This is a genomic window from Natrialbaceae archaeon AArc-T1-2, assembly GCF_030273315.1.
Taxonomy (GTDB): domain Archaea; phylum Halobacteriota; class Halobacteria; order Halobacteriales; family Natrialbaceae; genus Tc-Br11-E2g1.
Window position 1 is genome coordinate 1,904,018 of sequence record NZ_CP127174.1, and the last position, 224,164, is coordinate 2,128,181.

General features: G+C 64.6%; 225 protein-coding genes, 2 tRNA genes and 4 pseudogenes (2 of these 231 cut by a window edge). 123 read left to right on the plus strand and 108 right to left on the minus strand.

Features of this window, described 5'->3' with window-relative positions:
- Together QQ977_RS09775 and QQ977_RS09780 are read left to right on the plus strand one after the other, a co-directional pair.
- A protein-coding gene (locus tag QQ977_RS09775) for a ribonucleotide-diphosphate reductase subunit beta (RefSeq protein WP_285925541.1) crosses the window boundary here: on the plus strand, positions 1-12 show its 3' end. The gene continues 834 nt to the left of window position 1, outside the view; the window shows 12 of its 846 coding nt (coding positions 835-846); its start codon lies off the left edge, out of view; it ends in the stop codon at positions 10-12.
- A 6-nt stretch (positions 13-18) separates the two neighbouring features.
- Positions 19-999 (plus strand): quinone oxidoreductase family protein, encoded by a 981-nt coding sequence (locus QQ977_RS09780; protein WP_285925542.1) that lies wholly within the window; start codon positions 19-21, stop codon positions 997-999.
- Positions 1,000-1,064: 65 nt separating this feature from the next.
- On the opposite strand, the gene QQ977_RS09785 is transcribed toward QQ977_RS09780, so the two are convergent.
- Positions 1,065-1,436: a 30S ribosomal protein S8e gene (locus QQ977_RS09785; protein ID WP_285925543.1), complete on the minus strand. Its 372-nt coding sequence runs from the start codon at positions 1,434-1,436 to the stop codon at positions 1,065-1,067.
- Between the two features lie 85 nt (positions 1,437-1,521).
- Positions 1,522-3,777, minus strand: coding sequence for an NADP-dependent malic enzyme (locus tag QQ977_RS09790; protein ID WP_285925544.1), 2,256 nt, complete (start codon positions 3,775-3,777; stop codon positions 1,522-1,524).
- Positions 3,778-3,947: 170 nt separating this feature from the next.
- Between QQ977_RS09790 and QQ977_RS09795 the strand changes: the two genes are divergently transcribed.
- Positions 3,948-4,460: a phosphopantetheine adenylyltransferase gene (locus QQ977_RS09795; protein ID WP_285925545.1), complete on the plus strand. Its 513-nt coding sequence runs from the start codon at positions 3,948-3,950 to the stop codon at positions 4,458-4,460.
- Positions 4,461-4,467: 7 nt separating this feature from the next.
- Here QQ977_RS09795 and QQ977_RS09800 read toward each other — a convergent pair whose 3' ends face one another.
- On the minus strand, positions 4,468-4,776 hold the full coding sequence (locus tag QQ977_RS09800) for a transcription initiation factor IIB family protein (protein ID WP_285925547.1): 309 nt from the start codon (positions 4,774-4,776) through the stop codon (positions 4,468-4,470).
- Positions 4,777-5,004: 228 nt separating this feature from the next.
- On the opposite strand from QQ977_RS09800, the gene QQ977_RS09805 reads away from it, so the two are divergent.
- Both QQ977_RS09805 and QQ977_RS09810 read left to right on the plus strand, forming a co-directional pair.
- The gene (locus QQ977_RS09805; protein ID WP_285925548.1) at positions 5,005-5,178 is read left to right on the plus strand and encodes a hypothetical protein; all 174 of its coding nucleotides are present in this window, start codon (positions 5,005-5,007) and stop codon (positions 5,176-5,178) included.
- Between the two features lie 47 nt (positions 5,179-5,225).
- A tRNA-Leu gene (locus QQ977_RS09810) sits at positions 5,226-5,309 on the plus strand.
- 266 nt (positions 5,310-5,575) lie between these two features.
- On the opposite strand, the gene QQ977_RS09815 is transcribed toward QQ977_RS09810, so the two are convergent.
- Both QQ977_RS09815 and QQ977_RS09820 read right to left on the minus strand, forming a co-directional pair.
- Positions 5,576-5,714 (minus strand) — tRNA-OTHER (locus QQ977_RS09815).
- 144 nt (positions 5,715-5,858) lie between these two features.
- Complete coding sequence (locus tag QQ977_RS09820) at positions 5,859-6,329, minus strand: FKBP-type peptidyl-prolyl cis-trans isomerase (protein ID WP_285925550.1); 471 nt, start codon at positions 6,327-6,329, stop codon at positions 5,859-5,861.
- A gap of 363 nt (positions 6,330-6,692) precedes the next feature.
- On the opposite strand from QQ977_RS09820, the gene QQ977_RS09825 reads away from it, so the two are divergent.
- Positions 6,693-7,667, plus strand: coding sequence for a hypothetical protein (locus QQ977_RS09825; RefSeq protein WP_285925551.1), 975 nt, complete (start codon positions 6,693-6,695; stop codon positions 7,665-7,667).
- Between the two features lie 144 nt (positions 7,668-7,811).
- Positions 7,812-12,362: a glutamate synthase large subunit gene (gene gltB, locus QQ977_RS09830; protein ID WP_285925553.1), complete on the plus strand. Its 4,551-nt coding sequence runs from the start codon at positions 7,812-7,814 to the stop codon at positions 12,360-12,362.
- On the opposite strand, the gene QQ977_RS09835 is transcribed toward gltB, so the two are convergent.
- Together QQ977_RS09835 and QQ977_RS09840 are read right to left on the minus strand one after the other, a co-directional pair.
- A complete protein-coding gene (locus QQ977_RS09835) occupies positions 12,363-12,779 on the minus strand; it encodes a GIY-YIG nuclease family protein (protein WP_285925555.1) in 417 nt (138 codons plus the stop codon).
- 198 nt (positions 12,780-12,977) lie between these two features.
- Positions 12,978-13,775 carry a hypothetical protein gene (locus tag QQ977_RS09840; RefSeq protein WP_285925556.1) on the minus strand — a complete coding sequence of 266 codons (798 nt, stop codon included), beginning with the start codon at positions 13,773-13,775 and terminating at the stop codon, positions 12,978-12,980.
- 375 nt (positions 13,776-14,150) lie between these two features.
- Here QQ977_RS09840 and QQ977_RS09845 point away from each other — a divergent pair, with 375 nt between their 5' ends.
- Both QQ977_RS09845 and QQ977_RS09850 read left to right on the plus strand, forming a co-directional pair.
- Positions 14,151-15,521 (plus strand): hypothetical protein, encoded by a 1,371-nt coding sequence (locus tag QQ977_RS09845; protein ID WP_285925560.1) that lies wholly within the window; start codon positions 14,151-14,153, stop codon positions 15,519-15,521.
- A 48-nt stretch (positions 15,522-15,569) separates the two neighbouring features.
- Positions 15,570-16,490 (plus strand): DUF6293 family protein, encoded by a 921-nt coding sequence (locus QQ977_RS09850; RefSeq protein WP_285925562.1) that lies wholly within the window; start codon positions 15,570-15,572, stop codon positions 16,488-16,490.
- 20 nt (positions 16,491-16,510) lie between these two features.
- On the opposite strand, the gene QQ977_RS09855 is transcribed toward QQ977_RS09850, so the two are convergent.
- Positions 16,511-17,515, minus strand: coding sequence for an AAA family ATPase (locus tag QQ977_RS09855; protein WP_285925563.1), 1,005 nt, complete (start codon positions 17,513-17,515; stop codon positions 16,511-16,513).
- Positions 17,516-17,663: 148 nt separating this feature from the next.
- Between QQ977_RS09855 and QQ977_RS09860 the strand changes: the two genes are divergently transcribed.
- Entirely contained in the window at positions 17,664-18,938 is a 1,275-nt protein-coding gene (locus tag QQ977_RS09860; RefSeq protein ID WP_285925565.1) for an MFS transporter, read from the plus strand.
- 89 nt (positions 18,939-19,027) lie between these two features.
- On the opposite strand, the gene QQ977_RS09865 is transcribed toward QQ977_RS09860, so the two are convergent.
- Positions 19,028-20,260, minus strand: coding sequence for an MgtC/SapB family protein (locus tag QQ977_RS09865; protein ID WP_285925566.1), 1,233 nt, complete (start codon positions 20,258-20,260; stop codon positions 19,028-19,030).
- A gap of 87 nt (positions 20,261-20,347) precedes the next feature.
- Between QQ977_RS09865 and QQ977_RS09870 the strand changes: the two genes are divergently transcribed.
- Positions 20,348-21,367, plus strand: a complete 1,020-nt coding sequence (locus tag QQ977_RS09870; protein WP_285925567.1) for a DNA methyltransferase — start codon at positions 20,348-20,350, stop codon at positions 21,365-21,367.
- Between the two features lie 205 nt (positions 21,368-21,572).
- Here QQ977_RS09870 and QQ977_RS09875 read toward each other — a convergent pair whose 3' ends face one another.
- Entirely contained in the window at positions 21,573-22,235 is a 663-nt protein-coding gene (locus QQ977_RS09875; RefSeq protein ID WP_285925568.1) for a potassium channel family protein, read from the minus strand.
- A gap of 136 nt (positions 22,236-22,371) precedes the next feature.
- On the opposite strand from QQ977_RS09875, the gene QQ977_RS09880 reads away from it, so the two are divergent.
- From QQ977_RS09880 to QQ977_RS09895, 4 genes are all read left to right on the plus strand, one after another.
- Positions 22,372-22,791, plus strand: coding sequence for a DUF3054 domain-containing protein (locus QQ977_RS09880; RefSeq protein WP_285925569.1), 420 nt, complete (start codon positions 22,372-22,374; stop codon positions 22,789-22,791).
- Positions 22,792-22,949: 158 nt separating this feature from the next.
- Positions 22,950-23,159 carry a hypothetical protein gene (locus QQ977_RS09885; protein WP_285925570.1) on the plus strand — a complete coding sequence of 70 codons (210 nt, stop codon included), beginning with the start codon at positions 22,950-22,952 and terminating at the stop codon, positions 23,157-23,159.
- Positions 23,160-23,207: 48 nt separating this feature from the next.
- The gene (locus QQ977_RS09890) at positions 23,208-24,209 is read left to right on the plus strand and encodes an ornithine cyclodeaminase family protein (protein ID WP_285925571.1); all 1,002 of its coding nucleotides are present in this window, start codon (positions 23,208-23,210) and stop codon (positions 24,207-24,209) included.
- A gap of 47 nt (positions 24,210-24,256) precedes the next feature.
- Entirely contained in the window at positions 24,257-24,535 is a 279-nt protein-coding gene (locus QQ977_RS09895) for a hypothetical protein (RefSeq protein WP_285925573.1), read from the plus strand.
- A gap of 219 nt (positions 24,536-24,754) precedes the next feature.
- On the opposite strand, the gene purQ is transcribed toward QQ977_RS09895, so the two are convergent.
- From purQ to QQ977_RS09945, 10 genes are all read right to left on the minus strand, one after another.
- Complete coding sequence (purQ, locus tag QQ977_RS09900; RefSeq protein WP_285925574.1) at positions 24,755-25,447, minus strand: phosphoribosylformylglycinamidine synthase I; 693 nt, start codon at positions 25,445-25,447, stop codon at positions 24,755-24,757.
- The gene (gene purS, locus QQ977_RS09905) at positions 25,448-25,699 is read right to left on the minus strand and encodes a phosphoribosylformylglycinamidine synthase subunit PurS (RefSeq protein ID WP_285925575.1); all 252 of its coding nucleotides are present in this window, start codon (positions 25,697-25,699) and stop codon (positions 25,448-25,450) included.
- 164 nt (positions 25,700-25,863) lie between these two features.
- Complete coding sequence (locus tag QQ977_RS09910; protein ID WP_285925577.1) at positions 25,864-27,138, minus strand: hypothetical protein; 1,275 nt, start codon at positions 27,136-27,138, stop codon at positions 25,864-25,866.
- A 79-nt stretch (positions 27,139-27,217) separates the two neighbouring features.
- On the minus strand, positions 27,218-27,742 hold the full coding sequence (gene hjc / locus QQ977_RS09915) for a Holliday junction resolvase Hjc (protein ID WP_285925578.1): 525 nt from the start codon (positions 27,740-27,742) through the stop codon (positions 27,218-27,220).
- A gap of 83 nt (positions 27,743-27,825) precedes the next feature.
- Positions 27,826-28,638 (minus strand): CPBP family intramembrane glutamic endopeptidase, encoded by an 813-nt coding sequence (locus QQ977_RS09920; RefSeq protein ID WP_285925579.1) that lies wholly within the window; start codon positions 28,636-28,638, stop codon positions 27,826-27,828.
- Between the two features lie 41 nt (positions 28,639-28,679).
- Positions 28,680-29,969: an adenosylhomocysteinase gene (locus QQ977_RS09925; protein WP_285925580.1), complete on the minus strand. Its 1,290-nt coding sequence runs from the start codon at positions 29,967-29,969 to the stop codon at positions 28,680-28,682.
- Positions 29,970-30,139: 170 nt separating this feature from the next.
- Positions 30,140-31,390: a hypothetical protein gene (locus QQ977_RS09930; protein WP_285925581.1), complete on the minus strand. Its 1,251-nt coding sequence runs from the start codon at positions 31,388-31,390 to the stop codon at positions 30,140-30,142.
- Positions 31,391-31,521: 131 nt separating this feature from the next.
- Positions 31,522-32,811 (minus strand): amidohydrolase, encoded by a 1,290-nt coding sequence (locus QQ977_RS09935; protein ID WP_285925583.1) that lies wholly within the window; start codon positions 32,809-32,811, stop codon positions 31,522-31,524.
- A 51-nt stretch (positions 32,812-32,862) separates the two neighbouring features.
- Entirely contained in the window at positions 32,863-33,438 is a 576-nt protein-coding gene (locus QQ977_RS09940) for a DUF1684 domain-containing protein (RefSeq protein WP_285925585.1), read from the minus strand.
- 85 nt (positions 33,439-33,523) lie between these two features.
- Positions 33,524-33,763, minus strand: coding sequence for a DUF7127 family protein (locus QQ977_RS09945; RefSeq protein ID WP_285925587.1), 240 nt, complete (start codon positions 33,761-33,763; stop codon positions 33,524-33,526).
- Between the two features lie 155 nt (positions 33,764-33,918).
- Here QQ977_RS09945 and QQ977_RS09950 point away from each other — a divergent pair, with 155 nt between their 5' ends.
- On the plus strand, positions 33,919-36,288 hold the full coding sequence (locus QQ977_RS09950) for an ATP-dependent DNA helicase (RefSeq protein WP_285928698.1): 2,370 nt from the start codon (positions 33,919-33,921) through the stop codon (positions 36,286-36,288).
- Between the two features lie 69 nt (positions 36,289-36,357).
- On the plus strand, positions 36,358-37,002 hold the full coding sequence (locus QQ977_RS09955; protein ID WP_285925589.1) for a helix-turn-helix domain-containing protein: 645 nt from the start codon (positions 36,358-36,360) through the stop codon (positions 37,000-37,002).
- A gap of 9 nt (positions 37,003-37,011) precedes the next feature.
- Here QQ977_RS09955 and QQ977_RS09960 read toward each other — a convergent pair whose 3' ends face one another.
- Positions 37,012-37,320 (minus strand): DUF7521 family protein, encoded by a 309-nt coding sequence (locus QQ977_RS09960; protein ID WP_285925590.1) that lies wholly within the window; start codon positions 37,318-37,320, stop codon positions 37,012-37,014.
- A 186-nt stretch (positions 37,321-37,506) separates the two neighbouring features.
- On the opposite strand from QQ977_RS09960, the gene QQ977_RS09965 reads away from it, so the two are divergent.
- Positions 37,507-38,034 carry a DUF5518 domain-containing protein gene (locus tag QQ977_RS09965; protein WP_285925591.1) on the plus strand — a complete coding sequence of 176 codons (528 nt, stop codon included), beginning with the start codon at positions 37,507-37,509 and terminating at the stop codon, positions 38,032-38,034.
- A gap of 9 nt (positions 38,035-38,043) precedes the next feature.
- Here the strand turns inward: QQ977_RS09965 and QQ977_RS09970 are convergent, their stop codons facing one another.
- Positions 38,044-39,327 carry an ABC transporter permease gene (locus QQ977_RS09970; protein ID WP_285925593.1) on the minus strand — a complete coding sequence of 428 codons (1,284 nt, stop codon included), beginning with the start codon at positions 39,325-39,327 and terminating at the stop codon, positions 38,044-38,046.
- 9 nt (positions 39,328-39,336) lie between these two features.
- Entirely contained in the window at positions 39,337-40,098 is a 762-nt protein-coding gene (locus QQ977_RS09975) for an ABC transporter ATP-binding protein (RefSeq protein ID WP_285925594.1), read from the minus strand.
- A 131-nt stretch (positions 40,099-40,229) separates the two neighbouring features.
- Between QQ977_RS09975 and QQ977_RS09980 the strand changes: the two genes are divergently transcribed.
- The 5 genes from QQ977_RS09980 to QQ977_RS10000 all read left to right on the plus strand — a co-directional run bounded on the left by QQ977_RS09980 (position 40,230) and on the right by QQ977_RS10000 (position 43,110).
- Positions 40,230-41,147 carry a dihydrodipicolinate synthase family protein gene (locus tag QQ977_RS09980; RefSeq protein ID WP_285925595.1) on the plus strand — a complete coding sequence of 306 codons (918 nt, stop codon included), beginning with the start codon at positions 40,230-40,232 and terminating at the stop codon, positions 41,145-41,147.
- Positions 41,148-41,189: 42 nt separating this feature from the next.
- Positions 41,190-41,729: an HAD family hydrolase gene (locus QQ977_RS09985; RefSeq protein ID WP_285925596.1), complete on the plus strand. Its 540-nt coding sequence runs from the start codon at positions 41,190-41,192 to the stop codon at positions 41,727-41,729.
- Between the two features lie 111 nt (positions 41,730-41,840).
- Positions 41,841-42,158 carry a HalOD1 output domain-containing protein gene (locus QQ977_RS09990; protein ID WP_285925597.1) on the plus strand — a complete coding sequence of 106 codons (318 nt, stop codon included), beginning with the start codon at positions 41,841-41,843 and terminating at the stop codon, positions 42,156-42,158.
- A 117-nt stretch (positions 42,159-42,275) separates the two neighbouring features.
- The gene (locus QQ977_RS09995) at positions 42,276-42,521 is read left to right on the plus strand and encodes a sulfurtransferase TusA family protein (RefSeq protein ID WP_285925599.1); all 246 of its coding nucleotides are present in this window, start codon (positions 42,276-42,278) and stop codon (positions 42,519-42,521) included.
- A 1-nt stretch (position 42,522) separates the two neighbouring features.
- The gene (locus QQ977_RS10000; protein ID WP_285925600.1) at positions 42,523-43,110 is read left to right on the plus strand and encodes a DsrE/DsrF/DrsH-like family protein; all 588 of its coding nucleotides are present in this window, start codon (positions 42,523-42,525) and stop codon (positions 43,108-43,110) included.
- A gap of 45 nt (positions 43,111-43,155) precedes the next feature.
- Here the strand turns inward: QQ977_RS10000 and QQ977_RS10005 are convergent, their stop codons facing one another.
- Positions 43,156-44,139 carry an NDP-sugar synthase gene (locus QQ977_RS10005; RefSeq protein WP_285925601.1) on the minus strand — a complete coding sequence of 328 codons (984 nt, stop codon included), beginning with the start codon at positions 44,137-44,139 and terminating at the stop codon, positions 43,156-43,158.
- Positions 44,140-44,255: 116 nt separating this feature from the next.
- Between QQ977_RS10005 and QQ977_RS10010 the strand changes: the two genes are divergently transcribed.
- Positions 44,256-44,552: a transcriptional regulator gene (locus QQ977_RS10010; protein ID WP_285925602.1), complete on the plus strand. Its 297-nt coding sequence runs from the start codon at positions 44,256-44,258 to the stop codon at positions 44,550-44,552.
- Positions 44,553-44,738: 186 nt separating this feature from the next.
- The gene (locus QQ977_RS10015) at positions 44,739-45,107 is read left to right on the plus strand and encodes a DUF7344 domain-containing protein (protein WP_285925603.1); all 369 of its coding nucleotides are present in this window, start codon (positions 44,739-44,741) and stop codon (positions 45,105-45,107) included.
- 90 nt (positions 45,108-45,197) lie between these two features.
- On the opposite strand, the gene QQ977_RS10020 is transcribed toward QQ977_RS10015, so the two are convergent.
- On the minus strand, positions 45,198-45,617 hold the full coding sequence (locus QQ977_RS10020; RefSeq protein WP_285925604.1) for a Rieske (2Fe-2S) protein: 420 nt from the start codon (positions 45,615-45,617) through the stop codon (positions 45,198-45,200).
- 63 nt (positions 45,618-45,680) lie between these two features.
- On the opposite strand from QQ977_RS10020, the gene QQ977_RS10025 reads away from it, so the two are divergent.
- Positions 45,681-46,805: a saccharopine dehydrogenase family protein gene (locus QQ977_RS10025; protein ID WP_285925605.1), complete on the plus strand. Its 1,125-nt coding sequence runs from the start codon at positions 45,681-45,683 to the stop codon at positions 46,803-46,805.
- Positions 46,806-46,808: 3 nt separating this feature from the next.
- On the opposite strand, the gene QQ977_RS10030 is transcribed toward QQ977_RS10025, so the two are convergent.
- Positions 46,809-47,804 (minus strand): glutathione S-transferase family protein, encoded by a 996-nt coding sequence (locus tag QQ977_RS10030; RefSeq protein ID WP_285925606.1) that lies wholly within the window; start codon positions 47,802-47,804, stop codon positions 46,809-46,811.
- 75 nt (positions 47,805-47,879) lie between these two features.
- On the minus strand, positions 47,880-48,953 hold the full coding sequence (locus QQ977_RS10035) for a DUF7282 domain-containing protein (protein ID WP_285925607.1): 1,074 nt from the start codon (positions 48,951-48,953) through the stop codon (positions 47,880-47,882).
- A 188-nt stretch (positions 48,954-49,141) separates the two neighbouring features.
- On the opposite strand from QQ977_RS10035, the gene rnz reads away from it, so the two are divergent.
- The 5 genes from rnz to QQ977_RS10060 all read left to right on the plus strand — a co-directional run bounded on the left by rnz (position 49,142) and on the right by QQ977_RS10060 (position 54,625).
- Complete coding sequence (gene rnz / locus QQ977_RS10040) at positions 49,142-50,068, plus strand: ribonuclease Z (RefSeq protein WP_285925608.1); 927 nt, start codon at positions 49,142-49,144, stop codon at positions 50,066-50,068.
- 147 nt (positions 50,069-50,215) lie between these two features.
- Positions 50,216-50,851, plus strand: a complete 636-nt coding sequence (locus QQ977_RS10045; RefSeq protein WP_285925609.1) for a hypothetical protein — start codon at positions 50,216-50,218, stop codon at positions 50,849-50,851.
- A complete protein-coding gene (locus tag QQ977_RS10050; protein ID WP_285925610.1) occupies positions 50,848-52,125 on the plus strand; it encodes a DCC1-like thiol-disulfide oxidoreductase family protein in 1,278 nt (425 codons plus the stop codon). The genes QQ977_RS10045 and QQ977_RS10050 overlap by 4 nt, the downstream gene beginning before the upstream one ends.
- A gap of 49 nt (positions 52,126-52,174) precedes the next feature.
- On the plus strand, positions 52,175-54,148 hold the full coding sequence (locus QQ977_RS10055; protein WP_285925611.1) for a DUF460 domain-containing protein: 1,974 nt from the start codon (positions 52,175-52,177) through the stop codon (positions 54,146-54,148).
- A 9-nt stretch (positions 54,149-54,157) separates the two neighbouring features.
- Positions 54,158-54,625, plus strand: coding sequence for a nitroreductase/quinone reductase family protein (locus QQ977_RS10060; protein ID WP_285925612.1), 468 nt, complete (start codon positions 54,158-54,160; stop codon positions 54,623-54,625).
- Positions 54,626-54,739: 114 nt separating this feature from the next.
- On the opposite strand, the gene QQ977_RS10065 is transcribed toward QQ977_RS10060, so the two are convergent.
- The 3 genes from QQ977_RS10065 to QQ977_RS10075 all read right to left on the minus strand — a co-directional run bounded on the left by QQ977_RS10065 (position 54,740) and on the right by QQ977_RS10075 (position 57,662).
- The gene (locus tag QQ977_RS10065; RefSeq protein WP_285925613.1) at positions 54,740-55,774 is read right to left on the minus strand and encodes an A24 family peptidase C-terminal domain-containing protein; all 1,035 of its coding nucleotides are present in this window, start codon (positions 55,772-55,774) and stop codon (positions 54,740-54,742) included.
- Between the two features lie 136 nt (positions 55,775-55,910).
- Positions 55,911-56,705: a VOC family protein gene (locus QQ977_RS10070; RefSeq protein WP_285925614.1), complete on the minus strand. Its 795-nt coding sequence runs from the start codon at positions 56,703-56,705 to the stop codon at positions 55,911-55,913.
- 51 nt (positions 56,706-56,756) lie between these two features.
- Entirely contained in the window at positions 56,757-57,662 is a 906-nt protein-coding gene (locus QQ977_RS10075) for a DUF7139 domain-containing protein (RefSeq protein WP_285925616.1), read from the minus strand.
- A gap of 130 nt (positions 57,663-57,792) precedes the next feature.
- Between QQ977_RS10075 and QQ977_RS10080 the strand changes: the two genes are divergently transcribed.
- From QQ977_RS10080 to QQ977_RS10090, 3 genes are all read left to right on the plus strand, one after another.
- On the plus strand, positions 57,793-58,077 hold the full coding sequence (locus QQ977_RS10080; RefSeq protein WP_285925618.1) for a DUF5789 family protein: 285 nt from the start codon (positions 57,793-57,795) through the stop codon (positions 58,075-58,077).
- A 3-nt stretch (positions 58,078-58,080) separates the two neighbouring features.
- Entirely contained in the window at positions 58,081-58,779 is a 699-nt protein-coding gene (locus QQ977_RS10085) for a CPBP family glutamic-type intramembrane protease (protein WP_285925619.1), read from the plus strand.
- A gap of 130 nt (positions 58,780-58,909) precedes the next feature.
- Positions 58,910-59,950 (plus strand): AI-2E family transporter, encoded by a 1,041-nt coding sequence (locus tag QQ977_RS10090; protein ID WP_285925620.1) that lies wholly within the window; start codon positions 58,910-58,912, stop codon positions 59,948-59,950.
- Here QQ977_RS10090 and QQ977_RS10095 read toward each other — a convergent pair.
- Genes QQ977_RS10095 through nreA form a run of 3 tightly spaced genes read right to left on the minus strand, consistent with a single transcriptional unit; the run spans position 59,947 to position 61,763 of the window.
- Complete coding sequence (locus QQ977_RS10095; RefSeq protein WP_285925621.1) at positions 59,947-60,207, minus strand: hypothetical protein; 261 nt, start codon at positions 60,205-60,207, stop codon at positions 59,947-59,949. The genes QQ977_RS10090 and QQ977_RS10095 overlap by 4 nt on opposite strands.
- A 24-nt stretch (positions 60,208-60,231) precedes the next feature.
- The gene (locus QQ977_RS10100; RefSeq protein ID WP_285925623.1) at positions 60,232-60,408 is read right to left on the minus strand and encodes a hypothetical protein; all 177 of its coding nucleotides are present in this window, start codon (positions 60,406-60,408) and stop codon (positions 60,232-60,234) included.
- Positions 60,409-60,467: 59 nt separating this feature from the next.
- Complete coding sequence (gene nreA / locus QQ977_RS10105; protein ID WP_285925624.1) at positions 60,468-61,763, minus strand: DNA repair protein NreA; 1,296 nt, start codon at positions 61,761-61,763, stop codon at positions 60,468-60,470.
- A 120-nt stretch (positions 61,764-61,883) separates the two neighbouring features.
- On the opposite strand from nreA, the gene QQ977_RS10110 reads away from it, so the two are divergent.
- A complete protein-coding gene (locus QQ977_RS10110) occupies positions 61,884-62,486 on the plus strand; it encodes a DUF4399 domain-containing protein (RefSeq protein ID WP_285925625.1) in 603 nt (200 codons plus the stop codon).
- Positions 62,487-62,777: 291 nt separating this feature from the next.
- Here the strand turns inward: QQ977_RS10110 and QQ977_RS10115 are convergent, their stop codons facing one another.
- Positions 62,778-63,743: a transcription initiation factor IIB gene (locus tag QQ977_RS10115; RefSeq protein ID WP_285925626.1), complete on the minus strand. Its 966-nt coding sequence runs from the start codon at positions 63,741-63,743 to the stop codon at positions 62,778-62,780.
- A gap of 161 nt (positions 63,744-63,904) precedes the next feature.
- Between QQ977_RS10115 and rnhA the strand changes: the two genes are divergently transcribed.
- Together rnhA and QQ977_RS10125 are read left to right on the plus strand one after the other, a co-directional pair.
- On the plus strand, positions 63,905-64,498 hold the full coding sequence (rnhA, locus tag QQ977_RS10120; protein WP_285925628.1) for a ribonuclease HI: 594 nt from the start codon (positions 63,905-63,907) through the stop codon (positions 64,496-64,498).
- A 42-nt stretch (positions 64,499-64,540) separates the two neighbouring features.
- On the plus strand, positions 64,541-65,164 hold the full coding sequence (locus tag QQ977_RS10125; protein ID WP_285925629.1) for a DUF7108 family protein: 624 nt from the start codon (positions 64,541-64,543) through the stop codon (positions 65,162-65,164).
- Here the strand turns inward: QQ977_RS10125 and QQ977_RS10130 are convergent, their stop codons facing one another.
- Entirely contained in the window at positions 65,165-65,524 is a 360-nt protein-coding gene (locus QQ977_RS10130) for a PadR family transcriptional regulator (protein WP_285925631.1), read from the minus strand.
- A 191-nt stretch (positions 65,525-65,715) separates the two neighbouring features.
- Between QQ977_RS10130 and QQ977_RS10135 the strand changes: the two genes are divergently transcribed.
- Positions 65,716-66,249, plus strand: coding sequence for an inorganic diphosphatase (locus QQ977_RS10135; protein WP_285925632.1), 534 nt, complete (start codon positions 65,716-65,718; stop codon positions 66,247-66,249).
- A gap of 51 nt (positions 66,250-66,300) precedes the next feature.
- Here QQ977_RS10135 and QQ977_RS10140 read toward each other — a convergent pair whose 3' ends face one another.
- Positions 66,301-67,101, minus strand: a complete 801-nt coding sequence (locus tag QQ977_RS10140) for an SIR2 family NAD-dependent protein deacylase (RefSeq protein ID WP_285925634.1) — start codon at positions 67,099-67,101, stop codon at positions 66,301-66,303.
- A 189-nt stretch (positions 67,102-67,290) separates the two neighbouring features.
- Between QQ977_RS10140 and QQ977_RS10145 the strand changes: the two genes are divergently transcribed.
- The 6 genes and pseudogenes from QQ977_RS10145 to QQ977_RS10170 form a co-directional block, all read left to right on the plus strand.
- The gene (locus QQ977_RS10145) at positions 67,291-67,566 is read left to right on the plus strand and encodes a type II toxin-antitoxin system VapC family toxin (RefSeq protein WP_285925635.1); all 276 of its coding nucleotides are present in this window, start codon (positions 67,291-67,293) and stop codon (positions 67,564-67,566) included.
- Positions 67,567-67,627: 61 nt separating this feature from the next.
- Entirely contained in the window at positions 67,628-68,932 is a 1,305-nt protein-coding gene (aspS, locus tag QQ977_RS10150) for an aspartate--tRNA(Asn) ligase (RefSeq protein ID WP_285925636.1), read from the plus strand.
- An 88-nt stretch (positions 68,933-69,020) separates the two neighbouring features.
- Positions 69,021-69,755, plus strand: a complete 735-nt coding sequence (gene aglF / locus QQ977_RS10155) for a UTP--glucose-1-phosphate uridylyltransferase AglF (protein ID WP_285925637.1) — start codon at positions 69,021-69,023, stop codon at positions 69,753-69,755.
- Positions 69,756-69,835: 80 nt separating this feature from the next.
- The gene (locus tag QQ977_RS10160) at positions 69,836-70,282 is read left to right on the plus strand and encodes a DUF371 domain-containing protein (RefSeq protein ID WP_285925638.1); all 447 of its coding nucleotides are present in this window, start codon (positions 69,836-69,838) and stop codon (positions 70,280-70,282) included.
- A gap of 69 nt (positions 70,283-70,351) precedes the next feature.
- A complete protein-coding gene (locus tag QQ977_RS10165) occupies positions 70,352-71,275 on the plus strand; it encodes a cation diffusion facilitator family transporter (RefSeq protein WP_285925639.1) in 924 nt (307 codons plus the stop codon).
- Between the two features lie 58 nt (positions 71,276-71,333).
- Positions 71,334-71,444 (plus strand): annotated as a pseudogene (locus QQ977_RS10170) (endonuclease III domain-containing protein); the annotation flags it as partial.
- Between the two features lie 165 nt (positions 71,445-71,609).
- On the opposite strand, the gene QQ977_RS10175 reads toward QQ977_RS10170, so the two are convergent.
- Positions 71,610-72,056, minus strand: a complete 447-nt coding sequence (locus tag QQ977_RS10175) for a pyridoxamine 5'-phosphate oxidase family protein (RefSeq protein WP_285925640.1) — start codon at positions 72,054-72,056, stop codon at positions 71,610-71,612.
- A gap of 965 nt (positions 72,057-73,021) precedes the next feature.
- On the opposite strand from QQ977_RS10175, the gene QQ977_RS10180 reads away from it, so the two are divergent.
- From QQ977_RS10180 to QQ977_RS10210, 7 genes and pseudogenes are all read left to right on the plus strand, one after another.
- Positions 73,022-74,719, plus strand: a complete 1,698-nt coding sequence (locus QQ977_RS10180) for a phage tail sheath family protein (RefSeq protein WP_345783330.1) — start codon at positions 73,022-73,024, stop codon at positions 74,717-74,719.
- Positions 74,720-74,737: 18 nt separating this feature from the next.
- Positions 74,738-75,181 (plus strand): phage tail protein, encoded by a 444-nt coding sequence (locus tag QQ977_RS10185; RefSeq protein WP_285925642.1) that lies wholly within the window; start codon positions 74,738-74,740, stop codon positions 75,179-75,181.
- Positions 75,178-75,594: a hypothetical protein gene (locus tag QQ977_RS10190; protein WP_430540829.1), complete on the plus strand. Its 417-nt coding sequence runs from the start codon at positions 75,178-75,180 to the stop codon at positions 75,592-75,594. Before QQ977_RS10185 ends, QQ977_RS10190 begins: the two co-directional genes overlap by 4 nt.
- Positions 75,594-75,740 (plus strand): annotated as a pseudogene (locus tag QQ977_RS10195) (DUF6760 family protein); the annotation flags it as partial. The gene QQ977_RS10190 and the pseudogene QQ977_RS10195, both read left to right, overlap by 1 nt.
- 11 nt (positions 75,741-75,751) lie before the next feature.
- Entirely contained in the window at positions 75,752-76,231 is a 480-nt protein-coding gene (locus QQ977_RS10200) for a phage tail protein (RefSeq protein ID WP_285925643.1), read from the plus strand.
- 2 nt (positions 76,232-76,233) lie between these two features.
- The gene (locus QQ977_RS10205; RefSeq protein ID WP_285925644.1) at positions 76,234-78,564 is read left to right on the plus strand and encodes an ATP-binding protein; all 2,331 of its coding nucleotides are present in this window, start codon (positions 76,234-76,236) and stop codon (positions 78,562-78,564) included.
- Between the two features lie 53 nt (positions 78,565-78,617).
- A complete protein-coding gene (locus QQ977_RS10210) occupies positions 78,618-80,759 on the plus strand; it encodes a DUF4157 domain-containing protein (RefSeq protein ID WP_285925645.1) in 2,142 nt (713 codons plus the stop codon).
- Positions 80,760-80,857: 98 nt separating this feature from the next.
- Here the strand turns inward: QQ977_RS10210 and QQ977_RS10215 are convergent, their stop codons facing one another.
- Positions 80,858-81,511, minus strand: a complete 654-nt coding sequence (locus QQ977_RS10215) for a hypothetical protein (RefSeq protein ID WP_285925646.1) — start codon at positions 81,509-81,511, stop codon at positions 80,858-80,860.
- A gap of 521 nt (positions 81,512-82,032) precedes the next feature.
- Between QQ977_RS10215 and QQ977_RS10220 the strand changes: the two genes are divergently transcribed.
- The 12 genes from QQ977_RS10220 (at position 82,033) to QQ977_RS10275 (ending at position 97,996) form a co-directional block, all read left to right on the plus strand.
- Positions 82,033-83,565, plus strand: coding sequence for a hypothetical protein (locus QQ977_RS10220; RefSeq protein ID WP_285925647.1), 1,533 nt, complete (start codon positions 82,033-82,035; stop codon positions 83,563-83,565).
- Positions 83,566-84,216: a CIS tube protein gene (locus QQ977_RS10225; RefSeq protein WP_285925648.1), complete on the plus strand. Its 651-nt coding sequence runs from the start codon at positions 83,566-83,568 to the stop codon at positions 84,214-84,216. It abuts the gene before it with no gap.
- The gene (locus QQ977_RS10230) at positions 84,213-85,298 is read left to right on the plus strand and encodes a phage late control D family protein (protein WP_285925649.1); all 1,086 of its coding nucleotides are present in this window, start codon (positions 84,213-84,215) and stop codon (positions 85,296-85,298) included. The genes QQ977_RS10225 and QQ977_RS10230 overlap by 4 nt, the downstream gene beginning before the upstream one ends.
- 40 nt (positions 85,299-85,338) lie before the next feature.
- Positions 85,339-85,980, plus strand: a complete 642-nt coding sequence (locus QQ977_RS10235) for a phage baseplate assembly protein V (protein WP_285925650.1) — start codon at positions 85,339-85,341, stop codon at positions 85,978-85,980.
- 5 nt (positions 85,981-85,985) lie between these two features.
- On the plus strand, positions 85,986-86,273 hold the full coding sequence (locus QQ977_RS10240) for a PAAR domain-containing protein (protein WP_285925651.1): 288 nt from the start codon (positions 85,986-85,988) through the stop codon (positions 86,271-86,273).
- Positions 86,270-86,683 (plus strand): GPW/gp25 family protein, encoded by a 414-nt coding sequence (locus tag QQ977_RS10245; protein WP_285925652.1) that lies wholly within the window; start codon positions 86,270-86,272, stop codon positions 86,681-86,683. The genes QQ977_RS10240 and QQ977_RS10245 overlap by 4 nt, the downstream gene beginning before the upstream one ends.
- The gene (locus QQ977_RS10250; protein ID WP_285925653.1) at positions 86,680-90,534 is read left to right on the plus strand and encodes a putative baseplate assembly protein; all 3,855 of its coding nucleotides are present in this window, start codon (positions 86,680-86,682) and stop codon (positions 90,532-90,534) included. Before QQ977_RS10245 ends, QQ977_RS10250 begins: the two co-directional genes overlap by 4 nt.
- Positions 90,534-92,657 (plus strand): putative baseplate assembly protein, encoded by a 2,124-nt coding sequence (locus QQ977_RS10255; RefSeq protein ID WP_285925654.1) that lies wholly within the window; start codon positions 90,534-90,536, stop codon positions 92,655-92,657. Before QQ977_RS10250 ends, QQ977_RS10255 begins: the two co-directional genes overlap by 1 nt.
- A 31-nt stretch (positions 92,658-92,688) precedes the next feature.
- Positions 92,689-95,211, plus strand: a complete 2,523-nt coding sequence (locus tag QQ977_RS10260; protein WP_285925655.1) for a phage tail protein — start codon at positions 92,689-92,691, stop codon at positions 95,209-95,211.
- Positions 95,212-95,321: 110 nt separating this feature from the next.
- A complete protein-coding gene (locus QQ977_RS10265) occupies positions 95,322-96,476 on the plus strand; it encodes a hypothetical protein (protein ID WP_285925656.1) in 1,155 nt (384 codons plus the stop codon).
- Between the two features lie 160 nt (positions 96,477-96,636).
- A complete protein-coding gene (locus QQ977_RS10270; protein ID WP_285925657.1) occupies positions 96,637-97,239 on the plus strand; it encodes a DUF4255 domain-containing protein in 603 nt (200 codons plus the stop codon).
- Positions 97,232-97,996, plus strand: coding sequence for a hypothetical protein (locus QQ977_RS10275; protein WP_285925658.1), 765 nt, complete (start codon positions 97,232-97,234; stop codon positions 97,994-97,996). Before QQ977_RS10270 ends, QQ977_RS10275 begins: the two co-directional genes overlap by 8 nt.
- A gap of 112 nt (positions 97,997-98,108) precedes the next feature.
- On the opposite strand, the gene QQ977_RS10280 is transcribed toward QQ977_RS10275, so the two are convergent.
- Together QQ977_RS10280 and QQ977_RS10285 are read right to left on the minus strand one after the other, a co-directional pair.
- Complete coding sequence (locus QQ977_RS10280) at positions 98,109-99,353, minus strand: PQQ-binding-like beta-propeller repeat protein (protein WP_285925659.1); 1,245 nt, start codon at positions 99,351-99,353, stop codon at positions 98,109-98,111.
- Between the two features lie 3 nt (positions 99,354-99,356).
- Positions 99,357-100,601, minus strand: a complete 1,245-nt coding sequence (locus QQ977_RS10285; RefSeq protein WP_285925660.1) for a PQQ-binding-like beta-propeller repeat protein — start codon at positions 100,599-100,601, stop codon at positions 99,357-99,359.
- Positions 100,602-101,040: 439 nt separating this feature from the next.
- Between QQ977_RS10285 and QQ977_RS10290 the strand changes: the two genes are divergently transcribed.
- Positions 101,041-101,367, plus strand: coding sequence for a hypothetical protein (locus QQ977_RS10290; protein WP_285925661.1), 327 nt, complete (start codon positions 101,041-101,043; stop codon positions 101,365-101,367).
- A 148-nt stretch (positions 101,368-101,515) separates the two neighbouring features.
- The gene (locus QQ977_RS10295; RefSeq protein WP_285925662.1) at positions 101,516-101,965 is read left to right on the plus strand and encodes a pyridoxamine 5'-phosphate oxidase family protein; all 450 of its coding nucleotides are present in this window, start codon (positions 101,516-101,518) and stop codon (positions 101,963-101,965) included.
- A gap of 12 nt (positions 101,966-101,977) precedes the next feature.
- Here QQ977_RS10295 and QQ977_RS10300 read toward each other — a convergent pair whose 3' ends face one another.
- Positions 101,978-103,258 (minus strand): tRNA pseudouridine(54/55) synthase Pus10, encoded by a 1,281-nt coding sequence (locus QQ977_RS10300; RefSeq protein ID WP_285925663.1) that lies wholly within the window; start codon positions 103,256-103,258, stop codon positions 101,978-101,980.
- Between the two features lie 479 nt (positions 103,259-103,737).
- On the opposite strand from QQ977_RS10300, the gene rpl12p reads away from it, so the two are divergent.
- On the plus strand, positions 103,738-104,058 hold the full coding sequence (gene rpl12p, locus QQ977_RS10305) for a 50S ribosomal protein P1 (protein WP_285925664.1): 321 nt from the start codon (positions 103,738-103,740) through the stop codon (positions 104,056-104,058).
- A 71-nt stretch (positions 104,059-104,129) separates the two neighbouring features.
- Positions 104,130-104,894, plus strand: a complete 765-nt coding sequence (locus QQ977_RS10310; RefSeq protein WP_285925665.1) for a diphthine--ammonia ligase — start codon at positions 104,130-104,132, stop codon at positions 104,892-104,894.
- Positions 104,895-104,924: 30 nt separating this feature from the next.
- Here QQ977_RS10310 and QQ977_RS10315 read toward each other — a convergent pair whose 3' ends face one another.
- Together QQ977_RS10315 and QQ977_RS10320 are read right to left on the minus strand one after the other, a co-directional pair.
- Positions 104,925-105,575 carry a protein-L-isoaspartate(D-aspartate) O-methyltransferase gene (locus QQ977_RS10315; RefSeq protein ID WP_285925666.1) on the minus strand — a complete coding sequence of 217 codons (651 nt, stop codon included), beginning with the start codon at positions 105,573-105,575 and terminating at the stop codon, positions 104,925-104,927.
- Positions 105,576-105,736: 161 nt separating this feature from the next.
- Positions 105,737-106,468 carry a helix-turn-helix domain-containing protein gene (locus QQ977_RS10320; protein WP_285925667.1) on the minus strand — a complete coding sequence of 244 codons (732 nt, stop codon included), beginning with the start codon at positions 106,466-106,468 and terminating at the stop codon, positions 105,737-105,739.
- 86 nt (positions 106,469-106,554) lie between these two features.
- On the opposite strand from QQ977_RS10320, the gene QQ977_RS10325 reads away from it, so the two are divergent.
- Positions 106,555-106,794 (plus strand): rhodanese-like domain-containing protein, encoded by a 240-nt coding sequence (locus tag QQ977_RS10325; protein WP_285925668.1) that lies wholly within the window; start codon positions 106,555-106,557, stop codon positions 106,792-106,794.
- A gap of 3 nt (positions 106,795-106,797) precedes the next feature.
- Positions 106,798-108,111, plus strand: coding sequence for an MFS transporter (locus QQ977_RS10330; RefSeq protein ID WP_285925669.1), 1,314 nt, complete (start codon positions 106,798-106,800; stop codon positions 108,109-108,111).
- A 38-nt stretch (positions 108,112-108,149) separates the two neighbouring features.
- Here the strand turns inward: QQ977_RS10330 and gpmI are convergent, their stop codons facing one another.
- The 3 genes from gpmI to btuC are packed head-to-tail and all read right to left on the minus strand — an operon-like array spanning position 108,150 to position 112,261.
- Positions 108,150-109,829, minus strand: a complete 1,680-nt coding sequence (gpmI, locus tag QQ977_RS10335) for a 2,3-bisphosphoglycerate-independent phosphoglycerate mutase (protein ID WP_285925670.1) — start codon at positions 109,827-109,829, stop codon at positions 108,150-108,152.
- Between the two features lie 57 nt (positions 109,830-109,886).
- The gene (locus QQ977_RS10340) at positions 109,887-111,167 is read right to left on the minus strand and encodes an ATP-binding cassette domain-containing protein (RefSeq protein WP_285925671.1); all 1,281 of its coding nucleotides are present in this window, start codon (positions 111,165-111,167) and stop codon (positions 109,887-109,889) included.
- Positions 111,164-112,261: a vitamin B12 ABC transporter permease BtuC gene (gene btuC / locus QQ977_RS10345; RefSeq protein ID WP_285925672.1), complete on the minus strand. Its 1,098-nt coding sequence runs from the start codon at positions 112,259-112,261 to the stop codon at positions 111,164-111,166. The genes QQ977_RS10340 and btuC overlap by 4 nt, the downstream gene beginning before the upstream one ends.
- A gap of 61 nt (positions 112,262-112,322) precedes the next feature.
- On the opposite strand from btuC, the gene QQ977_RS10350 reads away from it, so the two are divergent.
- From QQ977_RS10350 to QQ977_RS10365, 4 genes are all read left to right on the plus strand, one after another.
- Positions 112,323-113,429, plus strand: a complete 1,107-nt coding sequence (locus QQ977_RS10350) for a PGF-CTERM-anchored ABC transporter substrate-binding protein (protein ID WP_285925673.1) — start codon at positions 112,323-112,325, stop codon at positions 113,427-113,429.
- Between the two features lie 64 nt (positions 113,430-113,493).
- Positions 113,494-113,772 carry a signal recognition particle subunit SRP19 gene (srp19, locus tag QQ977_RS10355; protein ID WP_285925674.1) on the plus strand — a complete coding sequence of 93 codons (279 nt, stop codon included), beginning with the start codon at positions 113,494-113,496 and terminating at the stop codon, positions 113,770-113,772.
- The gene (locus QQ977_RS10360; RefSeq protein ID WP_285925675.1) at positions 113,772-113,999 is read left to right on the plus strand and encodes an H/ACA ribonucleoprotein complex subunit GAR1; all 228 of its coding nucleotides are present in this window, start codon (positions 113,772-113,774) and stop codon (positions 113,997-113,999) included. Before srp19 ends, QQ977_RS10360 begins: the two co-directional genes overlap by 1 nt.
- A gap of 66 nt (positions 114,000-114,065) precedes the next feature.
- Positions 114,066-115,067, plus strand: a complete 1,002-nt coding sequence (locus tag QQ977_RS10365; RefSeq protein WP_285925676.1) for a presenilin family intramembrane aspartyl protease PSH — start codon at positions 114,066-114,068, stop codon at positions 115,065-115,067.
- On the opposite strand, the gene QQ977_RS10370 is transcribed toward QQ977_RS10365, so the two are convergent.
- The 3 genes from QQ977_RS10370 to QQ977_RS10380 all read right to left on the minus strand — a co-directional run bounded on the left by QQ977_RS10370 (position 115,068) and on the right by QQ977_RS10380 (position 117,871).
- Positions 115,068-115,763, minus strand: a complete 696-nt coding sequence (locus QQ977_RS10370) for a DUF6517 family protein (RefSeq protein WP_285925677.1) — start codon at positions 115,761-115,763, stop codon at positions 115,068-115,070. It lies immediately after the preceding gene.
- A gap of 70 nt (positions 115,764-115,833) precedes the next feature.
- Complete coding sequence (cysS, locus tag QQ977_RS10375; protein WP_285925678.1) at positions 115,834-117,306, minus strand: cysteine--tRNA ligase; 1,473 nt, start codon at positions 117,304-117,306, stop codon at positions 115,834-115,836.
- A gap of 70 nt (positions 117,307-117,376) precedes the next feature.
- Complete coding sequence (locus QQ977_RS10380; protein ID WP_285925679.1) at positions 117,377-117,871, minus strand: DUF7523 family protein; 495 nt, start codon at positions 117,869-117,871, stop codon at positions 117,377-117,379.
- 89 nt (positions 117,872-117,960) lie between these two features.
- On the opposite strand from QQ977_RS10380, the gene QQ977_RS10385 reads away from it, so the two are divergent.
- The 6 genes from QQ977_RS10385 to cdd all read left to right on the plus strand — a co-directional run bounded on the left by QQ977_RS10385 (position 117,961) and on the right by cdd (position 122,942).
- The gene (locus QQ977_RS10385) at positions 117,961-118,212 is read left to right on the plus strand and encodes a BolA family protein (protein ID WP_285925680.1); all 252 of its coding nucleotides are present in this window, start codon (positions 117,961-117,963) and stop codon (positions 118,210-118,212) included.
- A gap of 90 nt (positions 118,213-118,302) precedes the next feature.
- A complete protein-coding gene (locus tag QQ977_RS10390; protein ID WP_285925681.1) occupies positions 118,303-118,764 on the plus strand; it encodes a PH domain-containing protein in 462 nt (153 codons plus the stop codon).
- Positions 118,761-120,419: a PH domain-containing protein gene (locus QQ977_RS10395; protein WP_285925682.1), complete on the plus strand. Its 1,659-nt coding sequence runs from the start codon at positions 118,761-118,763 to the stop codon at positions 120,417-120,419. The genes QQ977_RS10390 and QQ977_RS10395 overlap by 4 nt, the downstream gene beginning before the upstream one ends.
- A gap of 59 nt (positions 120,420-120,478) precedes the next feature.
- Positions 120,479-121,891 carry a class II fumarate hydratase gene (locus QQ977_RS10400; protein ID WP_285925683.1) on the plus strand — a complete coding sequence of 471 codons (1,413 nt, stop codon included), beginning with the start codon at positions 120,479-120,481 and terminating at the stop codon, positions 121,889-121,891.
- Positions 121,892-122,245: 354 nt separating this feature from the next.
- The gene (locus tag QQ977_RS10405) at positions 122,246-122,479 is read left to right on the plus strand and encodes a transcriptional regulator (RefSeq protein WP_285925684.1); all 234 of its coding nucleotides are present in this window, start codon (positions 122,246-122,248) and stop codon (positions 122,477-122,479) included.
- A gap of 73 nt (positions 122,480-122,552) precedes the next feature.
- Positions 122,553-122,942, plus strand: a complete 390-nt coding sequence (cdd, locus tag QQ977_RS10410; RefSeq protein WP_285925685.1) for a cytidine deaminase — start codon at positions 122,553-122,555, stop codon at positions 122,940-122,942.
- A 142-nt stretch (positions 122,943-123,084) separates the two neighbouring features.
- Here the strand turns inward: cdd and QQ977_RS10415 are convergent, their stop codons facing one another.
- Positions 123,085-123,240 carry a hypothetical protein gene (locus QQ977_RS10415; protein WP_285928758.1) on the minus strand — a complete coding sequence of 52 codons (156 nt, stop codon included), beginning with the start codon at positions 123,238-123,240 and terminating at the stop codon, positions 123,085-123,087.
- A 245-nt stretch (positions 123,241-123,485) separates the two neighbouring features.
- On the opposite strand from QQ977_RS10415, the gene QQ977_RS10420 reads away from it, so the two are divergent.
- The 6 genes from QQ977_RS10420 to hutI all read left to right on the plus strand — a co-directional run bounded on the left by QQ977_RS10420 (position 123,486) and on the right by hutI (position 129,775).
- Positions 123,486-124,292: an NAD-dependent epimerase/dehydratase family protein gene (locus tag QQ977_RS10420; RefSeq protein ID WP_285925686.1), complete on the plus strand. Its 807-nt coding sequence runs from the start codon at positions 123,486-123,488 to the stop codon at positions 124,290-124,292.
- 73 nt (positions 124,293-124,365) lie between these two features.
- Positions 124,366-124,566 (plus strand): DUF7535 family protein, encoded by a 201-nt coding sequence (locus QQ977_RS10425; protein ID WP_285925687.1) that lies wholly within the window; start codon positions 124,366-124,368, stop codon positions 124,564-124,566.
- A 93-nt stretch (positions 124,567-124,659) separates the two neighbouring features.
- Positions 124,660-125,754 (plus strand): archaeosine biosynthesis radical SAM protein RaSEA, encoded by a 1,095-nt coding sequence (locus QQ977_RS10430; protein WP_285925688.1) that lies wholly within the window; start codon positions 124,660-124,662, stop codon positions 125,752-125,754.
- A 93-nt stretch (positions 125,755-125,847) separates the two neighbouring features.
- On the plus strand, positions 125,848-127,611 hold the full coding sequence (gene hutU, locus QQ977_RS10435; RefSeq protein ID WP_285925689.1) for a urocanate hydratase: 1,764 nt from the start codon (positions 125,848-125,850) through the stop codon (positions 127,609-127,611).
- Positions 127,611-128,534 carry a formimidoylglutamase gene (hutG, locus tag QQ977_RS10440; protein WP_285925690.1) on the plus strand — a complete coding sequence of 308 codons (924 nt, stop codon included), beginning with the start codon at positions 127,611-127,613 and terminating at the stop codon, positions 128,532-128,534. The genes hutU and hutG overlap by 1 nt, the downstream gene beginning before the upstream one ends.
- The gene (hutI, locus tag QQ977_RS10445; protein WP_285925691.1) at positions 128,531-129,775 is read left to right on the plus strand and encodes an imidazolonepropionase; all 1,245 of its coding nucleotides are present in this window, start codon (positions 128,531-128,533) and stop codon (positions 129,773-129,775) included. Before hutG ends, hutI begins: the two co-directional genes overlap by 4 nt.
- A 22-nt stretch (positions 129,776-129,797) precedes the next feature.
- On the opposite strand, the gene QQ977_RS10450 is transcribed toward hutI, so the two are convergent.
- Both QQ977_RS10450 and QQ977_RS10455 read right to left on the minus strand, forming a co-directional pair.
- Positions 129,798-130,208 (minus strand): DUF6276 family protein, encoded by a 411-nt coding sequence (locus QQ977_RS10450; RefSeq protein WP_285928699.1) that lies wholly within the window; start codon positions 130,206-130,208, stop codon positions 129,798-129,800.
- A gap of 24 nt (positions 130,209-130,232) precedes the next feature.
- Entirely contained in the window at positions 130,233-130,943 is a 711-nt protein-coding gene (locus QQ977_RS10455) for a V-type ATP synthase subunit D (RefSeq protein WP_285925692.1), read from the minus strand.
- Between the two features lie 245 nt (positions 130,944-131,188).
- On the opposite strand from QQ977_RS10455, the gene QQ977_RS10460 reads away from it, so the two are divergent.
- Positions 131,189-132,715 (plus strand): 2-isopropylmalate synthase, encoded by a 1,527-nt coding sequence (locus QQ977_RS10460; protein ID WP_285925693.1) that lies wholly within the window; start codon positions 131,189-131,191, stop codon positions 132,713-132,715.
- 88 nt (positions 132,716-132,803) lie between these two features.
- Here the strand turns inward: QQ977_RS10460 and QQ977_RS10465 are convergent, their stop codons facing one another.
- The gene (locus QQ977_RS10465) at positions 132,804-132,998 is read right to left on the minus strand and encodes a hypothetical protein (RefSeq protein WP_285925694.1); all 195 of its coding nucleotides are present in this window, start codon (positions 132,996-132,998) and stop codon (positions 132,804-132,806) included.
- Between the two features lie 122 nt (positions 132,999-133,120).
- Between QQ977_RS10465 and QQ977_RS10470 the strand changes: the two genes are divergently transcribed.
- On the plus strand, positions 133,121-133,711 hold the full coding sequence (locus tag QQ977_RS10470) for a hypothetical protein (RefSeq protein WP_285925695.1): 591 nt from the start codon (positions 133,121-133,123) through the stop codon (positions 133,709-133,711).
- A gap of 196 nt (positions 133,712-133,907) precedes the next feature.
- Here QQ977_RS10470 and QQ977_RS10475 read toward each other — a convergent pair whose 3' ends face one another.
- Both QQ977_RS10475 and QQ977_RS10480 read right to left on the minus strand, forming a co-directional pair.
- Entirely contained in the window at positions 133,908-134,390 is a 483-nt protein-coding gene (locus QQ977_RS10475) for a hypothetical protein (RefSeq protein WP_285925696.1), read from the minus strand.
- 211 nt (positions 134,391-134,601) lie between these two features.
- A complete protein-coding gene (locus tag QQ977_RS10480; RefSeq protein ID WP_285925697.1) occupies positions 134,602-134,739 on the minus strand; it encodes a hypothetical protein in 138 nt (45 codons plus the stop codon).
- Between QQ977_RS10480 and QQ977_RS10485 the strand changes: the two genes are divergently transcribed.
- Complete coding sequence (locus QQ977_RS10485; RefSeq protein WP_285925698.1) at positions 134,732-136,669, plus strand: beta-CASP ribonuclease aCPSF1; 1,938 nt, start codon at positions 134,732-134,734, stop codon at positions 136,667-136,669. The genes QQ977_RS10480 and QQ977_RS10485 overlap by 8 nt on opposite strands.
- Positions 136,670-136,859: 190 nt before the next feature.
- Here QQ977_RS10485 and QQ977_RS10490 read toward each other — a convergent pair whose 3' ends face one another.
- Positions 136,860-137,552, minus strand: a complete 693-nt coding sequence (locus QQ977_RS10490; protein WP_285925699.1) for an endonuclease III domain-containing protein — start codon at positions 137,550-137,552, stop codon at positions 136,860-136,862.
- Between the two features lie 489 nt (positions 137,553-138,041).
- On the opposite strand from QQ977_RS10490, the gene QQ977_RS10495 reads away from it, so the two are divergent.
- Positions 138,042-138,794 (plus strand): DUF7282 domain-containing protein, encoded by a 753-nt coding sequence (locus tag QQ977_RS10495; RefSeq protein ID WP_430540830.1) that lies wholly within the window; start codon positions 138,042-138,044, stop codon positions 138,792-138,794.
- 13 nt (positions 138,795-138,807) lie between these two features.
- Here the strand turns inward: QQ977_RS10495 and QQ977_RS10500 are convergent, their stop codons facing one another.
- From QQ977_RS10500 to QQ977_RS10515, 4 genes are read right to left on the minus strand one after another with little or no spacing between them, the layout of a single operon-like run.
- Positions 138,808-139,068 (minus strand): hypothetical protein, encoded by a 261-nt coding sequence (locus QQ977_RS10500; protein ID WP_285925702.1) that lies wholly within the window; start codon positions 139,066-139,068, stop codon positions 138,808-138,810.
- Entirely contained in the window at positions 139,065-139,220 is a 156-nt protein-coding gene (locus QQ977_RS10505; protein ID WP_285925703.1) for a DUF2080 family transposase-associated protein, read from the minus strand. Before QQ977_RS10505 ends, QQ977_RS10500 begins: the two co-directional genes overlap by 4 nt.
- A gap of 8 nt (positions 139,221-139,228) precedes the next feature.
- On the minus strand, positions 139,229-140,488 hold the full coding sequence (locus tag QQ977_RS10510) for a PQQ-binding-like beta-propeller repeat protein (protein WP_285925704.1): 1,260 nt from the start codon (positions 140,486-140,488) through the stop codon (positions 139,229-139,231).
- 48 nt (positions 140,489-140,536) lie between these two features.
- Complete coding sequence (locus QQ977_RS10515; RefSeq protein ID WP_285925705.1) at positions 140,537-141,817, minus strand: PQQ-binding-like beta-propeller repeat protein; 1,281 nt, start codon at positions 141,815-141,817, stop codon at positions 140,537-140,539.
- A gap of 158 nt (positions 141,818-141,975) precedes the next feature.
- On the opposite strand from QQ977_RS10515, the gene QQ977_RS10520 reads away from it, so the two are divergent.
- Both QQ977_RS10520 and QQ977_RS10525 read left to right on the plus strand, forming a co-directional pair.
- Positions 141,976-142,806 (plus strand): hypothetical protein, encoded by an 831-nt coding sequence (locus QQ977_RS10520; protein ID WP_285925706.1) that lies wholly within the window; start codon positions 141,976-141,978, stop codon positions 142,804-142,806.
- The gene (locus tag QQ977_RS10525; RefSeq protein WP_285925707.1) at positions 142,803-143,546 is read left to right on the plus strand and encodes a PH domain-containing protein; all 744 of its coding nucleotides are present in this window, start codon (positions 142,803-142,805) and stop codon (positions 143,544-143,546) included. Before QQ977_RS10520 ends, QQ977_RS10525 begins: the two co-directional genes overlap by 4 nt.
- Positions 143,547-143,717: 171 nt before the next feature.
- Here the strand turns inward: QQ977_RS10525 and QQ977_RS10530 are convergent.
- Positions 143,718-143,885: pseudogene (locus QQ977_RS10530) on the minus strand (ISH3 family transposase); the annotation flags it as partial.
- Positions 143,885-143,986 (minus strand): annotated as a pseudogene (locus QQ977_RS10535) (IS5/IS1182 family transposase); the annotation flags it as partial. The pseudogenes QQ977_RS10530 and QQ977_RS10535, both read right to left, overlap by 1 nt.
- A gap of 84 nt (positions 143,987-144,070) precedes the next feature.
- Here QQ977_RS10535 and QQ977_RS10540 point away from each other — a divergent pair.
- The gene (locus QQ977_RS10540; RefSeq protein WP_285925708.1) at positions 144,071-145,357 is read left to right on the plus strand and encodes an O-acetylhomoserine aminocarboxypropyltransferase/cysteine synthase family protein; all 1,287 of its coding nucleotides are present in this window, start codon (positions 144,071-144,073) and stop codon (positions 145,355-145,357) included.
- 108 nt (positions 145,358-145,465) lie between these two features.
- On the opposite strand, the gene QQ977_RS10545 is transcribed toward QQ977_RS10540, so the two are convergent.
- The 6 genes from QQ977_RS10545 to dpsA all read right to left on the minus strand — a co-directional run bounded on the left by QQ977_RS10545 (position 145,466) and on the right by dpsA (position 151,029).
- Positions 145,466-146,338 carry a DUF6159 family protein gene (locus tag QQ977_RS10545; RefSeq protein ID WP_285925709.1) on the minus strand — a complete coding sequence of 291 codons (873 nt, stop codon included), beginning with the start codon at positions 146,336-146,338 and terminating at the stop codon, positions 145,466-145,468.
- 179 nt (positions 146,339-146,517) lie between these two features.
- On the minus strand, positions 146,518-147,294 hold the full coding sequence (locus QQ977_RS10550) for a tRNA-dihydrouridine synthase (protein WP_285925710.1): 777 nt from the start codon (positions 147,292-147,294) through the stop codon (positions 146,518-146,520).
- The gene (gene cofD / locus QQ977_RS10555) at positions 147,291-148,280 is read right to left on the minus strand and encodes a 2-phospho-L-lactate transferase (protein WP_285925711.1); all 990 of its coding nucleotides are present in this window, start codon (positions 148,278-148,280) and stop codon (positions 147,291-147,293) included. Before cofD ends, QQ977_RS10550 begins: the two co-directional genes overlap by 4 nt.
- Before the next feature lie 74 nt (positions 148,281-148,354).
- Entirely contained in the window at positions 148,355-149,455 is a 1,101-nt protein-coding gene (locus QQ977_RS10560) for a DUF63 family protein (protein WP_285925712.1), read from the minus strand.
- A gap of 76 nt (positions 149,456-149,531) precedes the next feature.
- Positions 149,532-150,332: an inositol monophosphatase family protein gene (locus QQ977_RS10565; RefSeq protein WP_285925713.1), complete on the minus strand. Its 801-nt coding sequence runs from the start codon at positions 150,330-150,332 to the stop codon at positions 149,532-149,534.
- A 151-nt stretch (positions 150,333-150,483) separates the two neighbouring features.
- Positions 150,484-151,029, minus strand: coding sequence for a DNA starvation/stationary phase protection protein DpsA (dpsA, locus tag QQ977_RS10570; protein ID WP_285925714.1), 546 nt, complete (start codon positions 151,027-151,029; stop codon positions 150,484-150,486).
- A gap of 210 nt (positions 151,030-151,239) precedes the next feature.
- On the opposite strand from dpsA, the gene QQ977_RS10575 reads away from it, so the two are divergent.
- From QQ977_RS10575 to QQ977_RS10620, 10 genes are all read left to right on the plus strand, one after another.
- Positions 151,240-152,709 carry an aldehyde dehydrogenase family protein gene (locus QQ977_RS10575; protein WP_285925716.1) on the plus strand — a complete coding sequence of 490 codons (1,470 nt, stop codon included), beginning with the start codon at positions 151,240-151,242 and terminating at the stop codon, positions 152,707-152,709.
- A gap of 63 nt (positions 152,710-152,772) precedes the next feature.
- The gene (locus QQ977_RS10580; RefSeq protein WP_285925717.1) at positions 152,773-153,711 is read left to right on the plus strand and encodes a 1,4-dihydroxy-2-naphthoate polyprenyltransferase; all 939 of its coding nucleotides are present in this window, start codon (positions 152,773-152,775) and stop codon (positions 153,709-153,711) included.
- On the plus strand, positions 153,711-154,751 hold the full coding sequence (gene menC, locus QQ977_RS10585; RefSeq protein WP_285925718.1) for an o-succinylbenzoate synthase: 1,041 nt from the start codon (positions 153,711-153,713) through the stop codon (positions 154,749-154,751). The genes QQ977_RS10580 and menC overlap by 1 nt, the downstream gene beginning before the upstream one ends.
- A gap of 3 nt (positions 154,752-154,754) precedes the next feature.
- Positions 154,755-156,296 (plus strand): o-succinylbenzoate--CoA ligase, encoded by a 1,542-nt coding sequence (menE, locus tag QQ977_RS10590; protein WP_285925719.1) that lies wholly within the window; start codon positions 154,755-154,757, stop codon positions 156,294-156,296.
- Positions 156,297-156,431: 135 nt separating this feature from the next.
- Complete coding sequence (locus tag QQ977_RS10595) at positions 156,432-157,598, plus strand: Re/Si-specific NAD(P)(+) transhydrogenase subunit alpha (protein WP_285925720.1); 1,167 nt, start codon at positions 156,432-156,434, stop codon at positions 157,596-157,598.
- An 89-nt stretch (positions 157,599-157,687) separates the two neighbouring features.
- A complete protein-coding gene (locus QQ977_RS10600) occupies positions 157,688-157,972 on the plus strand; it encodes an NAD(P) transhydrogenase subunit alpha (RefSeq protein ID WP_285925721.1) in 285 nt (94 codons plus the stop codon).
- Positions 157,972-159,411, plus strand: a complete 1,440-nt coding sequence (locus QQ977_RS10605) for an NAD(P)(+) transhydrogenase (Re/Si-specific) subunit beta (RefSeq protein ID WP_285925722.1) — start codon at positions 157,972-157,974, stop codon at positions 159,409-159,411. The genes QQ977_RS10600 and QQ977_RS10605 overlap by 1 nt, the downstream gene beginning before the upstream one ends.
- A 123-nt stretch (positions 159,412-159,534) precedes the next feature.
- Positions 159,535-159,960, plus strand: a complete 426-nt coding sequence (locus tag QQ977_RS10610; RefSeq protein ID WP_285925723.1) for a universal stress protein — start codon at positions 159,535-159,537, stop codon at positions 159,958-159,960.
- A 96-nt stretch (positions 159,961-160,056) separates the two neighbouring features.
- The gene (locus QQ977_RS10615) at positions 160,057-161,328 is read left to right on the plus strand and encodes an amidohydrolase (protein WP_285925724.1); all 1,272 of its coding nucleotides are present in this window, start codon (positions 160,057-160,059) and stop codon (positions 161,326-161,328) included.
- Positions 161,329-161,542: 214 nt separating this feature from the next.
- Positions 161,543-163,270 carry a M48 family metallopeptidase gene (locus tag QQ977_RS10620; RefSeq protein ID WP_285925725.1) on the plus strand — a complete coding sequence of 576 codons (1,728 nt, stop codon included), beginning with the start codon at positions 161,543-161,545 and terminating at the stop codon, positions 163,268-163,270.
- Between the two features lie 108 nt (positions 163,271-163,378).
- Here the strand turns inward: QQ977_RS10620 and QQ977_RS10625 are convergent, their stop codons facing one another.
- Positions 163,379-164,782: a geranylgeranyl reductase family protein gene (locus QQ977_RS10625; protein ID WP_285925726.1), complete on the minus strand. Its 1,404-nt coding sequence runs from the start codon at positions 164,780-164,782 to the stop codon at positions 163,379-163,381.
- Between the two features lie 109 nt (positions 164,783-164,891).
- On the opposite strand from QQ977_RS10625, the gene QQ977_RS10630 reads away from it, so the two are divergent.
- Entirely contained in the window at positions 164,892-165,227 is a 336-nt protein-coding gene (locus QQ977_RS10630; RefSeq protein WP_285925727.1) for a 2Fe-2S iron-sulfur cluster-binding protein, read from the plus strand.
- A gap of 118 nt (positions 165,228-165,345) precedes the next feature.
- Here the strand turns inward: QQ977_RS10630 and ftsZ are convergent, their stop codons facing one another.
- A complete protein-coding gene (gene ftsZ / locus QQ977_RS10635) occupies positions 165,346-166,476 on the minus strand; it encodes a cell division protein FtsZ (protein ID WP_285925728.1) in 1,131 nt (376 codons plus the stop codon).
- A gap of 157 nt (positions 166,477-166,633) precedes the next feature.
- Entirely contained in the window at positions 166,634-168,007 is a 1,374-nt protein-coding gene (locus tag QQ977_RS10640) for a D-aminoacyl-tRNA deacylase (RefSeq protein ID WP_285925729.1), read from the minus strand.
- Positions 168,008-168,554: 547 nt separating this feature from the next.
- Between QQ977_RS10640 and QQ977_RS10645 the strand changes: the two genes are divergently transcribed.
- Together QQ977_RS10645 and QQ977_RS10650 are read left to right on the plus strand one after the other, a co-directional pair.
- Positions 168,555-169,079, plus strand: a complete 525-nt coding sequence (locus QQ977_RS10645) for an HTH domain-containing protein (RefSeq protein WP_285925730.1) — start codon at positions 168,555-168,557, stop codon at positions 169,077-169,079.
- 124 nt (positions 169,080-169,203) lie between these two features.
- Positions 169,204-169,869: a 2,5-diamino-6-(ribosylamino)-4(3H)-pyrimidinone 5'-phosphate reductase gene (locus QQ977_RS10650; protein ID WP_285925731.1), complete on the plus strand. Its 666-nt coding sequence runs from the start codon at positions 169,204-169,206 to the stop codon at positions 169,867-169,869.
- Between the two features lie 52 nt (positions 169,870-169,921).
- On the opposite strand, the gene QQ977_RS10655 is transcribed toward QQ977_RS10650, so the two are convergent.
- Positions 169,922-170,176, minus strand: coding sequence for an MTH865 family protein (locus tag QQ977_RS10655; protein WP_285925732.1), 255 nt, complete (start codon positions 170,174-170,176; stop codon positions 169,922-169,924).
- Between the two features lie 114 nt (positions 170,177-170,290).
- Here QQ977_RS10655 and QQ977_RS10660 point away from each other — a divergent pair, with 114 nt between their 5' ends.
- Complete coding sequence (locus QQ977_RS10660) at positions 170,291-171,355, plus strand: polyprenyl synthetase family protein (protein WP_285925733.1); 1,065 nt, start codon at positions 170,291-170,293, stop codon at positions 171,353-171,355.
- On the opposite strand, the gene QQ977_RS10665 is transcribed toward QQ977_RS10660, so the two are convergent.
- From QQ977_RS10665 to QQ977_RS10765, 21 genes are all read right to left on the minus strand, one after another.
- Complete coding sequence (locus QQ977_RS10665; protein WP_285925734.1) at positions 171,356-172,369, minus strand: universal stress protein; 1,014 nt, start codon at positions 172,367-172,369, stop codon at positions 171,356-171,358.
- Positions 172,370-172,483: 114 nt separating this feature from the next.
- The gene (gene acs, locus QQ977_RS10670; RefSeq protein WP_285925735.1) at positions 172,484-174,469 is read right to left on the minus strand and encodes an acetate--CoA ligase; all 1,986 of its coding nucleotides are present in this window, start codon (positions 174,467-174,469) and stop codon (positions 172,484-172,486) included.
- Positions 174,470-174,675: 206 nt separating this feature from the next.
- Positions 174,676-176,379, minus strand: a complete 1,704-nt coding sequence (locus QQ977_RS10675; RefSeq protein WP_285925736.1) for a methylmalonyl-CoA mutase family protein — start codon at positions 176,377-176,379, stop codon at positions 174,676-174,678.
- Between the two features lie 112 nt (positions 176,380-176,491).
- Positions 176,492-178,939: a heavy metal translocating P-type ATPase gene (locus QQ977_RS10680; RefSeq protein WP_285925737.1), complete on the minus strand. Its 2,448-nt coding sequence runs from the start codon at positions 178,937-178,939 to the stop codon at positions 176,492-176,494.
- Between the two features lie 146 nt (positions 178,940-179,085).
- Complete coding sequence (locus QQ977_RS10685) at positions 179,086-179,553, minus strand: DoxX family protein (RefSeq protein WP_285925738.1); 468 nt, start codon at positions 179,551-179,553, stop codon at positions 179,086-179,088.
- Positions 179,554-179,626: 73 nt separating this feature from the next.
- Entirely contained in the window at positions 179,627-180,367 is a 741-nt protein-coding gene (locus QQ977_RS10690; RefSeq protein ID WP_285925739.1) for an NAD(P)-binding oxidoreductase, read from the minus strand.
- Between the two features lie 94 nt (positions 180,368-180,461).
- Complete coding sequence (locus QQ977_RS10695) at positions 180,462-181,268, minus strand: CBS domain-containing ParB/RepB/Spo0J family partition protein (RefSeq protein ID WP_285925740.1); 807 nt, start codon at positions 181,266-181,268, stop codon at positions 180,462-180,464.
- A 36-nt stretch (positions 181,269-181,304) separates the two neighbouring features.
- Positions 181,305-182,801: a DHH family phosphoesterase gene (locus QQ977_RS10700; protein WP_285925741.1), complete on the minus strand. Its 1,497-nt coding sequence runs from the start codon at positions 182,799-182,801 to the stop codon at positions 181,305-181,307.
- Positions 182,802-182,842: 41 nt separating this feature from the next.
- Positions 182,843-184,360 (minus strand): NADH-quinone oxidoreductase subunit N, encoded by a 1,518-nt coding sequence (locus tag QQ977_RS10705; protein ID WP_285925742.1) that lies wholly within the window; start codon positions 184,358-184,360, stop codon positions 182,843-182,845.
- Positions 184,360-185,886, minus strand: coding sequence for a complex I subunit 4 family protein (locus QQ977_RS10710; protein WP_285925743.1), 1,527 nt, complete (start codon positions 185,884-185,886; stop codon positions 184,360-184,362). Before QQ977_RS10710 ends, QQ977_RS10705 begins: the two co-directional genes overlap by 1 nt.
- Positions 185,883-187,922, minus strand: coding sequence for an NADH-quinone oxidoreductase subunit L (nuoL, locus tag QQ977_RS10715; RefSeq protein ID WP_285925744.1), 2,040 nt, complete (start codon positions 187,920-187,922; stop codon positions 185,883-185,885). The genes QQ977_RS10710 and nuoL overlap by 4 nt, the downstream gene beginning before the upstream one ends.
- A 1-nt stretch (position 187,923) precedes the next feature.
- A complete protein-coding gene (gene nuoK, locus QQ977_RS10720; RefSeq protein ID WP_285925745.1) occupies positions 187,924-188,229 on the minus strand; it encodes an NADH-quinone oxidoreductase subunit NuoK in 306 nt (101 codons plus the stop codon).
- Positions 188,226-188,672 carry a hypothetical protein gene (locus tag QQ977_RS10725; RefSeq protein WP_285925746.1) on the minus strand — a complete coding sequence of 149 codons (447 nt, stop codon included), beginning with the start codon at positions 188,670-188,672 and terminating at the stop codon, positions 188,226-188,228. Before QQ977_RS10725 ends, nuoK begins: the two co-directional genes overlap by 4 nt.
- Positions 188,669-188,932, minus strand: a complete 264-nt coding sequence (locus tag QQ977_RS10730) for an NADH-quinone oxidoreductase subunit J (protein WP_285925747.1) — start codon at positions 188,930-188,932, stop codon at positions 188,669-188,671. Before QQ977_RS10730 ends, QQ977_RS10725 begins: the two co-directional genes overlap by 4 nt.
- Positions 188,933-188,989: 57 nt before the next feature.
- Positions 188,990-189,451 (minus strand): NuoI/complex I 23 kDa subunit family protein, encoded by a 462-nt coding sequence (locus QQ977_RS10735; protein ID WP_285925748.1) that lies wholly within the window; start codon positions 189,449-189,451, stop codon positions 188,990-188,992.
- A 1-nt stretch (position 189,452) separates the two neighbouring features.
- Positions 189,453-190,517: a complex I subunit 1/NuoH family protein gene (locus QQ977_RS10740; protein ID WP_285925749.1), complete on the minus strand. Its 1,065-nt coding sequence runs from the start codon at positions 190,515-190,517 to the stop codon at positions 189,453-189,455.
- Positions 190,517-192,172 (minus strand): NADH-quinone oxidoreductase subunit D, encoded by a 1,656-nt coding sequence (locus QQ977_RS10745; protein WP_285925750.1) that lies wholly within the window; start codon positions 192,170-192,172, stop codon positions 190,517-190,519. Before QQ977_RS10745 ends, QQ977_RS10740 begins: the two co-directional genes overlap by 1 nt.
- Complete coding sequence (locus QQ977_RS10750) at positions 192,169-192,873, minus strand: NADH-quinone oxidoreductase subunit B (protein ID WP_285925751.1); 705 nt, start codon at positions 192,871-192,873, stop codon at positions 192,169-192,171. Before QQ977_RS10750 ends, QQ977_RS10745 begins: the two co-directional genes overlap by 4 nt.
- The gene (locus QQ977_RS10755) at positions 192,870-193,277 is read right to left on the minus strand and encodes an NADH-quinone oxidoreductase subunit A (protein ID WP_285925752.1); all 408 of its coding nucleotides are present in this window, start codon (positions 193,275-193,277) and stop codon (positions 192,870-192,872) included. Before QQ977_RS10755 ends, QQ977_RS10750 begins: the two co-directional genes overlap by 4 nt.
- Positions 193,278-193,452: 175 nt before the next feature.
- Positions 193,453-194,082, minus strand: a complete 630-nt coding sequence (locus QQ977_RS10760; protein WP_285928700.1) for an AIR carboxylase family protein — start codon at positions 194,080-194,082, stop codon at positions 193,453-193,455.
- Between the two features lie 11 nt (positions 194,083-194,093).
- Positions 194,094-195,338, minus strand: coding sequence for a 5-(carboxyamino)imidazole ribonucleotide synthase (locus QQ977_RS10765; RefSeq protein ID WP_430540848.1), 1,245 nt, complete (start codon positions 195,336-195,338; stop codon positions 194,094-194,096).
- Between the two features lie 111 nt (positions 195,339-195,449).
- Here QQ977_RS10765 and ribH point away from each other — a divergent pair, with 111 nt between their 5' ends.
- The 3 genes from ribH to QQ977_RS10780 all read left to right on the plus strand — a co-directional run bounded on the left by ribH (position 195,450) and on the right by QQ977_RS10780 (position 198,173).
- Positions 195,450-195,884, plus strand: coding sequence for a 6,7-dimethyl-8-ribityllumazine synthase (gene ribH, locus QQ977_RS10770; RefSeq protein WP_285925755.1), 435 nt, complete (start codon positions 195,450-195,452; stop codon positions 195,882-195,884).
- Entirely contained in the window at positions 195,881-197,029 is a 1,149-nt protein-coding gene (locus QQ977_RS10775; RefSeq protein WP_285925756.1) for a pyridoxal phosphate-dependent aminotransferase, read from the plus strand. Before ribH ends, QQ977_RS10775 begins: the two co-directional genes overlap by 4 nt.
- A gap of 229 nt (positions 197,030-197,258) precedes the next feature.
- A complete protein-coding gene (locus QQ977_RS10780; protein WP_285925757.1) occupies positions 197,259-198,173 on the plus strand; it encodes a sensor histidine kinase in 915 nt (304 codons plus the stop codon).
- On the opposite strand, the gene QQ977_RS10785 is transcribed toward QQ977_RS10780, so the two are convergent.
- From QQ977_RS10785 to QQ977_RS10805, 5 genes are all read right to left on the minus strand, one after another.
- Complete coding sequence (locus QQ977_RS10785; RefSeq protein ID WP_285925758.1) at positions 198,124-199,092, minus strand: glycosyltransferase; 969 nt, start codon at positions 199,090-199,092, stop codon at positions 198,124-198,126. The two genes, QQ977_RS10780 and QQ977_RS10785, sit on opposite strands and share 50 nt — an antisense overlap.
- A gap of 114 nt (positions 199,093-199,206) precedes the next feature.
- Positions 199,207-200,625, minus strand: coding sequence for a nucleotide sugar dehydrogenase (locus tag QQ977_RS10790; protein WP_285925759.1), 1,419 nt, complete (start codon positions 200,623-200,625; stop codon positions 199,207-199,209).
- A complete protein-coding gene (locus QQ977_RS10795; protein WP_285925760.1) occupies positions 200,622-201,629 on the minus strand; it encodes a Gfo/Idh/MocA family protein in 1,008 nt (335 codons plus the stop codon). Before QQ977_RS10795 ends, QQ977_RS10790 begins: the two co-directional genes overlap by 4 nt.
- Positions 201,626-202,768, minus strand: coding sequence for a DegT/DnrJ/EryC1/StrS family aminotransferase (locus tag QQ977_RS10800; protein ID WP_430540849.1), 1,143 nt, complete (start codon positions 202,766-202,768; stop codon positions 201,626-201,628). Before QQ977_RS10800 ends, QQ977_RS10795 begins: the two co-directional genes overlap by 4 nt.
- Entirely contained in the window at positions 202,726-203,304 is a 579-nt protein-coding gene (locus QQ977_RS10805) for an N-acetyltransferase (RefSeq protein WP_285925762.1), read from the minus strand. Before QQ977_RS10805 ends, QQ977_RS10800 begins: the two co-directional genes overlap by 43 nt.
- A gap of 395 nt (positions 203,305-203,699) precedes the next feature.
- Between QQ977_RS10805 and QQ977_RS10810 the strand changes: the two genes are divergently transcribed.
- Positions 203,700-204,236, plus strand: coding sequence for a DUF7344 domain-containing protein (locus tag QQ977_RS10810; RefSeq protein ID WP_285925763.1), 537 nt, complete (start codon positions 203,700-203,702; stop codon positions 204,234-204,236).
- 44 nt (positions 204,237-204,280) lie between these two features.
- On the opposite strand, the gene QQ977_RS10815 is transcribed toward QQ977_RS10810, so the two are convergent.
- The 4 genes from QQ977_RS10815 to QQ977_RS10830 form a co-directional block, all read right to left on the minus strand.
- Complete coding sequence (locus QQ977_RS10815; RefSeq protein WP_285925764.1) at positions 204,281-205,810, minus strand: stage II sporulation protein M; 1,530 nt, start codon at positions 205,808-205,810, stop codon at positions 204,281-204,283.
- Between the two features lie 108 nt (positions 205,811-205,918).
- Positions 205,919-207,232 (minus strand): DUF1616 domain-containing protein, encoded by a 1,314-nt coding sequence (locus QQ977_RS10820; protein WP_345783332.1) that lies wholly within the window; start codon positions 207,230-207,232, stop codon positions 205,919-205,921.
- A gap of 301 nt (positions 207,233-207,533) precedes the next feature.
- On the minus strand, positions 207,534-207,809 hold the full coding sequence (locus QQ977_RS10825; protein WP_285925765.1) for a helix-turn-helix transcriptional regulator: 276 nt from the start codon (positions 207,807-207,809) through the stop codon (positions 207,534-207,536).
- Positions 207,810-208,169: 360 nt separating this feature from the next.
- Positions 208,170-208,502: a winged helix-turn-helix domain-containing protein gene (locus tag QQ977_RS10830; protein WP_285925766.1), complete on the minus strand. Its 333-nt coding sequence runs from the start codon at positions 208,500-208,502 to the stop codon at positions 208,170-208,172.
- Positions 208,503-209,137: 635 nt separating this feature from the next.
- Between QQ977_RS10830 and QQ977_RS10835 the strand changes: the two genes are divergently transcribed.
- From QQ977_RS10835 to QQ977_RS10845, 3 genes are all read left to right on the plus strand, one after another.
- Entirely contained in the window at positions 209,138-209,299 is a 162-nt protein-coding gene (locus QQ977_RS10835) for a DUF7563 family protein (RefSeq protein WP_430540831.1), read from the plus strand.
- A 405-nt stretch (positions 209,300-209,704) separates the two neighbouring features.
- Complete coding sequence (locus QQ977_RS10840; protein WP_285925768.1) at positions 209,705-211,045, plus strand: ISH6 family transposase; 1,341 nt, start codon at positions 209,705-209,707, stop codon at positions 211,043-211,045.
- On the plus strand, positions 211,020-211,526 hold the full coding sequence (locus QQ977_RS10845; protein WP_285925769.1) for a winged helix-turn-helix domain-containing protein: 507 nt from the start codon (positions 211,020-211,022) through the stop codon (positions 211,524-211,526). Before QQ977_RS10840 ends, QQ977_RS10845 begins: the two co-directional genes overlap by 26 nt.
- A 155-nt stretch (positions 211,527-211,681) precedes the next feature.
- On the opposite strand, the gene QQ977_RS10850 is transcribed toward QQ977_RS10845, so the two are convergent.
- Both QQ977_RS10850 and QQ977_RS10855 read right to left on the minus strand, forming a co-directional pair.
- Positions 211,682-213,088 carry a hypothetical protein gene (locus QQ977_RS10850; RefSeq protein ID WP_285925770.1) on the minus strand — a complete coding sequence of 469 codons (1,407 nt, stop codon included), beginning with the start codon at positions 213,086-213,088 and terminating at the stop codon, positions 211,682-211,684.
- Between the two features lie 192 nt (positions 213,089-213,280).
- The gene (locus tag QQ977_RS10855; RefSeq protein ID WP_285925771.1) at positions 213,281-213,748 is read right to left on the minus strand and encodes a helix-turn-helix transcriptional regulator; all 468 of its coding nucleotides are present in this window, start codon (positions 213,746-213,748) and stop codon (positions 213,281-213,283) included.
- 460 nt (positions 213,749-214,208) lie between these two features.
- Here QQ977_RS10855 and QQ977_RS10860 point away from each other — a divergent pair, with 460 nt between their 5' ends.
- Positions 214,209-214,877 carry a MaoC family dehydratase gene (locus QQ977_RS10860; protein ID WP_285925772.1) on the plus strand — a complete coding sequence of 223 codons (669 nt, stop codon included), beginning with the start codon at positions 214,209-214,211 and terminating at the stop codon, positions 214,875-214,877.
- On the opposite strand, the gene QQ977_RS10865 is transcribed toward QQ977_RS10860, so the two are convergent.
- The 3 genes from QQ977_RS10865 to QQ977_RS10875 form a co-directional block, all read right to left on the minus strand.
- Positions 214,874-215,233 carry a hypothetical protein gene (locus tag QQ977_RS10865; protein ID WP_285925773.1) on the minus strand — a complete coding sequence of 120 codons (360 nt, stop codon included), beginning with the start codon at positions 215,231-215,233 and terminating at the stop codon, positions 214,874-214,876. The two genes, QQ977_RS10860 and QQ977_RS10865, sit on opposite strands and share 4 nt — an antisense overlap.
- Positions 215,234-215,401: 168 nt before the next feature.
- Complete coding sequence (locus QQ977_RS10870; protein ID WP_285925774.1) at positions 215,402-216,379, minus strand: NAD-dependent epimerase/dehydratase family protein; 978 nt, start codon at positions 216,377-216,379, stop codon at positions 215,402-215,404.
- Between the two features lie 81 nt (positions 216,380-216,460).
- On the minus strand, positions 216,461-216,760 hold the full coding sequence (locus tag QQ977_RS10875; protein WP_285925775.1) for a zinc ribbon domain-containing protein: 300 nt from the start codon (positions 216,758-216,760) through the stop codon (positions 216,461-216,463).
- Positions 216,761-216,853: 93 nt separating this feature from the next.
- Here QQ977_RS10875 and allB point away from each other — a divergent pair, with 93 nt between their 5' ends.
- Entirely contained in the window at positions 216,854-218,230 is a 1,377-nt protein-coding gene (gene allB, locus QQ977_RS10880; RefSeq protein WP_285925776.1) for an allantoinase AllB, read from the plus strand.
- Between the two features lie 17 nt (positions 218,231-218,247).
- On the opposite strand, the gene QQ977_RS10885 is transcribed toward allB, so the two are convergent.
- Complete coding sequence (locus tag QQ977_RS10885) at positions 218,248-219,312, minus strand: quinone-dependent dihydroorotate dehydrogenase (protein WP_285925777.1); 1,065 nt, start codon at positions 219,310-219,312, stop codon at positions 218,248-218,250.
- Between the two features lie 270 nt (positions 219,313-219,582).
- Here QQ977_RS10885 and QQ977_RS10890 point away from each other — a divergent pair, with 270 nt between their 5' ends.
- The 8 genes in view from QQ977_RS10890 to QQ977_RS10925 are tightly spaced (each overlapping or abutting the next) and all read left to right on the plus strand, a layout consistent with a single transcriptional unit that may run on beyond the window.
- Positions 219,583-219,789, plus strand: a complete 207-nt coding sequence (locus tag QQ977_RS10890; protein WP_285925778.1) for a hypothetical protein — start codon at positions 219,583-219,585, stop codon at positions 219,787-219,789.
- On the plus strand, positions 219,786-220,826 hold the full coding sequence (locus QQ977_RS10895) for a monovalent cation/H+ antiporter subunit E (protein WP_285925779.1): 1,041 nt from the start codon (positions 219,786-219,788) through the stop codon (positions 220,824-220,826). The genes QQ977_RS10890 and QQ977_RS10895 overlap by 4 nt, the downstream gene beginning before the upstream one ends.
- Positions 220,819-221,103, plus strand: a complete 285-nt coding sequence (locus tag QQ977_RS10900) for a cation:proton antiporter (protein ID WP_285925780.1) — start codon at positions 220,819-220,821, stop codon at positions 221,101-221,103. The genes QQ977_RS10895 and QQ977_RS10900 overlap by 8 nt, the downstream gene beginning before the upstream one ends.
- On the plus strand, positions 221,100-221,423 hold the full coding sequence (mnhG, locus tag QQ977_RS10905) for a monovalent cation/H(+) antiporter subunit G (protein WP_285925781.1): 324 nt from the start codon (positions 221,100-221,102) through the stop codon (positions 221,421-221,423). The genes QQ977_RS10900 and mnhG overlap by 4 nt, the downstream gene beginning before the upstream one ends.
- On the plus strand, positions 221,420-221,995 hold the full coding sequence (locus tag QQ977_RS10910; RefSeq protein WP_285925782.1) for a DUF4040 domain-containing protein: 576 nt from the start codon (positions 221,420-221,422) through the stop codon (positions 221,993-221,995). The genes mnhG and QQ977_RS10910 overlap by 4 nt, the downstream gene beginning before the upstream one ends.
- Positions 221,992-222,573: an MnhB domain-containing protein gene (locus QQ977_RS10915; protein ID WP_285925783.1), complete on the plus strand. Its 582-nt coding sequence runs from the start codon at positions 221,992-221,994 to the stop codon at positions 222,571-222,573. Before QQ977_RS10910 ends, QQ977_RS10915 begins: the two co-directional genes overlap by 4 nt.
- Entirely contained in the window at positions 222,570-222,947 is a 378-nt protein-coding gene (locus QQ977_RS10920) for a cation:proton antiporter subunit C (RefSeq protein ID WP_285925784.1), read from the plus strand. The genes QQ977_RS10915 and QQ977_RS10920 overlap by 4 nt, the downstream gene beginning before the upstream one ends.
- On the plus strand, positions 222,940-224,164 hold the 5' portion of the coding sequence (locus QQ977_RS10925; protein WP_285925785.1) for a proton-conducting transporter membrane subunit. Its footprint extends 461 nt past the window's final position; only the first 1,225 of its 1,686 coding nucleotides appear in the window; it begins with the start codon at positions 222,940-222,942; its stop codon lies off the right edge, out of view. The genes QQ977_RS10920 and QQ977_RS10925 overlap by 8 nt, the downstream gene beginning before the upstream one ends.

Below are 224,164 nucleotides of genomic sequence, written 5' to 3' on the forward strand. Positions count from 1 at the left end.
CAGGCGAGGTGAGTTCGGATGGACGCCATTCGTGTCTCCGAGTACGGCGGCCCCGAGGTGCTCGAGGCCGTCGACGTCCCAGTTCCCGACCCCGATCCCGACGAGGTCCGGATCGACGTCCGCGCTGTCGGCGTCAACTTCGCCGACGTCGAGAAACGCCGCGGGAACTATCCGGACGGTCCCGAGCCGCCGTACCGGCCCGGCCTCGAGGTCGCCGGCGTCGTCACCGAATCGGGGTCGGACGCCGATCCGGCGATCGGCGATCGGGTCGCCGCACTGGTGTCGGGTGGCGGCTACGCCGAGACGACGGTCGCTCCCACAGACGCGGTCGTTCCGGTTCCCGACGCCCTGTCGTTTCCCGAGGCCGCCGCCCTCCCGGTGCAGTATCTCACGGCTCACAACGCGCTGTTCGGCTGGGGCGGCCTCGAGAACTGCGACGGCGAGGGTGGCGAGTCCGAACGCGTACTCGTCACCGCCGCAGCCGGCGGCGTCGGCACGGCCGCCGTCCAACTCGCCGCCCGGGCCGGTGTGACCGTCGTCGGCGTCGCGAGCACCGACGAGAAACGCGCCCTCGTCCGCGAGCTGGGTGCCGACCACGCCGTCGGCTACGACGACCTCCCCGATGCGGTCGCCGAACGCGTCGACGGCGTCGACCTAGCGCTCGAGGGAGTCGGCGGCCGGGTCTTCACCGACGTCATCGAGGTGCTTTCCCCCGGCGGCCGCGTCGTCACCTACGGGATGGCGAGCGGGCGCGTCCCCACCGTCGCGACGCCGCGGCTGTTCTTCGAAAACAAGTCGGTGATCGGCTACCACCTCGAGGAGGCCCGCTCTCGGACGCCCGAGCGGGTGTTTTCGGCCGTGCCGTCGCTGCTTGCAGCCCTCGAGGCCGGCGACGTCGAGATCGTCGTCGACGAGACGATTCCGCTTGCCGACGCCGGCCTGGCCCACGACCGACTCGAGGGCCGAGAGAGTACGGGAAAAGTCGTACTCGTGCCCTGAAGACGGGCACATCCCGGAACTGTCGGTACGATCGCCCGAGTGTCACCGTGAGAACGGGTCGAGGGTCACTCGAGCAAGACCGCGTTGACCTGGCCGGTCTGGCCGGGTCGGGAGGTGACGCGAGCACGTCCCTCGTCGGTGTCGATGACGGCACCTTTCGTGACGATGTTCCGGCGAACGTAGTTGGGGTTGGCGTCGTTCTCGACGACGTCGTTGATCGTCGTCGTCACGGTCTCGCCGCCGTCGTTGACGTTCGCGACGTCCGTGGCGAGTGCACGAACCTTCTGTTCGTTCCCGCGGACGTCGACGGCCCGGAAGCGGGGTTCGCCGACCTGTGTCTCCGTCGGGAGCCGGCCGAGTTCGTGTTTCTTGCGGTTGCGCTGGTGCTTGAGTCGACCGCCCGTTCGCTTGCGCGTGGAGCGTCCCTGGTCTTGCATACCCGTAGGCAGTCCCGGCGCATACTTGAATGCAACCTTTCGCGTCGCGAACGCGGGCGTTCGGCCCGATCCTGCTGCCGGCCGCTTACTCGTCCTGAGCGTCGACGACGGCCACGCCCGCGAGGTTCACGATGTCTTTGACCTCGTCGCCGCGCTGGATGACGTGGACGGGTTTGTCCATGCCGACGAGCATCGGACCGATCGCCTCCGCGCCGCCGAGTCGCTGGAGCAGCTTGTAGGCGATGTTGCCTGCCTCGAGGTTGGGGAAGACGAGCACGTTCGCCGGCTCGTCGAGTTCGGAGAAGTCGTAGGTGTCCTCGAGAATGTCCTCGACGACGGCGGTGTCCGCTTGCATCTCGCCGTCGACGGGGAAATCGACGTCCGAATCCTCCTGGAGCAACCGCACCGCGTTCCTGGGTTTGCGGGTCCCCTCGTTGTCGACGCTGCCGAAGTTCGAGTACGACAACAGGGCAGCCCGTGGCTCGATGTTGAACCGCCGGGCGAGTCCCGCCGTCTGTTTCGTGACCTCGGCCAGTACGTCTTCGTCGGGAGACTGATTGACCGTTGCGTCGGCCACGAAGATCACGCGGTTTTTGAACGTGAGCATGTAGACGCCCGCGGCGTAGTTGGTTTCGGGCTCGGTGCCGATCACCTGCAGCGGCGGGCGCAGCGCCGACGGGTAGTGGTGGCTTAACCCGGTGAGCAAGGCGTCGGCGTCGCCCTGTTCGACCATCACGCTGCCGAAGTAGTTGGTGTCGCGTTCGATCAGCTCTTTGGCCTCGGTGCGGGTGATCCCCTTGCGCTTTCGTAGCTGGTAGAGCCGTTCGGCGTAGGCCTCGTAGTCGCCGGCCGACGGATCGGCCACCGCCGGCGAGAACTCGAGTCCGAGATTCGCCGCCGTCCGTTTGATCTCGTCGGTCTTGCCGATCAGGATCGGCTGGGCGATCCCTTGCTCTTGCATCTGGTAGGCTGCCCGGATCATCTTCTCGTCGTCACCCTCCGCGAGCGCGACGCGTTTGGGCTCGCTTTTCGCTTTGTTGAGCACGACCCGCATCATCTCGCGGGACTTGCCAAGGCGGGCCTCGAGTTCCTCCTCGTAGTCCTCGAGGTCGATCTCTGTCCGGGCGGCACCGCTTTCTATCGCCGCGCGGGCGACCGCGGGCGCGACCCGGAACAGCACCCGCGGATCGACGGGCTTTGGAATGATGTAGTCGGGACCGAACTGGATCGGCTGGTCGCCGTAGGCTTTGACGACGGCGTCGGGGACGTCCTGTCTCGCGAGGTCGGCAAGCGCCTCCGCGGCGGCGACTTTCATCGCCTCGTTGATCTCCGTCGCCCGAACGTCGAGCGCTCCCCGGAAGATAAACGGGAACCCGAGGACGTTGTTGACCTGATTCGGGTAGTCCGATCGGCCCGTCGCCATGATGACCGTGTCCTCGCGGGCTTCTTTCGCCTCGTCGTAGTCGATCTCGGGGTCCGGATTCGCCATCGCGAAGACGATCGGATTCTCGGCCATCGATCGGATCATCTCCTGGGAGACGATGCCGCCGATCGAGAGCCCGACGAAGACGTCTGCACCCGCCATCGCGTCGGCGAGGTCGCCGTCGGGCACGTCGCGGGCGAACTCCCGTTTGTACTCGTTGACGTCGCCCGCCCGGGCACGAGCGGTCGTGATGATCCCCGAGGAGTCACACATCGTGATGTTCTCCGCTTTCGCTCCCAGCGAGACGTAAAACCGGGCCGTCGCGAGTGCGCTCGCGCCAGCGCCGGAGAAGACGATCTCGAGTTCTTCGAGGTCTTTGTCCGCAATCTCGGCAGCGTTTAAAAGCGAAGCGCCGGAGATAATGGCGGTGCCGTGCTGGTCGTCGTGAAAGACTGGAATGTCGATCTCCTCGCGCAGGCGTTCCTCGACGGTGAAACACTCGGGCGCTTTGATGTCTTCTAAGTTGACCCCGCCGAAGGTCGGCTCCATCATCTTCACCGCCTCGACGAGTTTGTCGGGGTCGGCCTCGTCGAGTTCTACGTCGAAGACGTCGATGTCGGCGAAGCGTTTGAACAGCACGCCCTTGCCCTCCATCACGGGTTTGGATGCTTGGGCACCGATATCTCCGAGCCCGAGTACCGCAGAGCCGTTCGAAACGACACCCACGAGGTTCCCTTTCGCGGTGTAGGTGTAGGCTTCCGTGTCGTCGTCGTCGATTTCCATACACGGCGCGGCGACGCCCGGTGAGTACGCAAGCGAGAGGTCGCGTTGCGTATTCGTCGGTTTCGTCGTCGAAATCTCGATTTTTCCGGGTGGATCAATGCGGTGGTACTCCAATGCATCCTCGTCTAATCCCATACCAGTCGTCACTGTCGGGGAGTACAAAAAACGATGCGAAAGGGGAATACGACGATCGTCGAACTCAAAGAGGACGACGCGGGCGGACCGATGCGCTGGCACGGACGAGGCAAGCCGTACACGCCTTCCTGTTTCGACCATTTTATACGCACCGCGGCAGTGGGATGGGTATGGACGTCGCGCTTGGTGGGACGTTCGACCCCGTTCACGACGGCCATCGGCGGCTGTTCGAGCGGGCGTTTGAACTCGGAGACGTAACCGTCGGTCTGACGAGCGACGAACTCGCGCCGAAGACGCGCCACGTCGATCGCTACGTCAGACCGTACGAGCAACGAAAGCGCGACCTCGAGCGCGAGCTCGGAGCTCTCGCCGACGAACGCGATCGCGAGTTCGAGGTCCGGACGCTGACGGAACCGACCGGTATCGCGACCGAACCGGAGTTCGACTACCTGATCGTCTCGCCGGAGACGGCAGACGGCGGCAAACGAATCAACGAGATCCGCCGCGAGCGGGGCCACGATCCGCTCGAGATCGTCGTCGTCCCCCACGTCCGCGCCGAAGACGGTGACGTCATCTCGAGTACCCGCATCGTTCAGGGCGAGATCGACGAACACGGGAATCTCACGCCCGATTGCGACGGACGTGCGGCGACGCGACCGGACTCGTCCGGCACCGAGGAGTAGTCCGTACTTACCAGCCCGGCGGCTCCAGACCCGCGTTCTCGAGTCGATCCTTCCAGCGTTGCTGGACCGACAGCCGCGAGACGTCGACGGCGTCGGCGATAGCCGTCTGGGTGCGTCCGTCGCCAGCGACGAGCGACCCGGCGTAGAGACTGGCCGCGAGGGCGGCCCGTTTCGACCGATCTGCCTCGGGAACGTCTGCCAGGAACAGCTCGGCCGCGTACGATCGTGCGTCCGTCGAGAGGGTGAGCCTGTCGGCTGCCCGCTCGAGCTCCTCGAGCCAGTCGGCGTACTCGACGTGCTCGCGCGCGCTGTACATGCCATTCACGTACTGGCTTCTCATCCTTAAATGCGATCGATCTGCCGAGTCGGTCGTCTGCGAGCCAGTGGTTGGCCAACGTTTGACTACCAGAGACAACATGGCACTACGAACGGTTACAGACCCTCTCGCGACCCTGCCGACGGGATACGAGACGATTACTAATACCCCATGTTCCCGAAGCAGTGGGTATCCGATCACCCGATCGTCGGACCGTCCAAGACCCTAATGAGTGAGCCCACCTGTAAACTCGTCTGTACGGGCTGTGGCCTCGAGATGCCGTACCGAGATCGTGGCCTGGCCGAACAGGCGGCCGAACTCCACCAGCTGCGTGGCGACGAACACGTAACGTTCATCGTCTCGCTCGACTGGTCGCCCGAGGAACCCGTGACCCACAGGTAACCGATACCGACAGGTTCTTACTCGCGTCGGCGGCTACTCGAGACTGCGCGCGGGTAGCCAAGCTAGGAAACGGCGCAGCGCTTAGGACGCTGTCCCGTAGGGGTCCGCCGGTTCGAATCCGGTCCCGCGCATTGCTGTCGCGAGCAATCCCGCGAGCGACAGCAATCGTCGGCGGGTTCGAACCAGACGAGTCGCAGCCCGGGAAGCGACCGACGGGAGCGACCCGGACCGTCTCGGCGAGGTTCGAATCCGGTCCCGCGCACTACCGCATTCTTGCACTTTTCTTTCAGTCCAACAGCGAAGGAGCTCTGGATGAACGGCGCGGATGAGGTGGCTGTATGGGCGGTCCTCTGTCCCCATCTACCCACACTCAAGATCGAGGATTCGTCTCCAAAGGTGGGTACACTGGGACTCGAACCCAGGGCCTCTCGGATGACCGGATCGCTGACCAAAGGCCCCGGGACGTGCCGCGCGGACTCACACCCCCGGCGATCCGATCTCGTTCCGAGCGTTCTACCGGACTGAACTACGTGCCCGGATCAGAGCTTTCTGCTCCTCAGGCGAATGTGTTGCGCTGACTCTCAGCGAACCGGAGGGCTGTGAACTACCCCGACCTACCACGCTCGGGCCTACCGGCCCTCGCTTGTTGAGGTCGAGACTTCCTGTCCCCTCAATTATAGCTAATTGACAGCGAGTATCTCGACATCGAACTCAATAGTCTCGCCCGCGAGCGGGCTGTTGAAGTCTACTCGAACAATGTCGTCGCCAACGTCCGTGATTTCGCCTCTGACACCGTCTTGCGTTTCAAGGTATGAACCTTCTTCTGGGAGTTCGCCACCGAGCATTTGACGAAGTTCCTCGGTTTCGAACTCTTGAACCTGTTCTTCGGACCACTCGCCATAGCCCTCTTCGGGAGGGATTGTGACGGTAGGGGTGGCTCCTTGTTCCAAGCCGACCAACGCATCTTCCAGTCCTTTGATCACTCGCCCCTCGCCGATTTCGACCGTCAGCGGATCGTACTCCCGATCTGGTTGTGAATCCGCCAACCCTGTTTCCCTGGCAACTGATTCACGGGTCGTATCGAAGACGGCTCCCTCTTCGGTTCGGCCCGTATACTCGATCGTGACAGAGTCGCCGGTAGCGATTGTCATACGAACGAGAAGGGAGACGGGCCGAAAAAGCCTTGCATCGATAGATTTCAATCAGGAATTGAGTCGTAGCGGCCGCCAGGCCCATCACCAAACACTTCTGTCGACAGCATCCGGTTCCAGAATCGATGCTCAGAACTCCTACTCTGCGCTTGTACCACGAGTCGGAGTGGCTGTCTCTAGTACCGTTCCAAGCGTCGACTGATGAGTGAAACCGGTCAACCGCACTCGGTTTCACCCATCAGTTCAGGCTTTGAACGCCACTAGGCCAGCCGTAAAGGGGTGCTGTCACGGTATCGGAACGAACACAGCACAGACGTGGGTCTGTGCCGCACGTTTTTGACCGACGCGCGAGAAGGGAGTGGTATGCCGTTTACCACGAGCTGGCACACCCTCCTCGAGTCCGCCGAGGAGCTCCCGGCCGATGCGACCCTTCTTACACCGCTGTCGCGACGGGAGTTTCGGGTGACCGACGTCCAGGAACATCGCATCCTCGTCTCATATCTGGACGACGACGGCACGACGCCGCTCCAGCGAGAGCAGTTCGAGACGCTGTTCGGGCGGGTTCGGGACGCCCGCGACGGCTTCGACCTCGACCGGTTGCCGCCCGACGCCGAGCCCTATGCGACGGTGCTGAGCCTGCACCCGCGCTTCGAGATCGACGACCGCGAGGGAACGCTTTCTGCGACCGAGACGCCGACCGGCTCCCCGCTGGTGGACGCCTCCCTCGAGGCCGACCGCGAGGAGCCGGACGTTCCGGTCTACGGCGACGCTCTCCTGTTGATCGACGCCCTGGAACGATACGACCCGACTGACCTCGAGGGGATGGAGACAGACTCGCTCGTGAATCTCTATACGCTCTTATCGGACGTCCAGCGCGGTGCTGACGACCTCAGGGGGGCAGTCAGTGACGTGTTGCTCGAGCGGCTCCATCACGACCAGCCGGTCAGCGGACAGTACGGCTCGGTCCAGCGGACTGCTCGCCGGAGCCGATCGCTCACGGACGAAACGGAGGTCCTCGATACCCTGGAAGCCGCCGGGATCGACCGCGAGCGCGTAACCAGCGTCGATCCGGACAAGGTCGACGAGGCGCTCGAGGTGGTCGAACTCGCCGAATCCGACGTCTACGAGATCGATAAAAGCGAGTACGTCCGCAAGGCCGAGGTCGACGAGGACGTGAAAGAATCGCGGCTCCAGGGACTGAAAGACCGACTGGCGGCGACGGAAGCGGAAACCGACGATCTCCAGCGGGAGATCGAGGCGTTAGAGGCCAGAATCGACGACTTGACGAGTTTCGACTCGGGAACGTCGTTCTACGGCCGATCCGGCGGTGAAACGTAGCCGGGCGACGACCGACCATCGACGACTGACGATTGTGGTGATCGATCGTGAAAAATTATGCTGTATTATTTCCCTAGTATGTGTATAGAAAACACTTAGCCATTATGGGTTAGCCTCTTATGGACGTTCGCTCCACTGACTACCATGTCACAGCCACACGGAGCGCGACCTACCGATCGCTCGGGGGGACTCGCCGATCCGGCGGACGAGCGATCGAACTGCGGTGTCGGCGTCGTAATGGATCTCGAGAACGGACAGAGCCACGATGTCGTCGCCGACGGTCTCGCATTACTCTGCAACCTCGAACACCGTGGGACCACCGGCGCGGAGAAAAACACCGGCGACGGCGCCGGAATCATGCTCCAGCGGCCCGACGCCTTCTTCGACGCCGTGCTCGATATCTCCCTGCCCGACGTCTATGCGGTCGGGTCGATCTTCTTCCCACAGGACGACGACGCTCGGGCGGCGCTGGTCGACGCGATCGAGACGACGCTTGCGACCTACGACCTCGAGGTACGCACCTGGCGGTCGGTACCGACGACCAACGACGGCCTCGGCGAGACTGCCCTCGAGTCCGAACCCGACGTCTGGCAGGCGTTCGTCGTCCCCGCCGAGGACGACCTCGAGCGGGAAGCGTTCGACCGACGGCTGTACGTCGCCCGGCGGGCCGTCGAAAACGAGATCGACGAGGGTGCCTACGCCGGTGCCGACCGGTTCTACGTCTGCTCGCTCGACTCGAAGACCGTCGTCTACAAGGGGCTGCTCAAAGGCGAGCAGGTCCCGACCTACTATCCCGACCTCACCGACGAGCGCGTCGAGTCGACGTTCGTGATGGTCCACGAGCGGTTCTCGACGAACACGCTGGGCGCGTGGCACCTCGCCCATCCGTTCCGCAACGTCATCCACAACGGCGAGTTCAACACCATCCAGGGAAACGTCAACTGGATGCGCGCCCGCGAGACCGACCTCGAGAGCGAGGTCTTGTCTGACCTCGAGGCCGTCAAACCGGTCATCAACGATCCCGACCAGTCCGACACGGCAAGCGTCGACAACGCGCTGGAACTCCTGATGCAAGACGGGAGAGACCTCGCTCACGCCCTGCGGATGCTCGTCCCCGAGGCCTGGCGTGGCGACGACGCGATGGACGACGATCGGCGGGACTTCTATGACTTTCACGCCTCGCTGGTCGAACCCTGGGACGGCCCCGCACTCGTCGCCGCGACCGACGGCGACCGCGTCGGTGCCGTGCTGGACCGCAACGGCCTGCGTCCCTGCCGGTACGACGTCACGACCGACGGCCGCCTCGTGATGGCGAGCGAGGCCGGCGCGCTCGCACACGACCCCGAGGAGATCGAAGAACGGGGCCGCCTCCAGCCCGGCCAGCTCTTTCTGGCGGACCCGGAGGAGGGTCGGGTCATCCCCGACGAGGAGGTCTTCGAGGACCTCGTCGACGACCGCTACGGCGAGTGGGTCGAGCGCGAACAGGTCGGCCTCGAGGAGATCGTGACGACGGGCGATCGCACGCCACGAGAGTCGGTCGACGGGCTCCGGAACCACCAGGCCGCCTTCGGCTACACCCACGACGAACTCGAGAACATGCTCGAGCCGATGCTCACCAAGGGGAAAGACCCCGTCGGCTCGATGGGCGACGACACGCCGCTTTCGGTACTCACCGAGTACGACCGCCCGCTGTTCTCGTATTTCAAACAGCTGTTCGCCCAGGTCACCAACCCGCCGCTTGATTACATCCGCGAGGAACTGGTGACGAGTATGGAGACCCGGCTTGGCTTCCAGCGAAACCTGCTCGCCGAGTCGCCCGATCACGCCCGCCAGCTCGTCTGTGACTCGCCCGTGCTCACCGACGCCGAACTCGTGGCGATCCGGGACTGTGAGGCAAACGGGATCACCGCGGCGACGGTCGACGTCACCTACGAGCCCGACGGCGAGCCCGGGGAGCGCCTCGAGGCCGCACTCGAGCGCGTCCGGAACGATGCCGTGTCCGCGATCGAGGCCGGCCACGACGTCGTGGTCCTCTCGGACCGCGAGGTGGGTCCCGACCGGGTCGCGATCCCGAGCCTGCTCGCGACCGGTGCGGTCCATCACTGTCTCGTTCGCAACGGGCTTCGCAACCACGCGGGACTGATCGTCGAGTCCGCCGATCCCCGCACCGTCCACCACGTCGCGACGCTCGTCGGCTACGGTGCGGGTGCGGTCAACCCCTACCTCGCCTACCAGACGATCGCCGACCTCACGGCCGGCGAGGACGGTATGGACACCGGGGATGCGATCGACGCCTACGTCGCCGCGTTAGAGGACGGCCTGCTGAAGACGATGGCGAAGATGGGGATCTCGACGGTCGAGAGCTACCAGGGGGCCCAGATCTTCGAGGCCGTCGGCTTGGATTCGGACGTCGTCACGGAGTACTTCGAGGGGACCGAGAACCGCACCGAGGGTATCGGTCTCGCCGAGATCGAAGCGGACGTCCGCGAGCGTCACGCGGTCGCGTTCGACACCGACCAGACCGATCTCGACCGCTCCGGGGAGTTCTCCCACCGGAAAGGCGGCATCCACCACCAGTGGAACCCCGAGACGGTCGGCTCGCTCCAGCAGGCGGTTCGCGATGGCGACTACGAGGAGTACAAGGACTTCGCCGCGATGATCAACGAACAGAGCGAGACACTCCAGACGCTCCGGGGCCTGCTCGAGTTCGACTCCGAGCGCGAGTCGATCCCGGTAGCGGAGGTCGAACCCGTCGAGGAGATCGTGTCCCGCTTCTCGACGGCTGCGATGAGTCTGGGCAGCCTCTCGCCGGAGGCCCACGAGACGAACTCGATCGCGATGAATCGGATCGGCGGCAAGTCCAACTCGGGCGAGGGTGGCGAGCCGCCGGAGCGGTTCGACACCGAACGGGAGTGCAACGTCAAGCAGGTCGCCTCGGGTCGCTTCGGCGTCACCTCGACGTACCTCTCGAACGCCGAGGAGATCCAGATCAAGATGGCCCAGGGATCGAAGCCCGGCGAGGGCGGTCACCTCCCCGGATCGAAGGTCAACGAGATGATCGCTCACGTCCGCAAGGCCACCCCCGGCGTCGGGCTCATCTCGCCACCGCCGCTGCACGACATCTACTCGATCGAAGACCTCAAACAGCTCATCCACGACCTGAAGGCGGCGAACGAGGACGCCGACATCAACGTCAAGCTCGTCTCGGAGGCGGGTATCGGCACCATCGCGGCCGGCGTCGCGAAGGCAAACGCCGACGTGGTCCACATCTCGGGTCACTCCGGCGGCACCGGTGCCTCTCCCAGGACGTCGATCAAAAACGCCGGTCTCCCGTGGGAACTGGGCCTGGCGGAGGCGAACCAGATGCTCCGTGCGACGGGGCTTCGCGACCGCATCCGCGTCTCCGCCGACGGCGGGATGAAGACGGGACGGGACGTCGCCGTCGCCGCGTTGCTGGGTGCCGAGGAGTACGTCTTCGGCACCGCCTCGCTCGTGACCAGCGGCTGCGTGATGGCCCGGAAGTGCCACGAGAACACCTGCCCCGTCGGCGTCGCCACCCAGCGCGAAGACCTCCGGAAGCGGTTCCCCGGCGAACCCGACCACGTCGTCAACTACATGACGTTCCTCGCCCAGGAGCTCCGGGAGATCATGGCCGAACTCGGTTTCCGAACCGTCGAGGAGATGGTCGGCCGCGTCGAGGTCCTCTCCCAGCGCGAGGACGTTTCCCATCCCAAGGCACGAACCGTCGACCTCTCGGCGGTGCTTGCAGAGCTCGACGGTGACGTTCGCACCAAGATCCGCGAGCAGGACCACGAACTCGACGACCAGCTCGACCGCGAGCTGATCGACGCCGCCGAAGATGCGATCGAGAGCCAACAGCCCGTCTCACTCGCGACCGACGTCTCGAACGTCGACCGGGCGGTCGGCGCGATGCTCTCGAACCGCGTCACGAGCCGCTACGGCGAGTCCGGACTTCCCGAGGATACGATTACCGTCGACCTCGAGGGTACTGCCGGCCAGAGTTTTGGCGCGTTTCTCGCAAGCGGCGTCTCGATGCACCTGACCGGCAGCGCGAACGACTACGTCGGCAAGGGTCTCTCTGGGGGAAAACTCGTTCTCCAGACGCCCGAGACGGCGGCCTACGAGCCGACCGAGAACGTCGCCATCGGCAACGTCGCTCTCTACGGCGCGACCGACGGCGAGTGTTACGTAAACGGCGTCGCTGGCGAACGCTTTGCCGTGCGAAACTCCGGTGCGAAAGCCGTCGTCGAGGGCGTCGGCGACCACGGCTGTGAGTACATGACCGGCGGCGTCGTCGCCGTCCTGGGAGAAACTGGGACGAACTTCGCTGCCGGGATGTCCGGCGGCGTCGCCTACGTCTACGACGAAGACGGCGACTTCACCGATCGAGCCAATACGGGGATGGCGACCCTCTACGACGACCTCGACGACCGCGACGAGACCATGCTCCGTCGACTCGTCGAGAACCACGTCGCCTACACCGGAAGCGTTCGCGGCCGGGAGCTGCTCGCAAACTGGGAGCGTTCGCTCGAGTCGTTCGTGAAGGTGATGCCCGACGCCTACCACGAGGCGATCACCGAGGACGGCCGCGACGACGTCCGCGAGACACTTCCCGAGACGCCCGAGCCGGAGGCCGAGGCCGAGGTCGCGGGGTACGCCACTGGCGACGACTGATCACTCCCGGCAGACGCCGCCCGCCGCTTTCGCCGCCGTTCGCAGGTCTGACGCGTCGGACACCGCGAGCAGATGGGCCTGACAGTCACAGTCCGACGCCCCGAACGTGGAGACGGGATCGCCCGGCAGCGATGTCGCCAGTTCGCACTCCCGATCCTCGCCGGAAAAGGTGACGACCGCCTCGAGGCTCGTCTCGGGGTGGGCCAGCAGATAGTCGACGTGCCAGTGACGGGCGTTTCGCTTCCCGCACGCGAGTTCACGGTGCCGATCGACGCGAGCGAACCCACCCGGACCGAACGCCGACCCGACGTAGGCGTACGTGCCCGCCGCAAACTCGAGTTCGCCGAGTGCGCCGACGTCGATGGCCGTCGCGTTCGAAACGTCGATCGCGAGAACGTAAGTGCCGCCGTCTGTCATGTCGCGAACTGGTCGAAGAACACTCACAACGGTTTCGGGTTCGACCGACCATGGCGTCGTTCGATCCATGTCCCCGACGGTGTCCGTACCGCAGTTGAGCCGGCCGCTTCGACTCTCCGTCGCGATCGGATCGTTGGGATCGCTACTCCCGGTCGTTGACGTCGGTCTCGTCCTGATCGTGGACGTGGCGGCGGTGGCTTACATCCTCGTCTCGTTCCCGGCTGGCCTGTGGACGCTCGCCGTCTCGCTGGCCGCGCTGGTCGGGCCGCCCTCGCTCCTCGCGGTAGTGGCGCCGCTTCGTCCCCGCTTGCCGACCGCGCTGTCGGCTGGACTGCTGTTGCTGTCCCCCCTGTTGACCGCGTCGTCCCTGTCGAGTGTACGCGCCCCGACCGTCGTACTGTTCTTGGCTCTGCTCACCGTACCGTTCGTGCTGGCCTCGCTGGTAGTCGTCGTCACGCCGTTGACCCTGCTCCCGCTGACCGCGCTCCTGTCGTCGACTCGAGCCACCGTATCGAAGACTGTCCTGTCCTTCCCGGTACGTTTCCCGCTGGTCACCTCGCTGGCCTGATTCCCGTCGCTTTCGTCCTCGCTGTTCCCGTCGCTGTTCGGACTGTTCGCGATGGCGATGTCGTTCGTGATCGGACCGGCGTCCGCCTGACTGTCCCTGTTGTCGTTGGTGTTGCCTGCCTCCCTCGGTCGATCGACCGCCACGTCCCTGTCGCCCGCGTCGTTCGCGCCGACCGTACTGACCCTGCTTTCCGTACTGCTCCTGACTCTGACTATTGGGCTGTCCGCGATCGTACTGTTCACGCTGGCTCTCTCGCGGTTGACCTCGCCGTTTTGGTTCGCCGCGTTCTCGACCTCGAGGCTCCTCGCGTCGAGTCTCGCCTCGTTCGCTTTCGAACCGATCTCTTCTTCCCCGCTCGTGTCTGGTGAACAAGCCGTGCATCCAGCCGCGTCCGGTCCTGTGGCCCCGGTTTCGGCTGCGGTCGCCACCTCGGTCCCGTTCCTCGCCGTAGTCGCTGTCGTGGTGCCCGTTCATCGTATCACCTGACTCGACACGGTAGCGGCACTGAGCCGCCCGCCGCCCGCGACGCCGGTACGCCGAACACGTAGGTAAAACCCCGCCGCGGTTCCACGCTCGTCGCAGTTGAATTCGTCATTACGCTCCCTCGTCGTCTTCGGTGCTGTCGCCGCTGGCCGTCGAAACCGGATCGCTGGAACGACGGAAACGAGCCATTACTGAGTTCCCATATGTAACCTGAATCACTATTGCTGGCTGTGCCACAGACCGATCCGGTGTCGGTACTGACGGCGCCAAACTGCAACGGTAGGCCAAGGCTTATTAGACCTACCTATCATCGTGAATATATGGATACGGATCGGTTACTGGTGGGTCGTCGATCGAACCGGCGGACGTTTTTGCTCGCCTCGAGCGTTGCCGTCTCCGCGTTCGCTGGCTGTCTCGGTAACGGCGAAGGCGAGGAGGGTGCACCAGACGGTGGGGATGCCGACAACGGAGACGAGAACGAAGACGACGAGAACGGAGAGGAGGATACCGATGACGGCGGATCTGTCCGATCGGAACCCTCACCTCCCACGCCGGACTTCACCGTCGCGAAGGACGGTCCGTCAGATTACGATACGTTACAGGAAGCTTATGAGTCGCTCGATTCGGGAGACGTAATCGGTGTTGGCCCCGGGACGTACACACTGCAACCGGACGTGGAATATCTTAGCGACGTCGACGGGGAGATGTTAACGAAGACGTTCAGCTACGTCGGGGAATCGGCGGACGAAACGACGATCGAACTGATATTCCCAGAGGCCAGTTCATTCACCGTCCGGGCGCCACACCGGTTTCCCGAGGAGTGCGCACCCGCTTTCTGGCAGGCCACACTCGAGGTTCCTGCCGAGATGTCGTACTCACGGTCCGAACACGATCAGTTCGAGGCAATAACGGCCAACTACTGTACGATCGACGGATCGTTTGGCGGCCCGACGGACGCGTACGATACGGATTTCACCGACTCGATCTCACACGAGGTCGATGCGGTCAGGTGCCGGTTCCACGAGGATGTCGGCGGCCCCGGGATCTTCGCCGACGTGTGTCAGTTCAACGGAACCGTCGACAGCGACGGCGGGATCATCAGAGACAGCACGATCGAAGGCGTCTTCGATCTAAACTCCGTGAACGCCCGCCAATGTGAACTCGAGCAGGGCGTCCGAATTACCGGGAACGGTACGCTCGAGGAGTGTGTCGTCGATCCGCTTCCCGGAAGCGAGGTCGCAATCGATATCCGGAGTCGCTACGAACGTGCGATCGTGACCGGCTGTGAGATTCACGGCTCCGTGCGGTCGGACCGTGATCGCTGGTACATCGGCCGCTTCGAGTTGAACACGTTCGACGTTCCGAGCAGCGTTCGGTACATCATCGATGGCGCTCCCGCGACCGACATCTATCCGAATGCCTTTCTCAACGGCGACGTCCGGATCTCGACGGGTGGGGGTGGCCCATCGGGGTTCCCGGTCGAGGAACTCGACCTCTACGGTCACGACCCGGCCGACGACGAGCCGCGCTGGGACCGCAATCTCGGGAACTATTACTCCGAGTGGGACGGCGCGGACGGCGACCCTGGTGACGTCGCCGACGGCACCCGGACGCTTCCTGGCCCGGACGGAGTGATGGACCGATACCCGCTGGCTACCCCTGACCTCGAGGCGTACCTCGAGGACGACTAGTCGCTCGAGTCCGACCGGTTAATAGCCATCCTCCGCCAAATGGTGGGTATGCAAACCCACATGGTTCCGGTCGGGTTCGACTACGACCGGCTGATCGCGCCGCTTGTGCGCGATCAGATCGACGTCGATCGCGTCATCTTACTCGAGGGCGCGGTCGGCAGCGAGGCAAACGTCGAGTACTCTCGTCATCTCTCCCAGAAACTCGAGACCGACTTCCAGAATCTGCTGGGGGCGACGACCGAGCGGTTCGTCCTCGGAGACGTCTACGACTACGACGACGCGTTCGAGCAGGCCTACGACCTGATCAACGCCGAACTCGACCGGGGCAACGAGGTCTGGGTCAACGTCGCTGCGATGCCCCGGACTGTCAGTTTCGCGTTCGCGAACGCGGCCCACTCGCTGATGGTCGAACGTCAGGACGATCGCGAGAAGATCCACACCTACTACACGGCTCCCGAGAAGTACCTCGAGACGGAGCTGGCCGAAGAACTTAGAGAGGAGGCGTCGTTGCTCGAGGACCTGCTCGAAAACGCCGCGGATGGGGCGGTCGCAGGCGTCGACGTAGAGCGGGTCGAGCGACGACTCGAGAGCGCCCGCGAACTGCTTGCGGAGTTCGACGAGCGCGGAACGACCATCGGCGCGAAAGAGATCGATGGTGATCACATCGTCGAGTTGCCCGTGGCGTCGTTCTCGAACGTCAAACCGTTCGAGGAGCTCATCCTCTACAAGCTGGGCGAAGACGGTGAGTTCGACTCCGTCTCAGAGCTCGCGGAAGCGCTCGCAAACGAGCTCAACGAGGAGTACACCGACAGCTTCCGCTCGAAGGTCATCTACAACGTCGACCGACTGGGGCCGGGCGGGAAAGGCTACATCGAACGCGAAGAACACGGCAAGTCCTACCGGACGCGGCTCTCCCGGATCGGCGAACTGTGGGTGCGAGCACACTCCGATACTGCTCTCGAGGAGTGAGTCAGCTGTTTGCGACCCGATCAGGCTTCACGACCCAGCTCGGCGAGCAGATGCGAGACGTGGAGGCGGTCGCTGGTCCCCCCCTGGAGGTCGAACTCGATATCGGCGGCGAGACGCTGCACCTGGGCCAGTTTCTCTCCCTGGTAACGAGAGCGTGCAACCGCGAGAATCTCTTCGAGTACCTCCTCGCCGTCGAGCCCTTCCTCGACCAGCAGATCGTCGAGCGTCTTTCGGGCGTCGGTGAAGTCGCCGGTCTCGGCGGCCTCGAGCATCGATTCGATCTCCTCGTCGAATCCGACCGCGCCGAGGGTCTCGTAGGCCGCGCTCATGGTGATTTCGCCTTCCTCGACGGCGGTCGTCTGGGCGGCGAGGACTGCCTCGCGGACGTTACCGTCGGCATAGCCCGCGACGAACTCGAGGCCGTCGGCGTCGTAGGCGACGTCCTCGGCCTCTGCGATTCGCTCGAGGACGCCCACGAGTTCCCCGCTCGTCGGTGCTCGCATCGGGACGGGGAAACACCGCGATCGGATCGGCGGGATGAGTTTGGTGGGCTGGCGCGTGGCGACGACGAACTGTGTCGTTCGATGGTGTTTCTCCATGATTCGGCGCAGGGCCTGCTGGAAGTCTTCGCGGACGTCTTCGGCGTTGTCGAGCAGGATCGTCTTGTACTCGCCGGAGACGGGGGCGTAGCTCGCCGACTCCGTGAGGACGTGGTTTATCATGTCCCGCTTCGAGAGGTCGGATTTGCCGACGAGAAAGTGTGCGAACCGGGGATCGTTTTTGATCTCGGTTTTGCTCCGGCCGAAGAAGTCCGCGACGTTGATCTCGATCAGATCGTTGTCCGGATCGTCGTGTGCCTCGCGAGCCAGCGCACGCGCTGCTGCCGTTTTGCCGCTTCCCGGCGGTCCCTGCAGGACGAGGTTGATCGGCTCGTCGACCGCCCGCTCGAGGTAGCTGCGGGCGTCGTCCTGGGGGAGCTCCTCGAGGGCGGGTGCGTGCGTCTCGGTCCACAGCGGCGCGTCCATCGGTCGTCGGTAGGGCAGACGGCGGTAAGAATCGGTCGGTTACGCCTCGAGTCGATCTCCGACTCGTCGTGACGCTGTCGTGTTCTGGCGTCGGATCACAACGATCTTGGTAAGGCGGTGGTGAGTGGCGTCCAGCTCTCGATACAGGATGGCACTTTCCGACAACGACAGATCGATCGCCGCGTTCACGGTGGTCGCTCACGCCCTCGTTCACTGGTTCGAACTGGCAGTTCCGATCCTGCTCGTCGTCTGGCTCGCCGAGTTCGAGGTGTCGATGACACTCGTTGGTGTCGTCGTCGCACTCGGGTACGCCCCGTTCGGGCTCGGCGCCGTACCTGCCGGCCTCCTCGTCGATCGGTACCGGACGAAACGGCTCGTCGTGTTCTGCTTGGCCGCTATGAGCCTCGCGTTCGCCAGCCTTGCGGTTGCACCATCGATCTATACGATCGCGGCCAGTCTGTTGATCTGGGGAGTGGCCGCGAGCATCTACCATCCGGCGGGGCTGGCGCTCATCAGCACCGGCGTCGAGGACCGCGGCACGGTCTTCGCCTGGCACGGCATCGCCGGCAACGCCGGAATCGCACTGGGTCCGTTCGTCACCGCGACCCTGCTACTGTTTTTCGAGTGGCGGCTCGTCATCGTTTTGCTCGCGCTACCCGGCGTCGTCGCGACCGTCTACGGCCTCCGTGCCCGGTTTGACCCGACCGCAGCCCTCGAGGACACCGTCGCCGCCGACGCTGCTAGAACGAACTCTCCCACTGCGGTCGTCGCAAACTCCCGGTCGCTGTTCGCCAGTTCGTTCCTGCTCGTGTTTCTCGTCGTCACGCTCGTCGGACTCTTCTATCGCGGCACGCTCACGTACTTGCCCGAAATTCTCCACGGGCTCTCGACGATGGCGGACGTCTCCTCGCCGATCGACCTCGAGGAACTCTCGCTCGGGGACTACGTCTACGTCTGGGTGCTCGTCGCGGGGATGGCGGGTCAGTACGCCGGCGGGAAGTTGACCGATCACGTTCCCGTCCCGCGGGGACTCGTCGTCATCTTCGTCGTACTGGCCGCCCTCGCGCTCGTGTTCGTTCCGGTGGCCGGACTGGGGATCGTCGCGATCGTGCTGTTTTGTGGCGTGCTCGGGTTCGCGCTGTTTGCGATCGAGCCGTTCTATCAGGAGGCCGTCGCCGTCTACACGCCGGCTGACACTCGCGGACTCTCGTACGGCTACACCTACCTGGGCATGTTCGGACTCGGGGCCGCGAGTATCTCCGCGGGCGGCGTTCTGCTCGAGGCGTTCACGCTCGGGGTCTTTTTCGCGTCGCTGTCCGCGGTCGCCGTCGTCGGTGCCGCCGTTGCGTCGTTGCTGGTACTCAACGTCGGGTCTCACTCGAGTGTGTCCTCGTCTTCGCCAGTCAGCTCTGACGACGACTGATAATGGTGGCTGTGACTATGGTCCGGTGCAACCGCAAGACGGGTCTCGGCTGCATCGGTACCGATTCACAGCCGACGTTATGAGACTGATCAACGCAGGACGACGATTACGACTCCGACGAGTGCGCTCGTCCCGAGTACGCCCATCACGAGCCGTCCCATCTCCGCGGAGCCGCCGATCCGGGCGATTCCCATCTTGACGATCGAGTTGATCACGACTGCGAGGACGACGCCGGTCTCGGCGACCGATCGGGAGATCTCATCCTCGAGTGCGAGCCGCCCCAGCGACAGCGTGATCGCGTTGACGTCGGCGAGCCCGGAGACGATCGCCGTCCCGTAGACGCCGGCCTCGCCGAAGATCGGATTCAGCGTCTCGAGCAACACCAGGATAACGGCGAAGAAGGCGCCGAACGCGAGTGCCGGTCCGAGCCGGAACGGGTTCTCGAGGTCGACGGTCGGCGTCCCGTCGGCCCGGAGTCGCCGGATCACGAACGCGGCAAGCACCACACCGACGGCCGTCATCGCGAGCAACGGGACGGCAAGCGAGAGCGCGAGCGACGGGTTGACGACGGCGACGAGGATCAGCGCTCGTGGGAACATGGTAATGGAGGCGATCGCGGCGGCGACGGAAGCGACCGGGGTCAGTTCGGGGTTGTGCCGTGCCTGTTCGGCCATCGCCATCACGGTCGCCGTCGAGGAGACGAACCCGCCGAACAGTCCCGTCAGGCCGATTCCCTTCTCCGGACCGAGAACCTTCGTCAGCACGTAGCCGAGAAAGCTCAGCCCGGAGACGAACACGACCATCAGCCAGACGAACCGCGGGTTGAGTCCGAGCAAGACGTCGAGTTCCTCGTCGGGGAGCAACGGCAACACGACGAGCGCGAGGATGAGAAAGGTCAGTGCGTCCCGGAGGTCGTCCCGGCCGATACGGTCTGCGAACGCGTGGGCGGGTTCTTTGATCGCGAGCAGGGCCGCGGTCACCGTCCCGAAGACGACCGAGAGGACGAGCCCGTCACCGGAGTGAGTCGCCATCGCTCCGTAGACGAACGTAAGTACCGCTGCGACGGCCGTGCTCATCCCGATGTCGCCCTCGAGGACGACCTTGCTCGCGTACCCGATGGCGACGAGTACGAGATACAGCGCCAGGACGACCCCGAGCAGGTCGGGGAAAAACAGCTGTACGACCCCGCCGAGTAACGCGACCAACGGAAACGTCCGGACGCCGGCGAAGCTTCCCGCAGACTCGCTCTGTTCGCGTTCGAGTCCGATGAGGGCCCCGATACCGAGAGCGACGAAGAGCGCGACCGGGTCGGCGACGTCCATCGACGGCACAGATGTCCCGTCGGTTGAACTATCTGGCGGTCGCCGATCCGACACAGCGTTTATCTCACTTCGTCGACCACTCGTGGTATGGCCGAGGACGGAGACGGGCACCGGCAGAGTCGCCTCTTCACGGACGAGGACGGCACGTTCGACGCCGACCGCGCTCGCGACGAGTCGCTCCCGGTCGAGGACGGCGAGGTGGTAGACACGGACGAGCTCGCCGAGTACCAGCGCTATCTCGAGGGACGGGGGATCTACGACGAGCGCAACCGGGTCAACGACCTCACCGGCCGGGAGTGGAAATACGCCACGAAGTCGGTGGTCGACGACCCGTATCCGCCAGACCTCCAGCACGACCGACGCAGCGAACACGGCGGTCAGAAGCCGCCGCGGCTCTGTGCGGAGCTGATCGGTCGGTTCAGCGCGGCCGGCGATACGGTGCTCGATCCCTTCGCCGGCGTCGGTGGGACGCTTCTGGGAGCGAGTCTCTGTGAACACGAGGGCACCGGCCTTCGGGAGGCGATCGGCTTCGAGCGAACGAAGCGGTGGGTAGAGATCTACGACGAGGTTCTCGAGCGCGAAAACGCCGAGCGCCGTGACCGGGGCGAGCCCCCGCTCGCCGCCCAGGAACTACGCCACGGCGACTGCGCCGACATGATCGAGGACGTTCCCGAGGACTCGATCGACCTCCTGTTGACCGACGTCCCCTACTGGAACATGGACGAACTCGAGCAAACCCGAAACGAGAACGCGACCCGGGAGAGCAAGCTGGGGGCGTTCGATACCGATCCGGTGGGAGCCGACGACACGACGACGAAAGCCGACTGGCTCGCGGACATGGCCGCGAAGTTCGATCGGTTCGTTCGGACGGTCAAACCCGAGGGATACGTCGTGGTCTTCATCGGCGACATGTACCGGGGCGGCTCCTACGAGTTTCTCTCGGCGGACCTCGCCCGAGCGATCACAGACGCCGCGTCAGTGACACTCAAGGCGAACCTGATCTGGTACGATCCGACGAAAGACCTCCACGTCTACGGCTATCCGTTCTCGTACGTTCCGTCGATGGTCCACCAGAACGTGCTCGTCTTTCGCGTCGACGACGCCTGATGCGGGCGTCGTCCGACCACCGTCACGCGACCGTCTGACGTATTTTTATGACGGTCCGGTCCGTCGGAACCGACCGGGCGTGTGCGGTTTCAGTTCCCATCCGTTCCCCTCGACCGCGCGCCCTATCCCCCCCAATTCCGGACCCCCCATCGGACCATCTCGGTCCGCTCCCGTTTTCGCCGCGATACGCGGTTTCACCGCCCCGTCAGGAACTCGCCGGCAACAGCGTCGCCCGAACGTCGTCGACGCTTTCGGTCTCGACGACGACGGCGACCTCGTCGCCTGCTTTCAACTCGGTGCCGGGAAGCGGAATCGTGAGCGGTTCGCGCTCGCGTCCGTGTGCGTAAATCCGGGCTGTCTCCGGCAACTCGAGGTCGCTGATTCGGCTCCCGAGCGCCGGCGACCCATCTTTGATCTCGAAGACGGTCAGTTGCAGGTTGGTCGCGAGTTCGGTGACGACGTTGAAGTCACCGCCTAGAAGTGCGGTCTTCGCGCCGGCAGCGCCTAGCCGTTCGGGGTAGATAATCTCGTCGACGTCCGAGGCGTACTTCTCGTAGATGTCCTCGCGGTAGTCCTCGTCGATTCGCAGAACGGTTCGACAGTCGTAGTGGTTTCCGACCATGCAGGCGGCGAAGTTGACGTTGAGGTCGGGCGTGAACGCACCGATGGCGTCGGCCTCGTCGATTCCGGCCTCCTCGAGGACGTCCTCGTCGTCGCCCCCGCCGCGGACCGCGTCGAACCCGTCTCCTTCGATGCGGTCGATGCGAGCCGGGTCGTTGTCGACCACGACCACGTCGTGGCCCTCTTCGCCCAGAATGCGTACCGTTCGGGCACCGACCCGGCCGTACCCCACGATAACGAACTTCATGGGGTGTGGGTACGCTTTCCTGGCTGAAATACGTTGTCTCGACGGAACGAGACAGGTGCCGATCGCGTACGGCCGTCGTCGCCTGTCGTCGGCGACAACCGGGAGAGCAATACGTTTCGGCTCCCGAACGGTACGTATGCTCGAGACCGAACGAGCGCTCGAGGTCGGCCCGAGGTGTCGTGAATCGGTACTCGTCGGCGTCGTCGACGTCGGGTTGCTCGCCGGATTGATCCTCTTCGGACAGCTTAGCCACGGATTGAACCCGATCGCGGAACCGATCGGCGCGCTCGAGACGATACTGCCGTTTCTGATCGGCTGGATCATCGCCGCGCCGCTTGCGGGCGTCTACGCCCAGGCGGCGCTCGCTTCGCCCTGGCTCGGCGCGCGCGTGACCGCAGTCGGGTGGCTCGCCGCTGCGAACGTCGGCTTCGTCCTGCGATCCTCGCCGGCGTTCGAGGGCGGGATCGCCTGGGCGTTTCCGCTCGTGATGTCCGGGTTCGGCCTGATCGTCCTCGTCGGCTGGCGAATCGGGTACGCAACTGCCGCCGGCGACTGATCCGATCGTTCGGCCCGTGTTCGACGGTAGCTGCCGCATCATATCCGTCCCATAAGTTATGAAGATAAATTTTCTGTGATTTGAATAATTGAGGAGCAGAATATCTACTCATTACTAGAAGCCCTTATATACAAATGGCCCATAGTATGAGATGGATTATGACTGGATACTACGACATCATTCTCGGACTTATCCCGGTCGCACTGCTCGGCGTTACCGCTGCCTTGACCGTCGTGGGCATCTCGCTGACCAGTGCCGTCTCGCTCGGCGCGCTCGTCGCGGTCGCTCTCGTCGGTCACGCGATGTTCGTCAACGCTCCCGTCGACGGTCGCGACCAGCCTCGCCCGTCGCCAGTCAACGCCGACTAGATTTCTGTCCCACTCGGTTTTTTCACCGTTTCGGTCGTCGGTCCAGCCATGACAGACGCGCTCTTTCTCACGAGCGACGACGTCACCGGACTCGCACCACCAGCAGCGTACGTCGACGCCGTCCGCGAGGGCTATCGCCAGCGCGGCGAGGGCGCTCCCGCCGAACCGCGGACGACGCTTTCCCGGACCGATCCCGAGGGAATGCTCACGACCTACGTCGCCGTTCTTCCCGAGACCGGAGCGATGGGCGGATACACCTACGCCTCCGGCTTCGGAGCCGAAGACGCCTGGTTCGTGACGCCGCTTTTCGACGCCGACACCGGCGAACCGCTCGCGCTGATAGACGGCGCGAGTATGAACCCGTTCAAGACCGGGGCCGCCGGAGCCGTCGCTGTCGACGCCCTCGCCCGCGAGGACGCCGAGGCGCTCGGCGTAATCGGCACCGGACCGCAGGCCCGCGGCCAGCTGGCTACGACCGCCACCGTCCGTGGCCTCTCTGCGGTCCGCGTCTATTCGCCGACGCCAGAACACCGGGAGGACTTCGCTGCGGAGTTCGACGACCGTCTCGAGGCCGACGTGACCGCCGTCTCCTCGAGCACCGACGCCGTCGCCGGTGCGGACGTGGTGATCACGGCGACGACGGCGAGCGATCCCGTCGTCGACGGCGACGACCTCGATCCCGGGACTCACGTCACGGCGATGGGCCAGTACGATCCCGACAACCGGGAACTCGATACGACGACGATCGAGCGGGCGACGTACGTCCCCGATCTGCGAGCGCGAGTGACCCAGGACGCGGGGTCGTTTCTGGCCGCGCTCGAGGCTGGCGTCGTCACCGAGGACGACGTCCACGCCGAACTGGGAGCGGTCGTCGCCGGGAACGAACCCGGCCGCACGAGCGACGATGAGATCACGGTCTTCGACAGCGGCGGCACCGGCATCGAGACGACCGCGGCCGCGTACATGCTGTACGAACGCGCCCGCGAGGAGGGTATCGGGACGACGGTTTCGATCGCGCCGGCGAGCGAGGCGCTGACGGGACGGCAGTGACGATCGGCGAACGCAACCACTACGGTGGTACACTCTGAACTCGAGGTATGCCCTCGATCGGACGTCTGCTCTCCTCGCTGGTCGCAAGCGCGATCGCGATCGCCGTGATGGCCGTCTTCGCGACGGTCGTCTTCGCCGTGACGATCTTCGTCGTCTCGACGGGTGCGAACCTGGCGGGCTACTCCCCGAGCGCTGACTACGTCGTGCTCTCGTCGGCGCTGATCGTCGTCGCCGTTATCCTCACCGGTGGGCTGACGCCGGGGCTGTCCCGACGCGGCGAGACGGAACCCGAGTCAGACGAGTCGACCGATCGGATGTACGGTTAGTACCGTTCCAAGCGTCGACTGATGAGTGAAACCGGTCAACCGCACTCGGTTTCACCCATCAGTTCAGGCTTTGAACGCCACTAACGCTTTGTGAAACTCTCCCGTCGGACAGATGCTTTGATACACTATCACCGGGAACGTCCGCCGGTGAATGTATCAGCCGTTCTGTCCGGCGGTATCGTTGTCGGAGTCGAACAGTCGCGTGAGGCGGTCGCAGTCTCAGACTGAGCTCGTAGCGCGGTCGAACCCCTCGAGGACGCCCTGGCCGTCCGTGTGACCGATGTCCGGAAGGGCGACCCGCTCTGGGTGGGGCATCAACACTGCGACGGTCTCGCGGTCGCCGAGGACGCCGGCGACGTTTTGCTTCGAGCCGTTGGGGTTTGCCTCCTCGGTGAGAGTGCCGTCTTCCTCACAGTACCGAAAGAGGATCCGATCCTCGGCCTCGAGTTCCTCGAGGCGGTCGTCGGCGACCTCGTAGCGCCCTTCGCCGTGGGCGATCGGGAGCTCGATGACCTCGCCTTCCTCGTAGGCTTCGGTCCAGGGCGTGTCGGCGCGTTCGACCCGGACGGTGACCCGTTCACACTGAAAGCGTGCGCTCTCGTTGGTCGTGAACGCGCCCTCGGTCAGTTCGGACTCACAGCCGATCTGTGCGCCGTTGCAGACGCCCAGCACGGGGACGCCGTCCTCGGCGGCCTCGCGAACGTCCTCCATAATCGGGGAGTGAGCGGCCATCGCGCCAGCGCGCAGGTAGTCGCCGTAGGAGAATCCCCCGGGGAGCATGATTCCCGTGGTGCCTTCGGGGAGGCCGTCTTCGTGCCAGACGATCTCGGCGTCGACGTCCAGCGCTGTGAGGGCACGTTCGGCGTCTCTGTCACAGTTCGATCCACCGAAACGGACGATTGCGACCGTCATCTACCGTTCGGTGACCTCCACGTCGTAGTCGTGGATGGTCGGGTTCGCCAGCAGTCGTTCGGCCATCTCGTCGGCGCGGTCGCGTGCTCGCTGGGCCGACTCGGCCTCGAGGTCGACCTCGAAACGATCTGCCGAGCGAAGATCCTCGAGTTCGAACCCCAGCCGCTCGAGGGCGCGCTGGGTCGTCTCGGCCTCGGGATCGAGGACGCCGCGTTTGAGTCGAACCGTCACCGTCGCGGTGTAGGCGGTCATTACGTGAAACCCCGCATCCGTGCTCAAAAACGCTTTCGCCTTCGGCTTGTGATGCACGTTCGTGGATAGGCCGCTCGAGGTCTCACACGGACCGCTGTACGTCTGTCCCGGCGCACCCGCGACCGGTCTGCGGGTACACCGGGACAGCGGTACAGCAATCCGTATCACGCCGACGGGACGGGATCCAGCGGCTCCCGGAGCGCCCAGCTGTCGGTCGTCGGCTCGAGCCGGTGGGGCTCTGCGCCGCGGTCGGCGAGAACGCCGCTGTGATACAGCATCGCCTTCAGCTGGAACACGGTGGGGGCGTGAAAGACGGTCCCGTCCGCGAGTGCGTCCGACCGGAGCGTTCCGTCGGCTTCGAGCACCCGGCTGCGGACGTCTTCGCTCCCGCGGACGAACAGTTCGACGGCGAACGTCGGATGCTGGACGTGAAGCCACTCGAGGAGGTCGACGAGCGACGGCTCGGTGATCCCCTCCTCGGACATCGCCTGGAGTTCCCCGACGAGCAGCTGTGTCGCCGGGTACGCCCAGACGACGCGTCGCGTCAGGACGCCCCATTCGGGCGCGAGTTCGCAAAAGCGCGTTCGCGAACCCTGCCAGTCCTCGAACGCCTGCAAGGCGGCGTCGACCGAACCGTACCGCTCGAGTGCGAACCGGACGACCTCCGCCCCGAGCGGCGTGAGTTCGATGCGAGTCGGTCGCTGCTCGATCAGGCCGAGAAACGCTGCCCCCTTTCGGGCGCTGTCGGTCGCTCGGACGACGCGTTCGGCGAGTACCGCGTCGGTCTCGTCGGGATGGTACAGCGCCAGCGGATACGCGAGATAGTTCTTCGGATGGTTGAGCCCGAACGAACGGCCGGCGACGCCCTGTGCGGTCGCCTGGAATCGGATCGCCGTCGCGTCCCCGGCGGTCCGGTTCCCGACGACACGTGGTACCTCGAGGGACTCTACCGCTCCCCCGGCGTCGACGCCGAGGACGCCGACGTTCAGCTCTCGTGCCAGCGTCCGTGCCGACCGCGAGACGGCGTCGGCTGGCGCGACGACGTAGGCGGCGTTTGCCTCGTGGAGTCGGTCGTAGGCCTGAACGACACCTCGTTCGACGTCGACTCCCTGCTCGGTCTCGGTGTACCCTTTCGCTTCGATGGCGACGAGCGGCGGCTGCTCGCCGAATCGCTCGACTGCGAGCAGTTCCGACTCGAGGTGGGAAACGCCGACGAGGTCGGGGTAGCCGGAGCCGACCCGAACGTGGTTAAACGGCGCGAGCTGCTCGCGGACGTCCGACGGAACCGGCCGGCCAGAGAGCCACTCTTCGCTCGCGAACTGGGTGTCGACGACGGCGTAGGCGTACGCGTCGGGTTCCGACCGGTCGACGTCCGGAAAGAGGCGACGTTTGGCGTGTGCGAGGACCTGCGGTTCGGACAGCGACGCCGTGTTCGCCATACTCCGACATGTTCCGGCGTCTGTATGAATGTTCGCCGACCGTGACGGACCGATCGTCGGTTTCCGGATCCGCTCGGTCCTATCGCGTCTCGAGCATCGCCGCAGCCTCCCCGACGGCGAGATCGCCCTGTGAGACGGCGGTGAGCACGTCCAACACGGCGGGGTCGTGGTCGGGCTCGTCTTCGCCGACCTCTGCCAGGGTAACTTTCTCCGATCGGCCGACGAACTCGGGGAAGTCGGTGCCCTCGGCGAGTGCCGTCTCGCGTTTGACGCGGTAGTTACCGCCGTCGGTTCGGTGGAGGTCGCCGGGATGGAAGAAGTACCAGTCCTCGCGGTCGAACCGGACGCCGACACGCGGTTTCGCGCCGAAGTTCCGGCTGAAGTAGACGAGCGCCTCGACTTCCTCACCGTCGAGGTAGATCGGCTTGCCGGAACTCGATTTTGCCTCGATCGCATAGAAGGTCTCGCCGTCGCCGGCCAGTACGTCCGGGAGCTCCCGATCGGTCGCGGAACCACTCGCGGGCGCACGCATCACCGCGAAGCCGGCCTCGTCGAGTTTGTTGACGAGTTCGCGTTCGCGGCGGTCGCCCTTCGCCTGGGACATGTTCTACCCCTCTCTCACGCGCGGTGGCTAATAAACAAGGTGGACGCCGGCCGCGGATCACGGTGACGACCCCGATCGCGTGATCAGACCGGCGTCAGTGCGAGCAACGCCTCGAGCAGCGCCGTCTGCATCTCCTCGAGCTCCTCGGGGTCGCCGTACTCGAGTTGCAGGTACAGCAGGCCGAACTGAAAGAGGTTGAAACCGGCGTGGGCGGCCGTCGGTACGACGAGGTTGTCCGTCTTGGCGTAGGCGTAGCCGAAGATGAGCGAGCCGACGAAGATTGCAGTCAGCGAGACGAGCGTGGCGAGCATCGGGCCGCCACCGGTGAGAAACGCCGGGAAGTGGACGACGGTGAAGATGACGCTGGCGAGAACGATCGCGACACCCGTGCTATACCCCTCGTAGAGACGCTTCTGGATCACGTTTCGGAAGAGAAACTCCTCGGCCGGTGCGTTGGCGAAGACGACGATGGCGAACATCGCGAGCAGCAACACCTGATCGTCGCCGACGACGGTGACGATCTCGTTGGGTGCAGAGGGCAGTTCGAGAAGTTGAACGACGATCCCGAACGCGATAATGAAGAGGATGCTTCCGACGGTGGTCCCGACGATCCACAGCAGGTCTCGTTTCGTGGGGAGCCGGAGATCGACGTACGACCACCCGCGGCCGGTGTACGCGAGGTAGATCGCCCCCGCGAGGAAGAATCCGCCGAAGTTCAACGCCATCATCGTGATGACCGACCACCGGTCTGCCGACACGTCGGGATCTGCAAGTCCCGGATCGAGGAACGCAAGCGGTGACGTGAGAACGGTTGCGACGAAGAGACCGAACAGGGCGAGTCCGAACCCGACCAGTGCGGATCGGGCCGGGCTGTCACGCCGCTGTGGAAGTGCCATGCGAGACGGTACGGGAAAGACGCCCTAATGGCTTCCCTTCTTCACGTCCCGTGATCCCAGGAGTCCATGTACTCTCGCTGGCTCTCGGTCAGCGAATCGTACTCGACGCCCTCGGCCGCGAGTTTGATCTCGGCGATCTCTCTGTCGAGTTCGTCGGGGACGTCGTGGACGCCGGGTTCGTACGTCTCGGCGTGTGCACACTCGAGCAGCTCCCGGACACAGACGGCCTGCACGCCGAAGCTCTGGTCCATCACCTCGACGGGGTGGCCGAGCGAGACGGGCGCGGCGAGGTTGACCAGCCGTCCTTCGGCGACGACGTTCAGTCGGCGACCGTCCTCGAGTTCGTAGGCGTCGACGCCCTCCCTGGCTTCGTACCGATCGACCGCGAGCTCTGCGAGTGCCTCGAGGTCGATCTCGATGTCGAAGTGGCCGGCGTTCGCGAGTACGACGCCGTCGTCCATTTTCTCGAAGTGCTCTTCGACGATGACGTCGCGGTTGCCCGTCGTCGTGAGGAAGACGTCGCCCATCTCGGCCGCTTCCGCCATGGGCATCACGTCGTAGCCCTCCATGTGGGCCTCGAGCGCGCGCCGTGGCTCGACTTCGGTGACGATGACGTTCGCGTTCTGGCCCGCTGCCTTCCGGGCGACGCCCTTGCCACAGTAGCCGAAGCCGGCGACGACGACGTCTTTGCCAGCCCACGAGAGGTTCGTCGTCATTGCAATCGAGGCGAGCGATGACTCGCCGGTGCCGTGGACGTTGTCGAACAGGCGTTTCATCGGCGTGTCGTTGACCGCGAAGACGGGGTACTCGAGCGCCCCGTCTTCGTCCATCGCGCGCAGCCGATGGACGCCCGTCGTCGTCTCTTCGGCACCGCCGACGATGCCGTCGATTAACTCGGGGTGATCCTCGTGGATCGCCGCGACGAGGTCCATCCCGTCGTCGACCGTGATCGTGGGTTCGTGGGCGATGACGGCCTCGATCGCCTCGTAGTAGGCCTCGTCGCCGACGCCGCGTTTCGCGTAGCTGGTGATCGACTCGTGAGCGTCGAGGGCGGCCGAGACGTCGTCGTGGGTCGACAGCGGGTTACAGCCCGTGACGGCGACGTCTGCACCGCCGTCGGCCAGCGTCTCGACCAGGATCGCCGTCTTCGCCTCGACGTGCATCGCCATCCCGATCGTCTCGCCCTCGAGGGGCTTTTCCTCTCGAAACTCCTCGCGGACCCGTTCCATGATGGGCATGTGCTGGGCCGCCCACTCCATCTTGCGTCGGCCCTCTGCTCGAGCCGACGCCACGTCGTCTAGGTGTTCGCTGATCGGCGGATACGCACTCATAGCTCGAACGAGTGCGAGCGTGGCAAAAACGGTACCGAAGCGACTGCGTCAGAACGCCGATCGAGGACCGACACGGTTCGTCCCATGGCGTGTTCGACCGATCGACGGAGATGGGGTGTCTCGTTCGTGTCGATCGGTACTCGGCAGTTCGGCCGGTGGATCGCCTTCAGCTACGGCGGCCCACCGCCGCCGCTGTTACCTGGCGCACTGCCGCTGTTACCCGGCGAATCGCCGCCACTCTGTGAACTGCTGCTGTCGTCGTCTTCGTCGTCACCGCCCGGGCCGGCATGCTCCGGTGGGCCGCGGTCGTCAGTCTCGTTGTCCTCACCGCCTGGACCGGCGTGCTCCGGCGGGCCGGCGTGGTCGGGCGCGTTACCCGGGTTGTTCTCCGTGACGAACGCCGCGACTTGCGAGCCGATGCCGCCGTCGGTCCCGCTGGGATCGAGGCTCGCCACGAAGGAACTGACGGCGTCGCCGAAGGTGTCACTCTCCTCGAGGAGCTGATCTTCCTCGGACAGAAGCGTTGCCTCGGTCGTTACCGACTCGTCCTCGTACGTCGCCTCGATCGAGACGTCGACGGTCTCGTCGGGTTCGGGCAGTGTGACCGTGCCGTTCTCGTCGGTCTTGTACTCGTCCGCACCGTCGTAGGTCGCGTTCTCATCGACGGTAGTGACGTCGACGGTCGCGTTCTCGATGGTCTCGTCGGTCACGTTGTCGGTGACCGTCACGAGGACGTCGCCGTTCTGCTCGACGTCGATCGCGAGCGCCTCGAGGTCGTCTTTGTCGTCGTCGGCTGCCTCGAGTTTCTGCTCGACGGTCGTCGATGTACCGTCGTACGTTGCCTCGATCGAGACCTCGACGTCTTCGTCGGGCTCGGGCAGTGTGACGGTCCCGTCTTCGTCGGTCTTGTACTCGTCCGCGCCGTCGTAGCTCGCATCCTCGTCGTCGACGGTCACGTTGACCGTCGCGTTCTCGACTGTGCTTTCGTTTTCGGTGACCGTCAGGAGGACGTCACCGTTCTGCTCGACGTCGATCGCGAGCGCCTCGAGGTCGTCTTTGTCGTCGTCGGCTGCCTCGAGTTTCTGCTCGACGGTCGTCGATGCACCGTCGTACGTTGCCTCGATCGAGACCTCGACGTCTTCGTCGGGCTCGGGCAGTGTGACGGTCCCGTCTTCGTCGGTCTTGTACTCGTCCGCGCCGTCGTAGCTCGCATCCTCGTCGTCGACGGTCACGTTGACCGTCGCGTTCTCGACTGTGCTTTCGTTTTCGGTGACCGTCAGGAGGACGTCACCGTTCTGTTCGACGTCGATCGACAGGTCATCCTCGTCGTCGTCGCCCGCCGCTACCGCACCAAGCGGTGCGAGGACGGACAGTACCATGGCGGCGGCAAGCGCCACCGCGAACCCTCGTGTTCGATTCATTGCCACTCGTGACGTTCACGATAGCACGCATAAACCCGGTCGGACGTTCGACCCGTTCACGGACGGAAAAGAAGTCTGTAGAATCGTTTTAAGCGTTTATCGGATGCTGTGAACGTTTAACTGCCCGAGCGTCAGTCGGCACGAGCCACGAGCGACGTCGCCTGCTCGGCTGCCCGTTTCCGGACGGCCTCTTCGTCGAGCGTCAGGACCTCCCGGTCGCGCATCAACACCTGACCGGCACAGACGGTGTGACGGACGTCGGCCGCCGCCGCGGCGTAGGCGAGGTGACTCACGGGGTCGTGGGCCGGCGTCAGGTGTGGCTTCGCGAGGTCGATCACGGCGAGGTCGGCAGGCGAGCCCGCCTCGAGACGACCCGACTCGAGGCCGATCGCCGCGGCGCTATCGCGGGTCAGCATCTCGACGACGGCCTCGGCGGGGACCGCGCTGGCGTCCTCGGCCGCGAGCTTGCCGAGCATGGCGGCGTCGCGACCCTCGTCTAACATCGAGAGGTCGTTGTTCGAGGCCGCGCCGTCGGTGCCGACCCCCACGGTGACCCCTGCCTCGCGCATGCGTTCGACGGGTGCCATCCCGCTCGCCAGTTTCATGTTCGAGGCCGGACAGTGGATCACGCTCGCGTCGCTTTCGGCGAGTAAGCCGATCTCGCTCTCGTCGACGTGGACGCCGTGGGCGAGAAAGTCCTCGGGCTCGAGCAGCCCCCTCTCGGCGGCGTAGGAAAGCGGCCGGACGCCGTGTTCTTCGACGATGGGGGTGACCTCCCCCGCCGTCTCGTTGGCGTGAAAGTGCACCGGGACGCCGAGCTCGCGGGCCTTCGGGACGAACTCCTCGAGGACCGCCGCGTCGACGGTCGTCAGCGAGTGGGGCATAAACGCCGTCGAGATGCGGTCGCTGTCCCTGGCCGCGAGTTCGCGGGCGACGTCGATCCCCTCCTGGGCGTCCTCGCGGGCGGCCTCGCTGTCTTTCCCGACCGAAATGACGCCGTGGCCGAGCCGGGCGCGCAGCCCCGCCTCCTCGACGACGTCGGCGATCGTCGGCACGAAGAAGTACATGTCCGCGAAGGCGGTCGTCCCCGACTTGATCATCTCGAGGACGCCGAGTTCGGTCCCCGCCCGGACGTCGTCGGCCGTCAGTTCGCCCTCTGCAGGCCAGATGTCCTCGCGCAGCCACGCCTCGAGGGGTTTGTCGTCGGCGTAGCCACGCAACAGCGTCATCGCGACGTGACAGTGGCCGTTGACGAAGCCGGGAGTGACCAGCGAGTCGGTGGCATCGAGGGTGCGATCGCCGTCGAGGCTCTCACCGATCTCGAGGATTTCGCCACGTTCCTGATCGAGTAGTACGTCCGCCCGTTCGACGGCCAGCTCGGGGGTGAGCACCTGCCCGTCGGTGATCGCAAGCGTGGTCATCGGCCGGACGTTCTCGGCGGCCGGTGTTATACTCTCTGCCCTCGGTCTTGACTACTCGACCCGCTCGCCGGCCGCGATGGCCACCTCGAGCCAGTTCTCTTCGGGCGGGAGCGGACAGTCGAACGTCTCGCTGTAGGCACAAAACGGCGTGTACGCCAGGTTGAAATCGAGAACGATCTCGTCGCCGGTCTCGAGGTCGCGGTCGGCCTCGAGTTCCATGTACCGGCCGCCCTCGTAGCTCTGCTGGCCCGTCGTCTTGTCCCGGAACGGGACGAAGTAGGGCTCCTCCTCGGGGCGTTCCTGCTGGTAGGCGTGGATCTCGAACGCCCCGTCCTCGAGGTCGGGATCGTCCCGCTCGAGGTCGAACTCGAGTGTCGCGACCCGGACGTAGCGTACCTCCCGGCCGCTCGTGGTGTCCATCGGCACCGGCTCGGGGTCGTCGTGGACGGCGACGGTCGCTGTCACGCGGTAGTCGGGGTCGGGATCGAAGTACTCGAGGCCGTCGAAGGCGTCGCGCTCCCCGGGCGGAATCGGCGACTGGGGATGGTCGGCGAAGAACTGGTCCTTTTCCTCGCGTTTCGCCTCGAGGTCGGCGCGCCAGCGGTCGACGTCGAACTCGTCGGTCATGGTCGGACTAGCCCGTCGACACTCGAGTGGGTTGTGGTTTCGCCGGTCGGGCCGGTGCGGCGGTAACCGTCGGAGCGTCGGACGATCAGTCCGTGATCGTGAGCACGCCGTTTCGCACGGTGACGTCGCTGGCTTCGGGCGGCAGTTCGAACTCGAACTGGTCGCCGTCGGTGACGACGATCGCCGTCGAGCCGACGATGTCCACGGAGACATCCGCGGCCGAGTTACCGAAGTCGACCGCGATCACGGTTCCGTCGTCGTACTCGACGGTACGCACGATGACCTTCTCGTTGTCGACGGTTCTGAGGGTGTTGGGGACCTTCACACGTCAAGGTAGGCGCTCGAGACGGTAAAGGACCACGCCGGCAACGTTCGGTCGGTCGCCACGACGCCGCCACTGCCGACCGTGGGTTTTTGTATCGAGAGGCGACCAGTCCGGTCCGTCAACCCTATGAGAGACCGACGATGAGTACGGGAGAGATGGCGGACTGGCGCGGGATCTTCGGTCACGACGAGCCCTACGACGAGCAGGTCGACGGCATCGAGACGGCCATCGACACCGCCCGCGAGGGTGGCTACACCGTGATCGAGGGTGCCTGCGGGACGGGCAAGACGATGATCGCCCTGACCGCTGGCATCGACCTCGTGCGCGACCCCGAGACCGACTACGAGCGCGTGCTCGTGCTCACGAGCGTCAAACAGCAGCTGCGCCAGTTCGAGGCCGACCTCGAGACGATCAACGAGAACCTGCCCGCCGGCTGGGACCCCGTCTCGGGGCTCACACTCGTGGGAAAAGCCGACGTCTGTCCGTACAACCGCGAGCGGGCCGCCGAGTTCGACGACGGCACCGTCTACGATCGCTGTGAGACGTTGCGCGAGCGCACCCGGGACCTGACCGGCGAGGGCGGCGAGACGACCGCCGGCGCGCTGACCGACCGCGCCCGGAGCCAGCAGACGGGACTCGCTGACAGCGGGAGCCGCGGCGGCGGCGCGACCGTCCTCGAGACCGCCGACGAACCAACGCCGTACCCGCCCGAGCTGCCGAGCTACAGCGACGACACTGCGGTGGGGGCCGAGACCGAGTACTGCCCGTTCTACGCCCAGTACCTCGAGGACCTGCCAGAGGAGAGCGACCCCGTCGAGGCGGTGCCGTTCGACATCACCGAGACGGGGATGGTCACGCCCGCGGACCTCGTCGCACTCGCGGTCCGTCACGGCACCTGTCCCCACTCGGTCATGGGCGCGGCGCTTTCCCACGCCGAGGTCGTCGTCGGCAACTACTACCACGCGTTCGACCCGACCACGGTGGGCTCCTTTACCGGCGCGTTGCTCGAGGAGTCGACGTTCGTCGTCTGTGACGAGGCGCACATGCTCGAGCCCCGCGTCCGGGACCTGGTCAGCGACGGCGTCGCCGACGCGACCCTGCGCGACGCCGAGACGGAGCTCTCGCGGGTGATCCAGCCCGTACGGTTCGAACGCGAGGGACGGCAGGTGGAGGGAGGCTCGAAGACCGCAGACGCCGAACTCGTGCGCGCGGAACTTGCAGATAGCGACGTCTCCGTCGAGGAACTCGAGCGCACCCGCCAGTTTCTCGGGGACCTGCGCGAGGAACTGGACCGCCGCGTGCGGGCCTACCTCGATCGCACCCACCGGGGCTGGCAGTCGGACCTCACCGAGCTCGAGGACGCGGAGATTCCACTCCGAGATCCCGCGGTTCCCGGCGAGGACGAACTAACCGCGTGGGCCCGCGAGGCGGACTACGGCGACGTTGCTTGGGTCCGTGCAGAGTCAGTCGGCGCGCTCGTCGAGCGCGTGTTGAACGAAGCCGAAGACGAGGAACGAACGCGGGCCGCACCCGCCGTCGGACGGACCCTCGGTGAGTGGTACCGGCGCGATCACACCGACCACTTCCGGGAGATCGAACTCGAGCGCACCTGGGACGACACCGAGCCGGGAGACTCCTGGCGGCGAGCCTACAACGCCCGGCTCGTGCTCTACAACTGCGTGCCAAGCGACGCCATCGGCTCGCAACTCTCGCAGTTCGGCGGTGGGGTGTTGATGAGCGCGACTCTCGAGCCGATGGACGCGTTCACGGAAGTGACCGGCCTCGAGTACCTCGCACGCGAGGAAGATCGGCCGGTCGTCGAACGGCGCTACGGCCTTCACTTTCCCGAGGCAAACCGCGAGAGCTTCGCCGTCGCGGCCCCGAAGTTCACCTACGACAACCGCGGGCGACCGGGCGAAGAGACCCCGACGAGACGGGCCCACGCCGACGCCATCGCACAGGTCGCCCGACTGCCCGGCAACGTCCTCGTCGGGATGCCGAGTTACGGCGAGGCCGAGTGGGCCGCCGACGTCCTCGAGGACCGCGTCGAGAAACCCGTCCTGCTCGACGCCTCGAGCGACGACGTCGCCACCGAGTCGCTGAAAGACGACTTCTTCGCGGGCGAGGACAAGGTGCTCGTGACCAGCCTCCGGGGAACGCTGACCGAGGGCGTCGACTACAGCGGCGACCGGCTGTCCGCCGCGGTCGTCTGTGGCGTCCCGATCGTCAACACCGCGAGTCCGCAGACGACGGCGGTCCGACGAGCTTACGAGGAGACGTTCGGAGACGGCTTCGAGTACGCCCTGGCGATCCCGGCGGTCCGGAAGGCCCGACAGGCGATCGGGCGCGTGATTCGCGGTCCCGACGAAGTGGGGGTTCGGGTCCTGCTCGACGAACGCTACGCACGTGAGAGCTGGGATTCGATGCGGCTGTACCTGCCCGACGACGACGAGTTCCAGCCCGTCAGTCCCGACATGCTCGAGCTCGGTCTCGAGCGATTCCGCGCGCGTCTCGAGTCGGAGTGACGATCGTCTGCCATTGCCGTCGCGCATAGCCGAACGCTTTTTCATCGCTGATAAATAGTGAGTAACTGGATGCCCCCCGACCGTGCCGACGACGTCGAGCCGAACCCGTCTTCGAACCACGTTACTGCCCAGTTCAGAGTCGAGCTACCGTCCGGGACCGACTGCGCGTTGCTCGAGTCGGGAACGGGCGGCGAGGACATCACGCAGGACATCGTGTGGCTGGACGACGACGAGATGTGTCGCGTCGAGGTGACGACCGACGACGGCTCCCGGCAGCTACTCGGTGACGAGGTCGACGACGGCTGTGTCTGTCCGACGTTTCGACACCACGACTGTGTCACGTCGATCGAGGCGTTCGATGACGACGCGCTGATCGTCTCGGTTGCGACGGCAGACAGAGAGGAACTCTCCGAGATCGTCACCTCGCTGCGCGACCTCGGCGCGGCGGTCCGTCTCGAGCGGATCGGTCACTCGAACGCCGACCCAGAGCGCCGACTGCTCGAGCTCGAGGCCGACGACGTCACCGAAAAACAGTTCGAGGCCGTCCGGATGGCCGTCGAGGCGGGCTACTACGAGCGTCCCCGCCGAGCAGATCTCGGCGATCTGGCCGACGAACTCGGGGTCTCGCGGTCGGCCGTCTCCCAACGACTCGCAGCCGTCGAGTCGAAACTGGTCACAGAGCTGTTCGTGGCCGAAAGCGGGGAAGTGAAGTAGCGAGACACGTCACTCGGCCGGCCCACGAATGATCGTCGTATGTGTCGTGCTGACGTACAGCGAGTGAAGCAACGCGGCGAATCCGGCGGCAGTGAACGTGCTCTGAATCGCGACGCCGAGTGTGACTTCGCTCCAGACCAGGTGTGCAAGCCCGCCGAGTATCGAGCCGGCGACGATGAGCCCGAATCCGATCGCGACCGCCCGAAGCGGGTGTGACCCGGTCCGCCGATACGCCCGATAGGCGAGAGTCAACACCAGCCCGCCGGTGATCAACGTTGCCGTGTTCGCGAGCACGATTATCGGTGTGTATCCATCCATGTGTCGACAGCGCTGTCGATCGACGATGGCTATCGCTTCGCTCCGGGTGCTTTTTAGTCGGCGCGACAGTTCCCAGATTTCGAGAATCGGCGCGTTCGGCCGTGTCGTCACCGATCGTCTCGTCGACGACGGTCGAGACAGCCCGCCAACCGCCGGGCTTTTGCTGTCGGCTCCCTTACGAGACGTATGGGTACGCGACACACGATCATCCACGCGCTCGTCGGTGCGGTCGTCGGGGTCGTCCTCTCGTTTCTCCCGTTTTCGACGCTACTCGGCGGCATCGCTGCCGGTTTTCTCGAGGGTCCCGACGGCACCGACGGCGCACTCGCTGGCGCGCTCGCCGGCCTGATCATGTTCGTTCCGATCGGGATGATCGCGTTCGCGATCTTCGCGTTTCTCGGATTCGGCGTCGGGTTCGGCGGCCTTCCCGTGGGCGGATTCATCTTCTTCCTCGTCGTACTCGGGTTCGTCGTCGCCACGTTGCTCGTCTACACCGTCGGTCTCGGCGCGCTCGGTGGCTATCTCGGCTCGTATCTCGCACGCGAGTATCCCGACCGGCACACGAGCACACACGAGACGATCGGGACGAAGCCGGCGAAGACGGACCACAGACCGGCGACTCGGGAACCGGTGGAGCCGACGGAGCCAGAGCCAGCAGAGACGGAGCCGACGCGCTGGCGCGAAGACCGCGACCGCGACGACGACCTCGAGTGAGCCACACCGTCACTCATAGCGCAGGGCGTCGATCGGGTCCGTGCGTGCGGCTCGCCAGGCGGGGTAGAGCCCGGAGACGATTCCCACGAGAATACCGACGACGATCGCGAGGACGACGTACTCGTACGGATAGACCAGCGGCAGGTCGATGTACCACGCCCCGAGATAGCCCGCGACGAGTCCGAGCGCGGTGCCGACGATCGCGCCGACGACGCCCAGGATCACCGACTCGGCGAGAAAGAGTCCCAGGACGTCGCGGTTCTGTGCACCGACGGCTTTCATGATGCCGATCTCGCGGGTCCGCTCGGTCACCGAGACGAGCATGATGTTCGCGATACCGATCGCGCCGACGAGCAACGAGATCGCGGCGATGCCGACGATGAAGTTCTGTAACAGCTCGAGGACGTCCTGGAGCTGCTGGAGCATGTCCGCACTCGTCTGGAGGGTTACCTCGAGGTCGGCGTCCTCGATCAGCGGGCCGGCATCGGAGTCGTCGCTCTCGAGGTACGTGCGTGCGCTCTCGCGGGCCCGGTCGACGTCCTCGTCGGCTGCCGACTCGGCCTCCACGACGATCGCCATGAACAAGGCGTCGTCGTTCGCGCCAGGATCGATCTCGCCGTCGTCACCGACGCCCAATCCCGCGGCTCCCTCGGTGTAGTAGGGATCGGTCGGGACGTAGACCTGCGGCGACGATTCGAACCCTTCGAACGGGCTTAACCCCTCCGAGTCCTCGGTGATACCGACGACGGTGACGGTCGTCGGCTCGCCACCCTGGAGGGCGATCGTGAGTTCGTCGCCGACGGAGACGTTCTCGTCGAACTGGCCGTCGACGGCCGGGTTGATCACCGCCTCGCGCTCGCCCGTCTCGAACTGTCGACCCTCCGCGAGGGTCTCTTCTCGAATGTAGGACGGGCCTGCCGCGACGAGTACGTCACTCTGTGGCGAGATCTCGCCTCCGTATACGATCGCCTGGGTCGGGATCGGCATGTAGCCGTAGGCCGCCTCGATCCCGTCGCGATCGTCGAGCTCCGCGAGGTCGCGCTCGCTGAAGGCGGGCTGGGCCCCCGCGAGTGGTCCGCCTTCGGTCTCGGGCTCTGCGGCCCAGCCGTAGACGTTGCGCTGGTCGTCCGGACTGATGTCGCCGACGATCCCCGCCTGCAGGCTCGCCCCGAGCGTGACGAACGCGATCACTGCGGCGATGCCGATGATCACCCCGAGCGTCGTCAGCGACGACCGAAGTTTGTGGCCACGGATCGAACGCCAGGAGAGCCGGAGAAACTCGAGCGGTCGCATCCGTTCCGTTCACCCGCGCTGGCTCTCGCCGCCGTCGACCGGTTCCGACGTCGGCTCCTCGCGTTCCGTGTCACCGCTATCGAGGGATTCGATCCGTTCGATCCCGCCGTCGAGCAGGTGGACGATCCGTTCGGCACGTTCTGCGACGTGGCGTTCGTGACTGACGACGACGATCGTGTTGCCGGCCGCGTGGAGGTCGTCGAACAGCTCGAGGATGCTCGCGCCGGTTTCGGTGTCGAGGTTCCCCGTCGGCTCGTCGGCAAGCACGAGTGCGGGGTCGTTGACCAGCGCCCGGGCGATGGCGACGCGCTGGCGCTGGCCGCCCGAGAGTTCGCTGGGCAGGTGATCGCCCCGGTCGCCGAGCCCGACGCGCTCGAGCAGCTCGCGGGCGCGGTCGTGGCGTTGGTCCCGGCCGACCCCCTGGAACAGCTGGGGAAGCGCGACGTTCTCGAGGGCGTTCAGCCGGGGCATGAGGTTGAACGTCTGGAAGACGAATCCGACTTCGGTGCCACGGAGGGTGGTCCGCTCGCGTCCGGAAAGCGTCGTTACGTCCCGGCCGTCGACGACGACGGTCCCCGCGGTGGGCGTGTCCAGACAGCCGACGAGGTTCATAAGCGTCGACTTGCCCGATCCGCTGGGCCCCATGATCGCGGTGTAGGAGCCACGCGGTATCTCGAGGCTAATACCGTCGAGGGCGTGGACTGGTTCGCCGACCCGGTAGGTCTTGCAGATGTCGGTCAACGCGACCGCTGTCTCACCCGAACTCGCCATGGGAAATTCGTCGGTCCGGCAGCCGAAAAGCCTTCGCCGGTTCGTCAGGAACGGAGAGACATCGCTCGATCCGACGGCTGGCCTGACACCCGACCGCCGACGTTTATTTCCGTGCCGGTCGGAACACCGGTATGGCGTATCACGACCCAGGTTCGGCCGATCCACTTTCGCTTTCGGGCGTCATTCCACCGACCGTCACCGCATTTCGGGACGACGAGGCCGTCGATTACGATCGGACGGCAGCGCACGCTCGGTTCGTCGTCGACCGCGGCGTCCACGGCGTCTTCCCGCTCGGAACCAACGGCGAGTTTCCGTTGCTGTCCGATTCGGAACGCGACCGCGTGATCGAAGCCGTCGTCGACGAAGTCGGCGGCGAGGTCCCCGTCATCGCCGGCGTCGGCGCGCCCAGCACACACCGGACGGTCGCCCACGCCGAACACGCCGAGCGGGTCGGTGCCGACGGCGTCGTCGTCGTCACCCCGTACTACTACCCGCTCGAGGGTGACGCTGCCGTCGAGCACTATCGGGCCGTCGCCGAGGCCGTCTCCCTGCCGGTGTACGTCTATCACATTCCCGGCCGAACGGGGAACGCGCTCTCGCTTGAGACGTTCGACGAGATCGCAGATCTCGACGCCGTCGCCGGCATGAAAGACTCGAGCAAGGACGTTCCGTGGCTCCTCCAGGCCGCCGATGTCCACCCGGAGCTGACCTACCTCGTCGGCTCCGACGCGTTGCTCGTGACCGGCTTGCAGGCCGGCTGTTCGGGAGCGGTCAGCGCCGTCGCGAACGCCGTTCCCGAGCTCGTCGTCGAGCTGTACGAGGCCTACGACGACGGCGACGTCGACCGCGCCCGAGACCTGCAACGGACGGTGTTCGCCGTTCGCGACGCGTTCAAATCCGGGGGTAGTTACATGGCCGGCGTGAAAAGCGCCCTCCAGTTACGCGAGTTCGACGTCGGTCCGCTCCGAAGTCCACTCCGACGTATGGACGAGGACGAACTGGCGACGCTTCGGGACGAACTCGAGGACCTCGAGTTGCTCTCGTCGTAATACATCGAAGTCTTGAACCGACCCCGGTCCGTAGAGGCGACCGTGACGGAGTACGACGCAGTCGTCTACGACCTCGACGGAACGCTCGTACGTCTCGAGGTCGACTGGGACGTCGCTACCGCTGACGTCCGGGACGTCTACGCCGAAGCGGGACTCGACGCGGCCGAAAGCAGCCTCTGGGAGTTACTCGAGGCCGCAGCGGAGGCCGGCCTGCGCGAGTCCGTCGAGGCGGTCATCGCTACACACGAACGCGAGGGTGCACGAGAAGCGCGGCGTCTCCCTCACGCCGACGAACTCCGCGAGCGGACGATACCGACTGGCGTCTGCTCGCTCAACTGCGAGGCGGCGTGTCGGATCGCCCTGGCGAACCACGACCTGCTCGAGTCCGTCGAGGCCGTCGTCGGTCGGGACTCGGTCTCGAATCACAAACCGCACCCGGAGCCGTTGCTCGAGGTGGTCGAGCGACTCGAGGCCGATCCCGGTCGGACGCTGTTCGTCGGCGACTCGATACGCGACGAGGAGACGGCCCGGCGAGCGGGAACGGACTTCGAGTACGTCGGAGACGGTCCGTCCGGCCACTAGTCGAAGACGGCCGTACTCGGCGACTGACTCCTGGCTGCTATGTGACTGTGTCCCAGTATAGCCTATGTCTTTTGGCTCAAGTCTCTTTGGCTGACAGTATCAACAGTTGATATGGCCCGAGACGACTACTGGCGGTTGAACCGAGACGGCTGTGTTGCAGTTCGAACCGTGCACGGTGATCCGGACGCCGTCGTCCAGGCGATCCTGCGGGGCGTGGCTGCCGTCGAGAACGACCCGGTTACCGAACTCGATCCGCTGTACGACCGGATCGAGACCGAGGCGCTGGTCGACCTGCTCGAGCACGCGCGTGAGTCAGATTCGACCGTCGGTATCGAGTTTACGGTCGACGACTACACGGTTGCCGTTGCCGACGACGGGACCGTGTGCATCCACGATGGGAGACCGGCCGTCACGAGGCTCCGGTACTGACGTCCCGGTATCGATTTCCACGGCCGGAGACGGCCAGTAACGACCCATCCCTCCCGACCGACACGCTTTTATCTTCGGCTTCAATATTGTGTAGTAGGTTCAATATACAGATAAACCATGAGCTCGGAATACGAGGTTACGGAGACACTCGACGTACAAGGTGAGTCCTGTCCGATGCCGGTCGTCAAGACGAAACAGGCGATCGACGACCTAGCAGAGGGCGACGTCCTCGAGGTGGTGGCGACGGATTCGGGGAGCATGAGCGACATCGACGGCTGGGCAGCGGGCACCGACGGCGTCGACCTCCTCGAGCAGGCCGAGGGCGACGGCATCTACAAACACTACGTGGCGAAGACGGACTAACATGAGTACGGACAATCCCACACCGGCCGACGACGCCGACGCCGTGGTCGACGCCGCCGAACTCCAGGCGCTTCGCGAGCGCGTCGACGAGCTCGAGTCGTCGCTGGCCGACGCCGATAGCGACGACGACGGCAAGAAGATGTCGATCGTCGCCACCAAGGGAACGCTCGACATGGCGTACCCGCCACTGATCCTCGGGAGCACGGCCGCCGCCTTCGGCTGGGACGTCGTCGTCTTCCACACGTTCTGGGGACTCGACATCCTCCACGAGGAGAAGGCCAAAGATCTCAAACTCAGCGCCGTCGGCAACCCGAACATGCCGGTGCCAAACGCCGTGGCGGCTCTGCCCGGCATGGACGCGATGGCCACCAAGATGATGCGAAAGAAGATCGCCGACAACGAGACCGCCACTATCGAGGAGCTGATCGAGCTCTCGCTGGATCAAGGCGTCGACCTGCAGGCCTGTCAGATGACGATCGAGCTGATGGACTACGACGAAGACGACTTCTACGACGGCGTCACCACCGATGTCGGCGCGGCCACCGCGCTCCAGCACATGGCCGAGTCGGACATCCAGCTGCTCGTCTAGCGCCGACGTCGGTCGTGTCGACCGCTGATCCCCCGATCGCGGAACTCACTCGGGCTCCGACGAGCCGTTTCTGATCGTCGTGTGCGCGCCGATGAGCGCGCCCGCCAGGTCCATGTTCTCGAGGTGGGTCCCTTCGTCGATGATCGACCGGCGGACGTCGCCGTTTCGGATCGTGGCGTCGGGAAAGATCACCGAGTAGTCGACGCTGACGTTCTCGAGGGTCGCGCCGTCCATCACGTGGACGTTCTCGCCGATGGTAGCGTCCTCGAGGCTGGCCGTCTCGGCGATCCGCGTGTCGCCGTCTAAGTGCCAGCCGACGGCGTCGAGGTAGCTCTCGGGCGTGCCGATATCGAACCACGCGCCCTCGAAGGTAAAGGCGTAGGTGGGCTCGCGCTCTTGGAGCCACTGGACGAACCAGCCGGGTTCGTCGGGATTGTTGTCCTCGTCGAGATACGCCGGAAACAGCGACAGCGACTCTCCGGGGAACGCATAACAGGCGATCGAGACCAGCGTGCTCTGTGGATCGTCCGGTTTCTCCTGAAAGTCGACGATTCGGTCGCCCTCGAGTTCGACCAGGCCGTAGGATTTGGCCTTCTCGCGGGAGCCGACGTCGTAGGCGGCAAGCGTCGGGGCCGCCTGCTCTTCGAAGTAATCGAGAAAGTCGGCGACGTCGAAGCTCATCAGGTTGTCGCCGGCGATCACCAGTAGGTCGTCGTCGTCGACACCCTCCCGGTCGATCAGCTGGGCAAGCGCACCCACGACCCCGAGCTTTTCGTCTTCCTCGGTGGTTTCCTCGACCGAGAGCTGGGGCTTTTCGAACTCTGCCTCGGCGAGATGGGCCTCGAACTCGGGGGCGAATCGCTCGTTCGTGCTGACGTAGACGTCTTCGATCCGGTCGTCGGCCTCGAGCTCGGCGAAGATGCGGTCGACGACGGTCGAGTCGCCGATCGGGAGGAACATCTTCGGTCGATGTTTCGTGATCGGCCACAGCCGGGTCGCGTATCCGCCGGCGAGTACGACGGCCTTCATGGCGCGTGGATTCGTCGCCGTGGTGTAAGTCACTTGCCCTTTCTTACCTCGGCCAATCGCGACCCGGCGAGACGTCTCCCCGACAGTATAAACGCTCCCGGCCCGTCGGACCGGGTATGCGAGAGGCCGAGAGAACGACGCGCCGTCGGATCGCCGACGCGCTTCGCGAGGAGCCTGCAACCCCGAGCGAACTCGCGGCGACGTTCGATCTCACGCCTGAAGCGGCGACGCGACACGTCGAACACGTCGCTCGATCGGTCGACGGCGACGGGGAACAACTGCTCGTCGCGCCGCCTGTGTGCCGGGAGTGTGGCTTCGAGGAGTTCGACGACCTGCTCAACCGTCCGTCCCGCTGTCCGGAGTGCAAAAGCGAGGCGATCGAGGAACCGACGTTCACGATCGAACCGGCGTAACAGCGCCGAGCCGTCGTGAGACGACCGCGCCGTGTGTAAACACGTGTCTATGCAGCGACCGTTTCGACACGCATATTTACGGGGTTGGCTAGTCACCGCGTACGGACCGCCGGATCGGTCACGGAGCTGTGTTCGTCTCCCATCTCGACTTTTTCCGTGTCCGTCCGGCTGCACCCGGACAACAGAATGACCGACACACCCGATCCGAAACGCGATCTCGACGCCGCCGAAGCCGCCTTGCAGGTGCTCGACCGCCTCGAGTCCGCCGACCTCTCAGCGGAGTCGGTCGACACGGCGTTGCAGCTGCTCGCCGACAAACGTCGTCGGCTGTTGCTCGAGGTCGTTCGAACGTACGACGAGGAACTCACGCTACCGGACGCGGCGGAGGAAGTCGCTCGTCGCGAGACCGGCCGGCCGGTCGTCGACCTCCCGGCCGAACACGTAAAGCGCGTATACATCTCGCTGTATCACGATCACCTGCCACGGCTGGTCGACGCTGGGTTGCTCGAGTACGAACAGGAGCGAGATCTCGTCGAGCCGGGCTACTCGAGGTGATACTATCGGACGTACCTGTGTGACGATGCTCGCCACCCCGGGGCGGCGAGAATCGTTCACGACGTACGTCCGGCAGTATGAGGGGGGCGATCAGAACTCGAGGTTCGACGTCGAGACTAGGTCGTGGTCGTCGTCGTCGATCGGCCCAGTCGCGACGAACGCGTAGTCGTCGTCGGTCAGATACACCGCGTCGTCGTGGACCGTCACGTCGACTTCGGGTAAGAACGCGCCCTCACACGGCCCGTAGGTACAGTAGCCGGTGTCGGCTTCGAAGTACGCGCCGTGGTTTTCACAGACGAGCTCGCCGTTTCGCATCGGCGCGCCAGATCCCTTGTCGAGGTTGATGTGCGTAACGTGCTGGCAGTAGTTGAGCCAGCCGGCGACCTCGCCGTTCGTCCGGACCAGGATCGCCTCCGTTCGTTCGTCCCTCTCGCGATCTCGAACCTGGAACAGAAACGTCGTGTCGTCGGGAACCGACTCGAGGCCGGTGATCCGTCGTCCGTCGTCCATCGTCGTCGGGACCTATCGACTGGGGACACTTATACTGTCGGAGAGAGGCCTGCGTACCGGTCCGTGTCGAACGTCGTCGTCGGCGCGAGGGCCATCCGTCAGTATGAGGTGGACGGTCGCCGAACGGCCGCCATGGCCGACTGGCTCGTCTACGGCGCGTACGGCTACACCGGGCGACTGATCTCGACCGAGGCCGTCTCGAGGGGGCTGTCGCCCGTCGTCGCCGGCCGCGATCCGGACCGGCTCGCGTCGCTGGCCGACGATCTCGGTCTCGTGTCGTGGTCGTTCGACCTCGACGGCGACCTCGCCTCCCGCGTCGGCGAGTTCGACGCCGTACTCAACTGTGCGGGGCCGTTCGTCGACACCTCCGGACCGCTCGTCGCGGCGTGTCTCGAGGCGGGAACGGACTACCTCGACGTCACGGGCGAACCCGCGGTGTTCGCCCGACTCGCCGGGCGGGACGACGAGGCGAGCGCGGCGGGCGTGACGCTGTTGCCAGGCGTCGGATTCGAGGTCGTCGTCGCGGACTGTCTGGCCGCGACGCTCGCCGCAAGACACCCACAGGCAACTGAACTCGCGATCGGGATCAGCAAAACCGGCTCGTTCTCGGGCGGGACGCTCCGGACGGTGATTCGACTCCTCGGCGATGGCGGGCTCGTTCGTCGGGACGACCGACTGCTCCGGGTTCCGGCAGCCGACGACGTCCGACAGTTCGACTTCGGCGACGGGCCGACGTCGACGGTTGCCGCACCGCTTGGCAGTGTCGTGACGACTGCGTACAGTACGAACGTCGAGACGGTCGGCATCTACGTCGATCTCCCCGAGATATTCGCCAGGATAGCTCCCCTCGTCGCGCCGCTCGAGGCGATCTTTCGGCTCGGTCCCGTCGAGCGCGGCCTCGAGTGCGTCGTCACCGGCCTCGTCGACGGACCTGACGAGCGAGAGCGAGAGGACGGCGAGGTGGTCGTCGTGGCCGAGGTGACAGGCGGCGAGCGGACCGAACGCGCCCGTCTCCGGAGTCCGGAGACCTATACGCTGACGGCCGACGCCGCGGCCAGCGCCGTCGAACGGACGCTTGCCGGGGACGCGACCGCAGGCTTTCAGACCCCGGCGACCGCATTCGGCCCCGACTTCGTGACGCGACTCGAGGGCGTGGACGTCGAATTCGAATCCGCCGGTCGTCGCTGACGACTACGTCGTGACCAGTTCGGCCGGCGGCTCCCCCGGCAGGCCGTCTCGATCGTGTGGGGCCTCGAACGCGAGGTCGGGACCACGGGCGACGATCCGGTGTGGGTTGACTTCCGGATGTGTCGTGTAGTAGTGTTCTTTGATGTGGTCCATCCGCACCGTCTCGGCGACGCCCGGCGTCTGGTACAGATCGCGCAGGTACGGCCAGAGGTTCTCGTACTCTCGCACGTACTGGACGTTACACATGAAGTGAGTGTGATAGACGTTGTCGAATCGAACCAGGGTGGTGAACATGGCGACGTCGGCCTCGGTCAGTCGATCGCCCGCGAGGTAGCGTCGGTCGGCGAGGGCGTCGTCCCACCGATCGAGCGCCGAAAAGAGGTCGTCGACGGCCTCGTCGTAGGGCTCCTGTTCGGTCGCGAACCCGGCGCGGTAGACGCCGTTGTTGATCGGCTCGTAGATCTCCTCGAGGATCCGGTCGACGTCCTCGCGGTATCCCTCGGGGTAGAGGTCGACCGCTCGCGTCGCCAGGTCCGCGAAGACGGTGTCGAACATCCGCATGATCTCTCTGGATTCGTTGTTGACGATCGTCTCTTCGTCGGTATCCCAGAGGACGGGGACGGTCACTCGACAGGTCGCGTCGGGATCGGCACGGGCGTACAACGCTCGCAGGTAGTCGGCGTCGTAGACGCCGTCGCGGGTGCAGCCGTCCTTCTCGGGCGTGAACTGCCAGCCGTCGTCACCGCGGTAGGGGTCGACGACCGAGACGGGGACGGCATCCTCGAGACCGAGCAACGAGCGGACGATCAGCGTCCGGTGGGCCCACGGGCAGGCGGAGGAGACGTAGAGGTGATACCGACCCGACTCGGGCCGGAAACGGGCGTCCGGATCGTCTCGAACCCAGTCGCGAAACGGCGTCTCCTGGCGCTCGAACGCGCCTTCCTCGGTCGTGGTCTCGTAGGCGTCAGTGTGCCACTCGCCGTTGACGAGCATGTTCATGTCTCGAGAGAGAGGCCGCAGACGGAAAGAGGCCTGCTAATCCCGGCGTCACCGGGTCCGGGTACGGAAGCGACACTACTCGGCGTCGGTAGCGACCGTCGCGGTCGCGTCCACGCGCTCGTCGTCGTCGGTGAACGCCGTCGCGTCCTCGAGGTCGTCGGGGTCGCCCTCGTAGACGACGGCCGTCACCGTCTCGCCGTCCTCGAGCGTGTCCTCGAACTCGAGGTCGACGCCCTCGTGTTCGCCGCGTTCGAGCGCGTCGCTCGTGGCGATCGTCTCGCCGGTCTCGTTCTCGACGGCGACGAAGCCGCCGTCGGGAAGTGACGCGTTGACGGTCGCACCCGAGACGTCGGTCGACTCGAACTCGACCGTCGCGGGGCCGCCGTAGACGACCTCGAGCTCGTCGATCTCGCCGTCGCCGGTCGTGTAGACGCCGTAGGTGACGTTGCCCGGTTCGATGAGCCCGGCGTCGGCCTCGAGCGTCAGTTCGGTACGCTCCTCGGGCCCGAGGTCGACGACCTGTTGTTCGAGGACCTCGCCGTCGACGCGCAGATCGACGGGCTGGCTCGTCTCGAAGACGTTGGGGTTCGAGATCTCTGCATCGACCGACAGCGTCTCCTCGGTCGTGACCGACGCTGGGCCGTCTGTCGACTCGACCTGGAACGACGTCCGCGCCGCTTCGTCGGCGAGTCGGTCCTCGCTCGTGACCGTCGCCGTGTCGCTGACGGGATAGCCGGCCTCGAGGTACGGCCTGTCCTCTTCGCCGTCGGTCTCCTCGTAGACGAACTCGCCGTCGTCGGTCGTATCCTGGTGTACGACGACCGTGAGTTCGCCGAACAGCTCTTGTTCTATTTCCTCGTGGCGGTCGACGGTGACGTTCTCGTGGCTGCCGGCCTCGAGCGCGTCGGAGACGCCGAGGATCGTGCCCGCACCGTCGGTGACGACGACGAAGCCGCCGTCGGACATCTCGACGTGATCGACCGTCACGCTGGTTCCGTCCCCGCGCTGGTCGGTGAACTCGATCGAGGCCTCGGGATCCTCGACGACCTCCGAGCCGAAAAGCGCGGGCGCTTGCCCGACGATTACGCCTGCCGCGAGAACGATCACGATCGCGATCGAGATAGCGACGATTCGTTTTATCCTGCCCATCGGTATCGTCCGTCGGTTCCGACGTTCATCGTGTTCAGACGACTGTATGGCGTCACCGACCTAAAACGCTCGCTACAGTACGGTTACGAGAGAGTCATTCGTTCGGATATCATCGGTTCGAATCGATCCACACGCCGATGCGGCGGGATCCGAAGCCTGTTTAGTCGCGGCGCTCGCAGTCAGGGTCGATGCCACTGCGCGTGACGTTTCTCGGAACCAGCGGGGCCGTTCCGACGACCGAGCGGAACCCGAGTGCGATCTACGTCGCTCGAGAGGGTGACGAGTTACTGTTCGACTGCGGAGAAGGGACCCAGCGCCAGATGATGTGTTTCGGCACCGGCTTTTCGGTCTCCCAGCTGTTCGTCACGCACACCCACGGCGATCACGTCCTCGGGATACCAGGCCTGATCCAGACGCTCGATTTCAACGAGCGCGAGAAACCGCTTGCAATCCACGTCCCGTCGGGAAGACGTCGCGAGATTCGTTCACTCGTCCACGCGCTCGACACCGATCCCGACTTCCCGATCACGATCTCGGCCGTCGGCGGCGGCGACGTCGCCTACCGCGGCGACGACTACGAGGTCCGGGTCTTCGACGTCGACCACGACACCCGTGCGGTCGGCTACGCGCTCGTCGAGGACGAACGCAAGGGCCGGTTCGATCGCGAACGGGCCGAGGAGCTTGGCGTCCCCGTCGGCCCGAAGTTCTCGCAACTTCACGAGGGCGAGCCGGTCGAACTCGAGGACGGCACCGTCGTCCAGCCGGAGCAGGTCGTCGGCGATCCCCGTCCGGGCCGCAGCGTGGTCTACACCGGCGACACCCGCCCGACCGTCGCGACCGTCGAGGCCGCAGCCGAGCCGGACCTGCTGATCCACGACGGCACATTCGCCGACGACCGGGTCGAGCGGGCGTCGGAAACGGGCCACTCGACGGCCCGCGGGGCGGCCCGGATCGCCACCGAGGCGGGCGCAAAACGACTCGCGCTCGTGGGCACCTCCTCGCGCTACGCCGGGGACGTCTCCGATCACCACGCCCAGGCCCAGGAGGTCTTCGACGGCGACCTGCTGATTCCGGACGACGGCGATGAGCTCGAGATTCCGCACCTGGACGCGTGAACGTGCCGCCCGCTCGTCGACGACGTACGTACCTTATCAACCGTATAAACTGGCTTCTCCGATCGTGAACGGAGTGAACGTCAAGAAGACTTATGATTCGTTTTCGTTTCCCTGCGATCATAGGGTGATGACCGCTTGATAGGAATAGTGGATTCGTTTACGGAGCTCGTCTTTCTCACGTTCTACGTATCGTTCTTCGTCGGGACGATCACGATTCTCGTGCTCGCTCACCGACGAATGGCACGGGAGCTGTGGCTCGGGGCGTTCTTCGCGGCACTCATCGCCGTTACGATCGTGGGCACGCCGCTGTTGCCCGTCGTGGACATGCACAAGTTCGCCCAGCCGAGCGAGGAAGAGCGCGTCTACTACGAACCACGAGTCGTCGACGACGCCGGGAACGAACTGTACTACGACTACCGTGCGATACCGCCGACGACCGCGAGCCGTTCGTCGACGGTACTCGACCGCACCGTCCACGAGTACAACGAGACGGAGCGTCTGGAGATCGGTGAGTTCTACCTCTTCAACGCGAACGAGTACCGGGCCGAGGTGGAGTCGGGTGACCGTTCGATCGCCGAGCGGTTCCAGCCACCCCGGTACGTCGACGACGAACAGTGGACCGCCGAGGAACTCGAGGGACACGGGGAGTTCGTGACGATACGGATATACGAACGGACGATAACGCACACCGACGACACGTCCGAGATCGAATCGAACGAGGAGGAACTGGTACTCACGATCGACCTGGCCAACGAGACGATCACGGAGGCGGAGAACGCATGAACGCGATCGACAGCTTCAGGAACGCGTTCGTCAACTACGTCGGCGACGACGCGCGGTCGTCGCCGTTCAACCTCGCCGCCGCCAGGGTCGTAGTCGGGGCCTACATCATCTGGCGGATGACCTCGCTCGAGTGGGGGTTCTATCAGGAGTGGCCGCGACAGTTCAATGACAGCCTCAGCTTCCTCTACAACGACCTCTTTCTGGCGCTGCTTCCATACCAGCAGTGGCTCGTCGCCGGGCTCCTCGTGCTGTTCGTCCTCGGCTACAGGATCCGCTGGACCGGTGGCATCGCGGCGCTGCTGATGATGCACATGCTATCGGTGAAGGCGACGATCTACCACGCCGGCACCGTCGAGTCGATGTTCGTCCTCTCGTACTTCCTCCTGCTGTTCGCGTTCTTCCACCGCGACGACGCGATGTCCGCCGACGCGATCATCCGGACGAAGGAGAAGTCGATCGACCAGCTCAACAGGTTCCTCAAGGAGGGGTCCAATCAGGTGTACCGCATGCGCGTGTTCAAGTGGCTCCTGCTGGCCGTCGGGCTGCTCTACCTCGGCTCCGCCTGGGGGAAGATCATGAACGGCTCGCCCGAGATCTGGCTCACCGGCTACGAACTGCAGCGAGACATCCTCGAGAGCCAGGAGCTCACCGGCGTCGAGCGGCCCCTCGCCGAACCGATACTGGAGTACCGGTCGCTCTCGTGGCTCGGCTTCGTCGGGACGGCGGTGATCCAGACCTCGCTGCTCGTCGCGATCCTGCTCGGAATCACGATCACGCCGTCCGCTCTCGGTCTGATCGGGTTCCACCTCGCCACGGTCGCCATGCTGGGGCTCTACTTCATCGACATGATCGTCGTCCTGTTGATGTTCGGGGCCTGGGACCGCGCCTACAGCTGGCTTGCGGCCGACGCGGACGACCAGGTGCAACTGGCTTACGACGAGCGCTGTTACTTCTGCGCTCGTAGCCTCTACGTCTTCAAACAGCTGGACATCAACGACTCGGTCCAGTTCTACTCCCAGTCCGACGTCCCAAAGGAACTGGTCGACTGCGACGACGTCGACCTGGACGAGGAGATGTACCTCTTCCGCGACGGCGAACCCTACGGGGGGTACGAGGCGTTCCGGCAGCTACTCAAGCAGTTCCGGATCTTCTTCCCGATCGTCCTGTTGATGGCGCTGTCGCCGGTGCGGTACGTCGGGAACCGGGTCTACAAGTACGTCGCCCGCAACCGGAGCCGTCAGTTCGTCTGCAGCTTCGAGCCCGAGCAGAACTGAACCGGCGACCCGCGTCGGATTTATACGCGACTCGCCCCTACACCCGTCCGTGAGCACGCGAACGAGTGCGCTGGATGCAGTCGTCTTCGGTGTCGACGTCCAAAGCGGCGACGTGCGTGGTGATTCGCCCTCCTACGCGCTGGTCGTCTACGACGGCGAGGATCTAGAGCGCGACGTCGTCTCCGGCCGGAAACTCCGCCGGCTGATCGACGACGAGGAGCCCGCCATCGTCGCGACGGACAACATGTACGAACTCGCAGCGGACAAGGACGAACTCGTCCACTTCCTGGGCTCGTTGCCCGACGGGACGATGCTCGTCCAGGTGACCGGCGCCGAACAGCCCGAACCGCTCTCCCGGGTCGCGAAACGTCACGGCATCCCCTACGGCAAGGAACCGATGCGGGAAGCAGAAGCCGCCGCGCGACTGGCCGCCCACAACGTCGGTCACGAGGTCTCTGCCTTTACCGACACGACGGAGGTGAAAGTCTCGCGGGGGCGCTCGACTGGCAAGGGCGGCTGGAGCGAGGACCGTTACACCCGACGGATCCACGGCGCGGTCAAACGCCGCGCCCGCGAGGTCGAAAGCGAACTCGAGACCGCGAACCTCGAGTACGAGAAAGACGTCAGAGAGTCCTACGGCGGCTACGCAAACGCCGTCTTCAGGGTGGAGGCCCGTCCTGCCGATATCCCGGTCTCGCGAGAGCGGTCGGGCGACGTTCGCGTCGAGATCGAACGCCTACGACGGGACGGCATCGAGTTCCGCCCGCTCGTCAAACGCCGGGACCACGTCGTCGTCGGCGTCGATCCCGGGACGACGACGGCGGTCGCCATCGTCGGACTCGACGGCGAGGTCCTCGACGTCTGGAGCTCTCGAACCAGTGACGCCGCCGACGTAATCGAGTGGATCGTCGAACGCGGCCGACCCGTAATCGTCGCGGCGGACGTGACGCCGATGCCCGAAACCGTCGAGAAGCTTCGCCGGAGTTTCGACGCCGCCGGCTGGTCGCCCACGCGGGACCTGGCGATCGACGAGAAACAACACCGGACGCGTGACCATCCCTACGATAACGACCACCAGCGCGACGCGCTGGCGGCGGCGCTGTCGGCCGTCGACGCCCACGAGGACCAGTTCGAGCGCATCGCCGCAAAGCTCCCGCCGGGGGTCGACCGCGGGGAGGTCGTCGCACGGGTCGTCGCCGGCGAGGAGACCGTCGAGGCCGTGGTGGCCGACCTCACCGACGACGAAGAGAACGAGGACGAAGAGCCCGACCACGAGCCTCGCGAGCTCACCGCCGAGGAACAGCGTATCCGCGATCTGAAACGACAGGTCGAGCGCCTCCAGTCTCACGTCGAGACGCTCGAGGACCGCCTCACGGAGAAAGACGACCGGATCGCAGAACTCGAGGACGACCTCGAGACCGCCCGCAGCGAGCAACGCAAGGAGGTCCGCCGAGACCGGGAGGTAACCCGCCACCGCCGGCGTGCGGAACGTCTCGAATACGAACGCGACGAGGCACGCGAGGAGGTCGAGGCCCTCGAGAAGAAAGTCGAGCGCATGAAGGCACTCTGGAAGCTCGATCACTCGAACTTCAGCGACGTCTCCGCCGAGAAGGAGGGGCTGGTACCGGTGAAGGTGATCGAACAGTTCACGAAGGGTGCGATCCGCGAGGCGAACGAACAGTACGGTATCGCTCCCGGCGACGTGGTCTACCTGCGAGACGCAAGCGGTGCCGGCCGGTCGACGGCCGAGTTGCTCGCGGAGTTCGAGCCACGGATCGTGCTCAAAGAGGGTGGCCTCTCGGAGGTCGCCGACGCGATCCTCTTCGACAACGAGATTCCCGTCGGTCCGGCCGACGACGTCGCCATGCAGGAAGTCGACGAACTCGCGGTCGCCCGCGAGGACGACGTCGAAGACGCCATCGACGACTGGTACGAGCGTGCCAGAGAGCGCGAGCGCCGCCGGAAAGCGTCGATGGTGGATCGGATCATCAGCGAACACCGCGCGGGAGACAACGAGGCCTGAGGTCCCGCGGTGTCCCGAATTCGGGATCGGTTCATCGCGGTTGCACTCGCGCTCGAGGCCCGCGTCGCGAATCCGATCGTCGCCGCCGTGCTTCGCTCTTCGTTCCACCCACTTTTGAGCCGGTGGTTGCTCGTCCTCTCTTACGAGGGGCGACGGAGCGGTCGTCGGTACACGACGCCGGTGCTCTATCGCGAGGTCGACGACGAACTGTACCTCGTCACGCCCGCCGCCTACACGACCTGGTGGCGAAACTTCGGCGGTGGCCACCCGGCGACGGTCCTGTACCGGGGACGGTGGCGACGCGGCGTCGGCTCTCTCGTCACCGACGCAGACGCCGTCATTGCCCACCTCCGATGGCTGTTCGCGCCGGTTCGACGGTTGAGTCGGACGTTTCTCGGCCGATCGCGTCCCGGCGAGGATCGGCTCCGTCGGATCGGCTCCGGACTCGTACTCGTCGTCGTCGACCTCGAGCAGTGAGCGCTCATACTGTCGGTCAGACGTACGTGATCTACCCGTGAGAGCGGACGGGCTGACACACGCTGTACCGCCGGTTCTGGCACACGCCAGTTCACCGGTCCATGACCGACAGTATCAAAAGACCAGCCCGACCAGCAGATCCCCGTAGACGAGTGCGATCACGAAGCCGACGAAGACGGGAACGAGAAACGGTATCCCCGGCGAGACCCAGACGCGATCGGCCTCGGCGACCGCCTCGAGTCCCGCCCGGAGTTCGGCTGGCGTGGTGCCGTAGGCGCTTCCCTCGATGTCCTCGAGAAACGCTTTTGCTCCCCACGGATCGTCGATCGGCCGACTCCCGTCACGCGGCGTGTGCGGCCAGTCCTCGACCGTCGTCGATCCGTCGTCGTCCGGTTCGTCGGCGTCGCCCCCATCCGTCGAATGTGTGGCGGTCACGATGCCATCGGTCGGTGGGTTCGGCTCGTCCGGCAGGCTGGCCGGATCGCGGTACCGTGCCGGCTCGTCGCGAACGTCGGCGAGCGTGAGCCCTCGCCAGCGCAGGTACATTCGCAAGGCGTCGAGGTCGAGCCCGCCGCGGGCCCGGCCGTCGGGCGATGCGAGTAGCCTGCCGTGTACCTCCGGAAGCCGTTCGGCGGCGATCGGCCGCCCGACGAACGTGATCGGTCCGACCCGACCCGCGGCGGCGTTGCGGATCGCGAGCGAGACCGGGATCGCAAGCGCGACGACGACGGCGTTCGTGAGGATCGTAAACGCGAACGAACCGACCGGCGTAGCCGTCAGCGGAAACGAGTAGCCGGCGACGACGTACACCGGGTAGGTCGGATACAGCAGAGCGAGCACCAAAAGCGCCTTGGCGTCGGCCCCGCCGAAACCGCCGATCCACCAGAACAGATACGCAAGCGGCGCGACGAAGCCGAGACTGACCGCCGCCGGGAGGAGAAACTCTCGAGACCAGACGACCCCTCCTGCGTGCCAGGCCGTCCAGCCGTCCCAGACGAGCAACGCGGCTCCGAGCACGCCGAGGGGGATCCAGACGGCGCTCGGGACGCGCCGGATGCGGACGTCGCGGACGGCTGCCCACGCGAAGACGGGGACGGCGACGAGCCGAAGTAGGTCCGGCACCGTCGCCGACACGACCGCAAGCGTCACAGGCTGTCACTCTCGAGCGTGGGGGCGTTACTGTTTCGGCTCCGGAGCAGTTCAGTTCCGGGATTGGATGCTGAATCGGATCGATTCCCTCCGCGTCGGGATGGTCCGAGAACCGAAAGCGGTGACGAACGAACCGTTAGAACGGAAACAGCGACTCGGCCTCGAAGTCACGCTCTAACAGTTCGATCTCGTGGCCGTCCTGGTCTTTCGTGAACGCGTACATGTCGTCGTTGCTCTCGGGGTCGCGGTAGTCTTCGGCCTCTCGTTCCAGCAGCGTCTCCCAGTCTTCCTGGAGGTCGTCGACGCGGACACAGAGGTGGCCCCAGGCGTCGCCCACGTCGTACGTTTGGCCGTCGTAGTTGTAGGTGAGCTCGACGGCCATCGCCTCCTCGGCGGCGTCTTCGGGTTCGACGAAGTAGTTCGCGAAGGTGTCCGCCTCCCAGCGGCCGACCGCCTGGTACTCGAACTTCCGGGTCCAGAAGCCAAGCGCCTCGTCGGCGTCTTCGACGCGGATCATCGTGTGATCGAGCGACCACGTCGGGAGCTCGGGGTCGCGCTGGACGAGTTCGATCTCGTGGCCGTCGGGGTCTGTGACGAACGCGTAGCTGCCGCCACAGGACTCGGGATCGCGGTAGTCCTCAACGCCGCCTTCCATCAGCCGTTCGTAGTGGTCCTCGAGTTCGCCCTCGGGGACGCGGACGGCGACGTGCCCCCAGGCGTCGCCTAACTCGAGGTCGTCTTCGCCCTCGTTGTGGGTCAGCTCGAGCATCGCTGCCTCCTCGCCCAGCTCCTCGGGTCCGAGGTAGACGATGGTGAAGCCGTCGCCCTCGTAACGGTCTTTCTCCTCGTACTCGAGGTGACTCCGGTACCACTCGAGGGAGGTCTCGAGGTCGGCGACACGCATCATGACGTGATCGAGCGTACCCTGCATGGGCGAGACATCGGGAGCGACCGGCAAAAGGGTAGCGAAGAACCCGATTCGTCAGCCGTGATTCGCCGTCCACTCCTCGCAGGCGTCCATGTCTTCCATCGTTCCGTCGTGAAAGCCACAGTAGGGGACCATCCCCGAGGACGACCGGACGTACCGGAAGTGACGGCAGTTGCCACAGTACCGGTCGGTTGGGTCCGGATCGGGAGACGTCGGCCCTGACTCCGGCCCGTCGACGAGTTCGGCGTCGTGGCCGTCGCCGTCCTCGAGCGGCGACGAGATCTCGGTAGTCGTCGACCCCCCGTCGCCGGCCGGCGCGCCCGCACTCGGCTCCGTCGACGACGCCGACGCCGACGTGCTCGAGTCGGTCGCGACGTCTCCCGTCTGGGTTTCGACGTCGCCATCCGGGGTCCCGCCGAGCAGTCCGACGCCGCCGAGACCGGACGTGGCGTCGCGTTCGACCTCGACGACTTTCGTCTCACCCTTTCGGGTGACGTTCAACTCGAGTGCGCCGCCGGGATCGTTTCGGGTCTTGAAGTTGACGACGGCGGTAAACAGCGATCCGATCGCGCTGAAAAAGCCGATCAGGTAGACGGTCGAGACGAACAGCGTGAGGTCCTGTCCGTGGCCGTCCCAGTGGACGGGGTAGGCATACCAGAAGAGCGCAACCCCGAACAGACAGATGCTCGCGCTGATCGCTGCCGCTGCCTGGATGCGACGGCCTGCCGGCAACACCACGAACACGCCGACGAGCACGACGGGAGCAGCGAGACCACCGATGATCCCGCCGTACTCGCGGGCGGTGAGCGTCTCGGCGACGACGAGATCGGTAGCCGCGACGATGACGGCCAACACGGCGAGCGCCGCCCCTGCCACCACGAGTCCCATCCCTGCGTACAGCCGTCGGAGGCTCGACACCTCCCGTTCGCTCGCTTCGTAGACCTCCGTCAGGCTGGTCATGCCCGACCCTTCGTCTTCCGAACACAAAACGATACGTCAGACAACTACCATCGAACGGAGAGGACGGGGCGTGTGATCAATGCTCACGGAAGCGAAACCTTGAATCGACGCGCTCACAAACGTCTCTCCCATGAACGACGAGGACGAAGAAGAACACGCCGTAACGCTGGGAGAACGAACGCCGGTCGAGGGGGCACCACTTGCCCGCGTCACCGCCCGATTGACCTGGCCGAAAGAAGCGAGCGAAATCGATCGACTCGAAGGCGACAGCGTGATCAGGACGCCGGAGGGCCCACGAGAGCTGTCTGCGATCCTCGAGGCGGTCGACGAGACGTACTTCGAGCGCCGACAGGAGTTCGAAGAGCACGTCCGGGCGGTCGTCGGCACCGGTCCGGTCCCGACCGTCGACGAGTAACCCGTGGCGAGCGAGGGGGGCCACGCCGGCGTTCGCTGGCTCCGGGATCGTCTCACGGGCCTGACGTGGGTCCAGCGGTCGTTGCTCGTCGGTGCGCTGTGTACCGTCCTGTGGTCGAACGCCACCGCGTCGGGACTGACCGATCGCGTGGTGATAGACGGCCTGCTCCTGTTCGCTGGCCCGCTCGTGTTGGCGCTGACACACGGCAGACACATCGGCTGGCGAGTAAACCGAGTCGCGATCCGAAACGCCGTCTTGCTCTCGCTTTTCGTGCTTCCGTTCTATCTCGTGGGATCGACGCTGCCGACGATCCGGTCGTTTTACCCGATGTGGGAGACGACGACCGCGCCGAGGGAGTTCGTTCCACACGCGGTACAGCTGTTTTTCCTCGCACTCGCCGCAGAGACCTACTACCGCGGGCTGCTCTGTGTCGGCGTCAGGGAGATCGGGTTCACGGCGGTGTTCATCAGCCCCGTCGTCTACATGTTCCACCACTGGGGGAAACCACCGATCGAGTTTCTGCTCTCGGGCCCGACCGACGTCCTCTTCGGCGCGGTCGATTACCAGTCGAACTCCATTCTCCCCTCCGTGATCGCCCACGGTGCCGGCCTCGTGTTGCTCGACTGGCTCGTCCTCCACGACCCGCTTTTCGATCCGACGCCGCTGCTTCGACACCTCGAGTGGATACCGATTCCGCTGTGAGGCGACTGAATCGGCCTGTCCCGGGCCATCGTCGTCGTCGTTCGACATCGCGTTTCGCCCGCTGACTTCGACCGTCCGGTCGGTCGCCGATAATGTCAACGTTTACGTATCGCTGGCCGCACCTCGGCGTATGGACGTTCGAACCGGCTTTTTCGCCCTCCTCGTCGCTCTTCTCGCGACTCTCGGGTTCTTGATGGTCGCCCCGTTTCTTCAGTACGTGATGGCTGCTGCGTTGCTCGCGTTCGTGTTGTATCCCACCCACGAGCGACTGTCACCGACTCTCGGTCCTCGCGCGTCCGCAGCGGCGCTTACGTCGCTCGCGTTCGTCGCGGCCGTCGTTCCGCTGTTGATCTTCTCGCTCGTCATCATCGAGACTGCGATCACCTTTCTCGAGGATCTCGACCAGAGCGACGTCGACAGTGCGACCGATTCGATCCGGGACGTTCTCGTCGACGGCCTCGGTATCGATCCGGACTACGTCGACGAGCTCGAGGCGGCGGCTCTCGAGGAGTTCGAGCAACTGGTCGCGGCGTCGACCGAGATCCTGCTCGGACAGGTGCTCGGCTTGCTCGATACGACGATCCACATGGGACTCGGCGTGATGATCCTCGCGTTTCTCCTCTATTACTTTCTCGTCGACGGAATTTCCCTCCTCGAGTGGATCCGGGATGTCACGCCACTCGAGGACGCGGTCCAGACGGAGCTGTTCGAGGAGATGTCGGTCGTCACCTGGGCGGTGATCCAGAGTCACCTGCTGGTTGCGATCGTCGAAGGGATCCTCGGCGGGTTCGGACTCTACGTCGTCGGCGTCTCGAACGTGGCGTTCTGGACGGTCGTCATGATCGTCGTCTCGGTCATGCCGATCGTCGGCGTCTGGCTGGTGTGGGGTCCCGCGGTGGTGTACCTGTTCGCGACCGGCGACGTCACCGGCGGCCTGTTCCTGTTGGGCTATGGAGTCGCCGTGTTGTCGGTCGTGGACAACTACCTCCGGGCGATCTTCGTCGACCGGAGTTCGGGAGTCCATCCCGCCGTCGTGCTCGTCGGCGTCGTCGGCGGCATCTACCTGCTCGGGATCATGGGGCTGTTTCTCGGTCCAATCCTGCTCGCGGTGTTCAAAGCGAGCGTGGTCGTCTTCAGTCGCACGCAGGAGACGGACGGGACGCCTGCCTAGCGGTCGTCCCCGGAGCCGTTCTCGGGTCTCTTCTCGTCGACCTGTTCGTCCTCGAGCGCGTATGCGGTGTCCTCGGCGTCTGCCGTCTCGAGGTCGTCGGCCTCGAGTTGCTCGAGGTACTGTTCGGCATCGTGCCGAATGTATCCCGCGACGACCGCGAGGACGGCGATCACGAAAAGCGGCATGCCGACGAGCATCACGAGCGCGAGTGCGACGTCGAACAGGCTGGGGTCGCCGGGGAGGACGGCTACGAACATACGGTATCCTCGCCCGCGGTTGGGTTATGCCCTTTGGCTTCCCTCCGTCTCGTCCGTCTCGGCCGGGGCGGCGTCGTCCCTGCCCCGTGTGACCGCGACGAACAACGCGAGCGGGATGACGACGTAGAAGACGACCATCACCGGGAGCAGCCACAGCTCCGTCCCCCCGAGACTCGAGGCGACCGCTGGCGTCGGGTCCATACGCGACGGCTAGAAGGACGACGAGGAAACCGTTGTGGCCTGGTCGCCGAATCCCACGGCTACGTGTCGAACGCGTCCAGGCTCGACTGCAGCCCGGCCGCGAGTTCGGATTTCCGTCGCAGCCGCGCCGGCGAGACCGGGAGCCGGTCGGCGACCGTCGCGACCGCCCCGTGAAACGTTTCGCTCTCCCCGGACCCACCCTCGAAGGCGTTGCGGACGCTCTCGCGAACCTGCCAGACGCCGACGGGAGCCCAGTAGTCGTCGCTTACCTCCCGGAGCACGAGACACTTCGCCTGGCGGCCGATCGACTCGAGGTACTCGAGCACCCCGAGCCGGGCGGCGTAGTAGGCTCCGGCGGTCTCCTCGACGTAGCTCGAGCGCCCGTCGTAGCCCTCCGAGGCGGCGGCCATCCAGACGTCGCCGTGTGGGTCGGGATTCCAGATGCTTCCCGGCGACTTGATCTCGACGAGTTCGAACTCCCAGCGCCCGGGTGCGAGGATGATCCAGTAGCGGTTACCCACGTACTCGGTGGCCCAGACCCGGACCTCGTCGACGCTCGAAGCCGATCGGATCCGCCCCCGGAGGTACTGTCCGATCGTGTCGTCGACCGCCGTGATCGACCACCGCGTCGGAACGAGTCGGCGGTTCTCGGCCCGCCCGAGCGCGCCGGCAGAGAGGATCGAGTCGATCTCGTAGACGTCGAATCCGCGCCGATAGAGGTAGGTCATCGCGCCCTGGGCCTGCCAGTCGTCGTCCTCGAGGGTCTTTTCTACCGGTCGCGGCACGTGCGGATTCTCCGTGAGATCCGCCGACCGTGCGTTCGCACGCGGCCCACGCGGCGTCGCGACGTCCGTCCCGGCATCCAGGCCGAGATCCGGCGTCGACTCGAGACCGATCTCGAGGTCGACGGGCCGGTCCGCGATCGCGACTTCCCGCCCGACGCCGACGATCCCCTCCCAGACGTCCGCGACCGAGGACGCGAGCCGGCTGGCGACCGACGGCGACTCGACGTCCGCCCGTTTGCTCGAGTTCAACAGGCCGGTCCGCCGTCGAAGGACGTCGTCGATGGCGTATCCCTGGCGGTACCAGTCCGCGTCGGTGACGTACTCGCTCGCGCTGTCTTCGTCGCCGACCGGCGAGAGGAGTCCGACCGGGACGTTCGGATAGCTCGAGCGACCGACGAAGATCGACGGCGCCGTCGAACCCACGTAGGTGTCGTCGCTGACGGCGGCGTCGAATCGCCGTTCGAACCGCTCGAGGTGGTCCGTGATCGCGTAGGACTTCTCCGTTGCGAGGCGACGGCGCTCGGCCTCCGCGTCGGGCTCGAGATCCTCGATGTAGTCGTCGAGGCGCATTCGGTCGTCGTTGGGGCGAGACGACTTTGAATGTCTCGTCCGGCGGTCTCGAGCGACTCCGATTCGAGCCCGGCACTTGCACGCCGAACGAACACGACCGACACTACGCTAGCAGGGGCGATGACACGCACGTACTCTACGCGACGACGACTACTCGCTGCAAGCGGTGCGATCGGGCTTACAGCGGTCGCGGGCTGTACCGACGCGGTTCCGGACGGCGAGGACGAGGATGACGAGGACGGAGACGAAGGCGAACCCGAGGCCGAGCCGGCAACGGACGTCGAAGACGACCCCGAAGAGGAGGCGCTGGATGACGAAGCGGAAGAAGAGGAAGTAGAAGAGGAGGTCGAGGGAGAGCCCGCTGAAGACGTCGACTACGAGGGCCCTGACGGGAGCGTCTCGTTCGCCGAGCCGGAAGACGGAGACGAGGTCACGAGCCCCGTCGAGATCGTAATGGAGGCGGACGACTTCGAGGTCGAGTCGGCCGGAGGCGAACCCGAAGACGGACAGGGTCACCTGCACGTTCTGGTCGACGTCGACTGCGTCGAGCCGGGCGAACCGATCCCCTTCACGGACCGACACAATCACTTCGGTGACGGCGAGACGGAAGTCGAACTCGACTTCGAGCCGGGCGAGTACGACCTCTGTCTCCAGGCCAGCGACGCGGGCCACATCGCGTACGATCTCACCGACGAGATCTCGATTACCGTCGTCGAAGAGTAACCGTCACCGAAGACGACGGCATCTTCGAGGTTGCCAGAACGACGGGTGAGGAAAGAATTCGTCACGTTCCCGTCGTCGACAGGGAGAACGCTCGAGGGGATCGCCTCGCTCGACGACTCGTGGTCGTGCTGGCGAACTCGCCGGTGCGATCGAAGCGCAATCGCCGCGGTTCTGACGCGACCGATCGGGAACTCTCGGACGGAGACGAAGCTATGCGGTGGGCGGGTGAAACCGCGGTCAGCTACCTATGGCTGTACCGCTGGCTTTCGTTGCTCCGCTGTGAACGGCTGTCTAACCGTGGATCCCCATCGCTTCGATCTGTTCCTGATACCGGTTCCGGATCGTCACTTCCGTCACCTGGGCGACGTCTGCGACTTCGCGCTGGGTCTTTTTCTCGTTGCACAGAAGCGACGCGGCGTAGATCGCTGCCGCGGCATAGCCCGTCGGTGACTTGCCCGACAGCAACCCTTCCTCTGCGGTCTTTTCGATGATCTCGTTTGCCTTGGTCTGGACTTCCTCCGAGAGTTCGAGTTCAGAACAGAAGCGAGGGACGTACTTTTTCGGATCCACGGGTTTCATCTCGAGGCCGAGTTCCTGCGAGATGTATCGATACGTCCGACCGATCTCTTTGCGTTCGACGCGGGAGACCTCGGAAATCTCTTCCAAGCTGCGCGGAATGCCTTCCTTTCGGCAGGCGGCGTACAGTGCCGACGTCGCAACCCCTTCGATTGATCGCCCCCGGATGAGATCTTCTTTGAGCGCGCGTCGGTAGATGACCGACGCGACCTCGCGAACCGATCGTGGGACACCGAGTGCGGATGCCATCCGGTCGATCTCCGAGAGTGCAAACTGAAGATTACGCTCGCCTGCGTCTTTGGTTCGGATGCGTTCTTGCCACTTTCGCAGCCGATGCATCTGGCTGCGTTTTTTCGAGGAAATCGACCGACCGTAGGCGTCTTTGTCCTTCCAGTCGATCGTCGTCGTCAACCCCTTGTCGTGCATCGTCTGCGTCGTCGGCGCACCGACGCGGGACTTCTCCTGTCGTTCCTGGTGGTTGAACGCCCGCCATTCCGGACCGGGGTCGATCTTTTCTTCTTCCACGACGAGCCCGCAGTCCTCACAGATGAGCTCGCCCCGGTCGGAGTCCTTAACGAGGTTGTCCGAGTTACATTCGGGGCAGGCACGTACCCCTTCGTCTTCGGACTCGGCCTCGTCCATCTCGCGCGTTCGCTCCCGCTGGCGGGTGGACCGTGTCATCGCACTTTTATAGTAGTATCACCAAGATATATAAACCCTTGGGAAGAGCGACGACGCCACATCCAGTTCCCCCAAAATACGGCGTCTCGACCGCCTCGAACTGTCGAATTCGATCCGGAACCAGAAAGGTTTTACCCGGACTATCGCGTCAACAGGAACGAATGCCGGTCATCGAATGCGACGTCGAGGGGGCACGCGAACGGCTCGAGGACGCGGGTGTCGAGGTCCGTCCAGGTAACACCGAGCACGAACGGTGGCGTGCCTACCGCGGCGACGCGACGGCGATCGCCTACGACGACAAAGTCGTCATTCAGGGCGCGAACCCGCGGGATATCGAGGCGTTGCTACGCGAAGACGGCGGACGCGCACACGTCTACTTCGACGGTGCCGCACGCGGTAACCCCGGCCCGGCCGCCGTCGGCTGGGTGATCGTCACGAGCGACGGTATCGTCGCCGAGGGCAACGACCGGATCGGGCGTGCGACGAACAACCAGGCCGAGTACGAGGCCCTGCTCGCGGCACTCGAGGCCGCCCGCGAGTACGGCTACGACGAACTCCACGTTCGGGGCGACTCCGAACTGATCGTCAAACAGCTTCGCGGGGAGTACGACGTGAACGATCCCGACCTCCGAGAGAAACGCGTCCGCGCGCTCGAGCACCTCTCCTCGTTCGAGGAGTGGACGATCGAACACGTCCCCCGCGAGGTCAACGACCGGGCCGACTGCCTCGCGAACGAGGCGCTCGAGGACGCATAAAACCGACAACGAAAAACGCCGTCGGGAACTACGGTCTCGAGAATGACGCCCGAGGACGTCACAGACGGTGCGGACGGTCCTGACTCGTCAGACGCGACCGACGAGTCCGAACTGCCGGCCGAGACCGTCGAGGAGGCCGAACGACTCACCCGACTGGCCCGGAACGCGATCGACGAGAACGAACGCGACGCCTACCGACGACGTCGCGAAGACGTGCTCGAGCCCCACGGATTCACGGCTCGAGTCCGAACCGAGGACGCGGGCGACGTGCTCGTGCTCTACCCTGCGGAGTGGCGCGAAGACGGCGTCATCCGAACCGACCGCATCGACGACCTCTCGCGTGCGGTCGAGATTCGACTCGACGGTCCGGGCGACCCGGACGACTGGGACGACCTCGACGCCGCGAACAGAGCGCTCGTCGACGCCGTCCGAAAAGTCCACGGCGACGTCCACGGCGACAACGCGGCCGCGTTCGCGGACTTCATGAGCAATCACTACGCGCGTCCGATGACGTCGGCGACCGGCGACGAGATCACGGAGTTTCGTACCGAGTACTTCGTGCGCAACGCGTGGCCGTCGAAAAAACAGCGGGAGGTGATCGAGGAGTCGATCGCTCTCGTCTTCGAGACGGCAGGCGAGTCGGTCCCCGAGTTTCGGTGTCAGTAGTCAGTAACTCTCGTCGACGAGCCCGTGGAGTTCCTCGGCGCGTTCCTCGCCGTTGACGACCTTCGAGAACGTCCACTTGATGCCGTCGAGGACGGCCTCGTAGCCGTCGTCGGTCAGCGAGTACTGGTTCGTTCGCTTGTCGAGTTCGCTTTTCTCGACCAGACCCAACTCGACGAGTTCGTCGAGGTTCGGATACAGTCGACCGTGGTTCACTTCGGCTCCGTAGTACTCCTCGAGTTCGCGTTTGATCGCCAGCCCGTACATCGGTTCCTTGGCGAGGATAACGAGGATATTACGCTGGAAGGCGGTGAGTTCACGTGCGATACCCTGACTGCCGGTAATTGATTGTGCCTCTGACATACCCGTGTAAATGTAACCGCACTATTTAAGACTTGCCAACTATTCGCGGCTTCGTGATTGTGTGGTGACGACGATCCAGACGGCATACGTGTACCGACTGAGGGAGCGCCCTCGGCCGTAGATAGCCGTCAGCGTGCATCTGTAATTCGATTACGAAAGTACTTTTTGGTCGTCCCTGGATTCACAGGTGTATGGTGAATCTGTGGGAAGACCTCGAAACCGGACCGAACGCGCCCGAAGAGATCTACGCCGTCGTGGAGTGTCTCAAAGGAGAACGGAACAAGTACGAGTACGACAAGGACGTGCCGGGCGTGGTGCTCGACCGCGTCCTTCACAGCAACGTTCACTACCCAAGTGACTACGGGTTCATCCCGCAATCGTACTACGACGACGAGGATCCCTTCGACGTGCTCGTGCTCGTCGAAGACCAGACGTTCCCGGGCTGTATCATCGAGGCACGTCCGGTCGCGCTCATGAGGATGGACGACGACGGCGAACAGGACGACAAGGTCATCGCCGTCCCCACCGAGGATCCCCGGTTCGATCACATCGAGGATCTCGAAGACATTCCCCAACAGACCGTCGACGAGATCGACGAGTTCTTCGAGACGTACAAGAACTTAGAGGAGGGCAAGGACGTCGAGACGCTGGGCTGGGAGGATCGCGAGGCTGCCTACGACGCGATCGAACACGCACAGGACCTCTACGAGGAACACTTCGGCTGAGGCCGAGACGAGAGACCGGCTTTCGCCGCGTTCGTGTCGACGCTGTACCGGTCAGCACCGCCTGTCGACTGCGTCCCGCAGCCGCGGAAGCACGTCGGTGACGTCCTCGCGGAGCACGACGGCCGCAGTTCCGTCGTGAGGCGTTTCCTCGAGGTTGACGATGCCGACGGTCCCGCCGGACCGACCCGCCTGTCGGGGCAACGAGGCGGCCGGCTCGACGACGAGCGACGAGCCGATCGCGAGGAAGACGTCGCTCTCGCGAGCGAGCGACTGCGATCGCTGCAGCGTCGCCGCCGACAGCTGCTCGCCGAAGAGAACGACGTCCGGCTTGTAGACGCCGCCACACTCACACCGCGGCGGGAGGTCCCCGTCGCGGATGCGCTCTAGAATCGGATCATTTGGTCGCTGCCTGCCACAGTCGACACAGCGAACCCGGTGGGCGTTGCCGTGGAGCTCGAGCAGTTCGGCTCCCGTCTCCGGGACGGTTCCGGGGTCCGGGTCGTCGTCGGTGACCGCCCTGGCCGCCTCGGCGTGGAGCCCGTCGGTGTTCTGGGTCGCGACGGCCTCGAGATGGCCGGACTCGCCGAGGTCGGCGAGCGCCTCGTGGGCGGCGTTTGGCGCGACGTCCCCGTCGAACATCGTCTCGTAGAGCTCGAGGCGATCCGTCCAGAAGCCGGCCGGGTCGCGCTGGAACCGGCCGTAGGTGAACTGCCCTTCCTCGAAGCGTTTCCAGACGCCGTCGTCGCCACGGAACGTCGGCACGCCAGAGGGTGCGGAGATGCCCGCGCCGGTCAGCGCGACGACGGTGTCGGCGTTCCCGATCTCTTCGGCGAGTCGCTCGAGGTCGTCCATGGTTCCAATAGCGGGCCGGGAGTCAAAGTTCGACCGATGGAGCCATCGCCACTCGATTTGCCGCCGCAGGATCTATATATATACACAGCTCAAAAACACAGGGACGCAGATGGGAAGCAAGAGTATCAGTGTTCGGGACGAGACGTATCGTCGTCTCGACCGGGAAAACCGGGAAGGCGAGAGATTTCGGTGTCGACGCTCACGGTGACGGCGGTCGGTTACGATCTCTCGGATTCCGATCGGGAACGGTTCGAACGGATCGTCGGACGCGTCGACGTCCTTCCCTACGGGCTCGAGGAAGCGAAACGAGCGACGAGAGAGCACCGCGAGCTTCGCCGAGACGGGACACAGGTCGGTGCGATAGACGCCATGATCGCTGCGACGGCGATCGAGGCGAACAGGCCGGTCGTTACCCGGAACGTGGCCGAGTTCCAGCGAACGGGCGCGGCCGTGACGCCGTACTGAAACCGAATCGGTTTTGGAACGAACGATTGCGCTTAAGTCCCGGCTCCGACAAGCGAGGGGTATGCAGGACCGAACCTACACGGCCGAGGCCGAGCCGGGCGAGGAAGTAACCGTCGCCGGCTGGGTCCACGAGATTCGCGATCTCGGCGGCATCGCCTTCCTGATTCTCCGGGACAGCTCGGGCAAGATTCAGGTCAAATTCGAGAAAGACGAGATGGACGATGACCTCGTCGAGACCGGTCTCGAGGCCGGTCGCGAAAGCGTCGTACGCGTCACCGGCGCGGTCGAAGAAGAGCCACGTGCACCGACTGGCGTCGAGGTTGTCCCGGAGTCCGTCGGGGTTATCGCCGAAGCCGATCCCGAACTTCCACTCGACCCCTCGGGCAAGGTCGACGCAGACCTCTCGACGCGACTCGACAATCGAACGCTCGATCTCCGCAAGGAGGAGGTCCAGGCGATCTTCGAGATTCGCGCCGAGATCCTGCGGGCCGCCCGCGAGCGGTTCCGCGAGTTCGACTGTACCGAGATCAACACGCCGAAGATCGTCGCCACCGGTACCGAAGGCGGCACCGAACTGTTCCCGATCACCTACTTCGGCCGCGAGGCCTTCATGAACCAGAGCCCGCAGCTGTTCAAGCAGTTGATCGCCGGCTCGAACGTCGAACGCGTCTTCGAGATCGGACCGATCTTCCGCGCCGAAGAGCACAACACGCCTCGTCACCTGAACGAGGCGACCTCGATCGACTTCGAGGGCGCATTCTGCGAGGCAAGCGACGCGATGGACGTCGCCGAGGGCGTCGTCACCGCCGCCTACGAGGCCGTCGCCGAGAACTGCGCCGAGGAACTCGAGGCGCTCGGACTGGCAGACGAGTTCGACGTTCCCGAGGAGACGTTCCCCCGCATCACCTACGAGGAGGCCATCGAGCGCATCAACGCGACGGGCGAACTCGACGAACAGCTCGTCTGGGGCGACGACCTGCCGACTGAAGGCGAGAAGGCCTTAGGCGACGACGTCGGCAGCCACTACTTCATCACCGACTGGCCGAGCGAGATCAAACCCTTCTACATCAAAGACCACGACGACGACGCCGAGCTGTCGACCGGCTTCGACCTGATGCATCCCCGGATGGAGCTGGTCTCGGGCGGCCAGCGCGAACACCGCTACGAGAAACTCGTCGATGGCTTCGAACAGCAGGGACTCGACCCCGAGCAGTTCGAGTACTACACGAAGATGTTTAAATACGGTATGCCACCTCACGCCGGTTTCGGCCTCGGTGGCGAACGGCTCGTGATGACGATCCTCGGTCTCGAGAACATCCGCGAGGCCGTTCTCTTCCCGCGAGATCGCCAGCGGTTGTCGCCGTAGGATTCGCCGCCCCTCGAGCGGAAACTCGGTGGCCGAGGAAGCGAGTAGTGAGAAAGTATATAGTTACTCGCTCTCGACAGTTCGAGACATGCAAGCAGTCGTCCTGGCCGCGGGCAAGGGGACCCGCCTTCGGCCGCTCACCGAGGACAAACCGAAAGTCCTCGTCGAAGTGAACGACAAACCGCTCATCGAGGACGTCTTCGACAACCTCCTCGAGATCGGCGTCGACGAGTTGATCGTCGTCGTCGGCTACATGAAAGAGAAGATCATCGAGCGCTACGGCGACTCTTACGAGGGCGTTCCCATAACGTACACCCACCAGCGCGAACAGCTCGGATTGGCCCACGCGATCTTGCAGGCCGAGCCCCACGTCGAGGACGATTTCGTGCTCATGCTCGGGGACAACGTGTTCCGGGGGAACTTAGGCGACGTGATCAACCGCCAGCAAGAAGAGCGGGCCGACGCTGCCTTCCTCGTCGAGGAGGTTCCCTACGAGGAAGCCTCCCGTTACGGCGTCTGCGACACAAACGAGTACGGCGAGATCGTCGAAGTTGTCGAGAAACCCGACGAGCCACCGTCGAATCTCGTCATGACCGGCTTCTATACGTTCACGCCGGCGATCTTTCACGCCTGTCACCTCGTCCAGCCCTCCGACCGCGGCGAGTACGAACTCCCCGACGCGATCGATCTGCTGATCCAGTCGGGCCGGACCATCGACGCGATCCGGATGGACGGCTGGCGCGTCGACGTCGGCTATCCCGAGGACCGCGACCGGGCAGCACAACGGCTCCAGGAGATGGACGCGCCGATGCCAGCCGAGTAGACGAGCGGCCCACGCCGTTCGTGTCCGTCGCCGCCGTCCGATTCGATCCCGTTTTCCGATCCCAGTTCCGTCGTCCGGATATGGCACTCGAGGAGGTCATCCACGCTCGCGGACACGAACACATAAGCGCCGATCACGCGAGCACGTTCGAGGTGACGACCGACGACTACCTCACGCCGGCCGGCGACTGCATCCTCGCGATCTGTGCCGACCGCGCGCCGGCGGACTTCGATCCGGCGTTCGTCGAAGCCTGTCGGGACCCCGAGGCGACGATCACGATGACGATCGCAGCCGACGGCTACGAGGAAACCGTCACCGGACGCGGTGATCCCGACCTCGAGTTCGCGAGCGAACGCAGCGCGGTCGGTCGAACGAGCGAGTACGTCGACGACCGCACGGTGATGCTCGAGGCGGCGTTCGCCGCCGAAGGGTTCGATCGGGACCTCGTCGATGCGCTCGCCGACGGTGCCGAGGCGACGATCCGGCTGGCCGTCTCGTCGGTTCGAGACGACTCCCGACCGGAATAGATCGATCGAATCGTTCGCTTTGATTCACAAAAGGACAAGACTGAAGTTTAGACTCGCTCTAATACCCGTGTGACCACCAACGACGACCGCCGGCGGTTCGGCCGCGCTTCCTGGGCGAACGTCGTCGGGAACGCGGCGAAGATCGTCGTCGAGGGCGGAGCCGGGATCGCCTTCGGCAGCGTGGCACTCGTCGCGGACGCGGCTCACTCCGTCGCCGACCTCGTCGCCAGCGTCGTCGTTCTCGTTTGGGGTGACACCCGATTCAGAGATCCCGACGTGAGCCACCCCCACGGCCACGCCCGAATCGAGCCCCTGACCGCGCTGTTCGTCGGTGCGTTGATCGTCCTGCTCGGCCTCAACCTCTTCTGGGAATCGATCACCGGGCTGCTCTACGGCCCCGAAGGGACTTTCAGCTACCTCCTGATCGGGGCGCTCGGGTTCGCGATAGCCGACATGTACCTCGTCTACCGCTACACCGTCCGGGTGAACGACGACCTCGACTCGACGGCGCTCGCTGCGCTGGCCAAAGACTGTCTCAACGACCTCTACACGACCGTCGGCGCACTCGTCGGCGTCGTCGGCCTCGCGCTCGGCTACCCGTCGTTGGACCCGATCGCTGGCGGGCTGGTGAGCCTGCTCGTCGTCTACCAGGGGCTTGCCATCTGCCGGGAGAACACGAGCTACGTTGTCGGAAGCGCTGCGCCAGCGGAACGTCGTGAGCAGATTCGCCGGCGGCTCATGGCCCATCCCGAGGTCGAAGGGGTTCACGATCTCGTCGTCTTCCACGACGGCACCGTCCTCGAGGTCGAGGCCCACGTCGAGGTGCCCGGCGATCGGACGCTCCGGGAGGCCCACGATGTCGAGTCGGAACTGGTCTCGCGGGTGGGTTCGCTCGAGGACGTCGGTGATGTTCACGTCCACCTCGATCCCTCCGGGATCGGCGAGTGGAAAGACGCAAGCGAACGGGGCCGTGGCGACTCCGATCTTGCTTGAGTCAAGCCGCTGTCGTTTTTGGTCGTCGACTCCTACCGATACGTGTGTCCGACGATCCGAATCTGTCGTCAACGTCACCGGCGGGGCTGACGGTGGCGCTGCCGCCACGTTCGACCCGTCGACGGCCGATACTCGTGCCGAGGCAGTCGTCGATCGACTCTGCGAACTGTAAACAGTACGAACAGTGGTGGATCGTCCTGTTCGGGTGCAGGTATCTCCTGTGGTCCGGGATCCGAGGACCACGTGTGGCCCCCGCGATGCCGATGGGTACCTACACGCCAACTGGTCAGTTGCCGTTCGACGTCGAACCGTTGGCTCTCGTCCACTGGACCCATCAGTCGGTGGTCGCTCGTCCGTGGACGTCATCGATCCGGAGTTCGTACCACTCGAACTCGAGTTCCTCCAGCGGTTGCTGGAAGATTTCCCGCGAGGCGATCTTCGAGTAGGCCGCGAACAGTCCCGGCGCCCAGGGCTCATCGGCCGATGAGAGTTCGTGGAGCGTTCCCCGGACGACGACGCTTCGCCAGTCGTCGACAGCGTTCCACTCGTACGTCGAGAGCGAGACCTGGTTTCCCGACTCGATATAGGTTGCCTTCTCGCTATCCTCGCCGAACGAGAGTTGGAGGATACAGCGCTCTCGGGTCCGGTCGTAGCCGAACGACATCGGAATACCGTAGCCGCCGCGTTCGTCACCCATCGAGAGCGTCCCGATTCCCTGTCTCTCGAGGAACGTCGCTACTTCCTCGTCGTCCATCACGGCGCCGTATTTTCCGCTGGACATACGGCACTTCCCATCACCAGGATAATAAATGTATATTGATACAAAAGCCAAAGTCATGACTGTTGACATCGTCGAGGATGAGCGGACAACGCGACTGACATCCTCCACACGGCTAAACAGTAGAACAGCCGCACCGAAAATGTCGGCCATTGTACTGCTCGCAATCAGCACCTTGGTCGATCTGTGGATCGAGTATAATAGGAACACGTCAGCGGGGATGGGGGGTGCCTCTGACAACTGTGGCTTTCAGTAGGAGTGGGAAAAGCACACCAAGTTCGACCTGGTTTAAGTGCCTCTCGTCACAAGATGGAACTATGACGGGAAGCTGTTCTCCCCTGGATTCCTTCGCTCAGTAGCCGCCCGTATCGATTTTGTGTGATCGACCTTATTGATGCTCCGGTGAGGTCATCGAATCCTTCACAAGGGGTTGTTCTCGCGTTGGATACCGCCAAATAGCGGTTCGGCCGACCGTGGTATTGATACTGTCGGTCATGGATCTGTGAACGTGGGTCTGGTTGATTCGTCCGTTTAGCGTGTGTCTGGATGTTCTGTCGCTCATCGTGTTCACGTAGTTATGACCGACAGTATCAGAAGAGTGTGGACGGGCTATCATCGCATCGAGGATGAATCGCAGTTGAACGCTGATCAGCGACGCTATCCGATCCGCAAGCTCACTTCTCCTTTCGCCACGACCGGTGCGTTATCTCCAACCGATCGCTTTACACCAAACCTGGCTTTCAGACTACCATAAAGGTTGGTACAATAATATAAATATTTCGGGAGAAGTTTAATTACAGTTCGGTTAGTCAGTACGGACAGTTATGCAGACCGACAGTTTGAAAGCCATTCAGAGGAGACAATGAACGAGCGTCGACCCTTCTACGAAGAGGGCCGTTATGTCTAATTACTCGACGCCTGGAGTGTACGTTGAGGAGGTTGATCGTGGACCGAAGCCGATCGAGGGTGTGAGCACTAGCACCGTCGGCTTTCTCGGCCAGACCGAACGAGGTCCGACTGAGCCCAGGTTGGTCACCAGTTTCGCCGACTTCAAACGAACATTCGGCGGGTACGCACAGTACAAGCGGGGTGGTCGACTCGAGGGAACCTATCTCGCGTACGCGGTCGACGGCTTCTTCCGGAACGGCGGACAGCAGGCGTACGTCGGCCGCGTCGTCGATGAGGAGGCAGTCGGGGAAGAGGACTACCTCGCGAGCGCACCCATACAAACCGAGTCAGATGGGACCGTCCTGAATGTGTCGGCCGTCGGCCCCGGCAAGTGGGGACAGAACATTGCGATCATCGTCGAGGACGCGAGCAACTACGACGAGGAGAGCAACGACCTGTTCAGGCTCAGGGTCAAGTACTGGGCGGAAGAGTCCGATATTCCCGCACGCGACGAACTGGTAAGCGGCCGCGGCGAACCGAACGGCTCCAACGGCATCGACGACCCCGAGAAGCCAGAGGAGGAGGGCGACCCCGACGTGTCCACGGACGGCGGCTCCACGCAGGCCGATGCGCCAGCCGAGACGACCGAAGTGATCCTCAACGCCTCCGCGGACGTCGAGGAGGTTTACGACGACCTCTCGATTCGGGAAGAGTCGGCCGACTTCTATGAGACACAAATCAATGGCACGTCCAGCCTCATTGAGGTCGAGTTCCAGAGCGAGGGACGTCCACAAACGGTCGTCGAAGCCGAGTGGGAAGATCCCGATAACAAGGATAAAGAAACCGTGGAGTTGCCGAAGGTCGTTCTCCTAGAGGAACCAGAGAAGACGCTTAAAGAGGAGGAGCCGGGCTCCGACATCGAGCGGAATGAGTACGACGGTAGCACTGAAAAGGGCTCGAAGAGTGGTTTGGCCGCCTTCGAGGAGATTGACGACATCTCAATCGTCTGTGTCCCCGACCAAGCGAGGGAATCGCTCGATTTGGCGGAGCCGGTTGCCGAGCACTGCGGACACGAAGATCGTCAGGATCGGATCGGACTGATCCAGGCTGAACGGGGATTCGACGTCGCGGGCGATCCAGAGTTGCCGCTCCGGTCGGAGTACGCGGCGTTCTACTGTCCGTGGATTGAGATCCACGACCCCGTCACTGGTCGCCCAAAGGAAGTGCCACCGGGTGGGCACGTCGCAGGAATCTATGCTCGTAGCGACGCAGAACATGGCGTTCACAAGGCCCCGGCGAACGAGGTCGTCCGTGGTGCCCAGGGACTGGGGATCACGATCACCGACGCCGAGCAGTCGATACTCAACCCCGGAGGGATCAACTGCATCCGTAGTTTCCGCGGGCGCGGCATCCGGGTGTGGGGCGCTAGGACGATGGCCAGCGATCCGTCCTGGAAGTACGTCAACGTCCGACGACTATTCCTGTATCTCCGGGAGTCGATCGACGAGGGGACACAGTGGGCGGTCTTCGAGCCCAATAACGAAGACCTATGGGCGCGGGTCCGCCAGACGATAACCAACTTCCTGCGTGATGTCTGGGAGGACGGCGCGCTCATGGGATCGACGCCGGAAGAGGCGTTTTACGTGAAGTGCGACCGGTCGACGATGACCCAAAACGACATCGACAACGGTCGCCTGATCTGTGAGATCGGCGTCGCGCCGGTCAAGCCCGCGGAATTCGTTATCTTCCGCATCTCCCAGTGGACAGGAGACGAATGATAACTGAGGTACTATAACATGCCTGATACACACGGCCCATTTCGCAACGAACGGTTCCGCTTAGAAATCGACGGTATAGACATGGCTGGGTTCAGTTCCGCAACGATTCCGGAGAACTCGACCTCGGAGATCGAATACCGAGAGGGGAACGATCCGCCGACAGTTCGGAAGCTCTCGAGCCTCAACGAGTACGGCAATCTGTCGCTTGAATCCGGGACGACAGACGCCTCTTATGAACTGTATGAGTGGCGTCAACTCGTTGAGCAGGGGCAACTTGACGAGGCCCGCAGAACGATTGCCGTGGTTCTTCTGAATCAAGAAGGTGACGCGGGCGCTCGCTGGGAGTTCCGACGCGCCTGGCCGCAGGAGTACTCCGCTCCCGACCTCGACGCGACCGGCAACGAGGTGGCTATCGAGTCGCTAGAGATCGTCCACGAAGGAATGGAACGCATCGAGCTATGAGCGGTTCGACGTTGCAGACCGAATTCGAGTTTACGCTCTCGAAGGGCTACGTCGACGACGAGGGGTCGGTCCACCGCGACGGCGTGATGCGGCTGGCGACAGCGGCCGACGAGATCAAGCCGTTGCGCGATCCGCGGGTACAGTCGAACGCCTCGTATCTGACGGTGATCCTGCTGTCGCGAGTCGTAACACAACTCGGCACGCTCGACTCCGTCAATCCTCACGTGATCGAGAATCTCTACGTGTCTGACCTGGCGTACCTCCAGGACCTGTACGAACGGGTTAACGAACGTGGCGCCGACGTCATCGACGCCGTCTGTCCTGACTGTGGCGAGCAATTCGAGGTCGAACACGAACTCGATGGGGAGGTCGCGTCGGGAAACCCAGAGGAAATGGGCAGTCTGGAGGAGTGATGCGCGATCCCGACCGCATTTATCGGGAAGTCGCATTCATCACCTACCACTTCGGTTGGAGTCACGAGACTGTCTTGGAGATGCCCCACTGGGAGCGCAAACGGTGGTGCGAGGAGATCAGCCGGATCAACGAGCGGATGAACGAGGGTGCGTAGTGGTGGCACCAGAGCGTGGGGATCCGGATGAGGGCGAGGATCCGTATGAACGAAAGGATCCGTATCTCGACTACCGATTCACAGTAGAAGTGGATTCGCTAGTCTTTGCCGGGTTCACCGAGGTGACTGGAATCGAACGGGAAGTCGAAACGGAGGAGGTTGAGGAGGGCGGTGTCAACGGCTTCACTCATCACCTCCCGACGGGGTATACGAACTCGAACCTGACGCTCAGCCGTGGATTGACCGACGCCACAGAGCTGTGGGATTGGCTGCAACTATCCGGGGACGAACCGGTCGACCGTCGTAACTGTCGGATTCTGCTGCAGGACACGATGGGTGCTGAGACCTGGGGCTGGGAGGTACACGACGCCTACCCCGTCCGATGGGAGGGTCCTGATCTCGAGGCCGACGGGGGCGCGGTCGCGATGGAGACGCTTGAACTCAACCACAGAGGGATCACGCGGATCGACGGACGACCCTGACAATGACTACGCCCTACGCAAACGAGCGGGCACACCTCCGGGACGAACTTCGACGGCTGGATCTGCTACTCGAGCGGTACCTGTCAGCCTGGCGGACCGAACGCGGAGGGGCCAGCCAGGGCGGTGGCCTCTACGTCTCCGGCGAACAGGTCGATCAGCTCCTCGATGTCGACGTCGGGACGGGCGCCAGCGCCACCGAGTCGAGCGAGCCTACCCACAGATCCCGCCGAACGAGTTCCCCCGGCAGCACACCGAACGGAAGGGACGAGTGCTCGGTGCACTCGAACGCACTCGAGGCAGTCACCGAGGGGATCGAGCAGCGCAGTCACCGAACGCTTGTGGCGGGAACCGAGCTTCGTCTCGTCACGCTCACAGAGCGGTTCGATCTCGACCGGCGAACCCTCGACGCCCTGCTGGTCGCGCTAGCGCCGGAGTTAGACGTCAAGTACGAGAAAATCTACGCCTATCTTCAGGACGACCTCACGCGCAAGCGCCCGACGGTCGGGCTCGTCCTCGGGGTGATCGCGGGATCCGCCGGCGGAGCGCTCGAACATCGCGACTTGTTCCGGCGCTCGCCGCTCGTGACCGACGACCTGGTCCGTCTCTCCGGGCCGGACGATTCGATGCTGTCGCGGTTCGTCGAGATCGACGACCGCGTTGTAGCGTACCTTCTCGGAGACGACGGGATCGATACAGCCCTTGATTCGTTCGCCGAATGCGTAGATTCTGGGCAGCTCAACCGCACGTTCGGTCGGATCGGAGCCGCGGGTCGCGAGGTGGGCCAGTCAAGGACTGACCCTGCAGCTGGCGAATGCGGGGTAGACGGGTGGCCCGACAACACGGATTCGGACGTTCCGTCCGCAGTAGCACGACTGCCGCTCCCAGTCTCGACGCGTCGGGAACTCGGAACGCTGATTGATCACCTGAACGGGGGTGACCCGACCATAGTCCACTTCCACGGGCCCTACGGCGCCGGTCCGCGAATCGCGGTGCCTGCAATCTGTGCGACGCTCGGTTCGCCGGTCGTGACGGTCGACGCGACCCGGCTCCCGTCCGACGGCATCGAGGAGACGCTCGACCTGCTCGTGCGGGAAGCTCGGTTCGCAGACGGGGCCCTGTACGTCTACGACCTGGACAACCCGAACCGCGAATCGGAGGAAGAGCGTCCGGAGCGTCCCGGGACAGTCGAGACGGCACTCCGGCGGCTCGACGGGTTCGGCGGTCACGTATTCCTCTCCGGTCGGGAGCCGCTGTCGTCGCGCCTGCAGACGGCAATCGACGGCCACGAATTCGCCACTCTCGAGTTCGACCGACCGGCGTACGAACTGCGGCGTGCGCTCTGGGAAGCAGTCGACCTCCCGGATGACGTCGACCCGTCCGACCTTGCGGCGAAGTTCCAGTTCACGCCCGGCCAGATCGACGACGCGATGGCCACTGCGCGTGCCTCGGTAGTCGACGGTGATCCGACGCCAGCGGACGTCTACGAGGGGTGTCGTGCCCAGTCCCGGGCGAACCTCGCAGAACTCGCGGGGAAGATCGAGCCGAGCTACACCCTGGAGGACATCGTGTTGCCCGACGATGAACTGGTGCAGTTGCGTGACGTCGTAGCGATGGTCGAGGGGCGTGGACGGGTCTACTCCGACTGGGGGTTCGAAGCCGCCCACCGGGGCGGCAGCGGCATCAACGTCCTGTTCGCCGGCCCGTCGGGGACGGGCAAGACGATGGCGGCCGAGATCGTCGCCAGCGAAACCGGTCTCGATCTCTACCGGGTCGATCTGGCGAGTATCGTCAGCAAGTACATCGGCGAGACCGAGAGCAACCTCCAGCAGCTCTTCGACGAGGCTGCCGCCAGCAACGCCATCCTCTTTTTCGACGAGGCCGACGCCCTGTTCGGCGAGCGGACCGAGGTCAGCGACTCCACCGACCGATACGCCAACGTCGAGGTGAACTACCTTCTCCAGCGGATGGAGGCCCACGACGGCGTGGTCATGCTGGCGACGAATTTCAAGGAAAACGTCGACGAGGCGTTCCGCCGCCGGATCAACGCGAGCGTCGAGTTCCCCTCGCCCGACCGGGAGGCACGCGAGCGCATCTGGCGGTCGATCTTCCCAGTGGAGACGCCGGTTGGTGACCTCGACTGGTCGTTCCTGTCGTCGTTCGAACTCGCCGGCGGCGACATCAACAACGCGGCGCTGCGAGCGGCGTTCAAGGCGGCCGACGACGGCGGCGTCGTGGGGATGGAACACGTCGTCGCGGCGGTGCGCCGGGAACTCGAAAAGTCCGGGCAACTGGTTTCGGCGGACGACTTCGGCGAGTATCGAGAGTACCTATGACCCGACAACGAAAGACCGACGAGCGATCGAGCGACGAGACGGTTCGGGACCGAGTGACGAGCGAGCGGATCTCCGAGGAGGCCAGCGGGCACCTGGACCGGGTGTCGAACAGGACCGCCGCGGTTCACCGTGCGGTCGGAAATCAACACGTCCGACGGCTCCACTCCGAGCTAGAGACTGAATGGAAGGTGAGTCAAGAGTCGACGTGGCCCTCACAGCGGGCGAGCAATGCGGTGATTGATGACGACCCCGAACGGCCGACGGAGCGGTCACTACACGCGCGCGAAACGCATTTCCAGCCGAAACTGGACATGTGTTTACCAAACGACCCTGCGGAGAAAGAGGCCGAGAGAGTCGCTGAGCGGGTGGTGGAGATGGAACGTTCGGGCGAGTCCCAGACGAAAGACCCCCGGACAGCGGGCCAGAAGTCGGGTGCTGGCGCGACGCTCTCGGAATCTGCCGACAGACCAGCGGGTGGCCGCGAGGTGTTCGGGGCGACCGAGGCGACAGTTCGACGCGGCGTTCGGGGGGGCGGAAAGCCGTTGCCGACACAGCTCCGGGCGCGTTTCGAAGCCCGTTTCGGAGCGGACTTCTCCGACGTAAATGTCCATACGAACGCTGTTGCAAACGAGGCGGCCAGAGCAATCGGCGCCGAAGCGTATACGCTGGGTTCGGATATCGCGTTCGGGACCGGGAAATACAGGCCCAGTTTGACCTCTGGCAAGAAGCTGTTGGCTCACGAACTCACCCATGTCGTACAACAGAACGGCAGCGACGTCAACCGCCGTTTGGTTGCAGATACCCTGCACCGGCAGGTCTCCTCGAGCTCGTCTGGGTGGGTGGTCGTCGACGAATCGATCGGAGAACGGTACCCAGTCACCACACACGGGAACATCGTCAGTGTCAGTCTCCCGGATACCACTATCGGCGTCCACAGTCTGGGTGCCCTGGAACGAGAACTGGAGTTGCACGAGCACTCGTATTCCCTGCAGCGACCGGAGGCTGATCAAGCAGGTGACCTTGACGACCGGTCAGGTGACGAAGACACAGACGAACGGACGAGCCAGGAGGAACAACCGGATCGCAGCGCGGAACCGGTCGAAGAAGAGACAGTCCACGTGCTCGAACCCGACGGCACACACAGGGAAGTCCCAATCCGCCAGGCCCGGATCGTGTCCCGACGGATCAAGTGGGAAATCCGGGAAAATAACTACGCCGCTCTCAGGACTGCGTTCGGCCTCTACGAAGCGCTGGAAGACCAGGCCGGATTCGTCCAGTTCATCTCGGCATCCCGGGGCGGGGCCGAAGCTCCCGACATGGAGAAAGGCGAATGGGCGCTGGAGCGATTCGAAATGGCGATGGAATCCGCCGCGATCACCGAAAGCCACGGTGTCAAATCGATCAATTTGCAGAACGCCAAACGCCTGTACGAAAACGCCGAAGGCCCGGCCCAGGAGATCCACGACCAGATTTACGAGTATCGAGACAACGTGATAGGTGGCGCGGAATCCGTGGCGGACGACGCGAGGATGGTTCGAGACGTCAGTTTCACCGTCAACGCCGCTCTCGCGACCGGTGGGGTCGGTGCGGCCGGGAACGCGGCCGGATGGAGCGCCACACAGATCGCGGTCGCACAGGCAGGGACTGCGGGTACCTTTGCCGCGGTCAGCGAGGGTTTCGAGTACTCCGACGAACTGGTTGCGAACCCCTCAAAAGAGTTCAATTGGAGGGAACTGTCTGGTAGAGCGCTGAGAGAGTTTTTCATCGCTGCCATCACGGAACTCGCTGCCGGGAAGGTCAGGGACACGCTACGTGCCACATTCTTCGACTCGGCCGATTTCGGGGCCTTCCACGACTCGATGATCGACGTGGCCAGTTCTGTCGACAAGTCCATCGGAAATCTGCACGTCGAGTTCGTCAGAAGACAACTCGTCGAAATGTTCGCCGATCTGGGCGAAGACCTGATCGAACAGAGCCTCGAAGGATTGATCGATGGCGTAGTGGAGGCAGTCACCGCCGAAGGACAGATGATAAGCGTAAACGACGGACTCGAGGCGTTTGCCGAACAGTTCAAGAACTGGAACCCTTTCCGGGCTCTCGTCGAACAGCGAATCATAGCGTCCTTTGAGCTCCTTGGATTCGACTTGGAACTGGAAGACGAAGGTGTGGATGTCGTCGATCTACTCGACGTGTGATCGCCTCCACCCGGCTTCGTTACCGAGTCGCCGATCGATCCGGTCGCTCCAGGGGAACTCGGCGGTGTACGACACCCACACGTTCGTGCAGTCTCCAGTCACCCCAGCCGATCGGCCAGTTCCTGCGAGAGCGCGTCGGAGGTCGTCACGTCGCCGTCGGTGCGCTCGATCAGTCCCACGTCCTCGAGCACGCGGAGGGTAAATTCGATCTTGTCCACGCTCCTCTCGGGGGATAGCTCCCCCGTGAGCACCTCAGCGTCGTCGGGAACCGGTTCGGTCTCGACAACGTACGCCAGCACGTCGACGTGTCGGTCCCTGTGACTATCGTAGATCTGCCGTCCTTCGCGCTCGCCGAACTCGTCGAGCAGTTCATACAGGAGAGACTCGCGCTTCGGTTCGGGTTCCTCCGGTTCCTCTGGCTCGGGTTCTGTCGGCTCCTCCGGTTCAGTCACATCGGTCGCTCCAGAACCGTCGACAGATCGGCGGTTCAAGAGGTAGACGACTCCAGGAATGATCGCGATTCCCCAGAACATGGACGGAAAGATGTAGAGCCATCTGCTCTCGGGCCAGCCCGTCTGCTCTGCCAGCTGCTTGCTGTCGATGTACAGAGCGATCGGGAGCAACGGCCAGGAGACGAGGAATATCAACAGTAACGTGCCCCGACCGAGAGCATCAATCCAGAGATGAGCGACCAGAACGATCCAGCCGGCGGTAGCGAGGATCGCCGCGGCGTGCCAGCCGGCGGAAGGCACCTCATTGTTACCCTCGCGCCCGCCATCGGTCGCTACGATAGCCGAGGAGTCGCGACTATCCGACCTCGAACGACACACCCTGCAGACGCCGTTATCCGATTCCACCTCCACACCGCAGTTCAGACAATGTTTCATTACAGACCATTCTCACTTTCTATATAAATAAGTTGGTTTGATTAGTGTTCGTTGGCCGAATCGCCACCGGGGTCGGCTTCACGTCTGTGATTCGATGGCCGGTTTGCGAGGATCCTTCCTGATGCGTATTCTGGGGTTGTGAATTGTCTGAACGAAAAGTATTATAATAGGAGAATGTGAACAATGGACAGACCATTGAACAGTAAGCCGCTTCGACTGTTCCCGGCAAGTCGCGGGGTATTTGAATGAGCGATCCGTCACGGGTCGACGGAGTCCCCCGGTTCGCCAGAGACGTCACAATCAGTTCGACCCGATCAGACCATACACCGCAGGGTCACAATACCCTCAGGGTACTGTCTCCGTTCGGCGGCCTGTTATCTCTGACTTTGGGCGACACCGACGAGCAGGCACCCGACCTCTCGTATCTGACGCTGGAGCAAATCGTCCACCGGACGGTTGTGACAGAACAGTCGAACCGCGATGGACGTGTTCCCGAAGCAACCGCCGAGGCAGGAACAGCCGGTGTCAACAGTACTGCCCGCACCGGAGATGACCTCGACGTTTCGGAGGCCAACGAAGCGTCCGAACCGCTAGTCTACGAGGTTCTTCGGTCGGGCAAGGGCTCTGACGATGTCGGCTCCAACCGTCACTCGACTGATGCCACCGACGCCGAACCGGGCAACGTCTTCGACGGTCCCAAATCGATTAGCGTCTCGTCGTCCGATCCGGAGAGCACGACAGCCTTCTCATCTAATAGCCCTGAATCAGGGTTGGATACGACGACTGCGGACTGGTCGAACGAGTCGATCGAACCCGGCGACGGCGGACCTATCGACCGACGAGTCGACGACGGAGCCGCAAGAACAGTGGCGAACCGTCCAGGGAGCGCGACAGGTCAGTCGAACCGCAAGGGACGTGTTCCCGAAGCGACCGCCGAGGCAGGAACAGCCGGTGTCAACAGTACTGCCCGCACCGGAGATGACCTCGACGTTTCGGAGACCAACGAAGCGTCCGAACCGCTAGTCTACGAGGTTCTTCGGTCGGGCAAGGGCTCTGACGATGTCGGTTCCAACCGTCACTCGACTGATGTCACCGACGCCGAACCGGGCAACGTCTTCGACGGTCCCAAATTGATTAGCGTCTCGTCGTCCGATCCAGAGAGCACGACAGTTTTCTCATCTAATAGCCCTGAATCAGGGTTGGATACGACGACTGCGGACAGGTCGAACGAGTCGATCGAACCCGGCGACGGCGGACCTATCGACCGACGAGCCGACGACGGAGCCGCAAGAACAGTGGCGAACCGTCCAGGGAGCGCGACAGGGACTGAACCGACCTCGCCGAACACAGACGAGTTCCCATCGAACACGGACCGTTCGTCGGGAGGGATGACCCGAACCGCGTCCGATCCCTCCGAATCCGGCAGTAACACGCCGGAGTTAACGACCCGACAACTTCAACCCCGGAACGAGACTCCCAGTGAGACGGCGAGAGCGACGGAATCGGCCGGATCGTTCAGTCCCATCCGTACCATCGAACCACCGGACTCCGCGGCGACGGCGGATCGAACGTCTGCAGAGACGCCTGGGATGTTCGGTGCCGAACCGACCTCGGATCGGTTGGCGACCAGTGAGCCGCCGCTCACGGTACGCCAGTCCCGGGAAAGCGAGCACGGACATCGGTCCGACGACTGGCCCTCCCAGTCGAACCGCGGGCAATCAGACCGTACGCGTTCGATCGAGCCCGGGAAGTCGGTACAGGACCGCGGGTCGCCGCCAGAGTCCGACGGCGCGTCCGACAGCTCCGACCCCGTGCAGTTGCTCAGGTCGGGTGGCCCGCGCCGGAACGCGTTCGTAGACGAACTGTACCGAGCACTCGAACGCAAGCGCGCTATCGAACGGGACCGGAGTGGTCGGTAAATGTCGTCAGCGCCCACGAGTTCCGATCTGCAGAAGGCCCACATCCAGGTGCTCGACGAGGACGGCGAGTCGAAAGAGGAGATTCCAGTCCTGTTTAATCCCTCGGAGTACAGCACGAGCAAATCAATCACCTACGAGGACCAGAAGATCGCTGGCACGACGACACCGGCAACGCAGTTCTCCGACGGGGATGCGGAGACGCTTTCGATGACGCTGTTTTTCGACACGTACGAACGCTCCGAGGATGTCCAGAACCATACAGACCAACTCGACCAACTTCTGGAACTGGACAGCGAACGGCACGCCCCCCCGGTTTGTCGGTTCGTCTGGGGGGAGTTCATGTTCAAAGCAGTTGTCGAGAGCCTCGATAAACAGTTCACGATGTTTCTCCCGGAGGGGACCCCGGTTCGAGCCAGCGTCGATGTACAGTTTAGGGAGTATCGACCGCCACGGGAACAACGAAAAGAGAAGCCGCTCCACTCGACCGACAAGACGACGACCTGGCGGGTGATCGAAGGTGACACGCTGCCGAGAATCGCTGCCAAAGAGTACAATGACGCCGGAAAGTGGCGGCCAATTGCTGAGCGAAACGACATTGAGACTCCCCGTGATCTCGACCCCGGTACAGTGTTGGTGATTCCGCCACTATGACGGACTTCGAAGCGCTCGAGGAGAAGTACGACGGCTTCGATCCACCACGATTCAAAATCGAGGTCGGAGATCATACGTTCACCGACGCCGACGCCCGGATCGTCGGCATCTCGATCGATACGGCGCTCTCGGAGACCAACCGGGTCGAACTCACCATCGATGGCGGGTTCGATCCCGGATTAGGCGAATTCGCGGAAGTCGACTGGGACTGCTGGACGATCGGCACGCAGCTGGACGTACGCATGGGGTACGGTGACGAGCTGGAGAAGCTATTTCACGGCGCGATCGACTCGGTCCAGTCGCGGTTCTCGACGGAAGGCGGTGCCGTCTTGCAGATCAGTGGGCTGGACCCGAGAAATAAACTGATGGGAAACGAGGTCGACGACTCCTGGGAGGACACGACCGTCGGAGCGGTCGTCGAGGACGTCCTCGAGACAGGGGAGTACGACTTCCCCGACGTGAACGTCGAAGGGGTCGAGGGGACGGGGAAAGACCGGATCGGCGGGGGCGACATGGTAGGCGAGACCCCTGGAGATCTGACGGTGGAGAAAGTGTTCCAGTCCGACGAGAGCCACTACGACATCCTCTCAAAGCTCGCTGACAGGTTCGGATACGAACTGTTTTTCCGGGGCGAGACATTCCACTATCGGCGTCCGCGGTGGCACGCCGAACCGGCTCTGGAACTCGAGTACGGTCGCTCCCTCCGTTCGTTCGCTCCGTACCTGCCGGGGAACCGTCGGGACGTGGGAACGGTCGTAGTGACCGATTCCGAGGGCACGTCGAAGGAGCCGATCAGCGGCGAGGCGAGGCGGGAGGAGGGCGAGGAGGTCGTCGAGCGAACAGCGCGCGTGGGATCCGAGGTCGAGGCCGAGGCGCACGCCCACGCCGTCCTCCGAGAGCTCACGCTTGGACCGACCAACGAGGCGGAGGTGCTGGGGCTTCCGGACCTTCGGATCGGACGGCCCATCAAAGTCACCGGTGTGGGCACATTTTCGGGAATCTACTACGTGGAGGAATCGACCCACCGGCTCGACAGCGCGGGATACACGACCAAAGCTACGGTACGAACGATCGACGCATGAGTAGAAACAGTCGATACCCGAGGAGAGGAGTGATCGATACATGAGTACGCCGGACGAACCGGCCGGCCGCGGAGAAGACGTGTTCACCGGCGTCACTGTCGGAATCGTCACAAACAACGAGGACCCCGAAGGGCTGGGCCGCGTCAAGGTCACTTTCCCGTGGCGAAGTACCGATGACGAGACCCTGTGGGCACCGGTCGTGGCGCCGATGGCCGGCGACGAGATGGGGACGTACTTCCTCCCGGAAGTAGACGACCGCGTGCTTGTCGCCTTCGAACGTGGAGACTTCCGATACCCCTACGTCGTCGGGTCGCTTTGGCACGAGAACCATGCACCGCCAACCGAGAACGAAGGTGACAACGACATTCGCACGATACGATCGCGAAGCGGCCACCAGCTCAGCTTCGATGATGACGAATCCGAGGGGAAGGTCCAGATCGAGACGGCGGCGGGCCATACGATCACGCTCGACGACACCAGTGGAAGTGAAACGATCAAGATCGAGGACAGTTCGGGGGCCAACCGGATCGAATTCAACCCACCGTCAAACGAACTGTCGATCGAGAGCGACGGAACGCTTTCGATCGACGCGATGGCGATCGAGATCAGCGGAACAGGGAACGTCTCGATCGAGGCCGGCGGCGTGTTGAGCCTCGACGGAATGCTCATCGAACTAAACTGATACCAATGCCACCAGCTGCACGAGTCACCGACGCGACCGCACACGGATCACCCCTGTCGGGGCCGGGGAGCCCGAACGTGCTGATCGAGGGATTGCCTGCCTGGCGAGCGACCGTCGACTTCCACGCCTGTCCGATCTCGGATCCGAGTCCCCACGTCGGGGGTGTCGTCCCGACCGGGAGTTCGTCCGTCCTCATTAACGGCGTCCCGGCGGCAAGAATGGGGGACACGATCGCGGAGAGCGGTCCACCCAACACGATCGTAAGTGGCAGTCAAACGGTGATCATCGGATGACCCGCACTCCTGATTCTGATCATGAATTCCTCGGGCGCGGCTGGGCGTTCCCGGTCGCGACGACTAGCGGCGACGTCGATCTCGCGAGCGGCGAGCGGACTATCGAGGAGTCTATTCGGGTCATCATCGGGACCGCAAAGGGCGAGCGGATCATGCGGCCCGATTTCGGGTGTCGGATCCACGAGTACGTGTTCGAGACTATCGACACGTCGACGAAGTCGTTGATCGAGACCGCGGTCGAGGACGCTCTCGTCGAGTGGGAACCGCGGATCGACGTCGAGAACGTCACCGTGTCGACTGACCGACTCTCGACGGGCGAACTCATGATCAGTGTCGACTACACGGTTCGGGACACCAACAACGAGCACAATCTGGTGTATCCGTTCTATGTAGGGAGTGAACGATCATGAGCGACGGACCGGATATCGACGGGCGGAGTCGCGACGACGTGGCAGAACGCGCCCGGTCGATTGCACCGGCGTACGCCGATGAATGGGAGCCACATGAGGACGGTCCCGGAACAGTGCTCCTCGAGCTGTTCGCAGACATGGCTGGGGATGTCGTCGAACGACTCGACCAAGTTCCGGAGAAACATCGCATCTCGTTTCTGGACACGGTTGGGTTCGACCGCGACCCGCCCCAGTCGGCAGAGGCACCGGTTCGCTTCGAGATTGCCGACGGCGCGGACGACAACGTGCGCGTTCCCAGCGGCACGCAGGTTACTGCGGGTGCGACAGACGACCGCCCCAAGCAGGTCTTCGAAATCGAGGACGGGTTCGAGGCGACGCCGGCTAATCTGGAGCGAGTCTACAGTGTCGATCCGGCCGAGGACGTTATCGTGGAACACACGCCTCTGCTGACCGACCGCTCGAAAACCGAACTCTTCTCCGCAGAGCCGCCGCAACGGCCCAACCGTCAGCGACACGCCCTCTATATCGGCCACGAAGACCGTCTCGACCTGGGACCGGGTGCGAGTCTGGAGCTGGTCGTCGACACTCGGGCCACCGAGGACACGCTCGAGACGCTAGTATGGGAGTTCTTCGGGACGCGGGGCGACGAGGAGGGATGGCACCCATTTCCGGGATCGGTTGACGTCCAGCAGCTCGTCCACATCGAGGAATTCGTCGAAGCATTGGACTTCGAGACGATCGACCGGTACGCCGCTGCCGGGGACGCCGCGTCGATACTGGCGTACTTCGACAATCGCCTCGCCGAGTTCGGTCTCCGGGAAGTGTTCTACAGGAGCGATCCGGAGGAGACGGTCTCGCGAATGTTTAACCTCGAGCCATCCGACTGGCAGGCCCTCGTGGAAACGCCCACCGTCCAGCTGGTCGTCGACGTACAGATTTTCCTACAGGAAGTCGATTACGGGTCGATCCACGGGTACCTGACTGGCGAGGGGACCCAGCCGCTACTCGAGTATCTATTCGATCGCATCAGTGATGTCGGTCTCGAATCGGTCCCGAAACCGGGCGATACGAGGAACGTGCTCGCGAGACTGCTGGCTGAAGAAACGGAAGGGGGTTCGTTCCCAGAGGTCCCCGATACCAGGTTAGTAGTCGACGTCGAAGATGTTCTTACCGACATCGATTCCCCCGTATTCCCACGGCGCATAACTGACGAGGACATCGAGTCCGCAACCGAACGTATCGAGCAGCGCCTGTCCCAACTCGGTCTCGATGGGGTCGTGACTACTACCGAACCAGATGACGATTTCTCGGGGCTACTCCAAGACGTGGTCACAGAGAGCGAACTCCGGCGTGTTCTCGAGACATCCCATCCACACTTGGTGATCGCCGATCGACCCGGCACAAGCAGGCGGTGTCAGTCGTTGCAAATCTCGCTGATGATGGACGCTGACGGATCCATTGCAGAGACAACGGTCGGCGACACCGAGAGCCGTTGGCTCCGGTGTCGGGTACCACCGGATGTCGACGAGTCAGACCTGTTCGACCTCGTGGTCGGCTGTCGAGGGCGATCGGAGAACGACGACGAGTACTCGCCGATCCGGTTGGCTGCGAAGGCGACCGAGATCTCTCCCCAACGACTACTCGCAAACGACGTTCCACAGCCGATCGAATCCGACGACGGGTCCGCGGAGATAGACGACGAAATTCGGCCCTTCGGTGACCAGCCGCGGATTCAGGACGCATTCTACGTCGCCTCACGGAACGCGTTCACGAAGGGTGGGACGGAGGTATCGATTACGTTCAACGGCGACGGGGTCGAAGAGCTCAACACCGAGGACGACCCCAGGTTGTCCTGGGAGTATTTCGACGGTGACGGCTGGAATCGCATCTTCGACGTCGAGGACGGGACCAATCAGTTCCAGCGGTCGGGTGACGTTACGTTTTCCGTCCCGTCGGATCTGGAACCAACTAGCGTCGCGGGCCACGAGCATCACTGGATCAGGATTCGGCTGATCGGTGGCGATTACGGGGGAATCGTGGCGAGGGAAGCGGACGGTGAGTGGTCGACTGCGACCGCTTACGACCCGCCTTCCTACGACGAGATTTCGCTTTCTCTCTCCGCTGACGAGTACCGGAATCCGGCGAATGTCCTCTCGGAGAACAATCTCGAATACAGCCTGGACCTGATTGGGGAAGGAACCGACCAGTTTCGCCCGTTCCTGGGTCGCCCCGAGGACGGTCAAACGCTCTATCTCGGCTTCGACGCCCCGCTCGAGGACGGGCCGGTGAACGTGCTCGTCGAGCCGACCGATCAGACGTACCCCCGTTCGTTCGAGCCCCGGGTTCGATGGGAGTACCGCGTGGACGGGTCGGACGATTGGATTCGCGCAGACGTCGTGGATGGATCGGAGGGACTGACTCAGCTCGGACTCGTGACGCTGGGATTCGACGAACCGACCCGACGAAGTCACCTGTTCGACGAAGAACTCCACTGGATCCGGGCGCGGGTCACCCGAGAGCAGTTCGGAGACGGGGAGACGAGGCAAACCCATCAATCAGGTGACTCGACACCCTCCGGTGTTCCGGACCCCTGCGAGACGACCGTCAGGACGGCCTCTCCGACGGGGCCGCCGGGGCTGCATCGACCCATCCTCCAGTCGGTCGTCACGAACGCGGCCTGGGCCCGGAACGAGCACACCACCGAGGAGGAGATCGTTGGCTCCAGCGACGGCAGCGCGAATCAGACGTTCGCGGTCTCGGGTCCGCCGATCCTGGACGCGTCGGTCTGGATCGATGAGAGCACTGCACTCGGTCCGACCAGCCGTGGAGAACTGCTCGAGCAACTGCCGGACCGTGTCGACGTCGTCGGTGATCCCGAAGGCGACCCGGTGGCCGTCTGGGTCGAGTGGAGCCGCCAGCCACACCTGTTCGAGTCCGACGGTGCAGATCGACATTACGAACTGGATCCGGTAGCGGGTCGAATTACCTTCGGTGACGACACACGGGGAAAGATTCCCCCGGAGGGAACCGACAATGTCAGGATCACCTACACCACCGGAGGTGGATCCGGTGGGAACGTCGAACCAGGAGCCATCGACGGACTGCGGCGTTCGATCCAGTTCGTAAAAAAGGTCGAAAACCCCCTCGCCGGTACAGGAGGCGTCGACGTCGAGTCGACCTCGGCCGTCGGCGAACGAGCACCGAGAACGCTCCGTGATCGGGGACGCGCCGTCACGCCGGTGGACGTCGAACGAATCGCGAGAACGACATCTAGACAGCTCGAACGCGTGCGCTGTCTGCCGGGGATGGACATCTACGGCGAGGAGACGCCGGGATGGGTGACCCTGATCGTGGTTCCGGGCGGGCCGGGTGACCGACCACTGCCGTCCGCGGCACTGAAACGACGTGTCAAAGCAGTGGTAAGCGAGCAAGCGCCGCTTGGACTCGACGAGTCGGACCAACTCGTCGTCCGCGGGCCGAGCTACGTAGCGATCGACGTCGATACCACGGTCGTGTTAGCCGGCGGTGAAAGCCTGAGTCGAGTCGAGGAGACGATTGAGCGGCGGGTGTCGACGTTTCTGGACCCGTTGTCTGGGAGTCCAGATGGCGGTGGCTGGCCGTTCGGCCGGCTCCCCCGCCCATCTCACCTCTACGGACTCTTAGAGAACGTCGAGGGCGTGGACTACGTCGACAATCTCGTGTTGCAGGTACAGGGAGACGACAGGATCCACGAGGTACGGGAGGGCGAGCCGCCGCCGGGCGTGGCGGCGGACACGCTCGTTTACAGCGGTTCTCACGAGGTCGTCGCACGCTTCGGGCAAACGGAGCGACCGAATCCGGAGGGGTCCTAATGGGACTTGATCCGCCGACGCTAGACGACCGAAGTCACGAGGAGTTGCTGGAAGCCGCAAAGACCAGGATTCCCACGCTTACTGACGAGTGGACGGATCACAACGCCAGCGATCCCGGCATCACCATTCTCGAGATGCTCGCCTGGATCGCGGAGTCGGATCTCTACCAGCTGGATCGGGTCACCGAAGTCCACGTCCGCAAGTACCTCCAGCTGCTCGGTGTCCAGCCACGGCCGCCACAGCCGGCGACGGTCCGGCTGTTGGTCGACGAGGACGAGGTGGCGGAGCCGACCACGATCGGGTCCGGCGACCGCCTGACTGTTGAGGACGATACCGGTGTCACCGTCCCGTTTGAGGCGACGACGGACCAGCGAGTGACGCCGGTCGATCTCGCATACGTGATCCCGTCTCCGAGTGGCGGGGCAGCCCAACCGGTTGAGAACGATCTTGGATCCCAGGGATTCTTCCATGCGTTCGGCGATCGGGCCGAACGGGGAAGCGCACTGTATCTCGGGTTTCAGTCCAACCCGTTCGAACGAGCGGACGGGCTTGACCTCCACGTCGACTTCCACGAGGAGAACCTCGCCAGTCCCTCGGTCCACGGATCGCCAGCTGTGACCGTTGAGCCAACCCGCCCGGGCGGCGTCGGTCACAGACGATCGAGAACAGACGACGCTTGGTCGAACCGGATCGATTCGGAGCAGTCCGATTCGGAGACGACCGATGAGACGGAGCAGTTCCCGCTGATCGAACGCGTCGGCCCAAACGGGGCGGACTTCGATCCAAGCGTCGAACTCGAATGGCAGTACTGTACGAGCGTGCAAAGGTGGATGGACGACGACAGCTGGGCGACGTTATCCGTCGAACAAGACAAGACGAACGCGCTCTATCGAGGTGGTCGGATCGTCCTGGACGCCCCGTCGGACGACGGGCCGCCGCTCGACGAGGGGTTGATTCTCGGAACCGTCGGCGTAGACGCCTACTGGGTGCGGTGCGTGGTCACCGAGGCAGGGTACGAGGTCCCGCCTCAGTTGAACTGGATCCTGCCGAACGTGGTGACGGCCCGGCAACAGCGAACTGTCCGCGAGGAACCGCTCCGCCGAGCCGACGGCGGGGCTCGAACGACTGCGCGGCCGAACCAAGAGTTCGTCTTCGAGCAGTCGCCGGTCCTAGCGGCGACGATAACTGTCGGAAACGAACGGTGGACAGAGGTGCCAGACTTTGCGGCGTCCGGGCCGGACGACACCCACTACGTCCTTGATCGCTCGCGGGGCGTGGTCCGATTCGGCGACGGGATCACGGGCACGGTTCCGATGGCAGACCAACCGGTCATTGCCGACCGCTACGTTCACGGCGGCGGAACCGGCGGGAACGTCTCCGGAGCCAGCGACTGGCAGTTCCTTGGTCGCGACCTACTGGTGTCGCCGCTCGAAGAGGCGGCCGGCGGCAGGGACGCCGAATCGCTCGATTCGGCCCTGGCACGGCTCAGGCGCGACCTCCAGCGTCCGTACCGGGCGGTCACGCGCGATGATGTCCGCTACGTTGCCGAGCACACACCCGGATTGCGGTTCGGTCGAACAGCAGTCAAACTAGACGAGCAGTCGACCGGCCCGGAAAACGACCACGGCGCCCACGGGACAATCCAAGTGGTGGTCGTCCCGGAGAGTACACGGCGCCGTCCACGACCGAGTGAGGGATTCCTCGCCGCCGTCCGCGAGAACCTAGAGCGGCACCGTCTGCTGACCGACCGGATCGAAGTCAAGGGGCCCGAGTACGTCGGTATCCGCGTGTCTGCAGAGGTCGAACTCGCGGAGGGTACCGACGAGAACCAGCGGATCCAAGCCATCAAGGAGACGCTCCGAGCGTTCGTCGATCCGCTCTCGGGCTTCGACGGCGACGGCTGGCCGTTCGGTCGGCCGGTGTACACGTCCGAGTTGCACGAGCGAATCGGTTCCGTCGAAGGCGTCGAAGTAGTCCACGACCTGTCGATAACGGCCAGTGGGTCACACGAGCGCACTCACACGGGCATCGAGATCGGTCCGGAGTCGCTGGCGTACTCGCTAGATCACGAGGTCAGAATCCGACGAGCCGGCGGGAACCGACGTGGGGGGTGGGGTCGATGACTGGGTCGTTCATAGGAAGGAGGTGGAGACGATGACTCAGCCGTTCGTGGCAACGAACACGTATCGGGAATGGGACCGGTGGACTCAGGTCAACACCGAGATAACGTCGGCTGACGCCGTCCAAATGGCCACGGAGCAGTACGCGACGTACGTTCCGTCCGAGAAGCCCGCTCCGGGGTTGTCGCCCGATCTGGACATCGTTGACGTCGACGCCGACGACTGTGGCGACGTGTACCTTCTCACTTCCGAGGGTGGCGTCTCGCGGTACGATACCGACAAGAGAGAACTGGAGCGGATACCGTGCGAGTGGGATCGCGATCCGTACCCTGCGCGTGCGATCGCCGTCACCGACGACACGATCTACGTCGCAACGGGCGGTCAGTCGGACGCCGATGGGTACGTCCAAGCCGTGTCGAAACGGCTCCGCCGACTTCGATGGACGACTGCCATTGAGGACCCGGTCGCGATGGAACACGATAACGATGACGTGAACGTCCTCGATGCCGGCCAGGCCCCCGGAACGGGATCGATCGTTATCCTCGACAATAAAGGTCGACGCCAGAGCGTCCCGGGTACGTTCCACGACCCCTCAGATCTCGCAACCGACCGCCACGGGAACCGGTATATCCTCGCCCGGCTACCTGACGGGACTGGGGCCGAGAACGAGAAAGATGAGTTGATCGGGAATGAAGACGAGAATAGTACCAAGAAAGAGGACGACGGCGGAACCGAAGAAACAGACGGGGGCGGGGAGCGAGTCGGTGAGAGGATGCCGACAGGTCCGATAGTCTGGCGAGTGCCGTCACCGGAGCAAATTCGGGCGGGCGAAGAAACGGGTGGCATCGACGCGACCGGCCAGATGGACGAGCATGACGATATCGAACCACTCGTGACACCAGACGTCTTCGAACGAACGGGTATCGGTCCACCACTCGAACCGATCGCAATCGAGGCAAACTGCGACTGCGAAGTGCTCCTCGGCGTCGGGACGGGCGACGACGGGCGAGACGTCGATGAGGAGACACTGTACCGGTACGACTCCGAATCGGAGACCCTCGAGTCGGCAGCGGTGAGGTTCGACCACCCGGTTCGACGGCTCCTGTTGGCTCGCGACCGGGCTGGTACCGAGGTCGAGCATCTCTATGTGCTCGAGGAGAACGAACCGATCCTCACTGCACTGGAGCCGAAGCTGGAAAACAGGCTGAATCTGGAGGAACTCGCCTATACTGGCCACCTTGTCGGACGGTTCGACTCGGGGACCGAGGGCTGTCAATGGCACCGCGTAACTCTCGAGGACGATACCGAGCAGCCGGGGAGCGGCGTTAGGACCAGTTACTTCGCCACGGATGTCGTTCGCGATGTCACGGAACTCCCGGGGATCGGATCGACGATCGGCGATCGACTGCGGGCGGAAGGCGTTGTGACGCTGGTTGATCTGGCCGAATGCCCGCCCGGGGAGATCGTGACGTACGGAAGTTCCGAGAACTACCAGGTCTCTGAAGAAGACGCGGAAGGGTGGATCGAGCGGGCTCGTGAGGAACTCGAGTGGCAGTCGGTGGGCGTCGGAGACGCGTCGGACGCCCTTTTGGAAGGCGCAGTTGGCCGATACCTATGGATCAAGCTCGAGCTGCGGGGTGGACAGTTCGCATCCCCTACCGTCAACTCGGTGAGGGCGTACTTCCCTCGGCAATCGTACCTCCGGTACATGCCCGACGTGTACCGCGAGGATGCAGACGAAGCGTTCCTCGAGCGATTCCTCTCGATCTTTGAGAGCATCTTCGTCGACATCGAGGAGAACATCGAGTCGTCGATCAGATACATGGATCCCGGCGGCATTCCCGAGGAGTACATCGACTGGCTCGAACGATGGCTGGCACTGGAGGCCGACGAGACGTGGTCGACGCGGGCGCGGAGGGAGCGGCTGCAGCGTGCGCCGGAACTGTTCAAGTACAGAGGGACGCGAACAGGACTCCTCCAGTCCATCCAGATGTTCCTTGAGGATCCTCCTGAACCGCCCCGTCACTGGCGGTGGGCGCTGGACCAGGAGCGCGAGGCCGTCCGGGAGCGACGAAACCATTGCGAACTCTCTGAGACCGAGGCTGAGGCCACGCTTGATCGGCTCTCGAAGCGACTGTTCGTTCTCGAACGGACGGATCCGGGCGATGTCGGCGAAACGGCCGTTCTGTCGGCTCACAGGAGGCTGGTTCCGTCTCAGCAACGTTTCTCCGTGCTCCTCCCGCCGTACGTGGAGGAGGGGGACGCACGGACGATCGAGCGGCTCGTTCGTGACCACCAGCCCGCACACGCGAGAGGACGGACCGTCCGGATGCGGTCGTGGATCCAGCTTGCGGGCGACGAACACGATCGGATGTACCCGAGCCTGCTGGGCGTCAACAGCGCCCTCGTCGATCGCGAGTTCATGCTGGAGGAGGCCGCCCTCGGTAAGGACACGGCGCTCACTGGCGGCGAGTCGCTCGCCCGTCGCGGGTCGCGAGCCTGCTCGGAAACAGAAACGGAAGCAGAAACGAAAACAGATACAGATTCAGATTGCTGACAATGTCACAAGAACCGTCACAAAGCGGCGACGAACCGGCTGACGAACGCACAGTTGCGAACGCCGACCTCCGGCAGTTTCGGCGGAATCACTACTTCCACGGCAAGCTGATGACCGCCCGGGAGATGCAGATCGAACAGGACTATCACTCCGACCGGATCGAGACTCTAGCGCGGTCGGTTCTCGGCTCCGGCATCGTCGTCGGCCTACAGACGACAGTCAAACGCGAACAGCATCCTGCCTCGAACGAGGAGATTCTCCGCGTGGAAGTTTCAGAGGGGTACGCTCTGAACCCGGCCGGACAGCCGGTACTGGTCGAGGACCCCGAGATCGAGACATTCCCTCTTAACGAAGTCGGGGGAACCCCTTCCAGTGGGAATAACGACGTCTCGGTGTACCTCCGCCCGGACCCGTGCCTGAAAGAGAAGGTTCCGATCCCGGGAGCGGCAGACACGCGCGGCGATGACTGCACGTACAATCATGTCATCGAGGACGTCAAAATCGAGGTTAAACCGGGGGCGCCAGACCACGAAGAGACCGTTGGTGAGGTCAAGTACCCCGACGCCACAAATCTTGAACCCGGGGCAGGATCCGAGACCCCATTGCTCGACATCGCTCACTCGTACGCACCCGGCGACGACCAGTCGGCCGTCGGCACCGACGCGGGGCACGTCTTCCTCGGACACTTCTTGGAGACAGATCAGGGAGAGACCTGGCGCATGGACGACTCCCATCCGCCGAGGCGGGTCTACACAAACGATCTGCTGTACGCGGCAATCGCCCGCCACGCCGCGGACTTCGAGAACCCCCATAACACCGTCGCCACAGTTGCCGGCGTCGAGCCAGACACGGACGGGGACGTCGCGATCGAATCGCCGAACGAGTCGGCGACTGTCTCGCCGGATCCCGACGACAACACTATCAGGATCGAAGTGAGTTCCGGTGATCACAGCGGAGACATCGACGAGGAGGTCGTTCGCACTATCAACTTCATCAATCCCGACGAAGGGGACATCACGATCCAATCGGAGGACGGAACAGTCACGATCGATCCCAGACCTGCAGAGAACACTATCGACCTCAGCGTTGGCGATCTGGTACGCGAACTCGAGGACCGCGAGCAGCGCATCCAGGAACTCGAGGAACGAATCGAGAAGCTGGAACGGCTGACCGGCGATGTTGAAGATGCGATGAATGTAATCAGTAGCAGATCCGAAATCGACACCGACGATCTCAAACTCGAGTTCGACAATATGTTTGAGTGAACTCTCGATGAAAGCTACCGAGAACGGATCCGGTTTCGGGACACGGCGGTTGGCCTTTCGCCGGTGGTGGTTCACGGAACCGAACGGTCGGGAGGGCAGACATCCCGGAGCAGGGACGACCTGCCGGGGCAGGACAACCAGGGACGGGGAGAGCTAGCTCATGGCAGACGCAAACGCCCTCGCGAACGTCGGCCTCACACTGATCGAGATTCTTCGGGAGGGAATGCCCGAGGAGGTCGATCCGGCCGACGTCAAACTGATGTCGCCGGCTGACCGCGAGGAAAGCAGCAGTGTTCGCCTCACTCTCCACCTCTATGCGGTCGAAGGGAGCGGACACCTCCGGAACGCCAACCCGCCCCCGCGACACGACCGTGACCGTGTCCCAGCGTCGGATCCTCTCCGGCTCGACCTGCGGTACCTGTTGACGGCGTATCCTTCCGACGCCACCGATGAGACGAGAAACACGCGCGACCAGCACCGGGTCCTCGGACACGCGATGCGGGTGCTCAGGGAACACGCGGTCGTTCCCGGGGTGAAACTGGATGGGACGTTCTCCGACGACGAGGGAGTCCAGATCTCGATCCTGCCAGAGGCACGCGACGAGGCCATGAACATGTGGGGGACGTTCGGAGATCAGCCGTACCGGCCGTCTGTAGCCTATCTCGTGACGCCCGTGAGGATAGATCCTGTCCGCGAAGAGGAAGTCGAGCGAGTCGTCGACCGGACGATCGTCGAACACGTCTCGGAGGGCGACGATGAGTGATCACGTCTCGTGGCGACGCGTCAGCGAGCACTCGCGATCGTTGTCCCTCGCCGTCTCGCTGTGGGACGACCTCACTAGGAACCGACCGGACGACGATCCACGCATCACCGTCGACGGCGTCCGGCCGGCTGTCCGAACGCCGAGTGGGTACCACCTCTACTTCGACCTCTCTGATCGAGCAGTTGAGGTCGCAGTCGACGGCGGCGACCAGTACATGGACGACGCACGAACGGTCGATCTCGGGAAATGGGACCAGACCGTTCCGCTTGAGTTCAATCTCCAGCCGACCACGGCCTATCCCTTCCCGTCGTGGGCTACGCTAGTTCGCGGCAGGGTGATGGCGGAGGGGGGCAGCCCAGTCGCCGAGGCGGCGGTGAGCGTCAAGGCCCCGGGCGGATCCGGTGCGGACGACAGCCCGTGGCAGAACAGAATCGTATCCACGGACGAAACCGGCCACTACGTCTACTACTTCAGGGTTTCCGGCGATGCTGCCGACGGTGATACGTCTATCGGCGACGGATCGACGGTAGAAATAGACGGCGAGGATCCGACGTTTAGGGTAGTCCACGACGGTCGCGTCGAGGAGACGTCACTCGCGGTCGCCGCGTCGGACATGACGGAACTCAACGTTACGTTCTCCAGGAAACTCAACGACCTAGGCGTAGGCCCACCAAACCGCGACGATTCCGGAGAGGGGCGATCCCGTAGCGAGGATACGAGATCCGGACGGGAAGTGAGTGATCACAGTTCCGGGTAGCTCGACGGTTTGGTCGGCGCTGGGTGCTCGGTCGCGCCGAAGGCGAGCTGGTCACGAACTGACGTATCTCAACACCACCGGGGAGTCGAGGTGAGGTCACATTCGTCTCTGGTCAGGACTCGAGGTCGTAGGCGGTGTCGTCGACGAATATCTGTGTGGGCGTTGCAGCGATCCTGAATGCGCCCTCGAGTGTGTCCACCACGTCCCCCGTCGACGCGTCGATGGCGACCAGTTCGTCACGGTCGGTTCTGGCCCAGACGATCCCACCAGCGACCGAAAGCGAGTCCGTGACGCCACCCTCGACGCGCGTGTCCCAGCGCATCGAGCCGTCGGTCGCCGCTCGCGCGACGATCCACCCCGAGCGGTTTCCGCCGTACAGCGTCTCCCCGTCGACGTCCACGCCCGGCCCGAACTGCCGGTCCACCTCGAGGCTCCACTCGTATTCGTTGTTCGCTGGATCGTACGCGTGAATTTCGTTACCGCGAAAGTAGAGCCGATCGCCACCCTCACCACGAACGTATCCCGGTGAAGCGACGTCGAGGGTAGTTTCCCCGCCGACGTTCCCGCCGGCCGCGAGGTCGACGCGGACGATCTCGCCGCCGCCATCTCGCCAGCCGACGACGAAGAAACCGTCACCCTGGTGTTCCACGCCGGTCACGTACCCCAGGTCGATTTCTCTCTCCCACCGTTGCTCGCCATCCCCAGCGTCGTAGCCGCGTACGAGCGTTTCGTCGGCCGACTCGTCGCTGACTACCGCGGTTACGGCGAGATCATTCGCGAGCGAGAGCGCCCAGCCACCGACGTTTCTATCGAGTCGAACGTCGTCGGACCAGCGTCGCTCACCCGTGTCGGTGTCGAAGGCGTGAATCGCGCCGTCGTGGCCGTTACGGGCGACGGCGACGACCGTGGCGCCCCTGGCGACGACATCGTCGTCTCTGTGGAACTCGAACCGGTAGTCGGAGTCGATTTCGTCGCTGGCCCACGTCACCTCTCCGTCGGCAGCGTATCGCTCGAGTCGCGGGGCGTCGACGCCCGCAGTTCTCGAGCCAGCAACACCGAGGAACGCTCCCTCGAGGGTGACGACGTCACGGAGGTCACGTTCCCAGGCTGAAACGAGCTCGAGGCTCTCTGGATCGTCGACCGGAGTGCCGTCGACTTCCTCCTCGAACGCTGTGTCGGTCGTCCCGTCGTCCTGGGCGGTGCCATCAGACTGGGTGTCGTCGCCTGCTTCCTCGAGCTGGAGACAGCCCGCGAGAGCCCCGACCCCGAGTGCAGCACAGAGGGAGCGACGGGTCGTGGTGATCCTGTCTCGACGGCGTGACTGCGACGACGTGTGTGAGGAGGATTCGCCTGTCATCTCTCAGCCCTCCCCGACGTCGTAGGCCGTGTAGTACGGATCCGGGACAAACACGCGACCGTCGAGTGCGGAGACGCGGTCGCCGCCGTCGGCCTCCGTCGACCGGCGGACGAGGACGGAGCCGTCGTCGGCGTCGAATCCCCACAGGACACTCGTGGCGTCGTAGGCCCAGACGATTCCGCCGTCGACGATCGGACGACCACTGAGACTGCCGTCGAGTCGCTCTTCCCAGCGGACAGTCCCCGTCTCGAGGTCGATTGCCGAGAGATAGCCGTTGGTATCAGACACGTAAGCTCTGTTGGCGACGACGGTCAGATCTCTCGAGTAGCCGCGATCCACGCTCACCTCCATCGTGCGTTCGTCGGCGACCAGATCGTACGCACCGATCGTATCTCCGTCCTCGAAGTACAGCGTCTCGTTCTCGCGGTGAAACGCGAACCAGTTGCCGTGTTCGACCACGAGATCGCCACTCGCGGCGTCGAGAACGCGCATTCGACCCGTCGTCGCGTAGACGTGCCCGTCGTGGACGGTGAGGCTCCAGGGATCGTTCGTCGAGAAACTCGACTCCCAGACGATCTCGCGGTCGTCGAGGTCGTAAGCTCTGATCGGCGACTCCTCGTCGTCCCTGTCGAACGGTCGGGCGGCGTAATAGAGTGTGTCGTCGACAGCATCCATCCCGTAGACGCGGTCGGCGCCGGTGTCGTGACGCCACTCGAGTTCCCCGGTGTCGGCGTCGAAGACGTAGACGTAGGCCGGATACTCCTCCTCGATCCCCCAACTCAGGTAGTGGACGAAGACGTAGTCGTCGGTCCGAGTGAACCCGCGCCCATCGTTTGGCCATTCGCTGTATCCGTCAGGGTCGCCACTCTGTGATTCCCAGACGATGTCGCCGTCCCAGGAGACGATGTTCACGTCTCCGGAGTTGCGGCCGACGAACTGGCCGTCGTCGACGAAAACCCGATTCAGGCCGTCGACCTCCCAGGCGGCGGAGAGTTCGACCTCCTCGATCGTCTCACCCTCGTTGGGCTCTTGCTCACCCTCTTCGGGATCCGACTCCGGTTCGGGAGTCGTCTCCGTCTCGGTCGAATTAGTTGTTGGTTCGCCGTCATCGGCTGTCTGGCCCTGCTCGCTTCCCCCACTTTCTCCTTCGAGCAGCGGCTGCATACACCCAGCCAGACTGCCAGCGATCCCGAGCGACGTGAGCTGAAGCGCCCGCCGCCTGCTCGAGTGTGTCTCCCGCGCAGTCATCGATCGTATCATCGTACTTGACAATCAAAAGCGTGCTGGAACGGGCGTTCGATCCGGTTTTATGAACTTGAGACTGAATTTCGACTCACGCCGCCCAGCGAACAGTGTTTATCCTGTCCCTCGTTACCAGGCCCACGTTAACATGTCACCAGCAGTTCTGAAGCCCCTCAGTTCCCCGATTCCATCTTTGAGGCCCCGGTTTTCTGGCGAAGCCCCTCAACTACTACGCTGTGACACGGCGAGGGTGGCGAGAACTTGAAGCCCGTCGTAATTGGGAGGGGTAGTACGTCGACGAACTCGTGTAACGTGCAGCGTGTCATAGAATCACCCACAGGGGTCAGTAGAGGTGCATGCCCACACCGTGAGTGCTTGGACTAGGTCCGTCGAACGAAGCCATCGCAGGGAAAGCGGAATGACCATCCAACCCATAGTCCCGAGCATGGATCAACCAGAACCGGCCGATGGATGGCCAAGCCAGCCACTCTCGGAAGCGGAGGCCAGAGACTTGCTTGAGGACGATGTCGTCGCTGTCTGGGTGATGGATCCCGATGACGGCGTTCGGCCAGTTACCGTCCCGCCAGGTGCCCCAGACGATGCAGTCGTCGATATCGTCCTGGAGACGACAGAGGCGTTCGAGATGTACAGCTACAGTGGCGGCCAGTGGATGGATTACGGAACCCAGCGAAAGGACGACGAGGATACGCCGTCGATGGAAGGCACACTCCAGAGCTATCGCGTCCTTGCCGGCTCCTCGGAGAAGTTTTGATCAGCGAAAGCAGTTTAACAGTGCCTCGGCAACTACTGTTCAGCGCGGGGAGGATGTCAAGTTTGCCGTCGACGTGACGGTCACTCCCTCCGGACGGTTCGGATCGCTATGACTGGGCGTTTTTTACTGGCAGGTCGTACCACACGGTATGCAAGAGCTTCGCTGGGTCCAGATGAGTGACGCGGAGATAGACGAGTTTCTCGGGCAGGGCGGGACGGGCGTCATCTCGTTCGCCGCGGGAACCGACGATCCACCGGTTACGGTACCGATATCGTACGGGTACAACGAGGACGTCTCGACGCTTTACTATCGTCTCTCGGTCCCTCCGGACAGCAAGAAGGCAAAACTCATCGACAGCAACGTCACCTTCGTCACGTACGAAAAGACCGACGGCAGGTGGCAAAGCGTCGTCGCGACCGGCACGCTCGAGGACGCGGCGGACATTGCCTACGAGTCGAGCACGATCCAGGGAATGTGGACGGTTCAGATTCCGGAAGTCGACATCTTCGAGCGCCCCCGGGAAGAGGTGACGTTCCGGGATTTCTGTCTCACACCCGAGACGCTGACGGGACGAAAGGAAGTCCAGTCGGAGTCCTGACGTCTCTGGCTGTTACTCCTGGAGGTACGCCGGGTTCTCGATCGGTTCCTCCTCGCCCTCGACGCCGACTACGTCCAGCGCGGTCACGTCGACTTCTGTCTCGAGGAGAGCCGCCAGGCTCGGGTCGCTTCGCCCGTCACCGCCGTGGGCGAGAGCCTCGAGGTCGACGTCACCCGGCGAGACGACGTCGACTTCGGCTTCGTCGTCTGCGGTCAGTTCGCCAGTCACGTCGCCGATCCGCAGGATCCGGTCCGTTTGCATGCCGTCGCGGTCGACTCGCTGACGGACGGTTGCCCGCTCGAGTGTATCGATCGCTTCCTCGAAGTCCTCGTCTGTGACCGGACTCGAGAACGAAAGCGTCAGCCGGTAGGTCTGGCGAACGTCGATTCCGGCGACGTGTCCGACCATTCCCTTGGTCGCCGGTGTGAGTCCCTCGACCGCGATCGTACCGTCGCTCTCGTCGTTGATCGTCGCCTGAAGTGCCTCGACGTCCGGTGGCCGCCGTCGCGGCGCTTTCACTTCGACGACGAACGGCCGGCCGGCACCGAGCATCCGCACGTCGTCGTCCTCTCTCCCGGCGCAGTTGAACACCGTCTCGCTCGCGTCCATCCGTTCGCGGATCGGTCGCGTCACGAAGCGTTCGACGCTCGCGTCGGTGACGGAGCCGGTACCGTCGCAGTTCTCACAGGGACGTCGCTCGCCGTCGCGCGCGCGGGTTCCACGTCCGTTGCAGACCCGACACACGCGCATCCGCTGGGCGAGGCCGCGCTCGAGTTTCCGGTAGCGGCCGTAGAGGTACGCCGGGTTGAGCTGGCGTTCGACCTCCTCGTTCTCGAGGTCTAAGATCGCGACCACGTCCGGATCGTCGTGGTCGACGTCCACTCCGAGGGCTCGCTCGAGACGCGTCCCGACCGACCGGTTGATCTCGGCGTTGAGCGACTCGCCCGCGTTCTCGTCCAGCCCGGCCTGCTCCCGGAGTTCGGTTTCGTTCTCCTCGAGCGACGAGGGGACGCGAGTGCCGACGAGCAGGGTCTCGAACTCGAGGTCTGCGAGTCGCTCTCTGGCCCGGTCTGCCCACTCGTCGTACGCCGGAGCCAGTCCCTCACATACCCAGCACTCGTCTGCCTCGACGGGCTCGAATGGCTCGTCGTCCGCCAGCGCGACGCTGATTCGGAGGGCGTGGCCTCGTTGCTCGTTCGTCACGCCACGGCCCCGGTCCGCGAAACACCGCCCGAGACAGCCGTCGCAAGTCGGCCCCGTCTCGAGGACCGCACGGGCGTGCTCGAGGATCATCGAGGCCACCTCCGGGTTCGAACGCCGGACTGTGACATGCCGTCGCGTTCACCGGACAGCAGCATAAAGGGGAGAGGGGTATCGCGCCCGGTCTTCGTTGCCGGCGTTGCTCCGTGACATTCCCTGGCCGCTGTACGTCAGTACCGCGAACCCACGGCCCGCCTGTGGGTTCACCGGTACATCGTTACGGCAATCTGTACCGTCCCGGGAGATAGAACGAGCCCTCGACCAGCTTCCCGCCGAGTTCGATCCCCTGCTCGCGGCCGACGGGTGATCGTCCCACGAGCGCAACGGACGACCGCCCTCTCGAGCTCTCGTCAGTTCGCGTCTCTGTCCCGTACGCTGATCAACACAGCGGCTATACACCCGGTCATGAGTCGTTCAACAGTCGGCTGCCGGGAGTGGCCTCGATACGGGTTCAGTCGGCCGTTCAGTCCACGAGACCGTTGACTGGACCATGGCCGGGAGTATAGATACCCATGGAATACGTATACGCAGCCCTCATCCTGCACGAGGCCGATGCCGAGGTTTCGGAGGAGAACGTAACCGACGTGCTCGAGGCCACGGGCATCGGCATTGACGAGCCCCGCGTCAAAGCGCTCGTCGCCGCACTCGAGGACGTCGACATCGAGGAGGCCGTCGCGGAGGCGGCCGTCGGCGCGCCGACAGCGGCCCCGATGCCAGAAGAGGCCGAGCCGGAAGAACCGGCGGAAGAAGCACCCGAAGAGGAGGAAGAGCCGGACGAAGAGGAAGAAGACGAAGAAGCGGCCGGCGAAGGACTGGGCGAGTTGTTCGGGTAGCTCCGCTCGAGGTCGACTGCCGGCTCGCGCTGCCCTACGTTTCTTACCGAACGGCGTAGAGAACGTCTCGTATGTCAGCAGACGGCGGCTGGATCGCGCTCTTCTCAGGTGGCAAGGAGTCCTCGTGGGCGCTCTATCGCGCGCTCGAGAGCGGCTGTGATGTCCGCCGTCTCGTGATCGTTACCCCGCAAGCGTCCTCCGGAATGTACCACGCACCCGCGACGTCGGTAGCCCGACTCGCCGCACGAAGCATCGGGATTCCCGTCGTCGACGCTGGCGTTCCGACCGTCGACGTCGAGCCACCGGATGTCGGCGGCGACCTCGCGGACGGCCGGGACGGTGACGCGTCGGTCGAACCGCTCGAGTCCGCGGTCGGGACGCTCGACGTCGAACTCGACGGTGGCGTGGCCGGAATACTCGTCGGCAGCGTCGAAAACGAGCTCCGGATCGATCGGCTCCGGTCGATCTGTGACGACGTCGGCTGTGACCTCCTCGCGCCGCTGTGGCGGGCGGAGCCGCGCGAACTCCTCGAGACGATGATCGACGCCGGCCTCGAGATCGTCGTCGTCGAGGTGACGGCACCGGGGTTCGACGAGTCCTGGCTCGGCCGTCGGCTGGATCGCGATGCGCTGGACGAGTTGGCAGAACTCCACCGCGAACGCGACGTCCACCTCCTCGGCGAAGGCGGCGAGTTCGAGACGATCGTCACCGACGGCCCACACATGTCCCGTCCCGTCGTCCTCGAGTTCGAACGGGAGTGGTACGACAACTGGGGGCGACTGCGAATCACCGACGCCAGACTCGACACGCATGCGCCGAAAACCGATCGAGGCTAGCCGAGGCTAGCTGCGCGGACGAGCATCGGATCAGCCGGTCTCAAGGCTGTCTTCGGCGACGAGAGGAACGAACCGCACCGCGCCGTGGGGCGTTCGCGTGACGTCGCCGCCGCGTTTCTCGAGCAGGTACAGCGTCTGTCGCTCGCCCGTCCCGGCCGGGGCGACCATCCGGCCGTCCTCGTCGAGTTGCTCGAGCAGTGGCTGGGGAACGTCTTCTCCCGCGGCAGTCACGTAGATCCGGTCGTACGGCGCGTGCTCCGGTAGGCCCTGCGCGCCGTCGCCGACGACGACCGTCACGTCGTCGTACCCCGCCCGGGCGAGGTTCTCGCGTGCCCACTCGGCGAGGTCGGCTCGCAGTTCGATCGAGTAAACGTGGTCGCCGCCGACGATCTCGGCCGTCACCGCGGCGTGATAGCCACTGCCCGTGCCGACCTCGAGCACGCGCTGTCCCGGTGCCAACTCGAGTAGCTCCGTCATATCCGCGACGAGATGCGGTGCAGTCACGACCTGCCCCTCGCCGATCTCGAGCGGGACGTCCCGGGTGGCTCGCTCGCGATCGGCCGGCCGGACGAACTCCTCCCGTGGCACCGTCCGCATCGCCGATGCGACCGCAGACGAACGGACGTATCCCTCCGCCCGCAGGTACTCGACGAGGCGGGCTCGGTCGTCGTCGCTTCCCATACGGCGTCGGTTACGACCTCGAGACGTATAGTCGAGTGAGTCGACCGAGACCGGTTCTTATACTGTCGGTCATACAGACGTGAACGCGACTCGCGACACCAGACACACGTTCACCGGCCGGCTCACCCGGACGCCAATTCACCGGTCCATGACCGACAGTATTAGTCACCCCGGACGAGCGATTCTGTCTCGGATGCCGTCCGTAACGCGCCGTCTCGAGTCTCCGTCAGCAGCCGTACGAACTGACCGGCGTTGGTCACGAGCTTGTTCTCCGCTTTCCGTAAGTGTTCCTCGAAGGTCGCTCGAGCGACGGTCGTCTCGTCTGCGAGTTCGACGATCGACGCTCCGCGTGGCTGGTCGTAGTAGCCAGCGTCCAGGGCGATCCGCAGGGCCTCGAGCTGGCGATCCGTGAGTCCGTCGAAGAGCCGATCGACCGAGATAAGTGAGCTGTGAGGGACCTGGCGCTCCTCGATCGAGGTCTTCGAGAGGACGTCGATCTCGCGGCTCTCGTCGAGTTCGGCTAGCAACGCGATGACGTCGCCCTCGTCGAAGCCGATCACGGTGTAGTGTTCCCAGCCGTTTCGGTAGACCGTCGGCGGCAGGTGCACGCAGTTGTGCCGTTCGAACGTCCGGACGATCGACTCCTCGATCGAACACGCACACGACTGGACGATCACGTGCAGGTCCGAGCCGTCGACCGAGGTGTGAAGGGCCGTCCCGAGTTCGTCGATCGCCTCGAGCAACTCGTCGTCGTCGACGTCCGGGGCGGTGATCTCGAGGATCTGGCAGTCCTGCAGAAACCATTCTCGAATCGACACGCCGGGAAACCGCTCGGAGAGTCCCCGGTAGGGACACTCGTGGCGGAGTTTGAAGGAGACTTCGTACATGCTCATAGGAACGACGACGGCTCTCCCCTCAATAACGGTGCCGGTCATAACTGGCACCGGTGATATGCCACCGCTCTCCCTATCGGGTACCGATGGCAGAAGTTACGCCGGAACCCGTCGCCGAACGACTCGAGCAGGGAGACGACGACTGCAGGGTGGTCGACATCCGCCACGAGACGGACTTCGGGGAGCGACACGTCCCCGGAAGCGAGAACGTCGACGTCGACGACGAACTGACGGACGATCCCGACGCGGCCCTCGAGGAACTCGAGGTGCTGCCGGAGGACGAGGAGATCGTCACCGTTTGTGCCAGCCGCTGTGCGGCCGAGTGATCCATGGGGAGCGAGTACACGCAAGGCATTCGCCCGAACTGGCGGCAGTTTACCCTTCAGATCTTTACGGTCTTTGCCGTCGGGCTCACGATGGGAGCCCAGCGAAACGTCGTCCCCATCATGGGCGAGGAGACCTTCGGCGTCGAGTCGCTTCTGGTGATCGGCTCGTTCGTCGTCAGCTTCGGGATCGTCAAGGCCGTGTTGAACCTCTACTCGGGGAAGTGGGCCGACGCCTATGGGCGCAAGCCGATCCTGATCGCGGGCTGGGTCGCGGCGGTTCCGATCCCCTTTATCCTGATCTTCGCACCGAGCTGGAGCTGGATCGCCGTCGGGAACGTGCTGCTGGGAATCAACCAGGGCGTCGCCTGGAGCATGAGCATGATCTCGAAGATCGAACTCGCCGGCCCCGACCAGCGCGGGCTGGCCGCGGGGCTCGACGAGGCCTTCGGCTACACCGGCGTCGCCGCGGGCGCGTGGCTCACTGGCGTGATCGCCGCCCAGTACAGCCTCCGGCCCGAACCGTTCTACTTCCTCGCGGCAGTGATCGTCGTCGCCCTGCTGATCGCAGTCGTCCTGATCAAGGAGACGCTGCCGTACGCGAAAGCCGAGGCCGCGACCGACGGCGGTGACGCCGAACCCGACGGCGGGAAGAGTGAAGCCGAGCTCCCCTTCACGGAGATCGTCAAGCGGGCGACCTACCGCGACCGGACGCTGTTTACCGCCGCACAGGCCGGCCACGTCGAGAACTTCGTCGACACGCTCGTCTGGATCGCGTTTCCGCTCTTTCTGGTCGCCCAGGGACTCGACGTCGCCCAGGTCGGGGTCGTCGTCGGCGTCCACAGCGCCGCGTACTTCCTGCAGGTTTACACCGGGCAGCTAAGCGATCGGATCGGGCGCAAACCCCCGATCGTCGCCGGCTTCTTCCTCGCCGGCGCGGGCGTGCTCGGCATGGTGCTCGTGGAGGGCTACTACCGCTGGATCCTCTTCTCGGCGCTGTCGGGCGTCGGGATGGCCTTGCACTACCCCAACCTGATCGCCGTCGCCAGCGACGCCGCCCACCCGCTGTGGCGCTCGACCGGGCTCGGCGTCTACCGGCTCTGGCGTGATCTGGGCTACGCCGTCGGGGCCATCCTCATCGGGCTCACCGTCGACCTGCTCACCATCGAGGCCGCCTTCTACGGCACCGCGATCGCGATGTTCCTCTCGGGCGGACTCGTCGTGGTCTGGATGGAAGAGACCCACCCCGACATCGGCACCTACGAGCCGCCGTCGACCGATCTCGAGGCGGACGCAGGCGATACCGTGACTGAAGATTAGGCTACTGGTTCCCACCCGAGGCTCGAGCCGGCACCGCCTTACTCGAGCAAATGCTCTCCGGTCATCTCGGGCGGCTGATCGACGTCGATCAACGAGAGCAGTGTCGGCGCAATGTCGGCTAACGTGCCACCCTCGCGGACGGTTCGACCACCGTCGGAGTACTGCTCCGACGAGGATCGCGACCCGTCGCCGGCTCGCTCACCACCGTCGGTCCCGTCGGGAGCCACGTAGACGAACGGGACGTCGTTGTAGGTGTGGGCCGTGTGCGGGTCGTCTTCGGTCCCCATGTCGTCGGCGTTGCCGTGATCCGCGGTGACGACGACGTGTGCGCCGGCGTCCTCGAGCGTCTCGAGGAGTCGACCCAGTTGCTCGTCGACGGCCTCGACGGCTGCGATGGCGGCCTCGTAGTCGCCGGTGTGGCCGACCATGTCGGGGTTGGCGTAGTTGAGGACGAGGACGTCGGGATCGTCGTGCTCGCGGGTCGTCTCTCCCCGCTCGCTTTGTCGAGACGCTCCCTCGGGTCGCGTCTCGCCCTCGACGATCTCGATCGCGGTGTCGGTCACTGCCGGTGCGCTCATCTCGGGTTGCTCGTCGTAGGTCGGCACGTCAGGGCTCTCGACGATCTCGCGAATCTCGCCGTCGAACTCGACCTCGCGCCCGCCGTTTAAGAAGTAAGTCACGTGGGCGTACTTCTCCGACTCGGCGATGCGCAACTGACTCTTGCCTGCATTCGCCAGCACCTCGCCGAGGGTGTTCGTCGGCTGGGTCGGCGGGAAGGCGACGGGCAGGTCGAAGGTCTTGTCGTACTGGGTCATCGTCACGACCTCGACGTCGGGCGGGTCGGTCTCGAACGCCCACTCCGGACGGATGTCTGCGAGCATCCGGGTCAGCTGGCGGGCGCGGTCGGATCGGAAGTTGAACCAGATCGCCGCGTCGCCATCTCGCAACGCGAGGTGGCTGCCAGCCGAGCGTTGCTCGGCGCTGTCGCCGTCCTCGAGTGCCGGCCGGTCCGTAATGAGCGTCGGCTCGACGAACTCGTCGGTGACGTCCCGGTCGTAGGAGTTCTCGACGGCTTCGACGGCCGACTCGGCGGTCCAGTCACCCTCGCGGTGGACGATCGCGTCGTAGGCTCGCTTCGTGCGCTCCCAGTTCTGATCGCGATCCATCGCGTAGTACCGGCCGGTCACGGTCGCAACGTGACCTGTCCCCACCGTCTCGATCACGTCCTCGAGGTCGGCGAGGTAGCCCGCACCGCCGGTCGGGGACGTATCGCGGCCGTCCATGAACGCGTGGGTGACCGCCTCGAGGCCGCGATCCGCGGCCATCCGGATCAGCGCGTGGAGGTGTTCGTGATCGGAGTGGACGCCGCCGTCGCTGACGAGGCCGAGAAAATGCACCTGGCCGCCCTCGTCCTCGGCGTGGTCGAACGCCGCGTCGATCGCGTCGTTCTCGTGGAACGAGCCGTCGGCGATCGCATCGGAGATGCGGGTGTACTCCTGGTAGACGACCCGACCGGCCCCGATGTTCAGGTGGCCGACCTCACTGTTTCCCATCTGGCCTTCCGGCAGACCGACGCGTCTGCCCGCGACCTCGAGTCGGCCCGCGGCTCCAACCTGCGAGAGCCGGTCGAAAACCGGCGTGTCGGCTGCCTCGACTGCGTCTCTGCCGTCGTGGTCTCCGAGTCCCCAGCCGTCGAGAATGACGAGTGCCGCGTCCATGCGCGTGGGGTCACGCCGGCGTCGTAACTACCTGTCGTTCCCCGCCGGAACGGGGGTTCAGTCGTCGTCGGCCTCGAGGAGGGACGCGTCGCGTCGGCCGTCGCCCTCCTCGACCGTCGCTCGAGAGACCGCCCCGAGGACGCTCTCGGGCGTCGACACGACTGCGGTTCGCCGGAGACGCTCGTAACGTCGTCTCGCCTCCGTGCCGGCGTGGTTGCGCCGCGTGAACGGCTCGGTTTCGACGACGACGAGCGAGCCAGCGTCTGCCAGCGACTCGAGGACGAGCTGGTTGCCCGCACTCACCGCGAGGTCGGCGATGACGGTGACGTCGGCGGCCTCGAGACGGGACTCGAGTTCCTCGCGGACGGTTCCGGAAAGCGGTGTGTACGGGTCGACGGCGAGTCGATCGACCGCGAGGGTTCGGACGGTTTCGGCGGCGACGTCGTCGCTCGAGACGGGACCGACGGAGACGTCGACGCCGGCTGCATCGAGACGGGCGACGACGCTGGCGGCGGTCGAGCCACGACCGAGAACGTGGACGCGACCGGGCGACTCCACGTCCGCGACGGGAGACGACAGTGCGGTGATCGTCTGCGTTCCCGTGACCGGGTTCGTCGTTACGGCCGCGGTCGCGTCGAACGCCTGCCCAACGGCGTCGGCAGTCAGGACCTCCTCGGGCGGACCACAGGAGAGCACCGCGCCGTCGGCGAGGACGATCAGCCGGTCGCAGTACCGGGCGGCGAGGTCCAGATCGTGGATCGCGGCGACGGCGGTTTTCCCGTCGGCGACGAGGTCGGCGACGTGCTCGAGCGTCTCGACGGCGTGAGAGACGTCGAGACTCGCGGTCGGCTCGTCGAGCAAGACGACGGGCGTGTCCTGGGCGATAGCCCGCGCGAGCAGGACTCGCTGTCGTTCGCCGCCGCTGACCTCGTCGATCGAGCGGTCGGCGAACTCGAGCGTGTGGGTACGCTCGAGGGCGTGGTCGACGAGCTCGCGATCTTCGCGGGTCGGCGGTGAGAACCGCGATCGGTGGGGGGTCCGTCCCATCTCGACGACGTCGCGGACGTCGAACGAAAACGAGAGGTGGGTGTCCTGGGGGACGACGGAGACGAGCCGGCTCGAGGCTTTCGAAGAGAGCGCGTGGACGTCGTGGCCGTCGATCTCGACGCGACCGGTGTCGGGGGCAAGGACGCCGCTCGTGGCCTGCAAGAGCGTGGTCTTGCCGGCTCCGTTCGGACCGACGAGGCCGACGAGTTCGCCCCGGTCGATCGAGACATCGACGTCCTCGAGGACGGGAACGTCGCCGTATCCCACCGAGAGCGAGTCGATTTCGATCACAGCGCGTGCACCTCCCTGCGGGTGAGCAAGTAAAGAAAGAAGGGCGCGCCGAGTGCGGCGGTGACGATGCCGACGGGAACCTCGGCGGGACCGGCCCGGGCGAGCGTGTCGGTGGCGACGAGAAAGGAGGCCCCGGCGAGTGCACTCGTCGGCAACAGGATGCGGTGGTCGGGACCGACGATCAGGCGCATGATGTGGGGGACGACGAGCCCGACGAAGCCGATGACGCCGGCGACGGCGACGCCGGCGGCGGTGACGAGACTCGCGACCGCGAGCAAGAGCAGTTTCGTCCGCTCGACCTCGACGCCGAGGTGGTGGGCGTCTGCCTCCCCGAGTAAGAGAACGTTCATCTCGCGGGTGAACGCACCGAGGATCGCCACGCCGGCGAGGGTAAACGGGAGGGCAAAGCCGACGTCGCCCCACGTGCTGTTGTTGAGATGTCCCATCATCCAGACGACGGCCTGGCGCAGGCTGTCGCCGCTGTGGACGAGCATGTAGGAGATCATCGCGCTGAGAAACGCCTGGACGGCGACGCCTGCCAGCAGCAACGTCGCGACCGGCGTGCGTCCGCCCTCGGTCGCGATAGCATAGACCAGGAAGGCGGTCGCGAGCGCGCCGACGAACGCAGAGAGGTGAAGTCCCCCGAACGGAACCAGGGCGGGAAAGGCGATGGCGGCGACGGCACCCGCGGCGGCACCGGTCGAGACGCCGATGATCGACGGGTCAGCAAGCGGGTTCCGGAAAAAGCCCTGCATCACTGTCCCCGCCGCGGCGAGTGAAAATCCGACCGTCGCCGCCAGGGCGATCCGTGGGAGACGGACGTCCGCGACGATGATCTGGTGACTCTCGGGAACCGCGAACGAAAAGACGGTCGTGTACTCGAGTGTCGGCACAGGCACTACCCAGCCGACGACGGGCACCGACGCCGTTCCGGCGGCGATCCCGGTCGGAACGACGACGACGTTGAGCGTCGCCATCGCGACCGTCACGGGGTCGACCCGGACCGGACCGATCGCCGCACTGACGACGACGACGCCGGCGAGGAGCGTGATCAACCCCGCCGACCACGCGACGATACGGGTCGGTCGTTCCATGCCCAGCAACCACGATTGCTTTAGGCAAATATTTGTTGAAGTGGCGCTGAGGACTCAAGCGATGCGAAAACCACTGATCGCCCTGATCGCGACGCTGGTCGTCGTCGCCACCCTCACACCCGCGGCGGCCGCCCACGACGCTACCCCGTCAGCCGGCGACGTCGAGTGTGAGTACCCGCTTGAACTCACCGACGGAACCGGCGAGACGGTGGCACTCGAGGAGCCGCCCGAACGTGTCGTGGCGCTGATGCCGAGCGACGCCCGGACGGCGTTCGAGATCGGTGCCGAGGACGTCGTCGTCGGGATGCCGATCACCGACGCGACCGCCGACCTCGCAGTCGGCGACCGCACCGACGTCACCGAGGACGACGGCTTCACGACCGACGTCGAGACCGTCGTCGGACTCGAGCCGGACGTCGTCGTTGCCGGCAGTGCGGCCAGCGAAGACGAGATCGACCAGCTCCGTGATCTCGGGCTCACCGTCTACCACTTCGACGAGGCCGAGTCCCTCGAGGACGTCGTCGAGAACGTGGCAATCACCGGACAGCTGACTGGCGACTGTGCGGGTGCCACGGAGACGGCCGAGTGGATGGACGACCGGTTCGACCTGCTCGAGTCCGCCGTCGAAGACGAGGATCACCCGCTGGCGTACTACCCGATGGGTGGTGGCTTCACGGCGGGCACCGAGACGTTCCAGCACGAGGTCATGACGACTGCCGGCCTCGAGAACGTGGCCAGCCACGCGGGAATCGAGGGCTGGGAGCCGATCAGCGAGGAAGTCGTCGTCGAGGAAGACCCCGAGTGGATCGTCTACGGCGACGGCTTCGACGAGCCACAGGTCTCGGAGGCCGTCCACGAGACGACCGCCTCCCAGGAGGAGAACGTCGTCGCGGTGGACGATAACGACTTCAGCCAGCCCGGCCCGAACGTCGTCTTCGCCGTCGAGGAGATCCTCGAGGCCGTCCATCCGGACGCCTACGACGAGATCAGCGACGACCTCGCGGCCCTCGACGCCGACTACGAGAGCGACGAGTCCGACGAGTCCGACGAGGCGGGCGACGCTGACGACGCTGACGACACGACGGACGATCCGGTCCCTGGCTTTGCCGTCCCGGCCGCGGTCGCTGCCCTGCTCGCGGTCGTCGCCGTCCTGGCGCGGCGTCGGTGACGCGACCGCGATCGAGCGTCACGTTTTGAAAAGCGTTTACTCGCCTGACCGCACAGGTCGAGGCATGGTCGAGAACGTCATCTGGCCCGCCTATCTCGATTCGGAGCTCTCGCGGGCCGAGGGTCGGCGGGTGCCCGAGGACCTGGCAGTCGAGGAACCGACGGTCGACGAAATCGCCAAAGCCGTCCAGCAGATCGGTTACGACGCCACGATCGAACGCGAGAAGTCCTACTCCAGAGAGCCCTGGCGAGAGCGGGGCCGGGTCGTCGTCCGCGGGTCCGAGGACTCGAAAAACGACCTCGTCCAGGCAGTCGCGGCCTACGTCGTCGCGATGCGAGAGTGATGTACCGAGTCGGCGAAGTCGTCCGGACCGCACAGGGACTTGCCGTCGTGCGATCACCGGACGCCGAACACGCGGAGATCGGGACCGAAGTTCTCGACGACGAACTCACAGACGTCGGTCGCGTCGTCGACGTCTTCGGTCCCGTCGAGCAGCCCTACCTCGCGGTGACGCCCGAAGCGGACGTCCACCTCCCGGGGCTGGTCGGTCGGGTGCTGTACGCACGCTGAGTGTCACTGTCTGTCGTTCGATCCGAGAGCGCAACACCAATACGGGCGGGCCGACAACCCCGCGCCATGAACGATCGGATCCGGATCACTGCTGCCGTTTTCGTGACGGTCTGTCTCTTTCTCGGCGTCCAACTCGGTGCGCTCGCCCTCGTCGAACCCTTTCACGAGGCCGGCCACCAGGCCGTCGAGGATCCGGAGGACCCGACGAACAGCCTCGTCTACTTCGCGATCATCCTCGTCGCGACCGGGTTCATGCTCGCGGCGTTTCGATACGACGCCCAGTGGCTGGTTCGCGCGCTGATCGTCGCCGTCAGCGTGATGCTCGCGTGGTTCGTCTTCGCCGAACTCGTCCCGCCGGTCGCGACGGCCGGCGGCGTGAACCTCCTCGCCGCCGTCGGAGCGCTCGCCGTCGGCGCTGCGTTACTCGTCTATCCCGAGTGGTACGTCATCGACCTCTCGGGCGTGTTGATGGGAGCCGGCGCGGCCGGCCTGTTCGGTATCAGCTTCGGGCTTCTCCCAGCCATCCTGTTGCTCGCCGTCCTCGCAATCTACGACGCCATCAGCGTCTACAAGACCGAGCACATGCTCGACCTGGCCGAGGGCGTGATGGACCTCCGGATCCCGGTCGTGCTGGTCGTCCCGACGACGCTTTCGTACTCGTATCTCGCCGCGGGCACCGCAGAGACCCTCGAGGACGAAGCTAAAACCGAATCCGAATCCGAATCCGAACCCGAGCCCGAAGCCGACGGCGGGGACGCCACAGACGGCGACCTTGAGCGCGACGCGTTGTTCATCGGACTCGGCGATGCGGTGATCCCGTCGATCCTGGTCGCGAGCGCGGCGTACTTCCTCGATACGGCGACGATCGACGTGCCGATGATCGTGCTCAACGTTCCAGCACTCGGCGCGATCGCCGGCACCATCGCGGGCCTGCTGGTGCTCATGTACATGGTCTTACAGGGGCGAGCCCACGCCGGGCTTCCCTTGCTCAACGGCGGTGCGATCGGCGGCTACCTTCTCGCCGCACTCGCAAGCGGCGTCTCGATTTCGGCGGCGCTCGGATTCTGATCAGCCGTCGTGCTCGAGTCCCTCGATCAGCGTCGTCACGCGATCGTCTTCCTCGGGCACGTAGTCGGGGTAGATGCCGACGAGGACGAGGTGGTCGTCGCCGTGTTTTGCCGTCGCGATATCGATCAGGACGTCCATCGCGGTCGGATCGATCTCCTCGGGGAGCGTGTCGTCGACGAGCGGACGGATCCCGAGCGAGGCCGTCTCCGTGTCGACGAGTTCCGCCTGCCCCTCGTAGGTCGTGACAGACACCGTCGTTCCGAGGGTCTCGACCTCGCGGTCGTCGACGCGATCGCCGATGGAAAGCGCCGCATACTGCCCCTGAATCATCTCGGCGATCTCGTCGTTTTCCATCTCCTCGAGTGGATTGAAGTCCTGGCCGGCCACGCCGACCTCGGGCGAGGCGATCGTCGCGAAGACCCCCGCCTCGAGCGGGTCCAGTCCGGGCAGTTCGATCGTTCGGTAGTACTCGCTCGCGTAGTTCGTCACCTCGACCGTCTCGCCGGCGAACTCCCGTTCCTCGACGAGTTCCTCGGTCCCGCCGTCGTCGTAGCCCGCCTCCTCGAGGGCGTCGGCCGAGACGGTGGCGGGACTTGCGGCAAAGGTCGTCATCTCATCGAGCAGGCCGCCGAGACAGCCGGCGGCGGAGACGGTGCTACCGGTCGCGATCGCACCGAGGAATCGTCGTCGGTTCATGGTCGATTCGAACGGTCAGACCGTCATAAGTCTCGTGTGTCGACCTCGAGAGCGGAGACGCACGACGCGACTACGGCAGCCGGTAGGTCGGCCCCTCGTCGGTGTCCTGGACTTCGATACCGAGTGCCTCGAGTTCGTCGCGCAACTCGTCGGCTCGCTCGTAGTTGCCTGCCTCCCGTTCGGCCTCGCGCACCTCGAGGACGAGTTCGACCACGTCGCCCGCGAGGGCGGCCTCGCCGTCGGTGTCGCCGGTGAACGAGAGGCCGAGCACCTCGCCCAGCTCCTCGAGGGTTTCGACGCCGCGTCGGAGGCCCCGATAGTCGTACGTCTCGCGGTCCTGGCAGTGACTGTTGAGCGCGCTCGCGGCCTCGAGCAGCGCGGACTGGGCCTTCCGGGTGTTGAAGTCGTCGTTCATCGCCTCGCGGAACGTCTCGCGGGCGTCGTCGACGACCGTCCGGAGGTCGTCGTCCTCGGCGTTCGTCCGGGCGTCTGGCGAGTCGAGCGCCGCGACGGCGCGTTCGTGGGCGCGCTCGAGGCGTTCCCAGCGCTGGCCGGCCTCGTCGATCGCCGCCTCGCTGTAGACCTGGGCGCTGTTGTACGAGCCGGCGGTGAGGAAGGTCCGGAGGACGTTCGTCCCCCAGCGGTCGACGGCCTCGGAGACGGTGACGAAGTTGCCCAGGCTCGAGGACATCTTCTCTTCGTCCATCTGGAACAGCTCGCAGTGGAGCCAGTAGCGGGCAAAGCGCTGCCCGGTCGCGGCCTCGGACTGGGCGATCTCGTTTTCGTGGTGGGGAAAGACGAGGTCTCGACCGCCGACGTGGAGATCGAGCGTCTCCCCGAGGTGGGTCGTGCTCATCGCCGAGCACTCGATGTGCCAGCCGGGCCGGCCCTCTCCCCAGGGGGAGTCCCAGGTCTGTCCCTCTGGTGGTCGCTCCCAGACCTCGCGGTCGCTGTGTTCCCGGACCGCGTCCGGGTCGACGCCGCCGGCTTTCCACAGCGCGAAGTCGGCCGGGTTGTGCTTCTCGGTGCGTTCGTCGGGATCGCCCTGGGACTCGATCTCCTCGAGATCCTGGTTCGAGAGTTCGCCGTACTCCTCGAAGGCCGTCACGTCGAAGTAGACCGAGCCGTTCGATTCGTAGGCGTACCCTTTCTCGATCAACGTCTCTACGAGGTCGATAATTTCGGGCACGTGCTCTGAGACGCGGGGGTAGACCTCCGCCCGGCGGAGATTCAGCGCACGCATGTCCGCGAGGGTGCGCTCGATGTAGTTGCGGGCGACGTCGGCCTCGCTGTCGCCATCCTCGCCGACGCGGGCGACGATCTTCTCGTTGACGTCCGTGAAGTTCTCGACGTGGCGGACCGAGTAGCCCAGATACTCGAGCCAGCGATGCATCACGTCCACGTGGACCCACGACCGGGCGTGGCCCAGGTGGGGCGGATCCGAGACCGTCAGGCCACAGTAGTAGAGGGAGACGTCGTCGGGGTCCCGTGGCTCGAACGGCTCTTTCTCGCCCGTCAACGTGTTCGTCACGTGCAGGGTCATTGCTCGCTTGTACCCACGGCCGGATGTTAAACCGTTGGTTGCGAACCGAGCCCAGACGGGGCAGCCCCGATCACGACGGCGACGTTGGAACGTCCTCGAGTGCCCCCTCGACCGCCCGGACGGCGTTCGCCCCCTCGAGTCGATCGACGACGACGACCATCGTCTCACTGCCGACGCCCGCCGCTGCGACGGCGACGCCCTCGAGCGCGAGCGTCTCGAGCACCGTCGCGAGCGCGGCGGCGTCGACCGGGCCATCCGCGAGGATCGCGGTGGCGTCTCCATCTGCAGGGCCGAGTGCCGTCCCGCCGACGGAGAGGAAGGCGTCCGCGGGGTCGTCGACTGGACCGACCCCGCGTTGCATCGTCACGCGGGCGTCGCGTGCCGTCGTCTCGTACTCGGGTAGCTCCGCGGCGTATCGCCGGAGCGCGGTGGCGACTGCTTCGGTTTCACCCTCGACGTCGAGGAACCTGGCCGCAGCGGTGTGGTTGACGACGCCGGCGCGAAGCGCCGCGACGAGAAACGGATGTTCGGCGACGCGGCGGCGCGTCTCGGCTGCGAGTGACATGTCGACGCGAGTGACCGCCGACGACATAAACGCGACGGTCGCCCGACCGGACCGCGGCGTTTTTGCCTCGAGAGCCCAACGCTTGCGGTATGAAGCCAGCAGACGTCGAGGAACTCATCGAGGCCGAACTCGAGGACGCAGACGCGACCGTCCGACGCGCTCGCGGGAAACACGACGACGACCACCTCGCTGCGACGGTCGTCTCGCCGGCCTTCGAGGGGGTCGGACTGGTCCAGCAACACGAACTCGTCTACGACGCCCTCGACGGACACATGACGACAGACATTCACGCCCTCGAGCTGTCGACGTACACGCCCGAGGAGTACGAGGAACACGCCTAGGCCGTGGCCTGCGTTCGACCTCCGGCGTCGGCCCCGAGACCGAACGCCGTGAACCGTGGATTTATCGTTCGTTCCTGATACGATTTAGGTATGGAACCTCTCAATCCTCGGATCAGACTTCTCTGGATCGCACAGGCAGTCCTCGGTGCGATCGCTCTCGGCGTGTTGCTCGTGGCTATCGGCCGACAGCTCTATGACCTCCCGACGGCCGTCCCCGTCGGAGTCGCGGCTCTCGCGTTGCTTCTCGGCGTCCTCTACGCCGTCCGGCGCTACCAGCGATGGGGATTCGAACTCGAGGACGACGCCCTCTATCTCGAGCGTGGCGTCGTCACGTTCGTCGAGACCGCCGTCCCCTTCGTTCGCGTCCAGCACGTCGACACCCAGTTCGGACCCATAGAGCGAGCGCTCGGTCTCTCGAGCGTCGTCGTCTACACGGCCGGCTCGCGAAACGCCGACGTCCGCGTGCCGGGGCTGACGCCGGGTCGTGCCAGAGAGCTCCAGGACACCCTCCGTGACCTCGCCGTCGAGAGCGAGGGCGACGACGCCGTATGAACCGGTTGCATCCGCTAAGCGCCGCGATGATGGCGTTCGGTCGCGGCGTGAGCGGGGCGTTTCTCGCGTTCGTCCTCCTGACCGTGCTGGCGGCCGTCTTCGAGGCCGTCCGAACCGGCTGGGCGACGTTGCTCGTGCCGATCGGCTTCGCGATCGGATTCGCCTACGGGGTCGCCTACTACTATCGGTTCGGGTACGAACTCACCGACGACACGTTCGACATCGCCTCCGGGGTTGTCGCTCGTCGCGACCGGGAGATTCCGTTCCGTCGCGTCCAGAACGTCGACGTCAGACAGGGCGTCGTCTATCGGCTGTTCGGCCTCGCCGTCGTGAACGTCGAGACCGCCGGTGGCGGCGACACCGAGGCCGTCCTCAACTTCGTCGGCGAAGACGAGGCAAAGCGTCTCCAGCGAGAGATCCGGCGTCGAACCGCCGAGTCGAAAGCGAACCGACGCGAGAGAACAGACGCCGACGACGAGAGGGCGGCCGTCGAGGAACCACCCGCCGATACTGCCGTCGACGGCGAACCCGAGGCCAGCGTCGACGACCGCCGGGACGTCCCCCCCGAGGACGAACCCGTCGGCGAACCGGAGGCAGACGCCCGGTGGGACGACCATCGGCCGACGACGCTGTTCGCACTCGAGGCGCGGGCGTTGTTGCTCTACTCGCTCGCCTCGTTTCGGATCGCCGCCGCGGCGGGCGTGCTCTTTCTCGCCTTTCTCGTCGGAGACGTGGCGCTCGAGTTCCTCGTCACCGTCGCCCAGCCCGTCGGCGGCCCGGAGACGATCGAGGCGGGTACCCCCCGAAGTTACGCGATCCTGACGCTCGTCTCGCTCGTCCACGGGCTCGTGCTCACGTACCTGCTCGGAGCGGGGTACACGTTCGTCAGCTACTACGACTTCACGCTCGGTCGCGTCGGCGACGATCTCGTCTACGAGCGCGGGCTCTTACAGAGTTACAGCGGCTCGGTTCCAGTCGAGAAGGTCCAATCAGTGACCGTGACGGACAACCCGCTCCAGCGACTGATCGGCTACGCCGGACTGTGGGTCGAGACCGCAGGCTACGGTCCCGACAGCGGAAGCGGGAGTCAGTCGGCCGTCCCGCTGGCCAGGCGCGGGCGGGTTTACGGCTTCGCCGAACGGTTCACCGGCCTCGAGCGACCGACCTTTTCGCGGCCGACGACCGTCGCCCGGCGGCGGTACCTCGCCCGGTACTCGATCGTCGCCGCCGTGATCGTCGCCGCCGCCTACGGTATCACGCGGGTCACCGTCCTTGAGAGCTGGTTCTACGCCGCGGTCGTCTTCCTCGCAGTGCCGCCGGCCGCACACCTCCGGTGGGTGAACCTCGGCTACTACGTCGGCGAGGACCACCTCGTGATCCGGGCGGGCTTCTGGAAGCGCCAGACGACGGTGATCCCCTACTACCGCGTCCAGACGGTCAACACCCGTCGATCGATCTTCCAGCGACGGCTCGGGCTCGCCTCGCTGGTCGTCGACACCGCCAGTTCCCAGACGTTTTTCCGGGGGACGCCGACGATCTACGACGTCGACCTCGAGGTCGCCCGCGGAATGCACGAGGAGTCACGCGACCGGTTGCAGGTGGCGCTTCGCGACCGAGCCGAGTCGGATTCAGACGGCAGGATCGAGTTCGCCTGATCGACCGGGTACCGTCGCGTTTCGGTGGCTTTTACCTCGCCGGCAGTGACCTCTCGCGTATGGCAGACGACGAATACCGAATCGAGGAGGACAGTTTGGGCGAGATGCAGGTGCCGGCAGACGCCTACTGGGGAGCCCAGACCCAGCGCGCGATCGGGAATTTTCCCATCTCGGGGATCACGTTCGGTCGTCGGTTCGTTCGCGCACTGGGCGTCGTGAAAAAGGGCGCAGCACAGGCCAACCGCGATCTCGGCCTGATCGACGAGGACGTCGCCGAGGCGATCGTCGCCGCCGCAGACGAGGTCATCGCCGGCGAACACGACGACCAGTTCCCCGTCGACGTCTTCCAGACCGGCTCGGGGACGTCCTCGAACATGAATGCAAACGAGGTCATCGCCAACCGCGCCGCCGAGATCATGGGCGCGGAGATCGGCGACCGCGTCGTCCACCCCAACGACCACGTCAACTACGGCCAGTCGAGCAACGACGTCATCCCGACCGCGATGCACGTCGCCGCCTTAGAGGCCGTCGAGAAAGACGTCACGCCCGCCCTCGAGACGCTTCGCAAGGCCCTCGAGGCGAAAGAAGACGAGTTCGCAGACGTCGTCAAGACCGGTCGCACCCACCTGCAGGACGCGACACCGGTCACGCTGGGCCAGGAGTTCGGTGGCTATCGCACCCAGATCGGGAAGGGCCTCGATCGCGTCGATTCGGTGCGCGATCACCTCGGCGAACTCGCCCTGGGCGGCACCGCGACCGGCACCGGCCTGAACACCCACCCCGAGTTCCCCGGACTCGCCGCGGAGTACATAAGCGAGGAAACGGGTGTCGACTTCCGCGAGGCCGACGACCACTTCGAGGCACAGGCCGCCCACGACGCGATGAGCGAGGCCCACGGTGCCCTGCGCGTGGTGGCGGGCTCGCTGAACAAGATCGCGAACGACCTGCGCCTGCTCGCCTCCGGGCCGCGCAACGGCCTCGGCGAGATCGAACAGCCCGAGAACCAGCCCGGTTCCTCGATCATGCCCGGCAAGATCAACCCCGTGATCGCCGAGGCGGTCAACCAGGTCCACAAGCAGGTCGTCGGCAACGACGCCGCCGTCTCCGCCGGCGCTGCCGAGGGACAGATCGACCTCAACCTCTACAAGCCCGTGCTGGCTCACAACTTCCTCGAGTCCGCCGAACTGATCGTGAACTCGAGTGAGGTCTTCGCCGAGCGCTTTATCGACCCGCTCGAGGCAAACGAGGAGTACTGCACAGAGCGCGTTGCGGAGTCGATGGCGATGGCCACCTCGCTGAACGTCCACATCGGCTACGACAAGGCGAGCGAGGTCGCAAAGACCGCCCTGAAAGAGGACAAGACGGTCCGGGAGGTCGTCCTCGAGAAGGGCTACCTCGACGAAGACGAGGCCGACGAGGTGCTCGACCCCGCGAAGATGACCGAACGGGGAATCCTCGGGCAGGATCACTGATACTGCCGGACGTACGTCGTGAACGATTCTCGCCGTCTCGGGGTGGCGAGAATCTTCACACAGTTACGTCCGACGGTATGACCCGCGACCTCGGACTCGCGTCGGCGTCACACTCGAGTCAACTCCTTGTCGTGTCTGGTTTGGATAATTTCCGTGCTAGCAGCGACCGTGTCGAACGAGACCGTATCGACATGACGAGGTTTGGAGTACTCGAAATCGAGTAGTATTCGATCGTGACACGTCTTTCTTCATGAGCCGTCGTCCGAAAATCCGCACAGAAAGGCTGTATCACGGCATATACGGTGGAATAAAAGAACCCAAGAAGTTTTGAGGGAGGATGTCGTCGGACGAAATATGCACACCTGTCCTAACTGCAAACAGTCGTTTCAGACGGAGCTTGCCCTCGAGCTACACCTCGACACCTGCGCTGAGGGTCAGCTGTTCTGTCAAGTATGTGGTGATAGATTCCGAGAACGAGAGGCGACGGAAGACGGCTGGCACTATCGGTGTCCGAACGAGGACTGCGACGGCGACGGACTCCAGGAGGACCTGATCAACGTCGCGGACGTCCGAACGGTCCAGCACTGAACGGATCGACACCGGCGTCGAAGCGCCTCGAGTCCGGCGACAATACTTAGGGCACGGCGGATGTCGCCGGGATATGGACGAACTGATCGAAGCTGCACGGGCGATCCAAGATTCCGCACACGCCCCGTACTCCGGCTATCGCGTCGGCGCTGCCCTCGAGACCGACTCTGGAGACGTGTTCGTCGGCTGCAACCTCGAGAACGCAAACTACAGCAACAGTCTCCACGCGGAGGAGGTCGCGATCGCCGACGCGGTCAAAAACGGCCATCGCGAATTCACCCGGATTGCCGTGAGCTCGAGCCGTCGCGACGGCGTCACGCCCTGTGGAATGTGTCGCCAGACGCTCGCCGAGTTCTGTGACGACGACCTCCGAATTCTCTGTGACCGCGGCGACGATGTCCGCGAGTACACGCTTGGCGAACTGCTCCCCGACGCGATCTCGGAAGCGACGCTGTCGACGTGACGTGATCGGCTGTAGGTGACGTCTGGATACGGGTAGTTTTGCCTGTTTCTCACAATTTGATTATTTCGGATAGTGAACTGGCGGCCGGGCTGGGCGCGAAACCACCACCTACCGTCTTCCCAGCCCGGAAAACCGTTCGAAACTACGCGTCGTCGCCGAGCATCCGGTATCGGATCACGAGATAGACGACGACGAGCGCGAAGGTGACCGCGTAGAGGACGGAACCGATCGAGAGCGCATACAGGAGTGCACCGACGTTGAGGACGATACCGAGCAGGTACACCGGTTTCAGGCTCACGGTGTTCACTCGCGATCACCTCCCCCGGGAGTGGCCACCGGGTTCGATGGTATGTCGTCGGTTCGCTCGTCGCCGCGTGCAACAGGCGACGGATCGGTGTCGGCAGACGCGTTGTCTCTCACGGGCGAGCCTTTCGTGCCAGCGGTCAACAGTGTTGCGCTGTCGATCCGGGTGAGACGCAAGCGGTCCCCCGTCCGGCACGCGCCGCCCGGGATTATTTGGCCCCGTCCAATGTGGGTCGACGCATGACCGACGTCGCCATCACCGGCGCGACCGGGAACGTCGGCCGCGAGGCGATCGCGGCACTCCCCGAGCACGACCTATCGCTGTTCTCTCACAGCGACGCCGACGAACTCGAGACCGAACCCTTCGACGTCCAGGATCGGGAGGCGTTCGTCGCTGCACTGGAGGGGATAGATGTCCTCGTTCATCTCGCGGCGAACCCCTCGCCGACGGCCGAGTGGGACGCGGTTTCGGGACCGAACGTCGAAGGGACGTACAACGCCTACGAGGCGGCCCTCGAAAACGACCTCGAGCGGGTGGTGTTCGCGAGTTCGAATCACGCAGTCAACATGGGAAACGTGACCTCGCCGGTTCGCCCGGAAACGACCGGCGACGATCCCGACCCCGTCAGGCCGGACGAGCCACCACGACCCGACACCTACTACGGCGTCACGAAGGTCCTCGGCGAGGCGATGGGCTACTACTACGCCCGGCGACACGGCCTCGAGGTCGTGAACCTGCGGATCGGCTGGCTCCTCTCCCGCGAGGATCTCCGGACGGCGTGTGCCGAACGGGACGGCCCCGGCAGGCGCTACGCGCGTGCGATGTGGCTCAGTCCCGAGGACTGTCGGCGGGCCATCCACGCCGCCGTGACGGCGACGCTCGAGGAGACGCCCGTCACCGCTCACGCCATCTCGAACAACAGCGATCGGTTCCTCTCGCTGACCGAGACATCGCTTGCGATCGGCTATCATCCACAGGACGACTCGGCGGCGGTGTTCGACGGAGACGGAACCGACGGGAACCGCGACGGACTCGACTCACCCTAACAGCGCCGCTTGACAGTCTTCGTGGCTGTTTTCCGGAGCAAAGTAAAATATCGTCCCCTTCGTATCGTCTCGTATGACCGGTACCGTTACCGACCCGACGCCGTACAAACCGACGGCAGAGATGTCCGTCTTCGGGTACGTGATCGCGATCGGGATCGCGATAGTGTTGTTTCCGTTGCTGCCGGCCCTGTTCGTGTTGTGGCTCGTCGTTCGCCTGTTCGGCCGCGACCGGAGCCGTGAGGCAGGTCGCGAACGAGAACGATCGGAATCGTAGCCGGCCGCTCCCAGTTCCCACGGTGATCGGTGCCGGCGCACGGGCCTGCGGGTAGACGAAGGCGATTTAGGCACCCGGCCGCTTTCTTCGGTAATGAGTCACCCAACGCCCGACGTCTACGAGCAGGGCAAGGGCATGGACGCCCACAATCAGGTCATGCGCGAGATTCGCTCGCGCAAGGAGGCCAGCTACGACCCCCACGAGCCGACTCGCGTCTGGCTCGACGAGGACAACACGCCCGGCGGCGTCAAACGGAGCCTGACGATCATCCTCAATACCGGCGGCTGTCGCTGGGCTCGTGCCGGCGGCTGTACGATGTGTGGCTACGTCGCAGAAAGCGTCGACGGCGGCTCGGTCTCTCACGAGGCCCTGATGGACCAGATCGACGTCTGTCTCTCCTACGAAGCCGAGAACGCCGACGAGCCCGCCCCGCTGATCAAGATCTACACCTCCGGCTCGTTCCTCGACGAGCGCGAGGTCGGTGCCGAGACCCGCGAGGCGATCGCCGACACATTCGCCGACCGCGAACGGATCGTCCTCGAGTCGCTGCCCGACTTCGTCGACCGGGAGAAACTCGCCGACTTCACCGACCGCGGGATCGACACGGACGTCGCGATCGGCCTCGAGACCGCCACCGACCGGGTCCGTCACGACTGTGTGAACAAGTACTTCGACTTCGCGGACTTCGAAGACGCCTGCAGCGAGGCCATCGCCGCCGGCGAGGTCGGCGACGCCGAGGCGGGCGTGAAAGCCTACCTGTTGATGAAACCGCCGTTTCTCTCGGAATCGGAGGCCGTCGCCGATATGATCGCCTCGATCGAACGCTGTGGCGACGTCTCCGGCTGTCACACCGTCTCGATGAACCCGTGTAACGTCCAGCGATACACTATGGTCGACGAACTCTACTTCAACGGCGGCTACCGTCCGCCGTGGCTCTGGTCGGTCGCACACGTCCTCGAGGAGACCGCGGAGACGGACGCCATCGTCGTCTCCGATCCCGTCGGCCACGGCTCCGACCGGGGCCCACACAACTGCAAGGAGTGTGACGACCTCGTCCAGAAGGCGATCACGGACTTCGACCTCCGGCAGGATCCGACCGTCTTCGAGCAGGTCTCCTGTGACTGCGAGCGGACCTGGGAAGCCGTGATGGACCTCGAGCGAAGTTACAACGTGCCGCTGGCTCGTTGACGACCACCGCACAACGCTCGAACACACACGACGGTTCGGTCGCGTTCTTCGACCGCCCCACAGCTTTTGCCGTCCGCCGTAGACGACACCGACATGCACACACCGGACGACGGCGGACACGACGTCGGCGAACCCAGCGAGCAGTGGCGCGAGTACCGGGGCGCGCCGACGGGGACCGACCGCGAGTGTGCGGGCTGGCGACAGGAGGCCGCCTTCCGCCTGCTGAACAACAACCTCGATCCCGACGTCGCAGAAGACCCGGAAAATCTCGTCGTCTACGGCGGGACAGGCCGGGCCGCCCGCTCGTGGGACGCCTACGACGCGATCTGTGACGAACTCCGCGACCTCGAGAACGACGAGACGCTGCTCGTTCAAAGCGGCAAGCCGGTCGGTCGGTTTCACACCCACGAGCGCGCTCCGCGCGTGCTGATCGCGAACTCGAACCTCGTCGGCACGTGGGACGACTGGAACCACTTCCACGACCTCGAGGCGAAAGGTCTGATCATGTACGGCCAGATGACCGCGGGCTCGTGGGCCTACATCGGCACTCAGGGAATTATTCAGGGTACCTACGAGACCCTCGCCGAGTGCGCCCGCCAGCACTTTCCCGACACGGACGGCCTCGAGGGCAGGGTCGTCGTCACCGGCGGGCTCGGCGGGATGGGCGGCGCACAGCCACTCGCCGTGACGATGAACGGCGGCGTCTGCATCGCCGCCGAGGTCGACGAGGACCGGATCGACCGGCGCATCGAGACGGGCTACTGCCAGGAGACGGCCGACGACCTCGAGACGGCCCTCGCACGCGCCGCGGAAGCCGCCGAGGCCGGCGAGGCCTACAGCGTCGGCGTCCACACGAACGCCGCCGACATGCTCGAGGCGATGCTCGAGCGCGAGTGGATCCCCGACGTCGTCACCGACCAGACCGCGGCCCACGACGAACTCGAGGGCTACTACCCTTCGGGCTACTCCGTCGCGGAGGCCGACGCGCTCCGCGCCGAGGACCCCGAGACGTACGTCGCGGAGAGTCTCGACACGATGGAACGCCACGTCGACGCCATCCTCGAGTTGCAGGACCGTGGCGCGGTCGCCTTCGAGTACGGGAACAACATCCGCGGGCAGGTCGAGGAACACCGCGACCGCGAGGACGCCTTCAACTACCCGGGGTTCGTCCCGGCCTACGTCAGGCCGCTGTTCTGCCGGGGAAAGGGACCGTTCCGCTGGCTCGCCCTCTCCGGCGATCCCACAGACATTCACCGCACCGACGAGGCCGTCCTCGAGCTGTTCCCCGAGAACGACCACCTCCATCGCTGGATCGACCTCGCCCGGGAGCAGGTCCAGTTCCAGGGCCTGCCCGCGCGGGTCTGCTGGCTCGGCTATCGTGCGGATTCCGACGGGCTGACCGAGCGAGCGCGCTTCGCCCTCGAGATCAACGATCTCGTCGCCGACGGTGAGGTCTCGGCTCCGATCGTCGTCACCCGCGATCACCTCGACGCGGGCTCGGTCGCGAGTCCGAACCGCGAGACCGAGGCGATGCGGGACGGCTCGGACGCGATCGCGGACTGGCCGATTCTCAACGCCTTGCTGAACTGTGCCGCCGGGGCCGACATCGTGAGCGTCCACGACGGCGGCGGCGTCGGCATCGGTAACGCCGTCCACGCCAACAACCACGTCGTCCTCGACGGCTCCGAACTCGCCGCCGAGAAGGCTCGCCGGGTGTTCACGACCGATCCCGGGACGGGCGTGATCCGCCACGCCGACGCCGGCTACGCGGACGCCCTCGAGGAGGCCCGGGAGTCGGGTGTACACGTACCGATGGCGGACGACGGATCGACCGGACCGACGGAGGACGAGCGGTGATGACCGCCTTCGCGAGCCCGCCTGACTGGGAGAGCCCCGCGAACGATCCCAACGACGAGACCTTCGGCGACGTTGTCGAGCCGACGAGCCTCGAGGACGCGGGCGCGTACGACGCCGTCCTCGTCGGCGAGCCCTACGACGGGGCGGTGATCGGCCGTCGGGGAGCGAGCGAGGGGCCGACGGCCATCCGGGAGCAACTGGCCGGCGTGAAAACCCACCACTTCGAGGCCGGACCCGTCCGCTCGGTCGGCGACCTCGGGGATCTCCGGACGTCCGGCGACGTCGCGGCCGTCCAGGACGACCTCGAGGACGCCACGGCGGTCGTCCACGACCTCGACGCGTTGCCGGTCTTTCTCGGCGGTGACAACTCCCTGACCGTCCCCAACGTCACGCCGCTGCTGGAGATCGGCTCGGTCGGCGCGATCAGCTTCGACGCCCACCTCGACTGCCGGGAGGTCCACGACGAGCCCACGAGCGGGACGCCGTACCGCCAGCTCCACGAGCGCGGGCTCGACGCCTTCGCCGTCGTCGGAGCGCGGCAGTTCGAGACCGCGAGCGCGTACGCCCGCTACGTCGACCGCCAGGGCGGGACGATCGTCACCGCGGCGGACGTCCGGCGCGATCCCGTCGCGGCCCTCGAGCGTGCCCTCGAGGCCGTCGACGGCGTCGACCACCTCTACGTCAGCCTCGACGTGGACGCCCTCGACGCGACGGCCGCGCCGGGGGTGAGCGCGCCGACGCCCGGGGGACTTGCGAGCGTCGACCTCTACCGGGGGCTGTTCCGGGTCGCGAGAGACGATCGGATCGCCGGCGTCGAGGTCGTCGAGTGTGCGCCCCCGCTCGCGGACGGCGATCGAACGGCCGCGGCGGCGTCCCGGGCGGTTGCGCACGTCCTTGCGGGCCATACGGAGGGGAAACGATGACCGAGACTGGGGCCCACACGCTCGTGATCCACGACGCGGCGGAGCTCGTGGTCGGGCCCGCCACCGAGTCGGACGCGACCCTCGAGGTCCGCGAGGACGCCGCGCTCGTCGCGGCAGACGGCGCGGTCGTCGCGGTCGGGGAAAGCGAGGCGATCACCCGCAAGTACCCGCCGGAGAACGCCGACGTCGCGATCGACGCGAGCGGACAGGCGGTCGTGCCCGGGTTCGTCGATCCACACACCCACGCGGTCTTCGCCGGCGACCGCTCCGACGAGTTCGAAGCCAGGCTTCGTGGCAAACGCTACCAGGAGATCCTCGAGGAGGGCGGCGGGATTCTCCGGACGGTGCGAGCGACCAGGGATGCGAGCGCGGACCGGCTGCTCGAGCGCCTCCTCGCTCACCTCGAGACCATGCTCACCCACGGGACGACGACGGCGGAGGTCAAGTCCGGCTACGGCCTCGAGACCGAGACCGAACTCGAGCTGCTCGAAGTCATCGACCGCGCCGACGCCGCCCAGCCGGTCGACTGCGTGGCGACGTTCATGGGCGCTCACGCGGTGCCCGAGGAGCGCGAGGCGGACGACTACGTCGACGCGGTCGTCGACGACCAGCTGCCGGCCGTCGCCGATCAGGGGATCGCCGCGTTCTGTGACGTCTTCTGTGAGGAAGGCGTCTTCGACGTTGCCCAGTCCCGACGCGTCCTCGAGGCCGGCCGCCGCGTCGGCCTCGAGCCGAAGGTCCACGCCGAGGAGTTCACCCGGCTGGGCGGGGCGGAACTCGCAGCCGAGCTGGGTGCGACGAGCGCTGATCACCTGCTGTATGCGACCGACGAGGACGTCGACGCGCTCGCAGCGGCGGGTACCGTCCCGGTCTTTCTCCCTGGCACCGCCTTCGCCCTCGACGAGGCTTACGCCGACGCACGGGCGTTTCTCGAGGCCGGCGCGCCGGTCGCACTCGCGACGGACTTCAACCCGAACTGTCACGTCCGGAGTATGGGGTTCGTCCAGACGCTCGCCTGTCTCGAGATGGGACTGGCCCCCGCCGAGGCGTTGCTCGGGGCGACCCACGACGCGGCGCTGGCGATCGGACGCGAGGACGGCACCGGGACGCTCCGGGAGGGTGCGCCGGCGGACGCGCTCGTGCTCGAGGCACCGTCGTCCGTCCACGTCGCCTACCGGTTCGACACCTCGGCCGTCGAGACGGTGCTCAAAGGCGGCGAGGTGGTGCGACGTCGTGGCTGAGAGGACCGAACGGACCGCAGTACTAGTACAGAAGCGACTCGAGTTGCTCACGCCGGCGCTCGAGGTCGATCGCGGGCTCGATCGAGGGATCGGCACACAGCCGATCGATCGCCAGTAGCGGGTCGACGCCGGCCCGTTCGGCGGCCTCGAGGGTCGCCTCGAGACTCGCGCGGTTGGTCGCGAGCGAGTCACACAGGCCGAGGGTAAGCGCGAGCGCGACCGCGCCGTCGCCGGTCGGGAACGTCTCGCTTACGCGTGAGAAATCGGGATCGGGGTCGGGGTCGGAACCGTCGGATGTCGCTGCGTCCTCGGCCGGATACACGGCGAGACAGCGCGGACAGATCGCCGCCACGGCCGCGTTCTCGGGGGCGTGCTCGTGCCAGGGCGCGGGAATCGAAAACGCGACGGGGTCGCGCTCACACGTACACGCCAGCGGAGACGCAGACACGGTCAGATCTCAGTCGTCGCCGGGAACGCCGCTTGCAGCCGTCTGTTCTGGCTCTTCCTCGTCTGCATCCTCGGCGTCTCGCTCGTCGGCTTCCTCCTGTTCTTTCTTCTCTTTGATCTTCTTCAGCCGGAAGATCTCCTCGCGTTCCTGTTCTTCGAGTTTCTGTTCGATGTACTCCTGGCTCTCGTACAGTTCGGGCAGGAGCTTGAACTCGAGGGCGTTGACGCGGCGTTTCGTCGTCTCGATCTCTTTGAGCATCTTCTTCATCGCCGTCTCGACCTCGGCGGCGAGGATGATGCTCTCGAGTAAGTCCTCGTAGGCTTCTGCGGCCTCGTCGATACGCGCGGAGGTGCCGAGTACGCCGTAGCCACGCTGGTCCAGGCTCTTCGAGACCCGGGAGGACTCGATCTGTGGGACGACGACGCCCATGATGTTTTTCGACTCGGTGGTGATCTCGGGGTGTTCCTCGAGGGCCGCGGCCGCGCCCCGGACCGCGACGTCGCCTTCCATCGCCCGGGCCATGTTGATCTTCTTCTGGGCCTGCTCGTAATCGTCGGCGAGGTCGCCACGGACGTCCTGGGCCTTGTCCAGGATGTCCATGAACTCCATGATCAGCCCGTCCCGTTTCTTCTCGAGTGTGCCGTGGCCCCGCTCGGAGAGCTCGATGCGATCTTCGATCGCCATCAAGTTCTTGCGGGTGGGCTTGACGTCCTTGGCCATCTTGTGGAGGGCTTGCGCACCCAGTCGGATAACTGTTTACAGTTCGGGTCGCGACGGCGTCGCCGCGTCGGTTCAGAACCCGAGTCGACACCCGGCGAATTCTTCGATGGCCTTTTATGACGCCGCTTCGTTCGTCCGGGTACACATGGCACGAGAGACGCCCGCTGTGGAGGATAGAGGAAGTCGCCGCGAGGCGGCTGGCCGAGAAATTCGCCCCCGAAACTGACACCGATTCTCGAACCTTCATGGTAGGCCGTGACGCACTTGACGTTGACGACGATCGTACTGTTCAGCTCCTGGATACGACCCTTCGCGATGGCGAGCAAGCGCCTGGCATCTCGCTTTCCCCCGAGGAAAAAGTCGAGATCGCCACCGCGTTAGAGCGCGCCGGGGTCGACGTGATCGAGGCCGGCAGCGCCTGCACCGGCCCCGGCGAACGCCAGGGGATCGCCCGCGTGACCGACCTCGACCTCGACGCCGTGGTGACGAGTTTCTGTCGTGGCATCAGAAACGACATCGACCTCGCACTCGAGTGTGGCGTCGACGGCATCCACCTCGTCGTCCCATCGAGCGACCGCCACATCGAGGGGAAAGTCGGCACGACCCACGAGGGCAACCTCGAGACGACCGCAGAGCTCGTCGCGTACGCTGCCGATCACGACCTCTGGGTCGAGGTCATCGGCGAAGACGGCTCCCGGGCCGACCTCGAGTACCTCGAGGAACTGATGGGAACCGCACTCGACGCCGGCGCCGACCGGGTCTGTTTCGCCGACACCGTCGGCCACACTGGTCCCGAACGCACCTACGAAGCCGTCTCCCGGCTCGCCGAGCTCGGACCCACGAGCGCCCACACCCACGACGACCTCGGACTCGGAGTCACCAACGCGCTCGCGGGTATCGCCGCGGGTGCCGATCTCATCCACTGTACCGTCAACGGGCTGGGCGAACGTGCCGGCAACGTCGCCTTAGAAGAGGTCGCGATCGCGCTCGATCACGTCTACGATGTCGAGACGCTCGAGCTCGAGGAGCTGTACGACCTCGCACAGATCGTCTCCCGGGCGACCGGCGTCGAGCTCGCGCCGAACAAGGCCGTCATCGGACAGAACGCGTTCACCCACGAAAGCGGCATCCACACCGACGGGACGCTCAAAGACGAGAAGATGTACGAGCCGTACCCGCCCGAGACCGTCGGCCGGGAACGCCGGCTCGCGCTCGGGAAACACACCGGGCGGGCGGGCGTCGAAGCGACTCTCGAGGAACACGGCGTCGAGGCAGGCGACGACGAGGTCGCCGAGATCGCCACGCGCGTGACCGAACTCGGCGACCGCGGCCGACGGGTCACCGACGCCGACTTGCTCGCCGTCGCCGAGGACGTCACCGGCGACGACCGCGAACGCACCGTCGAACTCCTCGAGCTCACCGCGATCAGCGGGAGCGACGTCCCGACCGCGAGCGTCCGCCTCGACGTCGCCGGCGAGGAACGGGTCGCAAGCGGCACGGGATCGGGGCCGGTCGACGCCGCCGTCGCGGCAGTGCGAGACGCACTCGGGACGGCCGCTGACGCCGAACTCGACTCCTATCACGTCGACGCGGTCACCGGCGGCACCGACGCGGTCGTCACCGTCGAGGTGACGATGCGCAGAGACGATCGTACGGTGACCGTCGCCCGTAGCGAGGCCGACATCACGCGTGCGAGCGTGACAGCCATGGTCGACGCACTCGACCGGCTGCTCGAGAACGAGCAGAACCCGACCCTGCCCGCAGACGACTAATAATGATGGCTGTGACTATGTTCCGATGCAACCGCAAGACGGGCCTCGGTTGCATCGGTACCGATTCACAGCCGTCGTTATAAGTCCGTCAGAACGGCTTTTTACTGACGATCCCCTTCGGATCGAGCAGGTACAACACGGCGAGAAACAGCGCCAGCAGGACCACGAACAGGCGAGCGACGTCGCCGAGGGAAGACGGGAGTCCGGGTTCGAGTCCGATCGCGATAAGCGCCGCGACCACGATCCAGATCGTCCCGACGAGCAATCGTTGTCGACGTTTCATACTCACCAGTTCGCTCGAGCGGGTATTGAACGCGACGAAGGAGATCGACCACCGTCAGCACTCGGCGTATGTCCCAAATATCGAAAAGCCTTATCTTCGACTAGCCCGGAAACGGTAGCACGATGGTCGATACGCCCAACCGACGGCGATTTCTCCAGCTCACCGGCGCGAGCGCGACGGCCGCAGTCGCCGGCTGTGCCGATCTCAACCCGATGAGCGACGGCGATGGTCCCCACGCCGACAAGGTTACGGCGATCGTCGAGCCGAACAGAGAGGCGATGCAGGAGATTCAAGAAGACGTAATGGCTGGCGAGATGGATCAGATGGAGGCCGAGCAGGAACTCGAAACGCTCGTCGATGACGCAATCACGTCGTTCGAAGATCGCGAGGCGGACGACGACGAGTTGATCGTCGAGGAGTCTGAATCGCTTACCGATCAAACGGGTCAGATGGAGATGGGGATGTTGTACCTTCTAGACGGCGAACCCGCGTCGCTCATCGACGCGCTGATGAACGGCACCGTGAGTCAGCTCCACGGTGGAGCGACCTACGAGACGATCCTCGAGCAACAGCAGGCTGCCGAGGAACAACAGTCACCCGGAAGCGAACAGCCCGACGAAGAGGAACTCGAAGAGATCGAAGAAGAGTTAGAAGGCGAACTCGAGGAGCAGGAAGAAACCGAGGACGACGCTGACGAGGATTCCGACGAGTAACGGGACGACGGGCACCCACTTCGACGGTTCCGGCGACGTTTCTGATGAGGTACCGCCTCGACGTTCTCGACATCGAATCCGTGTTGTGCTGTCGGTCATGGACCGGTGAATTGGCGTTCGGGTGAGCCGGCCGGTGAACGTGTGTCTGGTGTCGCTCGTCGCGTTCACGTCTGTATGACCGACAGTATGAGTCGTTTCAGTCCACAGCGAACGGGCTCTCCCGTTCCGTCCAGGGCCACCCTGGAATGCGTTCTTGGAAGCCGGCCGCCAGTGCCGCCTCGAGGTCGTCGACGCCCGCGTTCTCCTCGGCCGGCCCCTGTACGTGGACGTCGGCGTAGTGAAACGTCGCCTCGCCGAGCGTTCGAAGCGGTTGGGTGCCCGAGATCGTTGCGGCGAGTTCTCGCCCGAGGATCTCGTCGACGACGAAGCCGGGATAGTCGTCCTCGACGTCTAAGTCTCGCAGAATCGCGACCATGGCGGCGACGTTGACCGCGAGGTCGCCGTCGGCGAAGACGGCATCGACCTCCTCGCGATACTGGTCCGTGCTCGCGTGGGTGACGTCGGTCTCGAATATCGTGCCGAGGTCGTCGCGGACGTCGTTGATGATAGGGACGACGGTGTCCGCGCGGTCGGCTACCCAGTCCCGTTCTGCGGCGACGCGATCCGGTGTCAGTCGCATATCGGCCGTTCGTCGCGTACCCCCCTCACGTTTGCGAAGGCTTTTATACCACGCACGGAATAGGCTCGAGTAAGCGGGTTCTCCCTGGAATCTTCCCGCACGGACCAGGACACGAACGACCTGGAGGCGTGCCGGTTGGCACGAGCGACTCTCACACGATGATCCGGGACGAGAGACGAGATATGGCACTGACCGCGTGGCCACCGGTGGTTCACGCGATCCGCCAGTTCGTCCCCTCGTCGATGCCGTCCTCGTTCGGGACGTCGGTCCCCGTGACCGTCGCTCGGGAGGCACGTCCGTCCGTGGCCGGAACGGGTCCACGCGAGTGAACGCTTGCGACTATGAGCACTGTAGAGCAGCAACTCGACGAACTGAAAGCAGAGATCACGAGTGAGCTACCGAGTGATATCTCGGTCTCCTCGGTGAAGTACGAGGGTCCCGAACTGGTAGTCTACACGCGCGACCCGAAGAAGTTCGCCCAGCAAGGCGACCTCATCCGGAAGCTCGCGAGCAAACTCCGGAAGCGCATCACCGTCCGCCCGGATCCGAGCGTTCTCTCGCGACCGAGCGAGGCTCGCGAGGAGATCATGGACGTCATCCCCGAGGAGGCCGGCGTCACCGATCTGGACTTTCACGTCGATACCGGCGAGGTCGTCATCGAGGCCGAGAAGCCGGGGATGGTGATCGGCCGCCACGGCTCGACGCTGCGTGAGATCACCAAAAGCGTCGGCTGGACGCCCGAAGTCGTCCGAACGCCGCCGATCGAATCGTCGACGGTCTCGAACGTCCGCAACTTCCTCAAACAGGAGCGGGACGAACGACGAGATATTCTAGAGACGGTCGGCCGACAGATCCACCGCGAGGAGATGTCCGACGACGAGTACGTCCGGATCACCACGCTGGGCTGTTGTCGCGAGGTCGGCCGGGCCTCCTTTATCCTCTCGACGCCCGAAACGCGCGTGCTTATCGACTGCGGTGACAAACCCGGCGCCGAAGGCGAAGTCCCGTACCTCCACGTCCCCGAAGCCCTCGGTGCGGGTGCCCAGAATCTGGACGCCGTCGTCCTCACCCACGCCCACCTCGATCACTCCGCACTCATCCCCTTGCTCTTTAAGTACGGCTACGACGGACCGATCTACTGTACCGAGCCGACGCGGGATCTGATGGGGCTGTTGACGCTTGACTACTTAGACGTCGCGGCAAAGGAAGGTCGGACGCCGCCGTACGATTCCGAGCAGGTCCGGGAAGCGATCAAACACACCATTCCGCTCGAGTACGGCGACGTCACCGACATCGCGCCGGACGTCAAACTCACCTTCCACAACGCCGGTCACATCCTCGGCTCTGCCGTCTCGCACTTTCACATCGGCGACGGCCTCTACAACGTCGCCTTCTCCGGTGACATCCACTACGAGGACACCCGGCTGTTCAACGGCGCGGTCAACGACTTCCCGCGGGTCGAAACCCTCGTCCTCGAGTCGACCTACGGCGGACGCAACGACTACCAGACCGACCAGGAAGACTCCGAGCGCAAGCTCAAGAAGGTCATCAGCGAGACCGCAGAGCGGGGTGGCAAGGTACTCATCCCCGCCTTCGCGGTCGGTCGCTCCCAGGAGATCATGCTCGTCCTGGAGGAGGCGATGCGCGAGGGTGAGATCCCCTCGATGCCGGTCCATCTGGACGGGATGATCTGGGAGGCGACGGCGATTCATACCACCTACCCCGAGTATCTGCGTGACGACCTCCGGGATCGGATCTTCCACGAGGACGAGAACCCGTTCCTCGCCGAGGAGTTCAACCACATCGACGGCGGCGAGGAAGAACGCCAGGAGGTCGCCGACGGCGGTCCCGCGATCATCCTCTCGACGTCGGGGATGGTCACTGGAGGTCCGATCATGTCCTGGCTCGGCCACATCGGTCCCGACCCGGACTCGACGCTCGTCTTCGTCGGCTACCAGGCCCAGGGGACGCTCGGCCGGCGCATCCAGAACGGCTGGGACGAGATCCCCACGAGCGAGGTCGGCCACGGCGGTCCCAACGGCAACGGCCGCGGCACCCTGACGCTCAACGTCGACGTCGAGACCGTCGACGGCTTCTCCGGCCACGCCGACCGCGCCGGCCTCGAGAACTTCGTGAAGACGATGAACCCCCGCCCTGAGAAGGTGCTGTGTGTCCACGGCGACGAACGCTCGACGCAGGACCTCTCCTCGGCGCTGTACCACGAGTACGATATGCGGACGTTCGCGCCGAAGAACCTCGAGACGTTCCGCTTCCTCTAAAGAAAGCCCTCAGCGCGCCCTGGCGGGCGCGCTTCGCCCTTTTCATGTCCGCCAGGACCGCAACGCAACGCGGCGCGCGGGTTGCGCGCCGCGTGAACGGCCTGTCCTTCCCCGGTCACTCGCGGCCGCTTAGCTTATCCGCGGCCGCGAGTGACGGCCACGTGGCTGGTCGGTCGGCAGAAACATCCGTTTATTCCGCTTCGGGGGCGTCGGCCGGGTCGACGACCTCGCCCGTCTCGGGGTAGACCCCGACCTGGTCACAGCGGTCGGCGAGCGGACAGGCCTCGGGGTCCTCGAGGCAGGCCGGCTTGCGTGCCGTACAGTACTCTCTCCCGAACTGGATCGTCGCCGTGTGGCCGAAGCCACACTTCGCGGCGGGAACGTCACGCTCGAGGACGGCCCGTACCTCCTCGTGATCGGCGTCGGGCGGGGCGATCCCCATGCGACGGTAGATCCGGTGAACGTGGGTGTCGACGGGGAAGACGCCGGATTGCCCGCCGGCGAACAGCAACACGCAGTCGGCAGTCTTGGGGCCGACGCCGTGGATCGAGAGGAGGGTCTGGCGGACCTTCTCGGGCGCTTCCTCGGTGACGTACTTGTCGAAGCCGGCCGCGGAGTCGAACTCCTCGAGAATCCACGTGGCCGCTTCCTGGATCATTTCGGACTTCTGATTGTAGAGGCCGGCCGCGCTGATCGTCTCGGCGAGTTCGTCGCGGTCGGCCACCGCGAGCGCCGCGGCGAGGTCGCGGTCGGGCTCGTCGTAGCGTTCGCACAGCCCGTCGTAGGCGGGCTGGCTCGCGACGTCGCTCGTGTTCTGGCTAAGGATCGTCCGGACGAGACAGGGGAAGGCGTCTCGGCCGCCGTAGGTCTTCTCCCAGTACACAAATATATCTTCTATACCTTCTATAGATGTATCCTGGCCAGGCTCGACACCGATGTTCTCGCTCGGGAACGGCGAGTATTCCTCTGCGTAGACATCCCAGAGACAGTCCACCACCTGTTCAGCCCGCGATTGAGACATTACCGTGAGAGTTGGTCGTGGTTCACCAAGAGGACCGTGGTTCCACGGGAAGAAGCCTCGGGGCTTGATCCCGAGGCGGTTCACCCGAAGCCAACACCCTTCTGAAGTATTCTGCTGATGGCTGGTTGCGTTCCAGCTGGATGGCCGGCGGCCGATCAACCCAACATCTCTAACCACATACTATTCTATTTCTACATTACATGAGTTAAAATCATTAGACTTAAGTCATTTCAATAACGACACAACCCCGTCGATCGCAGTTTAACGGGGGGTACGACGTTCAGTGGTCAGGGGTCCCGTATTCGGGTTGTCCGATCGACGAAATCGAAAACTGCGGAGCAAGCTGCAGCTATGGCAACAGACAAAGAGTCACATCAAACGGCGGCGACAGAATCGCGGACGGAGAACGACCGTACTGCGACGGGGACGGCAGACCAAGGACGACAGCACCACGTTTCGAGGCGACGCGTGTTGATCGGTGCCGGAACCACCGGTGCACTCGTGCTCGGGGCTGGCACAGCCAGCGCGAACGCTCCCACCGAAGGGGCCAACGTGACGATCGGGACACAGTGCACGAGTGGAACGCACGTTACCATCAATCGCGTGTTCATGTCCGACGGCGGCTACGTATCGATTCACGACACCCGCCGATTGCACAACATTGGCGGGCCGGAAAGGTTTGACATGAACGATCCGGATCTTGATCCGATCAACGCCAGCCTGATCGGGATCACACCGTTGATGGAACCCGGCGGCTACAACGACATCGAGGTGCCGCTGCTCGACACCGTGGATCACGGTGGCACGATCCCGGCTAGTCCGATGTCACGCGATTGCGGCGAGTACGCGTTCAAGCAGAACGCTCACGGACTCGCCGAAGGACAACCGCTGTTCGCGATTCCTCATCGAAACGATCCGAAAACAGGCGACGATTTCGTCACCACCGATCCCGCGTATCGTGAACCCGAACACAATCACACGCTCGGTCACGATGGGCTGTCGATCGTTCACGATATCGCAGCGGTCCACCACGAAGACGATCTGCAACCGCATCGGTCGTCGGTGCATCAGACCGTCGCCGAGATCCGCCGCGAGTTCAGTTGATCGGGATGGTCCGTCATATCGCTACTGGAGTGTAGACGCACCGTTTGAACCGACTGTACAGGTATTCGTCCGTGTCTTCGAAGCAGTCGATATCGTCGTCGCGGATGTAGGTATAGGACTGGCCGCTGTGGTCTTGGATGTCTTCGAGGTGCGCGTCCGCCCAGTATTCCTCGCGGAGAAGGCGCTGGGTGTGTTTTGCGGTGAAGTGTTGGAGACGATTGTACGCCTCGTGGTAGTCGTCGGGGACGTGGAACTGGTGGGTGAGTTGCGTCATTCCTCGCCGTCTTGTTGGGGGTCGGTAGTGCGGACGACTTTGACTTCGGCGCCGAGCCAGTCCTTCGGAACGAGGACGTGTGCTCCGTTCCCGACACGGGTAACGTCACCTTCCACAACTTCGTGTCCGTGAATTTCGAACCGATCTTCCATACCCTGAGTTATAACTTAAAGCTGCTCTTGGGGTTGCGGGAAGCTACTGAAGATTGCTGATTACTGCCAAATGTAACAACAGTTACGAACCCTCTCTCCGACGAACTCGTCAGGAGCACGTCGTCGATGGCGCCGAGGTGGAACCCGTAGTCGTGGTGGGACTCGTCGTACAGCAGTTCGCCGTCTGCCGCCGCAAGCCCGTAGAGGCTGCCATCGTTGCCGCTGGCCCACAGGACGTCCCCACTCGAGACGAAGCCACCGTTACGGACGTTCTCGATCGGGAGGCGCGACTCCCAGCGCTGCTCGCCGGTCCCACGGTCGAGCGCGGTGACGTAGCCGGCGTGGTCGATGCCGTAAACCGACGCGTCGTCGGCAGCGAGCGATCCGATCGGCCGCTCTCGATCTTCGATCCACTCGATCTCGCCCGTAGCGAGGTCGACGCGTTCGATTCCCGCCAACGTCGCACAGCACAGCACGTCGTCGGTCGGGCTGGCGTGTGGTGGAAGGGCCGTAACGTCGACGGTTCCCGTCTGGGATCCGCTCTCGGGATCGAACTCGAGGAGGCCATCGTCGGTCGAGACGAACAGCGTCTCGTCGTGGGCGAGGATGTGCTGAATGCGAACGTCCTCGAGGGATTCCTCCCACCGTGATTCGCCGGTGTCGACCTCGAGTGCCCGAAGCACCCACGGCTCGTCGTCGCTGCCGCTCCCGACGTCGATCGCGGCCACGACGACGTCGGCAACGGTCGTGGCCGAGAGAGGCCTGACGTACTCCGGCGGACGCTCGACGGCGTCTTCCCACTCGAGTGTGCCCGTTTCGCGGTCGAAGGCGTAGAGTGTGGCCCGCTCGTCACGTCCAGTGTCCACTCCGCCCTCGAGCCCACCCGCGAAGACCCGATCGGGGCTGAACGCGACACAGGAGCCGCCGACTTCACTGCCAGCCAGCAGCGTCGACGGAACGAGGGAGACGTCGTCTCCGACCGAGTCGCTCTCCCACTCGAGCGTGCCATCCGGCCCGACGGCCTGCAGTCGATGGTCGACGAACCCCCAGAACGATCCCTCGTGGCTGAACGTGGCCCGGAGCCGATCCTCCAGTGTGAACGCCTCCGTGAGGGTGACGCTCTGGACGCCCTCCGATGGTGCGGTCTCTGCTGGTGGCTCGTCCTCGGTCTCGTCACCGCTCCCGTCGCCGGTTTCGGCCTCCTGTAACTGGAGGCAGCCAGCCGAGAGGGCAACTCCCGTCACTGCACAGAATGACCGCCGGTCCATACGAGAACTCGTTACCCTGGTGACCTAACGGTACTGGTTACAGTCGGGTCAGGCCGATCTCACCCGGTAGGCCTGCCCGCTCTCGCCGATCAACACAGTCCCGTCGATGGCGGCGATGGTCACTTCGTTGTAGGCCGTCGAGGAATCGAGCCCCTCGCGGTAGTCTTCCCGGTACCGGACCGTTCCGTCGTCGCGCTCGAGTGCGTAGATCGTTCCGAGGTCGTCGGTCGCCCAGACGAACTCCCCGACGGTCGGTCGCGTGTCGATCCGGCCGGCGAGTCGCGGCGATTCCCACAGCAGCGTTCCGTCCGCGGCGTCGTAGGCGTGGACGAACCCACCCTCGGATCCAGCGTAGATGACGCCGTCGACGAGCGCCGTCGGACTCACCGCGGTCCGCTCGAGGTCCTGTTCCCAGGCGAGATCGAACGAGGACCGCTCGAGTGCGGTGAGTCGATCACCGTTGTCCGTTCGCAGATACACCAGCGAGTCGTTGCTGGAGTGCGCTTCTCGCACGACGGGGTCGAGATCGATGGTCTCGACGAGCGACCCGTCCGCGAGGTCGTACACGCCGACTGCGAGTTCGTCTGTCGCGATCACCAGGCCGTCGCCGGCGACGAGGTTGCGGACGTTCCACGGGCCGTCGCCGTCGTCTTCGAGCCGGATCGTCCAGCGCGTCTCGCCATCGTACTCGAGCGCGCGCACTAACCAGATGTCGTTCTCGGGGTCGGACCCGTAGTAGACGACGCCGTCGGCTGTGCCGGTGAGATGCCGAATACTGACTGATTCGTCCGGCTCGTGTTCGAAACGGGTCGAGCCGCCGTCGTATTCGTAGGCGAAGACGCGACCGGCATGGTCGCCGTGGGGGAGCGTCCCGACGTAGCGGACGTCGTCCAGAACGGAAACCCCGTCTTGGTTGCCACTGCCGCCCGGGAGGGCGTAGGAGTGATCGTCCCTCTCTAGCGGTGCCGCCTCCCACTGAACCCCACCGTCTGCGTCGAGCGCGGTCAATTGCCGCTCTCCGACCTGTGTTAAAAACTGGCCGTCGTGGGTAACGACGCTCGAGCCGAAGCGGTCCACCTCCCAGGCGGGCTCGAGGTGCAGTTCCTCGACGACTTCGACGCCGTCGTCACTCTCGGCGTCGGTGTCCGGGGTCTCCCCGCCTCCGTCGCCGGGTTCCTCGGCTGGCTCGCCGTCCTCCGCCGCTTCTCCCTCCTCGAGCAGCGGTTGCATACAGCCTGCGAGTCCGATACCGCCCACGGCTGCGCCCGATCGGAGCAGTCTCCGCCTGCCGACGGCTCGAGGCCTCGACGCTCGTCCCCGCTCGTTCATACCCCCTCGCATGGTCGGCCACACGAAAAACATATCGTGAATCAGGAATTCAGCAAACGGTCGATATGGCGATCCGGATGCTCGACACGGGCGGACACCGTCCACCGGTTGCATCGACCGATACGTTTACTTTAGACACTTACTATCGATCCGATACGATGGCGGGATCGTCCTTCCGGTTCGCCCGGTACGGGTACAGTGCACTCTTTGACCCGTCTGACATCGTCTCGGCGAACGTCGAGGTGTACGGCCAGACGCGTCGAACGCGGCTCTATGAGGCGCTCCGTCTCGTCACGTTCTACCTCTTCAATCTCTTCTTGTACGCCGTCCCGATCACTTACGCGGGGTTCGGCGCGACCGGAGAAGTGGGCGCTCCCCCGGCGGTCGTCGAGAGCGTCGCCGTCTCCGTCGGCACCGATCCCGTCTCGGGCTGGCAGTTCCTCCTCGCGCTGGTCCAGAACTGCACGTTCCTCTTTGCGGCCTCCGCGCTCACCTTCCTCACCTTCCACGTGGCCGTCTGGCTCACGCGCAACTCGAGTGGCGTCCTCCAGTCGATCCACACGGTCGTCTACTCGACCGGCATCTACCTCGCGGCGATTTTCAGCGTCACCTGGTACCTCTCGACGTCGCCGGCGATCTCCGTTGCAGACGACTGGCTTATCTGGGTCCAGGCGGAGTTCATCTACGCCGTCATTGACGCCACCGGAACGAACCTCGAATTGCCCAGCGGCCGACCCGAGCCGGTCGATCTCACCGAGATTACCCGGTCGGGGGTCGTCGCACTGACCGGCCTGTTCGTTGCTGCGCTGTACTACTTCTATTCACTGTACCTCGGTGCCCGCCACAACCACCACTCGAGCCGTTCCGCGAGCCTGCTCGCGGTCGGCTTCGTCGTCGCCTCGCCGATCCTGTTCGTCCTCGGCTCCATCGCCATCGCCCTCTTCCTCGACGGTGCCATCGTCGCGCACACGACGCCCATTCTACTATGACACGACGCGAATCACGATCTTCAGACGACGCAGGCGAACCGACACCGAACGGGACTCCGACTCGTACCGGATCCGGAACGGTCGACAGTCTAACAGATCACGAGGTCATACCCGATGGTGGCTCGACTCCCGAGGCGACAAGCACGAGCGCTGAAACGGACACTGCGGCCGCCGACGCGACGACGACGAGCTACGACGAGTCGACCGCCGTCACGGACCCTTCCGAGGACGCCGAAGACGGGGCGCCCGGCGGGCAGATCCGCTATCGGACCCGTCCCACGATCAAGCCCTCGCTCGCCTGGATCGGCCTGACGCTCGTGATCGGTGGCGCACTCGCGGCAGCACTCTTCCAGAACCTTCTGGGACTCGAGGACCCTGAACTGTCGTCGATCCTCGGCTGGATCGTCGTCTTCGTCGTGGTCATCGTCGTCGCGCGATTCCTCGTCCGAATCTACATCCTGACGCGGACGCAGTACCTCATCACCAACGACACGATCCGCTACGAGTTCACGCTGTGGTTCCGGCGGCGCTCTCGAGACGTCCCGTTCACGCAGGTCAGAGGTCACGAACTCGACCAGAACCGAATCCAGCGAGCTTTCGGCGTGGGGACGGTGGCGGTACTCACCGGCGGGACGAACGCCAGTCTCGGCTACGTTGAGTTCCATAACGTCCCACACCCCGGACGCGTCCGGTCGATCATCAGAGAGCGGACGCGAAAGTTCGCCGACCAGCGCCGGTGACCGCTAGGACGGCGAGAGAGACTCAGTCGATCACATCGACAGCTGCACTATCTCGTCCGGTAGGCGTTGAATCTGCTTGAACTGTGCTCGGCCCGTCTCGAAAAGATGGTGGCGGTGAGCTTCGGCACTGGACAGTCGCCATTCACGATCGCTGCCCCAATTCAGGGACAGCTACCGGAAGACACGGTCGTCGAGTGGTTGATTCGCTGGGACAGCTCTGCGTACACCGAGAGCCGTCCAGGCAGCACGAACGACCATCTCACAGAACTCCGTGAACGACCACTCCCAGAGGCGACGCCTCCCACGGCAGGGCGTCGCCACGTACATCCAGTGGAGGTAAACTCAAGATGCTCGAACAGCGGCACTGTCTCGGTAGCCGCGGCATTCAAGAAGTCGTCTACCGACGCTACGTCTTGCTGGGTGCTGGCGCTCGTAGACACAGTTCCAACACCCTGCTGCCTTCTCTGAGAACGTTTCTATGACATCTAGTAGTTTTACAACCCTGCCGACACTCTCCCCACGGTATGAGCGACGAAGAAAACGAACCCGAATTCGCCACGCGAAGCGTCCACGCTGGACAGGAGCCCGATCCAGCGACCGGCTCGCGGGCACCACCGATCTATCAGACTACTTCCTACGTCTTCGAGGATACCGACCACGCCGCCGCCCTGTTCGGCCTAGAGGAGTTCGGCAACATCTACTCGCGGATCATGAACCCGACGAACGCGATGCTCGAAGCGCGCGTCGCGAGCCTCGAAGGTGGCGTCGGCGCGCTCGCGACGTCGTCGGGAATGGCTGCACTCGATCTCGCGACCTTCATCCTCTGTGACGTCGGCGACAACATCGTCTCGGCGTCGGCGCTCTACGGCGGGACCTACACCTACCTCACGCACACCGTCTCGAAACGGGGTATCGAGACGACGTTCGTCGACACGCTGGATTACGACGCATACGAGGAAGCGATCGACGACGACACGGCCTTCGTCCACCTCGAGACGATCGGCAACCCGGCCCTCGTCACGCCCGACATCGAACGCGTCGCAGAGATCGCCCACGACAACGACGTCCCGTTGATGGTCGACAACACGTTCGCGACGCCGTATCTGTGCCGGCCGATCGAACACGGCGCGGACATCGTCTGGAACTCGACGACGAAGTGGCTCACCGGCGCGGGAACGACCGTCGGCGGCATTTTGATCGACGGCGGCACCTTCCCCTGGGAGGAGGGTGACTTCCCCGAACTCACCGAACCCAACCCGGCCTACCACGGCATGAACTTCTCCGAGGCCTTCGGCGAGCAGGCCTTCGCCATCGCCGCCCGTACCCGCGGTCTTCGGGACCTGGGCAACCAGCAGTCTCCCTTCGACGCCTGGACGACCCTCCAGAAACTCGAGAGTCTGCCCGCCCGCATGGAGAAACACTGCGCGAACGCCCAGGTCGTCGCGGAGTACCTCGAGGACCATCCCGACGTCGCCTGGGTTACCTACCCCGGCCTCGAGAGCCACGAGACCCACGACAACGCCACGGAGTACCTCGAGGGCGGCTACGGCGGCATGATCACGTTCGGTCTCGAGGGCGGCTACGACGCCGCTGAGACGGTCTGTAACGAAGTGAACCTCGCGAGCCTGCTCGCGAACGTCGGCGACGCGAAGACGCTAATCATCCACCCCGCCAGCACGACCCACCAGCAGCTCACCGAAGAGGAGAAACTCGCGAGCGGGACGACCGACGACCTCGTTCGCCTTTCGGTCGGCATCGAAGACGTCGACGACATCATCGCAGACCTCGACCAGGCGATCGAAAAAGCCTGAGCGTGACTACGATCGGTCGACGTGACGGCGAACGATAGGATATCGAACGAATCGAAGGCCGTGCGAACGACGTCACGACGATTTCGATCGGCCGTGTTCGAACCGCGGCTAGATCCGTCCGCGCTGACCGGTAAGCCCGCCCGGACCGGACGTCGATCCCGACGACTCGTCGAACAGCGACTCGAAGTCGAACCGACGAAACGCCTCGGGTTGGACGTTCTCGGTCGCGTAGACGTAGAGTGCCGTCTTGGTCACGCCCGTGATGACGCCGCTGACGAGAACGCCGAGGACGACCGCCGCCACGGCGATCAGGAGGCCGGTCACGACCGACGCGCCGGTCGGGAAGACGACGACGACACCGATCGCGAGTACGAGACCCGCCACGGCGATCAGGGCGGGAACGATCCCCAGTCCGACTTTCGCACCGGCGGTCTCGCCCCACGTCTCTTTGAATATCGACGCACTCTCCGTGAACATCGACGTGCCGGAGTCGTCCTCGAAGACGATCACCGGCACGACGAAAAACGTCGCCATCGCCCAGCCGACGCTGAAGATCGCCGCCGCGAGCTGCGCTCCGAGTTCCCCTCGTGACTCGAGTGCCCGGATCAGGATGCCGACGACGGCGCTGGCGAACGCCCAGACGAGCAACGCGCTGGAACGGTTCGATGCCGCCCGTAGCCCGGCGCCGAGATTCGGCTCGTTACCGCGAAAGATCTGGCCGACGTCGTAGACCAGCCCCGCGTTGAATAGCGCCGCGATGTAGCTCGTCCCGACGTAGACGACGAACAGGGCGGCGAGCTCGACGATCCCGGGCGAGCTCCCCCCTGCGAACCACACCGGACCGAGCACGGCGAGGACGAAGACGATCGACGCGACACCGCTCATCAACGGGTACACCGCGAGTTTCGGATGCGATCGCAGCACCCGGAGGCTGGCGACCGACAGGACGAAGCCCGTCTTGAGGCGGCTGAACAATCCCATATTCGACTATATCAATTTCTACCCATATTATATTTCAGTTACGATTGAATCTCCGGAAACCGGATGATCGACGAGCCATCGTTCTCGAGCGATCCGACAGACTCGTGACGAGGGCCGTAAGCCGGTACGCTGGGAGCACAAGACGGTTCGCGATTGCACCGGAACAGCAACCATCAGTATCAGACATCGCACGACCGCTCGATCTCGTCGTGAGCCGTGACGCGCTCGAGCGCCGTCCGGATGCGCTCGAGTTCGTCGGGATCGTCGCTCGGCCGACCGACGCTGACCGCGTCCGCCCCGTAGGCGAGGTACTCCCGAACCGTCTCCTCGTCGCGAACGCCGTTGTTGGCGATCACGAACAGATCGGTCGCGTCGGCGACGCCTTCGACCACGCGCTCTGAGTCCATCGCGTCGACGTGGACGAATGCGGCGCCTGCGTCCTCGAGATCGACCGCGAGCTCCGGCAGATCGACGCCGGGTACCTCCGTCCGAACCTTTGCGCCGACGGTCGCTCCCGTCGCCGCCGCCGTCTCGACGTACTCACAGAGCCGAGGACCGTCGCGTAACAGCGTCTCGCCACAGCCGACGGCACACATCTCGTCCTGTCGGCAGTGGGCGTTTATCTCGACCAGCGCGTCCCGGTCGCGACAGATCCTCGCGACGGTTCGAACCGGTTCGCGGGTGGCGCTGCGGACGTTTATCCCCGGGAGAAGGGGAGCGTTCTCGAGAGCGGCGAGCTGTCGGTCGACGAACGCGAGCGGGTCTGGCAGGAGAAACTCCTCGCGTCCGCGGGCGACCATCCGCCTTGCGGCCTCTCGAGACCGCTCCTCGAGGGCGATGCCGCCGAGAAACGCCGCGTCGGCGGCGTCGCTGCCGGCGCGTGCCCACGCCGCGTCGGACTCGCCGCTCAGACTCGCTAGCGCGAACTCGACGTCGGCGAGTTCGTCGTCGCTCATACCCGATCGATCGCGTCCACGACGGCCCGAACGACGCGTTCGGCGTCGCTACGGTCGTCGATCGAGATGTCGGTTCGAACGACGGGCTGGTCGAACGTCGCGTCGTCGGCCTCGTCGACGACGAACGCGTCGGCGAAGGGGTAGGCGGTCGCGAGTCCCTCGGTTCGTGGCTCCGCATCGACCGCGCCCATCAGGTTCGAAACCGGTCCGGAGAACGGCTCGTCGCCGACGAACGGCGATACCGCGACGACCGTCGTCTCCGCGAGCGCGTCGGCGACGCCCGGCAACGCGAGCATCGGTCCGATACTCGTGACGGGGTTCGAGGGGCCGACGACGACGGTGTCGGCGAGCGCCTCGAGGACGCCCGGGGCGGGGTCGGCCGTCGAGGAGCCACGGAACTCGACGCTCTCGACGGCTGGCTCGCCGCTGTGGGCGATCCAGAACTCCTGGAAGTGCATCGGTCCGTCCGCGGTGTGGACGAGCGTGGTCACGGGATCGTCGCTCATCGGTAACAGCTCGATCGGGACGTCGAACGCGTCGGCGAGGACGGTGGTGGCCTCGCTCAAGCTCTTGCCCTGATCGAGGAGGCTCGTTCGCGTGATGTGGACGGCTCGATCCCGGTCGCCGATCGTCATGAACTCGCCGACGCCGGAAAAACGCCGCCAGGCGGCGAGCTCGCGGCCCTCGGTCTGGTACTCCTCGGGGAGGTACTGCGGGCCGTCGGGGAGGGTCGCCGCCTCGGCGATGTCGTGTAACGCGTCGTGGGTTCGGTGGGTATCTCCGTCGATCCCCCACCACTGGTCCCGGTCGAGAACGCCCCCGGCCTGAAACAACAGCGTGTCGACGTCCGGTGAGACGAACAGCCCGCCGAGTTCGACGTCGTCGCCGGTGTTCGCGATGACCGTAATCTCGTCCGGTGAGAACGCAGCTCCGGCACCGTCTAACAGCTTCGGCGTTCCGGTGCCTCCGGAGAGAAACGTGACCATACGTTCCAGTACTTCCGGGGGGACTTAATCCCTGATGACCGTTCCGTCGCGCTCGAGTTCACCGAGCCGGGATCTCAGACACCGAATGTCGCCCGGAGCATGTCCCGCGTCCCTGGACCGAGACCGACGGCGACGACGGTGATCATGAGCAGGATCGTAAACCGGGGGCTCTCCTCGAAGACCTCCTCGTTGAATACCCAGATGATGAAGACGGCCGCGACGACTTTGAGCAACACGAACGGCCACGCGTTGCCGAAGAAGTCGACGATCGCCGCGTTGATCGGGTGCTTCGGCGAGAGAGTGCCCGGCCAGCCGAAGGCCTCGGCGTAGGTGAGTCCGATCAGGTTGGCGACGCCGTCGACGGCATGTGCCCAGATGACGATGGCTCCCATGTAGCCGGTGCCTCGGTTGAGCTGGGGGACGAACGTGGTGATCAACAGCCACGTGACGGCCGTGATCAGGGTCGCGCCGACGAGCGTGACAAGCGAGATCGAACCGAAGAAGCCGACCGTGTCGGCCTGCGTCCAGAGGTACGAAAGCGTCGCGATCGACGCGACCAGCGCGAGCGTTCCGAATCCGGCCAGCCCGTACTCATAGCCCGGTAACTGGTCTCGCCGCTCGAGCCAGACCGATGCGACGAGCGCCACGAGCGCGAGTACGGCGACGACGACGTAGATGAACGGGCTGATCAGCAGCGCCGACCACGGCAGCGAGACCACCATCTCGCCGTTTTCGGCGGTCGCGACGTTCGCGTCCTCGACCGTCCGCAACGCGCCGCCGAACAGCATCCACGGGAGCAATCCGTAGAAGCCGGCCCGGTACCGGTCGACGTCGAGGCGTTCGATGACGAAGTAAAAGCCGGCCAGTAAGAGAAGCAGCGTCGGGATGTACCCCGAGTAGGATTGCCAGGTGTATCCCGGCGTCGCCGTCGGCCCGTCGTCGGGGCCCGCATCGGCACAGTTCGGGCCGGCGTTTGTCTCCGCGCCGTCGCTCCAGGCGACACACGACCAGCCGTTGGCGTCGGCGACGACGGGGCCCCAGTAGTACTGCCAGATGATCTCGACGTACACCCGCTGTGGGAACAGGACCGCAGCGAGCGAGATCGCAGCCGCGAGGGCGATGACGACCGCGGCCCAGAGTCGTGCGGGCCCGACGCGGTCGATGAACTCGTCCATACCCTCATACGGAGGGGACAGTCGTTTACCGTTTCCGGTTTCCCCGCTACGACGGCGCGTACCGACCAGCGAACGCTTACCGCTCGTGCCCGTCGATCTCGCGGGCCGCCGCGAGGAGGTCTTCGTGAAGTGTGCCGTTCGAGGCGACCAGTCCGCGGCTGTCGTGACGCCAGCGCTCGCCTTCGAGGTCGGTGACGGTGCCGCCGGCCGCCCGAATCATAGCGACGCCGGCGACGGTATCCCAGGCGTTCGTCTCGACGTTGGTGATCGCGCCCTCGTAGGTGCCGTCGGCGATCGCGGCGAGGGTGGCCTGTGCACAGCCGAGCCGTCGCAGGTCGCCGAAGCGTTCGACGATGGCTCGGTTCGCAGCGGCGTACTCTTCGCGCCGGTCGAAGCCCCACCAGATGAGCGGACAGACGGCGCTCGTTTCGGGGTCGGTGCGATCGCTGGTCGCGATCGAGTCGCCGTTGCGGACGACGCCGTTCGGACCGAACCGGTAGGCCTCGGAGAGCGCCGGAAAGACGACCGCGGACGCGACGGGTTCGCCGTCGTCGACGGCGGCCACGGCGGTTCCGAAGAGTCGGCTCCCGCGAACGTAGTTGTCAGTCCCGTCGATCGGATCGACGATCCAGGCCGGCTCTCGCTCGGGGACTGCAGACAGCTCGCCTTCTTCCTCGCCAACGATCGCCTCCTCGGGGTACTCCTCGCGGATCGTCTCGACGACCGCCCGCTGTGCGTCGCGGTCTGCCTGCGTGACGACACCTCCATTTTCGTCTTTCCGTTCGACCTCGAGGTCGGCCCGGAACGACTCGAGCGCGACCGCCGCGCCGGCTTCGGCGGCTCGGACGGCGAGGTCGGCCCGTCGGTCAGGACTCATGATACCGTAGGGCCGTCGCGGGCCGGGAAAGTGGCTACGGTTTCCGATCGCAGTCGATTCGACGCCGTGTCGTATCGCTGCCCGTTCTGCTGGAGCCTGCTACGGTTACATCGACGATAAAAAAACGACCCGTCAGCACAACCGAACTGCTTCAGTGCGTCGCTTCTTCGAGCACCAGCGTGTCGTCCTCGAGGTAGTGATCGAAGTGGTGGGCGTCGTCCTCGAGGGTGACGAGGATCTCCCGGAGGATCTGTGCGGTGGCGGGATCGCCCAGGTTCTCGGCGAGGTCGATCGAATCGCGCATCGACTCGATGATCTCGCCGTAGATCTCGAGGTCGTTCTCGAGCATCGTCCGGACGTCGTAGACGTCTTCGCCTTCGTGTTCGACCGTCGCGCGGTTCTCGAGGTTTCGCATTCCCGAGACGGGGACGCCACCGATCGCCTGGGCGCGCTCGGCGATGGCGTCTGCGCCTTCCTCGACGTGTTCGTAGGCTTCCTCCGTAAAGAGGTGCAGGTCACGGAACTCCGCACCTTCGACGACCCAGTGGTGCTTTTTGAGCTGGTGGTACAGGACGTAGGCGTTCGCGAGTTCGGTGTTCAACGCGTCGACGATCTGCTCGGCCTTTTCCCGTTCGAGCCGGAGGCTGTTCTCCTCGACGGTGTCTGCCTGCTGACGGACGGTCTTCTGGGTACTCATCTCACTCGAGAGTAGGCGAGCAAACCCCTTAAAACCTTCCCAGGAAATAACATTTTTTGGTGAACCAAAAATAGATGTTTTCGAACCATCAACCAGATGGCGACGTCCCCGGCGGCGAGCGGACAGATTTGCCATCCGGACAGTAGCAGATGAGAGATTATTATTCACTATTGAGTAAATTATTTCAGTGTCACTCGCCACCGTTCGACTATGGCAACGAAAGTCACTCATCGACGGGAGCGAATCTACGTCGCCGGAGCGTGGCAGGAGACGGGCTCGACGCGTCCGGTCGACGACCTCGCGACGGGCGGCACGTTCGCGGACGTCGACGCCGCGAGTACGGCGGACGCACGCACCGCGTTACAGGCCGCACACGAGGTAACATCCGAGCTGCGCGAGACGACCGTCGTCGAGCGCGCGCGGTGGTGCGAGGAGATCGCCGACCGACTGGCCGAACGGAAGGACGAACTCGCCGACGTGATCGTCCGCGAGGCCGGCAAACCGATCGCGTCGGCACGCGGCGAGGTCGACGCCGCAGCCGAACGTTTCCGGCGGGCGGCAGAAGAGGCCCGCACCGTCGTCAGCACGGGCGAGTTTCGCGAGGGGACGACCGACGGCCACGAGGGCTGGCAGGCGCTCGTCAAACCCGAACCGATCGGGACGGTGCTGTGTATCACGCCGTACAACTACCCGCTGGCGACGACGGCGCTGCAAGTCGCGCCGGCGATCGCCGCCGGCAACAGCGTCGTGCTCAAACCGGCGAGTGCAACGCCCGTCTCCGGGGCGATCCTCACCGACGTCGTCGCCGGCGTCGACGGCGTTCCCGAGGGTGCCGTCAACTTCGTTCCGGGCGACGCGAGCGAGATTGGCGACGTGCTCGCGGGCGACGACCGCGTCAACTGCATCGCCATGACCGGTTCCTCCGGAGCGGGTAAACACGTCGCCCGCGAGAGCGGGATGGTCACCCTGCACATGGAATTAGGGGGCAACGCACCCGCGATCGTCTTCGACGACGCCGACCTCGACGACGTCGCTGGCGCCTGTGCGAAGGGATCGTTCAAGTACGCCGGTCAGCGCTGTTCGGCCGTCTCGCGCGTGCTCGCCCACGAGGACGTTCACGATGAACTCGTCTCCCGCCTCGAGCGGGAGGTCGACGCCTGGCAGCCGGGCGACCTCTTCGACGAGGCGACGACCGTCGGCCCACTCATCAGCGAGTCACAGGCCGACTACGTCGAGGAACTGCTCGAGGACGCCGTAGAGAAGGGTGCCGAACTCGTCCGCGGCGGCGAGCGTCGGGCTCCCGAGGGCGTCCCGGCCGAACTCGGCTCGCGGTTCGTCGAGCCAACGCTGCTCGCGAACGTCCCCCACGACGCCCGCGTGATCCACGAAGAACAGTTCGGCCCGCTCGCGGTCGTCACCACCGTCTCCGACCGCGAGGAAGCAATCGAACTCGCGAACGGCACCGACCTCGCGCTCGACGCTGCCGTCTTCACGAGCGACTACGATCGCGCGCTCGAGGTCGCCGATCGGGTCGACGCTGGCGCAGTCCGGATCAACGGTGCGCCCTCCCACGGCCTCGGGGACGTTCCTTTCGGTGGCAACGAGGACTCGGGGATCGGCCGCGAGGGAATCGACGCCTCGATACACGCGATGATGCGGACGAAAAGCATTGTGCTCTGAGGGCTGGGACCGGGTCCTCGAGAATGCCAACGTTGACACGTCCGCGTCCCTGAGTATCGATCGATGACGACTGCCGAGGTATCGCGAACGAAGGCGTGGCTGATGGCCGCCCGCCCACAGACGCTGCCGGCGGCGGCCGCGCCCGTGATCGTCGGGACGGGACTTGCCGTCCACGAGGGCGTCTTCGCCCCGCTGCCCGCGCTGATGGCGTTCGTCGGCGCGGCGCTGATCCAGATCGGGACGAACTTCGCGAACGACTACTACGACGCGGTAAAAGGCGCGGACACGGACGACCGCGAGGGCTTTACGAGGGTGACCCAGTCGGGACTGATCGACCCCGATCGGGTAAAGCTCGCGACGATCGTTACCTTCGGACTCGCGATCCTCTCTGGCACCTATCTCGTCTACGTCGGCGGGGTTCCGATTCTCGTCGTCGGACTGGTGAGCGTGCTCTGTGGCTGGGCCTACACCGGCGGTCCCTACCCGCTCGGCTATCACGGGCTCGGCGACCTCTTCGTGTTCGTCTTCTTCGGAGTCGTCGCCGTGATGGGGACGTTCTACGTTCAGGCGGCGGCCGTTTCCCCAGTCGGACCGTTCCCGACGACGATTCCGGCGGAGACGGTCACCACGGCGGCGTTCGTCGCGAGCCTTCCGATCGCCGCCCTCGCAACGAACATCCTCGTGGTCAACAACGTCCGCGACCGCGAGACCGACGTCGAGGCCGGCAAGAACACCCTCGCCGTGCGCTTTGGCTACCGGTTCAGTCGCCTCGAGTACAGCACCATGCTCACGCTCGCGTACGCCGTTCCGCCGTGGTTCTGGCTTGCCACCGACGTCGGCCCCGCAGTCTTGCTCCCGCTCGTGACGCTTCCCTACGCCGCCGTCGTCACCCGGACGATCTGGACTCGGACCGACGGCACGGCGCTCAACCCCGCCCTCGAGCGCACCGGAAAGCTCCTGACGTTGTACGCCGTTTGCTTCGCTGGAGGACTGATCGTCTGATGGACATTGCGATCCGACCGTTCGAGCTCGAGCTCGCGAGTCCACTCGAGACCGCCGACGGCCGGATCGACCGCCGTGAGGGGTTTCTCGTCCGCGTCGAAGACGGCGACGACAGCGGGCTCGGCGAGGCGACCCCGCTGCCGGGCTGGACCGAGTCCTACGAGGCGTGTCGAGACGCGCTCGAGCGTGTCGTTTCTATCGCAGGCGAGGACGGAGCAACCGACACTCTCCTCGCCGCCTGTGAGGACGCGCCCGCGGCGAGACACGGCCTCGCGCTCGCGCTCGCGGATCTGCACGCGCGTCGCGAACTCGCCCCGCTGTACCGACAGCTCGACGGATGCGAGCGAGTCGACTACGTCCCGGTCAACGCGACGATCGGCGACGGCTCGCCCGCGGAAACGGCCGACGCCGCAGGCGAGGCCGTCGCCGACGGATACGACACGATCAAACTGAAAGTCGGCGTTCGCGACGTCGCAGCCGATCTCGAGCGCGTCCGACGGGTTCGCGAGGCGGTCGGCCCCGAGATCGAACTGCGCGTCGACGCGAACGGTGCCTGGACCCCGGCCGAAGCCCGGACCGCGATCGAAGGACTGGCCGACGAAGACGTCGCCCTGCTCGAACAGCCCCTGCCCGCCGAGGATCTCGCGGGTCACGCCACTCTCCGCGGGTCGGGCGTGGCGATCGGACTCGACGAGGGGCTGCTCGAGTGTGGCATCGATACCGTCCTCGGGGCCGACGCCGCGGACGCCATCGTCGTCAAGCCGATGGCACTCGGCGGTCCCGATCGCGCCCGCGAGGTCGCCGCGTGGGCGCTCGAGTGTGACGTCGTCCCGATCGTGACGACCACGATCGACGCCGTCGTCGCCCGGACGGGCGCGGTACACCTCGCGGCGTCGTTACCCGACGTTCCGGCCTGCGGGCTCGCGACCGCCGATCTGCTCGCGACCGACCTCGGACCCGATCCCGCACCCGTGATCGACGGCGAGGTCGTCGTCCCGGGTGGCAACGGTCTTGGCGTTTCGGGCGTTTGGGACGAGTAAACGATGGCTGTCCCCGTCGACTGGCCGACGAGAGACCTGCTGGCCCACCGCGCTCGAGCGACGCCCGATCGGACCGCGGTGATCGACGCCAGCACCGACACGACGTGGACGTTCCGCGAGTTCGACGCCCGCGTCGGTGGCGTCGCCGCCCGACTCGAGGAAGTCGTCGGCGGCGGCGATCGCGTCGACGATCGGAACGTCCGTCTGGGCGTGTTGATGGATACCCGTGTCGCGTTCGCGACGGTCTTTTTCGCCGCCATGCGCCGTGGGTTCACCGTCGTCCCGCTGAACGTCCGCGAGACGACCCCCGAACTGCGCGCTAAGGCCGGCCGAACCGACCTCGACGTGCTCGTCTGCGAACGTGACACCGAAGCGCTCGCACTCGAGGCCGCCGACGTCCCGGTCGTCTCGGCCGACGAGACGGACGACGACGTGGTCGATCACCTGCAGCCGGTCGCCGACGCGTCCGCCGATCCGGTTTCGCTCGAGCGAACCGACACGCAACTGCTCATGTTCACCTCGGGAACGTCGGGACGGCCGAAGGCCGTCCGCCTGACCGTCGGCAACCTCCTCGCGAGCGCGGTCGCCTCCGCGTTCCGCCTCGGCGTCGACCCCGACGATCGCTGGCTCTGTTGTCTTCCGATGTATCACATGGGCGGGCTGGCTCCCGTCTTGCGCTCGACGCTTTACGGGACGACCGTCGTGATCCAGCGCTCGTTCGATCCCGACGGAACCGCCGGAGCGATCGACGAGCACGACGTCACGGGCGTCTCGCTCGTCCCGACGATGCTGCGACGACTGCTCGAGGCCGACTGGTCGCCGCCAGAGACGCTCCGGTTCGTGCTACTCGGCGGCGCTCCCGCGAGCGAGGCGTTGCTCGAGCGCTGTCGGGCGGCCGGAGTGCCGGTCTATCCAACCTATGGGATGACCGAGACGGCGTCCCAGATCGCGACGGCACGGCCCACAGACGTCGACGAGAGCCCGGGTACCGTCGGCCAGCCGCTCGCGTTCACCGACGTGACGATCGTCGACGACAGCGAGCCGGTCGGTCCCGGCGAGACGGGCGAGATAGTCGTCTCGGGACCGACGGTAACCCCCGGCTACCTCGCGGACGACCGGACCGACGACGCGTTCGACGAGTACGGCCTGCACACCGGCGACGTCGGCTCCCGCGACGACGACGGCCGTCTGTGGGTGAGAAACCGCGTGAGCGACCGGATCGTCACCGGCGGCGAGAACGTCGATCCCGGCGAGGTCGTCGACGCCCTGCGGGCACACCCGACAGTCGAGACGGCTGCCGTCGTCGGCCTTCCGGACGAAGAGTGGGGCGAACGCGTCGCCGCGCTCGTCGTCCCCGAAGACGACTCGCCCGAACTCGAGGAGCTACTCGCCCACTGTGACGAGAACATTGCGGGGTTCAAACGCCCTCGAACGGTCGGTTTCGCCGAGGCACTCCCGCGGACTGCCTCCGGGACTGTCGACCGCGACGCCGTCCGCGAGCGGCTGCTGTCGGAGGGCGTCGACGCGGTAGACACGACGGACTAGCTCCGCTCCCGGATCCGCACAAACGCTCGCACGTTCATGAACGCTGTAGTTGCCGCTTCGAGCAATACTTGTGACAAGGTGACAAGGTTATGTGTCCCGTTTCGTATAGTCACGATTATTATCGTGCGTGAGAGAATGATTATCGGAGTTCCGAACGAGACGGTCGAAAACGAGACACGAGTCGCACTCATTCCATCGCTTGCTGCGGAGCTGGTAGATGACGGATTCGACGTACGTGTTGCCGCCGGTGCAGGTGAAGAGGCCGGCTGGTCCGACGCCCAGTACCGTGATGCAGGCTGTGATATCGTCGACGAACGCGAGACGGTCTTCGAACTCGCGGACGTCGTCTTTCAGGTACGCGGGCTCGGTGCCACACCGGACGGCGAATCCGACCCGTACCGGGACGAACAGCTGGTCATCGGACAGCTCGGGCCGTATTCCATCGAAGACGAGCTGTCGACGCTTGCCGACCAGCAGGTCACTGCGTTCGCGCTCGAGCTCATTCCGCGGATCAGTCGCGCTCAGAGTATGGACGCACTCTCCTCTCAGGCGAGTCTCGGCGGTTACAAGGCCGTCCTGGTCGCCGCGGAGGAGTTGACGAAACTGCTCCCGATGCAGATGACCGCTGCCGGCACCGTCCGTCCCGCAGACGTCTTCGTCGTTGGGGCTGGCGTCGCCGGACTACAGGCGATCGCCACCGCCGAACGCCTGGGTGCGAACGTTCGCGCCTACGACATCCGTCCGGAGGTCAAAGAGGAAGTCGAGAGTCTCGGTGCCGAGTTCGTCGAACTCGACTTAGAGACCGACGACGCTGCCGACGAAGAAGGCCACGCCCGCGAACAGGACGAGGAATTCTACCGGAAACAACGTGAGATGATGATCGACGTCGTCGGCGATTCCGACGTCGTCATCACCACCGCGGCGGTCCCCGGTCGGCCGTCGCCGGAGCTCGTCACCAACGAGATGATCGACGGGATGAAATCCGGCTCGGTCATCGTCGACCTGGCTGCCGAGGGTGGTGGCAACTGTGAACCGACGGTCGCCGACGAGGTCGTTACCTACGAAGGAGTCACCGTCTTCGGTCCGACGAACCTTCCCGGGTCCATTTCTCGGACCGCGAGCCGTCTCTACGCGAACAACGTGACGAACTTCTTCGAAAATCTGCTCGACGACGACGATGAGATTACGATCGATACGACCGACGAGATCGTGGACGCCACGATGCTCACTTACGATGGAACGATTCGAAACCCACATGAACAGGACGAGGACGAGGACGAGGGTGATGACGATGATGAGTGATAGTGATAGTGATAGTGATAGCGTGACGGCCGCGAGCGTAGCCGAGCGTACAGCCGATTCGACCGCGCGGTCTACGGCAGGTGAGTCCGATGAGTGAGGTCATAACCTACCTGACGTTCTTCGTGCTGGCGGGCTTTCTGGGGTATTCGGTCATCACGAAGATCCCGGCGACGCTTCACACGCCGTTGATGTCCGGTGCCAACGCGATTACCGGCATCACGCTCGTGGGTGCCGTCGTCGTCGCCGGCGCCGGATCGACGACGTTCGCGACGGCGATGGGCTTTCTTGCCGTCGTCATGGCGACGGTGAACGTCGTGGGCGGCTACCTCGTGAGCCACCTCATGCTTTCGGACTTCCACGGAGGGGGTGAGTGATGATGGTCGAGCTCATTGGTGATACGGTGCTGTCGGCGGCGTATCTCTTCGCTGCGGTCCTGTTTATCCAGGGACTTCGAGATATGACCCATCCGCGAACGGCCGTTCGTGGCAACCTCACGTCCGCCGGCGGGATGTTCGTCGCCGTCGCCGCGACCGTGTTGTGGTTCGAGATTATTCAGCCGTGGGTGTTGATCGCCGGTCTCGTCGTCGGTACGCTGGTCGGGGTCTTCCTCTCGGTCACCGTCGAGATGACCGAGATGCCCCAGCTCGTCGGCCTGTTCAACGGGTTCGGTGGTGGCGCCTCCGCCCTCGTCGCCGGGGCCGAAGTTCTGGAGGTCGGCTCGGCGAACGCCGGTGCGATCCCTGTCGACATCGGAATTGCGGCGGCCGCCTCGGGGATCGTTGGCGCGGTCACCTTCACCGGCAGTATGGTCGCCGCCGGAAAGCTTCACGGTATGATCACGGGATCGGCGATTCGATACTCCGGCGAGCACGCTGTCAAGGCGTTGCTCTTGCTCGTCGCTGTGTTTGCGGGCATCTACATGATCGTCCAGCCGGAGATGCTCGCCGACGTCCTGCAGGGATCGACAGTCCCATCCTACTGGATCCTGGTTGTGGCGGCGGCGGTACTCGGCATCATGCTGGTCATCCCGATCGGCGGGGCGGACATGCCCGTCGTCATCGCCTTGCTGAACTCTTACTCCGGGCTAGCGGCGGCCGGAACCGGGTTCGTACTCGGCAACAGCGCACTGATCATCGCCGGAACGCTCGTCGGTGCCGCCGGTATGATCCTGACGGTGATCATGTGTGAGTCGATGAACCGATCGCTGGCGAACGTCCTCTTCGGCGGCTTCGGTGAGGAGGCGGCTTCCTCCGAAGAGATGGACGAGATCTACGAGGGCAACATCACCGAGACCTCTCCCGAGGAACTCGAGATGCTGCTCGATACCGCCGGGCGGGTCGTGATCGTGCCGGGATACGGCATGGCAGTCGCCCAGGCCCAACACGCCGTCGCCGAACTCGCCGAGCTGCTCGACGGGGACGACGTCGAGGTCGAGTTCGGCATCCACCCGGTTGCTGGCCGAATGCCGGGACACATGAACGTGTTGCTGGCGGAGGCGGACGTTCCCTACGACATGATGAAAGAACTCGAGGAGATCAACCCGACGTTCGCCCAGACCGACGTCGTAATCGTCATCGGGTCGAACGACGTGGTGAACCCGCTCGCTAACACCGACGACTCGAGTCCGATCGCCGGGATGCCCGTGCTCAACGTCGCGGAGGCGGGGACGGTCGTCGTGAACAAACGCAGTCTCAGCCCCGGTTTCTCCGGGATCCCGAACCCGCTGTTTGCCGAGGACAACTGTCTTATGCTCTTTGGCGACGGCCAGGAGACCATGCAGGAGGTCGTCAGTCAGTACAAAGAGAGTCACTGACGGCCGGGTCTGCGAAGCGGGGCCGGCGTCGCCGTTTTCGGCGTCGATGACACCGGTACCGTCCGTTCTCACACCGTGTCGATCGGCGGAAGAATTAGGCCGCTTGCCTGTCTCTCTTCCGACATGCCAGTCGTAGCCGGAATCGACCGATCGGAGCGCGCACAGTCGGTGCTGGAACGAGCTGCGACGCTTGCGGCGGATGCCGGGCTCGAGTTACACGTTACCCACGTGGGTACGCCCGGCGTCCCGACTTCTCAGGGGGGGTACAACCCGGATAGGGACCGTGACCTGGCCAGAAAGCGAGCGAAAGCGACCGCCCGGGAAACTGCCGAGGACGTCGACGCGGTCGAGGCGTTCGAGCCGGTCGGTCTGCTCGGGAATCCGGCACAGGAGCTCATGGAGTACAGCGACGAACGGAACGCCGAGTACATCGTCGTAAGCGCCAGGAAGCGCTCACCGATGGGACAGGCGCTTTTCGGGAGCGTCACGCAGGCATTGCTGTTGCAGGCGGATCGGCCTGTCGTCGCCACGCCTCACAAGCCGACGTGAATCTGAACCGCCGTGGCCCACCGGTTTTCGAGCCACTCCGCCCGACGGCAGTGTCACAGTCGGCAGTCCTTTGAGGACGTGTGACGACGCGTACGTATGATCGCGGACGATCTTCGCTCGTTTCGCCGGGACCTCCATCGAAAACCGGAACCCGCCTGGCGGGAGTTTTACACGACCGCACGGATCGTCGCCGAACTCGAGGCACGCGACGTCGACGACGTCTTCGTCGGTCCGGCAGCTATCGCTGGCGAGCACCGACTCGCCGTCCCCGACGACGACGACCTCGAGACGTGGTACGAGAGAGCCCGTGAGACGGACGTCGACGACGACGTCCTCGAGCGACTCGAGGGTGGATACACGGGTGCCGTCGCCGTCCTCGAGTGTGGAGATGGGCCGACGGTCGGGCTTCGGGTGGACGTCGACGGCCTCCCGATCACCGAATCCGACGACCCCGACCACGACCCCGCCGCGGAGGGCTTTCGCTCCGAACACGAGGGCGCGATGCACGCCTGTGGCCACGACGCCCACGCGGCGATCGGGATCGGCGTCCTCGAGGCGGTTCGCGAGAGCGACTTTTCGGGGACGCTCAAGCTCTTCTTCCAGCCCGCCGAGGAGGTCGTTGGCGGCGGCAAGGCGATGGCGAAAAGCGGCCACCTCGACGACGTCGACTACCTGCTCGCGGTCCACGTCGGCCTCGATCACCCCACCGGCGAGGTCGTCGCGGGGGTCGACGGCTTTCTTGCGGTCCGTCACTACGAAGTGACGTTCACCGGCGAGTCGGCCCACGCCGGTGCTCGCCCGGAGGAGGGACGGAGTGCGATCCAGGCGCTCGCGACGGCAGTACAGAACCTCTATGCGATCCCGCGCCACGCAGAGGGCGCGACCCGGGTCAACGTCGGCGTCGTGGAGGGCGGCACTGCGGCGAATATCGTCGCCGAAGCGGTCCGTCTCGTCGCCGAGGTTCGAGGCGAGACGACGGAACTCGTAGAGTACATGGACGAGCAGGCACGGCGAACGCTCCGGTCCGCTGCCATGGCACACGGCTGTGAGGTCGACCTCGAGACCGTCGCCGAAGCGCCGAGTGCCGAAAGCGACACAGCACTCGCCGGGATCGTCGAAGGAGTCGCAGCCGAGACTGCAGGCGTCGAGACCGTCCTCGAGCGCGACGACCTCGGGGGCAGCGAGGACGCGACGTTTCTGATGCGGGAGGTCCAGCGAAACGGTGGGCTCGCCTGCTACGTCGGTGTCGGCACCGACCACCCCGGCGGCCACCACACCCCGACGTTCGACGTCGACGAGGAGACGATCGATCACGGCGTCGACGTACTCGCCGGAACGATCGAGCAGATCGGTCGCGACCGGCCCTGATACGGGCTGCTGTACCGACGTCCGTGGCGACCGCAGGTCCGGTCGCGGCCGTGCCGGTAACGACGGCCAGGAGACCGTCTGAGACGACGAATTCCGTTCTACTGGAAGCCAGGGTGACCTATTTGACGCTCGAGACGAACCATTCGATCGACATGCACCCCCCGCAGTCGCCCCTCCTTCCGCCCGGTTCGCGCCCGCTCGAGGTGGTCCCGTCGTGACGTCGATTCGTACTCGCGTCAGCCTCCTCGTCCGGACGATCGTCGCTGCCGTCTGCGGTCTCGTCCTCTCGAGCGCCGTCGTCGGCGCGGCCCTCCTGCTCGTCGCCGTCCCGGTCTACGCGGGCGTTCGCTACGGCGCAGCGACGCTCTCGTCACCCGAGTTTTTCCCCGGCATCGACGCCGGACTCGTCGGCGATCCACTCGCCGCAGCGCTCGTCGTCGCCGTCGCCATCCCCTGTCTGGCGGCCATCGAACTGTCGCTGCGGACCGTTCGGACCGCCCGCGAACGCTCGGCACCGGCAGGTGCGCTCGCCCAAGGCGCCGTGGAACTCGCCTCGTACGTGCTGTTGTTCTCGTCGCTGCTGCTCGCGCTGGCCGCGCTGCCGTACCTGCGGTCGGCGCTGCCCGAGGCGGCGTTCGCACTCCTCGTCTTGCTCGGATTCTTCTACCTGCTGACGGTCGGTTACGCCTGGGCTGCCTACGAGTGGCTCCGCTCGAGAGACGACGTCGACGACGAACGCACGACCGGCGGCAACTGGCTCGTCTTCGGCGTCTTCGTCGTCGGTTACCTCAGCGTCGCCTACTGGGCCGGGTTCGCCCTGCTCGTCGTGGCCGCGCTCATCTGGCTCGTCGTCGGCTCGACCCTCGCCCCCGGCCACGTCGATCGAATTCGAGACGCCATCGAGCGCCGCGCTGCCGAAAGCGCCGAGGAGGAGCCCGTCGATCCCGACGACGTCTACGGCGTCACGGACGAAGTCCGACGGCTGCGCGGCCGACTCGAGCGCGCCGTCGGTCTCCACCCAGCCGTTCCGACGGCCGTCGGTGTGCTCGTCGCGGCCGGTACCGGGTACTGGGCAGGGGCTCTCGCGTCCGTCGAGACGGTCGCTGGCTCGCTTGCCGTCGTAAGCGCCGTCGCGTTCGTCGGCGTCCACGTCGGTGGTGCGATCCGTGCCGAGTTCGCTGGCGACGCCGCCGTCCTCCGCGACCTCGAGGACCGATTCGACCTCGAGACACTCGCGTCCGACGAGTCGGCGACGTGGGTCGTCGACGGGGCGGTCGAGCCCGACCCGACGCAGGCCTCGCTCCGGTCGACCGCCACCCGACTCGCGAGACAGGCCGACCTCCCGGCCCCCGATATCAGGGTGCTCGAGCACGAGACCCCCGTCGCACTGACGGTGGGCTACCGGCCCGCCGCGTCGACGCTCGTCTGCTCCCGGGGGCTGATCGAGGCGCTCTCCGACCGCGAACTCGAGGCCGTGATCGCTCACGAACTCGCCCACGTCAAAAACCGGGACGCGGCCGTGCTCACGGCGCTGTCCGCATCCGGCGCCGTCGCGAACCTCGCCCGCAGCCGGTACGGCTACAACCCGGTCGTCGAGCCGCTCGCGGTGGCGGTCCGGCTCGCAAGCCGGTGGTACGTCGCCCTCGTCTCGCGGGGCCGGGAGTACGCCGCCGACGACGGCGCGGTCGCGATCACCGGCGACTCCGCAGCGCTCGCGAGCGCCCTCGAGACGCTCGATGACGACCTCGAGTCTCGCCCGTCGACGGACCTCCGCGAAGGAGATACGGCCGCCGCGTTCGCCATCGTCCCGCCGCCGTGGGAGGAACACCGCTTTTTCGACCGCACGCGTCGGTTCGTCGCCCGTGGAATCTTCGGTACGCACCCGGCGACGGTGAGCCGACTCGAGCGGCTCAGGAGCGCAGCCAGCGGAACGGATCGCTAGTCGTTCCGAACGTCGTCTCCTTATACTGTCGGTCATGGACCTGTGAACAGTCGAGCGGCGTGAGCCGCGAGTCCGAGTGAGCGAAACGGAAGGAGGAGTGCTTTCGTTTTAGTACTTCGGCTCCGCGCCGGTCGTCTCGTAGACGTCTTCCATCAACTCGTCGCGTTCGCGCTGCCAGGCGGCAAACTCGGTCGGACTCGAGGGGTAGTTCTCGTAGTGAGCGAGGAGGTCGTCGGCCCGGCGTTTCGTCTGATAGAGATTCCAGATCGTCCCCCAGTGGCCACGACTCTTGAGCAAGGCCTCGAGTTTGAGCTTCAGACCGATGTCTGCACTGCCCGAGTAGAGCGCTTCGGCGAGTTTGTCGCCCGGCATCGCCGCGAGCAGGCCCATGAGGTCGTCGACGTCGACCGCCGTCGAGAGGATGTTGTAGACGTCGAGGGCTGCGTAGCGGGCTCCGTAATGATCCATCACGCGCTCGTTGTACCGCCACAGGGTCTCCTCGCTGACGTCACCGTCTTCGATGGCTTCGATTGCCTGCTCGCCGGCATAACTGCCGGCGTAGGCGGCGCCCGCGATGCCGCCGCCGGTCGTGGGATTGACGTGGCCGGCCGCGTCGCCGACGGCCATGAACCCGGGATGGACGGCCGAGTCGTAGGGTCGTCGAGTGGGCAAGGCGGCACCGAGTTTGTCGGCGACGCGCGCGTCCGAAAACTCCTCACGGTTCTGGAGGTCGCGTTTCAGGTCCTCGACGAGTTTCATCGGCTCTTCGGTCATCTGGAAGCCGAGTCCGGCGTTGATCTCGGTCTCGGTCCGCGGGAAGTACCAGAGATACCCCGCCGCGCGTTCGGTCGGTTTGAACACGAGCGCGTCCGCCCACTCGACGGGCTCTTCGACGTGGACGATCTCCCGGTAGGCCGAACAGAACTGCGAGTAGTTGACGTTCGTATCGAACGTCGACTCCGAGACGTCGACGTTGTCCTGCAGGACCGACAGCGACCCCGCTCCGTCGATCACGAGGTCGGCCTCGTAAGTGACTGGGTCGCCGTCCCGGACCGCCTCGACGCCCGTGACGCGCCCGTCGCCGTTCTGGCGGACGTCCTGGACGAGCGTATCGTAGTGAAACGCCGCACCTGCTTCGCCGGCGCCCTCGATGATGCGTTTTCCGTACTCCCAGCGATCGATGACCGCGAGCTCTCCCGGGATCGGAATCTCGAGGACGGTGTCCTCCTGTGGGATCTCGAACCGACCGTGGTCGACGCCGGTGTTCGTAAAGGCGGGCTCGAGCTGGGACTTCGGGATGGCGTCGGGAAAGGAGGCGGCTCCTTTCAGCGCGTCGCCACAGGCGATGTGGCCCGCCTCTTTGGCTGACTTTCGCTCGAGTACGACCACGTCGTAGCCCTCGCGGGCGACCGTCGCGGCGGCATAACAGCCAGCGGTGCCGGCACCGGCGACCACGACGTCGTACGTCTGTGTTCCCGCCGTACCGGCGGTGGTATCCTCTTGAACACTCATGCTCTACTCTGTCGGTTGGAACGAGAAAACGTTTGTCTTGAAATCTGTCGCTTTTCGTGGGCCAAAACGTCCAGAAAAAGTAAAGTTGCGCGTTTGCCTACTACTGACTATGACGGAGTACATCGTCGAGTTCGTCGGCACCGGTGAGACGATCACGTGCTCGGATAAAGAAACAATTCTTAGCCGCTGTCTCGAGGAAGGAATCACTCAGGAATACTCCTGTCGCGTCGGCATGTGTCTGGCCTGTTCGGCCGAGATTATCGAGGGTGAGGTCACCCAACCAGCCGCTCGCGGACTCACGGAAGCGGAGGCCGAACGCTTCGCGTTGACCTGTATGGCCCGCCCGCAATCGGATCTAAAACTCGAACGCGGCGTGTATCCGCCGAGCATCGAAGACGGCGTCGATGCCGAGGCGACGAGCGACCCGACGCCAGCGGACGACTGATTCCGTACCCGACGGACTGACGGAGAGGATCGTTTGCTGTCTCGTTCTCGTTTTCGAGTCGTTCGAGGGTGAACAGGGCTTCGACGGTGAGAGAGCGGACTCGACGTGGCTCGAAAGCTCAGTCGACGAAGTCGATGTCGTCGGCCGGAGGACTGGCCTGCTCGTCGTCGGGACGGCCGTAGATCTGTGGCGACTCGACGCCCGTGACGACGATCATGGTTCGCATCTGTCCCTCGAGTGCCTCGTCGATCGAGGTACCCCAGATGATTCGTGCGTCGGGGTCGATCCGGTCGTAGATCTCTTCGACGACGCCTTCGGCTTCTTCGATGGCCATGTCCGAGCCGCCGGTGACGTTGACCAGCGCGGAACTCGCACTGGAGATGTCGACGTCGAGAAGCGGCGAGCGAAGCGCGGTCTTGACCGAGTCTTCGGCTTTCGCTTCGGAGTCGGACTCGCCGAGGCCGATCATGGCGACGCCGCCACGCTCCATGACGGTTCGAACGTCAGCGAAGTCTAAGTTGACGAGACCGGGTTTCGTGATGAGTTCGGTGATGCCCTTGACGCTTCGCATGAGCACCTCGTCGCTGACTTTGAACGCCTGTCTGACGGGGAGTTTGCCGACCGAGTCGAGCAGCCGATCGTTCGGGACGACGATCACCGTATCGGAGACGTCACGCAGCCGTTCCAGGCCCGCCTCGGCGTTGGTTCGACGAACCTCGCCTTCCGCGGTAAACGGCGTCGTGACGATCGAGATCGTCAATGCGCCGGCCTCGCGGGCGGCTTTCGCGACGACGGGTGCCGAACCGGTCCCCGTCCCGCCGCCGAGGCCGGCGGTGACGAAGACCATGTCCGAGCCCTCGACGGCGTTGTAGATGTCTCCCTGGCTCTCGAGGGCAGCCTCTTCACCGACCTGTGGAAGCGAACCGGCACCACGGCCGCCGGTTTTCTCCTCGCCCATCAGGATCTTCGTATCCGCTTCGATCTCGACGAGGTGTTGGACGTCGGTGTTCGCGGCGACGAGTTTCGCGCCGTGGATGCCCTCCTCTTGCATCCGGTTGACGGTGTTGCCGCCTGCACCGCCACAGCCGACGACCGTGATGTCCGTCTGGAGGTCGTCGAGTACGTCGGCCAGTTCGTCGTCGGTCATCGTGCCCGACGCGTGTTCCGTCTCGGCGTCGGCCTCCCCGGGGATCTCGGATCCCTCCCCGCTTTCGGCCTCGTCGATGGCGTCTTCGACAATCGAGTCCATTCTTGAACCGGTATAATAGATCGAGCGTAATTACCTTTCCCCTACACGTCAGACGGACGTCTGACGACGTAAAACTTCATTACCTATCAACGTATTTCTGCACCGGAGTAACCCCTCCTGCACCGATATATTCCGTACCTAACTCGCGTATGATACGTTATATCGGGAACCGTATCGTTCGCTCGACGTGGACTGCCTCCGGATCGATTTCGCCGCCGTCGACGATTACCGACTCGCCGTCTGCCAGCCGGCCGAACTTCGGCCCTTCTGGAACGCCCGCCTCGCGCGCGAGCGCCGGGTCGAACGCTGTCTCCCGGACGACGACGGCCTCGTCCGTTATCGAAACCGCGTCGTAGCCGTCCTCGAGCACGTCCGCCAGCGCTTCGACGACCTCCTCGCGCGCATCGGCATCGGCTACGGCGGCCCGCCCCCCGACGCGGCTCCCGCCGTTTTCGGTCTCGAACGCGACGGTCCGGTCGGCGACGGCACTCCACGCCCGGTCGGGATCGATCCCCTCGGCCGCGTCGACCAGCTCGTCCGGGAGCGAGACGACGGCAGCGGGTGTCGTCCGCTCACGTCCGAACCGGACGCCATCCGAGACGGTTCCGAGTTCACCCTCGACCGTCTCGACGAGCGATCGCGACCGGTCGCCGACCTCCCGGAGCCACGTCTCGCCGACGACGCGATACCCCAGCTCCTCGAGGACGTCCTCGAGGACCGGTCGGCCGCCCTCGACGACGGCGAGATCCGTCCGGCTCCGCTCGAACGCCGCCTCGAGGATGTCGCGGCTCTCGTCGGGATCGCCCATCGCTTCGAGGGCCCACTCTGCGGCGACGTGGCCGACGGCCCACGACGTCTCGCGGACGATACGCTCGAACCGCGGGACGTAGTGTCCGCCACCGAAGCCGACGACCTGTCGTCGCGGGATTGATTCGTCGTCCCGACAGGTCGGAGCTGTGCTGTCTGCGAACGGCTCGCGGTGGGGGGACACGCCTCGCAGGTCGAGAATGGCACGGGCGACGGCCTCGGCACCGGCGGGGTCGTCCCACTGGGTCTGGTCACTCCCTAGCTCCGCGAACAGCGAGGGAACGCCGACGTCCGTCGGGCCGTGGTGGGTACACTCCATGCCGACGTCGTACCCTGCCGGTGCGTACTCGTCGAAGGCCTCGAGTAGCCTTGCGAGCGCGTTCGGACAGGTCCGCGCCAGTGTGCCGTCTTCGCCGCCGTACTCGGCCGGGCCGAAGTTGCCCGTGAAATGGCCCGTCAGCAACGGGCCGGTTTCGCCCGAGTGTCTGGAGGCGAACACGAGCAGCTCCGGCTCACAGTCGAAAGCTTCCGCTGGTCGTTCGAGCTCGAGGTGAATCTCGTCGAACGACCGGAGTTCGGCACCCTCGGTTCGGTACCAGGTGCCGCCACCGTCGCTGGCGGGGCGGGTATCGTCCCGGCGTCGCTCCCAGTCGACGAGCTCGCGCAAGAGCGTACAGATGTGTTCTGAGGCGCTATCGGCGCGGCTTTCGACGATTGCGATCACATGGGTCGGTGAGCGGGCCGTCCCTGAATACGCTCCGTTTTGGTTCGACGTCCCGTCTCCAGTTCCCGATCGAATGCGTCACCGAATCGAACTGAAATGCAATATTATCGACCACAGTTCGAATCTCTAACATATAAAAATATACGATTGTGAAGACTATTACCGTTCGGACAGCTACAACGAAGGCGTTTTCGACGGTTTGAGACGGCTCGAGACGGATCGTCTTAGTAATGGACTGTTGATGGCATCGATGGCACCGGTACTGGTCCCGGTAATACCAGCTTTCCAACAATAGTTTGTTACGCGTCGAATCCGCCACGATAATCGGTCGTTTGCCAGCGGTATGCGGTCTATACCAATACTGGTCGCACTCGCGCCAACGGAGTGTATGCACGCACTCGAAGACCGACGTCGGGTACCACTCCCGGACGACATCGTCTCGCTCTCACCGAAAACCAGACTCGTTTTTCACCGTCTCCAGCCCGGGGGCGAGACCCGCGATTACGTTCGACGAACGGACAACAGCCACGTTCCCGTCTAAATACGTATGACGGACACGTCAGCCCCCACCCGACGAGTCGAGCTTCGCGTTCGGAATCGACCGTCGGCCTGCGTTATCGACGCCGTAGAGACGACTATCTCGCGGCTGGAGCATCTCGCAGAAATCGACGCGATCGCGACCCTCGAGGTCGAAACCTGGAATACGACGACTCTGGATACGATCGACGCGTGCGAGTCCGAGAACGCCACCGCCCCCGTCGAACGCTTTCGAGCGTGGGCGCGCAGACGCGGCTGCACGCTCGAGCCGGCGTTCAGACGTCGGACGGTCGACTCTCTGATCGTATCGGAGACGTCCACCGAACTCGTCGTCCCGATCGTGACCGTCGCCGTCTACGAGGGAGACGACCTCGCGTGTGTGGCACCCTGCGTGTCCGGTGACGACGTCTACACCGTCGACGACTGCCTGCGTGCACTCGAGGACGGGTCGACGGAGCTTCTTCCCTCGTCGTTCGGTCAGGGAGAGTCGTCCGAGGACCTGGACCGTCCCGACCGCGAGTGGGCCTCGGCCTGAGCGGCGAGTCCGACGTTTCGTTCTGAACCGTGTGGTCACGACGCGACCATCGTTTGGGATCTCGAATCGGAATCCACAGTCGGTCCGCCGTCGCGTTCTTTAGGCGGCAACACGGAGAACGGATATGCACGTCGTCGTCAACGCCGCGATGAGCGCGGACGGCAAACTCTCCTCGAAGCGCCGCGAACAGCTCGCGATCAGCGGATCGGAGGACTTCGATCGCGTCGACCGACTGCGCGCCGACAGCGACGCCGTCGTCGTCGGCGTCGGCACCGTCCTCGCGGACGATCCACACCTCACACTCGACGATCCCGCCCGTCGAACGCGGCGACGGGAGGTCGGCGAGCCCGACCAGCCGGCTCGCGTCGTCGTCGACTCGAGAGCCCGGACGCCGGCCGACGCCCAGGTTCTCGACGACGCCGCGAGCACCTATCTGCTCGTCAGTGAGGCCGCACGCAGGAAGCGCCGGGCCGAACTCGCCCGCGACGGCCTCGAGTTCGTCACCGCCGGCGAGGATCGCGTCGACCTCCCGCAGGCGTTCGCCGCCCTCGAGCGAGAGGGCCTCGAACGGCTCATGGTCGAAGGCGGCGGCGAACTCATCTTCTCGCTGTTCGAAGCCGGCCTCGTCGATCGGTGTTCGGTGTTCGTCGGGCCGATGATCATCGGTGGCAGCGAGGCACCCACCCTCGCCGACGGCGAGGGGTTCCTCGAGGAGTTTCCCGAACTCGAACTCGCTGGGCTCGAGCAACTCGACGACGGCGTCGTTCTCCACTGGGACATCGAAGCCTGACGACCGATTCGGGAAGCGCGAAACCCGCGACGACAGTCGGTTCCTCCGCGTGTTACAGCTCGCCTTCGGCTTTCAGCCCCTCGATCACGTCGTCGACCAGCGAGTCGACGTCCTCGTAGGGAAACTCCTGGTGACTCGAGAGTCGCGTTCCGAGTTCCATCGCAGTCATACTCACGTCGCCGGATTCGAACGTCGTGCCTGGTCCGTCCGGCAGCGCCGGTACGAGGTCCATCTGGTTGGTGACGGGGTAATCTGCCCCCTCGAACGCCTCCGTGAGTTGTGTTCTCAGTTCTTCTTCGTCTGCCATGTGCGTCCGTGGCATGGACACGGAGTTAAGGATTCTGGAACAACGGGAAACGTATTGTGAGTTCTCAGACGCGGAACTGAATCTTTTTCACCTCGCTGTGTCACCGTATCGAGTATGCGGGAGACGCTTGCCGAGTGGCGGCCGGCGATAGACGACGCGATCGCCGATCTCCTCCCACGGGAGATCGACGACGAGTACCTCGAGTCGTTTTTCGGCGAGCCGACCTACGAATACGATCCGGACGGAATCCAGCGCGTACTCGCCGATCCGATCTGGGACTTGCTCGATCGCGGCGGTAAACGGTGGCGGGCCGTGCTCTTTCTCGTCTTCGTCGAGGCCTTCGGCGAAGAGCCCGACGCGTACCTGCCGTACGCCTGTATTCCCGAAATCTTGCACAACGGGACGATCATCGTCGACGACGTCGAAGACGAGGCGTCGATGCGCCGGGGCGAACCAGCGTTACACCACGAGTACGGCGAAGACGTCGCGCTCAACGCCGGCAACGCGATGTATTTCCTGCCGCTGAAACTGCTCACGCACGGTCCCGGCGAGTTGTCTCCCGAGACGCGACTCGAGGCCTACGAGATGCTGACACACGAACTCAACCGGACCCACCTCGGACAGGGGATGGACATCTGCTGGCACAACGAACGCGAGGTGCGGATCGACCGCGAACAGTACCTGGAGATGTGTGCCTGCAAGACCGGCTGTTTAGGTCGGATCGTCGCCCGACTCGCGGCGATCATCACCGACCAGCCAGCCGAGATCGAAGAACACGTCGCCACGTACGCCGAGTTGACCGCCGTCGCCTTCCAGATCGGTGACGACATCCTCGACGTGGAGAACTCACTCGGCCGCGCCGGCGAGTTCGGCAAGGCCTTCGGCAACGACGTCCGCGAAGGAAAGAAGACGCTGCTCGTCATCCACGCCATCGAGGAGAGTCCGCCTGCCGAGGCCGAACGCCTCGAGGCGATCCTCGGCGCCGAAACCAATACCGACGAAGAGATCCACGAGGCGCTCTCGATACTCGAGGAATCCGGCAGCATCGAGTACGCACGCGAACGGGCACTCGAACTCGCCGCCGAGGCGCGCGAGCACGTCCGGGAAGCCGACCTCGATCCCGAGACGACGAGACGACTCGAGGAGTTCACCGAGTTCGTCGTCGAACGCGAGGTCTGATCACGACCGTCGGAATCGTCCGAGCAGCTGGGTCAGCCGCGACGGCTTGGTCCACCGGCGGGCCAGAAGTAACGTACAATCGCTCCGTCGTGCGACCTGCTGGGCGATCGAACCGACGAGTCGGCGACGAAGCGCACCGCCCCGTGTCGCTCCCATGGCGACGACGTCGTGGTGCTCGGCCTCGTCGACGATCGCCCCCACCACGTCCTCGTCGGTGAGTACGGTCCCATCGACGCCAGCGACCGTCGGCTCCGCGACGCGTTCGTGGGACGGATCGTCCGCGTCTGCCACGTCGCCGCCGTCTACCCGCTCGTCAGTACCGGAGATGTCACTCGCTATCGCCGCGTTCGTCAGTTTCTCCGTGACCGTCCGGACGTTTTCGTGAGCCCGCGACCGATCCGCGTCGTCCGTCGCCACCGACAACACGAGCACGCGAGCGTCGTTTGCGACCGCGATCGCGTATCCGACCCGTGTAGCGAGTTCGGCGTGGGTACTGTCTGCGACCGGAACCAGCACGCTGTCGACGCCGTCTGCCGTCTCACCGATGCGCTCGACGAGCAGATCACACGGAGCCCGTTCGACGAGCGCGTCGACGGTCGTTCCCAGCACCGTCTCGGTCGGTCGCGTCGACTGGTGCCAGCCGACGAGCAGTTCGTCGGCGTCGACGTCGGTGACGGTCTCGAGAATCCCGTCGACGGCTCGTCGGGCGACGACCACCGAACCCGTGACCTCGACGTCGGCGTCGTCGCCGATCTCGATCGCCCGATCGATGATCGCGCTGTGTTCGCTCGCGTACTCCCGGCGGATGGTCTCGTCGTCGAAGAGCCGAAACGGCGACTGGTACGGTTTGTCGACGACGCTGACGACGTGGATCGATCCGTTCCTGAGCGTCGCGAGATCTCGTGCCGTTCGCAACAGCTGGTCGACGGTCTCGGGGTTGCTCACCGCGACGAGCAGTCGGTACTCCTCGGCGTCTCGAACCCCGGTCTCGAGGACTGTCTCGACGTCAGCCATGTCTCAGTCTCCTTTAGCGATACCGTCCGGACATCGTTCGCCATCGTCCGGGGACGGCACGTCGATTGGATACTCGTAACGTAGTATCCAGCTGTGTTAAACCTTGGCGGAAAATCAGTCGCCCTGGACCTGCTGTTGGATGTCCTCGACGACCTCGGGGTTGCGAAGCGTCGAGGTGTTACCTAACTCGTTGCCGCTTGCGATGTCCTCGAGCAGTCGGCGCATGATCTTGCCCGAGCGCGTCTTCGGCAGTTCGGGTGTGAAGACGACCTCTTCGGGTTTGGCGATCGGTCCGATCGCGTCGACGACGTTGTCGACGATCTCGTCTTCGAGCTCGTCGCCGCCTTCGTAGCCGTCCTCGAGGATCACGTAGGCGTAGACCGCCTCGCCTTTGATCTCGTGGTCGCCGCCGACGACGGCGGCTTCGGCGACGCCTTGGGTGCCGACGATCGCGCTCTCGACTTCCATCGTGCCGAGCCGGTGGCCGGAGACGTTGATGACGTCGTCGACGCGGCCCAGCACGGTGATGTAGCCGTCGTCGTCGATTTTGGCGCCGTCTTCGGGGAAGTAGACCCACTCGTCGGCCTCGGGATCTGAGTACTCGGTCCAGTACTCCTCGATGAAGCGTTCGTCGTTGCGATACAGCGTCCGGAGCATGCTGGGCCAGGGCTTGTCGATGGAGAGGTAGCCGGCCTCGCCGGCGTCGACCTCCTCGCCGGCGGCGTCGACGACGCGGACGTCGATGCCGGGGAGGCCGGGACCGGCGGCGCCGGGTTTCATGTCACAGACGCCGGGCAGCGTCGTGATGATGTGGCCGCCGGTTTCGGTCTGCCACCAGGTGTCGACGATCGGACACTGTTCGTCGCCGATGTGTTTGTAGTACCACTTCCAGGCCCGGGGGTTGATCGGTTCGCCGACGGTGCCGAGCAGGCGCAGCGAGGAGAGGTCGTGCTTTTCGGGGTACTCCGCACCCCACTTCATGAACGCGCGGACCGCCGTCGGTGCGGTGTAGAAGACGTCGACGTCGTAGTCGTCGACGATCTCCCAGAACCGATCCTTGTCCGGATAATCCGGCGTGCCCTCGTACATCACCGTCGTCGTTCCAAGCGCCAGTGGCCCGTAGACGATGTACGAATGGCCGGTGATCCAGCCGATGTCGGCCGAACACCAGTAGGTGTCCTCGGGCTCTAAATCGAGCACCGCGTGGCTCGTCCAGGCCGTATAGGCGAGATAGCCCGCGGTGGTGTGTTTCACGCCCTTGGGTTTGCCGGTCGTCCCCGAGGTGTACATGAGGAACAGCATGTCCTCGGCGTCGCGGGTGACGGGCTCGACGGTCTCGCCTTCGTGGGCGGCGACGAGTTCGTCGTAGTCGTACTGGTCGGCCCCGAGGTCGTGCTCTACGTCGTCGCCGAGGCGGTCGACGACGACCGTCGAGGTTTCGTGCTCGACGTCTGTGAGTCCCTCGTTGGCCTTCGAGAGGTGCTCGAGGGCGTCGCCGCGACGGTAGTAGCCGTCACAGGTGACGAGGTACTCGCTGTCGGACGAGTTCATCCGCGTTGCGAGTGCGTCCGCGGAGAAGCCGGCGAACACCACCGAGTGGGGTGCACCGATGCGAGCACAGGCGAGCATCGCGATCGGCAACTCGGGAACCATCGGCATGTACATCGTGACGACGTCGTCCTCTTCGACGCCCAGTTCACGCAGTGCCGCGGCGAACTCGTTGACCTCCGCGAGCAGTTCCGCGTAGGTGTAGGTGCGCTGCTCGCCGAGTTCGCCCTCCCACTCGATGGCGACGGCGTCGCCGCGGCCGTCTTCGACGTGACGGTCCAGACAGTTGTACGAGGCGTTGAGCTTCCCCCCCGTAAACCACTGGTAGGTGGGCGCGTCGTCCTCGACGAGTACCTCGTCGTACGCCTGTTCCCACTCGAGGAAGTCGGCCGCACGCTCCCAACACTCCGGCCACTCCTGTTCGAACTGCTCGTAGATCGACTCGTCGGTGACGTTGGCCTGCTCGACGAACTCCGCCGGCGGCTCGAACGTCTCCCGTTCTTCGAGTCGCGCCTCGAGCTCGACGTCGGACTCCTCGGTTTCGTCTCCCATGGTCATCGCCAGCATTGTTACTAACTCAGGATAAGTGTTCCCATAACCACCGCTCAGTATGCTGGTTTTTACCATATCACAACTGTTACTCTCGAGTTATATGTCGCCCGGAAAGGCGGGTAAGTCGACGATACCCGATATCGATATCGACGGCCACCGGAGATGGTCGGTTAGTCCGTGATGTGGGTAATCGACGTATCCGCGGCTCACGCGATCCCGATCCGTTCGCTGTAGGCGCCGTACTCCGCTTCGAAAACGCCCATGATCTCGCCCATCGTCGCGTAGGCCTTGACGGCGTCGACGACGTAGGGCATCGTGTTCTCGTCGCGGTCGATCGCCCCGCACAGATCTTCGAGAGCCGCTTCGACGTCATCGTCGTCGCGGTCGGCTTTCACGCGCTCTAGACGCTCGAGTTGGTGTTCCGTAGTCGTCTCCTCGTCGACCTGAAGGATGTCGGGGCTCGTATCTTCCTCGATCGTGTACTCGTTGACGCCGACGACGACCTCCTCGTCGCGTTCGACCCGTTCCTGGTACTCGTAGGAAGCCTCCTGGATCTCCCGGAGGAAGTAGCCCTCGTCGATCCCAGCGAGGACGCCGTCGCGCACCGACCCGTCGCCCATGTCACGGATCTCCTCGATGTAGGTCATCGTCCGCTCTTCGATCTCGTCGGTGAGTGCTTCCACTGCGAACGAGCCGCCGAGGGGATCGACGATGTCTGCGGCACCCGACTCCTCGGCGATGATCTGCTGGGTGCGAAGCGCCACGCGGACGGCCTTCTCGCCCGGCAACGCGAGCGCCTCGTCGAAGCTGTTGGTGTGTACGCTCTGGGTGCCGCCGAGGACGCCCGCGAGGGCCTGGACCGTCACCCGGGCGACGTTGTTGAGCGGCTGCTGGGCCGTCAGCGACTGGCCGGCGGTCTGGGTGTGAAACTTCAGTCGTTTGGATTCAGCTCGCTGGGCGTCGTACCACTCGTCCATTACGCGGGCGTAGATGCGCCGGGCGGCACGGAACTTCGCGATCTCTTCGAAAAAGGAGTTGTGACAGTTAAAGAAAAATGACAGCCGGGGAGCGAACGCGTCGACCTCGAGGCCGCGATCTATCGCATCTTCGACGTAGCCGAAGCCGTCGGCGAGGGTAAATGCGAGTTCCTGAACCGCCGTCGAGCCGGCCTCGCGGATGTGGTAGCCGGAGACAGAAACCGGATGGAACGTTGGCGTTTCCTCGGTGCTGAACTCGACGACGTCGGTGACGAGTTTCAGCGAGGGTTCTGGCGGGATGACCCACTCTTTCTGTGCGATGAACTCCTTGAACATGTCGTTCTGGAGGGTTCCCCGAATCTCCTCGCGCGGGACGCCTTGCTGGTCGGCCAGGGCGACGTACATCGCGTAGATCACCGGCGCAGAGGGGTTGATCGTAAACGAGGTCGAGACCTCCCCGAGGTCGATCCCGTCGAAGAGAATCTCCATATCCCGAAGCGTGTCGACGGCGACGCCCTCCTTGCCGACTTCGCCCTCGCTCATCGGATCGTCCGAGTCGAGTCCCATCAACGACGGCATGTCAAAGGCCGTCGACAATCCCGTCTGGCCCTGTTCGATCAGGTAGTGAAACCGGTCGTTGGTCTCCTCTGCCGTCCCAAAGCCGGCGAACTGGCGCATCGTCCACGTCCGCCCCCGGTACATCGTCGGGTACGGTCCGCGGGTGTAGGGTTCCTCGCCCGGAAATCCGAGATCCTCGAGGTAATCGAGGTCGGCGACGTCTGTGGGCGTATAGAGGCGGTCGACCTCGAGGTTCGAGACGGTCGCGAACCGGTCCTGGCGCTCCCCGTGGGTCTCGAGGACGGACTCGAGCGTCCGCTCTTCCCACTCACTTCGCGCGCCGCGGATGTCCCGAAGCTCCTCGTCGTCGTACATGGCCGATCCTTCGCCGGAGAGATCATTAAGGGTTTGGTACAAGCTAGCACGAGACATGGAGTACCGGCGTAGCCGTCATCGGGTGTCTTCGAATGACCTACAGCGATCCGTATCACTCCTCGGGGAACAGCTCACGCGAGGAGTTCGCCACGACGAGTAAGCTGCTCGAGACCATCGCGATCGCCGCAAACAGCGGGTTCAACAGGCCGGTGATCGCGAGCGGGATCGCGACGCCGTTGTAGAAGAAGGCCCAGCCGATGTTCTGTTTGACGCGCCTGCCGGCGGCCTCGGAGAGTTCGAAGATCGTCTCGATCGTCTCGAGGTCGTCGTCGACGATGGCGACGTCGGCGGCGTCGGCGGCAAGCGCCGTACCGCTGCCCATCGCGATGCCCAGATCCGCCCGTGCGAGCGCGGGGGCGTCGTTGGTTCCGTCGCCGACCATGACGGTGCCGCCCGTCGCGCCGAAGCGGGCGACCGTCTCGGCCTTTCCTTCCGGCGGGACGTCGGCGAAAACGTGATCGACGCCGGGGTGATCCTCGAAGAACGCGGCCGCCCGCTGGTCGTCGCCGGTGAGCAAGACGACCTCGAGGTTGCGGTCGGCGAAGCGGTCGATCGCCTCCGACCACCCCTCGCGGGGCTCGTCGCCGACGACTACGACGCCTTCTGCGGTTCCATCACGGCCGACGACGACTGGAATCCGTCCGAAGCCGCGGTTCTCGTCGACGTCGACCACGATCTCGTCCGGGAGCGTCCAGCCCCGCTCGTCGAACAGGTCGGGGTGGCCGACCAGCACTTCGGTGCCGTCGACGACGCCGCCGACGCCGTTTGCGTGGCTCCGGAACTCGGAGACCCGCCTGTCGGATGTGTCGTCCTCGTCGTCGGTGGCCGAATTGATCACGCCGCCGTCAGCCCGGGCGTCGTCGTTTCCGGCGAACTCCGCTGCGATCGCCGTCGCGATCGGGTGAGAAGAGCGACGCTCGAGCAACGCCGCCTGCTCGAACAGCGCCGTCGGCCCGCTCGCGTCGGCGACGGTCATCTCGCCGGTCGTGATCGTCCCCGTCTTGTCGAGGATGACGGTGTCGACTTCGCGAAGTCGTTCGAAGACCGTCTCGTCGAAGACGACGATGCCGCGTTCGAGCGATTCGCGGACGCCCGAGGCGATCGCAAGCGGCGTCGCCAGTCCGACCGAACAGGGACAGGAGACGATCAACACGGTCAGACCCACCAGTAAGGCGGTGCCGACGTCGCCGCCTAACAGCAGGTACAGCAGGGTGACGACGGTTGCAAGCGTCAAGACGAGTGGAACGAAGATCGTCGCGAGCTTGTCCGCGAGCTGTTGGATGCCGTGGTTCGAACTCTGGAGGTTCCAGACGAGGTCGGTGATGCGCTCGAGGCTGCTGCCTGCGTCCTCGCCGACTGCGACGACGAGCGAGCCGTCCTGGACGACGGCCCCGCCGATCACCTCGTCGTCCGGCTGTTTGCTCACTGGCAGCGATTCGCCGGTGACGACCGCCTCGTCGACCGTGGCCTCGCCGTCCGCGACGACGCCGTCGACCGGGATCCGTTCGCCGTCCCGGACGAGCACCTCGTCGCCGGCTGCGAGGTCGTCGACGTCGACGGTTTCGGTCGAGCCGTCCGGCGCGTACAGCCGGGCCTCCTCGACCCGCGAGGCGGTGAGATCCGAGAGTCGCTCCATCGCCTCTCGCTTGACTGTGCTCTTGTAGTAGTTGCCGACCGTGACGACGACGACGATCGCGACGGAGACGTCGAAGTAGATGTGGGTGCCGCCGACGAGGATCACGACGATGCTGTAGGCGTACGCCGACAGCGCCGCGATCGAGATGAGCAGGTCCATGTTCGGGGATCTCGTCCGGAGGCTGACGTACGCCCCTTTCAGGATCGGCCCGCCCGTGATCAACAACACGAGCGTCGTCGGGACGGCGATGACGAGGAAGTAGTAGTTCCCCGACGGGCTGGCGAGTGACTCCGAGAGAAACTGCGCCGTCCGCTCGTCGTAGAACAGCCCGCCGAAGTACGTCGGATAGATGACCGTGAGATACTGAAACATCACCACCATCCCGAAGAGGATGCCGGCGATGATCCGCCCGAGAGTGCGGTTTTCGGATCGCTGCTCCGCGAGCGGATCGTCGCGGTGGTACGCCCGATATCCCAGTCCGCTTAGCTCCTCGAGGAGGTCGGCCTCGTCGACTTCGTCAGGATCGTGATCGACGCGAACGGTGTCGGTGATGTAACTCGCCTGCGCCTGTGCAACGCCGTCGCCATCCGCGGCCGACTCGATGAACACTTCACAGCTTGGACAGTGCATTCCGTCGACGCGTAGAAACGTCGTCTCACAGCCGTCGGGTCTCTCGACGCCGGTCTCCTCGAGGGCGTCGCTCGCTTCCTCGAGGGAGACGTCGTCGGCGTCGACGCCGTCTCGCTCGGCGAGCGTGTCGTACACCTCCCGACAGCCAGTACAGCAGAACCGATCGCCGTCGTCGTTCTCGACGGCCCGCGCAGAGAGCGGCAGCTCACAGAGCGTACAGCCGTCGTCGCTCATGGGCGGTTGACACGCGACTGCTGGCGGTCAGGCCGTCGGTACACCTCAGCGGACACGGGTTCGTTTGAGCCGGAGGGTTCCGAGTACGATAAACGTCACGCTGGCGGCCGCGACGGCATCCGGCGACTTTGGTCACGCACACGCGGTTATTCATTTCTGACAGTGCCACCGATCACGAGCCCAGCGCCGATGATGACGAGGTTCTTGATGATGTACTGCCCCTCGACCGTGAGAGCGTACGGAAACGTAACGTATACCACGTCGGGAAGGAGGACGAGCGGCAAGAACGTGCCCGGGAGTTGCATAAACAGCAGGAACACCCCGACTCGGGTGAGCGGTCGGTACAACAGACACAGTCCGATCAGCACCTCCCAGACACCGAGGATAGGGACGAACAGGTCCGGTGGAACCAGGTATACGGTCGCCGCGACGAGGTCAGCAGCTGGTGAGACGGCGAACACCTTGAGCGCGCCGAACCAGATGAACACGACGGCGACCGCCGCTCGTAACGTCGGGATTCCCCACCGTTCCATCCACGTCGCGATCGTCGTATCGGCCTTCTCGAAGTGCTGCTGGTATCGTTTCACGTGTTTCGAGACGAGTTCAGACGCCATGCGGATCGTACGGTATCGTGTGAGTCGTGAGTGAAAGTTCTACGGGCCGACGACTCGAGGACGACCGCTCGCGTCAGGGATGCGGTCGGTCGCGTCGCGGCTCGATGCCGAACCGGTCGTCGTCCCAGGCGACGTTCACGAGGTTTCGCGGCGTGTCGCGGAGTCCACCCCGGCTTGCAATCTCGAACGTCCGGTTTCGCGCCTCCGGCGTAAACGGTGCAGCCGCCATCACGCGTGCGACGTCGGCTCGTGGAATCGTGCCGTACAGCGTATCGCCACCCTCGCCGACGAGAACGTCGCCGCGTGGCGGCTCGTTGGTCAGCTTGCCGGGACGGACGATCGTGTATCCGAGACCGGATCGACGAATCGCCGTCTCGGCGTCTTCTTTCGCCCGGAGCGTCGCCCGGATGAGCAGACGACCGGGACGGGGGAGCCGTTCCCGCGAACTTCCGACGCCGATTGCGCTCTCGTAGACGACGTGATCGACGTCCGCCCCGACGGCGGCCGTCACGAGGTTTGTCACGCCGGTTCGATCGACGAGTTTCCCGCCGAGTACGTGACGCGGTCCGGGCGGCGTCCCGAGTGCACACAGGACGACGTCACAGCCCTTGACGGCCCGGACGGCGTCGGCAGGCTCGAAGAAATCGACCACGACGACCTCGTCGGCTCCGAGTCGCTCGAGCGCGTCGGTTCGCGTTCGTGACCGGGTCGTCGCCCTGACTGTCAGCTCCGACGGCCCCAGGACGGTAAGTAACTCCCGGCCAGTGTCGCCGCTGGCTCCCGCAACCAGCACCCGGTCGCTGGCTGTTGACATACGTCACTATACCGCATGCGGCGGTATAATCCTCCCTAGCCGTCCACGGATCTGACTCTCGCGTCCGAGAACACGTCACGTCGTGTCGCCGAAGTCATTCTTCGGACTGGAGCCGTTCGGTCGTCTCGACCAGCGGGTGGCGAGCGTAGTCGACGACCTCGATGTCGTCGATGCTTTCGAGTTCTTCGGTCTCGGCAGTCTGGGCCATCCCGAGTTCGATCTCGCGGTCGACGACGATCACGTAAGCGTCCATCTCGTCGATTCCGAGCCGGTCGGCTGCAAGCACCCGGTGGTGGCCGTCGGCGAGCAACAGCGTGTCGCCGTTTTCGATGACGACGAGTGGCTCCGCGAGACCGTGTTCGAGTTCGTACTTGCGACCCTCGAGCTCGTCGGCGTACACCCGGCTTTGAGTCGGCACGAGGGTCGAGAGCGGGACGGTCCGGCGGTCCTGACGTAACTCGACGTCGTGGATGTTCTCGAGTGTCTGCATCAGCTTGAGGACCTTCTCGGGAGTCGCACGCTCGATCTGGCTGCGGATGACGTCCGCGTTCGAGATGATCCCGACCAGGTTTCCGGCGTCGTCGACGACCGGCAGCTTCTGGATGCCGGATCGGAGGATCACCCGTGCTGCATCGGTGATTTTCATCTCCGGGTGGGCGACGATCAGGTCCGTCGTCATCGCCTTGAATATCGGCTCGTCGTCGTCGGCGAGCAACAGATCTGTCGCGCTGATAAAGCCCTCGACGCGACGGCGGTCACAGACGGGATAGCCGCTGTGGTCGTCACTCTCGGCGATTCGGCTCGCGACGTCGCCGACGGTCGCGTCGGGAGAGACCGTCGCCACGTCCTGGGTCATGTACTCCTTTACCTTCGGTTTGCTCCCGTCCGACGCCTGTTGCATACGTGATCTAGCCCGACCACGGCGAAAAACCCTCGGCTACGTTTCGACGTCGCTTTCGTCCTCGTCACCGTCGTGTTCGAACAGCCACTCGCTCGTCTGTCGATACGCGCCGATGGGCGTTCCCGGCTGGGAGTCGACCGCCTCGAAGAACCGGTCGGTGATCACCTCCTCGACGACGTCTTTGATCGAATCCACCTGTGCTTCGTCGTCGACTTCGCCCAGGATGCCGACCTCGAGCTGTGCACCCGCCATGTCCGAGTGGCCGCCGGCACTTCCGATCCGGTCGAACGCGTCGCGGAGGGTCTCGCCGAGATCGACGTCGCCAGCACGCGACCGGGCCGACACGTACACCATCTCGTCGCGAAACCCGAACACGAGCGTCGTATCGACGCCGTCCATGGCGAGCAGCCGGTCTGCCGCCTGGGGTAACACGTCGCGACTCGGGATGCGTCTCGCGCTGGCGGTGACGATCGACCCGCGTCGGGTCCGATTCTTGATCGCTCTGGCGATCGCATCGAACGTCTCTCCCCCGACCGTCGGGGCCTCGACCTGCCGTAACACGTCGACGTCGGCGTGGGGAAGCAGGGTCGCCGCCGCCTCGAAGTCGCTCGCTGTCGTCTCCCGCGTGAAGTCGTTCGTGTCGATCCGAATGCCATAGAGCAACGCCGTCGCGGTCCGTCGATCGACCTCGATCCCGAACTGCTTTACGTACTCGGTCAGGAGCGTACTCGTCGCACCGACGTCGTCGCGCAGATCACAGAACGTCGCCGGAACGGGTCCACGAGGCGGATGATGGTCGATGACGATCTCGACGTCGAGCCCAGGCGGCAGACCGTCGTTGATCCCCGGCCGTGAGTGATCGACGAGCGCGAACGCCGCGTACTCCTCGAGCGAGTCGTCGGGCTCGAGGTTTCGAAGCTCGAGTTCCAGCAGGTTCACCATCGCCCTGTTTTCCTGGTGGGAGATCTCCCCGAAGTAACAGGCGTCGGCCTCGAGAGAGACTGCCTCGGCGAGATCACAGAGTGCAACGGCGCTCGCGATGGCGTCGGGGTCCGGGTTGTCGTGCATTACGACGGCGAGTCTGCCGTCGATCACGGCGAGCCGCCGGCGCAACGCCAATGCGGTCTCCGAGGCCGGACTCGTCGTCCGCTCGAGTGCGTGATCGACGAGCTCGCGGGTCGGATCGACGGTTCGGTCGGCCAGCGACTCGATGCGTTGCCCGTCGTCGCTGTCGGGGTTGCCGCCGAGATACGCCACGATCGTCGCCTCTGGAAACGCCTCGCGTGCGGTCTCGAGGGTGGTCCGGTTGTGGTCGGTGCGATCGCCAGCGACGAGCACGAACCGGGGGTCGTCGATCGCCTCGAGAACGGATCGCTCGCGTGGGTCGTCCTGTCGCGCCCGGACGCTCTCGTCTCGGAGCCGCCCGACGACGTCCGAGTCGTCGGCGATGACGAGCACGTCGTCGCGATCCCCGAGTCGTTCGACGATCCGGAGCCCGACAGTCCCGCACCCGAGCACGAGCCGGGAAACCATATCGCCGCTTGCAAGCGGGAACGGTAAAAGCTACCGAACTGTCAGGCGATCACCGCCGTAGCCGCCTCGAGTGCGAGGTCGACGACGGGGCCAAAGCCGGGCAACAACAGGACGGTCATCACGGCGGCGAAGACGACCGCCGCGTAGATACCGGTCGGCTGAGAGAGTGTGTCTCTCCCCAGTACCGGCTCCTCGATCCAGACTGCCTTGACGAGCCGCGAGTAGTAAAACAGCGAGAGCGCGCTGTTTACCACCAAGGCGGCGGCGAGGACGAGCATGGCGGTCGACCCGACCCCGATCGCGCCGGTGAAGAGGAAGTACTTGCTCCAGAAGCCGGCAAACGGCGGCACGCCGGCGAGACTGAACATGAACACCGCGAGCGCGGCCGAGGCGACCGGCGCCTGGGAAGCGAGGCCGTTGTAGTCCCCGAAGGTGCGGCCGACGCCCCAATACTCCGCCAGCGCGACGAACAGGAACGCACCTGTGTTCATAAAGCCGTAGACGAGCAGGTGCATCATCGCCGCACCCATCACGAACTCGCCGCCGTCGGCGGTCAGGCCCGCCAGCCCGATCAGCACGTAGCCGGCGTGGCCCACCGAGGAGTACGCCAGCATCCGTTTGACGTTCTCCTGGGTCGCCGCGGCGAAGTTGCCGACGGTCATCGTCACGAGCGCCAGGATCGCGAATGCGAGCGTCCAGTCGACGCCCATCGCCGAAAGCGGTTCGATCGGTAGCGCCGTCGTGAACACGCGGAAGGCGATCACGAAGCCGGCCGCCTTCGAGGCCGAGGACAGAAACGCCGCGATCGGCGCGGGTGCACCCTCGTAAGCCTCTGGCGCCCAGAAGTGGAAGGGGACGCTCGCGGTCTTGAACGCGAAGCCACCGATCATCATCAACACGCCGAGTCCGAGCAAGCCGCCGAAGTCGGGATCTAGGTTGGCGGCGATCGCCTCGAGCTGGAGGTGGCCGGTCGCCCCGTAGACCAGCGAGATCCCGTAGACGAAAATCGCCGACGAGAGCGCCCCGATCAGGAAGTACTTCAGCCCCGCCTCGACGCTGCCGCGGTTGTCCTTCAGGATCGCGACCAGCGCGTAGGAGGGGAGACTCGCGAGTTCGAGCGCGATGAAGATCGTCACCAGGCTGTTCGCGGCAGCCATCGTCGACATCCCGGTCGCTGCGAGTAAGACGAGCGAGTAGTACTCGGCCTGGTAGGTGTGATCGCGCATGTAATCGTAGCTGGCGACCGCGACCATCACGGTGACGACCGCGACGACGATCATGAAGTAAAGCGCCAGCTGGTCGACGACGAGTTGTCCGGGGTCGCCAAAGAGGTGGAGCTCGCCACGCCCCTCCGGCAGCGGCCTGCCGACGTCTGCGACGACGAACCAGACGGCGGTGGCGAGCGAGACGAGCGAGCCCGCAGTCGCGATACCTGCCAGGACGGGTCGGTTAGTCGAGTGGGGATCGATACTGTCGTAGACGAACAGGACGAGCGCCGTCAGCGCGAGCGCAAGCGCCGGGGAAAGCGCCGTCCACTCCGGCAGCTGTATCGGGTCCATCAGCTATCACCTCCCTGAAGGATCGGGTCGACTGCGTCTCTGATCATCTCGAAGATTAGCTCGGGTGCAACGCCGAGTGCGATGATCAGTCCGAGCAGGACGAACATCGGTGCGAGGTCGTGAAGCGGTGCACGGCCGATCTCGTAGTCGGTCTCGAGCTGGAAGGGGCCGAAGACGGTCCGCTGGAGTGCAAAGAGCAGGTAGCCGGCGACGACGACGATACCGAACATTGCAAGCCCCGTAAACAGGGGTGCGTACGCGAGCAACTCGGAGCCGAAGGCTCCGAAGAAGATGAAGTACTCGGCGGCGAACCCGGACATAAGCGGCAGTCCCATGTAGCCGAAGGCACCGGCGACGAGGACGCCGACGGCGACGGGCATCCGATCGGCCAGTCCGGACATGTCGGTGACCATTCGCGTGTGAGTCGCGTTGTAGATGACCCCAACGGCCATGAACATCAGCCCGGAGATCAGGCCGTGAGAGACCATCTGGAAGGTCGCGCCGCCGACGCCGTACTGGGTGTACGCGATCAGTCCGAGGATGACGTAGCCCATCGAGGAAACCGACGAATAGGCGACGATCCGTTTGAGGTCGGTCTGGGCGAGTGCGAGCAAGGCCCCGTAGATGACGCTTACCACTGCGATGGCGGCGATCGGGATCGAGTACGCGGCGACTTGCTCCGGGAACATCGTGAAGTTGAACCGAAGCAGGGCGTAGGTTCCCATCTTCAACAGGACGCCCGCGAGCAACACCGACGCGGGCGTGGGAGCTTCGACGTGGGCGTCGGGTAGCCAGGTGTGGAACGGAACGACGGGCACCTTCACCGCGAAGCCGAGGAACATCGCGACGAAGACCACCGATGCGAGCGTCGAGCCCGCGATGCCGGCGAACTCGCCGGGGCCTTCCGTGAGCATCGCCGACGCGACCTCGGGCAGGGCAAAACTCGTGACGGCGTCGCCGAGTCCGAACACGAGCGCGACGAAGGCACCAAACATCACGAGCGAGGCCACGTTCGTGTAGACGAAGAACTTGATGGCAGCGTATTTCCGGCGCGGACCGCCCCAGATACCGATCAGCAGGTACATCGGGATCAACACGGCCTCCCAGAAGATGAACCACAGGAAGAAATCTAACGCGGCGAAGACGCCGATCAGGTTCGCCTCGATGAAGAGCACGAGCCCGTAGAACTGGGACTCGCGTTCGTCGATCGGCGTCCAGGAACTGACGATCGCAAGCGTCGTGAGGATCGTCGTCAACACGACGAGCGGCAGGGAGATGCCGTCGAGGCCGACGAACCACGAGATCGTGTACTCGCCGAGCTGGATCCACTCGAGTTGGCTCTCGAAGGCGAGGTCACCATCGAGCAAGGCGTTTCCGCTACCGTCGAACGTTGCGAACAGCCACAGCGACAGCGCCGCGGGAACGAGACTGATCGCGAAGGCGAGTTTGCCTGCGATGCGATTCGGTGCAACGAACGTGACGAGCGCGCCAACTAACGTGGCCGCGATGAGTGTCTCGATCATCATAGGAACCACCCTCCGTGAACGCCGAGGACGACGAGCAAGGCCAGAAAGCCAAGCACCAGCAGGGCCGCGTAGTTCGTCACGACCCCGGTCTGGATCCGCTTGATCCAGCCGCTCCCGAACAGGCTCACGCTCGAGACGCCGTCGACGACGCCGTCGATGATACCCTGATCGAAGCGATCAGCGCCGCGAGCGATCGGCAGGGAGACGTCACGGGCGAGCCAGACCTGGTACTCGTCCTGGTAGTAGTTGTTCCGCAGGAGGTCGTAGACGCCGCCTAGCTTCTCGGTGTGGCGGGTCGGTTCGGGAACGTTGTACAGCGCGTAGGCGGCGAGCGCACCGGCGACTGCCAGCCCGAGACCGAGCGCGGCAGCCACGAGCAGCGTGACGGTCTCGGAGCCGGCTATCACGCCACTCTCGAGGGCGGCCGTCTCGCTGTAGGCCGTGTAGGTCAGCCCCTCGACCGCGCCGTACTCGCCGTCGAGCCAGAACTCGAGGTAGGTGATCTCCGCGCCCGTGAGTTTGTACACCGGTGCGAGGTTCGCGACGCCGGCGACGAGTGCGAGCACGCCGAGTGTCACGAGCGGGAATTTGACGCTCCAGCCGACGGGGTGTGGATCCGCGGCCGCCTCGGACCGGGGCTCACCGTGGAAGGTCAGAAACACCATCCGGAAGGTGTAAAAGCCGGTGAAGAAGACGGCGAGCAGCCCCATCGCGTAGGCCGCGAGGATCAGGGGATGCTCTAAGCCGACGATCAGGGCGTCGAAGAGGATCTCGTCTTTCGACCAGAAGCCCGAGAAGGGAACGATCCCCGCGAGCGCGAGCGCACCGGCGAGGAAGGTGTAGTAGGTGATGGGCGCTTTCTGCTTCAGGCCCCCCATCTTCCACATGTCCTGTTCGTGGTGCATGAGGATGATGACGGCCCCGGCACCGAGGAACAGCAAGGCCTTGAAGAAGGCGTGATTCATCAGGTGGAAGACCCCGGCGACGTAGCCACCGACGCCGAGTCCGAGCATCATGTAGCCGTACTGGCTGATCGTCGAGTAGGCAAGCACCTGCTTGACGTCGTCTTTGACGACGCCCATCGTCGCTGCAAAGAGTGCGGTGAAGCCGCCGACGAAGGCGATGATCGCAAGCGCGGTCGTCGACTGGGCGTAGTAGCCGAACATCCGGGCGACGAGGTAGACGCCTGCGGCGACCATCGTCGCCGCGTGGATGAGCGCGGAGACGGTGGTCGGACCTTCCATCGCGTCGGGCAGCCAGGTGTGTAGCGGGAACTGTGCGGATTTGCCGATCACGCCGCCCAGCACCAGGAGGCCGGTGACCGTCACCCAGGTCTCGGCGTCGAAGCCAAAGAGGGTTTGTTCGGCCTCGATCGCGTCGGCCGCCGCGTCGACGAACGACGCGTCTCCGGCGAACTGCAGCGTGCCGAACGTCGCGGCGATGGCGACGACGCCGACGAGGAAGAAGTAGTCACCGAAACGAGTGACCAAAAAGGCCTTCTTCGCTGCCGACGGGGCGCTACGCGTACGGAACCAGAAGCCGATCAGGAGATACGAACACAGACCAACGAGTTCGAAGAACATAAACGCCATCAGCAGGTTGTCCGCGAAGACGAACGCGAGCATGCTGAACGTAAAGAGCCCGAGTTCGGCGTAGTACCGCGGCAGGCCGGTCTCGCCCTCGGCGTTCATGTAGCCGAGGCTGAACACGTGCACGAGGAAGGCGATCAACGAGACGATCACGAGCATCAGCGTCGAGAGCGGATCGAGCAGGATACCGAACGTGAACTCGATGCCTTCGACGCCGGTTTCACTCGCCGGATCGCCGACCGCCCACGTGTACAGCGTCTCGTGGTAGATCTCGCCGCCCGCGACCGCGACGAACGCCCAGACGGAGAGCGCAAGCGACGCGGCCGTCGCGACGATCCCTGCGAGTGCACCTTTCTTCGGCATGTACTTCCCGAACGCGAGCACGAGGACAAACGCCACGAGCGGGAACAGCGCGATCGCCGGAGCGAATTCGAATGCACCTGTCATGTTACCACCTCATCGTCGACGGAACCGTGACATCGACGTCACGGAAGTTACGGTACAACACCAGGATGATCCCGAGCCCGACGGCGACCTCGGCAGCGGCAAGCGCCATCGTAAACAGCGCGAACACCTGCCCCGTGAGGTTGCCGTGATAGAACGCGAAGGCGATCAGGTTGATGTTCGCCGCGTTCAGCATGAGCTCGACGGACATCAGGAACATCAGCGCGTTTCGACGCGTCAGGATGCCAAAGAGCCCGATACAGAACAGGGCAAGCGACAGCAGGACGTAGTACTCGACGGGAACGCTCACGCGCGCTCACCTCCCTCGCTGTCGTGACTGTCCTGCCGTCGCGTATCGGTCGGCTCGCCGCCGTCGGTCGCCGGCTGTCCCGCACCGGACTCGCTCGAGGCGCTCGTACTCGAAAGCGCCGTCACGGTCTCGCCTTCCTCCTCGCGTTTGGCGAGCACGAGCGAGGCGTCGAGTGCAGCGTCGAGCACGATAGCTGCGAGCAAGAACGCGACCAGGAACCGCTCGGTGTCGGCGATCGCGCCCTCGGTCGACTGCATCGTCGTCAGATCGAGCATGGCGTAGCCGATCTCCGACGTAATCGAGATGCCGTCGGGATAGCCCTGCATCGCATCGGCCCCGCCAAACGGCGTGTTCACGACGATCAGGGCCGTGATCGCGAACAGGGCAACGGCGAGTACGCCAGGCACCAGCCCCTCGAGTCGCAGTCGCGGTCCGGTCGTCATGTCTGTACCACCTCGGGTTCATCCGGCTGCGTGAGCATCACGGCGAACGTGATGAGGACGAGAACCCCGCCCACGTAGACGAGGATCTGCATCATGGCGACGAACTCCGCCGCCAGCATCACGTAGTAGACCGCGACGCTCATCAGCGTCACACCCAGCATGAGCGCCGAGTGCCACGGGTCCTGCAAGAGGACGACGCCGATCGCGCTGCCCAGCGTGACGACGGCGAACAGCGCGAACGCGATCAGCTCGTATGTCATTGTTCTGGTTTGTCGTGGATGTCCGTTGTCCGTTTCGAGACGGGACGGACCGCCCGCTTACTGGTAGTCGACCTCCCCTTCGCCTTCGCCGACCCACGCGCCCCTGTCGGGCTCGCGTGACTCGAGTGGGTCGATGTCTTTGTACCACGGTACCGCTTTCAGCTGTTCTTTGTTGTAGACGAACTCGCCTTTGGTGTCGGCTGTGAACTCGAAGTTCTGGGTGAGCAGGATGGCGTCGGTCGGACAGACTTCCTCACAGAGCCGACAGTAGACACACTGTCCGATGTGGAGGTTGTACTGTTCGCCGTTTCGCTTGTCGTCCATCACGATCTGGATCGTGTCGTTCGGACAGACGTTCTCACACTGACGACACCAGATACAGCGTTCTTGGCTCCACTTGTGGACGCCCCGGAATCGCGGCGAGACCTCAGGTGCCTCGTCCGGGTACTCGACGGTGAACGTCGAGCCGCCCAGCGCGTGTTTCATCGTCGTTGCCATCGATTTGAGTAGTCCGATCATGCTATGCTATCACCCCAACGATGACGGCGGTGAGTACGAGATTCGCAAAGGACAACACGAGCATTCCCTTCCAGCCGATCTCGATGAGCTGGTCGACACGCACCCGCGGCAGCGCAGAGCGCAGCCACTGGGTGAGCAGGAACACCGCCCAGATCTTGATGAGGAACCAGACGATCCCCGGCAACACCGGACCTGCCGGCCCGCCCAGGAAGATCGTCGCGATGATCGCCCCGCCGAGGAAGATGTGTAAGAACTCTCCGAGGTAGATCAACACGAAGTACACCGAGGAGTACTCGGTCTGGTAGCCAGCGACGATCTCGGTCGGCGCTTCGGGTGTATCGAACGGGTTGCGCCCGACCTCGGCGAAGTTCGCCGCCAGGAACAACACGAACGCGAACGGGTTGACGATCGCGAACCACGCCGGGATCGTCACGCCGGCGATCGTGAACAGCGGTTCGGCCTGAGCCTCGACGATCGTGCTCATCTGTAAGGAGCCGGCGAAGACGACGACCGACATCCCCGTCACCACGAGCGGGATCTCGTAGGCGACGTTCTGTGCGACCGCACGCAGCCCGCCCAAAAGCGAGTACTTGTTCGCCGAGGCGTAGCCGGCCATCACCAGTCCGATGCTCGCGATGCCGGCGACGGCGAAGACGTACGCCAGTCCGACTTCGGGGTCTGCCAGGTGGACGCCACTTCCCATCGGGATGACGGCAAAGCCGAGCATCGCCGAGCCGGCGACGACGATCGGCGCGAGATCGAAGGCGGGCCGGTCGGCGTTTTCGGGGATGATGTTCTCTTTCGCGAGCAACCGGACGGCGTCGGCGACGATGATGAACAGTCCCCACGGGCCGACACGGTTGACCGCGATCCGGTCGGTAAAGGCGGCCGTGATCTTCCGTTTCGCCCACGGTCCGGCGACGCCGGTCATCGCGAGCATCAGGTTGCCGACGATGAACGCGGCGACGAACGCGGCGACCAGCTCGCCGGCGACGCCGTACTCGCCGAGTCCCGTGAGGTCGGCGATCCGTTCGGGCAACAGGTAGGTCTCCAGTGGCCCGACCATCACCGATCCACCTCCCCGAGGACGATGTCGAGACTACCCAGCGAGGCGATCAGGTCCGGGATGTACTCGCCTTCGGTCATCTCCTCGAGTGCCGAGAGGTTGTGGAAACACGGACTCCGGATCTTAAAGCGGGCCGGTTTGTCCGTTCCGTCGGCGCGCATGTAGATTCCGAGTTCGCCTTTCGCAGCCTCGACGGCCCGGTAGATCTCCGTATCGGCGTCGGGCTTGAGCGTCCGGGGAACGTTCGCCTGGATCTCGCGGTCGTCTTCGGGCCACTCCTCGAGTAAGTCGAGACACTGCTCGATGATCTTCGCACTCTCTTCGACTTCCTGCATGCGCACGAGGACGCGAGAGTAGTTGTCCATCCCGTCCTCGGTGACGACGTTCCACGCCAAGTTCTCGTAGTAGCCGTAGGGATCGTCACGGCGTAGATCGATGTCGACGCCCGACCCGCGAGCAACGGGGCCCGTACAGCCGTACTGTTTGGCGACCTCGGGTTCGAGAATGCCGGTGTCGACACACCGGACCTGGAAGATCTCGTTCGAGGTGACTAGGTCGTTGTACTCGGTGACTTTCGCGGGAAGGTCGTCGAGGAAGTCACGAACTTTCTCGAAAAACTCCTCGCGTGGCTCTGGCAGGTCCCAGGCGACGCCACCGAGCCGGAAGTAGTTGAACATCAGCCGCTGGCCGGTGAGATCCTCTAAGATGTCCTGAACGACCTCGCGGTCGCGGAAGGCATACTGGAAGATCGCCGTGAAGTCGCCGTAGACGTCGAGTGCGAACGTCCCGAGCGCAAGCATGTGCGAAGCGATCCGACACAGCTCGGCGCTCATCGTCCGGATGATCTTGGCGTACTCGGGCACGTCGATGTCAGCCAGATCCTCCGCGGCCCGGGCGTAGGCCCACTCGTTCAACAGCCCGGCCGAGACGTAGTCCCACCGATCGGGGTAGGGCATGATCTGGTGACGGTAGGTGCCCTGCTGGCACATCTGTTCTTCACAGCGGTGCAGGTAGCCGATGTCGGGGTCGACGTCGACGATGGCCTCGCCGTCGAGCGTCGCCTTCACGTGGAGGACGCCGTGGGTCGCCGGGTGATGCGGACCGATGTTGAGAAACATCGTGTCCGACTCGGCGTCGTGGTGGTCGGGTTGGATCGGATTCGCGTGCTCGGTCAGCGTGACGATCTGGGGTTTTTCCTGATCGTACTCGAGCGAGAGGGGATGGCCCTGCCAGGTCTCGGGCAGGAGGATTCGCCGGAGGTCGGGATGACCCTCGTACTCGATGCCGACGAGGTCGTAGGCCTCTCGTTCGGCCCAGTCTGCCGATCGGTACACCGGTTCGCCCGTCTCGCTTCTGGGATCGTCGACCGACGTCGGCACGACGACGCTTACCTCCTGGGTCGGATCGGCGTACTTCTTGAGGTGGTAGATCGACTCGTAGCGATCGGCGTACTGCTGGGCGGTGACACACGAGAGATGATCGAACCCCGCCTCGTCTCGCAGGTCGAACAGAACGTCCTGGACTGTGTCGGGACGGATCACGAACCCTGGCGCGTTCAGGTGGTCGTCGCGTGCGAGCGCGCGATCGCCGAGCAGTGCCTCGAGTTCGTCCTCGGTCGTCTCGACCTGTCGCTTGCGCTCGAGTTCCGTGCTCATGGCGAATCAGCCCAGTTGTACCGCATGACGAGGTCATCCTCGTCGATCTCGTCCGCAAGTTTCTGTACCAGTTCGTCCTGGGGTAGGTCGCCGAACTCCTCGAGTTCGTAAGGTTTGACGACGACAGGCGAGGACTCGCCGTTTCGGACCCGCTCTTGCAGTTTGGCGACACCGTAGATGAGCGCCTCCGGTCGCGGCGGACAGCCGGGAACGTGGATGTCGATCGGGATGATCTCCTCTGCGCCTTTGACGACGTTGTATCCTTTCTGGAAGGGGCCGCCGGAGATCGTACACGATCCCATCCCGACGACGAACTTGGGTTCGGGCATCTGGTCGTAGACGCGTTTCATCCGCGGTCCGAACTTCGAGACGATCGTGCCGGGGACGATCATCACGTCGGCCTGTCGGGGCGAGGCACGCGGCACGCCCGCGCCGAAGCGGTCCAGGTCGTGTTTGATCGCGTACGTGTGAATCATTTCGATGCTGCAGCAGGCGATCCCGAACTGCAGCATGAACATCGAGTTGCCCCGGACCCAGTTCATGAACGTGTCGAACTTGGTGAGAATGAACGGCGACGAGCCGAAGGCCTCCCGAAGTTTGGAGTTGAACCGGTCGTCGGGCCCCTCGCCGATGCGAGCGTCTCGCGTCTGTGTCCCAGGGTCGGTACTGTCGTAGATGTCCTGGCGTGGTTCGTTACTCATGGTCTATCAGCCTCCAGATCGACCTGACGGGGGCTCTGTGCCCACTGTACTGCACCGTTGCGCCACGCCCACGCGAGCCCAACGACGAGGATGGCGACGAACAACAACATCGGTCCGAGGGCAGACAGGAGTCCGACTTCCTCGACAGCATCCGCGTAGACGACCGCCCACGGAAACAACAGGACGGTCTCGATGTCGAAGACCACGAAGAGAAGTGCAACCATGTAATACTGGATGTTAAAGCGGATGCGCGTCCCGCCGGTCGGCACCTCCCCGCTCTCGTAGGTGGCGCGTTTACTCGTTTCGGGGACACTCGGCCGCAGGAGATACGATACCGCCATCATCCCGAGCGGTATCAGAAGCCCCACGAGCGCCAGCGCCCCGACGGCTATCCATTCGTTCATCTCTGTACCGTCCCGAAGTTGGCAATCCTCCCATATAAGGGTTGATTCTTTTCGTTTTTGCTGGTATCGGCGTTGCTGGCCAATCTAGGTGGGAAACTATTATCCTACTCGTTCAGGAGAATATTGCTAGCACTGACATATACTGCCAGGGACCCACACTCGGGCACCTGGACGGTCACTCGGAGAACTCGAGCGTTCCCCGGTCGTGCAGTTCCCGGGAGACATCGCCGACCTCGCCCTGCAGGCGCTCGTGGTAGGCCACCAGCCGTTCGCGGAGTTCGTCGTGCTGGCGAGCGAGAATCTGAGCGGCAGACAACGCGGCGTTGAACGACTTTCCTGCATCGACGGCGGTAAGCGGTGCACCCGTCGGCATCCCGATGACGCTGTCGACGGATTTCTCCTGGACGGGGACGCCGATCACCGGCAGCGGGTACGCGATCGAGGCGGTCATGTTCGGCAGGTCGGCGGATTTGCCGCCCGCGCCGGCGATGATCACCTCAAGTCCGCGATCCGAAGCGGTTTCGGCGTAGGCGTACATCAGCCGCGGGGTACGGTGTGCGGAGGTGACGTACGTCTCGAAGGTAAAGCGGGCCTCGGGTGGATTCTCGAAGTCGGTCTGTTCCGCGAAGCCGAGTTCCTCGACGAAGGCGTCGTACGCCCCCCGGCGGCGGCCACCGGTCATCATCGTCTCGAGGTCCGAGTCGCTCCCCATGACGATTCCGACGTCGGGCGTCTCCTCGGTCGGCCGATCCTGCGTCGCTTCCTCGTGCAATCTGTCGATCAGGTCCGAAACGCTGTCTGGCACTGTCATCGTGGTCACTCCTCGGTGAAGGTGACGGCCGATCGTAGTTCGCGTGCGGTCTCAAGGGCGTCCTCGCGCGTCTCTTCGTCGCTTGCAGTCACCGTGACGTGACCCATCTTCCGCAGCGGCCGGGTCTCGCGTTTGCCGTACCAGTGGAGGTGTGCCCGGGAGGTCTCGAGGATGCGGTCCACGTTCGAAAGCGCGGCCGGTCGCTCGGTCTCGACGTCGCCGAGTAAGTTCGTCGAGGCGGTCGGCGACCGGAGTGCAGTCGAGGAAAGCGGCCACCCGAGGACGGCACGGACGTGCTGTTCGAACTGGGAGCTCACTGCGCCCTCGATGGTCCAGTGCCCGGAGTTGTGCGGTCGGGGTGCGATCTCGTTGAGGAGGATCTCGCCGTCGTCCGTCTCGAAGAACTCGATCCCGTACACCCCGCGGCCGTCCATCACCTCGAGGACGTCCTCGGCGACCTCGCGGACACGAGCGGTCGCCGCCTCGCTCGAGCGTGCGGGGACGATCGTCTCCCGGAGAATCTCGTCCTCGTGGACGTTCTCGCCGATCGGAAAGATCGCCGTCTCGTCGTCGCCCTTGACGGCGATCGCAGAGATCTCGCGTTCGAAGTCGACGAACGCCTCGACCATCGCGGGGCCGGCGACGGACTCGAGGGCCGCCTCGGCCTCGGCTTTCGACTCGACGGGGACGTTGCCACGGCCGTCGTAGCCGCCGGTGCGGGCTTTGAGCATCACCGGCGCGCCGTAGTCATCGATCGCCGTCCGGACGTCTCCGGCGTCTTCGACCGCCCGGAACGGCGGGACCGGGATGCCGGCGTCGCGCAGTTCGCGTTTCTGGACGAGTTTGTCGTGGATCGTCTCGAGCGTGGCGGGCCTGGGGTGGACGGGGACGCCCTCGTCCTCGCTCACTCGCTCGAGGACCGTCTGGTCGGCGAGTTCGATCTCGAAGGTGAGGACGTCGGCCCGATCGGCGAGTTCGCGGATCTCGTTCTCGTCGTCGAAGCCGGCAACGATCTGGTCGCGGGCGACCGGCGCGGCGGGGCAGTCCGGCGTCGGATCGAGGACGATCACCTCGACGCCGAGTGGTCCGGCCGCCTCGGCGAGCATTCGGCCGAGCTGTCCGCCACCGACCACGCCCAGCGTCGGCCCGGGCGTCTCGAGCGTCGTCATTAGACGACGGTTCCGGTCGGCGACGCTTAAGGATTCCCAATCCGGGAGTTCCCGAGCCGCGTGCCTATGCTGCCATACTATCACTAACGTTCGTGTAGAATGCCGGGAGAGGGGGCGCTCTCGAGTGCGTTTCCCGGCTCGGGATCGGCCGAGAACGGTACCTCTTTTAGGCACCCACGCAACCGCTTTGGTATGCCCACGCTCGGCCTGGTGGTCGCGGCGTTCAACCGCCCGATCACCGAACAGATGGAGGTGCGGGCCCGCGAGGCCGCCGCCGACGCCGACGTCGAGATCGTGACGACGGTCCAGGTTCCGGGTGCGTACGACGCCCCGCTGGCTGTGGACCGACTCGCCCGTCGCGACGGGATCGACGCCGTCGTCGTCGTCGGCTCGGTGATCACCGGTGACACCGACCACGACCAGGTGATCACCCACGCCGCGGCCCAGCGACTCTCCGACGTGAGCCTAGAGCGTGATACGCCGGTCACTCTCGGCGTTACCGGTCCCGGCATGTCCGCCGCCGAGGCTCGCGAACGCGTCGAGAACGCGGCGACGGCTGTCGAAAGTGCGATCGATCTCGTCGAGGAGCTTCCGGATCCAGATCCAGATTTAGACACAGACCCATGACTATGGACTTTACCGACCGTGTCACCCGAGTCGAACCGTCCGCAACGCTTGCCATCTCCGCGCTTGCAACCGAACTCGAGAACGACGGCGTCGACGTCGTCGACCTCTCGGTCGGCGAACCCGACTTCCCGACGCCGGAGAACATCGTCGAGGCCGGCAAGGATGCGATGGACGCCGGCCACACCGGCTACACGACCTCCGCCGGCATCCTCGCATTGCGCGAGGCGATCGCCGAGAAACTCGCCGCCGACGGCCTCGAGCACACGACCGACGAGATCATCGTCACCCCCGGCGCGAAGCAGGCACTGTACGAGGTCGTCCAGGCGCTGGTCGACGAGGGCGACGAGGTCGTCTTGCTCGACCCCGCCTGGGTCTCCTACGAGGCGATGGTCAAGATGGCCGGCGGCGCGCTCACCCGCGTCGACCTCTCGACGTACGACTTCGCACTCGAGCCCGCCCTCGACGATCTCGAGAAAGTCGTCACCGACGAAACGACGCTGCTCGTCGTCAACTCGCCGTCGAACCCCACCGGCGCGGTCTACTCCGACGCCGCGCTCGAGGGCGTGCGCGACCTCGCCGTAGAACACGACGTCACGGTCGTCTCCGACGAGATCTACAAGGAGATCACCTACGGCGTTTCCCCCACGAGCCTCGGCACGCTCGAGGGGATGGCTGATCGCACCGTGACGGTAAACGGCTTCTCGAAGGCGTACTCGATGACCGGCTGGCGGCTCGGCTACTTCGCCGGTCCCGAAGAGCTCATCGACCAGGCCGGCAAGCTCCACAGCCACTCCGTCTCCTCGGCGGTGAACTTCGTCCAGCACGCCGGCATCGAGGCCCTAGAGAACACCGACGAGGCGGTCGAAGAGATGACCGCGGCGTTCGAGGACCGCCGTGACCTCGTCGTCGACTTACTCGCCGACCACGGCGTCGACGTCGCCGTACCCGAGGGCGCGTTCTACATGATGGTGCCGGTCGCAGACGACGATCAGGCCTGGTGTGAGGGCGCACTCGAGGACGCCCACGTCGCCACCGTCCCGGGGAGCGCCTTCGGTACGCCCGGCTACGCGCGGATCTCCTACGCCGCGAGCGAGCAGCGCCTTCGAGACGGGGTCGAGCGGCTGGCCGAGGAAGGCTACCTGTGACGCCTTTCGCGTCGTAACCAACGCGATTCTGTCAGCGGTCGATACCGACGAATCCGTCCGATTCGAACGCCGACGAGGTGTCGGGTGTTCAATCCCGACGGGTGTACGGACGGACGCGCAGATTCTGACGGTAGCGGCAGGCATATCGCGTTTTTCGACAGCCCGTCGGTCACCAGCTGGATATCGATCCCATCCGTGGATTTATCCGCATTGTCGATAACCATGGCCTATGGAAACGGGAGGGCAGGGCTTCGCGCCGAGGACGATCGCCGGTGTCTACGCGGTCGGCGGTACGACGTGGATCCTGCTCTCCGATAGGGCGGTGGCAACGCTCGTCTCCGACCCCTCCCTGGTTGCGATCGCTCGGACGGTCAACGGCTGGGCCTTCGTCGCGTTCTCGACGGCCGTCATCTACGGACTCGCGGCACAGGATCGACGGTCTCTCGAGCGAACCGCCGACCGTCTCGATCGGGCGGTCCAGCAGACGAGCATTCTCCATCGAATCCTCCGACACAACCTCCGGAACACCTGCAACGTCATCCAGGGGAACGTCCAGCTGTTGCGCGAGCGCGGGGACGACCTCGACGACGAGTGCGTCGACGCGATCGAAGCACAGACGGACGCCCTCCTCGAGATCGCCGAGAAGACGCGACTGTTGCGTGGCGTCGCGAGCGACGATCCGCCGAAGGCGGTCACGGTCGACGTCGCGACCCTCGTCGACGACCGGGTCGACGCCGCCCGCGATCGGTTTCAAGAGGCCGAGTTCCGGGTCGAGACGCCGGCGCGTGCGCCCGCTCGCGTTCATCCGCGGATCGACACGGCGATCGACGAACTCCTCGAGAACGCCGTCGTTCACGCCGACGACGAGCCCGTCATCGAGGTGTCCGTTCGGACGGGCACCGACGCCGTTGAACTCGCGATCACCGACGACGGTCCCGGCCTCCCCAGGATCGAACGGGCCGTCCTCGAGGCGGACGTCGAACGACAGACGGTCCACTCCGAGGGGCTCGGGCTGTGGCTCGTCAGGACGATCGTCACCGAGGGAGGCGGCGACGTACGCGTCGGAGGCGAGGATACGTCTGCCGGGGCCGTCGTCACCGTCGCGTTCGAGCCGCCCGGGGAGTCGAGCGACGGCTGGCTGTAGCCGACGCCCCGATCACGCGTTCGTACACCTCGAGCAACGCCTCGGTCGTCCGGTCGATGCTGACTTCGCGGGCGGCTTCGCGGCCGTTCGACCGCTCGCCTGACTCGAGTACCCGCCGGAGCCCTTCGATCAGCCCCTCGTCGCTGGTGGCGACGAGAGAGGGCGAGACGCCCGCGAGGCGTTCGCGAACGTCGCCGACGTCGAGGCTGACGACGGGCAGGTTACACGCGAGCGCTTCCTTGACCGAGTTCGGCGATCCCTCGCTAAGCGAGGTAAGCAAGAGTGCGTCGGCAGCGTTCATGTACGTCGAAACGGCGTCGTGAGACACGCCGTAGACGGGCTGGAGGCGCACGGGCCGGTCGAACAATCCGTCGACGGCGGTGACCACGCGACGCGCCCGGGGGTAGTTCTTCATCGTCCGGTCGGGAGAGTACGGAAACAGGACGTGGTAGGCGTCGTCGGACCAGCCGACGGCGGCTCGAGCGTCGTCCCGAGACATCGGTTGGAACCGCTCGAGGTCGACGCCGTCGGGGATGACGGGACACTTTCGGCCGAGTCGGGCACGCATCTCCTCGGACATGACGATGACTTCCTCACAGAACGGCACACACGCGCGGCTGATCGGTTCGACCGAGCCGAGCAGGTCCGAGCCCCACAGCGAGAGCACGACCGGGAGCCGACGCTGGGCGAGCGCCATCGGCGCGGTCAGCCCGTAGTGGGCGTGTACCAGATCGTAGCCGTCGCGGGCCGCGGCGACGACGGTCGGGAAAAATCGCAGATAGTCGAGGGGCGTCCGCCCCTCGTAGCCGCTGCCGGGTACCGACAGCGTCTCGAAGGTAACGCCCCGCTCCTCGAGGGCGGCCTGTTGCTGGTTCAGAAACGGCGCGTCGGCGTTCGTCGTGAGCGTGAGCACGTCCATCCGGACACGTGGGGTGGGGCTCGCTCGAGGCTTTGTTAACTGGCCCTTTTCTCGTTGGCGTTCGTGACGGTCCGTTCGAACGGATGGATCGCGGCTGGCCGATCGTCGAATCGATCAGTCGTCGCCGTCGGCCCCCGACCGGACCGGCTCCTCGCGCGGTCGCTCGAGGACGGTCGGACCGCCGTTTCGCGACCCTCCCAGCGTCCGCACCCGGTGGCTCGTCTCCGTCCCCTCGATTTCGAGTGCGTCCCGGCCGTCGAGTACGACCGTCGGGTCGAGAGACTCCCACTCGATCCTCTCGAACTCCTCGTGGGGGGTGACGAGCACGACGGCGTCGAACGATCCCGACGGTATCGACTCGAGTGCGACGGGGGTCGCGCCGTAGTCGGCGGGATCGACGAGCGGATCGGCCGCGAAGACGTCGGCACCGCGTTCCGCGAGGATGGAGACGACGTCGACGCCGGGTGAGGCGCGGGTCTCTTCGACGCCGGCCCGGTAGGTGAGCCCGAGCACGAGCACGGACGCGTCCGCGAGCGTGAGATCGTCGGCCGCGAGTTCGTCGGCGAGGACGGCGACGGTGTGGGCGGGCATCCCCTCGTTTACGTCTCGCGCCGCCCGCGTGACCGGTAACGGTTTCTCGGCCTGGGCGAACAGGAAGTACGGATAGTACGGAATGCAGTGACCACCGACCCCGGGACCGGGGTCGTGGATGTCACAGACGGGCAGCTCGTTCGCCGTCGCGATCGCCTCCCGGACCGACGTCCCGAGGTCGTCTGCGATCCGAGCAAACTCGTTTGCGAGTGCGATGTTGACGTCCCGGTAAACTCCTTCGAAGACTTTGACGGCCTCGGCGGTCGTCGCGCCCGAGACGACGTGTACCTCGTTCTCGGTCAGTTCGTCGTAGATAAGCGCCGCGGCGCGGGTACTCTCGTCGTCGACGCCGCCGACGACTTTCGGGTACGCGCCGCGGATGTCTCGAAGCGCGGTCCCCGTCGAGGTCCGTTCGGGGCAGAACGCGAGCCCGAACGCGTCGGGTTCGAGGCCGCTTTCGGCGGCGAGATGCGGCCGAAGCACGTCGCGACAGGTTCCCGGCGGGACCGTCGACTCGAGGATCACGAGGTCGCCGGGGGCGAGGCCGGCGGCGATGTCGTCTGCGACGGCCTCGACCGTCGACAGGTCCGGCTCCCGGTCGTCGGAAAGCAACGTCGGAACGATGACGACGTGGACGCGCGCCGCGGCGGCCGCCGAGCCGTCGGTCGTCGCTCGCAGGCGGTCGCGCTCGACCTGGCTCTCGAGCGCGTCGGGAAGTCCCGGTTCGCCGGTTACGTGACACTCGCCCGCGTTCACGGCCTCGACGACCGACGGATCGACGTCGACACCGATCACGTCTCCTGCCGTCTCGGCGTACACCGTCGCAAGCGGCAATCCCATCTTTCCGAGCCCGTAGACGGCGACCGGAACCTCGCCGGACGTAAACGCCGCGCGCTTTCGACCCGCGGGCACACTCGAGTCGTACAGGCCAAGCCCAGTCATCGTGCCCGCACCTCGACGCGGTCGCCGTTCGAGACCAGCCGGTCGATCGTCCGAACCGTCTCGAGGGCCCGGACGCCGTCCTCGGCGGTGACCGGCGGCTGTGTGCCGGTCCGAACTGCCTCGAGAAACGACGTGAGCTCCCGGCGAAGCGGCTCGCCGTTTTCGACGCGGGGACGTTCGACGACGCTCTCGTGGCGATACCGCCGTCTGCCGTCGTCGGTGACGTACTCGGGGTACGAATCCCGGTGGACGAGCACCGACTGCTCGAGGTAGTCGACCTCGACGAGACACTCGCGGGCGGTGACGGTGAGTCGGCGGACCTTCTTCTGGGTGACCCGGCTCGCGGTGAGCGAGGCGACGACGCCGTCGGGAAACTCCAGGTCGGCAGTGGCGTAGTTGCCGTCTGCGGTTCCCGTCGCGACGATGGCGTCCGGCTCGGCTCCGAGCAGCGACCGGACGACGTCGACGTCGTGGATCATCAGATCGAGGGAAACGCTGTCGGTGCCGTCCCGGTCGACCGGCGGCCCGAGCCGTTCGGCCTCGATCGCGATCACGTCCAGCTCCTCGACGAGCGACTCGAGCGTCGCCACCGCGGGGTTGAACCGTTCGACGTGTCCGACCTGGAGGACGAGTCCGGCCTCCCTGGCGTAGGCGGCGAGTTCGCGTCCCTCCTCGACGGTGTCGGCGATCGGTTTCTCGACGAGGACGTCGACGCCGGCCTCGAGACACGCACGAACGGTGTCGTAGTGAGCGACGGTCGGGACGGCGACGGTGGCGACGTCACAGCGCTCTACCAGCTCTTCGACTCCGACGGCTTCGGTGCCGTAGTCGGCTGCGACGCGGGCAGCCTGGTCGTCGTCGAGATCGGTCACGCCGACGAGCGTCGCGTCGCGGAGTTCGCTGTATACGCGCGCGTGGTTTTCTCCCATCGCGCCGACGCCGATGACGCCGGCCCGAAGCGGTTGCGGTTCGGAATCGTTCGTACTCGAGTCGAGTCGGGTCATTCGTAATGATCGGCGATCGCGGTGACGACCGCACGTCGATCCTCGTCGGAGAGTCCCGGGTGAACCGGGATGGAGAGGACCTCCTCGGCAGCACGCTCGGCCCGCGGAAAGTCCGACGCTGCCGTGCTGATCGTCTCGTAGGCGGGCTGTTCGTGAATCGGCGTTGGGTAGTACACTGCCGTGTCGATTCCGCGCTCTCCGAGGTGTTCTTTCAGGGCGTCTCTGTCGTCGGCCCGGATCGTGTACTGGTGATAGACGTGGCGATAGCCGTCGGGGACCGTCGGCGTCTCGATCGGCAGGCCGGCGAGTCGGTCGTCGTAGACGGCTGCGTTGTCCCGCCGTCGGTCGGTGAGCTCGGGCAGTCGTTCGAGCTGGGTCCGGCCGACCGCGGCGGCGAGGCTCGTCATTCGGTGGTTGTGGCCGAGCCGAACGTGATCGTAGCCGCCAGCGACGTCGCGGCCGTGATTGATGTAACTCGCTGCGCGTCGGGCGAGGTCGTCGCGATCGGTCGTGATCGCCCCGCCCTCGCCGGTCGTAGCGTTTTTCGTCGGGTAAAACGAGAAACAGGCCGCGTCACCGATCGAACCGACGCGGTCGCCGTCGATCGCCGCACCGTGGGCCTGACAGGCGTCTTCGAGTACGAACAGGTCGTGGTCGCTGGCGACGTCGAGGAGGTCGTCCATCGGGGCCGGTAGTCCGTACAGGTGAACGGGCAAGAGACCGGCCACGTCGTCACGACGGGCGACAATTTCGGCGACTGCGTCGGGATCCAACGTGTAGGTCTCGGGATCGACGTCGGCGAAGACCGGCCGGCCACCGGCCAGACGGATCGCGTTCGCGCTCGCGACGAACGAAAACGGCGAGGTGACGACCGCCTCGCCGTCTTCGAGACCCAGCGCCTCGAGGGCGGCGTGTAAGGCCGTCGTCCCGTTCGAGGTCGCGACGACGTGTTCGGCTCCGCAGTAGTCTGCGAACTCGTCTTCGAACGCCCGGACCTCCGGACCGTCCGCGAGTCGTCCCGTAGCGAGCAACTCGTCGACGCGCTCGCGCGCTTCGGTACTGATTTCGGGATCTGCGATCGGTACGTCCGTCATGGTCACGCGAGCTGGTTCGGCCCCTCGAGGGGGTCCGGAAGCGATCGGGTGCGGGCGGGCGTTCCCATCGCGAGCGTCTCGGGCGGGACGTCCTCGACGACGACCGCGCCGGCGGCGACGAAGGCGTTCTCGCCGACGGTAACCCCCGGCAGAACCGTTGCATTCGCAGCAATCGACGCGCCGTCTTCGATCGTCGGGCCGACGAGGTCTCCCTCGGTCCGAATCGGATACTCGTCGTTCGTGAGTACGGCCCCGGGGCCGAGAAAGACGTTGTTTCCGATCGTCGTCTCGGAGGGAACGTAGACGTTCGTCTGGAGGCTGACGTGATCGCCGATCGTCGTCCGGCCGTCGATGACGGTTTTCGTGCCGACGAGGACGTCGTCGCCGATCGCCGTCTCCTCGCGGACGAGCGCGTCGTGACCGGTCGAAAAATCGTCACCGATCGTCACGTCGCCGTAGACGATCGTTCCGCCTCTGATCGTCGCGTCGTCGCCGATCCGCGTCGGCTCCTCGAAGTCGCCGTAGCCGACCGTTGCCCCGTCGTCGATCGTACAGCCGTCGCCGCTGACGACGTTATCCATCGCTGTCACCTCGTCGATTCTCGACCGCGCGTCGATGCCGTGGATACACTCGAGTCATAGCGGTTCGATACCCGTCGTGGGTGATCGTCCGGACACAACCGGTACCGACGCTTTGTTATCCCCGTCTTGACGGTCACTAGCCTCGAACTACGGCCGGGATTTGGGGTCGATCCGATACCACCAGGTACGTGGTCTCGCCCGCTCGATTTCGGCGGGTTCGCCACGACAACTGCGAAGAAATATTCGTTTTAGCGTCTATCACGGACGCTAACGGGTATAATCCGCTTTCGGAGGGGTAGCAGGTCGATAGTAAAGGACTCATCCAGCACAGTCGACGGTGTGACGTATTCGATCACATCGGGTACGGTGGCGGTCGCGGACGTTCGAGGAAAACCATGACCGACGAGACACTCACACAGGCGAAGCTGTTCGACGTGTTCAGCAACGCCCGACGTCGACAAACGGTCCGGTACCTGAAACGGAATCGCGGCTCCTGTGATCTCGCCCCGCTCGTCGAGCAGGTCGCAGCCTGGGAGAACGACGTCGCTCCCGAGGACGTGACCCGAACCCAACGTCGGCGCGTCTACATCTCGCTGTACCAGACGCACCTCCCCATGCTCGAAGACCACGGTATCGTCAACTGGGACGTCGACAGCCACACGATCGAGCTGCTCCCGGATCCGGCACTGTTCGAGCCGTACCTCGATCGCAACGTCGGCACCCAGCGCGACTGGCACACCCTGTACGCGTCGATCACGGTCGGCGGAGTGTTCGTGTTCACGCTGGCGGCGCTTTCGGTTGGCCCGCTGTCGGCGGCCACCGCGCCGCTGGTCGCGGTTGCGATCAGCATCGCCATCCTCGTCGTCGCGGCCGTCCACCACACGGCCCGTCGGCCCGACGCCGCCCTTCCGCTTCCCGTTCCGTTCCGATAGCGGGTCGAAGGCGCGTATACTGTCGGCTGTACGCCGTGTACGTGTTACACGAAGAGCCGGAAGTAATACGGGCTCACGAAGCCCTCGATGACCGCCGCGAGCGCGAGCAAGAGTCCGACTCCGACGAGCACCCAGAACGCCCGCTCGAGTTCGTCGGCCAGCGTCGGTCGGTCGATCCGTCCTCGAACGGCTCGCCAGCCGACGACGCCGAGGTGGAACCCGAGTGCACCGGCGACGAGAATCGCCGGGATCTCGACGATACCGTGGGGCACGACGAACGCGATCAACGCCTCGAGATCGACCTCCAGACGTGCGATAGCTCCGATGACGACCCCGTTGAACAGCAACGCCACGGCGGCCGGAATCGCGAGGGCGAATCCGCTGTAGGCTGTCGAGAGCGCGACCGTCCAGTTGTTCGCGAAGAACTCCGCCGTCGCAGCAGGCGGGATGTGACCCTCGAGCCGGGCCTCGATCGAGGTCGGGACGACGTCGACGAACGGCTCCGCGGCCGCCCAGCCGAGCCAGAACCCGCCGCCGATGAGCGCAAGCGCGAGCGCGTGAAGACCAGGCGTTGCCCGGACGAACGCCCACAGCTCGTCCCACCCGCGTCGTAGGCCTCTCACGAACTGGGTTCGAAGCGACGATTCGGGCATCGACGGCGGTGCCACCGTCCCCCGATAGTCTCCGTACAGGACCGTCTTCAGCAGATCGAGCGCGGGTAACACGAGCAGGAGGACGAGAAGCGAGGCGACGCTTTCGGCGCCGACGAACGCGAGCGTCGACAACGCCGTCGTGACCCCGACGAGGACGCCGATCGAGACGACGTAGTAAAACGCCGCCGGGACCGGGCGTCGTCTGACGAAGCCGGCGCTTCGTGTTACCGACGCGAAGACGCCGACGGTATCGACGACGACCGCGACCGGTGCGAACGCAAACAGCGCACGAACGACTGCGACGACGACGAGCCACACGAGCCCGCCGAGGAGCACGACGGGCACGGCAAGCAGCTGTTCGCCGGTCGCTGCGGCGACGACACCGGCTGTCAGTGCGGTCGCCGCTCCGATCACGACCGCCGCGGTGAGCCAGAGGACGATCTCGAGAACGTACAACCCGAGAAACGTCAGCCAGTGCCGGCGAGCGCCGGCGAGGGCGGCCACGAGTCCGCGTTCGTCCCGCAGACGTCCATCACAGGCTGCAAGCTGGGCTGCGCCGACGACGGCGTACAGGACGAACGCGACGAGCGCTGCTATCGCCGTCGTTACGGCGGCAATAGCGACGACGGGCGTCGGAAACAACGCCTCGAGCACCGGCTCGAGCCCGTCGATCCAGTCGGCGAACGCATCCGGGTCGGTCTCGGGGTCCGGCGGCTCGAGATCCTGTGCGATCAGTTCCGTTCGGACGGTCTCGAGTCGGCCGGTCGTCTCGAGATAGAAGGCGGCGACGGCGACTCCGAGAAACGGGACGACACGAGCGATCGCGGGAACGGCAGCTCCGAACACGTAGACGGGCAACAGCCCCGCTGGCCGCTGGCGAAGCGTCGCGACGACGGCGCTGACGGCCCTCGAGAGTCTCATATTCCGGTCGTTAAACGACTGGTAAGTTAAGTGACCTGCTCGGCCACGACGCGGTGGCGATCACACGACAGCGATCGACGGCGATCCGACGTCGACGGTCGCGAACGATCACTCGTCATCGGTGAGCAGACCGTCGACGGCGTCGAAGAGGCTGCTCGCCCCGTCTTCGACGTCGTCGATCCCGGCGTCGTCACCGTCTTCGCCCTCGTCGTCGGTGTCTTCTTCCTCGGCTTCGACGTCGTCGGCATCATCGTCTTCGGTTTCGGCGTCGTCAGTGTCTTCATCCTCGGCTTCGGCGTCGTCAGTGTCTTCACCCTCGGCTTCGGCGTCGTCAGTGTCCTCATCCTCGGATTCGGCGTCGTCAGTGTCCTCATCCTCGGCTTCGGCGTCGGCGTCCTCACCTTCGGCTTCGCCCTCGTCTTCGTCGCCGTCGCCTCCATCGACCGTAACCCAGAAGAACGTATCCTCGAGGGCGTTTTCCCGGGTTGGTTCGGCCGGTGGATCGTCGTCGTAGAGGAGCACCACGATACGGACGGTATCGTCCGTCGCAGTCGGTGTGATCGCGCGGTCGATCGTCATCGCTTCGCCGTCATCGACCTGGGCCGGAACCGCCTCCAGGGTGGTTCGATCGGTGACCGTCCCGTCTTCGACCGTCTGTTGTTGGACCACCACCGTGTACTCGCGAGGTTCGCCTTCGTGGTTCTCGATCCCGACGACGACCGGGATGGATTCACCCGGTTCGACGCTCGAGGGGAACTGTCCGGCTACCAGTTCTCCGTCGTCTTCGGTGTACAGACCGAGCTCCGTGAACTCGCTTGCCGACTGTGGTGAGACGAACGCCGCCGCCAGCGTCACGCCTGCAGCGACGATCGCGAGTACGAGCAGAATCGACGTCGCCGTCGCGACGGCACTCTCCCCGCGAGCGCGATAAAGCGGCCCGAGGACTGTCGTTAGTGGGACGGTAAATCGCTCGGCGACGGGGAGTCGGATGCGTCGAACGACGGCGAGCTGTGAGAAGACGATGGCGACGAACGCGAACGCGGCAGCGGCCGATTCTGCCTCCAGCCCCCACCCGGTCGCGGAGAGGACGATGCCGGCGACCGGAACGATCGCGATCGAAAGTGCGAGCGCGAGTCCGAGTCGCTCGACGACGTCGACACCGCGAGGACGCACGTTCGTGATCGACGTCGACCGGCTCCGCCTGGACGCTCGAGGCGCTGCCGGGAACAGGACCGACACGAGTGCGTACCCGGGGAAAAACAGGATGAGCGGGATGGCGGCGATGAACCGGAGTTCGCTGCCGGCGCCGTACGACGTCACGACGTAGTACGCGAGACCTGCCGCGAGCGATACTGCAGCGAGGTCGGTCGGGTACCGGCGTACGGACGCCAGCCGGCTCACCGTCGTCTCTCGAAGGCTCATCGTCGGATCACCGGCTGACGATAGTCGTCATACTGCCGGGAGCTGCTGTGGAAATCAGCTACCATTCTCGAGTCGTCAACCCGATCACGTTTCGTCGGCTTTGTTATGTCCGCGATACCGCCGTATCACGATCTTCCGTCCCGGCGTGATACTCCCGCCTACTCGTCGTGTCCAGCGCAGACGGGTCGAGAGCAAAAGCACTGGTTCCGTCTCCACCGACTCCCATCCGGACCGTAACGTAGCGGTGGTTCCTCACGATTTCAGTGGTTTCGTCGGTACAGGTCTCTCACGCGCGAAAACGCTAAAACTCCATGTACTGTTCTTCCCACTCGCGTCGCTCGCGGATCCGTCGGCGCCCGTCATCGGTGATCGCGTAGTAGTTCGTTCGCCTGTCGAGTTGGCCCTTCTCTACCAGCTCTTTGTTGACGAGTGTATCGAGGTTCGGGTACAGTCGTCCGTGGTTGATTTCCGAACTGTAGTACTTTTCGACTTCTTCTTTAACAGACTGGCCGGACGGTCGATCCGAACCGGCGATCACGTACAGGAGGTCACGCTGAAACCCGGTCAGGTCGTGCATTGCTCAATCACGTAGACCGTTCCGATGACTAGATAATTTGTTATCCGCTTCGTACAGTGATTTCCCCGATCGTTTCATGTTGTATTCAGGGAAGAAAAGTGTCTGGTCTCGTGACTGACTTCCGTTCGTATACGTAGCCGACATCGAATCGAACAGCACCATCAACTAACGCCCAAATTCGGTTGTGCTGGCAGCTATCGGTCGGGACACCGACGGTTTCAGGGCCGCGTACCCTCAGGAATCGGAACCGTCACCGAGCCGTAACTGACGAGAGAGTCGGCGCTGACGTCACGACCGACGGCGAACGATCTCCCCTCCCCTACTGCATCTGGGTCGATCGAACGGACGACGAGCTGTACGCTACTGGCGTTCGTCGGACGAAAAGATAGTCACGTCGATCCCGTCGGCGTCGATGTCGACGCTCAAGTGATCGACGGTCGCCTCGTACGCCGTCGTGTGTGAGCCGTCCTCCTCGAACCTGATACACTCCGCGAGGAGATCGCTCTCGAGGAGATCGTTGATTCGTCGATAGACCGTCGCCGACGAACTGTCAGTTCGGTCGGTCAGCTCGGTTGCCGTCCGCGGTCGTTCGCTCGTCGCGACGAGGATGATACGTGCACAGTCGTCACCGAGCGCGTCGAGCGCGGCATTTCGAGTCGATTCCACCGTCGAGTTGTTTGCCTGTCCGGACATTATCGTCAGACCTACGTGTCGTAGGCGCGGGGGGTTCGCTCCCAGCGGGGAGGGGACTATTCACGGTCGAACGTCGGCCCGTCCGATCATCTCGGCAGCACTTCCAGCGATATAATCTGTAACTCGACATGGTATTTTATAACGACGTACTTTATTCCGAGAAGTGCGAACATATACCGACGAAATATCACATTTCGGGGCCGAAATGAGGAGTTTCGAACTGTTTTGCGAGGTCGTAACAGTGCGTTTGAATACAGAATGCTGGACAATCCGACTGAATCCGGATTGACGCCACGAGCAGCGGAACTGGCGAAAACCACCTTCTCGAGGTGATGTTCCGCCGAAAACGCGTCGGAAATTGGGTATTTACCAGCTGGCCGAAACCACTCCCCAGGTGAACAGTCTACGTCCTTTATTCACGTCTGAGAGCCCCGTAGTAGTATGTCCGAACGACGTTTCCGTAGCGCCACGCGCACGTCTCGCGTCGCGCGCCAGTCGGTTGCGAGCGTACCGTTCGGGCACCACGATGGCGAATCGAGCGACAGGTACTCACTCGGCCGCGACGGCCGAGTGACACTGTACCCTTTCCACATCCCACGACAACGATGAACTCAACTCGCACGAACTGGCGACCGATGGAATCGTCGACAGCCGGCGCTCGCTGTCGAAACTGCGGCACGCACGTTACCCAGCAGTTCGCCCGCGTTTTCGGAGACAACGGCGACGTCGTCCACGGCTGTCCTGCCTGTACGACGTACCGGGAGATGCAATCCGGAGGACACCTCCCGGGTGAGTGACGGTCCCGATCGGAGCCAGCTCGCTCGAGACGATCGAACGCGACGAAGTTTTGCTTTTGTGACGGATAGACAGTTCACGACGTCGCGAACGCTCACCGAACCGTAACCGCGCGTAGCGCCGGCCGGTTCAGTCGGTGACACTACGTTCTTATACTTAAATTAGCATTATCAGTCATGCAGTACCTTCATGCACACAGTTCCAGAACCAATGAACATATGATGGTAGGTGGTGGAGACCGATTCACAACGCGAGTCGAACGACTCCTGTGATGTATGTCGGTACAGACTAGCCGTTCTGACTCGCTTGCAGAAAGTCAGATCTTGGTCGTGTCCCAAACTCGTCTAGAGTCGTAACTGACTCCTGTGGAAACAGGGTCACCTCTGGTACCTACCCCGAAGTGACCCATGCACGCCACAATCGACGCGCAAGTCACGGTTAGCATCGACTTAGACAAAACGCTACCGCTTGCCACTCTCGCTGAATCTCTCACAGAGCTTCACCTCGAGGCGACGATCCTCGAGGAGCTTGTCAAAAGCCTCGACGAGCGCCTCGTCGAGGCGTACTGTGGGGAGAAACACGCGCGCGGAAACGGCGATCGCCGTTTCCAGCGCGCCGGAACCACAACACGAACAGCTGTGACAACCGCAGGAGAGCACGAATTTTCCCTTCATCACGTCAAAGACACCGCTGCCACCGGTGACGATCCTACCTACTTCCGCCCTCTCGAAGATCTCATCAAATTCGACGGGCAGCGCATCTATCAAGAGGATATTTCGCTCCAGAGTACCGAACTCGCTACGTCGCTCAGCTTTCGTGATGCCGTTGCCCACGGCGACGGCTTCACTCCGATGCCTTCGAGAACCACGATCAACCGCCGAGTCCGTGAGTACGGCAGCAAACTCGGTGACTTCGTTCGTGATCGGCTTCCTGGGACGAATGCAGACACTGTCGTTCCTGACGGAACGAAGTGTCATAGCCAGGACGATCACTGCACGTACCACGACGTCAACGTCACTCTCGGACAGATCACCGAAGACAACGCGGAAACCACGCTCTTAGACGTCAATGTCAACGAACCGTGGGACGATACAGCAGAAGATCTCGAAGAGAACGAGGCGATCACTGACGACGCGACGGTCGTCAGTGACGCCGAGGAATCCCTCGTCGACGCCTTCGAGACCAGCTATCGATCTCATCAGCTCGATCTCGTTCATGTCGGTCGAACGCTTGGATACAAGCTGTGGAAGGACGGTACCTTTTCGCTCAAAACGCGGAAAGCGATCGCCTCAGACGTCACAAACGACTTGTTCCATCTGAAAAACTCGGTTGCGCTCCATGCACCGAGGAATGAGCGTTTGGCGATCCGCGAGCGGATCGACCAAACGCTCGAGAACCTCACGAAGGAGGCGTGGCGCTTAGAGCAACAGGACTCTCCAAAAGCAGCGGCGTACCTCCGAAAATGGGCACAAGCAACCGTCACATTCGCCGAACTCGCACTCGAGGGACAAGAGGTTCTGTGGACATCGAACGTGGTTGAACGAGCCATGGGCGAAATCTCGAAGCGGTGTAAAAACCAGTGGATGAGATGGACAGAGTCCGGCTTAGAATCGCTCCTCTGGCTCAATCTCGTGAGATATGCCGATTCCGAGCAGTTCGCGGCGTTCGCCGACGAACTGCTCGAGCGTTCAGCCAAAACAGCCATGACATTGGAGGTGTCAGTTGACGCTACCAGAGGCGAACTCTAGACGAGTTTGTGACGGGACCCAGATCTTTCACGTCCTCGGGAACGACAGGCGACGAGCGATCGTGCAACTGCTCGCAGAGCACCCCGATCACGTCGATGTCTCCGACGTCGCATCGGAGATCGCCGAACGGGAAACCGACACGACGCCGGTTCCGAACAACCTCTATAAGAGCGTCTACGTCTCACTCCAGCAGACACATCTCCCCCAGCTCGAAGAAGACGCCATCATCGAGTACGATCCCGAAGCGAAGACGATCCAGCCCGGCCCACACTTCGAGGACGTCCTCGAGTACGTCGACGGCGACCACGGCACCCAGGAGACCGTCCTCCAGTCGCACCTCGCACTCTGTGTGCTCGGCCTCGTGTTGATCGTCGTCTCCGGACTGGGGGTGCCGATCATCTCGAGCGTCGACCCCGTTCTGTGGGGCGTTATCGCGATGCTCGGCGTCGCCGCGAGCAGCCTGTACAATCTGCTCGGGTGACGACGAGTCGTCGACACCGGTAGGCCGCTCGAAAAAACGCTTTCATAACGACGGCTGTCAATCGGTACCGGTGCAACCGAGACCCGTCTTGCGGTTGCACCGGAACATAGTCACAGCCATCATTATCAACCGATCAGCAACGGCTCGGCTTGCCCTTAGGTTAGGGCTGCTGCCTTGTCGCCGTCGTCGCCACAGTTGGTGGTCTGCTTCTCATCGCCAGCTGGTTTGTCGTTGTCAGCCGGCTTGTCGTTGTCAGCCGGCTTGTCGTTGTCTATTGGCGCGTCGTTATCGTCCTCGTCGACTGGTGCTTCGTCGTCATCGACAGGTGGCATCTCGTCATCGTCGACAGGTGGCATCTCGTCATCGTCGACAGGTGGCATCTCGTCATCGTCGACAGGTGGCATCTCGTCATCGTCGACAGGTGGCATCTCGTCATCAACTGGCGCGTCGGGTGCATCCTTGACGAGCACGTAGATGGTCGCCTGTTCGATCGTCACCTGGAGTCGGTCGTCGTCGACGGGTGCTTCGTCATCGACTGGTGCTTCGTCGTCGTCAGCGGGTTCCTCGTCATCATCGATTGGTGCCTCGTCATCATCGACTGGTGCTTCGTCATCGTCGACAGGTGGCATCTCGTCATCGACTGGCGCGTCGGGTGCATCCTCGACGAGCACGTAGATGGTCGCCTGTTCGATCGTCACCTGGAGTCGGTCGTCGTCAACGGGTTCCTCGTCGTCATCGACGGGTGCCTCGTCATCGTTGACGGGTTCCTCGTCGTCATCGACGGGTGCCTCGTCATCGTTGACGGGTTCCTCGTCGTCATCGACGGGTGCCTCGTCATCGTTGACGGGTTCCTCGTCGTCATCGACGCTCACGTAGATGGTCGCCTGTTCGATCGTCACCTGGAGTCGGTCGTCGTCAACGGGTTCCTCATCGTCGTCGACAGGAGCCTCGTCGTCGTTGACGGGTTCTTCATCGTCGTCGACAGGAGCCTCGTCGTCGTTGACGGGTTCTTCATCGTCGTCGACAGGAGCCTCGTCGTCAATGGGCTCCTCTACCTCATCGAGGCCCTCGGCGATCACGAAGATGGTCGCGTAATCGAACGTTGCGTCGTGTTCGTCGTTATCGACGGCTGCCTCATCGTCGTCGTCGACAGGTGCTTCGTCATCATCGACCTCGTCGTCAGTGACTGCTTCGTCCTCTGCAGGCATCTCATCGAGATGCACGAGGATGGTCGCGTGATCGATCGTCACCTCGTGTCGATCGTCATCAACGGGTTCTTCCTCGTCGTCGACAGGGGCTTCGTCATCGTCGACTGGTGTTTCATCGTCGTCGACAGAAGCCTCGTCATCGTCGATTGGGACGATAGTCGCCTGCTCAATAGTTACGTCGACCGATACGTCTTCGTGTGTGTCAAGTACTCCTTCGGCCAGTTCTCCTGGTACGTCGTTCTCCGCGTGATCGCTCGTACTCGAAGCCGATGGCGCTGCCGCCATCGCTGCCCCGCTCGAGAACACGAGCATCAGCGCAGTGACCACGACGAGTAGCTGATTGCGTGCGTTCATGTATAGGCCGTGAAGCCATCGGTGGGTCGACGTTTCGGCGCATAAAGCGACGCAACCATTTCGAGAGAAAGCAGATAATACCCGAAAGCAACGGCCCAGTCAGTCGTCCGTTCGCCGACCGAAAACAACGATTAGATGATGGACAGTTCTGTGGGAGTGTCTACAGTCGTGACTGGATCCCGGTCGAACCTGTCAATCAGTCCCGGACTCGTCGGACTTCGATGCGGCGGGTTCCTGTCCTGGAAGACAGATCAGGTTCTCACGACCCAGTCGAAGCTTCGTTATCTCGTCGTCTTCCTCGAGGTCTGCGAGCAACCGGCTCACCTTGGCTTTCGACCAGTCGACCGCGTCGACGATTTCCGACTGGCGCATTCGCCCCCCGTTTCGGCCGACGAGTTGCCGGATCCGTTCGCGATCGCTCACGAACTCCTCTTCCGGTGGCGGGCTCACGTGTGTTGTCTGCTCGTGGTCCGTCAGCCTGTTTCGAAGCACCAGGACGCTTCCGAGGAGAACGAGAATCACGATCCCGAACAGCGCAGCTACGTGCGGACCCGGATCGAGCAACCGGATCACCAACTCGTCGACGGGAGCCGCCGAAGGTGGCGTCTCGAACGCTCGAGTCGGATGCGTTCTGTGGACCGTGGATAAGAAGTTTGACATAATTGGCTTTCACGAGCGCACTGTGTTATCGTCGGGTATGGACGTTATCGCGCAACAAAGCGCTTTTTATAAATAGTCGGTTGTTATTCTTCATCATCTATTTTATATGTGGTGACGTGTCGGCCGACGGTCGTTACCGGCGGGCGATACTCGAGTCCGGATCCCGTCGACGGAACCGGAAACCGTGACGAAAGACGCCTCGATCATGGGTCGACTCCCGATATACCGACCCGGTGAATAAGCACGCCCGGACGTTTGCAACGATTGGGGCCGATCCACTCCGGATTCTAGCCATTAACGAGCTATTTCAGCGACTGTGTTCTGGAACCGACATTCCGGCCTGGCATATCTATGCCGAATCCTTATCCTCACGGAGCGTCGAGATAGCACGACAGGGAGCGGTCGAGTGACCGACACCCGTCGACGGCTACGACAGCGACACGTAGTACGTGACAGACAGATGACCCCGCTAACACACACGCTCCGAGTCTGGTCCCAGGCGTCCGATCACGTCGTATCGAGTATCGTCGAGGCGAATCGGGCAACGGCTGCCGCCTTCGGCGTCGACGGAACGCAGACACGATCACGAGAGGAATGTTCGGACGCGATCGACGACGAAACCGATCCCGCGATCGAACCGATCGAACACGAACGTCGCCCGTGGCGATACGACCGAACCGTCGACGAGCCGTCCGCGATCGACGTCGGCGACGTCGTCACCTTTGCGAAACCCATCTCCGACGATGACGTCCTCGAGTTCGCCACCGCAAGCGGTGACACCAACCGACTCCACTTGGACGAGACCTTCGCCGCCGAGTCCCGGTTCGGCGAGCGGATCGTTCACGGGACGCTCGTCTCCGGACTCATCAGCGCCGCGCTCGCACGGATCCCTGGCGTCACCATCTATCTCTCACAGGACCTCGAGTTCGTCGGTCCAGTGTCGATCGGCGACCGGCTCACCGCGACCGTCGAGATCGTCGAGGACCTCGGCGGCGATCGGTACCGCCTCGAGACGACGGTCGAGACCGACGACGACGTCGTCGTCAACGGCGAAGCGGTCGTCATGATCGACCGCGTACCCGACCTCGAAAACGAGGCCGTGGACACGGTGGATACGGACACGACCTAGGCGCCCGGCACGCCGACGGCGTCGAACGTCGTCACGTCGACGAACGCGAGGATGTACAGGACGATCAGGATCGAGATCCACGCGACCAGCGTGATCGCAATCGCCTGCACCCAGCCGCCCGGATACCGCGCGTTGATCACTGCGAGGTACGCAAGGAGGACGAGCAACGGGCCGAGAAGGGGAACCCAGCCGAAAAAGAAGCCGACGACGCCCCAGACGACTGCACCGAGCAGCGCCGTTATGATCGCGTACGTATAATCCTGTACGTCGACGATGACGCTCGCTCCGACGTAGATTCCGAACGCGCCGATCAACAGACTCACCACGAAGACCACGATGCTGTCTATGACCGCCATACGCCCCCTACGACCGACCTATCATTAGTTACCTGTCTCTTACACCACCGAAGGGGCGCGATTCCACGCCGATCCCTCGTCGCAACGTTCACGTGCCCGTAGAAGTGATGCGACTCGCGTCGCCGTAACGGGCGATTCTAGACTGGTGGCATCACGGGACTAGTCGTGTCACTCTCGTTCTCGGTCCGGGAGGATCGTTCGGGCGTGTTCGTAGACGTCGCCGAACTGTTCCTCGCCGGCGAGATCTCGCAGACCAGCCTCGAGGTCGATCGTCGCTTCGAAGCCCAGTTCCCGACGCGCCTTCGAGATGCTGGCTCCGCTGTGTCTGACGTCGCCCGCTCTCGCGGCCCGGTGGACGATCGGAACGTCGGCTCCGACGACGTCGCGGATCGTCGCCGCCAGCTCGAGGATCGACGCTCGAGTGCCGGTGCCGACGTTGTAGGCGTCGCCGACGTCGTCGGTCGTCGCCGCGAGCAGATTCGCCCGGACGACGTCCGCGACGTGGACGAAGTCGCGGGTCTGCTCGCCGTCGCCCTCGACGGTGATCGCCTCGCCGGCGCGGGCCTGCTCGAGAAACGTCGAGATGACGCCGCTGTAGGGGCCCTGCTGGCGCGGTCCGTAGACGTTGAAATACCGAAGCGAGACGGTCGGAACGTCGTACAGCTCCGTGTACAGCCGGGCGTACTCCTCGAGTGCGAGTTTCTGGACGCCGTACGGCGACGACGGCTCGGGCGATGCCGTCTCCGGCACCGGGAGCTCGGCCGGATGGCCGTAGACTGCGGCACTCGAGGCCAGGACGACCCGGGCGTCTTCGTCGCGTGCCTGCTCTAAGAGCGCGAGTCCCGCCTCGAAGTTTACCTCGTTAGTTTCGGCCGGCCGATCGACCGTCGCCGGGACGTCCACGATCGCCGCCTCGTGAAAGATCAGATCGACGTCGCGAGTCGCCCGTTCGACGACGTCACGATCACAGACGTCGCCCTCGAGAACCGTCGCGTCGTCGTGGACGCGTTCGCGATCGCCCGTCGAGAAGTTATCGAGGACGCGAACGTCGTTGTGATCGATCAGCGCGTCGACGAGGTGACTGCCGATGAAGCCGCCACCCCCGGTGACGAGCACCGTCCGGTCGCGGATCGGTGGAATATCCATCGCAGCCGGCGCTACCAGTTCCGGTGCGTTTAGTATGGCACTCGTACCGTCTGCTATCCGTCCCTTACGAGTGTGACCGGGCTACAGTCGCTCGCTGCACTCCCGACAGAATCGATACGCGAGATCGTTCCGACAGCCGCAGTTCCAGCACACGACCCGGAGTCGCTCTCGCTCGTGTCCCGTTTTCTCCTCGAGTGCCGCCGGTGGTCCCGAATCGAACTCCTCGTCCGGTGTGTAGGGCTCGAGTTCGCCCGTCTTTCGGGCCCGGTGGCGCTCGCGAGCGTCGGTCACGAACCCCCGAAAGAGCGGAACCGAGACGACGAGGACGACGATCGAACCGGTGACGAACAGGACGAGGAACACGTAGGCCCCGTCGATCATACGCCACGTACGTTCCGCGAGAACAAAGACCTCACCGTTCGGATTCCAACGGCCAACACAACCTATATGCGCGACGGTCGGGAACCCCTGGCAATGACTCGTGCTGTCGATCTCGTCGTCTCGAACTGCACCGTCGTGACCCCGGCAGGACGCGTTCCGGATGCGGGCGTCGCCGTCGAGGACGGAACGATCGTCGCCGTTGGCCAGGCCGACCGACTCCCCGAGGCCGACCGCACCGTCGACGCCGGCGGAAACGTACTCGTTCCCGGGATCGTCGACGCCCACATCCACAACCGCGAACCCGGTCTCGAGTACAAGGAAGACTGGGAGTCCGCGACGCGGGCGGCTGCGGCCGGCGGCGTGACGACCGTCGTCGGCATGCCGAACACCGACCCCGTGATCGACCGGCCCGACCACCTCGAGCTCAAGTTCGATCGCGGCGAGGCGTCGGCCCACGTCGACTTCGGTACGTTCGCCGTGATCACCTCGGAGAACCTCGAGCGCATCCCGGCACTCGAGGAGGCGGGTGCGACCGGCTTCAAGATCTTTCTCGGCTCGACGGTCGGCGACGTCCCGCCGCCGGGAGACGGCGAGATCTTAGAGGCGATGGAACGAGTCCGGGAGACCGGCAAACGGCTCGGCTTCCACGAGGAAAACGACGAGATCATCGACCACTACGAGCGGACGTTCAAGGAGCAGGGGAAAAACGAGCCGATCGACCACGCTCACTCCCGTCCCGTGATCGCCGAACGCGAGGCGATCGAACGGATGATCACCTTTGCCGAGGAGACCGGCGCGAAGATCCACATGTACCACGTCTCCTCGGGGTCGGGAGCCGAGGCAGTTGCCCGCGGCAAAGAACGCGGTGTCGACGTCACCGCCGAGACCTGTCCGCACTACCTGTGGTTCACCGAGGACGTCATGCGAGAGAAGGGCAACGTTGCGCGCATCCAGCCGCCGATCCGCGACGCCGACGAGCAGGCCCGCCTCTGGGCCGCCCTCGAGTCCGGTTCGATCGATTGCATCGCGACCGACCACGCCCCCCACACCGACGAGGAGAAGAAAGTCGACGACCCGTTCGGGAACACCTGGGACGCCATCTCGGGGTTCGTCGGCCTCGAGACCGAGATCCCCGTCATGCTCACGTTCGTCGACGAAGGGCGACTGACCCTCGAGGAGTGGGTCTACCGTCACTCCACGCGTCCGGCCCAGGTCTGGGGGATGTATCCACAGAAGGGCTCGCTTCAGGTCGGCACCGACGCCGACTTCACCATCGTCGATCCCGACCGCGAGTGGACCCTCGAGGACCGAACGGACCTGCACTCGAAAAACTGCGTGACGCCGTTCGAGGGCGAATCCTTCGTCGGCAAGGCGACGACGACGGTGGTTCGTGGCGAAGTCGTCTACGACGAGGGCGACGTCGTCGGCGAGTCGGGCTACGGCACTCGCGTGGACGTCGAGACGGCGTAACCGACTCCGTTACCCGCTCACTCGAGGTCGGCTCCGATCGCCTCCTCCACCGAGTCGAATCCGTCGCGTTCGAGCATGGCGACGAGTCCGCGGTTGATCTCGCGGGCGGTCGACGGGCCGTTGTAGACGAAGCCGGTGTACAGCTGGACGAGCGAGGCACCGGCACGGATCTTCTCGTAGGCACTCGCGGCCGAGTCGACGCCGCCGACGCCGACGATCGGCACGTCGGTGTACCCAGCGAGCGTCCGGACGATCTCGGTCGAGCGATTCGCGAGCGGTTTCCCGCTCAAACCGCCCCACTCATCGCGGTTTTCCGAGCCGAGTCCGTCCCGTCGCGTCGTCGTGTTCGTCGCGACGATGCCGTCGAGGTCGAACGCTTCGACGATGTCGACGAGTTCGTACAGCGACTCCGCGGGAGAGTCTGGGCCGACTTTCACGAGCAGGGGGACGTTCGCGTCGTTTTCGGCCTCGAGCGTCTCGAAGATCGCCTCGAGGTGTTCGGGTGAATCCTCCTCGAACTCGTCGGGCGTGTTCGGACAGGAGACGTTGACGACGACGTAGTCGGCGTACGGCGAGAGCCGGTCGAACACCCGCCGGTAGTCCTCGATCGCTTCGTCCTCGCTCGAGGTGTTCATCTTACCGACGTTGACGCCGATCGGGACGTCGGGGAGTCCGTCGCGTTCGATCCGGTCTCTGACCCGATCCATGCCCTGGCCGTTGAAGCCCATCCGGTTTATCATCGCCTCGTCCTCGCGCAGACGAAACAGCCGCGGACGCTCGTTGCCCGCCTGGGGGTACGGCGTCACGGTGCCGACCTCGACGAAGCCGAAGCCGAGCGCGGCGAGCGCGTGGGTGACCTCGGCGTTCTTGTCGAATCCGGCGGCGACGCCGACGGGGTTCGGGAACGTGGTGTCGAAACGGTCGATCTCGAGCGCCGGGTGCTCGTAGCGATAGGCACGCCGAAGCACGGCCCGGGTCGGACGCGTCGATCCCGCCGCTCGGAGCGTGCGCTTGCCGAGATCGTGTGCCGTCTCGGCGGGGAGCGCGAACGCGAGCGGCCGAAGCCTCGAGTAGAGTGTCATTGCCGATGAATCGGGGGTAGCGACACGTAAAGTCCTCGGGAGAGACGCGGCGATCGTCGGGCCGTTGCGGGCATCGCCGTCGTCTTCGTACACGGCATACTCTCGCACTCGCTGGCCGACACCGGACGAACGAGCGAAAATTTCGACTATAGGCATAGGAATGTGAATTACCAATCCGGACTCGATGTAACCTGACTAACTGCGAGACGACTGGCGGATAACGAAATAGTTTTCCTATGGGTGACGCTTGGGTCGACTACCAAGGGAGACATGAGTACTCAACGACGGTCACCAAAGGGATTCGCCGTGGCGGTTGAACGAACGCTTGCACCGCTGTCGGACACGGTGACCGTCCGACAGAGTGACCGACGCGTCGGGAACGGGGAGCCGACGCGTGCGGACCCACTCGAGGCGGTGGAGGCGGTGGACTCGTTCGGCCCACCACGGGAGCGCGTCGTACGGGGGTGGCCGACGTGAGCCGATCCGGTGGCGTACTTGTTCCGGTCGGCCCGTCGGCGACGCTCGAGGAGACGGTGTCCTACGCCGTCGGGGTGGTGAGAGACGTCGGGGGAGGAACCGTTCACATCGTCCGGACGGTCCCGGGACACCACGTTAGCGACGATGCGCTGGAACGGGATCAGCAGATACTAGAACGAGCCGAACGTCTCGCCAGAGAAGCAGCCGACGGCGAGATATCCGTCCGGACGGATCTGCTCGGGATCGGTCGGTATATTGCCGATCCGGCAGAACACGTCGACTTGCTCGTCGACCACGTCCGCGAGCACGACCTCGATCGGATAATTCTCGATCCGGACTACTCCGTCGACGCCACTGCCCCCTCGTTGCAGCCGATCGATTCGGTGATTTCGACCGCGGACGTCGAATACGAGCGCGTATCCGTCTCGAAACGAGACTTGCGCCCGACGCGAGAGGGAGTGATCCGTGGGGGGGTACTGTTCGGACTGACGGTCGCGTTCTATCTCGCGCTCGGCGGGCTCGGATCGACGTTTACGTACGCTTCCGCCGTCGGTACGGGCATTCTCGTAGCCGTCCTCTTTCGAAACGTCGCCTTCGAGACGACTCCGCATCTGTTTCCAGCGATGGGAGTGGTCGCACGAAGCGCGCTGTTCGTGCCGTATCTCCTGTGGGAGATCGCGAAGGCGAACGTCCTGTTCGCGTACGTGGTGTTACACCCGTCGATGCCGATCGATCCCGGGATGGACCGCGTCGACGCCGCCGTCAGCGACGGGCTATCGGTGACTACGTTCGCGAACAGCATCACCCTCACGCCGGGGACGCTCACGGTCGATGCGATCGGCAACCACCTGCTCGTCCACTCGCTCACGCCGGGTGCGCGAGATGATCTGGTCGACGGCGTCCACGAGCGGGCCGTTCGATACCTCTTTTACGGCCGTGACGGGCTCAAACTCCCCGGTCCGGGCGCACGCGGTGACGCTGACGCTCTCTCCGGACCGGCGGCGTCCGGCTCGGATAGAGGTGACGTCGATGACTGATCTACTCAACGCCATTATGCTCGGCTCGGCGGCGATCGTCGTCGTGCTCGCGGCCGTGGTCCTCTATCGGGCCGTGGTCGGACCGACGACCTACGATCGCGTTCTCGCGGTGAACGTGGTCGGGACCAGTACCGTCATCGTGATCGCACTGATCGCAGCGGGGCTCGACCGGCCCGAGTACCTCGACATCGCGATCGTCTACGCCCTGCTCAACTTCGTGTTGAGCCTGGCCGTCGGTCGATTCACCTACAGTAACGGGGAGGTGAAGTGGCGATGACCTTGGTGACCGCTCTGATCGTGCTTTTCGTCGCTATCGGCGTCTTTTTCACGTTCGTCAGTGCCGTCGGCGTGTTGCGTTTGCCCGATGTCTACACCCGATCGCACGCCGCCACGAAAGCTGACACGCTCGGCGCCGGCTTCGCCATTCTCGGCGTCGCCGTCTACTTCGGTACTTCCGGCGAGGTACTTCGAGCCGTGTTTCTGTTCGTGTTCATCTACTACACGAACCCGACGGCGGCACACGCGATCACCCGCGCTGCGTACAGTCAAGACGTCGAGCCGTGGACGAGCGAGAACACCGAGGAGGGATCGCGATGATCTGGCTCGAGCTCGGACTGATCGCGTTCGTCATCATCGCGGCGGTCTTCGTCGCACTCGCTCGCGACGTCGTCGGCGCGATCGTTACGTTCGCCGCGTTCGGGCTGGGTATCTCGGTGATCTGGACGTTGCTGGCTGCACCGGACGTGGCGCTCGTCGAGGCCGCAGTGGGTGCCGGAGTCATCTCGGTGTTACTCCTGATCACCCTCGTCAAGACGACCGGCAGATCGACGTCGGCAGACGACGCGGGTCTCAGGGAGAAACTCCAACCGCTGAACGGTCCGGCGTTGCTCATCCTCGGTGGGCTGGCGATTCCGCTCGGCTATACGATCCTGTCGCTCCCGGCGATCGGTGACCCCACTGCGCCGGCCGTAAGCGCGGAGTTCGCCGACGGTACGCAGACGCCGTACGGCTACTACATCGCGGAGACCCTCGACGAGGCCGGCTTTCCGAACGCCGTCGTCTCGGTGCTCGTGGTCTACCGTGGACTCGACACGCTGGGAGAGCTGATCGTCGCCTTCTCGGCCGCCGTGAGCGTGCTCGTCGTACTCAAACGTGATGAACTCCTATGACGATGACACGAGACAGCGATACGGATACGGACGATCGGCGGTACAACGGTGCCAAAGCGGACACTTCGGACAATGCGGACAGCGTGGCCGAGCCGGCTACACCGGTCGACGACGAATTCGACGTGCCGGATACGGAAGTCGCCCGGGGGGCAACGCCGGTCACCCAGAGCCCGGTCATCAAGACGGTCTCCAGAACGGTCACGCCGTTCGTCGTCGCGTTCGGGGTCTATATCACGTTGTTCGGGACGAGTCTCCCGGGCGGCGCGTTCCAGGGGGGGATCGTGATGGGGTCTGCGGTCGTACTCATCGGTCTCGCCTTCGGATTCGACCCGACCCAGGAGTGGCTCGACGCGCGAGCGCTCGGTGGGCTGTTCCTGCTCGGTGCCGGGCTTTTCGGTGCCGTCGCCGTCGGTGGCGTCGTTTTCGGAGGAGCAGTCCTCGAGCTGTTCGTCTTCCCGCTGTCGGTCGAGGACATGGTCAAGCTCGTCGAAGTGGCGATCGCTGCGCTGGTGACCGGCGTCGTTATCGGCCTCGTCATCTGGCTCTCTTCGGGCGTTATCGGAGGTGAAAAGACGTGATCGAGACACACCACTACTACCTGACGTCGTTCGCACTCTTCCTGATCGGACTGTACATGATGATCGACAACCGGAACCTCATCAAGAAGGTGATCGGCCTGAACTTCTCGCAGGTCGCAGTATACCTGATGCTCGTGACGATCGGCTACGTCGACGGTGCGAACCCGCCGATCGTGGGACTCGAGGGTCCGCACGCGAATCCGCTCGCGCACGTGCTCGTGCTGACGGCGATCGTCGTCGGGGTTTCGCTGACTGGGCTCGCACTCGCACTCGTCATCAGACTGTACGACGAGTTCGGCACGTTAGACTCGCGTGAGATCGAACGAAAGCTGGCTGCCGACGACGCCGAACGAGGGGTGGACACCGATGACTGAGCCGATCCTCGCGACGGCAGGGACGGGCGAGGTCGTCTCGATCCGGCCGGTCGCGGCGCTTCTCGTCTCGCTCGTCGCGGTCGCGTTGATCGTCGCCTCGCACAGCCGGCCGAACGTCCGGGAGGGATGGTCGATCGCGGCCGCACTCGCGATGTTTGCCATCGTCGCCAGCATGGCTCCGGGCGTACTCGAGGGGCGGGTCTACGTGACCCCCTTCGGCGAGATCGTCCCCGGCGTCGAGCTGGCGTTGCGCGCGGACGCGCTCGGGATGTTGTTCGCGGTCGTCGCCAGCGGCCTGTACGTCCTCACGGCGATCTACAGCATCGGTTACATGCGTGGCCACGACGAGCGCTACCAGACACGATTCTTCGCCATGCTGTGTGCGAGCGTCGGTGCCGCACTCGGGATCGCGTTCGCCCCCAACCTGTTGCTGTTGCTCGTGTTCTACGAGGTGCTGACGATCGCGACCTACCCGCTCGTCGCCCACGACGAGTCCGAGGAGGCACGCGTCTCGGGATATAAGTATCTCGCGTACGCGTTCTCCGGTGGACTCGCCGTCTTCGGCGGGATGCTCGCCGTCTTCTGGCTGACCGGGACGGTCACGTTCAGCCGTGGCGGCATCGTCGAACTCGCCGCGGCCGACCCGTGGACCGCACGCGGTGCGTTCGCGTTGCTCGTCGCCGGCTTCAGCGTCAAAGCCGCCGTGATGCCGCTTCACTCCTGGCTGCCGAGTGCGATGGTCGCGCCGACGCCCGTCTCGGGGCTGTTGCACGCGGTCGCGGTCGTCAAAGCCGGCGCCTTCGGCGTCGCCCGGACCGTGATCGACGTCTTCGGCCCAGGTCTGGTCGCAGACCTCGGGATGGGCGCGCCGCTTGCGGCTTTCGCCGGTGCGACGATCCTGATCGCGAGCCTGTTCGCACTCCGGCAGGACAACCTCAAGGCGAGGCTCGCGTACTCGACGATCGCACAGCTTTCCTACATCGTCTTCGGGCTCTCGCTGCTCGAGCCCGCGGCGCTGACCGGCGGGCTGTTGCACATCCCCGCCCACGCGTTCGCGAAACTGACGTTGTTCCTCTGTGCCGGCGCGCTCTACGTCCAGCTACACGTTAAATACATAAGCGAAATGGCTGGCGTCGGGAAACGGATGCCCGTGACGATGGGGGCGTTCGCGCTGGCGAGTTTCAGCATGGCCGGGATGCCGCTTCTCGCCGGCTTCG

What these genes read in the sequence shown, in the direction of transcription:
- QQ977_RS10685 (WP_285925738.1), bottom strand. Translation starts at nt 179,553, where the DNA reads ATGGCGTCTGAACTCGTCTCGAAACACGTGAAACGATACCAGCAGCAC.
- QQ977_RS09890 (WP_285925571.1), top strand. Translation starts at nt 23,208, where the DNA reads ATGACAGACGCGCTCTTTCTCACGAGCGACGACGTCACCGGACTCGCA.
- rnz (WP_285925608.1), top strand. Translation starts at nt 49,142, where the DNA reads ATGCCACTGCGCGTGACGTTTCTCGGAACCAGCGGGGCCGTTCCGACG.
- QQ977_RS09895 (WP_285925573.1), top strand. Translation starts at nt 24,257, where the DNA reads ATGCCCTCGATCGGACGTCTGCTCTCCTCGCTGGTCGCAAGCGCGATC.
- QQ977_RS10385 (WP_285925680.1), top strand. Translation starts at nt 117,961, where the DNA reads ATGAAGCCAGCAGACGTCGAGGAACTCATCGAGGCCGAACTCGAGGAC.
- QQ977_RS10290 (WP_285925661.1), top strand. Translation starts at nt 101,041, where the DNA reads ATGGATCAACCAGAACCGGCCGATGGATGGCCAAGCCAGCCACTCTCG.
- QQ977_RS09850 (WP_285925562.1), top strand. Translation starts at nt 15,570, where the DNA reads ATGCAAACCCACATGGTTCCGGTCGGGTTCGACTACGACCGGCTGATC.
- QQ977_RS09785 (WP_285925543.1), bottom strand. Translation starts at nt 1,436, where the DNA reads ATGCAAGACCAGGGACGCTCCACGCGCAAGCGAACGGGCGGTCGACTC.
- QQ977_RS10470 (WP_285925695.1), top strand. Translation starts at nt 133,121, where the DNA reads ATGGTCGATACGCCCAACCGACGGCGATTTCTCCAGCTCACCGGCGCG.
- QQ977_RS10510 (WP_285925704.1), bottom strand. Translation starts at nt 140,488, where the DNA reads ATGGACCGGCGGTCATTCTGTGCAGTGACGGGAGTTGCCCTCTCGGCT.
- QQ977_RS10645 (WP_285925730.1), top strand. Translation starts at nt 168,555, where the DNA reads ATGACGGACACGTCAGCCCCCACCCGACGAGTCGAGCTTCGCGTTCGG.
- QQ977_RS10265 (WP_285925656.1), top strand. Translation starts at nt 95,322, where the DNA reads ATGACCGCCCGGGAGATGCAGATCGAACAGGACTATCACTCCGACCGG.
- QQ977_RS10205 (WP_285925644.1), top strand. Translation starts at nt 76,234, where the DNA reads ATGACTACGCCCTACGCAAACGAGCGGGCACACCTCCGGGACGAACTT.
- mnhG (WP_285925781.1), top strand. Translation starts at nt 221,100, where the DNA reads ATGACCTTGGTGACCGCTCTGATCGTGCTTTTCGTCGCTATCGGCGTC.
- QQ977_RS09955 (WP_285925589.1), top strand. Translation starts at nt 36,358, where the DNA reads ATGCCCCCCGACCGTGCCGACGACGTCGAGCCGAACCCGTCTTCGAAC.
- QQ977_RS10325 (WP_285925668.1), top strand. Translation starts at nt 106,555, where the DNA reads ATGGCAGAAGTTACGCCGGAACCCGTCGCCGAACGACTCGAGCAGGGA.
- QQ977_RS10455 (WP_285925692.1), bottom strand. Translation starts at nt 130,943, where the DNA reads ATGGCCAAGGACGTCAAGCCCACCCGCAAGAACTTGATGGCGATCGAA.
- QQ977_RS10075 (WP_285925616.1), bottom strand. Translation starts at nt 57,662, where the DNA reads ATGACCAGCCTGACGGAGGTCTACGAAGCGAGCGAACGGGAGGTGTCG.
- QQ977_RS10000 (WP_285925600.1), top strand. Translation starts at nt 42,523, where the DNA reads ATGAGTACGGACAATCCCACACCGGCCGACGACGCCGACGCCGTGGTC.
- btuC (WP_285925672.1), bottom strand. Translation starts at nt 112,261, where the DNA reads ATGGAACGACCGACCCGTATCGTCGCGTGGTCGGCGGGGTTGATCACG.
- QQ977_RS10750 (WP_285925751.1), bottom strand. Translation starts at nt 192,873, where the DNA reads ATGAGTAACGAACCACGCCAGGACATCTACGACAGTACCGACCCTGGG.
- QQ977_RS10160 (WP_285925638.1), top strand. Translation starts at nt 69,836, where the DNA reads ATGGCACTCGAGGAGGTCATCCACGCTCGCGGACACGAACACATAAGC.
- QQ977_RS10185 (WP_285925642.1), top strand. Translation starts at nt 74,738, where the DNA reads ATGCCTGATACACACGGCCCATTTCGCAACGAACGGTTCCGCTTAGAA.
- QQ977_RS10100 (WP_285925623.1), bottom strand. Translation starts at nt 60,408, where the DNA reads ATGGACCCGACGCCAGCGGTCGCCTCGAGTCTCGGGGGGACGGAGCTG.
- QQ977_RS10465 (WP_285925694.1), bottom strand. Translation starts at nt 132,998, where the DNA reads ATGAAACGTCGACAACGATTGCTCGTCGGGACGATCTGGATCGTGGTC.
- QQ977_RS09920 (WP_285925579.1), bottom strand. Translation starts at nt 28,638, where the DNA reads ATGGCACTTCCACAGCGGCGTGACAGCCCGGCCCGATCCGCACTGGTC.
- QQ977_RS10545 (WP_285925709.1), bottom strand. Translation starts at nt 146,338, where the DNA reads ATGGGATTGTTCAGCCGCCTCAAGACGGGCTTCGTCCTGTCGGTCGCC.
- QQ977_RS10420 (WP_285925686.1), top strand. Translation starts at nt 123,486, where the DNA reads ATGACCGACGTCGCCATCACCGGCGCGACCGGGAACGTCGGCCGCGAG.
- QQ977_RS10405 (WP_285925684.1), top strand. Translation starts at nt 122,246, where the DNA reads ATGCACACCTGTCCTAACTGCAAACAGTCGTTTCAGACGGAGCTTGCC.
- QQ977_RS10600 (WP_285925721.1), top strand. Translation starts at nt 157,688, where the DNA reads ATGAGTGAGGTCATAACCTACCTGACGTTCTTCGTGCTGGCGGGCTTT.
- QQ977_RS10285 (WP_285925660.1), bottom strand. Translation starts at nt 100,601, where the DNA reads ATGACTGCGCGGGAGACACACTCGAGCAGGCGGCGGGCGCTTCAGCTC.
- QQ977_RS10900 (WP_285925780.1), top strand. Translation starts at nt 220,819, where the DNA reads ATGACTGATCTACTCAACGCCATTATGCTCGGCTCGGCGGCGATCGTC.
- purS (WP_285925575.1), bottom strand. Translation starts at nt 25,699, where the DNA reads ATGACCGCCTACACCGCGACGGTGACGGTTCGACTCAAACGCGGCGTC.
- rnhA (WP_285925628.1), top strand. Translation starts at nt 63,905, where the DNA reads ATGCCGGTCATCGAATGCGACGTCGAGGGGGCACGCGAACGGCTCGAG.
- QQ977_RS10070 (WP_285925614.1), bottom strand. Translation starts at nt 56,705, where the DNA reads ATGCAGGGTACGCTCGATCACGTCATGATGCGTGTCGCCGACCTCGAG.
- dpsA (WP_285925714.1), bottom strand. Translation starts at nt 151,029, where the DNA reads ATGAGTACCCAGAAGACCGTCCGTCAGCAGGCAGACACCGTCGAGGAG.
- QQ977_RS10320 (WP_285925667.1), bottom strand. Translation starts at nt 106,468, where the DNA reads ATGAGCATGTACGAAGTCTCCTTCAAACTCCGCCACGAGTGTCCCTAC.
- QQ977_RS10390 (WP_285925681.1), top strand. Translation starts at nt 118,303, where the DNA reads ATGGAACCTCTCAATCCTCGGATCAGACTTCTCTGGATCGCACAGGCA.
- QQ977_RS10020 (WP_285925604.1), bottom strand. Translation starts at nt 45,617, where the DNA reads ATGGACGACGGACGACGGATCACCGGCCTCGAGTCGGTTCCCGACGAC.
- QQ977_RS10820 (WP_345783332.1), bottom strand. Translation starts at nt 207,232, where the DNA reads ATGAGCCTTCGAGAGACGACGGTGAGCCGGCTGGCGTCCGTACGCCGG.
- QQ977_RS10255 (WP_285925654.1), top strand. Translation starts at nt 90,534, where the DNA reads ATGGGACTTGATCCGCCGACGCTAGACGACCGAAGTCACGAGGAGTTG.
- QQ977_RS10295 (WP_285925662.1), top strand. Translation starts at nt 101,516, where the DNA reads ATGCAAGAGCTTCGCTGGGTCCAGATGAGTGACGCGGAGATAGACGAG.
- QQ977_RS10780 (WP_285925757.1), top strand. Translation starts at nt 197,259, where the DNA reads ATGGAAACGGGAGGGCAGGGCTTCGCGCCGAGGACGATCGCCGGTGTC.
- QQ977_RS10660 (WP_285925733.1), top strand. Translation starts at nt 170,291, where the DNA reads ATGCGGGAGACGCTTGCCGAGTGGCGGCCGGCGATAGACGACGCGATC.
- QQ977_RS09975 (WP_285925594.1), bottom strand. Translation starts at nt 40,098, where the DNA reads ATGGCGAGTTCGGGTGAGACAGCGGTCGCGTTGACCGACATCTGCAAG.
- QQ977_RS10705 (WP_285925742.1), bottom strand. Translation starts at nt 184,360, where the DNA reads ATGGACCCGATACAGCTGCCGGAGTGGACGGCGCTTTCCCCGGCGCTT.
- QQ977_RS10910 (WP_285925782.1), top strand. Translation starts at nt 221,420, where the DNA reads ATGATCTGGCTCGAGCTCGGACTGATCGCGTTCGTCATCATCGCGGCG.
- QQ977_RS10080 (WP_285925618.1), top strand. Translation starts at nt 57,793, where the DNA reads ATGAACGACGAGGACGAAGAAGAACACGCCGTAACGCTGGGAGAACGA.
- QQ977_RS10475 (WP_285925696.1), bottom strand. Translation starts at nt 134,390, where the DNA reads ATGCGACTGACACCGGATCGCGTCGCCGCAGAACGGGACTGGGTAGCC.
- QQ977_RS10380 (WP_285925679.1), bottom strand. Translation starts at nt 117,871, where the DNA reads ATGTCACTCGCAGCCGAGACGCGCCGCCGCGTCGCCGAACATCCGTTT.
- QQ977_RS09930 (WP_285925581.1), bottom strand. Translation starts at nt 31,390, where the DNA reads ATGAATCGAACACGAGGGTTCGCGGTGGCGCTTGCCGCCGCCATGGTA.
- QQ977_RS10790 (WP_285925759.1), bottom strand. Translation starts at nt 200,625, where the DNA reads ATGACTGGGCTTGGCCTGTACGACTCGAGTGTGCCCGCGGGTCGAAAG.
- hutI (WP_285925691.1), top strand. Translation starts at nt 128,531, where the DNA reads ATGACCGAGACTGGGGCCCACACGCTCGTGATCCACGACGCGGCGGAG.
- QQ977_RS10810 (WP_285925763.1), top strand. Translation starts at nt 203,700, where the DNA reads ATGACCGACGAGACACTCACACAGGCGAAGCTGTTCGACGTGTTCAGC.
- QQ977_RS09940 (WP_285925585.1), bottom strand. Translation starts at nt 33,438, where the DNA reads ATGACCGACGAGTTCGACGTCGACCGCTGGCGCGCCGACCTCGAGGCG.
- QQ977_RS09860 (WP_285925565.1), top strand. Translation starts at nt 17,664, where the DNA reads ATGGCACTTTCCGACAACGACAGATCGATCGCCGCGTTCACGGTGGTC.
- QQ977_RS10280 (WP_285925659.1), bottom strand. Translation starts at nt 99,353, where the DNA reads ATGACAGGCGAATCCTCCTCACACACGTCGTCGCAGTCACGCCGTCGA.
- QQ977_RS09925 (WP_285925580.1), bottom strand. Translation starts at nt 29,969, where the DNA reads ATGAGTGCGTATCCGCCGATCAGCGAACACCTAGACGACGTGGCGTCG.
- QQ977_RS10655 (WP_285925732.1), bottom strand. Translation starts at nt 170,176, where the DNA reads ATGGCAGACGAAGAAGAACTGAGAACACAACTCACGGAGGCGTTCGAG.
- QQ977_RS10725 (WP_285925746.1), bottom strand. Translation starts at nt 188,672, where the DNA reads ATGACGACCGGACCGCGACTGCGACTCGAGGGGCTGGTGCCTGGCGTA.
- nreA (WP_285925624.1), bottom strand. Translation starts at nt 61,763, where the DNA reads ATGCGCCTCGACGACTACATCGAGGATCTCGAGCCCGACGCGGAGGCC.
- QQ977_RS10665 (WP_285925734.1), bottom strand. Translation starts at nt 172,369, where the DNA reads ATGGCTGACGTCGAGACAGTCCTCGAGACCGGGGTTCGAGACGCCGAG.
- QQ977_RS10365 (WP_285925676.1), top strand. Translation starts at nt 114,066, where the DNA reads ATGAACGATCGGATCCGGATCACTGCTGCCGTTTTCGTGACGGTCTGT.
- QQ977_RS09980 (WP_285925595.1), top strand. Translation starts at nt 40,230, where the DNA reads ATGGCGTATCACGACCCAGGTTCGGCCGATCCACTTTCGCTTTCGGGC.
- hjc (WP_285925578.1), bottom strand. Translation starts at nt 27,742, where the DNA reads ATGTCCCAGGCGAAGGGCGACCGCCGCGAACGCGAACTCGTCAACAAA.
- QQ977_RS10805 (WP_285925762.1), bottom strand. Translation starts at nt 203,304, where the DNA reads ATGGATAACGTCGTCAGCGGCGACGGCTGTACGATCGACGACGGGGCA.
- QQ977_RS10785 (WP_285925758.1), bottom strand. Translation starts at nt 199,092, where the DNA reads ATGGACGTGCTCACGCTCACGACGAACGCCGACGCGCCGTTTCTGAAC.
- cysS (WP_285925678.1), bottom strand. Translation starts at nt 117,306, where the DNA reads ATGACCCTGCACGTGACGAACACGTTGACGGGCGAGAAAGAGCCGTTC.
- QQ977_RS10010 (WP_285925602.1), top strand. Translation starts at nt 44,256, where the DNA reads ATGCGAGAGGCCGAGAGAACGACGCGCCGTCGGATCGCCGACGCGCTT.
- QQ977_RS10525 (WP_285925707.1), top strand. Translation starts at nt 142,803, where the DNA reads ATGACACGACGCGAATCACGATCTTCAGACGACGCAGGCGAACCGACA.
- ftsZ (WP_285925728.1), bottom strand. Translation starts at nt 166,476, where the DNA reads ATGGACTCGATTGTCGAAGACGCCATCGACGAGGCCGAAAGCGGGGAG.
- QQ977_RS09965 (WP_285925591.1), top strand. Translation starts at nt 37,507, where the DNA reads ATGGGTACGCGACACACGATCATCCACGCGCTCGTCGGTGCGGTCGTC.
- QQ977_RS10190 (WP_430540829.1), top strand. Translation starts at nt 75,178, where the DNA reads ATGAGCGGTTCGACGTTGCAGACCGAATTCGAGTTTACGCTCTCGAAG.
- hutG (WP_285925690.1), top strand. Translation starts at nt 127,611, where the DNA reads ATGACCGCCTTCGCGAGCCCGCCTGACTGGGAGAGCCCCGCGAACGAT.
- menE (WP_285925719.1), top strand. Translation starts at nt 154,755, where the DNA reads ATGGCTGTCCCCGTCGACTGGCCGACGAGAGACCTGCTGGCCCACCGC.
- QQ977_RS10095 (WP_285925621.1), bottom strand. Translation starts at nt 60,207, where the DNA reads ATGTTCGTAGCCGTCCTCCCCGGCGACCCCAGCCTGTTCGACGTCGCA.
- QQ977_RS09875 (WP_285925568.1), bottom strand. Translation starts at nt 22,235, where the DNA reads ATGAAGTTCGTTATCGTGGGGTACGGCCGGGTCGGTGCCCGAACGGTA.
- QQ977_RS09870 (WP_285925567.1), top strand. Translation starts at nt 20,348, where the DNA reads ATGGCCGAGGACGGAGACGGGCACCGGCAGAGTCGCCTCTTCACGGAC.
- QQ977_RS10300 (WP_285925663.1), bottom strand. Translation starts at nt 103,258, where the DNA reads ATGATCCTCGAGCACGCCCGTGCGGTCCTCGAGACGGGGCCGACTTGC.
- QQ977_RS09950 (WP_285928698.1), top strand. Translation starts at nt 33,919, where the DNA reads ATGGCGGACTGGCGCGGGATCTTCGGTCACGACGAGCCCTACGACGAG.
- QQ977_RS10825 (WP_285925765.1), bottom strand. Translation starts at nt 207,809, where the DNA reads ATGCACGACCTGACCGGGTTTCAGCGTGACCTCCTGTACGTGATCGCC.
- QQ977_RS10865 (WP_285925773.1), bottom strand. Translation starts at nt 215,233, where the DNA reads ATGGCGGTCATAGACAGCATCGTGGTCTTCGTGGTGAGTCTGTTGATC.
- QQ977_RS10700 (WP_285925741.1), bottom strand. Translation starts at nt 182,801, where the DNA reads ATGGTTTCCCGGCTCGTGCTCGGGTGCGGGACTGTCGGGCTCCGGATC.
- QQ977_RS10565 (WP_285925713.1), bottom strand. Translation starts at nt 150,332, where the DNA reads ATGAGTCCTGACCGACGGGCCGACCTCGCCGTCCGAGCCGCCGAAGCC.
- QQ977_RS09825 (WP_285925551.1), top strand. Translation starts at nt 6,693, where the DNA reads ATGCCGTTTACCACGAGCTGGCACACCCTCCTCGAGTCCGCCGAGGAG.
- QQ977_RS10460 (WP_285925693.1), top strand. Translation starts at nt 131,189, where the DNA reads ATGGTAGGCCGTGACGCACTTGACGTTGACGACGATCGTACTGTTCAG.
- QQ977_RS10610 (WP_285925723.1), top strand. Translation starts at nt 159,535, where the DNA reads ATGCCAGTCGTAGCCGGAATCGACCGATCGGAGCGCGCACAGTCGGTG.
- QQ977_RS10035 (WP_285925607.1), bottom strand. Translation starts at nt 48,953, where the DNA reads ATGGGCAGGATAAAACGAATCGTCGCTATCTCGATCGCGATCGTGATC.
- QQ977_RS10690 (WP_285925739.1), bottom strand. Translation starts at nt 180,367, where the DNA reads ATGTCAACAGCCAGCGACCGGGTGCTGGTTGCGGGAGCCAGCGGCGAC.
- QQ977_RS10575 (WP_285925716.1), top strand. Translation starts at nt 151,240, where the DNA reads ATGGCAACGAAAGTCACTCATCGACGGGAGCGAATCTACGTCGCCGGA.
- QQ977_RS10835 (WP_430540831.1), top strand. Translation starts at nt 209,138, where the DNA reads ATGGAATCGTCGACAGCCGGCGCTCGCTGTCGAAACTGCGGCACGCAC.
- QQ977_RS09835 (WP_285925555.1), bottom strand. Translation starts at nt 12,779, where the DNA reads ATGACAGACGGCGGCACTTACGTTCTCGCGATCGACGTTTCGAACGCG.
- QQ977_RS09800 (WP_285925547.1), bottom strand. Translation starts at nt 4,776, where the DNA reads ATGTACAGCGCGCGCGAGCACGTCGAGTACGCCGACTGGCTCGAGGAG.
- QQ977_RS10740 (WP_285925749.1), bottom strand. Translation starts at nt 190,517, where the DNA reads ATGGTCGGGCCACTGGAGACCTACCTGTTGCCCGAACGGATCGCCGAC.
- QQ977_RS10730 (WP_285925747.1), bottom strand. Translation starts at nt 188,932, where the DNA reads ATGACATACGAGCTGATCGCGTTCGCGCTGTTCGCCGTCGTCACGCTG.
- QQ977_RS09790 (WP_285925544.1), bottom strand. Translation starts at nt 3,777, where the DNA reads ATGGGATTAGACGAGGATGCATTGGAGTACCACCGCATTGATCCACCC.
- QQ977_RS09805 (WP_285925548.1), top strand. Translation starts at nt 5,005, where the DNA reads ATGAGTGAGCCCACCTGTAAACTCGTCTGTACGGGCTGTGGCCTCGAG.
- QQ977_RS10225 (WP_285925648.1), top strand. Translation starts at nt 83,566, where the DNA reads ATGTCGTCAGCGCCCACGAGTTCCGATCTGCAGAAGGCCCACATCCAG.
- rpl12p (WP_285925664.1), top strand. Translation starts at nt 103,738, where the DNA reads ATGGAATACGTATACGCAGCCCTCATCCTGCACGAGGCCGATGCCGAG.
- QQ977_RS10540 (WP_285925708.1), top strand. Translation starts at nt 144,071, where the DNA reads ATGAGCGACGAAGAAAACGAACCCGAATTCGCCACGCGAAGCGTCCAC.
- QQ977_RS10560 (WP_285925712.1), bottom strand. Translation starts at nt 149,455, where the DNA reads ATGGACGAGTTCATCGACCGCGTCGGGCCCGCACGACTCTGGGCCGCG.
- QQ977_RS09795 (WP_285925545.1), top strand. Translation starts at nt 3,948, where the DNA reads ATGGACGTCGCGCTTGGTGGGACGTTCGACCCCGTTCACGACGGCCAT.
- ribH (WP_285925755.1), top strand. Translation starts at nt 195,450, where the DNA reads ATGCCCACGCTCGGCCTGGTGGTCGCGGCGTTCAACCGCCCGATCACC.
- QQ977_RS10175 (WP_285925640.1), bottom strand. Translation starts at nt 72,056, where the DNA reads ATGTCCAGCGGAAAATACGGCGCCGTGATGGACGACGAGGAAGTAGCG.
- allB (WP_285925776.1), top strand. Translation starts at nt 216,854, where the DNA reads ATGACTCGTGCTGTCGATCTCGTCGTCTCGAACTGCACCGTCGTGACC.
- QQ977_RS10650 (WP_285925731.1), top strand. Translation starts at nt 169,204, where the DNA reads ATGCACGTCGTCGTCAACGCCGCGATGAGCGCGGACGGCAAACTCTCC.
- QQ977_RS10330 (WP_285925669.1), top strand. Translation starts at nt 106,798, where the DNA reads ATGGGGAGCGAGTACACGCAAGGCATTCGCCCGAACTGGCGGCAGTTT.
- purQ (WP_285925574.1), bottom strand. Translation starts at nt 25,447, where the DNA reads ATGACGGTCGCAATCGTCCGTTTCGGTGGATCGAACTGTGACAGAGAC.
- QQ977_RS10505 (WP_285925703.1), bottom strand. Translation starts at nt 139,220, where the DNA reads ATGGAAGATCGGTTCGAAATTCACGGACACGAAGTTGTGGAAGGTGAC.
- QQ977_RS09880 (WP_285925569.1), top strand. Translation starts at nt 22,372, where the DNA reads ATGCTCGAGACCGAACGAGCGCTCGAGGTCGGCCCGAGGTGTCGTGAA.
- QQ977_RS10520 (WP_285925706.1), top strand. Translation starts at nt 141,976, where the DNA reads ATGGCGGGATCGTCCTTCCGGTTCGCCCGGTACGGGTACAGTGCACTC.
- QQ977_RS10350 (WP_285925673.1), top strand. Translation starts at nt 112,323, where the DNA reads ATGCGAAAACCACTGATCGCCCTGATCGCGACGCTGGTCGTCGTCGCC.
- QQ977_RS10500 (WP_285925702.1), bottom strand. Translation starts at nt 139,068, where the DNA reads ATGACGCAACTCACCCACCAGTTCCACGTCCCCGACGACTACCACGAG.
- QQ977_RS10870 (WP_285925774.1), bottom strand. Translation starts at nt 216,379, where the DNA reads ATGGATATTCCACCGATCCGCGACCGGACGGTGCTCGTCACCGGGGGT.
- QQ977_RS10795 (WP_285925760.1), bottom strand. Translation starts at nt 201,629, where the DNA reads ATGACCCGACTCGACTCGAGTACGAACGATTCCGAACCGCAACCGCTT.
- QQ977_RS10245 (WP_285925652.1), top strand. Translation starts at nt 86,270, where the DNA reads ATGACCCGCACTCCTGATTCTGATCATGAATTCCTCGGGCGCGGCTGG.
- QQ977_RS10310 (WP_285925665.1), top strand. Translation starts at nt 104,130, where the DNA reads ATGTCAGCAGACGGCGGCTGGATCGCGCTCTTCTCAGGTGGCAAGGAG.
- gpmI (WP_285925670.1), bottom strand. Translation starts at nt 109,829, where the DNA reads ATGGACGCGGCACTCGTCATTCTCGACGGCTGGGGACTCGGAGACCAC.
- QQ977_RS10830 (WP_285925766.1), bottom strand. Translation starts at nt 208,502, where the DNA reads ATGTCCGGACAGGCAAACAACTCGACGGTGGAATCGACTCGAAATGCC.
- QQ977_RS10875 (WP_285925775.1), bottom strand. Translation starts at nt 216,760, where the DNA reads ATGATCGACGGGGCCTACGTGTTCCTCGTCCTGTTCGTCACCGGTTCG.
- QQ977_RS10425 (WP_285925687.1), top strand. Translation starts at nt 124,366, where the DNA reads ATGACCGGTACCGTTACCGACCCGACGCCGTACAAACCGACGGCAGAG.
- nuoL (WP_285925744.1), bottom strand. Translation starts at nt 187,922, where the DNA reads ATGACAGGTGCATTCGAATTCGCTCCGGCGATCGCGCTGTTCCCGCTC.
- QQ977_RS10275 (WP_285925658.1), top strand. Translation starts at nt 97,232, where the DNA reads ATGAGTGATCACGTCTCGTGGCGACGCGTCAGCGAGCACTCGCGATCG.
- QQ977_RS09960 (WP_285925590.1), bottom strand. Translation starts at nt 37,320, where the DNA reads ATGGATGGATACACACCGATAATCGTGCTCGCGAACACGGCAACGTTG.
- QQ977_RS10005 (WP_285925601.1), bottom strand. Translation starts at nt 44,139, where the DNA reads ATGAAGGCCGTCGTACTCGCCGGCGGATACGCGACCCGGCTGTGGCCG.
- QQ977_RS10230 (WP_285925649.1), top strand. Translation starts at nt 84,213, where the DNA reads ATGACGGACTTCGAAGCGCTCGAGGAGAAGTACGACGGCTTCGATCCA.
- QQ977_RS10050 (WP_285925610.1), top strand. Translation starts at nt 50,848, where the DNA reads ATGAACGCGATCGACAGCTTCAGGAACGCGTTCGTCAACTACGTCGGC.
- QQ977_RS10250 (WP_285925653.1), top strand. Translation starts at nt 86,680, where the DNA reads ATGAGCGACGGACCGGATATCGACGGGCGGAGTCGCGACGACGTGGCA.
- QQ977_RS10625 (WP_285925726.1), bottom strand. Translation starts at nt 164,782, where the DNA reads ATGAGTGTTCAAGAGGATACCACCGCCGGTACGGCGGGAACACAGACG.
- QQ977_RS10550 (WP_285925710.1), bottom strand. Translation starts at nt 147,294, where the DNA reads ATGAGCGACGACGAACTCGCCGACGTCGAGTTCGCGCTAGCGAGTCTG.
- QQ977_RS10395 (WP_285925682.1), top strand. Translation starts at nt 118,761, where the DNA reads ATGAACCGGTTGCATCCGCTAAGCGCCGCGATGATGGCGTTCGGTCGC.
- QQ977_RS10815 (WP_285925764.1), bottom strand. Translation starts at nt 205,810, where the DNA reads ATGAGACTCTCGAGGGCCGTCAGCGCCGTCGTCGCGACGCTTCGCCAG.
- QQ977_RS09995 (WP_285925599.1), top strand. Translation starts at nt 42,276, where the DNA reads ATGAGCTCGGAATACGAGGTTACGGAGACACTCGACGTACAAGGTGAG.
- QQ977_RS10850 (WP_285925770.1), bottom strand. Translation starts at nt 213,088, where the DNA reads ATGAACGCACGCAATCAGCTACTCGTCGTGGTCACTGCGCTGATGCTC.
- QQ977_RS10775 (WP_285925756.1), top strand. Translation starts at nt 195,881, where the DNA reads ATGACTATGGACTTTACCGACCGTGTCACCCGAGTCGAACCGTCCGCA.
- QQ977_RS10605 (WP_285925722.1), top strand. Translation starts at nt 157,972, where the DNA reads ATGATGGTCGAGCTCATTGGTGATACGGTGCTGTCGGCGGCGTATCTC.
- QQ977_RS10430 (WP_285925688.1), top strand. Translation starts at nt 124,660, where the DNA reads ATGAGTCACCCAACGCCCGACGTCTACGAGCAGGGCAAGGGCATGGAC.
- QQ977_RS10855 (WP_285925771.1), bottom strand. Translation starts at nt 213,748, where the DNA reads ATGTCAAACTTCTTATCCACGGTCCACAGAACGCATCCGACTCGAGCG.
- QQ977_RS10630 (WP_285925727.1), top strand. Translation starts at nt 164,892, where the DNA reads ATGACGGAGTACATCGTCGAGTTCGTCGGCACCGGTGAGACGATCACG.
- QQ977_RS10125 (WP_285925629.1), top strand. Translation starts at nt 64,541, where the DNA reads ATGACGCCCGAGGACGTCACAGACGGTGCGGACGGTCCTGACTCGTCA.
- menC (WP_285925718.1), top strand. Translation starts at nt 153,711, where the DNA reads ATGGACATTGCGATCCGACCGTTCGAGCTCGAGCTCGCGAGTCCACTC.
- QQ977_RS10595 (WP_285925720.1), top strand. Translation starts at nt 156,432, where the DNA reads ATGATTATCGGAGTTCCGAACGAGACGGTCGAAAACGAGACACGAGTC.
- QQ977_RS10675 (WP_285925736.1), bottom strand. Translation starts at nt 176,379, where the DNA reads ATGTACGACGACGAGGAGCTTCGGGACATCCGCGGCGCGCGAAGTGAG.
- QQ977_RS10840 (WP_285925768.1), top strand. Translation starts at nt 209,705, where the DNA reads ATGCACGCCACAATCGACGCGCAAGTCACGGTTAGCATCGACTTAGAC.
- QQ977_RS10315 (WP_285925666.1), bottom strand. Translation starts at nt 105,575, where the DNA reads ATGGGAAGCGACGACGACCGAGCCCGCCTCGTCGAGTACCTGCGGGCG.
- QQ977_RS09990 (WP_285925597.1), top strand. Translation starts at nt 41,841, where the DNA reads ATGGCCCGAGACGACTACTGGCGGTTGAACCGAGACGGCTGTGTTGCA.
- QQ977_RS10360 (WP_285925675.1), top strand. Translation starts at nt 113,772, where the DNA reads ATGTACCGAGTCGGCGAAGTCGTCCGGACCGCACAGGGACTTGCCGTC.
- QQ977_RS10495 (WP_430540830.1), top strand. Translation starts at nt 138,042, where the DNA reads ATGGCAACAGACAAAGAGTCACATCAAACGGCGGCGACAGAATCGCGG.
- QQ977_RS10735 (WP_285925748.1), bottom strand. Translation starts at nt 189,451, where the DNA reads ATGATCGGACTACTCAAATCGATGGCAACGACGATGAAACACGCGCTG.
- QQ977_RS10370 (WP_285925677.1), bottom strand. Translation starts at nt 115,763, where the DNA reads ATGAACCGACGACGATTCCTCGGTGCGATCGCGACCGGTAGCACCGTC.
- QQ977_RS10615 (WP_285925724.1), top strand. Translation starts at nt 160,057, where the DNA reads ATGATCGCGGACGATCTTCGCTCGTTTCGCCGGGACCTCCATCGAAAA.
- QQ977_RS10135 (WP_285925632.1), top strand. Translation starts at nt 65,716, where the DNA reads ATGGTGAATCTGTGGGAAGACCTCGAAACCGGACCGAACGCGCCCGAA.
- cofD (WP_285925711.1), bottom strand. Translation starts at nt 148,280, where the DNA reads ATGGTCACGTTTCTCTCCGGAGGCACCGGAACGCCGAAGCTGTTAGAC.
- aspS (WP_285925636.1), top strand. Translation starts at nt 67,628, where the DNA reads ATGCAGGACCGAACCTACACGGCCGAGGCCGAGCCGGGCGAGGAAGTA.
- QQ977_RS10110 (WP_285925625.1), top strand. Translation starts at nt 61,884, where the DNA reads ATGACACGCACGTACTCTACGCGACGACGACTACTCGCTGCAAGCGGT.
- QQ977_RS10240 (WP_285925651.1), top strand. Translation starts at nt 85,986, where the DNA reads ATGCCACCAGCTGCACGAGTCACCGACGCGACCGCACACGGATCACCC.
- QQ977_RS10885 (WP_285925777.1), bottom strand. Translation starts at nt 219,312, where the DNA reads ATGACACTCTACTCGAGGCTTCGGCCGCTCGCGTTCGCGCTCCCCGCC.
- QQ977_RS10580 (WP_285925717.1), top strand. Translation starts at nt 152,773, where the DNA reads ATGACGACTGCCGAGGTATCGCGAACGAAGGCGTGGCTGATGGCCGCC.
- QQ977_RS09780 (WP_285925542.1), top strand. Translation starts at nt 19, where the DNA reads ATGGACGCCATTCGTGTCTCCGAGTACGGCGGCCCCGAGGTGCTCGAG.
- QQ977_RS10235 (WP_285925650.1), top strand. Translation starts at nt 85,339, where the DNA reads ATGAGTACGCCGGACGAACCGGCCGGCCGCGGAGAAGACGTGTTCACC.
- srp19 (WP_285925674.1), top strand. Translation starts at nt 113,494, where the DNA reads ATGGTCGAGAACGTCATCTGGCCCGCCTATCTCGATTCGGAGCTCTCG.
- QQ977_RS10695 (WP_285925740.1), bottom strand. Translation starts at nt 181,268, where the DNA reads ATGCAACAGGCGTCGGACGGGAGCAAACCGAAGGTAAAGGAGTACATG.
- aglF (WP_285925637.1), top strand. Translation starts at nt 69,021, where the DNA reads ATGCAAGCAGTCGTCCTGGCCGCGGGCAAGGGGACCCGCCTTCGGCCG.
- cdd (WP_285925685.1), top strand. Translation starts at nt 122,553, where the DNA reads ATGGACGAACTGATCGAAGCTGCACGGGCGATCCAAGATTCCGCACAC.
- QQ977_RS10115 (WP_285925626.1), bottom strand. Translation starts at nt 63,743, where the DNA reads ATGACACGGTCCACCCGCCAGCGGGAGCGAACGCGCGAGATGGACGAG.
- QQ977_RS10915 (WP_285925783.1), top strand. Translation starts at nt 221,992, where the DNA reads ATGACGATGACACGAGACAGCGATACGGATACGGACGATCGGCGGTAC.
- QQ977_RS10130 (WP_285925631.1), bottom strand. Translation starts at nt 65,524, where the DNA reads ATGTCAGAGGCACAATCAATTACCGGCAGTCAGGGTATCGCACGTGAA.
- QQ977_RS10755 (WP_285925752.1), bottom strand. Translation starts at nt 193,277, where the DNA reads ATGAACGAATGGATAGCCGTCGGGGCGCTGGCGCTCGTGGGGCTTCTG.
- QQ977_RS10090 (WP_285925620.1), top strand. Translation starts at nt 58,910, where the DNA reads ATGGACGTTCGAACCGGCTTTTTCGCCCTCCTCGTCGCTCTTCTCGCG.
- QQ977_RS10680 (WP_285925737.1), bottom strand. Translation starts at nt 178,939, where the DNA reads ATGAGCGACGACGGCTGTACGCTCTGTGAGCTGCCGCTCTCTGCGCGG.
- QQ977_RS10015 (WP_285925603.1), top strand. Translation starts at nt 44,739, where the DNA reads ATGACCGACACACCCGATCCGAAACGCGATCTCGACGCCGCCGAAGCC.
- QQ977_RS10270 (WP_285925657.1), top strand. Translation starts at nt 96,637, where the DNA reads ATGGCAGACGCAAACGCCCTCGCGAACGTCGGCCTCACACTGATCGAG.
- QQ977_RS09820 (WP_285925550.1), bottom strand. Translation starts at nt 6,329, where the DNA reads ATGACAATCGCTACCGGCGACTCTGTCACGATCGAGTATACGGGCCGA.
- QQ977_RS09865 (WP_285925566.1), bottom strand. Translation starts at nt 20,260, where the DNA reads ATGGACGTCGCCGACCCGGTCGCGCTCTTCGTCGCTCTCGGTATCGGG.
- QQ977_RS10860 (WP_285925772.1), top strand. Translation starts at nt 214,209, where the DNA reads ATGACCCCGCTAACACACACGCTCCGAGTCTGGTCCCAGGCGTCCGAT.
- QQ977_RS10890 (WP_285925778.1), top strand. Translation starts at nt 219,583, where the DNA reads ATGAGTACTCAACGACGGTCACCAAAGGGATTCGCCGTGGCGGTTGAA.
- QQ977_RS10400 (WP_285925683.1), top strand. Translation starts at nt 120,479, where the DNA reads ATGGCAGACGACGAATACCGAATCGAGGAGGACAGTTTGGGCGAGATG.
- QQ977_RS09885 (WP_285925570.1), top strand. Translation starts at nt 22,950, where the DNA reads ATGACTGGATACTACGACATCATTCTCGGACTTATCCCGGTCGCACTG.
- hutU (WP_285925689.1), top strand. Translation starts at nt 125,848, where the DNA reads ATGCACACACCGGACGACGGCGGACACGACGTCGGCGAACCCAGCGAG.
- QQ977_RS10260 (WP_285925655.1), top strand. Translation starts at nt 92,689, where the DNA reads ATGACTCAGCCGTTCGTGGCAACGAACACGTATCGGGAATGGGACCGG.
- QQ977_RS10515 (WP_285925705.1), bottom strand. Translation starts at nt 141,817, where the DNA reads ATGAACGAGCGGGGACGAGCGTCGAGGCCTCGAGCCGTCGGCAGGCGG.
- QQ977_RS09935 (WP_285925583.1), bottom strand. Translation starts at nt 32,811, where the DNA reads ATGACCACGCTTGCGATCACCGACGGGCAGGTGCTCACCCCCGAGCTG.
- acs (WP_285925735.1), bottom strand. Translation starts at nt 174,469, where the DNA reads ATGGGAGACGAAACCGAGGAGTCCGACGTCGAGCTCGAGGCGCGACTC.
- gltB (WP_285925553.1), top strand. Translation starts at nt 7,812, where the DNA reads ATGTCACAGCCACACGGAGCGCGACCTACCGATCGCTCGGGGGGACTC.
- QQ977_RS10745 (WP_285925750.1), bottom strand. Translation starts at nt 192,172, where the DNA reads ATGAGCACGGAACTCGAGCGCAAGCGACAGGTCGAGACGACCGAGGAC.
- QQ977_RS09845 (WP_285925560.1), top strand. Translation starts at nt 14,151, where the DNA reads ATGGATACGGATCGGTTACTGGTGGGTCGTCGATCGAACCGGCGGACG.
- QQ977_RS10140 (WP_285925634.1), bottom strand. Translation starts at nt 67,101, where the DNA reads ATGGACGACCTCGAGCGACTCGCCGAAGAGATCGGGAACGCCGACACC.
- QQ977_RS09855 (WP_285925563.1), bottom strand. Translation starts at nt 17,515, where the DNA reads ATGGACGCGCCGCTGTGGACCGAGACGCACGCACCCGCCCTCGAGGAG.
- QQ977_RS10710 (WP_285925743.1), bottom strand. Translation starts at nt 185,886, where the DNA reads ATGATGATCGAGACACTCATCGCGGCCACGTTAGTTGGCGCGCTCGTC.
- QQ977_RS10030 (WP_285925606.1), bottom strand. Translation starts at nt 47,804, where the DNA reads ATGAACATGCTCGTCAACGGCGAGTGGCACACTGACGCCTACGAGACC.
- QQ977_RS09970 (WP_285925593.1), bottom strand. Translation starts at nt 39,327, where the DNA reads ATGCGACCGCTCGAGTTTCTCCGGCTCTCCTGGCGTTCGATCCGTGGC.
- QQ977_RS10485 (WP_285925698.1), top strand. Translation starts at nt 134,732, where the DNA reads ATGAGCACTGTAGAGCAGCAACTCGACGAACTGAAAGCAGAGATCACG.
- QQ977_RS09910 (WP_285925577.1), bottom strand. Translation starts at nt 27,138, where the DNA reads ATGGCGAACACGGCGTCGCTGTCCGAACCGCAGGTCCTCGCACACGCC.